At 64.4% G+C, this 230686-nt stretch carries 193 protein-coding genes, 1 tRNA gene and 3 pseudogenes (1 of these 197 only partly in view); 99 read left to right on the forward strand and 98 right to left on the reverse strand.

The genetic code is table 11. From position 1 onward, the window contains the following. On the forward strand, positions 1-1756 hold the 3' portion of the coding sequence (locus AC0L2F_RS08510) for a putative bifunctional diguanylate cyclase/phosphodiesterase (protein ID WP_473248102.1). 449 nt of this gene lie to the left of the window's left edge; the window shows 1756 of its 2205 coding nt (coding positions 450-2205); the start codon falls outside the window, past its left edge; the stop codon is at positions 1754-1756. Positions 1757-1797: 41 nt separating this feature from the next. Here AC0L2F_RS08510 and AC0L2F_RS08515 read toward each other — a convergent pair whose 3' ends face one another. From AC0L2F_RS08515 to AC0L2F_RS08535, 5 genes and pseudogenes are all read right to left on the reverse strand, one after another. After that, the gene (locus AC0L2F_RS08515; RefSeq protein ID WP_007604970.1) at positions 1798-3762 is read right to left on the reverse strand and encodes a methyl-accepting chemotaxis protein; all 1965 of its coding nucleotides are present in this window, start codon (positions 3760-3762) and stop codon (positions 1798-1800) included. 202 nt (positions 3763-3964) lie between these two features. Next, positions 3965-4193, reverse strand: a pseudogene (locus tag AC0L2F_RS08520) (acyl-CoA dehydrogenase family protein); the annotation flags it as partial. A 49-nt stretch (positions 4194-4242) separates the two neighbouring features. Continuing rightward, on the reverse strand, positions 4243-4995 hold the full coding sequence (locus tag AC0L2F_RS08525; protein ID WP_473248103.1) for a hypothetical protein: 753 nt from the start codon (positions 4993-4995) through the stop codon (positions 4243-4245). Between the two features lie 207 nt (positions 4996-5202). After that, on the reverse strand, positions 5203-6357 hold the full coding sequence (locus AC0L2F_RS08530) for an acyl-CoA dehydrogenase family protein (RefSeq protein ID WP_473248104.1): 1155 nt from the start codon (positions 6355-6357) through the stop codon (positions 5203-5205). Positions 6358-6519: 162 nt separating this feature from the next. Beyond that, positions 6520-8145 carry an amidase family protein gene (locus tag AC0L2F_RS08535; protein ID WP_473248105.1) on the reverse strand — a complete coding sequence of 542 codons (1626 nt, stop codon included), beginning with the start codon at positions 8143-8145 and terminating at the stop codon, positions 6520-6522. Positions 8146-8424: 279 nt separating this feature from the next. Between AC0L2F_RS08535 and AC0L2F_RS08540 the strand changes: the two genes are divergently transcribed. From AC0L2F_RS08540 to AC0L2F_RS08550, 3 genes are all read left to right on the forward strand, one after another. After that, positions 8425-9804, forward strand: coding sequence for a TAXI family TRAP transporter solute-binding subunit (locus AC0L2F_RS08540; RefSeq protein ID WP_473248106.1), 1380 nt, complete (start codon positions 8425-8427; stop codon positions 9802-9804). A gap of 73 nt (positions 9805-9877) precedes the next feature. Beyond that, on the forward strand, positions 9878-10051 hold the full coding sequence (locus tag AC0L2F_RS08545) for a hypothetical protein (protein ID WP_007604975.1): 174 nt from the start codon (positions 9878-9880) through the stop codon (positions 10049-10051). Between the two features lie 15 nt (positions 10052-10066). Further along, positions 10067-10276 carry a hypothetical protein gene (locus tag AC0L2F_RS08550; protein WP_007604976.1) on the forward strand — a complete coding sequence of 70 codons (210 nt, stop codon included), beginning with the start codon at positions 10067-10069 and terminating at the stop codon, positions 10274-10276. A gap of 20 nt (positions 10277-10296) precedes the next feature. On the opposite strand, the gene AC0L2F_RS08555 is transcribed toward AC0L2F_RS08550, so the two are convergent. After that, positions 10297-10635, reverse strand: coding sequence for a response regulator (locus AC0L2F_RS08555; protein WP_063994532.1), 339 nt, complete (start codon positions 10633-10635; stop codon positions 10297-10299). A 166-nt stretch (positions 10636-10801) separates the two neighbouring features. Between AC0L2F_RS08555 and AC0L2F_RS08560 the strand changes: the two genes are divergently transcribed. Next, the gene (locus tag AC0L2F_RS08560; RefSeq protein ID WP_473248107.1) at positions 10802-11563 is read left to right on the forward strand and encodes an SDR family NAD(P)-dependent oxidoreductase; all 762 of its coding nucleotides are present in this window, start codon (positions 10802-10804) and stop codon (positions 11561-11563) included. 393 nt (positions 11564-11956) lie between these two features. Here AC0L2F_RS08560 and AC0L2F_RS08565 read toward each other — a convergent pair. Both AC0L2F_RS08565 and AC0L2F_RS08570 read right to left on the reverse strand, forming a co-directional pair. After that, positions 11957-12256, reverse strand: a pseudogene (locus AC0L2F_RS08565) (winged helix-turn-helix domain-containing protein); the annotation flags it as partial. Between the two features lie 124 nt (positions 12257-12380). Continuing rightward, positions 12381-13982: a winged helix-turn-helix domain-containing tetratricopeptide repeat protein gene (locus AC0L2F_RS08570; RefSeq protein WP_473248108.1), complete on the reverse strand. Its 1602-nt coding sequence runs from the start codon at positions 13980-13982 to the stop codon at positions 12381-12383. A gap of 164 nt (positions 13983-14146) precedes the next feature. Here AC0L2F_RS08570 and AC0L2F_RS08575 point away from each other — a divergent pair, with 164 nt between their 5' ends. From AC0L2F_RS08575 to AC0L2F_RS08585, 3 genes are read left to right on the forward strand one after another with little or no spacing between them, the layout of a single operon-like run. After that, positions 14147-15121 (forward strand): DUF1127 domain-containing protein, encoded by a 975-nt coding sequence (locus tag AC0L2F_RS08575; RefSeq protein ID WP_473248109.1) that lies wholly within the window; start codon positions 14147-14149, stop codon positions 15119-15121. Further along, on the forward strand, positions 15118-16092 hold the full coding sequence (locus AC0L2F_RS08580) for a Bug family tripartite tricarboxylate transporter substrate binding protein (protein ID WP_473248110.1): 975 nt from the start codon (positions 15118-15120) through the stop codon (positions 16090-16092). Before AC0L2F_RS08575 ends, AC0L2F_RS08580 begins: the two co-directional genes overlap by 4 nt. Before the next feature lie 24 nt (positions 16093-16116). Beyond that, the gene (locus tag AC0L2F_RS08585; protein WP_473248111.1) at positions 16117-17154 is read left to right on the forward strand and encodes a methyltransferase; all 1038 of its coding nucleotides are present in this window, start codon (positions 16117-16119) and stop codon (positions 17152-17154) included. Positions 17155-17377: 223 nt separating this feature from the next. Here AC0L2F_RS08585 and lepA read toward each other — a convergent pair whose 3' ends face one another. Further along, on the reverse strand, positions 17378-19189 hold the full coding sequence (lepA, locus tag AC0L2F_RS08590; RefSeq protein ID WP_456767285.1) for a translation elongation factor 4: 1812 nt from the start codon (positions 19187-19189) through the stop codon (positions 17378-17380). 241 nt (positions 19190-19430) lie between these two features. Between lepA and AC0L2F_RS08595 the strand changes: the two genes are divergently transcribed. The 3 genes from AC0L2F_RS08595 to AC0L2F_RS08605 all read left to right on the forward strand — a co-directional run bounded on the left by AC0L2F_RS08595 (position 19431) and on the right by AC0L2F_RS08605 (position 23268). Then, positions 19431-20789, forward strand: a complete 1359-nt coding sequence (locus AC0L2F_RS08595) for a caspase family protein (RefSeq protein WP_473248112.1) — start codon at positions 19431-19433, stop codon at positions 20787-20789. Next, positions 20786-21556 carry a M15 family metallopeptidase gene (locus AC0L2F_RS08600; protein ID WP_473248113.1) on the forward strand — a complete coding sequence of 257 codons (771 nt, stop codon included), beginning with the start codon at positions 20786-20788 and terminating at the stop codon, positions 21554-21556. The genes AC0L2F_RS08595 and AC0L2F_RS08600 overlap by 4 nt, the downstream gene beginning before the upstream one ends. Before the next feature lie 86 nt (positions 21557-21642). After that, positions 21643-23268: a glycosyltransferase family 39 protein gene (locus AC0L2F_RS08605; RefSeq protein ID WP_473248114.1), complete on the forward strand. Its 1626-nt coding sequence runs from the start codon at positions 21643-21645 to the stop codon at positions 23266-23268. 15 nt (positions 23269-23283) lie between these two features. Here AC0L2F_RS08605 and AC0L2F_RS08610 read toward each other — a convergent pair whose 3' ends face one another. The 5 genes from AC0L2F_RS08610 to AC0L2F_RS08630 all read right to left on the reverse strand — a co-directional run bounded on the left by AC0L2F_RS08610 (position 23284) and on the right by AC0L2F_RS08630 (position 27277). After that, entirely contained in the window at positions 23284-23601 is a 318-nt protein-coding gene (locus tag AC0L2F_RS08610) for an HPr family phosphocarrier protein (protein ID WP_007604995.1), read from the reverse strand. After that, positions 23598-23999 (reverse strand): PTS sugar transporter subunit IIA, encoded by a 402-nt coding sequence (locus AC0L2F_RS08615; RefSeq protein ID WP_007597752.1) that lies wholly within the window; start codon positions 23997-23999, stop codon positions 23598-23600. Before AC0L2F_RS08615 ends, AC0L2F_RS08610 begins: the two co-directional genes overlap by 4 nt. 133 nt (positions 24000-24132) lie before the next feature. Beyond that, positions 24133-24657 carry an HPr kinase/phosphorylase gene (locus AC0L2F_RS08620; RefSeq protein WP_473248115.1) on the reverse strand — a complete coding sequence of 175 codons (525 nt, stop codon included), beginning with the start codon at positions 24655-24657 and terminating at the stop codon, positions 24133-24135. Then, positions 24654-26459, reverse strand: a complete 1806-nt coding sequence (locus AC0L2F_RS08625) for a stimulus-sensing domain-containing protein (RefSeq protein WP_473248116.1) — start codon at positions 26457-26459, stop codon at positions 24654-24656. The genes AC0L2F_RS08620 and AC0L2F_RS08625 overlap by 4 nt, the downstream gene beginning before the upstream one ends. Before the next feature lie 116 nt (positions 26460-26575). Then, on the reverse strand, positions 26576-27277 hold the full coding sequence (locus AC0L2F_RS08630; protein WP_007597749.1) for a response regulator transcription factor: 702 nt from the start codon (positions 27275-27277) through the stop codon (positions 26576-26578). A 241-nt stretch (positions 27278-27518) separates the two neighbouring features. On the opposite strand from AC0L2F_RS08630, the gene AC0L2F_RS08635 reads away from it, so the two are divergent. The 3 genes from AC0L2F_RS08635 to AC0L2F_RS08645 all read left to right on the forward strand — a co-directional run bounded on the left by AC0L2F_RS08635 (position 27519) and on the right by AC0L2F_RS08645 (position 32844). Then, the gene (locus AC0L2F_RS08635; protein ID WP_473248117.1) at positions 27519-28268 is read left to right on the forward strand and encodes a HugZ family pyridoxamine 5'-phosphate oxidase; all 750 of its coding nucleotides are present in this window, start codon (positions 27519-27521) and stop codon (positions 28266-28268) included. Positions 28269-28332: 64 nt separating this feature from the next. Beyond that, complete coding sequence (locus tag AC0L2F_RS08640) at positions 28333-30927, forward strand: CHAT domain-containing protein (protein WP_473248118.1); 2595 nt, start codon at positions 28333-28335, stop codon at positions 30925-30927. Positions 30928-31227: 300 nt separating this feature from the next. Then, positions 31228-32844 (forward strand): phosphoenolpyruvate carboxykinase, encoded by a 1617-nt coding sequence (locus AC0L2F_RS08645; protein ID WP_473248119.1) that lies wholly within the window; start codon positions 31228-31230, stop codon positions 32842-32844. Positions 32845-33079: 235 nt separating this feature from the next. Here AC0L2F_RS08645 and AC0L2F_RS08650 read toward each other — a convergent pair whose 3' ends face one another. Together AC0L2F_RS08650 and AC0L2F_RS08655 are read right to left on the reverse strand one after the other, a co-directional pair. Continuing rightward, on the reverse strand, positions 33080-33895 hold the full coding sequence (locus tag AC0L2F_RS08650) for an acyl-CoA thioesterase (RefSeq protein WP_473248120.1): 816 nt from the start codon (positions 33893-33895) through the stop codon (positions 33080-33082). A gap of 94 nt (positions 33896-33989) precedes the next feature. After that, positions 33990-36506: a glycogen/starch/alpha-glucan phosphorylase gene (locus AC0L2F_RS08655; protein WP_473248286.1), complete on the reverse strand. Its 2517-nt coding sequence runs from the start codon at positions 36504-36506 to the stop codon at positions 33990-33992. A gap of 229 nt (positions 36507-36735) precedes the next feature. Between AC0L2F_RS08655 and AC0L2F_RS08660 the strand changes: the two genes are divergently transcribed. Then, the gene (locus tag AC0L2F_RS08660) at positions 36736-36966 is read left to right on the forward strand and encodes a hypothetical protein (protein WP_156526946.1); all 231 of its coding nucleotides are present in this window, start codon (positions 36736-36738) and stop codon (positions 36964-36966) included. 92 nt (positions 36967-37058) lie between these two features. On the opposite strand, the gene AC0L2F_RS08665 is transcribed toward AC0L2F_RS08660, so the two are convergent. Continuing rightward, positions 37059-37343: a GIY-YIG nuclease family protein gene (locus tag AC0L2F_RS08665; RefSeq protein ID WP_473248121.1), complete on the reverse strand. Its 285-nt coding sequence runs from the start codon at positions 37341-37343 to the stop codon at positions 37059-37061. A 188-nt stretch (positions 37344-37531) separates the two neighbouring features. On the opposite strand from AC0L2F_RS08665, the gene AC0L2F_RS08670 reads away from it, so the two are divergent. Continuing rightward, positions 37532-37963 carry a hypothetical protein gene (locus tag AC0L2F_RS08670; protein ID WP_007605013.1) on the forward strand — a complete coding sequence of 144 codons (432 nt, stop codon included), beginning with the start codon at positions 37532-37534 and terminating at the stop codon, positions 37961-37963. Positions 37964-38084: 121 nt separating this feature from the next. Here AC0L2F_RS08670 and AC0L2F_RS08675 read toward each other — a convergent pair whose 3' ends face one another. After that, positions 38085-38858, reverse strand: a complete 774-nt coding sequence (locus AC0L2F_RS08675; RefSeq protein ID WP_473248122.1) for a DUF2865 domain-containing protein — start codon at positions 38856-38858, stop codon at positions 38085-38087. A gap of 297 nt (positions 38859-39155) precedes the next feature. Further along, entirely contained in the window at positions 39156-39719 is a 564-nt protein-coding gene (gene pyrE, locus AC0L2F_RS08680; protein ID WP_473248123.1) for an orotate phosphoribosyltransferase, read from the reverse strand. Between the two features lie 174 nt (positions 39720-39893). Between pyrE and AC0L2F_RS08685 the strand changes: the two genes are divergently transcribed. Continuing rightward, on the forward strand, positions 39894-40520 hold the full coding sequence (locus AC0L2F_RS08685; RefSeq protein WP_473248124.1) for a glutathione S-transferase family protein: 627 nt from the start codon (positions 39894-39896) through the stop codon (positions 40518-40520). 163 nt (positions 40521-40683) lie between these two features. On the opposite strand, the gene AC0L2F_RS08690 is transcribed toward AC0L2F_RS08685, so the two are convergent. The 3 genes from AC0L2F_RS08690 to AC0L2F_RS08700 form a co-directional block, all read right to left on the reverse strand. Then, positions 40684-41319, reverse strand: coding sequence for a LysE family translocator (locus AC0L2F_RS08690; RefSeq protein ID WP_007605017.1), 636 nt, complete (start codon positions 41317-41319; stop codon positions 40684-40686). Positions 41320-41570: 251 nt separating this feature from the next. Further along, entirely contained in the window at positions 41571-44651 is a 3081-nt protein-coding gene (gene polA, locus AC0L2F_RS08695; protein ID WP_473248125.1) for a DNA polymerase I, read from the reverse strand. Positions 44652-44861: 210 nt separating this feature from the next. Beyond that, a complete protein-coding gene (locus tag AC0L2F_RS08700; protein ID WP_473248126.1) occupies positions 44862-45929 on the reverse strand; it encodes an acyltransferase family protein in 1068 nt (355 codons plus the stop codon). A 193-nt stretch (positions 45930-46122) separates the two neighbouring features. Here AC0L2F_RS08700 and AC0L2F_RS08705 point away from each other — a divergent pair, with 193 nt between their 5' ends. From AC0L2F_RS08705 to AC0L2F_RS08715, 3 genes are all read left to right on the forward strand, one after another. Next, complete coding sequence (locus AC0L2F_RS08705) at positions 46123-47439, forward strand: UDP-glucose dehydrogenase family protein (RefSeq protein ID WP_473248127.1); 1317 nt, start codon at positions 46123-46125, stop codon at positions 47437-47439. A 146-nt stretch (positions 47440-47585) separates the two neighbouring features. Then, positions 47586-50063 carry an ATP-dependent helicase HrpB gene (gene hrpB, locus AC0L2F_RS08710; protein WP_473248128.1) on the forward strand — a complete coding sequence of 826 codons (2478 nt, stop codon included), beginning with the start codon at positions 47586-47588 and terminating at the stop codon, positions 50061-50063. A gap of 179 nt (positions 50064-50242) precedes the next feature. Continuing rightward, positions 50243-51886, forward strand: a complete 1644-nt coding sequence (locus AC0L2F_RS08715; RefSeq protein ID WP_007605023.1) for a lysine--tRNA ligase — start codon at positions 50243-50245, stop codon at positions 51884-51886. Positions 51887-52018: 132 nt separating this feature from the next. Here the strand turns inward: AC0L2F_RS08715 and AC0L2F_RS08720 are convergent, their stop codons facing one another. Continuing rightward, a complete protein-coding gene (locus AC0L2F_RS08720) occupies positions 52019-52771 on the reverse strand; it encodes a carbonic anhydrase (RefSeq protein WP_473248287.1) in 753 nt (250 codons plus the stop codon). Positions 52772-52910: 139 nt separating this feature from the next. Then, positions 52911-53564 (reverse strand): S24 family peptidase, encoded by a 654-nt coding sequence (locus AC0L2F_RS08725; protein WP_007605025.1) that lies wholly within the window; start codon positions 53562-53564, stop codon positions 52911-52913. A gap of 289 nt (positions 53565-53853) precedes the next feature. On the opposite strand from AC0L2F_RS08725, the gene AC0L2F_RS08730 reads away from it, so the two are divergent. Continuing rightward, positions 53854-54198: a DUF952 domain-containing protein gene (locus AC0L2F_RS08730; RefSeq protein ID WP_063994546.1), complete on the forward strand. Its 345-nt coding sequence runs from the start codon at positions 53854-53856 to the stop codon at positions 54196-54198. Next, complete coding sequence (locus AC0L2F_RS08735; protein WP_027515238.1) at positions 54195-55292, forward strand: quinone-dependent dihydroorotate dehydrogenase; 1098 nt, start codon at positions 54195-54197, stop codon at positions 55290-55292. The genes AC0L2F_RS08730 and AC0L2F_RS08735 overlap by 4 nt, the downstream gene beginning before the upstream one ends. 99 nt (positions 55293-55391) lie before the next feature. On the opposite strand, the gene AC0L2F_RS08740 is transcribed toward AC0L2F_RS08735, so the two are convergent. From AC0L2F_RS08740 to AC0L2F_RS08760, 5 genes are all read right to left on the reverse strand, one after another. Then, on the reverse strand, positions 55392-56723 hold the full coding sequence (locus AC0L2F_RS08740; protein ID WP_473248129.1) for an MATE family efflux transporter: 1332 nt from the start codon (positions 56721-56723) through the stop codon (positions 55392-55394). A 1-nt stretch (position 56724) separates the two neighbouring features. Beyond that, positions 56725-57459, reverse strand: coding sequence for an MBL fold metallo-hydrolase (locus AC0L2F_RS08745; RefSeq protein WP_473248130.1), 735 nt, complete (start codon positions 57457-57459; stop codon positions 56725-56727). A 78-nt stretch (positions 57460-57537) separates the two neighbouring features. After that, positions 57538-57840 (reverse strand): DUF6460 domain-containing protein, encoded by a 303-nt coding sequence (locus AC0L2F_RS08750; protein ID WP_063994549.1) that lies wholly within the window; start codon positions 57838-57840, stop codon positions 57538-57540. 313 nt (positions 57841-58153) lie between these two features. Further along, positions 58154-60031 carry an ATP-dependent DNA ligase gene (locus tag AC0L2F_RS08755; RefSeq protein ID WP_473248131.1) on the reverse strand — a complete coding sequence of 626 codons (1878 nt, stop codon included), beginning with the start codon at positions 60029-60031 and terminating at the stop codon, positions 58154-58156. Beyond that, positions 60028-61065 (reverse strand): ligase-associated DNA damage response exonuclease, encoded by a 1038-nt coding sequence (locus AC0L2F_RS08760; protein ID WP_473248132.1) that lies wholly within the window; start codon positions 61063-61065, stop codon positions 60028-60030. The genes AC0L2F_RS08755 and AC0L2F_RS08760 overlap by 4 nt, the downstream gene beginning before the upstream one ends. A gap of 65 nt (positions 61066-61130) precedes the next feature. Here AC0L2F_RS08760 and AC0L2F_RS08765 point away from each other — a divergent pair, with 65 nt between their 5' ends. The 4 genes from AC0L2F_RS08765 to pdeM all read left to right on the forward strand — a co-directional run bounded on the left by AC0L2F_RS08765 (position 61131) and on the right by pdeM (position 66995). Then, the gene (locus AC0L2F_RS08765; protein WP_473248133.1) at positions 61131-62057 is read left to right on the forward strand and encodes a class I SAM-dependent DNA methyltransferase; all 927 of its coding nucleotides are present in this window, start codon (positions 61131-61133) and stop codon (positions 62055-62057) included. A 114-nt stretch (positions 62058-62171) separates the two neighbouring features. Next, positions 62172-63401 carry an ABC transporter substrate-binding protein gene (locus AC0L2F_RS08770; protein ID WP_473248134.1) on the forward strand — a complete coding sequence of 410 codons (1230 nt, stop codon included), beginning with the start codon at positions 62172-62174 and terminating at the stop codon, positions 63399-63401. A 203-nt stretch (positions 63402-63604) separates the two neighbouring features. Beyond that, on the forward strand, positions 63605-66181 hold the full coding sequence (locus AC0L2F_RS08775) for a ligase-associated DNA damage response DEXH box helicase (protein ID WP_473248135.1): 2577 nt from the start codon (positions 63605-63607) through the stop codon (positions 66179-66181). Between the two features lie 115 nt (positions 66182-66296). After that, positions 66297-66995, forward strand: coding sequence for a ligase-associated DNA damage response endonuclease PdeM (pdeM, locus tag AC0L2F_RS08780; protein ID WP_473248136.1), 699 nt, complete (start codon positions 66297-66299; stop codon positions 66993-66995). 240 nt (positions 66996-67235) lie between these two features. Here the strand turns inward: pdeM and AC0L2F_RS08785 are convergent, their stop codons facing one another. After that, positions 67236-68099: a LysR family transcriptional regulator gene (locus tag AC0L2F_RS08785; RefSeq protein WP_473248288.1), complete on the reverse strand. Its 864-nt coding sequence runs from the start codon at positions 68097-68099 to the stop codon at positions 67236-67238. Between the two features lie 99 nt (positions 68100-68198). Between AC0L2F_RS08785 and AC0L2F_RS08790 the strand changes: the two genes are divergently transcribed. Then, positions 68199-69110 carry a DMT family transporter gene (locus tag AC0L2F_RS08790; RefSeq protein WP_473248137.1) on the forward strand — a complete coding sequence of 304 codons (912 nt, stop codon included), beginning with the start codon at positions 68199-68201 and terminating at the stop codon, positions 69108-69110. A 12-nt stretch (positions 69111-69122) separates the two neighbouring features. Next, positions 69123-69896, forward strand: coding sequence for an MBL fold metallo-hydrolase (locus tag AC0L2F_RS08795; protein WP_473248138.1), 774 nt, complete (start codon positions 69123-69125; stop codon positions 69894-69896). Between the two features lie 213 nt (positions 69897-70109). Here AC0L2F_RS08795 and AC0L2F_RS08800 read toward each other — a convergent pair whose 3' ends face one another. The 4 genes from AC0L2F_RS08800 to AC0L2F_RS08815 form a co-directional block, all read right to left on the reverse strand. Further along, a complete protein-coding gene (locus tag AC0L2F_RS08800; RefSeq protein WP_063994556.1) occupies positions 70110-70880 on the reverse strand; it encodes a TIGR02186 family protein in 771 nt (256 codons plus the stop codon). Continuing rightward, entirely contained in the window at positions 70877-71794 is a 918-nt protein-coding gene (locus AC0L2F_RS08805) for a sulfite exporter TauE/SafE family protein (protein WP_473248139.1), read from the reverse strand. The genes AC0L2F_RS08800 and AC0L2F_RS08805 overlap by 4 nt, the downstream gene beginning before the upstream one ends. 331 nt (positions 71795-72125) lie before the next feature. Then, a complete protein-coding gene (locus AC0L2F_RS08810) occupies positions 72126-75551 on the reverse strand; it encodes a tetratricopeptide repeat protein (protein ID WP_473248140.1) in 3426 nt (1141 codons plus the stop codon). Positions 75552-75891: 340 nt separating this feature from the next. Further along, positions 75892-76482 (reverse strand): PadR family transcriptional regulator, encoded by a 591-nt coding sequence (locus AC0L2F_RS08815; RefSeq protein ID WP_473248141.1) that lies wholly within the window; start codon positions 76480-76482, stop codon positions 75892-75894. 200 nt (positions 76483-76682) lie between these two features. Between AC0L2F_RS08815 and AC0L2F_RS08820 the strand changes: the two genes are divergently transcribed. The 4 genes from AC0L2F_RS08820 to AC0L2F_RS08835 all read left to right on the forward strand — a co-directional run bounded on the left by AC0L2F_RS08820 (position 76683) and on the right by AC0L2F_RS08835 (position 82407). Then, the gene (locus tag AC0L2F_RS08820; RefSeq protein ID WP_473248142.1) at positions 76683-77069 is read left to right on the forward strand and encodes a nuclear transport factor 2-like protein; all 387 of its coding nucleotides are present in this window, start codon (positions 76683-76685) and stop codon (positions 77067-77069) included. A gap of 38 nt (positions 77070-77107) precedes the next feature. Beyond that, positions 77108-78898, forward strand: a complete 1791-nt coding sequence (locus tag AC0L2F_RS08825) for an acyl-CoA dehydrogenase C-terminal domain-containing protein (RefSeq protein ID WP_473248143.1) — start codon at positions 77108-77110, stop codon at positions 78896-78898. 67 nt (positions 78899-78965) lie between these two features. Next, a complete protein-coding gene (locus AC0L2F_RS08830; RefSeq protein WP_007605048.1) occupies positions 78966-80174 on the forward strand; it encodes an acetyl-CoA C-acetyltransferase in 1209 nt (402 codons plus the stop codon). A gap of 19 nt (positions 80175-80193) precedes the next feature. Further along, entirely contained in the window at positions 80194-82407 is a 2214-nt protein-coding gene (locus AC0L2F_RS08835) for an FAD-dependent oxidoreductase (protein ID WP_473248144.1), read from the forward strand. A 73-nt stretch (positions 82408-82480) separates the two neighbouring features. Here the strand turns inward: AC0L2F_RS08835 and gstA are convergent, their stop codons facing one another. After that, the gene (gstA, locus tag AC0L2F_RS08840) at positions 82481-83095 is read right to left on the reverse strand and encodes a glutathione transferase GstA (RefSeq protein ID WP_007605052.1); all 615 of its coding nucleotides are present in this window, start codon (positions 83093-83095) and stop codon (positions 82481-82483) included. Between the two features lie 126 nt (positions 83096-83221). On the opposite strand from gstA, the gene AC0L2F_RS08845 reads away from it, so the two are divergent. The 3 genes from AC0L2F_RS08845 (at position 83222) to AC0L2F_RS08855 (ending at position 85871) form a co-directional block, all read left to right on the forward strand. Continuing rightward, the gene (locus AC0L2F_RS08845) at positions 83222-83716 is read left to right on the forward strand and encodes a MarR family winged helix-turn-helix transcriptional regulator (protein WP_007599417.1); all 495 of its coding nucleotides are present in this window, start codon (positions 83222-83224) and stop codon (positions 83714-83716) included. 99 nt (positions 83717-83815) lie between these two features. Beyond that, positions 83816-85186 carry a glutamate--cysteine ligase gene (locus AC0L2F_RS08850; protein ID WP_007605054.1) on the forward strand — a complete coding sequence of 457 codons (1371 nt, stop codon included), beginning with the start codon at positions 83816-83818 and terminating at the stop codon, positions 85184-85186. A 112-nt stretch (positions 85187-85298) separates the two neighbouring features. Continuing rightward, the gene (locus tag AC0L2F_RS08855; RefSeq protein WP_473248145.1) at positions 85299-85871 is read left to right on the forward strand and encodes a PAN domain-containing protein; all 573 of its coding nucleotides are present in this window, start codon (positions 85299-85301) and stop codon (positions 85869-85871) included. 133 nt (positions 85872-86004) lie between these two features. On the opposite strand, the gene AC0L2F_RS08860 is transcribed toward AC0L2F_RS08855, so the two are convergent. The 4 genes from AC0L2F_RS08860 to AC0L2F_RS08875 all read right to left on the reverse strand — a co-directional run bounded on the left by AC0L2F_RS08860 (position 86005) and on the right by AC0L2F_RS08875 (position 89490). Beyond that, complete coding sequence (locus AC0L2F_RS08860; protein ID WP_473248146.1) at positions 86005-86571, reverse strand: nucleotidyltransferase family protein; 567 nt, start codon at positions 86569-86571, stop codon at positions 86005-86007. Positions 86572-86625: 54 nt separating this feature from the next. Further along, a complete protein-coding gene (gene lepB, locus AC0L2F_RS08865; protein WP_473248147.1) occupies positions 86626-87402 on the reverse strand; it encodes a signal peptidase I in 777 nt (258 codons plus the stop codon). Further along, positions 87399-88826, reverse strand: a complete 1428-nt coding sequence (gene tldD / locus AC0L2F_RS08870) for a metalloprotease TldD (protein ID WP_063996780.1) — start codon at positions 88824-88826, stop codon at positions 87399-87401. The genes lepB and tldD overlap by 4 nt, the downstream gene beginning before the upstream one ends. A 118-nt stretch (positions 88827-88944) precedes the next feature. Then, complete coding sequence (locus tag AC0L2F_RS08875; protein ID WP_063994564.1) at positions 88945-89490, reverse strand: invasion associated locus B family protein; 546 nt, start codon at positions 89488-89490, stop codon at positions 88945-88947. A gap of 448 nt (positions 89491-89938) precedes the next feature. Here AC0L2F_RS08875 and coxB point away from each other — a divergent pair, with 448 nt between their 5' ends. The 9 genes from coxB (at position 89939) to AC0L2F_RS08920 (ending at position 97262) form a co-directional block, all read left to right on the forward strand. Continuing rightward, positions 89939-90778: a cytochrome c oxidase subunit II gene (gene coxB / locus AC0L2F_RS08880; RefSeq protein ID WP_007599432.1), complete on the forward strand. Its 840-nt coding sequence runs from the start codon at positions 89939-89941 to the stop codon at positions 90776-90778. 87 nt (positions 90779-90865) lie between these two features. Continuing rightward, a complete protein-coding gene (gene ctaD, locus AC0L2F_RS08885) occupies positions 90866-92491 on the forward strand; it encodes a cytochrome c oxidase subunit I (RefSeq protein ID WP_473248148.1) in 1626 nt (541 codons plus the stop codon). A 60-nt stretch (positions 92492-92551) separates the two neighbouring features. Continuing rightward, complete coding sequence (locus tag AC0L2F_RS08890) at positions 92552-93496, forward strand: heme o synthase (RefSeq protein WP_007605062.1); 945 nt, start codon at positions 92552-92554, stop codon at positions 93494-93496. Next, entirely contained in the window at positions 93493-93669 is a 177-nt protein-coding gene (locus AC0L2F_RS08895; RefSeq protein ID WP_007599435.1) for a hypothetical protein, read from the forward strand. Before AC0L2F_RS08890 ends, AC0L2F_RS08895 begins: the two co-directional genes overlap by 4 nt. Positions 93670-93674: 5 nt before the next feature. After that, a complete protein-coding gene (locus AC0L2F_RS08900; protein ID WP_473248149.1) occupies positions 93675-94325 on the forward strand; it encodes a cytochrome c oxidase assembly protein in 651 nt (216 codons plus the stop codon). A 78-nt stretch (positions 94326-94403) separates the two neighbouring features. Continuing rightward, the gene (locus AC0L2F_RS08905; RefSeq protein WP_473248150.1) at positions 94404-95300 is read left to right on the forward strand and encodes a cytochrome c oxidase subunit 3; all 897 of its coding nucleotides are present in this window, start codon (positions 94404-94406) and stop codon (positions 95298-95300) included. A 99-nt stretch (positions 95301-95399) separates the two neighbouring features. Beyond that, entirely contained in the window at positions 95400-95801 is a 402-nt protein-coding gene (locus AC0L2F_RS08910) for a DUF983 domain-containing protein (RefSeq protein WP_473248151.1), read from the forward strand. Continuing rightward, positions 95798-96568 carry an SURF1 family protein gene (locus AC0L2F_RS08915; protein ID WP_473248152.1) on the forward strand — a complete coding sequence of 257 codons (771 nt, stop codon included), beginning with the start codon at positions 95798-95800 and terminating at the stop codon, positions 96566-96568. The genes AC0L2F_RS08910 and AC0L2F_RS08915 overlap by 4 nt, the downstream gene beginning before the upstream one ends. 328 nt (positions 96569-96896) lie before the next feature. Next, positions 96897-97262, forward strand: coding sequence for a nuclear transport factor 2 family protein (locus AC0L2F_RS08920; protein ID WP_473248153.1), 366 nt, complete (start codon positions 96897-96899; stop codon positions 97260-97262). A 94-nt stretch (positions 97263-97356) separates the two neighbouring features. Here the strand turns inward: AC0L2F_RS08920 and AC0L2F_RS08925 are convergent, their stop codons facing one another. Continuing rightward, the gene (locus tag AC0L2F_RS08925) at positions 97357-98697 is read right to left on the reverse strand and encodes a histidine kinase (RefSeq protein WP_473248154.1); all 1341 of its coding nucleotides are present in this window, start codon (positions 98695-98697) and stop codon (positions 97357-97359) included. A gap of 85 nt (positions 98698-98782) precedes the next feature. Here AC0L2F_RS08925 and AC0L2F_RS08930 point away from each other — a divergent pair, with 85 nt between their 5' ends. The 5 genes from AC0L2F_RS08930 to AC0L2F_RS08950 all read left to right on the forward strand — a co-directional run bounded on the left by AC0L2F_RS08930 (position 98783) and on the right by AC0L2F_RS08950 (position 104108). After that, entirely contained in the window at positions 98783-99427 is a 645-nt protein-coding gene (locus AC0L2F_RS08930; protein ID WP_007605075.1) for a response regulator transcription factor, read from the forward strand. Positions 99428-99996: 569 nt separating this feature from the next. After that, positions 99997-101415 (forward strand): threonine synthase, encoded by a 1419-nt coding sequence (gene thrC, locus AC0L2F_RS08935; RefSeq protein WP_473248155.1) that lies wholly within the window; start codon positions 99997-99999, stop codon positions 101413-101415. Next, positions 101412-102701, forward strand: a complete 1290-nt coding sequence (locus tag AC0L2F_RS08940) for a M16 family metallopeptidase (protein WP_007599446.1) — start codon at positions 101412-101414, stop codon at positions 102699-102701. Before thrC ends, AC0L2F_RS08940 begins: the two co-directional genes overlap by 4 nt. A gap of 39 nt (positions 102702-102740) precedes the next feature. After that, a complete protein-coding gene (locus AC0L2F_RS08945; protein ID WP_007605081.1) occupies positions 102741-103328 on the forward strand; it encodes a GNAT family N-acetyltransferase in 588 nt (195 codons plus the stop codon). Between the two features lie 105 nt (positions 103329-103433). Then, on the forward strand, positions 103434-104108 hold the full coding sequence (locus AC0L2F_RS08950; protein ID WP_007605083.1) for a hypothetical protein: 675 nt from the start codon (positions 103434-103436) through the stop codon (positions 104106-104108). Between the two features lie 197 nt (positions 104109-104305). Here AC0L2F_RS08950 and AC0L2F_RS08955 read toward each other — a convergent pair whose 3' ends face one another. From AC0L2F_RS08955 to AC0L2F_RS08975, 5 genes are all read right to left on the reverse strand, one after another. Then, positions 104306-104791: a F0F1 ATP synthase subunit B family protein gene (locus AC0L2F_RS08955; protein ID WP_027570043.1), complete on the reverse strand. Its 486-nt coding sequence runs from the start codon at positions 104789-104791 to the stop codon at positions 104306-104308. Between the two features lie 5 nt (positions 104792-104796). Then, a complete protein-coding gene (locus AC0L2F_RS08960; protein ID WP_027570044.1) occupies positions 104797-105360 on the reverse strand; it encodes a F0F1 ATP synthase subunit B family protein in 564 nt (187 codons plus the stop codon). 60 nt (positions 105361-105420) lie between these two features. Next, positions 105421-105651 carry a F0F1 ATP synthase subunit C gene (locus AC0L2F_RS08965; protein WP_007599451.1) on the reverse strand — a complete coding sequence of 77 codons (231 nt, stop codon included), beginning with the start codon at positions 105649-105651 and terminating at the stop codon, positions 105421-105423. Positions 105652-105704: 53 nt separating this feature from the next. Next, positions 105705-106454, reverse strand: a complete 750-nt coding sequence (locus tag AC0L2F_RS08970; protein ID WP_007605089.1) for a F0F1 ATP synthase subunit A — start codon at positions 106452-106454, stop codon at positions 105705-105707. A gap of 114 nt (positions 106455-106568) precedes the next feature. Next, positions 106569-106943, reverse strand: coding sequence for an AtpZ/AtpI family protein (locus AC0L2F_RS08975; RefSeq protein WP_007599457.1), 375 nt, complete (start codon positions 106941-106943; stop codon positions 106569-106571). Positions 106944-107349: 406 nt separating this feature from the next. Between AC0L2F_RS08975 and AC0L2F_RS08980 the strand changes: the two genes are divergently transcribed. Next, entirely contained in the window at positions 107350-107886 is a 537-nt protein-coding gene (locus AC0L2F_RS08980) for a hypothetical protein (RefSeq protein WP_063994567.1), read from the forward strand. Between the two features lie 30 nt (positions 107887-107916). Further along, on the forward strand, positions 107917-108396 hold the full coding sequence (locus AC0L2F_RS08985; RefSeq protein ID WP_473248156.1) for a secondary thiamine-phosphate synthase enzyme YjbQ: 480 nt from the start codon (positions 107917-107919) through the stop codon (positions 108394-108396). A gap of 128 nt (positions 108397-108524) precedes the next feature. Here AC0L2F_RS08985 and AC0L2F_RS08990 read toward each other — a convergent pair whose 3' ends face one another. Further along, positions 108525-110150, reverse strand: a complete 1626-nt coding sequence (locus tag AC0L2F_RS08990) for an MFS transporter (protein WP_198287860.1) — start codon at positions 110148-110150, stop codon at positions 108525-108527. A 344-nt stretch (positions 110151-110494) separates the two neighbouring features. Between AC0L2F_RS08990 and AC0L2F_RS08995 the strand changes: the two genes are divergently transcribed. Together AC0L2F_RS08995 and AC0L2F_RS09000 are read left to right on the forward strand one after the other, a co-directional pair. Then, positions 110495-111166 carry a response regulator gene (locus tag AC0L2F_RS08995; RefSeq protein WP_007605097.1) on the forward strand — a complete coding sequence of 224 codons (672 nt, stop codon included), beginning with the start codon at positions 110495-110497 and terminating at the stop codon, positions 111164-111166. 1005 nt (positions 111167-112171) lie between these two features. Continuing rightward, positions 112172-113203: an alpha/beta fold hydrolase gene (locus AC0L2F_RS09000; protein ID WP_473248157.1), complete on the forward strand. Its 1032-nt coding sequence runs from the start codon at positions 112172-112174 to the stop codon at positions 113201-113203. Between the two features lie 4 nt (positions 113204-113207). Here AC0L2F_RS09000 and AC0L2F_RS09005 read toward each other — a convergent pair whose 3' ends face one another. The 6 genes from AC0L2F_RS09005 to AC0L2F_RS09030 form a co-directional block, all read right to left on the reverse strand. Then, positions 113208-116717, reverse strand: a complete 3510-nt coding sequence (locus AC0L2F_RS09005; RefSeq protein WP_473248158.1) for a PAS domain-containing hybrid sensor histidine kinase/response regulator — start codon at positions 116715-116717, stop codon at positions 113208-113210. A 394-nt stretch (positions 116718-117111) separates the two neighbouring features. Next, positions 117112-118341 carry a 5-aminolevulinate synthase gene (gene hemA, locus AC0L2F_RS09010; protein ID WP_473248159.1) on the reverse strand — a complete coding sequence of 410 codons (1230 nt, stop codon included), beginning with the start codon at positions 118339-118341 and terminating at the stop codon, positions 117112-117114. A 201-nt stretch (positions 118342-118542) separates the two neighbouring features. Then, positions 118543-119604, reverse strand: coding sequence for an MBL fold metallo-hydrolase (locus AC0L2F_RS09015; RefSeq protein ID WP_473248160.1), 1062 nt, complete (start codon positions 119602-119604; stop codon positions 118543-118545). A 95-nt stretch (positions 119605-119699) separates the two neighbouring features. After that, a complete protein-coding gene (locus tag AC0L2F_RS09020) occupies positions 119700-121853 on the reverse strand; it encodes a methyl-accepting chemotaxis protein (protein ID WP_473248161.1) in 2154 nt (717 codons plus the stop codon). A gap of 164 nt (positions 121854-122017) precedes the next feature. After that, positions 122018-122743: an outer membrane protein gene (locus tag AC0L2F_RS09025; RefSeq protein WP_473248162.1), complete on the reverse strand. Its 726-nt coding sequence runs from the start codon at positions 122741-122743 to the stop codon at positions 122018-122020. Between the two features lie 222 nt (positions 122744-122965). Then, positions 122966-123286, reverse strand: a complete 321-nt coding sequence (locus AC0L2F_RS09030; protein WP_007599476.1) for a hypothetical protein — start codon at positions 123284-123286, stop codon at positions 122966-122968. Between the two features lie 209 nt (positions 123287-123495). On the opposite strand from AC0L2F_RS09030, the gene AC0L2F_RS09035 reads away from it, so the two are divergent. Next, the gene (locus AC0L2F_RS09035) at positions 123496-123786 is read left to right on the forward strand and encodes a hypothetical protein (RefSeq protein WP_007605115.1); all 291 of its coding nucleotides are present in this window, start codon (positions 123496-123498) and stop codon (positions 123784-123786) included. A 47-nt stretch (positions 123787-123833) separates the two neighbouring features. Here the strand turns inward: AC0L2F_RS09035 and AC0L2F_RS09040 are convergent, their stop codons facing one another. Next, complete coding sequence (locus AC0L2F_RS09040) at positions 123834-124043, reverse strand: hypothetical protein (protein ID WP_007605116.1); 210 nt, start codon at positions 124041-124043, stop codon at positions 123834-123836. Then, positions 124040-124204: a hypothetical protein gene (locus AC0L2F_RS09045; protein ID WP_473248163.1), complete on the reverse strand. Its 165-nt coding sequence runs from the start codon at positions 124202-124204 to the stop codon at positions 124040-124042. Before AC0L2F_RS09045 ends, AC0L2F_RS09040 begins: the two co-directional genes overlap by 4 nt. Before the next feature lie 336 nt (positions 124205-124540). Between AC0L2F_RS09045 and AC0L2F_RS09050 the strand changes: the two genes are divergently transcribed. Then, positions 124541-124810 carry a hypothetical protein gene (locus tag AC0L2F_RS09050; RefSeq protein ID WP_007605118.1) on the forward strand — a complete coding sequence of 90 codons (270 nt, stop codon included), beginning with the start codon at positions 124541-124543 and terminating at the stop codon, positions 124808-124810. Positions 124811-124825: 15 nt separating this feature from the next. On the opposite strand, the gene AC0L2F_RS09055 is transcribed toward AC0L2F_RS09050, so the two are convergent. The 5 genes from AC0L2F_RS09055 to AC0L2F_RS09075 form a co-directional block, all read right to left on the reverse strand. Then, entirely contained in the window at positions 124826-126445 is a 1620-nt protein-coding gene (locus AC0L2F_RS09055) for an ABC transporter ATP-binding protein (protein ID WP_473248164.1), read from the reverse strand. Between the two features lie 2 nt (positions 126446-126447). Next, a complete protein-coding gene (locus AC0L2F_RS09060) occupies positions 126448-127287 on the reverse strand; it encodes an ABC transporter permease (RefSeq protein WP_018458168.1) in 840 nt (279 codons plus the stop codon). Continuing rightward, the gene (locus AC0L2F_RS09065; protein WP_007605120.1) at positions 127284-128255 is read right to left on the reverse strand and encodes an ABC transporter permease; all 972 of its coding nucleotides are present in this window, start codon (positions 128253-128255) and stop codon (positions 127284-127286) included. The genes AC0L2F_RS09060 and AC0L2F_RS09065 overlap by 4 nt, the downstream gene beginning before the upstream one ends. Before the next feature lie 199 nt (positions 128256-128454). Then, entirely contained in the window at positions 128455-130005 is a 1551-nt protein-coding gene (locus AC0L2F_RS09070) for an ABC transporter substrate-binding protein (RefSeq protein WP_007605122.1), read from the reverse strand. A gap of 217 nt (positions 130006-130222) precedes the next feature. Then, positions 130223-130534, reverse strand: a complete 312-nt coding sequence (locus tag AC0L2F_RS09075) for a hypothetical protein (protein WP_007605124.1) — start codon at positions 130532-130534, stop codon at positions 130223-130225. 178 nt (positions 130535-130712) lie between these two features. On the opposite strand from AC0L2F_RS09075, the gene irr reads away from it, so the two are divergent. Further along, positions 130713-131195: a Fur family transcriptional regulator Irr gene (gene irr / locus AC0L2F_RS09080; RefSeq protein WP_473248165.1), complete on the forward strand. Its 483-nt coding sequence runs from the start codon at positions 130713-130715 to the stop codon at positions 131193-131195. Positions 131196-131202: 7 nt separating this feature from the next. Here the strand turns inward: irr and AC0L2F_RS09085 are convergent, their stop codons facing one another. After that, complete coding sequence (locus AC0L2F_RS09085) at positions 131203-132753, reverse strand: winged helix-turn-helix domain-containing protein (RefSeq protein WP_473248166.1); 1551 nt, start codon at positions 132751-132753, stop codon at positions 131203-131205. A 134-nt stretch (positions 132754-132887) separates the two neighbouring features. Here AC0L2F_RS09085 and mddA point away from each other — a divergent pair, with 134 nt between their 5' ends. Next, entirely contained in the window at positions 132888-133673 is a 786-nt protein-coding gene (mddA, locus tag AC0L2F_RS09090) for a methanethiol S-methyltransferase (protein ID WP_063994579.1), read from the forward strand. A 226-nt stretch (positions 133674-133899) separates the two neighbouring features. Continuing rightward, on the forward strand, positions 133900-134322 hold the full coding sequence (locus AC0L2F_RS09095) for a GFA family protein (RefSeq protein ID WP_007605133.1): 423 nt from the start codon (positions 133900-133902) through the stop codon (positions 134320-134322). A gap of 44 nt (positions 134323-134366) precedes the next feature. Here AC0L2F_RS09095 and AC0L2F_RS09100 read toward each other — a convergent pair whose 3' ends face one another. After that, positions 134367-135926, reverse strand: coding sequence for a winged helix-turn-helix domain-containing tetratricopeptide repeat protein (locus tag AC0L2F_RS09100; RefSeq protein WP_007605134.1), 1560 nt, complete (start codon positions 135924-135926; stop codon positions 134367-134369). A 274-nt stretch (positions 135927-136200) separates the two neighbouring features. On the opposite strand from AC0L2F_RS09100, the gene pcaB reads away from it, so the two are divergent. Together pcaB and AC0L2F_RS09110 are read left to right on the forward strand one after the other, a co-directional pair. After that, complete coding sequence (pcaB, locus tag AC0L2F_RS09105) at positions 136201-137562, forward strand: 3-carboxy-cis,cis-muconate cycloisomerase (protein ID WP_473248167.1); 1362 nt, start codon at positions 136201-136203, stop codon at positions 137560-137562. Positions 137563-137675: 113 nt separating this feature from the next. Next, positions 137676-138932 (forward strand): aminopeptidase, encoded by a 1257-nt coding sequence (locus tag AC0L2F_RS09110; RefSeq protein ID WP_063994582.1) that lies wholly within the window; start codon positions 137676-137678, stop codon positions 138930-138932. A gap of 155 nt (positions 138933-139087) precedes the next feature. On the opposite strand, the gene AC0L2F_RS09115 is transcribed toward AC0L2F_RS09110, so the two are convergent. Beyond that, complete coding sequence (locus AC0L2F_RS09115; RefSeq protein WP_473248168.1) at positions 139088-139642, reverse strand: hypothetical protein; 555 nt, start codon at positions 139640-139642, stop codon at positions 139088-139090. A 235-nt stretch (positions 139643-139877) separates the two neighbouring features. On the opposite strand from AC0L2F_RS09115, the gene AC0L2F_RS09120 reads away from it, so the two are divergent. After that, entirely contained in the window at positions 139878-140333 is a 456-nt protein-coding gene (locus AC0L2F_RS09120; RefSeq protein ID WP_473248169.1) for a cupin domain-containing protein, read from the forward strand. Between the two features lie 97 nt (positions 140334-140430). Here AC0L2F_RS09120 and AC0L2F_RS09125 read toward each other — a convergent pair whose 3' ends face one another. From AC0L2F_RS09125 to AC0L2F_RS09145, 5 genes and pseudogenes are all read right to left on the reverse strand, one after another. Continuing rightward, positions 140431-141480, reverse strand: coding sequence for an amidohydrolase family protein (locus AC0L2F_RS09125; protein ID WP_473248170.1), 1050 nt, complete (start codon positions 141478-141480; stop codon positions 140431-140433). A 117-nt stretch (positions 141481-141597) separates the two neighbouring features. Next, positions 141598-142119, reverse strand: coding sequence for a hypothetical protein (locus tag AC0L2F_RS09130; RefSeq protein WP_473248171.1), 522 nt, complete (start codon positions 142117-142119; stop codon positions 141598-141600). Between the two features lie 65 nt (positions 142120-142184). Continuing rightward, positions 142185-142997: an MBL fold metallo-hydrolase gene (locus tag AC0L2F_RS09135; RefSeq protein ID WP_473248172.1), complete on the reverse strand. Its 813-nt coding sequence runs from the start codon at positions 142995-142997 to the stop codon at positions 142185-142187. A gap of 68 nt (positions 142998-143065) precedes the next feature. After that, a pseudogene (locus AC0L2F_RS09140) lies at positions 143066-144633 on the reverse strand (permease). Then, the gene (locus AC0L2F_RS09145) at positions 144630-145379 is read right to left on the reverse strand and encodes an ABC transporter ATP-binding protein (protein ID WP_063996784.1); all 750 of its coding nucleotides are present in this window, start codon (positions 145377-145379) and stop codon (positions 144630-144632) included. The pseudogene AC0L2F_RS09140 and the gene AC0L2F_RS09145 overlap by 4 nt, the downstream one beginning before the upstream one ends. A gap of 263 nt (positions 145380-145642) precedes the next feature. On the opposite strand from AC0L2F_RS09145, the gene AC0L2F_RS09150 reads away from it, so the two are divergent. The 6 genes from AC0L2F_RS09150 (at position 145643) to AC0L2F_RS09175 (ending at position 152479) form a co-directional block, all read left to right on the forward strand. After that, complete coding sequence (locus tag AC0L2F_RS09150) at positions 145643-146518, forward strand: branched-chain amino acid ABC transporter permease (RefSeq protein ID WP_007605146.1); 876 nt, start codon at positions 145643-145645, stop codon at positions 146516-146518. Between the two features lie 4 nt (positions 146519-146522). After that, on the forward strand, positions 146523-147674 hold the full coding sequence (locus tag AC0L2F_RS09155; RefSeq protein ID WP_473248173.1) for a branched-chain amino acid ABC transporter permease: 1152 nt from the start codon (positions 146523-146525) through the stop codon (positions 147672-147674). Continuing rightward, positions 147671-148429 (forward strand): ABC transporter ATP-binding protein, encoded by a 759-nt coding sequence (locus tag AC0L2F_RS09160; RefSeq protein WP_007605148.1) that lies wholly within the window; start codon positions 147671-147673, stop codon positions 148427-148429. Before AC0L2F_RS09155 ends, AC0L2F_RS09160 begins: the two co-directional genes overlap by 4 nt. Positions 148430-148433: 4 nt before the next feature. Further along, complete coding sequence (locus AC0L2F_RS09165) at positions 148434-149222, forward strand: ABC transporter ATP-binding protein (protein ID WP_473248289.1); 789 nt, start codon at positions 148434-148436, stop codon at positions 149220-149222. 139 nt (positions 149223-149361) lie between these two features. Further along, positions 149362-151200 carry an AMP-dependent synthetase/ligase gene (locus tag AC0L2F_RS09170; protein WP_473248174.1) on the forward strand — a complete coding sequence of 613 codons (1839 nt, stop codon included), beginning with the start codon at positions 149362-149364 and terminating at the stop codon, positions 151198-151200. A gap of 79 nt (positions 151201-151279) precedes the next feature. Next, the gene (locus tag AC0L2F_RS09175; protein ID WP_063994589.1) at positions 151280-152479 is read left to right on the forward strand and encodes an ABC transporter substrate-binding protein; all 1200 of its coding nucleotides are present in this window, start codon (positions 151280-151282) and stop codon (positions 152477-152479) included. A gap of 197 nt (positions 152480-152676) precedes the next feature. Here AC0L2F_RS09175 and AC0L2F_RS09180 read toward each other — a convergent pair whose 3' ends face one another. After that, positions 152677-153816 carry a lysozyme inhibitor LprI family protein gene (locus tag AC0L2F_RS09180; protein ID WP_473248175.1) on the reverse strand — a complete coding sequence of 380 codons (1140 nt, stop codon included), beginning with the start codon at positions 153814-153816 and terminating at the stop codon, positions 152677-152679. Between the two features lie 213 nt (positions 153817-154029). Then, on the reverse strand, positions 154030-154761 hold the full coding sequence (locus tag AC0L2F_RS09185) for a transglutaminase-like cysteine peptidase (protein ID WP_473248176.1): 732 nt from the start codon (positions 154759-154761) through the stop codon (positions 154030-154032). A gap of 620 nt (positions 154762-155381) precedes the next feature. Here AC0L2F_RS09185 and AC0L2F_RS09190 point away from each other — a divergent pair. Then, positions 155382-165605: a beta strand repeat-containing protein gene (locus tag AC0L2F_RS09190; protein ID WP_473248177.1), complete on the forward strand. Its 10224-nt coding sequence runs from the start codon at positions 155382-155384 to the stop codon at positions 165603-165605. Between the two features lie 145 nt (positions 165606-165750). After that, positions 165751-167982, forward strand: a complete 2232-nt coding sequence (locus AC0L2F_RS09195) for a CHASE2 domain-containing protein (protein ID WP_007605161.1) — start codon at positions 165751-165753, stop codon at positions 167980-167982. Between the two features lie 198 nt (positions 167983-168180). Here the strand turns inward: AC0L2F_RS09195 and AC0L2F_RS09200 are convergent, their stop codons facing one another. Further along, complete coding sequence (locus AC0L2F_RS09200; RefSeq protein WP_473248178.1) at positions 168181-169776, reverse strand: ABC transporter substrate-binding protein; 1596 nt, start codon at positions 169774-169776, stop codon at positions 168181-168183. A 211-nt stretch (positions 169777-169987) separates the two neighbouring features. Between AC0L2F_RS09200 and AC0L2F_RS09205 the strand changes: the two genes are divergently transcribed. The 13 genes from AC0L2F_RS09205 (at position 169988) to AC0L2F_RS09265 (ending at position 184879) form a co-directional block, all read left to right on the forward strand. Continuing rightward, on the forward strand, positions 169988-171646 hold the full coding sequence (locus AC0L2F_RS09205) for an ABC transporter substrate-binding protein (protein ID WP_473248179.1): 1659 nt from the start codon (positions 169988-169990) through the stop codon (positions 171644-171646). A gap of 194 nt (positions 171647-171840) precedes the next feature. Further along, positions 171841-172794, forward strand: a complete 954-nt coding sequence (locus tag AC0L2F_RS09210; protein WP_007605172.1) for an ABC transporter permease — start codon at positions 171841-171843, stop codon at positions 172792-172794. A gap of 208 nt (positions 172795-173002) precedes the next feature. Further along, the gene (locus AC0L2F_RS09215) at positions 173003-173905 is read left to right on the forward strand and encodes an ABC transporter permease (RefSeq protein WP_063996786.1); all 903 of its coding nucleotides are present in this window, start codon (positions 173003-173005) and stop codon (positions 173903-173905) included. A 2-nt stretch (positions 173906-173907) separates the two neighbouring features. Next, on the forward strand, positions 173908-174969 hold the full coding sequence (locus AC0L2F_RS09220; RefSeq protein WP_473248180.1) for an ABC transporter ATP-binding protein: 1062 nt from the start codon (positions 173908-173910) through the stop codon (positions 174967-174969). Further along, entirely contained in the window at positions 174966-175163 is a 198-nt protein-coding gene (locus AC0L2F_RS09225; RefSeq protein WP_473248181.1) for a hypothetical protein, read from the forward strand. Before AC0L2F_RS09220 ends, AC0L2F_RS09225 begins: the two co-directional genes overlap by 4 nt. Next, entirely contained in the window at positions 175160-176575 is a 1416-nt protein-coding gene (locus AC0L2F_RS09230; RefSeq protein WP_473248182.1) for an amidase, read from the forward strand. Before AC0L2F_RS09225 ends, AC0L2F_RS09230 begins: the two co-directional genes overlap by 4 nt. Then, entirely contained in the window at positions 176572-177549 is a 978-nt protein-coding gene (locus AC0L2F_RS09235) for an ABC transporter ATP-binding protein (protein WP_473248183.1), read from the forward strand. Before AC0L2F_RS09230 ends, AC0L2F_RS09235 begins: the two co-directional genes overlap by 4 nt. 97 nt (positions 177550-177646) lie before the next feature. After that, entirely contained in the window at positions 177647-177916 is a 270-nt protein-coding gene (locus tag AC0L2F_RS09240; protein ID WP_007605178.1) for a GlsB/YeaQ/YmgE family stress response membrane protein, read from the forward strand. Positions 177917-178176: 260 nt separating this feature from the next. After that, positions 178177-179922, forward strand: a complete 1746-nt coding sequence (locus AC0L2F_RS09245; RefSeq protein WP_063994601.1) for a type I secretion system permease/ATPase — start codon at positions 178177-178179, stop codon at positions 179920-179922. Next, a complete protein-coding gene (locus AC0L2F_RS09250; RefSeq protein ID WP_007605181.1) occupies positions 179919-181253 on the forward strand; it encodes an HlyD family type I secretion periplasmic adaptor subunit in 1335 nt (444 codons plus the stop codon). Before AC0L2F_RS09245 ends, AC0L2F_RS09250 begins: the two co-directional genes overlap by 4 nt. 178 nt (positions 181254-181431) lie before the next feature. Then, entirely contained in the window at positions 181432-182910 is a 1479-nt protein-coding gene (locus tag AC0L2F_RS09255; protein ID WP_473248184.1) for an AMP nucleosidase, read from the forward strand. Positions 182911-182987: 77 nt separating this feature from the next. Further along, complete coding sequence (locus tag AC0L2F_RS09260) at positions 182988-183263, forward strand: DUF1488 family protein (RefSeq protein WP_026233404.1); 276 nt, start codon at positions 182988-182990, stop codon at positions 183261-183263. Positions 183264-183502: 239 nt separating this feature from the next. Next, complete coding sequence (locus AC0L2F_RS09265; protein ID WP_473248185.1) at positions 183503-184879, forward strand: hypothetical protein; 1377 nt, start codon at positions 183503-183505, stop codon at positions 184877-184879. 21 nt (positions 184880-184900) lie between these two features. Here the strand turns inward: AC0L2F_RS09265 and AC0L2F_RS09270 are convergent, their stop codons facing one another. Both AC0L2F_RS09270 and AC0L2F_RS09275 read right to left on the reverse strand, forming a co-directional pair. Beyond that, complete coding sequence (locus tag AC0L2F_RS09270; protein WP_027570101.1) at positions 184901-185989, reverse strand: Zn-dependent alcohol dehydrogenase; 1089 nt, start codon at positions 185987-185989, stop codon at positions 184901-184903. Positions 185990-186032: 43 nt separating this feature from the next. Beyond that, a complete protein-coding gene (locus AC0L2F_RS09275; RefSeq protein ID WP_473248186.1) occupies positions 186033-187817 on the reverse strand; it encodes an acyl-CoA dehydrogenase family protein in 1785 nt (594 codons plus the stop codon). Between the two features lie 231 nt (positions 187818-188048). Between AC0L2F_RS09275 and AC0L2F_RS09280 the strand changes: the two genes are divergently transcribed. Together AC0L2F_RS09280 and AC0L2F_RS09285 are read left to right on the forward strand one after the other, a co-directional pair. Continuing rightward, positions 188049-188750 (forward strand): SDR family NAD(P)-dependent oxidoreductase, encoded by a 702-nt coding sequence (locus AC0L2F_RS09280; RefSeq protein ID WP_473248187.1) that lies wholly within the window; start codon positions 188049-188051, stop codon positions 188748-188750. A 123-nt stretch (positions 188751-188873) separates the two neighbouring features. Beyond that, positions 188874-189704 carry an enoyl-CoA hydratase gene (locus tag AC0L2F_RS09285; RefSeq protein ID WP_473248188.1) on the forward strand — a complete coding sequence of 277 codons (831 nt, stop codon included), beginning with the start codon at positions 188874-188876 and terminating at the stop codon, positions 189702-189704. A gap of 142 nt (positions 189705-189846) precedes the next feature. On the opposite strand, the gene AC0L2F_RS09290 is transcribed toward AC0L2F_RS09285, so the two are convergent. Next, positions 189847-190470 (reverse strand): GNAT family N-acetyltransferase, encoded by a 624-nt coding sequence (locus AC0L2F_RS09290; RefSeq protein ID WP_063994607.1) that lies wholly within the window; start codon positions 190468-190470, stop codon positions 189847-189849. A gap of 78 nt (positions 190471-190548) precedes the next feature. Further along, a complete protein-coding gene (locus tag AC0L2F_RS09295; protein ID WP_473248189.1) occupies positions 190549-190752 on the reverse strand; it encodes a DUF1127 domain-containing protein in 204 nt (67 codons plus the stop codon). 110 nt (positions 190753-190862) lie between these two features. On the opposite strand from AC0L2F_RS09295, the gene AC0L2F_RS09300 reads away from it, so the two are divergent. After that, complete coding sequence (locus AC0L2F_RS09300) at positions 190863-191762, forward strand: transcriptional regulator GcvA (RefSeq protein WP_473248190.1); 900 nt, start codon at positions 190863-190865, stop codon at positions 191760-191762. A gap of 37 nt (positions 191763-191799) precedes the next feature. On the opposite strand, the gene AC0L2F_RS09305 is transcribed toward AC0L2F_RS09300, so the two are convergent. The 3 genes from AC0L2F_RS09305 to AC0L2F_RS09315 are packed head-to-tail and all read right to left on the reverse strand — an operon-like array spanning position 191800 to position 194404. Beyond that, complete coding sequence (locus AC0L2F_RS09305; RefSeq protein WP_473248191.1) at positions 191800-192213, reverse strand: Rieske (2Fe-2S) protein; 414 nt, start codon at positions 192211-192213, stop codon at positions 191800-191802. Next, complete coding sequence (locus AC0L2F_RS09310; RefSeq protein ID WP_473248192.1) at positions 192213-193322, reverse strand: amidohydrolase family protein; 1110 nt, start codon at positions 193320-193322, stop codon at positions 192213-192215. The genes AC0L2F_RS09305 and AC0L2F_RS09310 overlap by 1 nt, the downstream gene beginning before the upstream one ends. A gap of 23 nt (positions 193323-193345) precedes the next feature. Continuing rightward, positions 193346-194404 (reverse strand): amidohydrolase family protein, encoded by a 1059-nt coding sequence (locus AC0L2F_RS09315; protein WP_063994609.1) that lies wholly within the window; start codon positions 194402-194404, stop codon positions 193346-193348. A 163-nt stretch (positions 194405-194567) separates the two neighbouring features. On the opposite strand from AC0L2F_RS09315, the gene AC0L2F_RS09320 reads away from it, so the two are divergent. Then, a complete protein-coding gene (locus AC0L2F_RS09320; RefSeq protein WP_473248193.1) occupies positions 194568-195050 on the forward strand; it encodes a CinA family protein in 483 nt (160 codons plus the stop codon). A 141-nt stretch (positions 195051-195191) separates the two neighbouring features. Here the strand turns inward: AC0L2F_RS09320 and AC0L2F_RS09325 are convergent, their stop codons facing one another. The 7 genes from AC0L2F_RS09325 to AC0L2F_RS09355 all read right to left on the reverse strand — a co-directional run bounded on the left by AC0L2F_RS09325 (position 195192) and on the right by AC0L2F_RS09355 (position 202614). After that, a complete protein-coding gene (locus AC0L2F_RS09325) occupies positions 195192-196664 on the reverse strand; it encodes an amidase (protein ID WP_473248194.1) in 1473 nt (490 codons plus the stop codon). Between the two features lie 238 nt (positions 196665-196902). Continuing rightward, complete coding sequence (gene mbfA / locus AC0L2F_RS09330) at positions 196903-197874, reverse strand: iron exporter MbfA (protein ID WP_007605213.1); 972 nt, start codon at positions 197872-197874, stop codon at positions 196903-196905. A gap of 62 nt (positions 197875-197936) precedes the next feature. Then, positions 197937-199088: an alpha/beta hydrolase gene (locus AC0L2F_RS09335; RefSeq protein WP_473248195.1), complete on the reverse strand. Its 1152-nt coding sequence runs from the start codon at positions 199086-199088 to the stop codon at positions 197937-197939. Between the two features lie 25 nt (positions 199089-199113). Further along, positions 199114-199983 carry an MBL fold metallo-hydrolase gene (locus AC0L2F_RS09340; protein WP_473248196.1) on the reverse strand — a complete coding sequence of 290 codons (870 nt, stop codon included), beginning with the start codon at positions 199981-199983 and terminating at the stop codon, positions 199114-199116. Positions 199984-199998: 15 nt separating this feature from the next. Then, complete coding sequence (locus AC0L2F_RS09345; protein ID WP_007605217.1) at positions 199999-200610, reverse strand: glutathione S-transferase family protein; 612 nt, start codon at positions 200608-200610, stop codon at positions 199999-200001. 183 nt (positions 200611-200793) lie between these two features. Beyond that, a complete protein-coding gene (locus AC0L2F_RS09350) occupies positions 200794-201636 on the reverse strand; it encodes a fumarylacetoacetate hydrolase family protein (protein ID WP_063994615.1) in 843 nt (280 codons plus the stop codon). A gap of 129 nt (positions 201637-201765) precedes the next feature. Beyond that, the gene (locus tag AC0L2F_RS09355; RefSeq protein WP_473248197.1) at positions 201766-202614 is read right to left on the reverse strand and encodes an MBL fold metallo-hydrolase; all 849 of its coding nucleotides are present in this window, start codon (positions 202612-202614) and stop codon (positions 201766-201768) included. Positions 202615-202737: 123 nt separating this feature from the next. On the opposite strand from AC0L2F_RS09355, the gene AC0L2F_RS09360 reads away from it, so the two are divergent. Continuing rightward, a complete protein-coding gene (locus AC0L2F_RS09360) occupies positions 202738-203214 on the forward strand; it encodes a DUF3775 domain-containing protein (protein WP_473248198.1) in 477 nt (158 codons plus the stop codon). A gap of 12 nt (positions 203215-203226) precedes the next feature. Here the strand turns inward: AC0L2F_RS09360 and AC0L2F_RS09365 are convergent, their stop codons facing one another. The 3 genes from AC0L2F_RS09365 to AC0L2F_RS09375 form a co-directional block, all read right to left on the reverse strand. Continuing rightward, positions 203227-204216 (reverse strand): NADPH:quinone reductase, encoded by a 990-nt coding sequence (locus tag AC0L2F_RS09365; protein ID WP_473248199.1) that lies wholly within the window; start codon positions 204214-204216, stop codon positions 203227-203229. Next, on the reverse strand, positions 204213-204995 hold the full coding sequence (locus AC0L2F_RS09370) for an SDR family oxidoreductase (protein ID WP_007605221.1): 783 nt from the start codon (positions 204993-204995) through the stop codon (positions 204213-204215). Before AC0L2F_RS09370 ends, AC0L2F_RS09365 begins: the two co-directional genes overlap by 4 nt. A 129-nt stretch (positions 204996-205124) precedes the next feature. Further along, on the reverse strand, positions 205125-205637 hold the full coding sequence (locus AC0L2F_RS09375) for a CvpA family protein (RefSeq protein WP_063994619.1): 513 nt from the start codon (positions 205635-205637) through the stop codon (positions 205125-205127). Positions 205638-205766: 129 nt separating this feature from the next. Between AC0L2F_RS09375 and AC0L2F_RS09380 the strand changes: the two genes are divergently transcribed. Then, positions 205767-206528 (forward strand): SDR family NAD(P)-dependent oxidoreductase, encoded by a 762-nt coding sequence (locus AC0L2F_RS09380; protein WP_473248200.1) that lies wholly within the window; start codon positions 205767-205769, stop codon positions 206526-206528. Positions 206529-206724: 196 nt separating this feature from the next. On the opposite strand, the gene AC0L2F_RS09385 is transcribed toward AC0L2F_RS09380, so the two are convergent. Next, on the reverse strand, positions 206725-208323 hold the full coding sequence (locus AC0L2F_RS09385) for a GMC family oxidoreductase (protein WP_473248201.1): 1599 nt from the start codon (positions 208321-208323) through the stop codon (positions 206725-206727). A gap of 98 nt (positions 208324-208421) precedes the next feature. Next, a complete protein-coding gene (locus AC0L2F_RS09390) occupies positions 208422-209903 on the reverse strand; it encodes a coniferyl aldehyde dehydrogenase (RefSeq protein ID WP_473248202.1) in 1482 nt (493 codons plus the stop codon). Positions 209904-210215: 312 nt separating this feature from the next. Here AC0L2F_RS09390 and AC0L2F_RS09395 point away from each other — a divergent pair. After that, a tRNA-Met gene (locus AC0L2F_RS09395) sits at positions 210216-210292 on the forward strand. Positions 210293-210409: 117 nt separating this feature from the next. Here the strand turns inward: AC0L2F_RS09395 and AC0L2F_RS09400 are convergent. Continuing rightward, a complete protein-coding gene (locus AC0L2F_RS09400; RefSeq protein ID WP_473248290.1) occupies positions 210410-210721 on the reverse strand; it encodes an ArsR/SmtB family transcription factor in 312 nt (103 codons plus the stop codon). A 95-nt stretch (positions 210722-210816) separates the two neighbouring features. Between AC0L2F_RS09400 and AC0L2F_RS09405 the strand changes: the two genes are divergently transcribed. Then, complete coding sequence (locus AC0L2F_RS09405) at positions 210817-211569, forward strand: SDR family NAD(P)-dependent oxidoreductase (RefSeq protein WP_106942175.1); 753 nt, start codon at positions 210817-210819, stop codon at positions 211567-211569. 72 nt (positions 211570-211641) lie between these two features. Here the strand turns inward: AC0L2F_RS09405 and AC0L2F_RS09410 are convergent, their stop codons facing one another. Both AC0L2F_RS09410 and AC0L2F_RS09415 read right to left on the reverse strand, forming a co-directional pair. Next, entirely contained in the window at positions 211642-212679 is a 1038-nt protein-coding gene (locus AC0L2F_RS09410; RefSeq protein WP_473248203.1) for a thermonuclease family protein, read from the reverse strand. Positions 212680-212850: 171 nt separating this feature from the next. Continuing rightward, positions 212851-213342: a hypothetical protein gene (locus AC0L2F_RS09415; RefSeq protein ID WP_473248204.1), complete on the reverse strand. Its 492-nt coding sequence runs from the start codon at positions 213340-213342 to the stop codon at positions 212851-212853. Positions 213343-213625: 283 nt separating this feature from the next. Here AC0L2F_RS09415 and AC0L2F_RS09420 point away from each other — a divergent pair, with 283 nt between their 5' ends. From AC0L2F_RS09420 to AC0L2F_RS09440, 5 genes are all read left to right on the forward strand, one after another. Then, positions 213626-216682 (forward strand): ATP-binding protein, encoded by a 3057-nt coding sequence (locus tag AC0L2F_RS09420; protein WP_473248205.1) that lies wholly within the window; start codon positions 213626-213628, stop codon positions 216680-216682. 311 nt (positions 216683-216993) lie between these two features. Continuing rightward, positions 216994-218211 carry an OpgC domain-containing protein gene (locus AC0L2F_RS09425; protein ID WP_473248206.1) on the forward strand — a complete coding sequence of 406 codons (1218 nt, stop codon included), beginning with the start codon at positions 216994-216996 and terminating at the stop codon, positions 218209-218211. A gap of 41 nt (positions 218212-218252) precedes the next feature. After that, positions 218253-218741 carry a DUF2059 domain-containing protein gene (locus AC0L2F_RS09430; protein WP_063994625.1) on the forward strand — a complete coding sequence of 163 codons (489 nt, stop codon included), beginning with the start codon at positions 218253-218255 and terminating at the stop codon, positions 218739-218741. Positions 218742-218895: 154 nt separating this feature from the next. Then, on the forward strand, positions 218896-220509 hold the full coding sequence (locus tag AC0L2F_RS09435) for an acyl-CoA synthetase (protein WP_473248207.1): 1614 nt from the start codon (positions 218896-218898) through the stop codon (positions 220507-220509). Between the two features lie 16 nt (positions 220510-220525). After that, positions 220526-221533 (forward strand): zinc-dependent alcohol dehydrogenase family protein, encoded by a 1008-nt coding sequence (locus tag AC0L2F_RS09440; protein ID WP_473248208.1) that lies wholly within the window; start codon positions 220526-220528, stop codon positions 221531-221533. 145 nt (positions 221534-221678) lie between these two features. On the opposite strand, the gene AC0L2F_RS09445 is transcribed toward AC0L2F_RS09440, so the two are convergent. Continuing rightward, the gene (locus tag AC0L2F_RS09445) at positions 221679-222881 is read right to left on the reverse strand and encodes an MFS transporter (RefSeq protein WP_007605248.1); all 1203 of its coding nucleotides are present in this window, start codon (positions 222879-222881) and stop codon (positions 221679-221681) included. A gap of 191 nt (positions 222882-223072) precedes the next feature. Here AC0L2F_RS09445 and AC0L2F_RS09450 point away from each other — a divergent pair, with 191 nt between their 5' ends. From AC0L2F_RS09450 to AC0L2F_RS09460, 3 genes are all read left to right on the forward strand, one after another. Next, on the forward strand, positions 223073-223876 hold the full coding sequence (locus AC0L2F_RS09450; protein WP_473248209.1) for an MBL fold metallo-hydrolase: 804 nt from the start codon (positions 223073-223075) through the stop codon (positions 223874-223876). A 153-nt stretch (positions 223877-224029) separates the two neighbouring features. Beyond that, positions 224030-225046 (forward strand): alpha/beta fold hydrolase, encoded by a 1017-nt coding sequence (locus tag AC0L2F_RS09455; RefSeq protein WP_473248210.1) that lies wholly within the window; start codon positions 224030-224032, stop codon positions 225044-225046. Positions 225047-225061: 15 nt separating this feature from the next. Further along, the gene (locus AC0L2F_RS09460) at positions 225062-226009 is read left to right on the forward strand and encodes a fatty acid desaturase (protein ID WP_473248211.1); all 948 of its coding nucleotides are present in this window, start codon (positions 225062-225064) and stop codon (positions 226007-226009) included. A 57-nt stretch (positions 226010-226066) separates the two neighbouring features. Here the strand turns inward: AC0L2F_RS09460 and AC0L2F_RS09465 are convergent, their stop codons facing one another. Further along, the gene (locus tag AC0L2F_RS09465; RefSeq protein WP_473248212.1) at positions 226067-226300 is read right to left on the reverse strand and encodes a hypothetical protein; all 234 of its coding nucleotides are present in this window, start codon (positions 226298-226300) and stop codon (positions 226067-226069) included. A gap of 100 nt (positions 226301-226400) precedes the next feature. Beyond that, positions 226401-227420 (reverse strand): helix-turn-helix transcriptional regulator, encoded by a 1020-nt coding sequence (locus AC0L2F_RS09470; protein ID WP_473248213.1) that lies wholly within the window; start codon positions 227418-227420, stop codon positions 226401-226403. 83 nt (positions 227421-227503) lie between these two features. Between AC0L2F_RS09470 and AC0L2F_RS09475 the strand changes: the two genes are divergently transcribed. After that, on the forward strand, positions 227504-228148 hold the full coding sequence (locus tag AC0L2F_RS09475; RefSeq protein ID WP_473248214.1) for a glutathione S-transferase family protein: 645 nt from the start codon (positions 227504-227506) through the stop codon (positions 228146-228148). 91 nt (positions 228149-228239) lie between these two features. On the opposite strand, the gene AC0L2F_RS09480 is transcribed toward AC0L2F_RS09475, so the two are convergent. The 3 genes from AC0L2F_RS09480 to AC0L2F_RS09490 form a co-directional block, all read right to left on the reverse strand. Next, positions 228240-229025 (reverse strand): enoyl-CoA hydratase/isomerase family protein, encoded by a 786-nt coding sequence (locus AC0L2F_RS09480; protein ID WP_473248215.1) that lies wholly within the window; start codon positions 229023-229025, stop codon positions 228240-228242. A 30-nt stretch (positions 229026-229055) separates the two neighbouring features. Next, a complete protein-coding gene (locus AC0L2F_RS09485; RefSeq protein ID WP_063994634.1) occupies positions 229056-230165 on the reverse strand; it encodes a cyclic nucleotide-gated ion channel in 1110 nt (369 codons plus the stop codon). A gap of 112 nt (positions 230166-230277) precedes the next feature. After that, positions 230278-230496, reverse strand: coding sequence for a hypothetical protein (locus AC0L2F_RS09490; protein ID WP_007605264.1), 219 nt, complete (start codon positions 230494-230496; stop codon positions 230278-230280). Between the last annotated feature and the right edge of the window lie 190 nt (positions 230497-230686).

Below are 230686 nucleotides of genomic sequence, written 5' to 3' on the forward strand. Positions count from 1 at the left end.
CGTCATCCTGATCGACGAGCGGCTGACCGACGACGGCGGCGTCGTCGGCCTGCGCGTCGACATCACCGAGTTGAAGCAGCGCGAGGCCTCGTTCCGCCTGCTGTTCGACGGCAATCCCGTCCCCATGATCGTCTGCGGACTCGACGACGAGCGCATCCTCGGCGTCAACGATGCCGCGGTCGCCCATTACGGCTACAGCCGCGCCGAGTTCGAGCAGCTGACGATCCGTTCCCTTCAGGCTTTCGACAGCGAGCCGCCCTGGACCGCCGATTCGGTCGGCGAGGAGCAGGCCGGACGCACCTGGAAGCACGTCAAGGCCGACGGCGCCCTGATCGACCTTGCGATCTATTCCCGCGAACTGACCTATGCCGAGCGGCCCGCGGTGCTGCTCGCGCTGATGGACATCACCGAGCGCAAGCGCGCCGAGGCGCGGCTCTCCTTCATGGCCCAGCATGACGGGCTGACCGGTCTGCCAAACCGCAATCTGCTGCGCCAGCAGGTCGACGAAATGCTGCTGCATACCAGGCGCAGCACCGACAAGGTCGCCCTGCTGATGCTGGGGCTCGACAATTTCAAGGCGGTCAACGACACGCTGGGACACGCGGTCGGCGACAAGCTGCTGCGCGGCGTCGGCAAGCGGCTGCGTTCGACCTTGCGCGAGGAGGACGCGCTGGCGCGGCTGAACTCGGACGAGTTCGCAATCGTGCAGAGCGGCCTGACGCGTCCCGAGGATGCGGTGCTGCTGGCCAAGCGCCTGCTCGAAGCCATCGCCGATCCCTATCTGCTCGACGGCCATTCCGTGGTGATCAGCGCCTCCATCGGCATCGCGATGGCGCCGGGCGACGGCGACGATTCCGAAAAGCTGCTCAAGAGCGCCGACATGGCGCTGTCGCGCGCCAAGCTGGATGCGCGCGGCTCGTTCGCGTTCTTCGAGGCGGCGCTCGATGCGAAAGCGCAGACCCGCCGCAAGATCGAGGTCGAGCTGCGCGACGCGATCCAGAACGACGTGCTCCGGCCGTACTACCAGCCGCTGATCGACCTCCAGAGCGGCCGCATCACCGGCTTCGAGGCGCTGGTGCGCTGGCCGCATGCCGAGCGCGGCATGGTCTCGCCGGCCGAGTTCATTCCGGTCGCGGAAGAAACCGGGCTGATCAATCCGCTCGGCGGCCTGATGCTGCGCCGGGCCTGTCATGATGCCGCGACCTGGCCGGACGACGTCCGCGTCGCCGTCAACCTGTCGCCGCTCCAGTTCCGCAGCGGCAATCTGCTTTCGGTGGTGACGGATGCGCTGAAGCATTCGGGCCTGCCGCCGCGGCGGCTCGAGCTCGAGATCACGGAGACGCTGCTGCTGGAGAAGAGCGCCCAGGTGCTGGCGACGTTGCATGCCCTGCGCGCGCTCGGCGTGCGCATCTCGATGGACGATTTCGGCACCGGCTATTCCAGCCTGAGCTATCTGCGCAGCTTCCCGTTCGACAAGATCAAGATCGACCAGTCCTTCGTGCGCGATCTCGGCGCCAATCGCGAGGCCCAGGCGATCATCCGCTCCATCGTCAGCCTCGGCAAAGGCCTCGGCGTCACCATCACCGCCGAAGGCGTCGAGACCGAAGCCGAGCTGAGCTGCCTCCGCGCCGAAGGCTGCGACGAAGGCCAGGGCTTTCTGTTCAGCAAGGCCCGGCCGAACGCCGAGATCATCAGCCTGCTCGCCGCGCAGCGCGGCATCGACGGAGTAGACGAGGACGCCGCGCTGGTGGCGTGATCGGTCGCTGGACCGGCGCTGCCCCCCGCTTGCGGGGTCCCTTACGCCGCCCGCAGCCCCGCCAAAAACGTGTCCACGCTCTTCATCAGCGCCGACGCATGCTCGCCAAGCTCACCCGAGGCCACCATCACATTCCCCGCCAGCTCCCGCGATTGGTCCGCCGCCTGGCTTGCGCCGGCGACATTGGCGGAGACGTCGGTGGTGCCGGCGGAGGCCTGCTGTACGCTGCGGGCGATCTCCCGCGTCGCCGAGCCCTGCTCTTCGACCGCGGCGGCAATGGTGGTGGCGATGCCGCTGATCTCGCGGATGGTGTCGCTGATGCCGGAGATTGCCGTGACGCAATTGCCGGTGGCGGCTTGGATCGCGGTGACTTGGCTTGCGATCTCGTCGGTAGCCTTTGCGGTCTGGCTGGCGAGCCCCTTTACTTCGGACGCAACCACCGCAAAGCCACGACCGGCCTCGCCGGCGCGCGCGGCCTCGATCGTGGCATTGAGCGCCAGCAAATTGGTCTGGCTCGCGATCTCGCTGATGAGACGCAACACGTCGCCGATGCGCTCGGCAGCCGTCGCAAGGCTCGTGACCATCTCCGTCGTCTCCGCGGCCTTCACAACCGCGCCGCTGGCAACCTGACTGGAATGGGTGACTTGACGGCCGATCTCGTTGACCGACGAGGCCAATTCTTCGGTCGCGGCCGCGACCGCGTTGACGCTGGTTGAGGCTTCTTCGGAGGCGGTTGCCGCCGCGGAGGCTCGCTGTGAGGTGCCGTTGACGCTGGACGTGATCTCTCCGGCGACGTTCTGCATGCCCTCGGTCGCCTTGGCGACCGCTGCGACCACGCCCTTGACGTCGGCCTCGAAACGATCCGCCATCCGGCGCTGCAGCACCTGCTTCTCGACCTCCGCTTTGGCTTTGTCGGCCTCCTGCGCCTCGCGCATCGCGACGGATTCGAGCATGTTGCGGCGAAACACGTCGACCGACTTGGCCATAGTGCCGAGCTCGTCGCGGCGTTCGCTGCCGGGAATTGTGACGCTTGTATCGCCGCTCGACAGACGGTTCATCACGGCTGTGATCGCGGTGAGCGGCCGCGACAGCCCGCGTCCGAGCAGGAATGCCAACAGGATGGCGGCGGCGAGGATCGCCACCGTGCCGAGGATCAGATGGCGCTCTGCGGCCGCGAAGGCGGCCTCGTATTCGGTCGTATCCTTGATGATCTCGACCACGCCGACCGGCGCGCCGGCATAGTTCTTGATCGGCCCGGCATAGACCGCGACCGGATGACCGTCGAGCTCGGCCTCGCGCTGCAGCGGCGCGCCGTCGATCGCGGCTCTCAACTCGTCTGGCTTTGCGACCGCGTTCTCGCCGAAGGTCGAGGACAGCTTGTTCAGATTATTGCCGTCGACGGAATAGACCGCGAGGTCGATCCCAAAGCGCTTCTTGGCGCGTTCGACGAATTCCTTGCCGAAGGCTGCGCCGACGTCGACGTTGGCGAGATTTTTTCCGTCCCGTACGATGGGCGTCATGCCAAAGATGCCGAGCGCCTCGCGGCCCGGCTCGACGCCGACGATCTGGCGGCCGGTCTTGAGCGCCTCGACCACGGTGGCGCGGCGCCCGGAGACGTCGTCGCCGAAGGACTTGGGCATGTGGACGCGGAAGAACGAGATCGCCGGCGGAACCTGGAAGGTGATCAGCGGGATGCCCTGCGCCTTCAGCGCCTTGTTGGCATCGCCGAGCAGGGTGGTCAGGCTGTCACGGTCGCCCCTGGCAATGGCGTCGCCGACCGGCGGCAGCGCCGCAATGACGGACGAGACCGCCAGCGCCGAACGCCCCTCGTAGTCGATCGCCGCGATCACGCTCTCATATTGCAGCTTGAGCTGCTGATCGAGCGCCATCTGCGTCAGTGCCCGCTGCTGGGTGATCGAAAAGCCGGAGAGGATGGCGCAGGCCACCGCGACAGTGAGCGCGATGGCGAGAACGAGGCGGGCCGCAATCGACTTGAGTTTGAACATCTGAAATTCCCAGGCATTTCCAAAACTTGCTTTGCGAAACGGTCCCAGAAATTGCTTAACAACAAGGCGGCTGGCCTCCGTGTTTCCACGGAAATCGCTACGGCCCGTTTGCATGACTCAATGCAGTGAACGCATGGGCAGAGCATGACCCGGCCGTTCGTCGTCACGAGAGACAAAGCGCCGCAGCGTCATTCGCTCTCGACTATCGGTATTCGGCAAGGGTCATCTTACCGGCATCCTCATAGTGCGTGTCGCGTGCCTGGATCTGCTGGGCGATGGCATGCATGTCGCGGAAGCGGCGCTCGATCGGATTGCTGCGGAACACGGCGGTCGCGCCGACCCTGGGCGGTGTCGACGCTCCTCGCAGCTTGATGGATGGTCCAGGTCGCGGCGAGACGTGCCGCGTTGCGCCTCACGGCGCCTTCTCCGGTCACGCAGGAGGAGCCGCCTTGCTACTCGAGCCTGCGCACAGTTGAAAGTTCAGTGACCGACAAGCGATACGGCCTCATGCCCCTCGGCAGGAGCGGTTTGGTTGGTCCGCACGAATACAAAACGGGATGCCACGGGGATCTGAGCGTCGGCGCGGCCATCCTGGCCGATGAGGATGAGTCCCGCGCCGCCATTGGCGACATTCAAGATGACGGGGGCGCCCTGCCAGGTCCTGATTGGCTCCATTCCGATGATGAGAAACTCACCGATCGGCTGGTCGAAATATTGAAGCCTCAGTTGTGGTCCCACTTCTGTAGCCGCAAGGCCGAAACCCAACTGTCTGGCCCGCGCATAAATGTCCGCCAGCAACGCCGTGTCGGTCCGAAAGCCCAGGTCGGCCGCCGACACCGTGAAAAGCTCTACGCTCGTTGTCTTGGCGCTGACGGTAAACGTCGGTCGCGCGAGAATTTCGCCGGCCGAGTTTCCGATGCCGCAACCTGCCGCATCCAAAGCGTTGCTGAGGGCGAAGAAGTTAGCAAACGTCCCGATCCTGATCGTCTTCCACACGGGGTGATCGACGGCGGATTTGATCGGGACTTGCGGCCCATCAGACGGCGCTTGCCTGAGCTTCAGGTGATTTCGTAGGGCGTCTCGCGCCGAGCATTGAGCCAGAGCTTCGCTCGCGAACAGGACAGTGCATGCGATGCAGACGATGGCAACAATGAGAATGCTAGGTTGATACCATCCCGGCGAATGGCGCCGTATGGCATGGCAACTGACTTTCTTGCCAGCTGTTCGGCCCATAATGGACCTCTCTTGCGCAAAGGCAGCGCACTATAAAAAATTCAGAATTATCACTTCCAAATGGTCGGCGCGGTCACAGCGGAAAGCTGTTGTTCTTGTAGCTATAGAAATTGGTCCGGCAAAATCTACAAAGGTTCAGCGGCGAAGACACCGGATGGCGAACTCAACATAGGTCAGCGTGCGTGCACTTTCGCAAACTGGTCGACGTCAGCGCTCCCCTGAAAGGATCATCTTACCGACATCCTCGTAATGCGTGTCGCGCGCCTGGATCTGCTGGGCGATGGCGTGCATGTCGCGAAACCGGCGCTCGAACGGATTGCTGCGGAATACGGCCGTGGCGCCGGCCATGTGATAGGCGGTGTCGACCACCTTGGCCGACTGGTGAATGGTCCAGGTCGCGGCGAGGCGAACCGAGCTCCGATGCGCCGCGCTGAAGGCGCCGGTCGCGCAGAGATCGCGCCACATCGCACTTGCCGTCGCATAGAGATAGGCGCGCGCGGCCCGCAGGTCGCCCTCGGTGCGGCCGATCAGGCCCTGGACCGCGGGGTTGTCGTGCATGGCGCTGGCCGCCAGCGACTGATGCTTGCCGCGCGCCAGCGCGATTGCGGCATCCAGCGTGGCGCGCGCCACGCCGAGCGACACCGCGGCAAAGCCGAGGCCGAAGGTCGAGCCGGTGCCGATCCTGTAAAGGGGACCCTGCTCGCGTAGCGCGGACGGCACGTCACGAAATGCCGTGAAGCGCTCGGGGACGAACAGGTCGGCGACCTCGTAGGAATCGGTGCCGGTGCCAGCGAGCCCGATCGCCTGCCAGACGTCGTGCAACACGGCGCTCGCGACCGGAAACAGGATGGTGCGCACCTCCGCCGAGCCGTCGGCATTTTTCCGCGGCGCGCCGTCCGCGCCGACGATGCGGACATGCGCGCCGAGCCAGCTCGCCTGCCGCGAGCCCGAGGCAAACTCCCAGCGCGCCGTGACGCGATAGCCGCCCTCGACGATGCGCGCCTCATGCGCGATCGCGCCCCAGGCGAGGATTCCCGGCGCCGTATTGAAGATCTCCTGCGCGGTGTCGTGGTCGAGCGAGGCCGCGATCATCGCACAGACCGTGCATTGACCAAGGCACCAGGCGGTGGAGGCATCCACTTTCGCGATCTCCTCCAGCATCTGCATGAAGGCTTCCGGCGGCGCTTCGACGCCGCCAAGGCTCTGCGGCAGCAGCGCGCGATAGAGCCCGTTCTCGATCAGCGCGTCGACGACGGCCGGCGTCAGCCGCCGCGACCGCTCGATCTCGTCAGCCTCGCCCGCGATCAGCGGCTGGATGGCGCGTGCCCGCTCGACGAGGCCAAATCCGGGAGTTGCGTTCATGCGCGTTTCCTCGCCCATTCTTGCTGTGAGCGGTAAGGAGGCAATGGTGGTCTATCTGGCGGGGAGGATCAAGCTGGTCCCACCGTCATTCCGGGCCGGCGCCAATTGGCGCGCTCCGGAATGACGGTTCGATCTCGCAAGCTCGCGCTGACGCGGGCGACATCACAGCTCGGGCAAAGCCGGCGGCGGCTTGCGTGCGTTGCTTGCTTGCTCGAAGGCATACGCCAGCCGCAGCAGCTTGTGCTCGCTCCAGGCGCGCCCTGCGAAAGTGACGCCGAGCGGATAGTCGGGCGTGTCTTTGCCGTCGTCTGTCCCCGAGACGAAGCCGCCAGGCACCATGACGCTGGGATACCCTGCCTTGGCGGCGATTGCGGCGCCATAGGCGCCGGGGAATAGCACCGCATCGAGCTCGTGCTGGTTCATATAGGCGTCCATGCCGCGCGTCCTGGCGGAGAGCAGGTCCATGGCACGTGCGGACTTGTATTCGGGCTCGCTGAGATCGCCCCTGGTCAAGTCAGCGGCGAGAAAGTGGTCCTGCCCGAATCGCAGCGCTTTGTCGGCGTTCGCTGCGTTGAAGGCCACGATGTCGGCCATGGTCTTGATGTCAGTGTTGGTCGCCCAATCCCTCAGGTAGAGATTGAGATCGTGCTTCAGCTCGTACAGAAAGACGACCGGCGGCCTTGCGACCGTGCCTTTGTGGGCGCTCAGCGGATTGCGGTTGAGCACGGCCATGGTCGTGCCCGGCCCACCGATCCAGCCAAGAGTTGGCATGCTGGCGCGCACGATGATGGCGCCGAGATCTTCCAGCACCTTGATCACCCCAGCCATCAGCTTGGCCGACTTGGCCGGCAGCTTGCCGTAATAGCAATCGTTCAGCGGGTCAGCGGGATCGCTCGGTACGCCGATGCGCGCGCCCTTCATCGCGTCGGTGACGAGGCCGGCGGTGTAGTCGGCCGGCCGCCGCTGCTCTTGCGTCGCTGGGTCGAGCGGGTCTTTGGCAGCCAGCACATTCAGCAGCATCGCCGCATCGCGCACCGTGCGCGTCATAGGCCCGGCGGTGTCCTGGCTGTGCGCGAGCGGCACGATGCCGGCACGGCTGATCAGCCCGACCGTCGGCTTCACGGTGACGAGTCCGTTCAGGCCGGCGGGAAACAGCAGCGAGCCCGAGGTTTCGGTGCCTATTGAGGCCGCGCACAGTCCGGCCGCCACCGCGACCGCCGAACCCGAGCTTGAGCCCCCTGGGGTCAGAACCGGGATGCCGTGCTCGTCCATCAGCCCTGGTGCGTAGGGGTTCTTCACCTGGCCGCCCAGCGATGAATAGCCCGAGGGCATGTCGATCGCGAGCATGTTGGCGAACTCCGTCAGGTTCGCCTTGCCCAGGATCACCGCGCCGGCGCGCCGCAGCAGCTTGACGATGGTGGCATCATCCCTGGCGCGCGCGCCCTCCAGCGCCAGCGAGCCCGCCGTGGTCGGTTGTTCGTCGCCCGTCGCGATATTGTCCTTCAGCAGGATCGGCACGCCCGCCAGCGGCCGCTGGGCCGACGGCCTCGTGCCGTCGAGCGTGCCCGCGAGCGCATCGGGATTGAGTGCGCGGACCGAGTTGAGTTTAGGCCCGTCGCGGTCATAGGCCGCGATGCGCGCGAGATAGAATTCGGCCAGCGCCCTCGCGGTGATCCGCCCGCCGGCCAAGGCATCGATGATGTCGCTCATCGGCGCGTGCGCGAGCATCTGCATGGTCAGCGCCGACGGCGTCCGTTCAGTCAGGCCAGATCCAGGAAGCTCGGACATTCGCGTTTCCTCGCCCCATTCTGCCGTGAGCGGTCAATCGCGCGATGGTGGTCTATTTGGCGAAGACGATCAAGGTGGTGTGCCGTCAATCCGGCAATCGCTGCGTGAAGTGCGGAATCAGAGATGATGGCGCGAGCTCGAAGAGCTCACGCCGGCCCCAAGAAACTATTGGCGCTGCTCGGATATTATCGTTTTCCAGAACAGCATGATACTCTTCCGAAACAGGCAGCGATTTTGGCCTCCAACCGGCAGCGGCAAATGTCCTCGTCTGATGCTCCGATGAAACGCAGTGACGCAGCCCGCCGAGGGCGGAGACAGACGAAGACCCTGCTGCTGATTTTAGCCATCGGATTTCTCGCTTTCGGTGCCGCTGCGGGTACATTGTATTACGCGCTGCGGCCGATAACTCTTCGGATTGCCGTCGGACCGCCGGGAAGCAACGATCACAAAGTGATCGAGGCGATGACCGAGGCCTTTGCCAACGAGAGCAGGACCGTGAGGCTGTCTCCGATCACGACCGCCGGGGCTGCCGAAGCTCTCGCTCTGCTCGGTGCCGGCAAGGCCGACCTTGCGGTGGGTCGCGGCGATCTGGAAATGCCGGCCGACGCGCAAACAGTCGTCATCTTGCGCAAGAACTTCGTCGTGCTGTGGTCTTCTTCGGGAGTTGCGGGCAAGGGCTCCAAGCGAAGGCCGGCGCCGAAAATCAAGGAGGTCGCCGATCTCGCGGGGCACAAGGTGGGGGTGATCGGCGCGACCCCGGCGAACGCCGCGTTGCTGAGAGTCATCCTGAGCGCCGCCGGTGTGGAGCCGGACAAGGTCACGGTCGCTCAATTCGGCACGGGCCAGCTTGAGGAGCTGGCGCGTGACCCGAGCCTCGACGCCTTCATGGCTGTCGGTCCGCTCGATAGCAAGATAACCGCCGACGCGATTGCCGCGACCGCCCGGACGCGTGGCGAGCCGAAATTTCTCGCGATCGACGCGTCGGAAGCCATCGCCCTGAAGCATCCTCGTTATGAATCGGAGGAAATTCCGCCAAGCATTTTCAATGCGAGTCCAGCCCGGCCGGATGACAAGGTTGAGACCGTCAGTGTCAGCCATTTGATCGTCGCGCGGAATGCCTTGTCCGAAACGACAGTGGCGGCGTTTTACCGCCAGCAATTCGCCCTCCGCCAGGCGATTGCCAGGCAGGTGCCTGGCGCTGCGCAGATCACCAAGCCGGACACCGAGAAAGAAGCCGAGCTGCCGGTTCACCGGGGAGCGGCGGCCGTGATCGACGGGACCGAGCGCACCTTCCTCGACAGATACGGCGACTATTTCTGGTTTGCGCTCCTGCTTCTCTCCGGCATCGGCTCGGCCGGCGCCTGGCTGCGTCAATATCTGAATCGGGATGAACGCGACGAGAACACTGGCCATCGCAACAGGATTCTGGCGCTGGTTTCCAAGGTGCGCACTGCGGAGTTCGACCACGAACTGTTGGCCATGCAGCAGGAGGTCGACGCCATCATCGTCGAAACACTTGGCTGCTACGATGACGGCGCCATCGAGGAGGAGGAACTGGCAGCCTTCGGCCTGGTGCTCGAACTGTTCGATCATGCCCTCAGCGAGAGGCGCGCAGCGTTGCAAATTCCTCCTTCGAACGTGCTCGCCGCGCGGCGGTAGCGATACTGGCTCTGGTTCCTGGAAAGGAACGGTCGGGCGCTCAAGGCGTTTGAGGTAGCGAAAGGACACTTGCATGACCGAGAAATTCGATCCGGCACCGCCGGACAAGAACGCGGAAGATCTCAAGCGTGGCATCCGACGCGACAAGGCCAGGGACGACGAGCTGGACAAGGGCTTGAAGGATAGTTTCCCGGCGTCAGACCCGGTGAGCAGCACCCAGGCGTCCAAGGCGACGCCGGACGCATGAAAGGAGGGATAGACTATGGGCCTCGCAGCCTATGATATCGTTGGCACGGACGGTGCCTGGCACGTCGACCACGATGGCGAAATCCGGAACACTTACCAGACCAAGGAAGCCGCCTTCGAGGCGGCTGTGGCCGCGGCATCGCTCGCCATGCGGCAGGGTCACTCCGTCCGGCTGACGGTGCCGGAAAGCGAGAACGCCGTCGGCGCGGAAAATTCGGGCGGATGACCCTCAAGGGCATTCTGATTCTACACGGCCGCCAGCAAATGGGCGGGCGCAAACGGCTTGCGCAAAAAGGTCGTATTGGGCGGCAGCGGCGCCATCACCGTCCCCGACATCAGCACGATGTTCAGCCCCGGATGAGCACTGCGCGCGTACTCTGCGAGCTCGAGCCCGGTCATTCTTCCCGCGAGGTTGTGATCGGTGATGAGCGCCCGCAGCTCCCTGCCCGTGGACGCGACGATAAGCTCCGCCGCTTCCGCGGTGGCACATTCGACGACTTCGAACCCTTCGTCCTTGAGAAGGTCGGATAGAACTTCGCGCTGGAGCGAGTCGTCCTCGACCAGCAGCATGACGAAATTCGACATGCGGTCATTCCCCACTTATCGAATGTTAATGCGCGTCCTGGAAGATTGTTCGGTTGTGATGTCTTCGTTCGGCGCTCCTTGCGCCACGGCATGATCAGTCGAACATGTTGCATTCTCCTTGAGCTTTCGACGCAGGCGCCGAAGCGGGGACCGGACAGGAGCGGCAATGGCAATCGTCTTCATCACGGGCAGCACGGACGGTCTGGGCCGCGCGGCTGCCCAGTCTCTCCTCGAACAGGTCCTGCACGCACGATCGGCGGAACGCGCGGCGGCAATCGCCGGGCTTGAATCGAAATCCGCACGGGTCGTGATCGGCGACCTCAAAAGCGCCGCCCAGACCAGACATTTGGCAGATCAGGTCAACGCAATCGGACGAATGGACGCGGTCATCCACAACGCCGGGGTCTATACCGAGCGCAGCCGCGGCCCGACGCCCGAAGGCCACGCCTCCACTTTGGCGGTCAACACGCTCGCGCCCTATTTGCTCACCGCCCTGATGAAGCGCCCCGATCGCCTGGTGTATCTCAGCAGCGGACTTCATCGCGGCGGAGAGGGATCGCTAGGCGATCTCGACTGGACGAGGCGAACCTGGGATCCCGCCAAGGCGTACGCGGAGAGCAAGCTGCACATGGTCGCACTGGCCTTTGCCTTGGCGCGGCGTTGGCCGCAGGTGCTGAGCAACGCCGTCGATCCCGGCTGGGCGCGCACCAAAATGGGCGGTGCCGGAGCGCCGGTCGGCGTGGCCACCGGACAACGGACGCAGACCTGGCTGGCGGTGAGCGATGATCCCGCCGCCCTGGTCAGCGGTCGTTACTGGCATGACCTCCGCCAACAGGAGCCGGCGCACGAAGCGACCGATCCCGATTTTCAGGAAAGGCTTCTCGACAGACTGGGCGGGTTGACCGGGGTGACGCTGCCTCCGGCGTAGAAGCAATTCGCCTGATGCGCGCAGGATGGGTAGTGGCGGCCGTTCGCGCGAGATCGGTCGTCAAATCTGTCGAGATAGCGTCGGCAAAAGGTTCCTGCGCTGGATCGTTGTTGAGGCTGGCGAAGGGCAACACGATGAGAGAGAGGAGGCGCGATCTCGGGCCTGACTGTCGGTTGTGCCTGGATATTTTGAGCTTTCCGTTTTGCGTCAGCGCGGACCGTCTTTCAGACATTCCAGTATCCCGCAAGGCCGCCGACAATTGCGCCGATGGCGGCGACCGACGCCAGCACGCTGCCGACGAGCCTTAAACGACCTCTGATACTGCGGCCATCCAGCGGATCGCCGTTCGCCAACAGCGTTTGCAGAGGTAACCGCGATCGTAATCGCTGCCGCGGCTCCTGGTCGTCGATCCTCATCCTGCACAGCGCCGACGAAACGAAAGCCTTTTCGTGGAAATGTCTTGATAAGACGTTGTTGCTGACCGGAGTCACTGATCGCTCGTCGGACGGCGTTCAGCCGGGTCGTCACCGCCGCATCGGATACGATCCGGCCATTCCAAATCGCGTTGACGAGATCGTCTTTGCTGACGACGCGATCCCGGCTGCGGATCAGATGTGCGAGCACATCGAGAACCTGGGGGGCCGTCGGCACGACATCGGGTCCGCGCCGCAATTCGCGCCGCTCGGTGTCCAACGCGCAGTCCTCGAAGAACTAGCGCTCGGCACCAGTCCCAAGCCTGCCCTCTATTCTCCGAGGGTGCGGGAGCAGTTCTCTGCGGACAATAGGCCTTCGGCAGGAATAATGTAAGCAGCGAGCATCAGTCCGCCCGGTCAGGGTTGGCAGCGTCGTGCCTTTCTGCGAGGCCTGCCTCGCAAAGGGCTTGCGCGAAGACTGCGAAGTCGTCTTCTCGGCGAAACGGTGCCAGATTCCTGAGATTGGCATGCAGATCGGGATTGCGTTCGAGAGCTTGCAAGACGGATCGTTGTGCGCGGTCGAGCCGCCCTGCGAGTGTGTTGCTAGCCGCAGAAACGCAGGTCAGAAGCAGGAAATTGGCACGACCGCGCAAAGCGCTCCCAGCGCATGACGCAGACACATCATAGCGGCCCGCCAGAAAATGCGCATACGCCATGGCCCCCTGAGTATTGTAGTACATCGGCGGGTCGAGCGGGCTAAGCCTCATGGCATATGCAGCGTGTTCGAGGGCGAGGTCTGGCTCCCCTCGCCAAACCCTCAACCAGGCACTGGTGGACCATGCTTGTGCGAAGTTGGGGTTGCCAGCCAACGCCCGGTCCACGAAAGCCGCGGCGTCGTCGAACTGATGGGCTATAAAGGCCAGTGCATATCCGCCGACAGATAGTGCAAATGGATCATCTGTCCCCAGCTCTACCGCCCTCCAGGCTAGCCGCGTGGCTTCCGCAATTTCCTTTGCCGGATCGCTGATCCAGCCATTCGCCTTGCGCCGAACATAGCACCAGGCGGCCAAGCCATGGGCACAGGCCAGATGAGGGTCGAGTTCGATCGCCTTGCAAAATAGCTGCAGTGCCTCGGTGTTCGCGTCGTTGGACCAACGAACCTTCGCCATCCCACGCAGGTAATGGTCGTAGGCATCCAGACTGTCGGTAGGCTTGCGCCTTGCCCGTTTGATCTCCTCACGCTGCAGCTTCGGGGCAATCGCGCCGACGACACTGGCCGTCAGACTGTCCTGCAGATCGAACATATCCTCGATCGGCCCCTCGAAGCGGTCTGCCCAGAGATGTGCGCCAGTTTCGGCATCGATAAGCTGTCCCGCGATTCGAATTCGATTTCCGGCTTTACGCACGCTACCCTCGAGGACGTAGCGCACACCAAGCTCGCGACCAACCTGCTTTAAAGCAACGACCCGGCGCTTATACGCAAAACTCGAATTGCGCGCGATCACGAACAGCCAGCGAAAGCGAGAGAGAGCCATCGTGATTTCCTCCACGATGCCATCTGCGAAATACTCCTGTTCCGGATCGGAGCTGAGGCTGACGAAAGGGAGGACGGCAATAGAGGGCTTATCCGGGAGTGGGAGGGGCGCGGTCGCCGTTTCTGGCTGGTATTGGACGGCTGCCAAAGAATTTGGCGACGGTGCTTCCCGGACGGCTCCGACGAAACGGAAGCCCTTACGCGGGATCGTCTTGATCAGGCGTTGGGCTTGCCCGCAATCGCCAACTGCGGTCCGGGCGGCATTCATGCGGGTCGTAAGCGCAGCCTCCGATACAATACGCCCTTTCCAAATGGCGTTCATGAGGTCGTCTTTACTGACAACGCGCTCCCTGTTGCGGATCAAGTAATCGAGAATGTCGAAGACCTGTGGCGCAACGGGAACGACATCAGCCCCGCGATGCAGCTCGCGCCGATCCGTGTCGAACACGTGTTCATCAAAGAGATAGCGCAAATTGCCACTCCTGTAGACGACACTCCGCCGGATGAAGCTGCCTTCACCAGTTGGGACGTAAAGAATAAGCCGCCGGTAAGGAAAATGTAAGCTGCACGTCAAGCGTGCCCGGCCCAATCCTGACAGCCTGCCATCAGTAGAGGCATCGCTAAGGGATATCGCCGATGAGTGCCATCGATGGCGCTGCACGGGTGCGACGGACTGCCACACCCGTGCAGCGAGCTCCCAACTGTTTCCTGCGGGTCTGGAGCGCATGGGAGAAGCGCCGCAGACTGCTGAGGGCACAAATCGCTCTCTGTGCCCTCAGTGATCGGGAACTGATGGATCTCGGCGCGACGCGCGCCGGTATTGACTACATCGCCTTGCGGCAAGGAAGCGCAATGCCCGATCGTTCGACACACTGGCGCGTTGGCAACGCGCTTGCGATCTTGCTGCTTTTCAACTTGCTTGGCCTGATTTCCGCAGATCGCGCGGAGGCTCAATGCACCGCTCAACACGTCCTGCGGAGGCATCTGGCAGTCAAGTCAGCTCCGCCGGCTCTCGGATCGCCGATTCCGGTCGGCCACGCCGCAGATGTCCTGGTGTGGAAGACGATTCTGATCGGGACGTTCGCGGATACTTTCGCTCTTCGCAACGCGATGAGTGCAATGGGGTGCGGCGTCGGAAACTCGGCTACTGAAATACTGGCGCGACCGGCCTTTACATTGATCCGCAAGAAGGCGGAGGTTGCGCTCGTTGCTGTGTCCGTTGCCGAGCTGGGCTTTCAAGGCGAGACAACGTCGCTCCGGGCAATCTATGTGCGCGCGCAAGAGCTCGGTTTTGCCCTTGCGCCGTCCGAAATCGCGCCGCAGCTGAGACTCCAGTATTTGGACCAGCCGGTCGGTGAGTTTCTCATCATTGGGATGGAACCTGTCAGGACATGGGCGGGTGAAGCGGTTGTTCTGTCGGTGGCGAATGGCGGAGCAGGCCTCATCCTGATCGGCCAGGACGGCAGCGACGACACTCAGATATCTACGATGTCCCGCTTCGTGTTCGTGCGACCCGATACGTCCGTACCTGCGGAAGCTGCTGCGCTGGTCACCTTCGAAAGGAAAAGCCCGCGCGGAAACGCTCGGCTTGGTCAGGGAGACAGGCAATGATCACGCGCCGTGACGTATTATCGACCGCCGCTGCCGCGTTCGCGGCCACGTATCCTGTGCCGCGCGCGCTCGCACAGCCTCTTTCGAAAACCGTGCACATTCTGAACGGCTTCTCGCCCGGGTTCCAGGACGCCATGGCGCGGCTTGTGGCCGGACAGATGAGCGGCTATGCGGACACCATCGTGGTCGAGAACCGGCCAGGAGCAGGCGGTCGCATCGCAGTGGAGGCGGTGAAGAACGCCGATGCCGACGGATCGGCCATGCTGTTCGCGCCGCTCGGCTTCATGATGTTTTTTCCGCACGTCTACAAGACGCTGAGGTACCAGCCGCGTGATTTCACCCCGGTGTCGACCGTCGCCTCGACCCCGACATTGCTGACGGTCGGCCCGAAGGTACCGGGCGATGTCAAGACGCTGGCGGATTTCGTTGCCTGGTGCCGCGCCAATCCGAAGCTTGCCACCTATGGTACGCCGGGCGCCGGAACCACGCTGCATTTTCTCGGTGCGATGCTGGGCCGCAGCGCGGGCTTCGATTTTCTTCACGTACCCTATCAAGGCGCTGGCGCGATTCAGGATCTGGTCAAGGGCGTGATTGCAGCGACCGTCATGCCGATCGGCAGCTCGCTCGGACTTGTCCAGTCTGGAGATCTTCGCGCGCTGGCGACCACCGGGCCGCGCCGCTGTCCGTTCGTTCCGACGGTACCTACGGTCCGAGAAGCCGGATACCCGTCGCTCGAGGACCTCACATGGTTTGCGTTCTTCGTTCCGGTCAAGACGCCGGCGCCGATTGTCGATAAGCTCAATGCCGCGATCCAGGCGGCCGTGCGCACCGACGAGGTCAGGGCCGGCATGGCAAAGCTGGCCGTCGAGCCCGATGCGATCGCGATGGAAGACTTCACCCGGCTGATCGCATCGGAATCCGACCGGTGGAAGGCGATCGTACAGGAAACGGGGTTCGTCCCGTCCGATTGAGCGCGGCATTGACAGGAGGCACACATGAGCGGGCCGGTATCCGTGCTTGATCTAGTGCAGTCGCATCGCATAACCGCGGTGATCTATACTGCGGCGAGGCTCAATCTCGCCGAAGCCATCGGAGATGAGGCGAAACCGCTGGCCGAACTCGCCCGGCTGGTGTCCGCCGATGAAAGCGCGCTGCGCCGACTGCTCGTTGCCCTGACGACACTTGGCCTCTGCAGGCAGGTGGACCGGGATCGCTTTGCCATGACCGATCTCGGGCGGCAGCTCGATGAGACGGCCGACCCATCGTTCAAGGACTGGGTTCTCTTTGAGGGCGAGATGCTCGCGCAGTCCTGGAATGGATTGGTCGAATCGGTGCGCTCCGGGAAGAGCGCGGGCGAGTTGCGCGGCGATGGCGACGATCGCTATGCCGCGACAGCCAATGCGCCGGAACGGAATCGCGTGTTTAATGCTGCGATGGTCAGTCTCACCAGGACCATCGTTCCAAAGATCGTTCTAGCCCACGACTTCGCGGTCGCGCGCGTTGTCATGGATTTGGGTGGCGGCACCGGCGAATTGATCGGTGGCGTGCTCAAGCGCAACCCGCATCTTGAGGGCATTGCCTTCGACCTTGCGCGCTGCGAGGCGGGAGCGCGTGCGCATTTTGATCGGCTTGGCATCGCCGATCGCTGCCGGTTCGTCGCCGGCAGTTTCTTTGAACGGGTTCCGGGGGGCGCCGATACGATCCTGATGAAGAGTATCCTCCACAATTGGAAGGACGAGCGTTGCGAGGTCATTCTGCGCAACTGCCGGGACGCGCTGCCGGCCAGCGGCACGTTGATTGTGATCGAGCGGATCATGCCGGACCCTGTCACGACCGGGAGCCAGGACCGCTCCTGCGCAATGAGCGACCTCAATATGCTGAGGGGACCTGGCGGTTGCGAGCGGACGGAAGCCGCGTATCGCAGGCTGGCCATCCTGGCCGGCTTCGCCTTTGTCGGGACAAGCAGCATCGGCGCGTTCAGTCTGGTCCAATTCAGAAAGGTTTTGAATGCGCCAACTACCGCGTCTCAATGAGCCGCGTCGCGTTTTCGGCCCTGCCGATCACACCGCTTGCCACGATGGCATGATGCCAGTGTTTTGCCCGACGGGGCAAGCGAATTTCGCAAAATCGAAAAAGCGTAATGCTGACAAGGGGCCGTCTACTGTGCATGGGGTTGTTTTCGCACTTTTGTTGTCCGGCCTCAACATACCACGCCGAACCCATCCCCATCAGGCCCAAACGGCCTCAGCCCGCGCCTCAGCTGTCCACCTTCAGCGCGGCAATAAAAGCTTCCTGCGGGATGTCGACCTTGCCGAACTGCCGCATCTTCTTCTTGCCTTCCTTCTGCTTCTCCAGAAGTTTTCGTTTGCGGGTGATGTCGCCGCCGTAGCACTTTGCGGTGACGTCCTTGCGCAGCGCGCGCACCGTTTCGCGCGCGATCACCTTGCCGCCGATCGCTGCCTGGATCGGGATCTGGAACATGTGCGGCGGGATCAAATCCTTCATCTTCTCGACCATGGCGCGGCCGCGGCCTTCGGCGCGGGTGCGATGGACCAGCATCGAGAGCGCGTCGACGGGCTCGTTGTTGACGAGGATCTGCATCTTGACCAGATCGGCCGGCTTGTAGTCGGTGAGATGATAGTCGAACGAGGCGTAGCCCTTGGAGACCGACTTCAGGCGGTCGTAGAAGTCGAACACGACCTCGTTGAGCGGCAGATCGTATTTCACCATGGCGCGGGAGCCGACATAGGTCAGCTCCTTCTGCACGCCGCGGCGGTCCTGGCACAGCTTCAGCACGCTGCCGAGATATTCGTCGGGGGTGAGGATCGTGGCCTCGATCCAGGGCTCCTGGATCTCCGCGATCTTGACCACATCAGGCATGTCGACAGGATTGTGGATCGAGATTTCCTGGCCGTCGGTCAGGCTCATCTTGTAGATCACGCTCGGCGCGGTCGCGATCAGATTGAGATCGAATTCGCGCGACAGACGCTCCTGGATGATCTCCAGATGCAACAGCCCGAGGAAGCCGCAGCGGAAGCCGAAGCCGAGTGCGGCCGAGGTCTCCATCTCGTAGGAGAAGCTGGCATCGTTGAGGCGCAGCTTGCCCATCGCCGCGCGCAAGGTCTCGAAGTCGTCGGCGTCGGCGGGGAACAGGCCGCAGAACACCACGGGAATGGCCGGCTTGAAGCCCGCCAGCATCTCGGTCACCGGCTTCTTGTCGTCGGTGATGGTGTCGCCGACGCGGGTGTCGGCCACTTCCTTGATCGCGGCGGTGATGAAGCCGATCTCGCCGGGGCCGAGCTCGTCGACCTGCGTCATCTTCGGGGTGAAGAAGCCGACGCGCTCGATGTCATAGGCAGCACCGGTGCCCATCATGCGGACCCGGCTGCCCTTCTTCATGACGCCGTCGACGACGCGGATCAGCACCACCACGCCGAGATAGACGTCGTACCAGCTGTCGACCAGCAGCGCCTTCAGCGTCGCGTCGCGGTCGCCCTTCGGCGGCGGCAGGCGGGTGACGATCGCTTCCAGCACGTCGGGCACGCCGAGGCCGGTCTTGGCCGAGATCATCACGGACTCGGACGCGTCGATGCCGATGACGTCCTCGATCTGCTGCTTGACCTTCTCCGGCTCTGCGGCGGGAAGGTCGACCTTGTTCAGGACCGGAACGATCTCATGCCCCGCATCGAGCGCGTGGTAGACGTTGGCGAGTGTCTGTGCCTCGACGCCCTGGCTGGCATCCACCACCAGCAGGGAACCCTCGCAGGCCGCCAGCGACCGCGAGACTTCGTAGGCGAAGTCGACATGGCCGGGCGTGTCCATCAGGTTGAAGATGTAATCCTTGCCGTCCTTGGCGCGGTAGGCGAGGCGCACCGTCTGCGCCTTGATGGTGATGCCGCGCTCGCGCTCGATGTCCATGGAATCGAGCACCTGCTCCTTGCCCGCCATTTCACGGTCGGTGAGGCCGCCGGTCATCTGGATCAGGCGGTCGGCCAGCGTCGATTTGCCATGGTCGATATGGGCGACGATGGAGAAATTGCGGATGTTGGAAATGGGGACGGTCGTCATGGGCGCGGGATACCACTCACACCCCCGTGCGGCAACCATTCACTTGGTCCTGCTGCGCCCCCAGAAGGCGCGCCCGGCAGTGCGCCTGCGCGTCCGGGACGGGGCAGCCGGCCCTGCCTCCCGCGGGACCAGGAGGGTGGACGGCATCGATCCGCCAGCCGCTGCGATCTCCGGCCTCCCTGCCATCGATTTCAGCGACCGCCTCTGCTAGTTTTCCGGCTTTCTGTCATGGAAACAGGCAATGCATTGGAAGCGCCTTTCCGCTTTGCTGGTTGCGGCGTGTTTCGCCTTCCCGGCCGCTGCTGAAAAACGCGTGGCCCTCGTCATAGGCAATTCCGCCTACCAGAACGTGTCGCGGCTGGAAAATCCCAGGAATGACGCGCTGCTGGTGGCCGATACCTTGCATAGGCTCGGCTTCACGCTGGTCGGCGGCGGCGCCCAGGTCGAGCTGGACAAGGCAGGCTTCGACAATGCGGTCCAACGTTTCGGCAACCAGCTGATCGGCGCAGATGTCGCCCTGTTCTATTACGCCGGACACGGCATCCAGGTCCGCGGCACGAACTATCTCGTTCCGGTCTCGGCGAATCCGACGCGCGAGTCCGATGTGGATTTCCAAATGGTCGACGCCGCGCTGGTGCTGCGGCAGATGGACGGCGCAGGAACCAAGCTGAACATCGTCATTCTCGATGCATGCAGGAACAATCCGTTCGGTGGTCGCGGCCTCCGTGGCTCCGACGGAGGTTTGGCGCAAATCCGGGCGCCGGAGGGAACGCTGCTCTCCTACGCCACGCAACCGGGCAACGTCGCGCTCGACGGATCCGATGGGCACAGTCCCTACACGCGGGCGCTGGTCGAGACGATGCAGAGACCCGGGCTCGACGTGCTCCAGGCGTTCAATCAGGTGGGGCTCATTGTGAAGCGCTCGACCGGTAGCTCGCAGCAACCCTGGGTCTCCAGCTCGCCGATCGATGGATCATTCTACTTTTCAGGCGCGCCTGCAGTGCAGGTCGCGCCGGTCAACGTGCCGGCGACGGTGGCGTCGCCCCCTGCGAACCTTCCGCCTTCCACACCTCCGGTTGCGAGAACCCAATCGGATTTCCTTTTCCCGGATTCGGATAGCCGGCTGCTTGCCGACGGCGATTTGAAGACGCTGAGCAAGGAAGAGCTGCGCCTCGCCCGCAACGAAATCTTTGCGCGGCGAGGGCGCTACTTCAACTCGCCCGAACTGACGGCGAGGTTCAGCAAGTTCTCCTGGTATGTACCGCGCACTTGGGACCCGCCGCTGAACGCCATCGAGAAGGCAAATGTCGCCCTGATCGACCGCTATGAATCCGGCGGCCCGGTTCAAGGCAGCTTCATCTTTCCCGATTCAGATCGACGCCTACTCACGCCGGCGGATCTGCGCGGGCTGTCGAACGAGGAAATCCGTATCGCACGCAACGAGATCTACGCGCGGCGGGGGCGATATTTCGAGGCGGCAGATCTCAAGGCCCGTTTTGAACGCTTCCCGTGGTACGCTCCCAACACGTGGAATCCGAAACTCAATTCGATCGAGGAGACGAATGCCGCACTGCTCGATCAGGCCGGCAGGCGTCGATGACAATCGCATTGCGGGCAGCACAGATCGTCGTCGCCTTGGTGGCTGCGTCCGTGCCGGCGGACGCTCAAACCAGAACCGAACTTCTGGATCAGCTGGTGCGTGCCTATCCCGATTTCCTGACCGGCCACGATGGCAAGCAAATTTCGTGGCGCGATGGCACCAAGATGCCGGTGGACGATGGTGTCGACGACAAATCGTTTGACCAGCGGCTGCGCAATGCCTCGATCATCGACCAGCTCCGGTTGGCCTATCCCGTAGGGGCTTCTGCGCCGCCCGCGTTGAACGCCGATCCCGGCAGATTCCGGAACGAAGCGTTTTTCACGAAGATGTATGGCGACTGCCGTGCCGGAGCGGTGCAGCGGAATCTCGTGACCATCACCTGGTTGCCGCGATCATGGGGGAAGGCGGTCCAGGTGACGCGGATCAATGGCGTCGCGGATCGGCTCAAGGAGGTGTCGGCGGAAATCGACAAGCTCGAACCAGCGCTGAGGGCCGCAGCCTTTCCCATTGCCGGCGTGCTGTCGTGCCGGCCGGTCGCCGATACCGGTAAGATGAGCATGCATGGCTATGCCGTCGCGATCGATCTGAACCTGCGATATTCCGACTATTGGCTGTGGGCGGGCCGCGGAAAGTCGATCCCGTACAAGAACAGGATGCCGCAGGAGATCGTCGATATCTTCGAACGCCACGGGTTCATCTGGGGAGGCAAATGGTATCATTACGACACGATGCACTTTGAATATCGCCCGGAACTAATGGCCCGGTGATTCCGTATCGTTTCCGTGCTCCAGGCCGTCATTCATTCACGCCAAGCTGATTTCACTCAAGCGCGAAACGCGCTACCCAAGCGGCCATGTCTACAACCTCGATCCCCTCCACCCGGACACGCGCAAAAGCCCGGGTGAGTTTCAAGCGTTTCCGGGCCTGGCTGGTTGCCAGCGCCACCCGCCCCGAGGCGCGCCTGTGGCTGGTGATCCAGCTCGCCATCCTGCATGCGGTGCTCTGGACCTTCATCCTGATCAATCTCAAGGCCGCGCAGGACGTTCACATGGACGTCGCGGAAGCCTGGGGCTGGGGCCAGAAATTCCTCTGGGGCTATGGCAAGCACCCGCCGCTGTCGGGCTGGGTCGCCGGCCTCTGGTTCACACTGTTCCCGCCGACGGATTGGGCGACCTATGCGCTGGCGATGGCGACCGTCGGCACCGGTATGGTGATCTGCTGGCTCATCGCGCTGCGCGTCGTGGATGCGCGGCGCGCGTTCCTGGTCGTGGTGATGGTCGCGCTCTACCCGATCTTCAATTTCAAGGGTTTCAAGTACAATCCCGACCTGCTCCAGCTCGTCACCTTGCCACTCCTCGTGCTCGCTTATCTCAATGCGTTCGAGAAGCGGAGCTGGCAATCCGGAGTCTTGCTCGGCCTTGCCGGCGCGCTGGCGCTGATGACCAAATATTGGGTGCTGACCATGATCGGCGCCATCGGGCTTGCCGCGCTGATCCATCCGGAGCGAATGAGATTCCTGTCGTCGCCGGCGCCATGGGTTGCGATCGCGACGATGGCGGCGGCGATGATCCCGCACATCGTCTGGCTGGCGGACGCGCATTTCGTGCCGCTGACCTATGCCGGCGACACCTACAGCCTCGAGGACAGCGGCCAGGTGCATCAGCTCGTGGCCGGCTATGCCCTGCATAATGTCGCGCTGCTGGCATTGCCGGTGGCGCTGGCCGCGCTGGCGATGGCGCTGGTGCCGCCTTGGTTCAGGCTGCTCCTGCGTGCGCCCTTGCGCATCGTCACGCGGGCCTGGGCGCGCGGCGCGAATGCGAGCGTGAACCTTTCGCAGGCGCGCAACGTCTGGCTCATTCAGATCATCGTCGCGGTCGGCCCCGCGCTCGGCGCGCTGGCCTTCAGCATCTACATGAAGACCGATTGGGGCATCTCGCTGTTCTTTCTGGTGCCGCTCTCGCTGGTCGCGATCCCGGCGTTGCGGGTGCAGAGCGCTGCGCTGTTCAACATTGTCGCGATCTGGCTCGTGCTCAGCGTCGCCACGCTCATTGCCTCGCCCTGGATCGCCGCGCGCGAGATGGCGGCCAATGCGGGCAACACGGCGACCTATGGCGCGCGCTCGGATCTCGCGCGCGAGCTGACGCAGGCCTGGCACGCGCGCTTCGCCTCGCGCTGGGCGGTCGTCGCCGGCACCATGGAGTCGATCCAGCCGATGGTGTTCTACAGCCCGGATCATCCGGCCGCGTTCACGCCGCTCGAAGCCTGGGGGTCCGGGTTGATTTCGCCCGATGACGTCAAGCGATACGGCTTCATCGGCGTGTTCGATCCGGCCGACGGCCGCCTGCCGGCCTTCGAGAAATGGGTGTCCGAAGTTGCGCCGAATGCCGAGCGCATCGTGATGACGACGCGCCGTTTCACCCACGGCAAGGCCGGTCCGTCGATGAGCTGGAACATCTACATCGCGCCGCCGGGGAATTGATCGAGGCGACGCCGCCTAGATCCCTTCCTCGTTGAATTTGCTTTCAACGAGTTCGGTGATCGCCGCGAGCGCTGCTTCGGCATCATCGCCGGCAGCGGCGACCGTGATGGTGGTGCCCGGACCGGCGGCGAGCATCATCAGGCCCATGATCGAGGTGCCGCCGACGGTTTCGCCGCCGCGCGTCACCCAGACCTGCGCGCTGAAGCGCTCGACGGCCTGGACGAACTTCGCGGAGGCCCGCGCGTGCAGGCCGCGCTTGTTGATGATCAGAAGGTCCTTGGAGATCGCGCCCGCGGGCACGCCCGTCCCGGCTTGCGGCGCCTCGTCGCTCATTTGCCGGCGAGGACGCGGCTGGCGATGGTGACGTATTTGCGGCCGGCTTCCTGGGCCATCGCGATCGCGTCGGGGAGCGGACGCTCTTCGCGCACCTTGGCGAGCTTCACCAGCATGGGAAGGTTGATGCCCGCGAGCACCTCGACCTTCGGCCGGCTCATGCAGGATATTGCCAGGTTGGATGGCGTGCCGCCGAACATGTCGGTGAGGATCGCGACGCCATCGCCGGAATCGACGCGGTTAACCGCCTCGATGATGTCGCTTCGACAGAGATCGGAATCATCTTCGGCGCCGATCGTGATCGCTTCGATTTGCTTTTGTGGGCCCATGACATGTTCAAGCGCTGCCTTGAATTCGTCGGCAAGGCGCCCGTGGGTCACAAGTACTAGACCAATCATCGGAAAACTCCTCGCGGGCGCTTTTGGTGCACCGCACGAACGCGCCACTTTGACCATCCAGAGCCCCCGCGCAAGAGGGGATGTTGCGTATCTCCCTGAATCTAGACGGATGGATAAGGGGAGTTGCGCCGGTCTATTCGGTCGCGAGTGTGGGGTTCATATGGTTACCATTTCCCTTCAAACAATCGCCTGAAGGGTTAACGGAAGATGAACTCTTGGTAGTGGTCAAGGCCGCGACAACCAGAGGAAGGGGTGAATAGTCGCGGCCGATGGGGATTCGCGGTATTTCAACTCCTAAAATGCCTGTTTTCAGGGATTCGCCCGGCGGCAGCCGCTCCGCGTCCGCGGCGTCCAGATCGACCACGAGGCCGACGGTCGCATGCTCCACAAAGTCGCAGCGGCGGATTCCCAGCCCCCGGATCTCGATCAGGCCGGCCAGGATCGGGGCGGGGCGGACCTCAATTTCGCGGCCGACTGTCGCCAGATGGACACGGTCATCACCGACCAGAACGGCCCTTTCGAGCACGCCGCTACGTCCCGCCATGATCAAATCGAAGGCAAGGCGCGACTTGCCGGAGCCCGAGGGCCCGCGGATCAGCACCGCCAGATCTCCCACCTTGACCGCCGAGGCGTGAATGCTGGGGCCGCCGTCGCTCATAGCGCCGGCAGCCTCACCACGAAGCGCGCGCCGACCACGGTAGGCGCGCCGTCCTCGTCCGCCGGGCCGGGGCGGTTCTCGGCCCAGATGCGTCCGCCATGCGCGTCGACGATCTGCTTGGAGATCGACAGGCCGAGGCCGGAGTTCTGGCCAAAGCCCTGATGAGGTCGGTCGGTGTAGAAGCGCTCGAAGATGCGCTCCAGCGCGTCGTCGCGGATTCCGGGGCCGTCGTCGTCGATCACGATCTCGATCTCTCCGCGCACGCGGCGGCAGGTGAGGCGCACCTTGTTGCCGGGCTCGGAGAAGGACTGTGCGTTGGAGAGCAGGTTGGAGACGACCTGTCCGAGCCGCGAATCGTGGCCGGTCACGGCGAAATTGTCGGTCGTGCTGCGGCCCTCGAAACGCATTTCGACCGCGACGTCATGGCCGAGCTTGGTTTCATTGGCGACGGAGACGAGCGTCGTCAGCAGGCGGCGCAGGTCGACCGGGATGGCATCCTGGCGCTGCAGTTCGGCATCGAGACGGCTGGCATCGGAGATGTCCGAGATCAGCCGGTCGAGCCGCTTGACGTCATGCTCGATCACCTCGAGCAGGCGCGCGCGGCTGTTCTCGTTGCGCGCCAGCGGCAACGTCTCGACCGCGGAGCGCAAAGAGGTCAACGGGTTCTTCAATTCGTGCGCGACGTCGGCGGCGAACATCTCGATTGCTTCGATGCGGCTGTAGAGTGCACTGGTCATGTCGCGCAGCGCACCGGAAAGATGGCCGATCTCGTCGCGACGACGGGTGAAGTCGGGAATTTCGACCCGGGTCCTGATGCGGCGGCGGATCAGCTCGGCGCTGTCGGCGAGTCGGCGGACTGGACCTGCGATCGTGCTGGCGAGCAGCAGCGACAGCATGATCATGACCGCGGCGGCGACACCGCCCACCTTGAGGATGGCGAGGCGCTCGGCGGTGACCATCTGGTCGATGTCGTCGCCCTGCGTCGACAGCATCAGCGCGCCGTGGATGGCGCGCGAGCGCAGCACGGGGACCGCGACAGAGACGATCACCTCGCCGCGCGCATTGACCCGCACCATCGAGCGCTTCTGGCCCTGGAGCGCGTCGCCGACCTCCGCATAGCCATTGCCGTTCTCGGGGCCGAGCTCGCGATAGAGCGGCAGGTCGCCGCGATTGAGCCAAGTGCGGACCGCGACCATGCCGCGTTCGACCATGCCCGGCTTCTCGGCGGAGACCGACGGCAGGGGGAAGCGCACCACGGTATCGAGGCTGCGGCTGTCGACCAGCAGGCTGCCGTTGGGATCGTAGATGCGGGCGCGCGTCTTGGTCGGCGAGATCAGCGTGCGCAGCACCGGCGCCACGCGCTCCGGATTGATCGGAAAATCCAGCGGGGAATACTCGTCCGACCCGCCATAGGTCTCGCCGGGCTTGAGGTCGAGCAACCGGTCGGGGTCGATGGTGATGGCGTTGGTCTGCACCGTCGCGGAGGCCGCGATCGCGCCGGCGATGATCTCCGCCTGTACCAGCAGGCTCTGCGCGCGCGCGTCGATCAGGCCGGCGCGGAATTGCGACAGATAGAGGATGCTCGCCACCAGCGCGACTAGGCCGGCGAGGTTGAGCGAGACGATGCGGCGGGTCAGGCTCGAGAAGGACAGCGCGAAGAAGAACTGCCCGGCGCGCTTCAGCCAGTTCAGCGGACGCCAGCCCCGCACGGCCGGCTTGTCCTCGGCCAATTGATCCGGAGCGCCGCGGGCGGTGACGTCCTCGGCGTTCTGGTTCTCGTCAGGCTGCGTTCGGTCAAGCAATGCTCACGCCCGCGTTAGGACAGCTCGTGCGAAGGTCTCCGCATCCTAGAGCCATCCCGGTCCCGATGGAATCAGAACCGGCGATGCTCTCAGTCTTTGGTGGAGGCGCGCGCGCCTCAGGCTTCCTTGAAGCGGTAGCCGACGCCGTAGAGCGTCTCGATCATCTCGAACTCGTTATCGACGACCTTGAACTTTTTGCGCAGTCGCTTGATGTGGCTGTCGATGGTGCGGTCGTCGACATAGACCTGGTCGTCATAGGCGGCGTCCATCAGCGCGTTGCGGCTCTTCACCACGCCGGGCCGGGTCGCGAGCGCCTGCAGGATCAGGAATTCGGTGACGGTCAGCGTCACAGGCTCGTTTTTCCAGGTGCAGGTGTGCCGTTCAGGATCCATGCGCAGCAGGCCGCGGTCGAGCGCCTTGGCGTCGTTCTCCTTCGGCGTGACGGTCGGATCCTTCGGCGCCGAACGGCGCAGCACCGCCTTGACGCGCTCGACCAGCAGGCGCTGCGAGAACGGTTTGCGGATGAAGTCGTCGGCGCCCATCTTGAGGCCGAACAGCTCGTCGATCTCTTCGTCCTTGGAGGTCAGGAAGATCACGGGCAGGTCGGATTTCTGCCGCAGCCGGCGCAACGTCTCCATGCCGTCCATGCGCGGCATCTTGATGTCGAGGATGGCGAGATCGGGCTGGGTGGTGCGGAAACCGTCGAGCGCCGAGGCGCCGTCGGTATAGGTCATGATGCGGTAGCCTTCGGCCTCCAGCGCGATCGAGACGGATGTGAGAATGTTGCGGTCGTCGTCGACCAAAGCGATTGTGGGCATGAGCCTCTGCTTTCTGCTTTCCGTTTGGGTCGTGGCTTGAAACGGCAAGCAATCCACTGATGCGCCGCATACATGGGTGCCGATGTTGGCATTCGAACCTTGTCACCGAGCAATGCAAGCTAGGCTGAAGTGTGACCAAGTTCCACGAAACACGGCAGATTCGCCGCATCTCGACCCATAACCGGGCCCCGGTTTACCCGAAAAAAGGCCCTCCATGCAACCACCTGACCCGAGAAAGCCGATGCAACCGACCTCCGATTTCGACCCCGGAAAGCTCGCCAAATCGCTGCTGCGGCGGTCACGGCAGGGGGCATTGGCGACGTTGATGGCAGGCAGCGGCGATCCCTATTGCTCCCTGGTCAATCTGGCGAGTCATCCGGATGGCTCTCCGATCCTGCTGATCTCGGGATTGGCCGTGCACACCAGGAACATCCTGGCCGACAGCCGGGTGTCCCTGATGCTGGACGAGCGGGCGGCGGGCGATCCGCTGGAAGGCGCCCGAATCATGCTGTCCGGCCATGCCGAGCCGGACGATGCCGACAAGGATCTGCTCCAGCGACGGTATCTCAATGCCCATCCCTCGGCGGAAGCTTTTGTTTCCTTTAAGGATTTCTCCTTCTTCCGGATTCGACCCACGGGAACCCATCTGGTCGCCGGCTTCGGCCGGATCGTCGACCTCAAGCCGGACCAATTCCTCACGGACCTCACGGGGGCCGAGGACTTGCTGGCGGCGGAGGAGGGGGCGGTCGAGCACATGAATGCCGACCACCGCGACGCCATGGGCCTCTATGCAACAAAGCTGCTCGGCGCTGCCGCAGGCGACTGGCGCTGCACCGGCTGCGATCCGGAGGGCCTCGACATGCAGGACGGCCAGACCGCCTTGCGGTTGAATTTTCCGGAGCGCGTGGTTGATGGCACGGCGCTGCGCAAGATGCTGGTTCGCCTCGCCGGCGAAGCGCGCACCAGGATGGACGAGAGCGCAACAGATTGAACGCTGCTGCCCATCGCGGCGACCCAAGACCATAATTGGTCAAAAGGCGGCCGGCGAGAGCGTCATGGCAGAATGGAATAAACTAACGCTGGTTGCGGGTTTGACGCTCGCGATCACCGCATCGCTTGTCACGCCTGGCGTTGCCCAGAAAGGTCTCGCCGCGGAGAGCGCGCGGATCAACGCACTGATGAGCGCCGGCAGATATTCGGAAGCACTGCCCTTGGCGCAAGGCATGGTCGCGAGCCTGGAGAAGAGCGACACCGGTCGCGAACTCGCCGCCGCGCTGAACAACCTCGGCCAGGTTCATGCCGGTCAGGGCCACGACGATCTGGCCGAGCCGCTCTACAAGCGCGCCATCATGCTGATGGAAAGGTCGCTCGGTCTCGAAACCCCGTTGATTGGAGCCGAACTGAGCAATCTCGCCGCGCTCTACCAGCGGCAGAGCCGCTATGCCGAGGCCGAGCCGCTGTTCAAGCGCGCGCTCGCCGTTCGCGAGAAGGGATTGTCGCGCGAGCATCCCGATGTCGGCCAGTCGCTCAATAATCTCGCCACGCTCTACGTGAAACAGCAGCACTATGCCGACGCGGAACCGTTGTTTCAGCGGGCGCTCGCGATCTATCAGAAGGCCGGCGGCCCCGAGCATCCGGCGGTGGCCACGGTCCTGAACAATCTCGGCCAGGTCTATCGCGATCTCAACCGCGATTCGGATGCGGAAGCGCCGATCAAGCGCTCGCTCGCGATCCGGGAGAAGGTGCTGGGACCGGATCATCCCGACCTCGCGCGCTCGCTGAACAATCTCGCCGGCCTCTACGAGCACCAGCAGCGCTACGGCGACGCCGAGCCGCTCTATCGCCGTGCGCTGGTCATCCGCGAACGCGCGCTTGGGCCGGATCATCCTGAGGTCATGACCTCGACCAGCAATCTCGCTTATTTCCTCTACGTGGCCGGGCGCACCGCGGACGCATTGCCGTTCGCGGAATCAACGCTTCGGGGCGATCGCGCCCAGTTGCGCGTCGTGTTGCCGGTCCTGTTCGCCGCGCGCCAACAAGGTCTGCTGCCCAGCGACAAGGCGCTGGACGAAGCGCTCGCCGCGATCCAGCGCGGCACGCAATCCTCCGCCGCATCCGCCGTGAACAAGCTTGCGGTGCGGCTTGCCGCCGGCAGCGACCGGCTCGCGGAGCTGGTGCGCCGGGACCAGGATCTCGCGGCTGAGTCCGAGGCACTCGACAAGGCGATCGTCACCGCGGTGTCGAAGCAATCCGCGCAGCGCGATCTCGCAACCGAGCAGCGCAGCCGCGCGCGGATTGCAACGATTGCGAACGAGCGTGCGGGCTTGCAGAAGACGCTCGCGGTCGAGTTTCCCGACTACGCGTCGCTCTCCAATCCCCTGCCGTTGACGATAAAGGACATCCAGCTGCTGCTGTCGGCCGACGAGGCGATGGTGCTCTACTCCGTCGTCGACAAGCAGAGCTATGTCGTCGCGATCACGCGCGAGGGCGTCGATTGGAAGGCCATTTCGCTCGGCGCCGATGCGCTGACGCAGAAGGTGACGGCATTCCGCAAGGGACTCGACGTCGGCAAAGCGCGCGATGCCTCCGGCAAATCCGGATTGTTCGATCTCGCGCTCGCCAACGAACTCCATCTCGCGCTGCTTGGTCCGGTCGAGGCGTTGACAAAGGACAAGCGCAGCCTGCTGGTGGTGCCGTCGGCTGCGCTGACCGCATTGCCGTTTCATCTGCTGGTCACCGAGAAGCCGCAGGCTGCGATCCCGGACACGCTCGAAGGCTATCGCGGCGCCGCCTGGCTGCTGCGGCGTCAGGCCGTCTCGGTGCTGCCATCGGTCGTGAGCCTGAAATCGCTGCGCGCCTTCGCGCGCCGGGACCAGAGCGTGAAGCCGATGACCGGCTTCGGCGATCCCGTGTTCAATCCCGCACTGGAAGCGCCCGCCGAGCGACGCGCCGCGAGCGGCAAGGTCGCCGCGCGCAGCATCGCGACCATTGCCTATAGCGATTTCTGGCGCGGTGCCGGCGTCGATCGCGCGCGGCTTGCGCAGGCGCTGCCGCAACTGCCCGACACCGCCGATGAGTTGAACGCGGTGGCCAGGGATGTCGGGGCTTCCGCGGCCGATATTCATCTCGGCCGCGACGCCAGCGAGACGACGCTCAAGCAAGCAGCGCTTGCTCAATACGGCATCATCTACTTTGCCACCCACGGCCTCGTTGCCGGCGACATCAAGGGACTGGGTGAGCCCTCGCTCGCGCTCTCCATTCCCGATCAGCCCACGGAGCTCGACGACGGTCTGCTGACCGCAAGTGAAGTCGCCCAGCTCAAGCTCAATGCGGATTGGGTTGTGCTGTCGGCCTGCAACACCATCGCAGGCGATAAGCCCGGCGCCGAGGCCCTGTCGGGACTGGCGCGCTCGTTCTTCTACGCCGGTGCGCGCGCTCTCCTGGTCTCGCATTGGGCCGTGGATTCGGAAGCTGCCACCCGCTTGACCACATCGACTTTCGAGCTGCTCAAAAACGAACCAAAGATCGGGCGTGCTGAAGCCTTGCGCCGCGCGATGTTAACCTATGTTGACGACACCTCGTCACCGCGCAACGCCTATCCCGCGATGTGGGGGCCCTTCGCGCTCATCGGCGAAGGCGAGGTAAGATAGGGTGGGCTTGGAATTTACTTGAGACTGTCTTTCGCATTGTGCGTCGCAATAACCTTGGGAAACGCCGAAACGCACATTTGGTTGCGCGATCATTGTTGATTTTTTGATGCGCCTGCTCAGAGCTGACATGCGCGACGTTTGGCGCGGTCCTTGAATAAACCAAATCCTAAGGGATCAGCTTGGCAACGCCAGCGTTCATCAGTATTAGGTCGTTCCAACCGAGGCCGAACGGCCTGCAATCACGGTGACCGCGGCGGCGCCAAGCATGATCGCGCTGAGTGGGTTCTAGGAGGATTTTTCGTGCAAGAGACGGGCGTGCGCAACGGTGCCTTCGGCGCCGACAAATTCGGCTTAAAGAATCTCAAGCAGGTTCACTGGAACCTCGGTGCGCCGCAACTCTATCAATACTCGCTCTCCGCGGGCGAGGCGGTGCTGTCGGCCGATGGCGCGCTCTGCGCCGACACAGGCGAGTTCACCGGCCGCAGCCCCAAGGACAAATTCACGGTGCGTGACGCCACCACCGACAAGAAGATGTGGTGGGCCGGCAACCAGTCGATCACCGCAGAGCAGTTCGAGACGCTCTACCAGGACTTCCTCAAGCATGCCGAAGGCAAGTCGCTGTTCGCACAGGACCTCTATGGCGGCGCCGATCCGGCTTATCGCATCAAGACCCGCGTCTTCACCGAGCTCGCCTGGCACTCGCTGTTCATCCGCACGCTGCTGATCCGTCCCGAGGCGATCGAGCTCTCGGCGTTCGTGCCCGAGCTCACCATCATCGACATGCCGAGCTTCCGCGCCGATCCGAAGTGCCATGGCTGCAAGTCGGAGAACGTCGTCGCGATCGATTTCGCCCGCAAGATCGTGCTGATCGGCGGCTCTTACTATGCCGGCGAGATGAAGAAGTCGGTCTTCACCACGCTGAACTACTATCTGCCCGAGCGCGGCGTGATGCCGATGCATTGCTCGGCCAATGTCGGCGCCAAGGGCGATGCCGCAATCTTCTTCGGCCTCTCCGGCACCGGCAAGACCACGCTGTCAGCCGATCCGAACCGCACGCTGATCGGCGATGACGAGCACGGCTGGGGCCCGAACGGCGTCTTCAATTTCGAAGGCGGCTGCTACGCCAAGTGCATCAAGCTGTCGCAGGAAGCCGAGCCCGAGATCTACGCCGCCTCGACCCGCTTCGGTGCAGTGCTCGAGAATTGCGTGCTCGACGAAGACACCCGCGTGGTCGATTTCGACGACGGCTCCAAGACCGAGAACACGCGTTCGGCCTATCCGCTCGAATTCATCCCGAACGCCTCGCGCACCGGCCGCGCGCCGCAGCCCAAGAACGTGGTGATGCTCGCCGCCGACGCCTTTGGCGTGCTGCCGCCGATCGCCAAGCTCTCGCCGGCGCAGGCGATGTATCACTTCCTGTCGGGCTACACCGCGAAGGTCGCGGGCACCGAGCGCGGTCTCGGCAACGAGCCGCAGCCGGAATTCTCGACCTGCTTCGGTTCGCCCTTCCTGCCGCTCGACCCCAGCGTCTACGGCAACATGCTGCGCGACCTGATCGCCCAGCACAATGTCGATTGCTGGCTGGTCAACACCGGGTGGACCGGCGGCAAGTACGGCACCGGCTCGCGCATGCCGATCAAGGTGACGCGCGCGCTGCTCACCGCCGCGCTCGACGGCTCGCTTCGCAACGTCCAATTCCGCACCGACAAATATTTCGGCTTCGCGGTCCCGACCGCGCTGCCGGGCGTGCCGAGCGAGATCCTCAATCCGGTCAACACCTGGAAGGACAAGGACGAGTTCGACAAGACCGCCCGCGCGCTGGTCGGCATGTTCCAGAAGAACTTTGCCAAGTTCGAAGCCCAGGTCGACGCCGAGGTCCGCGCCGCCGCACCGGACGTGAAGCTCGCGGCGGAGTAAGGTTGTTCTGTCTTTGATCGCAAAAGGGCGGCCGCGAGGCCGCCCTTTTTGTTTGTGCGCGACTGCAAGCACATACTCGGTGTCGTCCCGGCGAAGGCCGGGACCCATACCGCGTGATCTATCGAGGGAGTGCGGTGCAGATACCGGCGAAGAGGACGTCACTACGAGCCTTCGCCAAACCAAGCCCTGTGGTTATGGGTCCCGGACTTCGCCGGGACGACGCTGGGATGATACTTCACGCCTTGAAATACGCGATCTGCGTGGTCGTCGCGAGCAGCCTTCCGTTCGGCGACCACAGCTCGGCGTTCTGGTCGGCGTAGCTCTTGTGCATGATCTTTGAATCTGCGGTCGCCAGCACGCGGGTGATGTCCTCGGCCGCGAGCTCTTCGCTGTCGGTGTGGAAATAGGTCGTCAGCGACACCGTGCCGAACGGCACCAGCTCGCGCCGCGCGTGGAAGATGCGGCCGAAGAAGGCGTCCGACATCGACATCAGCGACAGCATGTCGAGCTTGCGCGGCGTGCGGTCGGTGATCCAGATTTTCGAATAGGTGCCGGCGAGCTCGGACTTGGGCGGGCCGATCCGCATCTCGCCCTCGACGAAGCGGAATTCATACTGGTTGGCCCAGGACGCCGCGATCTTCGGGAACGGCATCGTCTCTTCGAACGGCTTTGCATCCGGATATTGCGCCACCCTGTGCTCCCAGGACGGCCGGCGTTCGGCGAATACGGCGGTGGCGAGCGTTGCGACCTCGCCGCCGCCTTGCGACAGTTCGACGCTCCAGTGCTGGCTGGAGCGGTTGGCCTTCACCAGCCGCACGTCTAGATCGAACGGCCCCTTCGCGATCGGCGCGCAGTAATTGACGGTGAGCGCCAGCGGATCGCCGGCACGTTCCGGATGCTCGATCAGCGCGCGCAGGATAGTCGCAGCCGTGACGCCGCCGAACGGGCCGACAAAGGCCCAGTAATCGTCGCTGGTGTGTCCCTGCCAGCTCGAGTCGCCGGCGGTGACGCGGGTGGCGTCGTCGAAAGGGTGCGGGAGTTTGGCGTGCATCGTTCAATCCGGCTTCCAATGACGGACGTCATATCACGTCCGCCGCCGGCTTGTGCAATTACCTCGTGGGTAACCGATTTCACCTCGCGGAAATTCAGCCCGCGACGTCGCGCAGGCCAGGCAGCAGCGGCGTGGTCGGATTGACCGGCACGTTCCAGATCTCCTCGGCATATTCGCGGATGGTGCGGTCGGACGAGAACCATGCCATGCGCGCGACGTTGAGGATCGAGGCGCGGGTCCAGGCCGGCGCCACCTGCCAGCGCGCATCGACGCTGCGCTGCGCCTCGTAATAGGAATCGAAGTCCGCGCTGACCATGTAATGGTCGAGATAACGCAGCGCGTGCGCGATCGATTCGAAGCGGCCGGGATCGCCGGGCGAGAACTCGCCGACACCGATCGCGTTGATGGCGCGCTGGAGCTTTGGCGAATTGCGGATCACGTCGGAGGCGTCCAGCCCCTGTTTGCGCCGGATCATCACGTCACCGGCTTCCATGCCGAAGATCGCGATGTTCTCCGCGCCGACATGGTCGCGGATCTCGATGTTGGCGCCGTCGAGCGTGCCGATGGTGAGGGCGCCGTTGAGCGACAGCTTCATGTTGCCGGTGCCGGAGGCTTCCATGCCGGCCGTCGAGATCTGCTCGGAGAGGTCGGCCGCGGGAATGATCACTTCGGCGAGGCTGACATTGTAGTCGGGCAGGAACACGACCTTGAGCTTGCCGCCGATGGCGGGGTCGTTGTTGACGACTTCCGCAACGTCGTTGATCAGCTTGATGATCAGCTTGGCGTAGCGGTAGCTCGCCGCGGCCTTGCCCGCAAAAATCTTCACCCGCGGCACCCAATTGCCGTTGGGATCGTCCTTGATCGCCTGGTACAGCGCGACGGTCTCGATGACGTTGAGGAGCTGGCGCTTGTATTCGTGGATGCGCTTGATCTGCACGTCGAACAGCGCGGTCGGATCGACCTTGATGCCGAGCCGCTCGCCGATCAGGCGCGCCAGCGCCGTCTTGTTGTGAAGCTTGACTGCGCGGAACCTCTTCTGGAATTCGACGTCGCTGGCGCGGGCTTCGATCAGGCTGAGCTGCGTCGGATCGTCGAGCACGGCATCGCCGCAGGTCTCGCGCAATAGATCGGTCAGCTTGGGGTTCGCCAGCATCAGCCAGCGGCGGAAGGTGATGCCGTTGGTCTTGTTGGTGATGCGGCCGGGATAGAGATGGTTGAGATCGTGGAACACGGTCTCGCGCATCAGGTCCGAATGCATCGCGGAGACGCCGTTGATGCGGTGCGAGCCGACGAAGGCGAGCTGACCCATGCGCACGCGCCGCCCGCTCCTCTCGTCGATCAGCGAGACCGAGGCGCGAAAGTCGATGTCGCCGGGGGCGCGCGCCTCTGCGAGCGCGAGATGCTGCACGTTGATGCGGTAGATGATCTCGAGATGCCGCGGCAACAGCCGTTCGAACAGCTCGACCGGCCAGGTCTCCAGCGCCTCGGGCAGCAGCGTGTGATTGGTGTAGGACAGCGTGGCGACCGTGATCTTCCAGGCCTCGTCCCAGCGGAAATTGTGATCGTCGATCAGGATCCGCATCAGCTCGGTGACGGCGAGGCTCGGATGGGTGTCGTTGAGCTGCACCGCGACCTTGCTCGACAGGCTGCGGAGCTGGCCGTCCGACGCAAGGTGCCGCTTGATCAGATCCTGCAGCGAAGCCGAGACGAAGAAATATTCCTGGCGCAGGCGCAGCTCGCGACCCGCCGGGCTCTCGTCGTTCGGGTAGAGGAATTTGCAGATGGCTTCGGCGCGCGACTGCTCGGCGCTGGCGCTGACATAATCGCCGGTGTTGAACGCATCGAGCTTCAACGGATCGGGCGAGCGCGCCGACCACAGCCGCAGCGCGTTAACGTGCTGGCCGCGCCAGCCGACGATCGGCGTGTCATAGGCCATCGCCTGCACGGTCTCGGACGGATGCCAGATCGCGCGATCGCGGCCCTTGTCTTCGACATGCTCGACACCGCCGCCGAAGCGAATGTCATAGATCACTTCGGGCCGCTGCAATTCCCAGGGGTTGCCGAAGCCCAGCCATTCGTCTGGATATTCCTGCTGCCAGCCCTGATTGATGATCTGGCGGAACAGGCCGTAATCATAGCGGATGCCGTAGCCGATCGCGGGGATCGACAGCGTCGCCATGCTTTCCATGAAGCAGGCGGCGAGACGGCCCAAGCCGCCATTGCCGAGCGCCGCGTCCGGCTCGCATTTGCGCAGCTCCGGCAAGGAGACGCCGAGATCGCCGAGCGCGACCTCGAAGATCTTCAGCAGCCCCATATTGTTCAGCGCGTCGCTGAACAGGCGGCCGATCAGGAATTCGAGCGAGAGATAGTAGACGCGCTTGCGCCCCGCATCGTAGCTGTGTTTCTCGGCCGTGAGCCAGCGATGCACGATGCGGTCGCGCAGCGCCAACGCGGCGGCCTGGTACCAGTCGTGCTTGGTCGCCATGCCCGCATCCTTGCCGATGGCAAGGCGCAGCTTCGCCAGGATCGCACCCTTGATCTCAGCCAGCGCGAGTTCGTCGATGGGCTGGTTGGGGGCGGGGAAATTGGGCTGGAACGATGAATCTTGCAAAGTCGTCACTTCCTGGTCGCGAGAACACTACTGACCCTACGCATCTTGCCTCTGTACCGGAACCATTGCTGGTGCGACCGTGCACTGCGCTGGCGTAAAATTATGCAAGGAACGGGCCGATTTGGGAACCCGGACGCATACGGGGAAACGTGGATTAGGTGCTAGAATGGCGGCCAATTCAGCCATCAGTGTGGAGGAGACGTCCATGAAAGCTCTGATGAGACCTGTGATGCGACGGCTGATCGAAATCGCCGCGGCCACCTTCCTCGTCGTCTGCATCACCGCCTCCAGCGCCGCCTTCGCCGCCGGCAAGATCGGCCGCAGCGCCGACGGCCTGAGCTGCGCCGTGTCGCTCCCGCAAAACGCATCGCCCGCCGCGCGCTGCGCCGCCATCAAGCGCCAATGCGGCGGCAAGTTTTATGCGAGCGCGTGTGGGGATAGGTTGATGTCGGCGATGTGAGGACGATCGCGCGCTACAAAAACGGTGTCGTCCCGGCGAAGGCTCCCACTCAAATGTCGTCCTGGCGAAAGCCAGGACCCATTACCCCGACTTCAGAGGAGGCCCGACCGGTCATTCCAGTCGGGATTCTCCTCCTCGATCAGCTTGATCTTCCAATCCCGCTTCCAGAACTTCAATTGCTTCTCGCGCGCGATAGCTTCCTGCGGAGTGGCAAATACTTCGACGTGCACCAGGCGGAAGATCTTGTATTTCAGAACGAACTTCGAACCCCGACCCGAACGGTGCAGCTCAAACCGCGCGCGGATGTCGTTGGTGATTCCGATATAGATCGTCCCGTGGTGGCGGCTTGCGAGGATGTAGACGAAGTAGCTGCTCATGGCCCAACCTCGCAAAAAGCAACGCTGACCGGGGTAATGGGTCCTGGCTTTCGCCAGAACGACGCTCTCATCCAACGCGCCGGCATCAGAACAAATTAAGAACACTTTAGCAAGTCTTTGATATATCATTGTGATTCGGCGTGTTGCCGACACAATATCTAGCGTCCGCCAGACTCTGCGAGGACTACATGTCCACCATTGCCTTCGATCAATTTGCCCTCACCAGGATCGCCGATTTCGCGCGCTCGCTGTCGCGGCTGCATCAGGCGGCGCGGCGCTACGCGGTCGACGACGACCAGTTCGACCGCGAGTTCAACGCGGTGTGCCAGTCGATCTGGGGCTACACCATCGACGACGTCAGCGACGATCTGTTTTCGTCGGAGGACCATCTGTTCCTCGACACGCTGGACGAAGCGCATGCGCGCATCTTCGCCGCGGAGCAGGGGTATGACCTCGTCGACGATCAGGGCATGCTCACCGACTGGTGGGGTTTTTGTTGGATGATCCTGGCCGAGAAGCGCGGCCTGCTCACGGCAGACAACCGCGCCGCCGCGCGCGCAGCGATCGAGGAGAAATATCTGGCGGCGCCGAACGTGATCGGCGTGATCATCGGAAGGTGATCCACCATCCTCCGTCATTGCGAGGAGCTCTTGCGACGAAGCAATCCAGAGTGCCTCCACGGAAGCAGACTGGATTGCTTCGCTTCGCTCGCAATGACGGCTTGCTACAGACGAGCCCGAGCTACTCCAGCCCAGCCCGCTTCGCCGGCTTCTGCGTTTTCGGCACCGTCACGTCGGGCAGAGTCTCGCGCACGATCTCCGCGGCGGAGCCATCCGCCGCCACCGTCTCGGCGCGCACCGGCGCCACCTTCATCTCGCCGAGTCGCGCGCGGACCTGCGCGGTGAGACCGGGATAGGAGGCGACGGGGGTGAAGTCCGCGGTCTGGTCGTTGCCGACGCGGATGCCGGTATAGGCGACGAGACCGTCGCTGGTGGCGATCACGTCGCCGGGTTTTAGCGACGAGTCCAGCGCCAGATCGACCGGAGCAAGTCCGACCGGCTCGCGGCCATTGCAGGTGCAGTCGGCGCGCAGCGCCTTGCGATAGGCGAACGCGTTCTCGCTGTCGGCATAGCGCTCGCCTGTCTGCGACGCGGCGCCGTCGATCGAGGAGCCGAAATAGATCTTGGTGGCGCTCGCAGGACAGAAGGCCTGACACATCTGCGCGGGCGAGGTGAGACCGCGCATCAGCGGAAAATATTTGCCGTCGCAGCTGCGCACGCAGAACGCCGGTCCCGAGCCGCCGGCCGCGGCCGAACGCGTCGGCGGCACGTATTGCGGGGATGCGGCATTCTGCTGGCCGGTGAAGGGGTCGGCGTAGGAGCTCGCCTGCTGCGGCACCTCACGCTGCGGCCGCTGCTGCTGCATTCCGCCGAAGAAGAAGTCGAACAGGCCTTCGGCCGAAACCGGGGCCGGAGCCGCAAGCAGCGGTGCTGCCAGTGTGGCGGCTACGAGCATCGCGCGACGCCGCCGGCGCGCATGGGACATGACTGTACGCAAACGCTTACTCCACCCGACGCTAACCAACCGGCCGGGACCATCAGGTCTCAGCACATGATTCACCATAAGGCGGGATGGTAAATGAGCGGTTGAGGGGGGAGGTCTTAGCGCGGACTCTCGTGCCCCGGACGCAGCGCAGCGCTCCTTGAGCGGTGCGCTGCAGAGCCGGGGCCTATGTCGATGGGGGAGCAAGGCCAGGTCCCGGTTCTGCGGCGCATCGTTACACGCTGCGCCGCGCCCGGGACACGAGAAGTATCAAGCCTTCAAGAACTCCGAGGCCCTGTACAGCGAGCGGAATGGCAGGCCGGCCGCGCCGAAGGTGTCGTCGGCGCCTTCCTCGCGGTCGACCATGGTCAGCACCAGCACCACTTCAGCGCCGGTCTCGCGCACCGCTTCCACCGCCTTCATCGCCGAGCCCCCGGTGGTGGTGACATCCTCCACGATCACGACGCGCTTGCCCTCCAGCGTCTCGCCCCTGGGCAGCCCCTCGATCGCGAGCTTCGCGCCATGCTCCTTCGGCTTCTTGCGCACGAAGAAGGCCGCGATGGGATGGCCCTTGATCCAGGAGATCTGCGCCAGCGCGCCGGCCAGCGGCACCGCGCCCATCTCGAGCCCGCCGATGAAATCGAGATTGTCGTCCTTCAGCGCCTCATAGGTCAGCTCGGCGAGCAGAGTCGCCCCCTCCGGGTCGAGCATGGTCGGCTTGAGGTTGAAATAGAAGTCGCTCTTGCGGCCCGACGCGAGCGTCACCTCGCCGCGGCCGAAGGAGCGCCGGCGGATGATCTCGAACAGGCGGGCGCGGGAGGCTGATTTAGACACGGCGGGCCCTCGGGAGCGTTTTTGGAAGTGGCGGAATTTATCCGCGACGGCCCCGACATTCCAGAGGGGGCTTCCCCCGTCAACAGGGATCGGCCATCCCGGCCCGCCGGTTGTGGGGGTGCAACGTTCTGGAGTAGGTGGATGCCGGATATCCCCGGGAAGGAAATGCGAATAATGACCATCGAGCTGCACACCTGGAACACGCCGAACGGCCGCAAGATCTCGGTTGCGCTGGAGGAGATGGGGCTGCCCTACAAGGTGATCCCGGTGAATATCAGCAAGGGCGAACAGATGGCGCCGGAGTTCCTGAAACTCTCGCCCAACAACAAGATCCCCGCGATCCTCGATCCCGAGGGGCCGGACGGCAAGCCCGTCAGCATCTTCGAGTCGGGCGCGATCCTGCTTTATCTCAGCGAAAAGACCGGCAAATTCCTGCCGAAATCGCTTTCGGGCCGCATCCCCGTCTATGAATGGCTGATGTGGCAGATGGGCGGTTTCGGGCCGATGCCGGGCCAGGTGCACCATTTCATCGCGCTCGAGAACGAGCAGGACCGCGCCTACGGCCTCAAGCGCTACATGGCGGAGACGCGCCGGCTCTACGGCGTCCTCGACCGCCGGCTGGAGGCCCGCGACTTCGTCGCCGGCGAGCTCTCGGTTGCTGATTTTGCCATCCTGGGCTGGGCCTGGCGTCACCCTCGCCACAAGGTTGACCTAACTGACTTTCCCAATGTGAAGCGCTGGTACGAGGCCCTGATGGCACGCCCGGCGGTGAAGCGGGGCATGGAGGCGAAGCTGGATTAGTTTCTCAGCTTCCGCATCGCGTGCCCCGGACGCAGTGCAGCGCGCAAGCGGTGCACTGCAGAGCCGGGGCCCATGCGGCGACGACACTGGGTCCCGGCTCTGCGCAGCACCGCAAGAGCGCTGCAGCGCGTCCGGGACACGAGCGCGTGGTTCGCGGCGTCGGCTACACCTTCCGCGCCTCGACCGCCATCCGCACCGCAAGCCCCGCCAGCACCGTGCCCATCAGCCAGCGCTGCACCAGCATCCAGCTTGGCCGGCTTGCGAGAAACAGCGCGATCGATCCTGCCGCGAGCGCGATCATGGCGTTCACGCTGACGCTGATCGCGATCTGGATCGCGCCGAGCACCACAGACTGCGCCAGCAGGCTGCCGGCGGCGGGATCGATGAACTGCGGCAGCAGCGCGAGGTAAAGCATTGCGATCTTCGGGTTGAGCAGATTGGTGACGAAGCCCATTGCGAACAATTTGCGCGGGCTGTCGATCGCAAGCTGCTTCACCTGGAACGGCGAGCGCCCGCCCGGCTTCACCGCCTGCCAAGCCAGCCACAATAGATAACCGGCGCCGGCAAAGCGCAGCGCGTCGTAGGCGAAGGGAACGGCGAGCAGCAGCGCCGTGATGCCGAACGCAGCGCACAGCATGTAGAACACGAAGCCGAGGGCCACGCCGCCGAGCGAGACGATGCCCGCCACTGGGCCCTGCGTGATCGAACGCGAGATCAGGTAGATCATGTTCGGCCCGGGCGTGAGCACGAGGCCGAGGCAGACGAGGGCGAAGCCGAGCAGGGCGGAGGTGTGGGGCATAGCTGAACCGGCGCGGGAGATGGCACGATCTTAGTATGCGAGGCCTCGCCGTGCCATCGCACAATTGCACGGAGGACAATTCGATTCGCCGCCGCGCGCTCGGTGCGCTCCCTCGCCCCGTTCTTACGGGGAGAGGGTTGGGGTGAGGGGCTCTCTCCACACATGAGATGGCCGTGGTACCTGTACCCCCTCACCCGGATCGCAAGAGCGATCCGACCTCTCCCCGCAAGCGGGGTGAGGTAAGAAAAAAATCAATGCGCCTCGTCCCAATTGTTCGCCGCGCGTGCATCGACGTGCAGCGGCACCGAGAGCAGCACGGCCGGGAACGGCGCGTCCTGCATCACGTGCTGCACGACGGGGAGCGTGGCCTCGACCTCCGCGTCCGGCACCTCGAAGATCAATTCGTCATGCACCTGCAGCAGCATCTGCGCAGACAGTTTCTTCAGGACCAGGGCGTCCTCCATCCGCGTCATGGCGCGGCGGATGATGTCGGCGGCGGTGCCCTGGAGCCGGGCGTTGATCGCGGCGCGCTCGTTGAAGGCGCGCACCGAGGCGTTCGAGGCCTTGATGTCGGGATAGTACATCTTCCGTCCGAACAGCGTGGTGACGTAGCCGTGGTTCCGGCAGAAGTCGCGCGTCTCGTCCATGTAGGCGCGGATGCCGGGGAAGCGCTCGAAGTATTTCTTGATGTAGGCGGAGGCCTCTTCGCGCGCGATGCCGAGCTGGTTGGCGAGGCCGAACGCCGAAATGCCGTAGATGATGCCGAAATTGATCGCCTTGGCGCGGCGCCGGATTTCGCTCGGCATGCCCTTGATGGGCACGCCGAACATTTCCGATGCCGTCATGGCGTGAATGTCGAGGCCATCGCGGAAGGCCTGCTGCAGCACCGGGATGTCGGCGATCTCGGCGAGCAGCCGTAGCTCGATCTGCGAATAGTCGGCGGAGACCAGCTTGTGCCCCGGCGTTGCGATGAAGGCGCGGCGGATTTTTCTGCCGTCCTCGGTGCGCACCGGAATGTTCTGCAAATTCGGCTCGTTCGACGACAGCCGGCCCGTCGTGGTGGCGGCCAGTGCGTAGGTCGTGTGGACGCGGTGGGTCTGGGCATTCACGTAGGTCGGCAGCGCATCGGTGTAAGTCGATTTGAGCTTCGAGACCTGGCGCCACTCCAGAATTTTCTTCGGGAGGTCGTGGCCCTGCTCGGCGAGCTCGTCGAGCACCTGAGCGGTGGTGGACCACGCGCCGGTCTTGGTCTTGGTTCCGCCGGACAGTCCCATCTTGCCGAACAGGATGTCGCCGATCTGCTTCGGGCTGCCGACATTGACCGGCTCGCCCGCGATCTGCTGGATCTCGGCCTCGACGCGCGCCGCGGTCTGGGCGAAGTCGCCGGAGAGGCGCGACAGCACCTGGCGGTCGATCGAGATGCCGCGCCGCTCCATCCGCGCGAGCACCGATACCAGGGGCCGTTCCAGCGTCTCGTAGACTGTGGTCATGTGCTCGGCGACGAGGCGTGGCTTCAGCACGCGCCAGACGCGCAAGGTCACGTCGGCGCCTTCCGCCGATAGCGGCGCGGCCTTGTCGACCGGCACCTGGTCGAACGTGATCTTGCCCTTGCCGCTGCCGAGCAGCTCGCCCTCCTTGAGCATGGCGTGGCCGAACCAGCGCTCGGACAGCTGCTCTAGCGCGTGCGAGCCGCGGCCGGCGTCGAGCACGTAGGAGATCAGCTGCGCATCGTCGGTGTTGCGCAGTGTGATGCCGTGCTGCGCCAGCATCACCGCGGTGAATTTGACGTCGAAGCCGATCTTGAGAATGCCTGGTGATTCCAGTACCGGCCGCAGCGCCTCGATCGCCTCGGCATGCTTGACCTGGTCGGGCGCGAGGCCCGCGTCGAACAGGCCGGCACCGCCACCGGACTGCTTGTGCGCCAGCGGCACGTAACACGCATCGTTGGGCGCCAGTGCGAGCGCGATGCCGCAGAGATCGGCCTGCATCGGGTCGATCGAGTTTCCCCGGATTTCGACCGCGACATGGCCGGCATCATGGATGCGCGCGATGAACGCGTTCAATTCCGCGAGCGTCTTGATGGCCTGGTACTTGCTGCGATCGACCGGAAGCTTGCGCAAAGCCTCTTCGCGTGCGGCGGCGAGAGAAATCGGCGCGCCCTTCGGGCTCGCGGCCTTGTCCTCCTTGCTCGCCGATGCATTGCGCTGGCCGGCCGCAATTTGCGCCGGCGCGCCGGTTCCCGCGGCCGGCACGACGTCCGAAGGCGGCAGCGGCGAGAAGACGCTGGCACCGCTGGCATAGCCCGGATCGGCATCGACGTTGGCCGGATCGATCTGCGAGAACTCAGCGACGCGGCGCGTCAGCGTGGAAAATTCCATCGCCTTCAGGAAAGCGATCAGCTTGCGCGCATCGGGTTCGTGGACGGCGAGATCGTCCAGCGGGACTTCGAGGTCGACCTTATCGTCGAGCAAGACGAGCTGCCGCGAGATGCGCGCCTTCTCGGCGTTCTCGATCAGCGCCTCGCGCCGCTTCGGCTGCTTGATCTCGGTGGCGCGGAACAGCAGCTGCTCGAGATCGCCATATTCAACGATCAACTGCGCGGCGGTCTTGATGCCGATGCCGGGCACGCCAGGAACGTTGTCGGTGGAATCGCCGGCCAGCGCCTGCACTTCCACCACCTTCACCGGCGGCACACCAAACTTCTCGATCACCTCGGGGATGCCGATGCGACGGTCCTTCATGGTGTCGTACATGGTGACGCAATCGGTGACGAGCTGCATCAGGTCCTTGTCGGAGGACACGATTGTCGCGCTCGCGCCGCGCTCGCAGGCTTGCCGCACATAGGTCGCTATCAGATCGTCGGCCTCGAAGCCGACCTGTTCCAGGCAGGGCAGGTCGAAGGCGCGCACCGCCTCGCGGATCAGCGCGAATTGCGGGATCAGATCGTCCGGGGCCGGCGCCCGGTGCGCTTTGTACTCAGGATAGATCTTGTTGCGGAAGGTGATTTCCGACTTGTCGAAGATGATCGCCAGATGCGTCGGCCGGTTGTCCTCGGGCATCTCGCGCAACAGCTTCCACAGCATGTTGCAGAAACCGAGCACGGCATTGACCTGCAAGCCGTCGGACTTGCGGTTCATCGGCGGCAGCGCGTGATAGGCGCGGAAGATGTAGCCGGAACCGTCGACCAGGAAGACATGGTCGCCCTTGCCGGCCGCTTTCGCGGCGACGGGCTTGGCAGCAGCTGTCGCCGCAGCGGGCTTGGTTTCGGCGGCCTTGGGCGCGGCAGCCTTGGTGTCAGCTTGGGCGGTGGTCTTTGGGGAGCTCTTGGGCATGGCCGCAATGTATGAATTTTTGCGGGATTTGACAGCCTCGGGAGGTGGATTTTTGGCTTGCGGACGCCGCTATCCCCACTGTCATTCCCCGCATCCCGTCGCTGTCATTCCCCGCGAAAGCGGGGAATCCAGTACGCCGCGGCTTTCCGGCTGAATCACTGACGTCTCGGCGTACTGGGTCGCCCGGTCGAGCCGGGCGACGACAGCGTGCTATTCCGCCGCCTGCAGCACCGGCCCTGTCTTCTTCGGCGCGATCCAGAACGCATCGGGCCGCTCGAACAGGAAATTGCCGCCAAGGCGCAGTGCGACCTGCCAGATCGCGAGCGAGCCGATCACGCCGGCGATGGTCACGATCAGCGATACCGCACCGATGTCGGGAATGATGCCCGTGCGCAATAGCAGCGTCCGTGTCGCGGCCATCGGCAGGAAGAAGGCGAGATAGATCACGATCGAATGCTCGCCGCAGAAGCGGAAGACATTCAGCCATTGCACGCGCGCGAGCAGCGTGCCCATCGTGATGATGGCGCAGGCGCCGGCGAAGCCGAGCACGAGCGATACGAATTTCCATTCGCTGGCCCCGTGCGCAACGAGGCCGGCATTGACCAGCGCCCATGTCGCGAGCGCTGTGAGCGCCCATGCAGGATGATTGCGCGCGCGGTCCGACAGCGCGAACACGTAGGGCGCGAACAGATAGCCCGAATAGAAATAGACGAAGCGTGCGCAGAACTCGTCAATCGCGGTCCATCCGGTTGCGACACGCGCCGTCTCCAGTGCGGCCGCGATGAGCCAGATCGCGGGCGGAGGGACCAGCCGTGTCAGTTTTGTGACGACGAAGAAGATCGGCAGGAGATAGATGAACCACAGCGTGCCGAACGGCTCGACGAAAGATTCCAGATAGAGCAAGCCGGCGTCGCGCCAGCTCGTTTCCGCCGCGAATGCAGGGGCCTTGAAGCCGAACTGGATTGTCACCCAGACGACATAGAAATAGGCGAAATGCACCACCTTGCGGTCGAGATAGGTTCGCCAGTCCCGGTCGATCACCAGTGATAGGAACAGGCCTGAAATCAGGAAGAAATCCGGCATCCGGAACGGCTTTGCGAAGGCCACCAGAACATGCATGAAGCCGGTCTCTCCTGCGGCAAGCTCGACCCCCAGCACCGAATGCATCATCACGACCATGACGATGCAGATGCCCTTGGCGTAATCGACCCAATCGACACGCGCAGCCGCGGGGGCCTTGAGTCCCCCGCTCGCGGCGATTGTGCCTGATGGTGCCATGGTGTCTCTTTTTGAGGCGTGTTCCGCCAGGATCTGCGTGAACGCGGGGCAGTTTGCCGCCTTGCTGCTTACGATTTCTTTACCGGTACAAGTGCTGTGCCGTTTTTTGTACGCGGGCTGTTCCCTCACCCCGGTAAAATGCTAAACCGCCTTGGAATTGCGGTTTCGTTAACCAAGCCAAACAGGGTTTTTCATGCGCATTGCTATGATCGGCACGGGCTATGTGGGACTGGTGTCCGGAGCCTGCTTTGCGGATTTCGGTCACGACGTCGTCTGCGTCGACAAGGACGAGAAAAAAATCGCGGCCCTTCATCGCGGCGAGATCCCGATCTACGAGCCCGGGCTCGAAGAGCTGGTTGCGACCAACGTCAAGGCCAAGCGGCTGGAGTTCACCACCGATTTGTCCAAGCCGGTGGCGGATGCCGACGCTGTCTTCATCGCGGTCGGTACGCCGTCGCGACGCGGCGACGGCCACGCCGATCTGTCCTACGTCTATGCGGCTGCGAAAGAGATCGCGCAGTCGCTGTCCGGCTTCACCGTCGTGGTGACGAAGTCGACCGTGCCGGTCGGCACCGGCGACGAGGTCGAGCGCATCATCCGCGAGACCAACCCCAAAGCCGACGTCGTCGTCGCCTCGAATCCCGAATTCCTGCGCGAGGGCGCGGCGATCCGCGACTTCAAATTCCCCGACCGCATCGTCGTCGGCACCTCCGACGAGCGCGGCCGCAAGGTGATGAGCGACATCTATCGGCCGCTGTCGCTGAACCAGGCACCGTTGATGTTCACGGAACGCCGCACCGCCGAGATGATCAAATACGCCGCCAACGCCTTCCTCGCGACCAAGATCACCTTCATCAACGAGATCGCGGACCTTTCGGAAAAGGTGGGGGCCAACGTGCAGGAGGTCGCGCGCGGCATTGGCCTGGACAACCGTATCGGCACCAAGTTCCTGCATGCCGGCCCGGGCTTCGGCGGCTCGTGCTTTCCGAAGGACACCAAGGCGCTGATCAAGATCGCGCAGGACTACGATGTGAGCCTTCGCATCGTCGAATCCGTGCTCGCGGTCAACGAGAACCGCAAGCGCGCGATGGCGCGAAAAGTGAGCCAGGCGCTCGGCGGCTCGCTGCGCGGCAAGACCGTCGCCGTGCTCGGCCTCACCTTCAAGCCGGATACCGACGACATGCGCGATGCGCCGTCGATCCCGCTGGTCACGGGCCTGATCGACATGGGCGCGAAGGTGAAGGCCTTCGATCCCGTCGGCATGGAGCAGGCCAAGGGTGAGCTGCCCAGCATCACCTATTGCGAGGATGCCTATTCCTGCGCGGAAGGCGCCGATGCGATCGTGATCGTCACCGAATGGGTCCAGTTCCGCGCGCTCGACCTCGACCGGCTGAAAGCGACCATGGCGCAGCCCGTCATCGTCGACTTGCGCAACATCTACCGCCCCGAGGAGATGGCTGCGGCCGGCTTCGTCTATGAGAGCGTTGGACGGCCGCCGGTGCAGGGCTAGCGATCCAACGTCGCAACGATTCCGTCATGGCCGGGCTTGTCCCGGCCATCCACGTCTGTTTTCTAGTGTGACGACGTGGATGCCCGGCGGCTTCCGTGCGCAGACGCGCCTCGCGCTCTTGCCCGGGCATGACGAATGGACAGGCCTTGCCCCGCAGTTTCGACACGCCCCTCCCGATCGATGCCGTGCTCGACGACCTCTCGCGCACGCTGGAGGCGCATCATGCCGCCGTGCTGGTCGCGCCCCCGGGCGCCGGCAAGACCACGCGCGTGCCACTGGCGCTGCTCGATGCCCCCTGGGCCATGGGCAAGAAGATCATCGTGCTGGAGCCACGGCGCATCGCGGCGCGCGCCAGCGCCGACCGCATGGCCAAATCGCTGGGCGAACGCGCCGGCGAGACTGTCGGCTATCGCGTCCGCTTCGGCTCGAGGATATCGCGCGCGACCCGCATCGAGGTGGTGACGGAGGGTATCTTCACCCGCCAGATTCTCGACGATCCCGAGCTGTCGGGAATCGCCGCCGTCCTGTTCGACGAATTCCACGAGCGCTCGCTCGACGCCGACATGGGCCTCGCGCTGGCGCGCGATGCACAAACCGGCCTGCGCGAGGATTTGCGCATCCTCGTGATGTCGGCCACGCTCGATGGCGCCCGCGTGGCAAAATTGCTCGGCGAAGCGCCCGTCGTCGAAAGCGAGGGCCGCGCCTTTCCGGTCGAGACGCGCTATCTCGGCCGCAAGGCGGATGTGCCGGTCGAGCGGCAGATGGCGGACGCGATCGCCTCGGCGCTGCGGGCCGATGCCGGCTCGGTGCTGGCGTTCCTGCCGGGCGCCGCCGAAATCCGCCGCACCCAGAGCCTCCTCGCCGAGCGCGTGCAGGACGCTTCGATCGAGATCGTGCCGCTGTTCGGCGCGCTCGATGCCGCCGTGCAGGATCGTGCCATCTCGCCGGCGCCCAAGGGCACGCGCAAGGTGGTGCTGGCGACCTCGATCGCGGAGACCTCGCTCACCATTGAGGGCGTGCGCATCGTGGTCGATTCCGGTCTTGCCCGCGTGCCGCGCTACGAGCCCGACATCGGCCTGACCCGGCTCGAGACCGTGCGCGTCTCGCGCGCGGCGGCGGACCAGCGCCGCGGCCGCGCTGGCCGCACCGAGCCCGGTGTCTGCTATCGGCTCTGGGACGAACCTCAGACAGCCTCGCTCGCGCCCTACACCCAGCCCGAGATCCTCAGCGCCGATCTGTCCTCGCTGGTGCTCGATCTCGCGCAATGGGGCGTCGCCGATCCTGCCGCACTGTCGTTTCTCGACCCGCCGCCCCAGCCGGCCTGGAAGGAAGCAAAAAGCCTGCTCTCCGAGCTCAACGCGCTCGATGGCGATGGCCGCATCACCGCGGAAGGCAAGAGCCTGCGCGCGCTGGCGCTGCCGCCGCGGCTCGCGCGCATGATCGTGGATTCGCATCGTGCCGGCGAGGGCGAAGCCGCCGCCGAGATCGCTGCCATCATCACCGAGCGCGGGCTCGGCGGCGACAGCGTCGATCTCGAGCACCGGCGGGATCAGTTCCGCCGCGACCGTTCCTCGCGTGCCGCAAGCGCGCGCGACCTCGCGCGGCGCTGGGCCTCGCAGGTGGCGGCGTCAGAGAAGGCGGCGATCGGAGAAGCTGGCCTCTCGACCGGCCTGATGCTGGCCTACGCCTTCCCGGATCGCGTCGCGCGCAACCGCGGCAATGGCAGCTTCGTGCTCGCCAACGGTCGAGGTGCTGCCGTAGATCAAACCTCCTCGCTCGCGCGCGCCCCCTATATCGCGATCGGCGAGATGACAGGCACGGCGGCGAGCGGGCGCATTCTGCTCGCAGCGCAAATCTCGCAGGACGAGATCGAGCGGCATTTCGCCGAGCATATCGAATCCGTCGAGGAGATATCGTTCGATCGCGGCGCGATGGCGCTGCGGGCGCGGCGCAAGCGCGCGCTGCATGCGATCACGCTCTCCGAGGCGACACTCGCCGTATCGCCCTCGGAGGACACCGCGCGCATCTTCGCCGACGGGCTCATTGCCGCCGGCCTCGACCGGCTGCCCTGGTCGAAGGCCGCCAAACAATGGCGCGATCGCGTGATGTTTTTGCGCAAAGCCGAGGGCGACAGCTGGCCCGACCTCTCGGACGACGGGTTGATCACGCGGCGCGACGATTGGCTGGTGCCGGCGCTCTACGACAAGATCGCGCTGAAGGATATCTCCGCTGGCGATCTCTCCGACGCGTTGATCACATTGTTGCCGTGGGAGATGCGCGCGCGGCTCGACCGCGAGGCGCCGACGCATTTCGAGGCGCCGACCGGCAGCGTGCTCGCCATCGACTATGAAGCCGAGCAGGGGCCGACCATCGCGGTACGGCTCCAGGAATTGTTCGGCCTCAACACCCATCCCTCGATCGCCGCCGGCAAGGTGCCGCTGGTGCTGGAACTGCTGTCGCCGGCGCAGCGCCCGGTGCAGGTGACGCGCGATCTCCCCGGTTTCTGGCGCGGCAGCTACAGTGCCGTGCGTTCCGATTTGCGTGGCCGCTACCCGCGCCATCCCTGGCCGGAAGATCCGGCGAATGCGCTGCCGACCCGGCGGGTCAAGCCGCGCGGGACGTGAGGCGGAGTGGGGCTGTTTATCGCGGTAAATGGCGGTTCTGGGTTCGTCGATGAGCTCTCGTTTATGCGCTGCGGAGGCGCTCCGAACGAGCGAAAGCGTCACAGCTCTCAGGATGAGGGTCTCACAAAATTGCATTCTGCCCGGAAATCGCTATTTTCCGCGGCCCGGAGGCCCCTTAGATGTCCGTTATCGATCTTGCCGCGAACCCGAGCGATCTGCGTGCGCTCGCCGAACAATCCAACGCCTGGCCGTTCGAGCAGGCGAAGGCCATTGTCGCGCGGCTGAAGAAAAGCCCGAAGGACGAGGTGCTGTTCGAGACCGGCTACGGGCCATCAGGCCTGCCGCATATCGGCACCTTCGGCGAGGTCGCGCGCACCTCGATGGTGCGGCACGCCTTTCATGTGCTGACCGAGAACAAGATCAAGACCCGCCTGCTCGCGTTCTCCGACGACATGGACGGGTTTCGGAAGGTGCCCGACAACGTCCCCAACAAGGAGATGCTGGCCGCGCATCTCGGCAAGCCGCTGACGCGCGTGCCGGATCCGTTCTCCAACGAGTACCCCTCGTTCGGGCACCACAACAATGCGCGGCTGCGCGCCTTCCTCGATCATTTCGGCTTCGACTACGAGTTCGCGAGCTCGACCGACTATTATACGTCCGGCCGTTTCGACGCGACGCTGCTCAAGATGCTGGCTGCCTACGACAAGGTGATGGCGATCATCCTGCCGACGCTCGGACCCGATCGCCGCGCGACCTATTCGCCGTTCCTGCCCATCAGCAAGACCACGGGCGTCGTGCTGCAAGTGCCGATGATCCGGCGCGACGTTGCAGCCGGCACGGTGACCTATCTCGATCCCGATACCAACCAGGAAGTCGAGACGCCCGTCACCGGCGGCAACGTCAAGTGCCAATGGAAGGCCGACTGGGCGATGCGCTGGGTCGCGCTCGGCGTCGACTACGAGATGGCCGGCAAGGACCTTATCGACTCGGTCAAACTCTCCGGCGCGATCGCGAGGGCGCTCGGCGCCACGCCGCCGGAGGGCTTCAACTATGAGCTCTTCCTCGATGACAAGGGCCAGAAGATCTCGAAGTCGAAGGGCAATGGGCTGACCATCGACGAATGGCTGCGCTACGCCTCGCCGGAATCGCTGTCGCTGTTCATGTACCGCGAGCCGAAGGCGGCCAAGCGGCTGTATTTCGACGTCATCCCGCGCAACGTCGACGACTACCAGCAGTTCATCGACGGCTTTGCCAGGCAGGACGCCAAGCAGCAGCTTGGCAATCCGGTCTGGCACGTTCACAGCGGCCATCCGCCGAAGTTCGACATGCCCGTCACGTTCCAGCTCTTGCTGACGCTGGTGTCGTCGTCGAATGCGGAGAATGCCGAGACGCTGTGGGGTTTCATTGGCCGCTATCGGCCCGGCGTGAGCCCACAGACGCATCCCAAGCTCGACGCGATGGTCGGCTACGCCATCAATTACTATCGCGACTTCGTCGCGCCGACGAAGACGTTCCGCGAACCGACCGAGACCGAGCGCGCGGCGCTGCAGGATTTGCGGGATGCATTATCGCAGCTTCCGCAGGACGCCTCGGCCGAGGACATCCAGAACGTCGTCTACGAGATCGGCCGCCGCGAGCCGTTCCTCGACCAGGTCAAGAAGGGCAAGGACGGCCGTCCCGGCGTGACACTCGACTGGTTCAACATGCTCTACCAGGTGCTGCTCGGCCAGGAAAAGGGCCCGCGCTTCGGCTCCTTTGTCGCGGTGTATGGCGTGCAGAACGCGGTCAACATGATCGACGGCGCGCTGGCGCGGAGTGCGTGAGGCGACCGCTTCCGTTGTAGCGAACTCGTAGCCCGGATGAGCGAAGCGACATCCGGGGTTTTCGTTAGCTAGCCGCACCAGCGGTCCCGGATGTCGCTTTGCTCATCCGGGCTACGGACCTTCAGCCCCCGCTCAGATCGACCGCAGCACGTAGCGCCGGTTGTCCTTCTGCACCGGGCGCGCGTTCATCGGATAGAGCTTTGCGAACGCGGCGACATCGGTGGCCGACACCTGGATCGGGTTGGTCAGCAGCAGCCATTCGACGACCTCCGAACAGGGCGGCGTCGTCAGCGAGCCGGGATAGCGGAAGTAGCTGAGCCTCGTGGGCAGCATGGCGTGGGGATCGATGGTCGTGTCCGCCTTCACCGCGGGGCCTTCCGCGGCCGGCATGGTCTTGACGATCTTGCCGAAGGCCGGGTTCGGCTTGCCCTCGGCCATCAGCACGCCGACCACGGCGAGCCCGCCGGCATCGTTGCGGTGAACGAAATGCGCCTCCATCGGAAAATTCTTGCCGCCGATCATGTGCTCGCTCGGGCGGTGGAAATGCACCTGGAGCAGCTTGTATTTGACGTCGCCGAGCGTGAGCGTGCTGCCCTCGGTGAAGTTGAGCTGGATCGTGTGCCCGTTGTTGACGATGGTGTCGGCGCTCTTGCCCCAGTTCAGCTTCAGCGCGGGCAGTTGCGATTTGACCGTCGCCTCGATGTCGATCGGCGATTGTTGCAGGCCGACCGCGCAGGCCTTGTTGGCCGCGTCGAGATCGCCCCATTTGGCCGGCGCGCCGACGCCCTCATAGCCCCAATGCGCACCTTCGGCGGCGAAGGCCGGCTTGCAGAGCGGACAAAGCGCAAGACCCGCGAGGGCCTTCAATGCGTGACGGCGATTCATCATATTCCCCCTAACATGAACTTGCCCGGCAATAAGTGGCCGCAACCTATGCGAGAGAGACGCTGAGTCGCAAGGCTGCCCGCGGCGAACGCGGCGCGGCTGAAATCATCGCCGGTCACGACGCGCAAGGGAGACGCGATCACTGGATTGCCCACACGATCCGGGCGATCCAACCGACCTCGCTCGCCGCCATCCTGCGCTCGGCCTGGGAGGCATCGAGCGGCTGCAACTCCAGAGCCTTTGTCGTGCGGCGCTTCAGCGTCGCCACCGTCACCTCGCCAGTCTTGGTCTTCACCACCACGCGATCCCCTTTGTGGATCGGCGCGCCGGGCGCGACCAGGATAATGTCGCCGTCGCGATAGGCAGGCGCAAGCGCTTCGCCAGTAATCTGCAGCGCGAAGCTGTGGTTGCCTTCGACGGCGGGAAGGGCAAATTCGATCCAGCCCTTGCCGATGGGAAAGCCGGACTCGTCGAAGGCGCCGCTCACGCCTGCCAGCGCGAAGCGGAGCAGCGGCACCGAGCGGCCGCCGCCTGCCTCGTCGCCGACCAGCCTGGCAAAAATGTCGATCGAGGAATCTGCCGCCGCCAGCGCTTTCGCGATCGATTCGGTCGAGGGCCAGCGCTCGCGGCCGTCGGAGGTGACGCGCTTGGACTTGTTGAAGGTGGTGGGATCGAGTCCGGCGCGTTTGGCGAGGCCCGACGGCGACAGGCCGGCGCGCGCCGCCAGCCGATCCAGTGCACCCCAGATCCGGTCGTGAGTGAGCATTCTCTGCGCTTTGGCCTGCCTGACCATGAAAGGTCCAGCCCGTCGCAACTCAGGAAAACTATCCTCGAATCAACCGGTTTTCCGCTTTTTGCGCAAGGGGCGCAGTGAGCGTGTTTTCAAGCGAACCGGATACCGGTTCGCGCCAGGAATGCGTCAAAACAGGAATTTGGAGCCCTGCTTCGATTTCATCGGAGCGGAAATGGCTCTAAGTCTTGAGTTCGGAGGGGGCGGCCATTACGGTCGCGCCCGGGTTTCAGGGACCCGCACGATCCAAAAACCCCAAAAGACTCAACGAGCAAACAGGGCTGCGTAAGCGGTGGTCAAGATCTACAAAATCTGTCCGGCCTCGGCCTGGCGCGAGGCGGAACGGCAGGGTGTCTACGGCGGCAGCGCGGACGATTTGCGCGACGGATTCATCCATTTCTCGACCGCCGCCCAGGTTCCCGAGACCCTGCGCAAGCATTATCTCGGGCAGCGCGCGCTGTTCCTGGTCGAGGTCGACGGCGACGCACTCGGCAGCGCATTGCGCTGGGAGCGTTCGCGCAATGAGGAGCTGTTTCCGCATCTCTATGGCGAACTCGATCTCGGCGCGGTGATTGCCGTGATGAACCTCAACACGCGCTCCGACGGCGGCCACGATGTTCCGGAGCTTGCCCCGTGATCCGCGCTTTCGACGCTCTCTCGCTGCCGGTGCTGCGTTGGCTCGATCCGGAGGATGCGCATCGCCTCGCGATCCAGGGCCTGCGCTTCCTGCCGCCGGGCAAGCCGCACGCTGACGATCCCAAGCTTGCGGTGCGTGCGTTCGGGCTCAACTTCCCCAATCCGATCGGCATGGCCGCGGGCTTCGACAAGAGCGCCGAAGTGCCGGATGCGCTGCTGCGGCTCGGCTTCGGCTTTGTCGAGATCGGCTCGGTGACGCCGAAGCCGCAAAGCGGCAATCCGCGACCGCGGCTGTTTCGTCTGGAGCGCGACGAGGCCGTGATCAACCGCATGGGCTTCAACAATGACGGCGCGGAGACAGCGCTGCGCCGGCTCGCGGCGCGCGCGCAGCACGGCGGCATCGTCGGCGTCAATGTCGGCGCCAACAAGGACTCGCCCGATCGCGTCAACGATTACGTCAAGCTGATCGAGACCTTTGCGCCGGTCGCTAGCTATTTCACCGTCAACGTCTCCTCGCCGAACACGCCGGGCCTGCGCAATCTGCAGGAAGGCGCGCTGCTCGACGATCTCCTCGCCAGGGTGATCGACGCGCGCCAGCGGGTGCGCGAGAGCGCCGGCGACACGCCGGTGCTGCTCAAGATCGCACCGGATTTGAGCCTCGCCCAGCTCGACGACGTCGTGCAGGTCGCGCGCTCGCGCCGGGTCGACGGCATGATCGTGTCGAACACCACGATCGCGCGGCCGAGCACGCTGCGCGAGGAGATGCGCGCCAGGGAGCAGGGCGGCCTGTCCGGCCGGCCCCTGTTCCGGCTATCAACGCGGATGGTCGCGGAGACCTATGTGCGCGTCGAGGGCGCATTCCCCCTGATCGGCGTCGGCGGCGTGGATTCTGGCGGCGCCGCGCTGACGAAGATCCGCGCCGGCGCGAGCCTGATCCAGCTCTATTCCTCGCTGGTCTACAAGGGCCTCGGCCTCGTCGACGAGATCAAGCGCGACCTCGCCTCGACGCTATTGCGCACGGGGCGGGATTCTCTCTCCGAGATCGTCGGCTCCGACGCCGCCACGCTGACGGCGGAAGACTGGCCGGGAATGTAGTTCGCGCCGCGTAGCCCGGATGGAGCGCAGCGCAATCCGGGATTCTATCCGCGGACGCGAAGGCCCCGGATTACGCTTTCGCTCCATCCGGGCTACGCGTTACAGCGACTGCTTCGAAAACGTCTTCCTGTACAGCGCCGGATAGCGCGCGGCCTGCAAGCCGCCGCGCGAGACGTAGGAGGCGATCAGCGCACTCCACAGCCCGGCATTGCCGAACGATTGCAGCGCCCACCATGCGGCGAGGAAGATCGCGAGCGAGGCCAGCATCAGATTGCGCATCTCGCGCGCCCAGGTCGCGCCGATATAGATTCCGTCGAAGCCGAAGGCGAACACGCCGGGAATCGGCGCGAGCACGACGAAGGGCAGGAATTCCCGCGCGCCGCGACGGACGGCTTCGCTCGTCGTCATGAAATCGATCAAGTTCGGCCCGAACAGCGCAAACAGCGCGGACACGGCCAGCGCGAAGCCGAGCCCCCATAGCAGCACCAGCCGGGTCGAATCCGCAAATCCCCTGGCGTCGCGTGCGCCGAGCGTACGGCCGCAAAGCTGCTGGGCTGCGTTCGCAAGACCATCGAGGAAGAAGGCGCTGACCAGCAGAAAGTTGTTGAGCACGGAATTGGCGGCCAGCGTGACGTCGCCGGCCCGCGCGCCCTTGGCGGTGAAAAACAGAAACACCGCGATCAGCGCCGCGGTGCGGATCAGGATGTCGGAGTTCACCGCCAGCAGCCGCATCAGCTTGGCCCGGTCGAACAGCTCTGCGTATGGCACCGCGAACCCGCCGTCCGCATAACGGCGGCAGACGATCATGCCGAGCCCGAATCCTGCCGCTTCAGACAGCAGCGCGGCGATCGCAGCACCCGCGATGCCGGTGTCGTAGACCAGCACCAGCAGGATCGTCGCCGCCGCGTTGACGAGATTGATGACAACCTGGAGCGCGAGCGCCGGATTGGCGCGAGCCTGGCCGACCAGCCAGCCGAGGATGACGTAATTGGCGAGCGCCAGCGGCGCCGACCAGATTCGGATCACGAAGTAGGTTTTCGCCGCGCGCGTGACGCCTTCGCTGCCGCCCATCAGCTCGAGCAGCACGGAGGCCAGTGGCAGTTGCAGCGCGATCAGGGCTACGCCGATCAGGCCGGCCACGATGAAGCCGCGCACCAGGATCGCGGTCAGCTCGCGCGTCTCGCCGGCGCCGAGCGCCTGCGCGGTGAAGGCGAGCGTGCTCATGCGCAGGAAGCCGAACAGCCAGAACAGGCAATCGAAGATGACGGACGCGATGGCGACGCCGCCGAGCAGCGCGGCATCGTCCAGCCGTCCGATCGCGGTGGTCGAGACCACGCCGATCAACGGCGTGGTGAGATTCGCGACCATCGCGGGGCCCGCGATGGCGAAGACCTGACGGGAACCGATCTTCAAGTGAACGGGTGCGTGCATGTCAGAACACGAGCACCATGCCGTCTTCGGCGGCGAGGTGGGCGATGTCGTCGAGGCGCGACAGCACGTCTTCGCTCATATGGGTGAGCACGAGGCGTTTTGCGCCGATTTCGGGAAGGTGCTGTTCCAAGGTCTTCAGGTTGAGGTGATTCTTGACCACCTTCTCGTACATATAGGCTTCGGCGATGAAAAGGTCGGCGCCATGCGCCAGCGGAATGAGCGTCTCCGTCCATTCGGTATCGGCGCTGTAGGCCAGGACGCGGCCTTCCGCTTCGACGCGATAGGCGAGGAACGGTCCGCCGGATTCGCCGTGCACGACGGGATAGGGCGTCACCGTCACCGCGCCGAAGCTTTGGCTCTGCTCCGGCACGAGCTCGACGACGGACAGCTCGAAGCGCTGTTTCGTCTTCGAGGAGTGCTCGAACAGAACCTCCATCACCGCACGCAGCCGCGTCTCGATGCCCTTGGGGCCGGCGATCGTGAGCGGCCGCGTCCGCCGCGAGAATTGCGCGTCCAGCAGGACAAACGGCAGCCCGGCAAAATGGTCGCCGTGGAAATGCGTGATCAGGATGAGATCGATCTCATTGCGGTCGATCTCCAGTCGCTTCAGCGCCGGCAGAGCCGACGCGCCGCAATCGATCAGGACATTGGCCTCGCGCCCCGAGACGTGAAAGCAGGTGTTGAGCCTGCCGCCGGATCCGAAGGCGTCGCCGCAGCCGACAAAGCACAATTGCATCGGCCGCTGGCTCCCTAGAGCATGATCCGGAAAAGTGTGGAGCGGTTTTCCGACAAGATCATGCTCAAAACTAACGACTTACCTGCGGGGCGCGCCGAAAACGCGCATCAGCAGCCAGATCGGAATCACGATCACGGCGCCGAGCAGGAAGTAGCGCCACAGCCAGTTCACGGTATCGAAGCCGAGATCCCACAAACGCTGGAAGAGAAGACGAATGCTGTAGATGATATTCCAGGGATCGAAGCCGATCGCCGCCAGCACGACGCCGACGAGGATCGAGAGCAGCACCAGGCGAAATGCGACCGCCAGCGGCGAGCCGCCGAGAAAGCGGTTCAGGCCGTCACTGCGGCCGGCCGGCAAATCTCTGACGTCGTGGGCCATCTCAAACTCCTCAGGGGATTCGACCCTATCATAGGGCAAGGCGGGGGACATGGGGAACCCGCAACGGCGCGTCAATCAGCTTACGGGATTTTAATTCGGGCAGGGCGGGTACGCCTTGGTTGCGGGATGATCGTGCCGCAAGCTCGCTGCGACCTCTCCCGCTTGCGGGAGAGGTCGCGCAAGGCGCGGGTGAGGGCTCTCTCTTCTTGGGGATTCCCAATGTGGAGGCACCCTCTCCCCGACCCTCTCCCGCAAGCGGGCGAGGGAGCGCACCTGCCGGGTGGCTGCACCTGGGCTCTAACTCCGTCTCCCCTCACGCCTCAATCTCCGCCGCCTCCGCTTTCAGCATCTTCTCCAGCGTTTCCAGCCGGTCGGCCTCCCGCGGCGGCTTGTCCCAGCGTAAGCGGCTGATGCGGGGAAAGCGCATCGCGACGCCGGATTTGTGCCGCGGCGAGCGCTGCAGCCCCTCGAAGGCGACCTCCAGCACCAAGCCCTTGTCGGGCTCGTGCACGACGTGGCGGACGGGGCCGAATTTTTCGGTGGTATTGCGACGCACGAAGCGGTCGATCTGGAGCAGCTCCTCGTCAGTGAAGCCGAAATAGGCTTTTCCGACCGGCACCAGTTCGTCACTGCCCGCGCCTGCGGTCCAGACGCCGAAGGTGTAGTCGGAATAGTAGGACGAGCGCTTGCCGTGGCCGCGCTGCGCATACATCAGCACGGCGTCGATGATGTGCGGATCGCGCTTCCACTTCCACCACTGTCCCTTCGGCCGTCCCGGCAAATAGGGTGCATCGCGCCGCTTCAGCATCACGCCTTCGACGGCGTCCGCGTCTTCGCCCGCACCGGCGCTCGCGGGATCGGCGCGTGCGGCGGTCAGCGCCTCCCAGCTTGCGAACGGGACCGTAGGGGAGAGATCGATGCGGGGATCGTCAAGCTTGCTGATGAAGATCTCCAGCCGTTCGCGGCGCTCCGCAAACGGCAGCTCGCGCAAATCGTTCTCGTCGTCGCCGAGCAGATCGTAGGCGCGTAGATGAATCGGAAACTCCTTGATCAGCTTCGGAGACACGACCTTGCGGTTGAGCCGCTGTTGCAGGACGTTGAAACTCTGCACGCGTCCCTCGCGCAGGATCAGAAGCTCGCCGTCGATGGCGCCGGGCAGGCGCAAGGACGGCACGAGATCCGGAAAGCTTCCCGTGATGTCCTCGCCGGTGCGCGAATAGAGCCGCGCGGTGATGTGGCCGCGCTCGTCGCGGCCCGCCACCGCCTGCACGCGGATGCCGTCCCATTTCCATTCGGCGATGTAGTCGGCGGGATCGAGCGCGGCGAAATCCGTGTCTTCGATCGCATGCGCCAGCATCACCGGGCGAAACGGCGCGGGATCGCGATTGACCGGCTTGTCGCCGCGGCCTTCCAGCCAGGCGAACAGGTCGAGATAGGGTGGCGCGAGACCAGGCCAGATCAGCTCCACCTCATGCGGATCCTTGTCACCGAGCGCAGCGGCCGCGGTCTTGGCCAGGCGCGCGGAGATACCGATGCGCAATGCGCCGGTGACGAGCTTCAACAGCGCCCAGCGGCCGGTCTCGTCCAGCTCGTCGAGCCAGCGCTCGAGCTGTTTTGGTAGCTCGGTCTTGCCGAGCGTGCGTAGCGTGGTGACGACCTCGGTCAGCGTCGGCGGCGGCGGGTTGTTGTGGTTGCGCGGGCGGAAGGACTCTCCAGCATCTCGCCCGGAGTCCCCCCCTCCCTGACCCTCCCCCACAAGGGGGGAGGGAACGGAGAGAGCCGTGCGTCCATCACTTTGGGAATGGCTGTCAGTTGTCGCGCTCACTGACAGCGGCGCGCGCAACTGCGCTCCCTCCCCCCCTGTGGGGGAGGGCGGGGGAGAGGGGTGGCTCGGAAAAGACTCGCCGTTGTTTGCGCTGCGCTTCGGCCACATCAGCGCGATCGTCTCGGAGAGATCGCCGACATAGTCCCAGGATAGGCCGAACAAGACCGGGTCAGTTCGCTGGGCGATAAGATCGCGCAGCAGAGAAGGTTTTGCGTGCTTGAAACTCAGCGCGCCGGTCAGCGCCGCCAGGGCATAGCCGCGGTCGGGATCGGCGACCTCGCGAAAATAGCTGGTGATCAGCCGCAGCTTGTTGTTGCGGCCGGGCTCGTACGCGAGGCGGTCGAGAAGCTCGGCGAAGCGGTTCATGCTTCGGCCTCGTCAGCGAGCGGCGTCTCGGTCTCCTCCTCGTCGCCATAGCCGACGAGATCGAGCGGTCGCGCCCGCAAACCCTTGCTCTGGCACCAATGCACCAGCGCGTCTTCCTGGCCATGGGTAACCCAGATCTCGCCGGCGCCGGTCGCCGCGATCGTGGCGGTGAGGCCGTCCCAATCGGCGTGATCCGAGATCACCAGCGGCAGCTCGATGCCGCGCTGCCGCGCGCGGGCGCGCACCCGCATCCAGCCGGAGGCGAAGGCCGTGACCGGATCTGGAAACCGGCGGGTCCAGAGATCGGATGTCGCAGAGGGCGGCGCCAGCGTGATGGTGCCGGCGAGCGCCGCCTTCTTCACGCCCTTCACCGGCCTGAGATCGCCGAGCTCGATTCCGCGGCTCTGATAGTAATGCGTGATCTTCTCCATCGCGCCATGCAGATAGATCGGCGCGTCGTAGCCCGCCTGGCGCAGCAGCGCGATCACGCGCTGCGCTTTGCCGAGCGAATAGGCGCCGACGAGATGCGCGCGCTCCGGAAACAGCGCCACCGACGCCAGCAGCTTCTTGACCTCGTCGGCGGCATCGCCATGCCGAAACACCGGCAAGCCGAACGTCGCCTCGGTGATGAAGACGTCGCAGGATACGAGCTCGAACGGCGTGCAGGTCGGGTCTGGTGCGTCCTTGTAGTCGCCCGAGGCGACGATGCAGGTGTCCTTGCAGCTGACCGCGACCTGCGCCGAACCGAGCACATGGCCGGCCGGGTGAAACTTGACGCGGACATCGCCGAGCCGAATCTCCTCGCCATAGCGGATCGCCTGCGTCGAGCCGGCGAAATTCTCGCCGTAGCGCAGCCGCATCATGTCCAGCGTTTCCTGCGTCGCCAGCACCGCGCCGTGGCCGGCGCGGGCGTGGTCGGAATGGCCGTGGGTGATCACGGCCCGCTCGACCGGGCGGACGGGGTCGATATGGAAGCCGCCCGGCTTGCAGCATAGGCCGGCGGCAACTGGCAGCAGGATGTCTTGCGGACGCATGCCTGTTATATAGGTTGCGACCCCGCATCTTCGAGTCATCACCGCTTCGTTCCCTGGTTCCCCCAATGCCCCTGCGCCTGTTCCTGACCTCCGGCGACCTGATGGCCGACCGCCGCTTCGAGTTCGCGCGCGACCTCCAGCTCAAGGGCGATCTGGCGGCGGCGGCCGACCTGCTGGAGCAGACCATCGAGCTTGCGCCGAATTTCACCTCGGCCTGGTTCACGCTCGGCGAGATCCGCGCGCAACTCGGCGAGCGCCAAAAGGCCATTGCGGCCTTTCGCAAATCGCGCGAGTCCGATCCGAGCGATCAGCACGGCGCTCATCTGCATCTGATACGCCTCGGCGACGCGCAATTGTCCGAGATGCCCAAGGCCTATGTGCAGGCCTTGTTCGATCAATACGCGCCGCGCTTCGAGCACGTGCTGATCAACGATCTCGGCTATCGCGCCCCGTCGCTGATCTTCAAGGCGGTGGTGGCTGCCCGCGTCGCCGCGAAGAAGCCCGCCCTGTTCAAGCGCGCCATGGATCTCGGCTGCGGTACGGGGCTTGCGGCCGCCGCCTTCGCAAAACAGGTCGACCAGTTCATCGGCATCGATCTGTCGCCCGGCATGGTCAAGGAGGCGCGCGCAACGGGCCTCTATGCCGAACTCGAAGCCGCCGACATGATCGAAGGCCTGCGCAGCAAGGGCGATGCGAGCGCGAACCTCGTCGTCGCCGCCGATGCGTTCGTCTATCTCCCCGATCTCGCGCCGGTGCTCAGTGAGGCCGGGCGCGTGCTCGCGCCCGGTGGCGTGCTCGCGTTCACGCTGGAGACCCATGACGGCAGCGGGATCGTTCTCGGCGAAGGCCTGCGCTATGCCCATTCGGCGGAATATGTGCGCGATGCGATGGCGCGGGCCGGCCTCAAGCTCCTCACATTGGAGCGGGCCTCGCCACGCACCGAGAACAACGAGCCGGTGCGGGGTCTCGTCGTGGTCGCCGAGAAAACTTGAGTCTAGGCGCTATACGCGAGGCTTTGAGCGTCATTGCGTCGCAAAGCCGTGACTTCCCACTTGCGACACGTGCCGCGATGCCAGCACAATGTCCTCGCTAGGGAGAAACACACAATGACGAAGAATCCATCGCGGCGCGATTTCAGCGCCGCCGCGCTCGCCACCATCGCGGCATCCACCTTGCCCGCGCCCTACGTCTGGGCCGCGGAGAAGAAATACGACGCCGGCGCCAGCGACACCGAGATCAAGATCGGGCAGACCGTGCCGCATTCCGGCCCCGGCTCGCTCTACGGCGTGCTCGGGCGCATCGGCGAAGCCTATTTCCAGATGCTGAACGAGAAGGGCGGCATCAACGGACGCAAAGTCAAATTCCTCACCATGGACGATGCCTACAGCGCGCCGAAATGTGTCGAGGCGACGCGGCGCCTGGTCGAGCAGGAGGAGGTGCTCGCGCTCTACGGCTCGCTCGGCACCGCCCCGCAGACCGCCGTGCACAAATACCTGAACTCGAAGGGCGTGCCGCAGCTGCTGCTGAACACCGGCGCGTCGAAGTGGAATAACCCGAAAGAGTTCAAATGGACCATGGCGGGCCTCCCGCTCTATCCGACCGAGGCGCGCATCCTGGCGCGGCACGTCGTCAGCGTGAAGCCGAACGCGAAGGTCGGCATCCTCTACCAGAACGACGATTTCGGCCGCGACTTCCTCGGCCCCTTCAAGAAGGTTCTGGAAGACGCCGGCGGCACCGCCAAGGTGATCATGGAGCAGACCTACGATCTGACCGATCCGACCGTCGATTCCCAGCTCATCAACCTCTCGAAATCGGGTGCGGACGTCTTCTACAACATCTCCACCGGCAAGGCGTCGTCGCAGTCGATCCGGAAAGTGGCCGAGCTCGGCTGGAAGCCGCTGCAGCTGCTGTCGGCCGGCTCGACCGGCCGCTCGATCCTCAATGCCGCGGGCCTGGAGAACGCCGCCGGCATCGTCGCCATCCGCTACAACAAGGAGGTCGGCCTGCCCAAATGGGAGAAGGACCCCGACGTGATGGCGTTCGAGGAGCTGCGCAAGAAGTACACGCCGGCGATCGATCAGGACAACACCATCGCCTTCGCCGGCTACGGCCAGGCCGTCACCATGGGCGAGATCCTGCGCCGCTGCGGCGACGAGCTCACCCGCGCCAACGTGCTGAAGCAGGCCTCGACCCTCGCGGGTTTCCACTCGCCCTATTTCCTCGACGGCGTCACCTACAGCTACACGCCGGAGAACTACACGCCGATGAAGACGCTCTTCATCTCCACCTTCACGGGCAAGGACTGGGACATCTCCGACAAGCCGATGTCGGAGTAGGGTGGCGTACGCCGCTGTCTCTTCCCCTCTCCCCGCCTGCGGGGAGAGGGTAGGGTGAGGGGGAGCCTCCGCGGGGACGGCAGCAGTTGCCCTTGCGGATGCTCCCCCTCACCCGTCGCTTCGCGCCGGCCTCTCCCCGCAAGCGGGGAGAGGCGAAGTAAGCCCCCTCGACGAACCCACCCCCACGGCTTACCTGTGATGCCGTGCCGCCCCGCATCCGCAAAATCCCGGCCGAGCCTGCCGCGCTGTTGCCCGACCGCTTCCAGGCGTGGTTCGCAGCCCGCGGCTGGTCGCCGCGCGCGCATCAATTGGCGCTGCTGGAGAAAGCGCGCGAGGATCGGTCTGCATTGCTGATCGCGCCCACCGGCGCCGGCAAGACGCTGGCGGGATTTCTGCCGACGCTGGTCGAGCTGAGCTCTGCGCCCAAAGCTTCGGCGAAATCCGTGGTCTCCACCGGCCGCAGCCTGCAACGCAGTGGCGGCCTGCACACGCTCTACATCTCGCCGCTCAAGGCGCTCGCGGTCGATATCGCGCGCAACCTCGAGCGTCCCGTTGCCGAGATGGCGCTGCCGATCAAGATCGAGACCCGCACCGGCGACACACCAACATCGCGGCGGCAGCGGCAGCGTCGCTATCCGCCGGACATTTTGCTGACGACGCCGGAGCAGCTTGCCCTGCTGCTGTCCTCCGATGACGCGCCGTTCCTGTTCTCCTCGCTGAAGCGCATCGTGCTCGACGAGCTGCATGCGCTGGTGACCTCCAAGCGTGGCGATCTTCTCTCCCTCGGCCTCGCGCGGCTGTGGCGGCTGGCGCCTCAGATGCGCGCGATCGGCCTGTCGGCGACCGTGGCCGAGCCGGAATCGCTGGCGCGCTTCCTGGTGCCGCAGCCCGGCGGCAAGGAAGCGGCGGCCGACATCGTCGTCGCCGGCGGCGCGGCGCCGCCGCTGGTCGAGATGATGGACACGCGCGAACGCCTGCCCTGGGCCGGCCACAGCGCGCGCCATGCGCTTCCCGAGATCTACGAGCTGATCAAGGCGAACAAGACCACGCTGGTTTTCGTCAACACCCGCAGCCAGGCCGAGATGCTGTTCCAGAATCTCTGGAGCATGAACGACGACAACCTTGCCATCGCGCTGCATCACGGCTCACTCGACGTCGCCCAGCGCCGCAAGGTCGAGGACGCCATGTCGGCGGGACGCTTGCGCGGCGTGGTCTGCACCTCCTCGCTAGACCTTGGCGTCGACTGGGGCGACGTCGATCTCGTCGTCAATATCGGCGCGCCCAAGGGTTCCTCGCGCCTGATGCAGCGCATCGGCCGCGCCAACCACCGGCTCGACGAAGCCTCGCGCGCGGTGCTGGTGCCCGCGAACCGCTTCGAGGTGCTGGAGTGCCGCGTCGCCATCGACGCCATCGCGGAGAACGCGCAGGACACGCCGCCGCTGCGGATCGGTGCGCTCGACGTGCTGGCACAGCACGTGCTCGGCTGCGCCTGCGGCGAGCCGTTTCTCTCCGACGAGCTCTACGACGAGGTGCGCACCGCGGCGCCCTACGCCGATCTCACGCGGCAGGATTTCGATGACGTGGTCGATTTCGTCGCCTCCGGCGGCTACGCGCTGAAGACCTATGAGCGCTTCGCGCGCATCAAGCAGGACAAGGAAGGGCGCTGGCGCGTCGCCAATCCGAAGGTCCGGCAGAGCTACCGGATGAATGTCGGCACCATCGTCGAGGATGACATGCTGAAGGTGCGGCTGGTGCGCTCGCGCGGCGGTGGTCAAGGAAAAGCAGGCGGATCGACAGGCGTGATCGCGCGCGGCGGCAGGCTGCTCGGCGAGATCGAGGAAGCCTTCATCGAAGGCCTCTCGCCCGGCGACACCTTCGTGTTCTCGGGCGAGGTGGTGCGCTACGAAACCCTGGTCGAGGACCAGGTCTATGTCTCGCGCGCCAACGACAAAGACCCGAAAGTACCGTCCTATATGGGCGGCAAGTTTCCGCTCTCGACCTATCTGGCCGAACGCGTTCGCCGCCTGCTCGACGACGGGCGCGCGTGGGGCGCCTTGCCGGAGCAGGTGCGCGACTGGCTGTCGCTGCAAAAGGACGTCTCGCGCGTGCCGGCGGTGCGCGAGCTACTGGTCGAGAGTTTTCCTCGCGCCAACAAGCATTACATCGTCTGCTATCCGTTCGAAGGCCGTCTCGCGCATCAGACGCTCGGCATGCTGTTGACGCGCCGGCTGGAGCGCGCCCGCGCTCGGCCGCTCGGCTTTGTCGCCAACGAATATGCGATCGCGGTCTGGGCGCTCGGCGACATGTCCTTCATGATCCGGGACGGCAGGATCGACCTCGACACGCTGTTCGATCCCGACATGCTCGGCGACGATCTCGAAGCATGGCTTGCCGAATCCGCGCTGATGAAGCGCACGTTCCGCAATTGCGCGATTATCTCCGGCCTGATCGCGCGCCGGCACACCGGCGAGGAGAAGAGCCGCCGCCAGGTGCTGTTCTCGACCGATCTCGTCTACGACGTCTTGCGAAAACACCAGGCCGACCACGTGCTGTTGCGTGCCGCGCGGGCCGATGCCGCCACCGGCCTGCTCGATCTGCGCCGGCTCAGCGACATGCTTACCCGCATCCAGGGCCGCATCACGCACCGGGAACTCGATCGCGTCTCCCCGCTCGCCGTCCCCGTGATGCTGGAAATCGGCCGCGAGTCAGTCTATGGCGAAGCTGGAGACGAGCTCCTGGCCGAAGCCGCCGACGAGCTCGTCAAAGAGGCGATGGGATAGAGAATTTTCCAGTGAGGCGCGCTGATCCATCCACACCGTCATGCCCGGGCTTGACCCGGGCATCCACGTCTTTGTCTCCGTGGCAAGAACGTGGATGGCCGGGACAAGCCCGGCCATGACGGAGCAAGTGGCAATTTCGGTGACGACGACGCGCAGCGTTGACGTCGTAGGTATTCCGTTCATCGCCGATCTCTCCGGCGCGCTGTTCTGGGAAGAGCAGCGCCTGCTCGTCGTCTCCGACCTGCATCTGGAAAAAGGTTCCAGCTTCGCCATGCGCGGCGTGCTGCTGCCGCCTTACGACACCATCGCGACCCTTGGCCGGCTCGCTGCTGTCATCTCCCGCCATGATCCGCGGATCGTCATAGCGCTCGGCGACAGTTTTCACGATCGCACCGCGCACGGACGGCTGTCGGCTCAGGATCGCGACGCGGTCGCCGCCTTGCAGGCTGGCCGCGACTGGATCTGGATCTCGGGCAACCACGATCCGATGCTGCCGAGCGATCTCGGCGGCACGGTCGCCGACGAAGTCGCGATCGGCCCGATCACCTTCCGCCACGAGCCGACCGGCGCATGCGGCGAGATCTCCGGCCATCTCCATCCCAAGGCCCGCGTCTCCGCGCGTGGCCGTTCGATGGAGCGCCGCTGTTTCGCCAGTGACGGCGAGCGCGCCGTGATGCCCGCCTTCGGCGCCTATGCCGGCGGCCTCAACATCCGCGACGTGGCGTTTGCAAAAATCTTTCCGAAGAACGGTTTTGTCGCGCATTTGCTCGGCGACCGCCGCGTCCACGCGATTGCCGCGTCACGGTGTTATTGATTAGCTATCGCTTCAATCGGGGCTGAACACTCTCACCACGTGCACAACTGCGCTCCCTCCCCCCTTGTGGGGGAGGGCGGGGGAGGGGGGTAGCCCAGGAAAAGGTCTATCCATCTGCGCTCGTGCGGCGCGCGCTCCTCGAGGGAGTCCCCGTGTGGTACCCCTCTCCCTAACCCTCCCCCACAAGGGGGGAGGGAACATACCGGTCTGGCGGCGACAGATCGCGACTATCGCAACGATTCACGCCGCCTTCGCCTGCACGTCGTCGCAGAACTCCGCGAGCCGATCGGCGAGCCGCAGCGTCGCGGGGCTGGCGCCCGGCGCGGCCATCAACGCCACCTCGGTCCGGTTGATCGGCGCAAAGCCGTCCTTTGCGGTCAGCACGCGATGGTCGGACTGGATCGCCATCTCCGACAGGATGCTCAAGCCCATGCCGGCCGCGACCGCGGCCTGGATGCCGGCGAGGCTCGATGAGGTGTAGGACATGTGCCAGATGCGGCCCGCGCTCTCCAGCGCGTGGATGGCGCCGGCGCGGTAGAGGCAGCCGAGCGGAAAGCCGATCAGCGGCACCGACGGTGCGCTGGCATCGATCGGATGGCTCTTGCTGGTGACCCAGTGCACCTGCTCCGGCCACACCGCGATCGCGCCCTTCTCACCCGCTTCGCGCTTGAACAGTGCGAGGTCGAGCTCGCCGCGATCGAGGTCGCGGGCAAGATGCTTGCTCTGGTCGGCGCGCACATCGAGCCGGAGCCCCGGATGCGAGCGCGAGAAGGCGCCGAGCAGTTTCGCCAGCCGATAGGCCGCAAAATCCTCGGGAATGCCGAGCCGGATCGCGCCTTCGCCGTCGGGCTGGCGCAGCACGTCGCGGGCCTCTTCCGCAAGCGACAACAGCCGTCGCGCATAGGACAGCAGCCGTTCGCCGGCCTCCGTCGGGCGCACGTCCTTGCCGTCGCGATGCAGCAGGACCTGGCCGACATCCTCCTCCAGCCGCTTGATCTGCTGGCTGACGGTCGACTGGGTGCGATGGACGCGCTCGCCGGCGCGAGTGAAGCCGCCGGCATCGACCACCGAGACGAAGCTGCGCAGGAGCTCCAGATCGAGCATGGGCGCATCCATTCGAAAATCCACTTATGGTAAGTTAATCATTTAATTTCCAAATGACAAGCCGGGTCGCTAGATCGAGGGCACAGGAGAATGTCCCTCATGTCGCTCGCCCCCTCGCTTGCCGTTCCCCGCAGCCGCTTCAACACGCTGCCGCTTGCGATCGGCCTGTTCTGCCTGCTCTGGAGCTACGCCTTCGTCGCCGGCAAGATCGGCGTCACCCATTGCCCGCCGCTGATCCTGCTCGCCGCGCGCTTTTCGCTCGCCGGCATCTTGATCCTCGGTGCCACGCTCGTCCGCGGCGACGATTGGTCGCTGTCCTGGCGCGATGCCGCGATCTTCGCCGTTCTCGGCGTCGCCAACAACGCGCTCTATCTGGGCCTCGGCTACACCGGCCTGCAGTCGGTCTCCGCCGGCCTCGGCGGCCTGATCGTGTCGGCCAATCCGGTGTTCACGGCGGGCCTCGCCGCGCTGCTGCTCGGCGAAGGCATGACCTGGCGCAAGGCGAGCGGCCTCCTGCTCGGCATCATCGGCGTGACCTTGATCGTCTGGCATCGCCTGTCCGTCGGCACCGACTCGCTGCACGGCATCGTGTTCACGCTGGCCTCGCTCGCCTCCCTCGTTGCCGGCACCATCTTGTTCAAGCTGCTCGCCCCGAAGGGAAGTCTATGGATCGGCAATGGCGTGCAGAATCTCGCCGCCGGCTTCGTGCTGACGCCGGTCGCGCTGACCTTCGCCGATCTTCGTGCCATCGACGTCACGCCGGGCCTGATCGGCGCCTTCGCCTTCCTCGTGCTCGGCGGCTCGATCCTCGCCTACTGGCTCTGGTTTCATCTCCTGAAAGTGTGTGGCGCGACGGCCGCCAGTGCCTATCATTTCCTGATGCCGCCGCTCGGCATGCTGTTCGCCTTCATCGTGCTTGGCGAGCACGTCGAGGCGCGCGATCTGCTCGGAATCATCCCGGTCGCACTTGGCATCTACTTGGTGACGCGGCCCGCCAAATTCGTCTCGTAACAGGAGTCCATCATGCCCATTTCCATCACCCTGATCGGCGGTCCCACTGCGCTGATCGAGATCGATGGCTTTCGCCTGCTCACTGACCCGACCTTCGATGCGCCGGGCGCCTATCAACTGCCGCACGTCAAGCTGGAGAAGACGATCGGCCCTGCGCTCAAGGCCGACGCAATCGGCCCGGTCGACGCGGTCCTGCTCAGCCACGACCAGCATTCCGACAATCTCGATAATTCCGGTCGCGACTATCTGCTTAGAGCGCCGCGCGCGCTGACGACTGAGGCCGGCGCCAAGCGCCTGGGCGGCCACGTCGAGGGCCTCGCGCCGTGGGGCACGGCGCGTCTGAAAGATCGTGACGGCAATTCGCTGACGATCACCGCCACGCCCGCGCGCCACGGTCCGGCCGGCATCGAGCCGCTGTCAGGCGACGTCATCGGCTTCGTGGTGTCGTCGAGCCGGACCGACACCACCGCGGTCTATATTAGCGGCGACACCACCTGGTTCGACGGCGTCGCCGAGGTCGCTCGCCGCTTCAAATGCGGCGTGGTGATGCCTTTCGCCGGCGCCGCGCAAACGCGCGGGCCGTTCCATCTCACCATGGACACCAACGACACCATCGAGACCGCACGCGCCTTCCCCGACGCGATGATCGTGCCGGTTCATACCGAGGGTTGGGCGCATTTCCGCCAGAACAGCGAGGATCTGCGCAAGACGTTTGATGTGCTCGGCTTCGGGACGCGGCTGCGATTGCTGGAGCCCGGCGTGCCGACCGTGGTGCAGGCGCCGTAGTTTTCCAACGCCGTAATTTCCCAGCGTTTCAGTTTTCCAGCGTCGTAGTTTTCCAGCGTCGTGCTGGCGAAAGCCAGGACCCATTACCCCAGGGAGCAGTTTGACGCTTAATGGTAACTCCGAATCCCCGTAATCACGACTGTCTGTGGTTATGGGTCCTGGCCTTCGCCAGGACGACTCGGAGAGAGCGCCTGCGCTTCGCAATGACGGCGGCTAATCCTTCCTGAAAACAATCGACGCCATCCAGCCCGTCATCAGCGCCATCGCCGCGGTGACGAGGCCATAGATCAGCCCGTTCTGCCGCGCCGTGGTGGCGACGAACTGCTCGAAGCCGACCTTGACGATCTCGAACGCGGTCTCGGTCTTGCCGATGAACGCGCCGTCGGCAAACAGCTTGATCTCCACCTCATAGGTGCCGATCGGCACTTCCGCCGGCAGTGGAATGCCTGTGCGGAACAGGGTCGGTGTCAGGAACGTCACCGCGCTCGGGTCCTCGCGGTAGAGACCGCGCTGGGTTCGCAGGCGGATGAAGGCGGAGCGGAACGCGTCGTTCGGCACCACGTCGGCATAGTCGCCGCTGACGCGCTGGGTCAACAGCACGTTGTTGAGCCCGATCTGCTGGCGCCGCGCGATCTCGGGCGAGGTGATGACATCGAAGGAGCGGTTGGCGAACAGCGCGAGATAGCTCGGCACCTCCAGGAATTGGCGGTAGTCGGTGTTGATCCAGATCCCGAACGTGCGCTCCTTGCGCCGCGTCACCATGTCGGCGCGCGGGCCCATCACGGTGACGACGAGATCGTAGGTCTTGCGGTCGACGGGCGTGGAGCCGTCCTTCTCGACTGAGCCGAACAGCACCAGCTCCTCGCCGGAATAGTTCGGCGTCACCGTGACGCGATGGTTGGAGACCGACACGATCAGCCGCTCGGCGCGTGCAGCGGAGCCGAGCAGCAGAACGAGCAGCACCGCGAGAGCTGCGCGCATCATCCGTTCACCCCCAGTTCGCGGATGGTGAAGAGGTCTTCGGGCCGGATCACCAGCTCGATCGCGAAACGAACACCGACCGAGAGGATCAAGAGGCCAAGCAGCAGCCGCAATTGCTCGCCGCGAATCTTCTGGCCGGCGCGTGCGCCGAATTGGGCGCCGGTGACGCCGCCGACCATCAGGATCAGCGCCAGCACCGCATCGACCAGATGATTTGTCACCGCGTGCAGCAGGGTCGCAAACAGCATCGTGACCAGCGTCAGGACCATCGAGGTGCCGATCACCGTCGAGGTCGGCACCCGCAGCAGATAGATCATGGTCGGCACCAGGATGAAGCCGCCGCCGATGCCCATGATGGCGCCGATGAAGCCGATCACGATGCCGACGATCACGACCGGGATCACCGAGAGGTAGATCTTGGAGCGCTTGAACCGCATCTTCAGCGGCAGGCCATGGATCCAGTTATGCGTGCGTCGCGGCGGCACCGCGCCACGCCGGGTCCGCATCAGGGCACGCAGGCCTTCGGAGAACATCAGGCTGCCGACGGTGGTGAGCAGCACGACGTAGGACAGTGCGATCATCAGATCGAGCTGGCCGAGCGCGCGCAGCTGCGTGAAGGTCCACACGCCCAGCGCCGTCCCGGTCACACCGCCGCATAACAACACGCTCGCCAGCGCCGGATCGATCGCGCGCCGCCGCCAATAGGCGAGGGCGCCGGAAAAGGACGAGGCGGCGATGTGGCTTGCGACCGAGGCGACCGCGACCGCCGGCGTGATGCCGATGAAGATCAAAAGCGGCGTCATCAGGAAGCCGCCGCCGATTCCGAACATGCCGGAGACGAAGCCGACCGCCGCGCCCATCGCCAGCACGAGGAAGACGTTGACCGGAAGATCGGCGATCGGGAGATAGAGCTGCATCGAGAGACCACGCTTCCCACGAGACGGATCGGTTGCGCGGAATGCTCGCAGGAGGGCAGAACGATTGCCGCGCCCTTCAATAGCGGAATTCGACGGCGGGCGGACCAGGAATTTCGGGCGTGGTGAATGGGGGTGAGGAGGGTGATCGAGGCGCCGTGGCTCCTCCGATCTCGTCCTGGCGAAAGCCAGGACCCATCATCCCGACTGGTTGCTATCGCGGCAGGCTGTGGCCACAGCGTCCTTCAACAACGGCTGCTTGTGGTAATGGGTCCTGGCTTTCGCCAGGACGACCAGGTGGGATTTTTCCTCAGAGACGATTGAGCGACCGCTCTCAGTGCGCCGCCGACGCCGACTTCTTGCTCGCGACCGGCTTCGGCGCAGGCTTCGCGTTGGCCTGCGGGGCGCTGTCCCAGCCGCCGTTCGGGGCCGCAACGTTGACGGCGTCGTCGGGCTGCGGCTCGGCGCTGAAGGTCTGGATCGCGAGCTTGGCGGCGGCGAGCGATTGCGGGTCGAGCCGCTTGGCGACGTCGTCGCGCTTGGTTGCTGCGTCCGCGTCGCCCTGGGCGGCGGCGAGGGTGAACCATTTGTAGGACTCGGCGAGGTTCTGCTCCACGCCGATGCCGCGGGCATAGAGGATGCCGAGGTTGAACTGGCTGTCGGCGACGCCGCGGTCGGCGGCCTTCCGGAACCACAGTGCCGCGCTCTTGTAATTGGCGCCGCGTCCGCCGCCGTCGGCGTCGAGCACCGCGAGATTGTGCATCGCCTTGGCGTTGCCGCGCTCGGCCGCCTGCGTGTAGTAGCGGCGGGCGATGTCGGCGTCCTTCTTCACGCCGAGACCCTTTTCGTAGAGTGTCCCGAGGCGGAAGGTCGCGGGCACCACGCCGGCCTGCGCCGCGCGGTCGTACCATTTGGCGGCTTCGTCGTAATTCGCGGCCACGCCCTTGCCTTCGGCAAAGCGCACGCCGATCTCGTAGGCCGCGGTCGCATCGCCCTTCATCGCGGCGGTACGCAAGCCGGGGCCACCGATGCCGTCCGGCAGCTTTTCGCTCGGCGGCACCTGGATCATCGCGAGTTTCGTGCGGCTCGTGCCCGACAGCGCGCCGGTGACGTCGCTGGAGGCCGGCTGCGGCGCTGCGGCAGGCAGCGGCGGAATTTCGACCGAGGCTGAGTTGCCCGAACTGGCGGCGGGCGCCGGCGCGGCATTGTTCTGGGATTGCCGCCCGATCGGGGTCGGCGAGGTCATCGACGGCGTGACCTGCTCGGGCGTGGTGGGCTTGTTCTCGACCGGCGGCGGGGCCTGCGGTGCGGGTGCGGGCGACGAATTCTCCATCGCCTGCGGCGTCGGCGACGGGCTGCCATCGAGCAGGTTCATCGCCATCTTGAAGGTGCCGAGCACGATCACGACCACGCTCGCGCCAACCAGCAGCGAGCGGATCTTCGAGGTGATGGTCGAGCCACCTTCCTGGCCCTTGTCCTTGGCGCGGGCGATTGCGGCCTTGGCGCCACGGGCCGGTTTCTCGGTCGGCTGCGCGGCGGCGGCCTGCGCGGCGCGGCGCGCGGCGGCGATGAAGCTTGACGACGACACCGGCTCCTTGGGCGCGGCCGGGATGTCGCTGATTGCGCTTTCGGACGCAGCAATGCGCTCCGACGGCGTGGCAAGCCGTGCACCCGGCCTTGTGCCCGGCTCGAGCGGATGATCCGGCGGCAGTTCGGGCGCAAGCGCGGCGCGCGTGGGCGCCGTATGCGGCTCCAGGATTTCGCTGATCGCGCGTGGCGGAACCGGCGGTGCCATCGGCATCGGCGGCGGCGGCGGCGCTGCCGGCGCGGCGGCGTGGAATTCGCGCGGCGCGGCGGCGAAGGCAGCGTGCGCCGCCTGCGCGGCGGCCGGATTGGGCAGCTCGGGCTTCGGATCGTATTTCGGGTGCTGCTGTTGCTGCGGACGCGGCTCGCGCGCCATCGGCGCAGGCTCCATGGGAGCGGCCATCGGCATCGGCTGCGGCGCAGGGGCGGGCGGCGCGGTGCGCACATTGCGCAGATCGCCCTCGATCATCGAGAGACGATCGACGACGTGGCTAAGGGCGTTGTGGACGGCCTCCAGCGAATCCTGGGTGGTCCGGTTGGTCTCGGCCTGGCTGAAGCGGATGTCGGAGAGCTCGCGCTTGACGAGATCGACCATGCCGGAATCGGCGGGCGGCGCGGAGTTGCGGCTCTCGGCCAGCGCGGAATAGGTCGCCTGCTGCCGCTCGAGGTGGCGCAGGATGTCGTGCAGCCCGTCCTCGACGCGGCTGAAATTGCCGTTGCGCGGATCGGAGGCAGCCTCGAGCCGCTCCAGCAGATACGAGACCCGCTGTTCAAGATGAGCAAAGGTCGAAGCCGAATCGTTGCCGACCTGCATGCGATCGAAACGGTCGGACAGGGCGCGGATCGCGCTTTCGAGCTGCTCGCTGCTCTCGGATGGCTGAGGGCGCTCGCGCGTTTCCAGAGCGGCCGTGAGCGCCGCGATGCGCTGCTCCAGCACCGCAAAACTGTCGCCCTGGCCGGACGCACGGGTGACCTGGTCGACCTTGGACGACAGCAGCTGCACGTCGTCCGAGAGCCGTGCCAGCGCTTCGTTGGAGGCGACGTTGGAGACGATGCCGCGCAGCGCCGTGATCGCGCCTTCGAGCTGGCGGACCGTCGAGGGATCGTCATTGGCGCGCAGGATCAGATCGAGCTTGGCCCCGAGATTGCGGATCGCCTCGTCATAGCCGGTGAGCTGCTCGGCCGGCGTCAGCGTGCGGAGCACCTGCTTGATTTCGGACAGCGCGTGCTCGATCCCGGACAGGACCTGGCCGTCGGTGCCGTTGGAGCGGGTCTCGTCGATGCGCCGATGCAGCGAGCGGATCTCGTTCTCGATCGATTCGATCGCGCGGCGCGGCATCGCCTCGGTGATGGCGTTGCGGATCTCCGCAAGCTCGCTGCGGAAACTGTTGATCGCCTGCTCGGTATTGTCAGGGCGCTGCAGCGACTCGATCTGGCTCGTGATCTTGAGCAGATGGCGCTCGAGCGCAGAGAAATCCGGACCCGGCTGCGGTGGCGGCGGAGCGTAGGCAGGCGGCGCGGGGGCCGCGTAAGGAGCTGCCGCAGGCGCGATCGAGGGTGCTGCGCGCGGCGGCATCTGCCTGGGCGCAAAGCCGTCGAGCTCGCTCTGCCGTGCCGTGATCTCGGCGACCGCGACGTCGAACGAAGCCGGGCTCAGGGGCGGTGAGCTGCGATAGACCTGCGCTGCCGCGCGCTCGACCGCATCGGCCTGGCGCTGGCGCATTTCAACGGGGGCCTGTCGCGGTGCCGGAGCCTGCTGCGGCTTCGAAATCTGCGACAGCCTAGCATCGAGCCGCGAGATCGCGTCGTTGAGCTGGCGCGCAACGCCCTGCTCGCGCGAGACGTCTTGCCGGGAAGCGTCTTGTCGCGAAGTGTCCTGCCGCGGCGCGGGCTTTGAAATCCGTTCGATCTGCTGGGTGATGGCGTCGAGCCGCTGGTGGATGTCTGCGACTTCGCGGCTTTCCTGGCTCGGTCCTTGAGTCGGTACCTGGCTCGGGACGTGCTGGGCTTGCGGACGCTGGTCGTAAAGTCCGCGAAAGTTTGGCGGGGCGGTCTCGCCGAGCGTGGAGTTCAGCCAATCGTTGAGTGACATGCCGGCGCGACGCGCAGCAGCTTCGGCCCGCTCCCGGACGGAGGGATCGATGCCGTCAACACTCCACGATACGCGCGAATTCATGACTCTGTCCGGTCCCGACTCCGGCGCCCCACCCGGCGCCTCCAGTCTCCCCTCGCGTGCCGGTTGAAAGACAATCGGATTTGGCGCGGGTCGTCTGCCTCGAAAACCGACTTTTGTCTGTTACGGTAAATAACGGGTTAAGGAACCCATTGACGGTGTCTTAAAGTTGGGCGGCCTTCCAGGACGAGAGCAGGTGCGCTCCCTCCCCCGCTTGCGGGGGAGGGTTGGGGAGAGGGTGTTTCCACAATCGAGAACCCCCGAGATGAGAGAGCCCTCACCCGCGCCTTCGGCGCGACCTCTCCCGCAAGCGGGAGAGGCGAAGAGCACCGCCGAAGCCGGTCTAGCCCTTGCCCTCGCGCTTGCCTTCCTCCAGCGGCACGGCCGTGCCCGTGCCGCTCATCGCCGACAGGGCCTCGAGCGCCTCTTCGCAGAAATCGGCCACCATCTGCTCGTGCCGGGCGCCGAGCTGAAGCAGCAGCAGGTTACCGAGGTCGAGCACGCCGGACGCCGCCCCTTCCGGAAAGCGCTTCTTCAGGATGCGCTCGTAGTTCTCGTGGCGATCGCGGTGGTGTTCGAGCCGGGCCATCAGGTCGGTGCGCATCGGCTCGAGGCCGATGCTGTCCAGCGCGTGCAGCCGCACCAGGAGGTCGTCCTTGATGGAAGGGGGCGTGCTTGGCCGCGCAGCCCAGTGCCGCAGCGCTGTTCGGCCCTCCGGAGTCAGCGTATAGATCAGTTTATTGGGCTTGCCCGTCTGCACGACCTCGCGGCCCTGGATGTAGCCGCGGTCGCGCAGCTTTGAGAGCTCGCGGTAGATCTGCTGGTGGTCGGCCTTCCAGAAGAAGCCGATCGAGGAATCGAATGTCTTGGCGAGCTCGTAGCCCGTCATCGGACGTTCCGTCAGGCATGCGAGGATTGCGTCGCCCAAAGCCATGACCCGGTCCTCCTGTTCTCGACCTTAACCAATTGGCTTGACTTTATGCGCATCGGCGCATATGCGTCAATGTGCATATGAGGTGATCCAAGAACGAGGGCAAACACCGCCCCGAAAACCCCAATGGAATCAACCTTCGCGCTACTGTGCATGGGGTTGTTTTCGCGTTTTTTTGCCGAAGCCTTTAGGGAGGCAGCTGAATGACCGGCCTCGAGTCCTGGTACGGCTACATGAAGTCGCATGACCGGGCAGCGCTGTGGGACCTGCTCCATCCCGACGCCGTGTTCGAAAGCCCCGTCGTGCACGCGCCGCAGCACGGCCGCGACATTACCTTCAAATATCTCGCTAGCGCCGAGAAGGTGCTCGGCGGTCCCGGCTTCCTTTATGTCGGCGAATGGAAGAGTGAGAGCGGCGCCGTGCTCGAATTCAAGACCATCATCGACGGCATCGAGATCAACGGCGTCGACATTATCAGCTTCGATCCGGAGGGGCGCATCACGCATTTCAAGGTGATGGTGCGGCCGCTCAAGGCGATCAACATGCTGCATCGCCTGATGGCGGAGCAGCTTGCCGCTGCTCAATCCTAAGCCAGTATCATCACTTCAAGGCCTGCCGGGAGACCACCATGCCGATCTACAAAGCCCCCGTCGAAGACGTGAACTTCCTGCTCAACGACGTCTTCCAGATCGATCGCTACGACAATCTCGCCGGTTTCTCCGATGCGTCGAGCGACGTGCGCGAAGCCATTCTCGGCGAAGCCGCCAAGCTTGCCGAAGAGGTGCTGCAGCCGCTCAATCGCGTGGGCGATCTCGAGGGCTGCAAGCGCGCCGATGACGGCAGCGTCACCACGCCCAAGGGATTCAAGGAGGCGTTCAAGCAGGTCGCCGAGGGCGGCTGGCTCGGCCTGTCGGCACCGACCGAGTACGGCGGCCAGGGCCTGCCGGTGACGCTCTCGCAGGCGGTCAACGAATTCCAGATCTCCGCCAATATGGCGTTCTCGATGTATGGCGGCCTCACGATGGGCGCGACCGCGGCGCTGATCGTCCACGGCACGCAGGAGCAGAAGCAGACCTACGTGCCAAAGATGGTTGCGGGCGAGTGGACCGGCACCATGAACCTGACCGAGCCGCATTGCGGCACGGACCTTGGCATGCTCCGCACCAAGGCGGTGCGGCAGCCCGACGGCAGCTTCAAGATCACGGGCACCAAGATCTTCATTTCGGCCGGCGAGCATGACCTCGCGCCCAACATCATCCACCTCGTGCTTGCCCGCATCGAGGGCGCGCCCGCCGGCATCAAGGGCGTGTCGCTGTTCGTGGTGCCGAAATTCATGGTCAATGCCGATGGTTCGGTGGGGCAGCGCAACGGCGTGGTGTGCGGCTCGATCGAGCACAAGATGGGCATCCACGGCAATTCCACCTGCGTGATGAACTACGACAACGCCGTCGGCTGGCTGATCGGCGAAGAGAACAAGGGCATGCAGGGCATGTTCGTGATGATGAACGAGGCCCGCCTCGGCGTCGCCGTGCAGGGTCTCGCGCAGTCGGAAGTCGCCTATCAGAACGCGGTCGCCTATGCCCGGGATCGCATCCAGGGCCGTTCGCTCACCGGTGCCAAGGCGCCGGACAAGCCGGCCGATCCGATCATCGTCCATCCCGACGTGCGCCGCACGCTGCTGTCGATCCGCGCCTTCAACGAGGCCGCCCGCGCCTTCGTGATGTGGACCGCGCTGAAGAGCGACGTCGCCCATCGCTCCGAGGATCCCAGGGATCGCCAGGCCGCCGACGATCACATGGGCTTGATGACGCCGGTGCTGAAAGGCTTCCTCACCGATTACGGCTTCGCCAATGCGGTGCAGGCACAGCAGATGTATGGCGGCCACGGCTACATCGCCGAGCAGGGCATGGAGCAGTTCGTGCGCGACGCCCGCATCGCCATGATCTACGAAGGCGCCAACGGCATCCAGGCGCTCGACCTCGTCGGCCGCAAGCTGCCGCGCGATGGCGGCCGCGCCATCATGGCGTTCTTCGGCGAGGTCATGGCCTTCGCCAAGGAGAACGGCGGCGACGAGGCGATGAAGCCCTTCATCACTCCGCTCTCGACTTCGTTCGGCCATCTCCAGCAGGCCACCACGTGGCTGATGCAGAACGCGATGGCCAAACCCGACAATGCCGGCGCTGCCGCGACCGATTACCTGAATCTCTTCGGCTTCGTCGCCCTCGGCTATATGTGGGCGAAGATGGCGAAGGTGACGCAAGCCAAGATTGCCGAGAGCGGGGCGACTCCCTATCTCTCGACCAAGCTCGTCACCGGCCGCTTCTTCATGGAGCGGATGCTGCCGGAGACCGCCGCCAATCTTGCGCGCATCCAGGCCGGCTGCGCCACCATCATGGAACTGCCGGCGGAAGCGTTCTGAGGATTTCCGCCCGAATGATAGCGACCGCGCGGCGGTCGCGACCAATAACTGCAATCAGGAGGCTCCCATGGCAGATGCCTATATTTACGACCACGTCCGCACCCCGCGCGGCCGCGGCAAGGCGGACGGCGCGCTGCACGAAGTCACCGCGCTCGCGCTTGCGACCGTGCCGCTCAAGGCGCTCAAGGACCGCAACAACCTGCCGGAAGATTCCGTCGATGACGTCATTCTCGGCGTGGTCGATCCCGTCGGCGAAGCCGGCTCCGACATTGCGCGTTTTGCCGCGCTGAAGGCGGGCCTCGGCGAAGCCGTGCCGGGCGTGCAGATCAGCCGCTTCTGCGCCTCCGGCCTCGATGCCGTGAATTTTGCCGCAGCCCAGGTGATGAGCGGCCAGCACGAGCTCGTGATCGGCGGCGGTGCCGAATCGATGAGCCGCGTCGGCATCGGCGCCTCCGGCGGCGCCTGGCCGATGGACCCGTCGATGGCGGTGCCCTCATATTTCATGCCGCAAGGGGTCTCTGCCGATCTGATCGCGACCAAATACGGCTTCTCGCGCGACGATGTCGACGCCTATGCGGTGCAGAGCCAGCAGCGTGCGGCGAAGTCCTGGGATGAAGGCCGCTTCGACAAGTCGGTCGTCCCGGTGAAGGACATCAACGGCCTCACCATCCTCGCCAAGGACGAGCATATGCGTCCCTCGACGACGATGCAGTCGCTGGCGCAGTTGCAGCCGGCGTTCACGATGATGGCGCAGATGGGCGGCTTCGATGGCGTCGCGGTGCAGTCGCATCCGGAAATCGAACGCGTCAATTACGTGCACCACGCCGGCAATTCGTCGGGCATCGTCGATGGTGCCGGCGCGGTTCTGCTCGGCAGCAAGGAAGCCGGCGGCAAGTACGGCCTGAAGCCGCGCGCAAAGATCCGCGCCTTCGCCAATATCGGCTCTGAGCCCGCGATGATGCTGACCGGCCCGGTCGACGTCACCGAAAAGCTGTTTGCGCGCTCCGGCATGAAGAAGTCGGACATCGACCTGTTCGAGCTCAACGAGGCCTTCGCCTCCGTCGTGCTGCGCTACATCCAGGCCTTCGACATCGACAACGCCAAGATCAACGTCAATGGCGGTGCCATCGCGCTCGGCCATCCGCTGGGCGCGACCGGTGCCATGATCCTCGGGACCGTGCTCGACGAGCTCGAGCGCACCAACAAGGCGACCGCACTGGTGACGCTGTGCATCGGCGGCGGCATGGGCACCGCGACCATCATCGAACGCGTCTAAGGGTAGGGGAGCAACCAGCATGGCTTACAAGAACTTCAAGGTTGAGACCGATTCCGACGGCATCGCGCTTGTCACCTGGGACATCCCGGGCCGTTCGATGAACGTGCTCGACGAGACCTCGACCAGCGAGCTCGACGCGATCGTCAAGGCGACCACGGCGGATGCTGCGGTGAAGGGCGTCGTCATCACCTCCGCCAAGGAAGCGTTCTGCGCGGGTGCCGATCTGTCCATGCTCGAAGGCATGAACCAGGCCTACGCAAAAGTGTTTGGGGAGCAGGGCGAGACGGCGGCAAACCAGATGCTGTTCGAGCAGAGCCGGCGCTTCTCGCAGGTGCTGCGCTCGATCGAGACCTCCGGCAAGCCGTGGGCGGCCGCGATCAACGGTCTCGCGCTCGGCGGCGGTTTCGAGATCACGCTGTGCTGCCATTATCGCGTGGCGGCGGAAAATCCCAAGACCCGCCTCGGCCTGCCCGAGGTCAAGGTCGGCCTGTTTCCGGGCGCCGGCGGCACGCAGCGCGTGCCGCGCCTGGTGCCGCCGCAGGACGCGATGACGATCCTGCTCAAGGGCGATCCGGTCACGATCGAGAAAGCCAAGGCACTGAATCTGATCCACGCCATCGTTCCCGCCGCCGATCTTATCAAGGCGGCCAAGGACTGGATCAAGGGCGGCGGCAAGGCTGTCGCGCCCTGGGACGAGAAAGGCTTCAAACTGCCGGGCGGTCCGGTGTTCTCCAAGGCCGGCATGATGATGTTTCCGGCCGGCAACGCGATCTATCGCCGCGAGACCTACGACAATTATCCGGCCGCGCGCGCGATCATGAGCTGCGTCTACGAGGGCCTGCAGTTGCCGATCGACGCCGCGCTACGCGTGGAATCGCGCTACTTCACCTCGGTGCTGCGCTCGAAGGAAGCGGCCGCGATGATCCGCAGCCTGTTCCTGTCAATGCAGGAATTGAACAAGGGCGCGCGCCGTCCGAAAGATGTGCCGCCGACCAAGGTGAAGAAGATCGCCGTGATCGGCGCCGGGTTCATGGGTGCGAGCGTCGGCTATGTCTCGGCCCGTGCCGGCCTCGACGTCGTCCTGATCGATCGCGACCAGGAAAGCGCCGACAAGGGCAAGGCGCATGCGCAAAAGGTGATCGAGGAGCAGATCAAGAAGGGCCGCGCCAAGCCCGGTGACGCAGAAGCCCTGCTCGCGCGCATCACGCCGACCGCGGACTATTCCGCGCTGAAGGATGTCGATCTCGTCATCGAGGCCGTGTTCGAGGACCGCAAGGTCAAGGCTGATACCTTTGCCAAGGCGCAGGAGCATATGAAGCCGGACGTGATCTTCGCGTCCAACACCTCGACGCTTCCGATCACCTCGCTGGCCGAATCCTTCAAGGACCAGGGCAGGTTCGTCGGCATCCATTTCTTCTCGCCGGTCGAGAAGATGATGCTGGTCGAGATCATCCAGGGCAAGAACACCGGCGATCTCGCGATCGCGACCGCACTCGATTACGTCCGGCGGATCGGCAAGACGCCGATCGTCGTCAACGACAGCCGCGGCTTCTTCGCCAATCGCTGCGTCGGCCGCTACGTCGCCGAAGGCAACGAGATGTTCCTCGAAGGCGTGCCGCCCGCGATGATCGAGAATTGCGCGAAGATGGCCGGCATGCCGGTCGGCCCGCTCTCGCTGTCGGACGAGGTCGCGCTCGACCTCGGGCTCAAGATCATGAAGGCGACGGAAGCCGATCTCGGCCCCAACGCCATCAATCCCGATCAGAAGAAGCTGATGGTGGAAATGGTCGAGAAGCAGGGCCGTCTGGGCCGCAAGAACAGCAAGGGGTTTTACGATTACCCCGAGAAGGGCAAGGGTCAGAAGAGCCTGTGGCCGGGCTTGTCCGCGCTGCAGCCCAAGCAGCTCGACCCCGACACCCTCGACGTCGAGGAGTTGAAGCAGCGCTTCCTGGTGGTGCAGGCGGTGGAAGCCGCGCGCACGGTGGAGGACCACGTCATCACCGATCCGCGCGAGGCGGATGTCGGCTCGATCCTCGGCTTCGGCTTCGCGCCGTTCACCGGTGGCACGCTGTCCTACATCGACTTCATGGGTCCCAAGAAGTTCGTCGAACTTTGCCACAAGCTGGAGGCGAAATACGGCTCGCGCTTCACCCCGCCGAAACTCCTCGAGGAGATGGCCGCGAAGGGAGAAACTTTCTACGGCCGCTTCGCTCCGAACAAGGCGGCGGCGTGATTCTCTGAACCCCTAGCCGGGATGAAAAATACGAAAGGCCGGATTCTCCGATCCGGCCTTTCGCATGTGCGCCTCAGGCAGCCTGAATCAGTCCTTCCTTCTTCATCGCTTCCTGCACCTGCGGCCGCGCCGCGACGCGGGTCTTGTACGCGGCAAGGTTCGGCATCGCCGAGAGGTCGAACTTCATCCGGTCGCCCCAGGTCAGCATCGTGAAGAGATAACCGTCGGCCACCGTGAACTGCTTGCCCATGAGGTAGTCGCGGCCGGCGAGCTGGCTGTCGATGTATTTCAGCTTGCCCATGACGCGGTCTTTGAAGAAGGCCTTGGCCTCGTCGTTCAGCGCCGGCGCGAACATCGGGCCGAAGCTCTTGTGCACCTCGGAGGTGAGGAAGTTCAGCCATTCGAGCAGCTTGTAGCGCTCGGCGCTGCCGTGGGCCGGCGCCAGCGCCTTGGCCGAGGCCTGATCGGCGATCATCTGGACAATCACCGGGCCTTCGGTCACGATCTCTCCGCTATCGAGGCCCAGCGCAGGGACCTGGCCCTTGGGGTTCAGCTTCAGATAATCCTCACCGTTTTCGAGCTTCTTGGCCCGGATATCGACCTTGACCAGTTCATAGGGCAGGCCGGCTTCCAGGAGCGCGATATGGGGGGATAGCGAGCAGGCACCGGGCGAATAGTACAATTTCATGGAATTTCCTCCTCTTGTTGCTTGGTTCAGGCGAAAGAACGACTACATGCATCTGCTTGAAATAGTCAAGATTGATGCAGGTGCATCGAATAGGGTAAGAGACGGGCGACGAGCTTGAGCGGGACCATGAAACGCAAACCATCGACCGAGGCGACTTCCGCCTGGATCCGCTTGATGCGGGTGCAGAGCCGTGTGCTCAATTGCGTCGAGCAGGACCTGAAGAAGGCCGGCTTCCCACCGCTGGCATGGTATGACGCGCTGCTCGAACTGTCACGGGCGCCCTCGGGCGAGCTCCGGCCGGTCGAACTCGAACGGCAGATGCTGATCCCGCAATATTCGACATCGCGGCTGATCGACCGCCTGGTCGACGAAGGTCTCGCCTCGCGGCGCGAATGCAAGATCGACAAGCGCGGCCAGTTCGTGGAGATCACGGAAGCCGGCCGCGAATTGCAGAAGCGGATGTGGGGCGCCTATTCGGCCGCGATCGAGAAATATGTCGGTTCGAAACTGTCCGATGCGGATGCCGTCAAGCTCAGCGGTCTGCTCGACCGTCTGGGCTGCTCGTGCGGCGAGATGAAACTGCCGCCTGCCCACGTCAACGAAACCACACCGTTGCGATGATCGCGCGGCACACCAGTTCGTCCGTGCAGCCGGTGGCTGCGCGGACCATCCCTGTCACCCACGCGCGTTCGATCGAAGCGCTTTTGATTAGAGTCTGATATGGCGCGAGACCAGATCGATATGACGCCCCTGCAATCGCGCGACGAGCTCGTCAAGTGGTTCGAGGAAGGCTGCAAGGACCCGTCCGAGTTCCGCATGGGCACCGAGCATGAGAAGACGCCGTTTACGCTCGAAGGCCACCGTCCGGTGCCCTACGAAGGCCCGCGCGGTATCGGCGCGCTGCTCGAAGGCATGAAGCTCCTGCTCGGCTGGGAGCCGATCATGGAGAAGGGCAACATCATCGGCCTCTACGACGTCACGGGCGGCGGCGCGATCTCGCTGGAGCCCGGCGGGCAGTTCGAGCTTTCGGGCGCCCCCGTCGAGAACGTGCACCAGACCCAGAGCGAGCTGATGGCGCATCTGGCGCAGGTGCGCGAGATCGCAACGCCGCTCGGCATCGGCTTCCTCGGGCTCGGCATGACGCCGTCCTGGTCGCGCGCCGACATCCCCGTGATGCCCAAGGGCCGCTACAAGATCATGACCAATTACATGCCGAAGGTCGGCCAGTATGGCCTCGACATGATGTACCGGACCTGCACGGTACAGACCAATCTCGACTTCTCCTCCGAAGCCGACATGGTCAAGAAGCTGCGTGTTTCGCTCGCGCTCCAGCCGGTCGCAACCGCCTTGTTCGCCAATTCGCCGTTTACCGAGGGCAAGCCGAACGGCTTCCTCTCCTTCCGGTCCGAGATCTGGCGCGACACCGACAACGCGCGTGCCGGCATGATGCCGTGGGCATTCGAGGACGGTATGGGCTTCGAGCGCTATGTCGACTACGCGCTCGACGTGCCCATGTATTTCGTCAAGCGCGACGAGGACTACATCGACGTCTCGGGCTCTTCGTTCCGCGCCTTCTTCGATGGCCGCAACAACAATTTGCCCGGGGAACGTCCGACGCTGTCGGATTGGGCCAACCATCTTTCGACGATTTTCCCGGAGGTGCGGCTCAAGCGCTATCTCGAGATGCGCGGCTCCGATGGTGGCCCGTGGGGCCGACTGCCGGCGCTATCGGCGTTCTGGGCCGGGCTGCTCTACGACGATGTGTCGCTCGATGCCGCCTGGGACCTTGTGAAGCACTGGAGCGCGCATGAGCGTCAGGCCCTGCGCGACGACGTGCCGCGCTTCGGCTTCAAGTCGCGGATCAAGGACCGCTATCTGTTCGAGATCGCCAAGGAGTGCCTCGTTCTGGCACATGCCGGCTTGCGCCGGCGCGGCCGGATCGACCAGCTCGGCCGCGACGAGACCAGGCATCTGGAGCCACTCGATCGCATCATCGATTCCGGCCGCACGCCGGCTGAGGAGATGCTCGATAAGTTCAAGGGTCCCTGGAACGGCTCGGTGGAACCAGCCTACGCGGAATACGCTTTCTAGACACAAGGCCAGCGATCGGGAGCACGAGCCGTTCATCGCCCGTACAGGTTTGCGGCGATCAAATGGCCGGCTGAAAAACCCGAGCGTCGTCAATAACTCGAAAGCTGTTCCGATGGGGAAGGGCCGCCTGGCCGTCATGGCAAGCGTCCTGGCAAGCGTCGTGGCCTGCGCCACGCTGCTTTCGCTCGCGTTTGCGAGCTGGCCTGCGCGCGCCCAGACGGCGTTCGATCGGCCAGGCGGAGACTATTTCAGCACCCCCGTCACGTCGGGCGATCCCGAGGATTGCGCACTGCTGTGCGAGCGCGACCGCCGTTGCCGCTCGTGGAGCTTCAGCTATCCTGACGTTGAAGGCGGCTCGGCCGTGTGCTGGCTGAAGAACACGGTGCCTGCGCGGGTGCCGGGAAGCTGCTGCATCTCCGGTGTGCGCGGCGCCGGCGTGATCGAGCCGCGTGTCGAAGGCGTGGAGACCTCGATCGACCGCCCCGGCGGCGATTTGCGCAATTTCGAGATGAAGGACGGCGAAGGCGAAGAAGGCTGCAAGGCCGCCTGCACCGCCGACAACAAATGCCGCGCTTTCACCTATGCCCGCCCGGGCTACACCGGACGCGAAGCGCGCTGCTTCCTGAAAAAGGAAATCAAGCCGCCGCGGCGGAAGGCAGGATTCACGTCGGGCGTGGTGCGGTAGCATGCAGCTCTCACCACCGTCATTGCGAGCGTAGCGAAGCAATCCAGAATTGCTTCCGCGGCGGCAGCGGCGGCAGTCTGGATTGCTGCGTCGCTTCGCTCCTCGCAATGACGAGGAGGGTAAAGCGGACATCTCACTCTGCCGCGATCACCGTGATCTCGGGCCACAGCGTCTTCCAGCGTGCCGCCTTCGCCGCGTAACTGGCGGCTGAAAAATTCGGCGCCCGATTGGGTCGCACGATCAGCTTCGCGACGTCGTCGAACCCGTGCGGCGCGTAGACGTCGAAATCCCCACCGGCGGGGCGGATGCCCACCTGCGTATTCTCAGTGAGGAAGCGGTCGATACCGTCGGTCGCGCGCATCAAGGGCGGATAGGGCAGACCGTGCTTGCCGGGATACCAAAGGTGCACGCGCGCCTGGTTGCGGATTTCGACCTTGGGGCCGAGATGCGCGAGCTGCGCGTGCAGCTTGCGGATCACCGCGTCTTCCGCCTCCCATGAGGTGTCGGAATCGAAATAGAACACGTCGTAATCGGCGATGCCGTGATCGATTGGGCGGCCCGTGAGCACGTTCCACACCGTCTGCACCAGGCAGCCCGCGACGAGCCACGCATCCGGCAGCGCGAGGCGATGGATTTCATCGAGGATCGCTGCGTTGAACGGATTTCGCAGGGCGAGAGCCAGAAATTCGTCGCGGGCCATCACTATTGCGCTCCCTCTCCCGCGTGCGGGAGAGAGGTGAGGACGTTCCGGCCTTCAATGCACGGCGGTGAAAAACCGCGCCATGCGAAATCCGGACAGCCAGGTCCACACCGGCTGGCCCCGGATGCCGAGATCCCAGGATCCGAGCACGGCATCCGCGCGGCCGACCAGATTGTCGATCGGCAGCATGCCGACGCCGCCGGAGCGCAAGGGCACGCGGCTGTCGGCGGAGTTGTCGCGGTTGTCGCCGAGCACGAAGAGATGGCCTGACGGCACCGTCACTTCCTGCGTATTGTCGAGCGGACCGTTGTCGCGCATCTTGAAGATCAGATGCGAGACGCCGTTCGGCAGCGTCTCGACATAGCGATAGGCGGGTTCGCTGCCGCCATTGTCGTCCTCGGCGGCGCCAACGCCGTCAGGCTTCAGCTCGGCGGGGCGGTCGTTGACGAAGAGCTGGCCTTGGCGCAGCTGGATGCGGTCGCCGGGGAGGCCCACGACGCGCTTGACCCAGGCCTGCGAGCGGTCGCCGGGCCAGCGGAAGACCACGACGTCGCCCTGCTTCGGCGTCTCCGCGAACACGCGGCCGCTCTCGGGCAGGTTGATCTGGATCGGCAGCGACGAGGTGCCGTAGCCGTAGGGGAATTTCGAGGCGATCAAGGCGTCGCCGATCAACAGCGTCGGCTCCATCGAGCCCGACGGCACATAGAACGGCTCGGCTAGCGCGCCCTTGGCGATGAACACCGCGGCGACGATGCCGGCGAGCTGCACGAGCTGGCCTGCCCAGCCGCTGCTCTTCCGCTTGGTGGCGGCAGTTATCTTCTCGACGCTCATCCGCCTGTTCCACCCACCGTAATGCGTTCCATCAACAGCGACGGCTGGCCGACGCCGACCGGCACGCCCTGACCGTTCTTGCCGCAGGTGCCGATGCCGGTATCGAGCGCGAGATCGTTGCCGATCATGCGGATGCGATGCAGGTCGGTCGGCCCGTTGCCGATCAGCATGGCGCCCTTCAGGGGCGCACCGATCTTGCCGTTCTCGATCTTGTAGGCCTCGGTGCACTGAAACACGTATTTGCCCGAGGTGATGTCGACCTGGCCACCGCCGAAATTCGCGGCGAAGACGCCATTCTTCACCGACGCCAGGATCTCGGCCGGATCGCGGTCGCCCGCGAGCATGTAGGTGTTGGTCATGCGCGGCATCGGCACATGGGCATAGCCCTGGCGGCGGCCGTTGCCGGTCGGCTTCATGTTCATCAGGCGCGCGTTCTGACGGTCCTGCATGTAGCCGACCAGGACGCCGTCCTCGATCAGCACGGTGCGGTTGGTCGGCGTGCCCTCGTCGTCGATCGACAGCGAGCCGCGGCGCGAGGCAATGGTGCCGTCATCGACCACGGTGACGCCCTTGGCCGCGACCTGCTGGCCCATCAGGCCGGCAAACGCCGACGTCTTCTTGCGGTTGAAGTCACCTTCGAGGCCATGGCCGACCGCTTCATGCAGCATTACGCCAGGCCAGCCGGCCCCGAGCACGACGTCCATTTCGCCGGCGGGGGCGGGAATCGATTCCAGATTGACCAGGGCCTCGCGCAGCGCGCCGTCGGCGGCGTCGCGCCAGGATTTGGCTTCGATGAATTCGGCGTAGCCGGCGCGGCCGCCATAGCCCTTGCTGCCGCTCTCCTGGCGGTCGCCCTGCCCGGCGACGACGGAGACGTTGACGCGCACGAGCGGGCGGATGTCGCGATAGCTCTCGCCGTCGGGCCGCAGGATCTCGACCACCTGCCAGGTCGCGCCCAGGCTGACGCTGACCTGCCGCACCCGCGGATCCTTGTCGCGCAGATAGGCGTCGATCTCGGCGAGCAGCTTGACCTTGGTCTCGAAGCCGGGGGCATCGAGCGGATTGTCGTCACTATAAAGCCGCACGTTGGTATGCGGCGGAGGCGCGGCGAAGCTGCCGGAATAACCACCGCGCACGGCCGCGACCGCGTCCGCGGCGCGAATCAGCGCCGGCAGCGACACGTCGGAGGAATGCGCGTAGCCGACGGCGTCGTCCTTGACGGCGCGCAGGCCAAAACCCTGCGAGGTGTCGTAGGTCGCCTGCTTCAGCCGTCCATTGTCGAACATCAGCGCTTCGGTCTGGCTGTATTCCAGGAACAATTCGCCATCGTCGGCACCGGCAAGCCCGCGCGCGAGCTCGTTGCGAACCTGATCGCGGTCGAGATTGGCGCGGTCGAGCAGAGAGGTTGTGGCAGGGTTGGTCATGCGTCCGTCCATTATCGGGGGATGTGAGGCAAGATAATGGTTTCCCGGCAGTTCCGCGAGGGCGCCAAGTCTCACATTACGGAAACAATAGGAATCGCGGGGCTAACCGCCCTTCACCCTACGGCAGCTTGTCATATCCCTCGCCGAGCCCGTTCAGGCTGAGCGGGAAGCCGATGCCTTCTTCCGGGGTCTCGAAGATGATGAAGGTCGCGGTCTTGGCGGTGCGGAGCTGACCGAGCAGCTTGTCGTCCATGACGACCTCGGCGACGCAGCCATTGGGCAGGCAGCGGACAAAGCCGGCGCGGCCGACATCCTGGTTGTCGAGCTTGAGGCCGAGGCCGGAGGGCAGGAGAACGCCGAGGGGGGCGACGACCCGCATCAGGCGGCTCTTCTGGTCGGCGGTCTTGAGGACGATCACGGTCAGGCCGGCGTTGGAGCGGTCTTCGGCCACCACGCTCTGGATCAGGGCGCATTGCTCGGACTGGGCGCCCGGCGGGGTGTCGCAGCGGATCTGCCAGTCGCCATGGACGGAGCGCACCGCGCCCTGCGCATGGGCGAGCCCCGGAAGTGCCATGACGACGACCGCCGCCAGCAGGGCAGCCCGCATCGTCAGGCCGCCAGCCCGCCTCGTCGCCCGCCTTGCCATGGATCTCGAAAACCCCATCGGGTCGGTCCCTCTGCTCGCCTGGGTCGCTCGCACCCGGCGGACTGATACGGGAATGACGGCGTCTTGAAGGCGATTCGCAAGCAAATTCCACGCCGCCACGGCCGCCGTTGCCCGCACGAATCAGGTTCCGGTGCGGCTGTCTGCCAGTGCCTACCGCGGGCAATTCCGCTGTCAAGGCGCAGCATCTCGGGAAACGGTATTTTTGTCTGATGTTACTAGGAAATATCTTGCGGGTGATGGCTGACAGGCGAGGCTCAAGACTGCATTGCGATAGATCAAGAATTATGGTTTGAGAGGCTTGATTTCGGCGTTCTAGCGATCTGGCCCCAATTCCTCTTAGAGGTATTCTTGCGCGGCGGTTTGTCAGACGGGGGGATCGAATAAAGCGTTTCCCGAAAATAGGGGAATGCACTTGGGGTGATTTCGTTAGGGGAGCGCGAACGGCATGAAGATGTCGATGGGCCCGGTGGGCCGGCACTTGCTGGGATTGGCCGTGGCGGGTCTGACGCTGGCGACGGGCGGTGCGGCATTTGCCGAGCTCGGGCAACCGGCTGCGTGGGAGTGGACGCTTCAGCAGTCCGGGTCCCCGGTGATGGACAACATCGTCTGGTTCCACAATTTCCTGTTCGTGCTGATCACGCTGATCACGCTGTTCGTTCTGGCGCTGCTCGTGATCGTGGTCGTGAAGTTCAATGCGAGAGCCAATCCGGTGCCGTCGCGGACCACGCACAACACGCTGATCGAGGTGGCGTGGACGCTCGTTCCGGTGCTGATTCTGGTTGGTATCTCGGTGCCGTCGTTCCGCCTCTTGTTCCTCGAGCTCGACGTGCCGAAGGCGGATCTGACCATCAAGGCGACCGGCAAGCAGTGGTACTGGTCCTACGCCTATCCGGATAACGGCAAGTTCGAGTTCGACTCGCTGATGGCCCAGGACAAGCAGCCCCGTCTGCTCGGCGTCGACAACGAGATGGTGGTGCCCGTCAACAAGGTGGTCCGGGTCCAGGTCACCGGTGCCGACGTGATTCATGCCTTCGCGCTGCCGTCCTTCGGCGTCAAGATCGACGCCATTCCGGGTCGGCTCAACGAGACCTGGTTCAAGGCCACCAAGACCGGCATGTTCTACGGCCAGTGCTCGGAGTTGTGCGGCAAGGACCACGCCTTCATGCCGATCGCCATCCGCGTGGTGAGCGACCAGGAGTTCGCCTCCTGGGTCGAGACCGCGAAGAAGAAGTACGCGAGCGGCGGCACCAGCACCTACGCCTCCACCGCCGGCCCGACGCAGTGAGCGCCGGGCGAAGGGTTCGAGGAAACTGAAAGCGACATAAGGCGGGACCTCCAGAGGTCCGATCGGGACGCAAGGCAGGATTAGAAAATGGCAACGAGCGCAGCGGCACACGGCGATCACGCGCAAGACCACGGACATGACGAGCACGCCCATCCGACCGGATGGCGGCGCTACGTCTATTCGACCAACCACAAGGACATCGGCACGATGTACCTGATCTTCGCGGTCATCGCCGGCGTCATCGGCGCCGCGATGTCGATCGCGATCCGTGCCGAGTTGATGTATCCGGGCGTGCAGATCTTCCACGAGACGCACACCTACAATGTGTTCGTGACCTCCCACGGCCTGATCATGATCTTCTTCATGGTCATGCCCGCGATGATCGGCGGCTTCGGCAATTGGTTCGTGCCGCTCATGATCGGCGCGCCCGACATGGCGTTCCCGCGCATGAACAACATCTCGTTCTGGCTGCTGCCGGCCTCGTTCGCGCTGCTGCTGATGTCGACCTTCGTCGAGGGTGAGCCGGGCGCCAACGGCGTCGGCGCCGGCTGGACCATGTACGCGCCGCTGTCGAGCTCGGGCCATCCGGGCCCGGCCGTCGACTTCGCGATCCTGTCGCTGCATCTGGCGGGCGCCTCTTCGATCCTCGGCGCCATCAACTTCATCACCACCATCTTCAACATGCGCGCGCCGGGCATGACCCTGCACAAGATGCCGCTGTTCGTGTGGTCGATCCTGGTGACGGTTTTCCTGCTGCTGTTGTCGCTGCCGGTGCTCGCCGGTGCGATCACGATGCTGCTCACCGACCGCAATTTCGGCACGACGTTCTTCAACCCCGAAGGCGGCGGCGATCCCGTGCTGTTCCAGCATCTGTTCTGGTTCTTCGGTCACCCCGAAGTGTACATCCTGATCCTGCCCGCCTTCGGCATGGTCAGCCAGATCGTCTCGACCTTCTCGCGCAAGCCCGTGTTCGGTTATCTCGGCATGGCCTACGCCATGGTCGCGATCGGCGGCATCGGCTTCGTGGTGTGGGCGCACCATATGTACACGGTCGGCATGTCCTCGGCGACGCAGGCCTATTTCGTCGCCGCCACGATGGTCATCGCGGTCCCGACCGGCGTGAAGATCTTCTCGTGGATCGCCACGATGTGGGGCGGCTCGATCGAGTTCCGCGCGCCGATGATCTGGGCGGTGGGATTCATCTTCCTGTTCACCGTCGGCGGCGTCACCGGCGTGGTGCTGGCGAATGCCGGCGTCGACCGCGTGCTGCAGGAGACCTACTACGTCGTCGCGCACTTCCACTACGTGCTGTCGCTCGGCGCGGTGTTCGGAATCTTCGCCGGCTGGTACTACTGGTTCCCGAAGATGTCGGGCTACATGTACAATGAAGGGCTCGCGAAGGCGCACTTCTGGGTCACCTTCATCGGCGTGAACCTGGTGTTCTTCCCGCAGCACTTCCTTGGCCTGTCGGGCATGCCGCGCCGCTATGTCGATTATCCCGACGCGTTCGCGGGCTGGAACCTGGTCTCGTCGGTCGGTTCCTACGTCTCCGGCTTCGGCGTGCTGATCTTCCTCTATTGCGTGATCGACGCCTTCGCGAAGAAGGTGCCGGCTGGCGACAATCCGTGGGGTGCAGGTGCGACCACGCTGGAATGGACGCTGCCCTCGCCACCGCCCTTCCACCAGTTCGAAGTGCTGCCCCGCGTGCAGTAAGCCAGTGCTCGCGGCGCCCGTGACGGGCGCCGCGGCTCGACAACGAAGCGAGTCAGTCTAGTGTCCGTCCTCGACCACAACGCCATCGACATCAATCCCCGCATCTCCGAAGCGGAGGTTGGCGATTACATCGCGCTCTTGAAGCCGCGGGTGATGTCGCTGGTGATCTTCACCGCTCTGGTCGGAATGGCGATGGCGCCCGGGCATTTCCACCCGGTGCTGGCCTTCACCTCGCTGCTTTGCATTGCCGTCGGCGCTGGCGCGTCCGGAGCGCTCAACATGGCGCTCGAAGGCGACATCGACGCCAAGATGTCGCGCACGGCGAACCGGCCGATTCCGCGCGGCCGCATCACCCGCCCCGAGGCGATGACCTTCGGCATGACGCTCGCCTTCTTCTCGGTGATGACGCTCGGCATCCTCGTCAACTGGATCGCGGGCGCGCTGCTCGCCTTCACCATCTTCTTCTACGTCGTGATCTACACGATCGGCCTGAAGCGCTGGACCGCGCAGAACATCGTGATCGGCGGTGCCGCCGGCGCGCTGCCGCCGGTGGTGGCCTGGGCCGCGGTCACAGGGACGGTCGACGTCGAGCCGCTGCTGCTGTTCGCCATCATATTCTTCTGGACGCCGCCGCATTTCTGGGCGCTGGCGCTGTTCCGCTCCGACGATTACGCGCGCGCCGGCATTCCGATGCTGCCCAACGTCGCCGGCCCCGACGCGACGCGGCTTCAGATCCTGCTCTACACCATCGTGCTGATCGCGGTCGCGGCTGCGCCCTGGGCGCTCGGCTATTTCGACGCCATCTACGGCATCGTCTCGCTGATCCTCGGCGCCGGCATGCTCGCGTTCGCCATCAACGTCTATGTCCGCCGCGAGCGCAGCCAGTCGCTGCGGGCGACCCGCAAGCTGTTTGCGTTCTCCATCCTTTATCTGTTCGCGCTGTTTGCGACCTTGCTGGCCGAGGTCGTGTTCCGGGCGCTTGCGCCGATGGTAGGGGGCGCATGATCGCAGGAATGGCCGACAAACCCGAGATAGATGGAATCGTCCTCACCGAGGCGCAGAAGAAGAGCCGTCGTCAGCGCTCGATCGCGATCGCACTCGCGCTCGGCGTGCTCGTGGTGCTGTTCTTCGCCGTGACCATGGTCAAGGGGCCGGCCGTGCTCGTCCGGCCGATGTAGGAAACATGGATCAGAAGCCGACCATATCGCAGGATCAGAGCCGGACGGCCACTAGGGGGCGCAGGCCCGCCAAGGGGCTTGGCCGCGACGTGGTGGTCGCCTCGATCTGCGGCGGCGTGGTCGCGCTGATGGTCGGCGCCTCCTACGCGGCGGTGCCGTTCTACAACTGGTTCTGCCGCGCCACCGGCTTTAACGGCACGACCCAGGTCGCGACCTCGGCGCCGGCCAGCGGCCCGATCGCACGGAAGATCGCGGTGCGCTTCGATTCCAACGTCGCGCCCGGCCTGCCCTGGAAGTTCGAACCCGAGCAGAGCGAGATCGAGGTCAATATCGGCCAGGTCGTGACCGTCTTCTACACGGTGACCAACCAGGCTGCGCGGACCACCGCAGGCCAGGCCGCCTACAATGTCGCGCCGCTGACGGTCGGATCCTATTTCCAGAAGATCAACTGCTTCTGCTTCACCGAGCAGACCATGGCGCCGGGCGAGAAGCGCGAGATGCCGGTCGTGTTCTACGTCGATCCGTCGATTGCCGACGACCACGAGAACGACGGTCTCAACACGATCACGCTGTCCTACACGTTCTATCCGGTGAAGGATCCGGTGGTGAAGCCGCTCGCGGCCAGCGAAGACGACAAACGCAAGGGAAATCTCTGATCTCCGGGCTCACGCGCCGGGGTTGGAAACAAGGGGATAAGTGCCTGACAGGCACGGGATTGAGGAGCGAGACCGCAAATGGCAACGGCGCACACCAAGCAACACGACTACCATCTGGTCGATCCATCGCCATGGCCCGTCGTCGGCTCCATCTCCGCCTTCATCATGGCGGTCGGCGCGATCACCTGGATGCACCACATGTTCTCGGCTGCGCCGATCATCTTCGGTGTCGGCACCGTCGGTGTGCTCTACACCATGGCGAGCTGGTGGGGCGACGTGATCAGGGAAGCCCAGTACAAGGGTGACCACACCCGCGTCGTGCAGCTGCATCACCGCTACGGCATGATCCTGTTCATCGCCTCGGAGGTGATGTTCTTCGTTGCCTGGTTCTGGGCCTATTTCAACGCGGCGCTATTCCCGGCCGACGCCGTCCATGCCACCCGCGATGCGGTGTTCGGCTGTGGTCTCGGGACCGCGGCCGGCGCCTGCGCCGTGCCGGGCACCTGGCCGCCGCACGGCATCGAGACCTTCGATCCCTGGCATCTGCCGCTCCTGAACACGCTGATCCTGCTCACCTCCGGCACCACGGTGACTTGGGCCCACCATGCGCTGCTCGAGAACGATCGCCAGGGCCTGAAATACGGCCTGATCCTCACCGTCGTGCTCGGCGCGCTCTTCACCTGCGTGCAGGCCTATGAGTACAGCCACGCGGCATTCTCCTTCGGCGGCAACGTCTACGGCGCGACCTTCTTCATGGCGACCGGCTTCCACGGCTTCCATGTGCTGGTCGGCACCATCTTCCTGCTGGTGTGCCTGTTCCGCGCCTATGCCGGCCACTTCACGCCGACCCAGCATCTCGGCTTCGAGTTTGCCGCCTGGTACTGGCACTTCGTCGACGTGGTCTGGCTGTTCCTGTTCCTCTGCATCTATGTCTGGGGACACGGCGCCGAGACCATGGCCCACGGCGCGCACTGAGCGGGCTGATATCGGATCGTGAGAGGGCGGCCCCGGGGCCGCCCTTTTGCTTTTTTGCGCGCAGGGGTTTCGGCAGAAACTGTGATAGACCCTGTCATCATGAACAAAGCCGACGACACGTCCGAGTCGCAAGCCACCGTCCTGCAGAGCGCGCTGCGCGGGCTTGCCTGCAAATGCCCGCGTTGCGGTCAGGGCAAGCTCTATGCGGGCTTCCTGACGCTTGCGCCGTCCTGCGAGCGTTGCGGCCTCGACTACGCCTTCATCGATTCCGGTGACGGTCCGGCGATCTTCATCATCATGCTCGCCGGGGCGATCGTGGTCGGCTGCGCGCTCGTCGTCGAGGTCAAGTACCAGCCGCCGTACTGGCTGCACGCGGTGTTGTGGCTGCCGTTGATCCTGGCGACCACCCTGCTGCCCTTGCGCACGATGAAGTCGCTGCTGATCGCGCTGCAATTCCACCATAAGGCGGCGCCGGGCCGGCTGGTCGACCGCGCGAAATGAACGAGACCGCGCGCAAGCCCCGCGTGGCCGGCTTCGCGCTGTTCACGCTATTCCTGACCGCGGTCTGCATCGTGCTCGGTGTCTGGCAATTGCAGCGCCGCCTCGCCAAGCACGAGCTGATCGCCGCCCTCACCGAGCGTCTCGCGGAGGCACCGATCGCTCTGCCGCCGCCGGCACGATGGCCCGCGCTAAGTCCCGCGCGCGATGAATTCCGCCGTGTCAGCTTTACCGCAACCTATGCGCAATTGCCCGATGCGATGGTCTATTCCCCCGGATCCGCCGTGCGCAAGGATGCGTCGGGCCCCGGCACCTGGGCGTTCCTGCCGGCCCGGCTGCCGAGCGGCGAGACGGTGGTGATCGACGCGGGCTTCGTCGAAAACACCATGCAGGATCGCAGCGTCGAGGATCGCGCGGTCAAGAAGCTCGTCACGGGGCAGGCGGTCTCGTTCACCGGCTATCTGCGATTCCCCGAGTCACCTGGCTGGCTGACCCCGGCGGCGAACCGCGACAAGCGGCTGTGGTTCGTGCGCGATCACGTGGCGATCGCGAGCACGCTGGGCTGGGGCGCGGTTGCGCCGTTCTATGTCGATCTCGAGCAGCCGGCGCCCGAGAACGGCATTCCGCGGCCGGGGCCGCTCGACGTGCATCTCAGGGACGATCACCTGCAATACGCCATCACCTGGTTCACGCTTGCAGGCGCCGTGCTCATCGCCTTCGCCGTGTGGGCAAGAGGGCGGCGACGGGCTGAGCTCCATAGATCCCCGTAGGGAGCCCAGGGCTATCGCATATGACGTCTCAGCGGCGCCAGAGCGAACGCCTCGTCCTTCGAGACGACCGCTTCGCGGCCTCCTCAGGATGAGGCTCAGCTGCATCCATCCGCGTTGAAACGCTGCCGCATACTCATCCTCATCCTGAGGGCCCGCCGCAGGCGGGCGTCTCGAAGGATGGCCGCAGTCGAGCTTCCAGCCATATTTTTCTTCATATGCGACAGCCCTGCCAGGGAACCCGGTATCGCCCGGGGTTTACCATTCACTGGACATTCACGAGTGTGGTCCTAAGCCGCCATCGTTTTTCCGCGGCAGACAGGATTGCAGCGTGAGCGATTTCGACCAGATGGGAATTGTCATCGACTGGGTGGATGCCTGCAGGAAGGGCGACCTCGCGACGCTCCTCGACCTCTATGCGGACGATGCCCAGGTCGAATGCACGTGCAACGGCACGCAGCGCTATCGCGGCCGGAGCGAGCTCGAAGCCTATTGGCAGCCGCGGCTCAGCGCTTTTTCGTCAGCGGGTTTCGGGCTGGAGGAAATCCATCCTGCACCCCACGGCGTCGATCTCGAATATTCCGTCGCCGGCGCGCTGCGCATCCGCGCCTCGTTTTGTTTCAGCCCCGACGGCAAGATCCGCACCACGCTGTGCGAGCCGGCGCGACAGAACGCGCAGCTTGGCTGGGCGTGCTAGAGTTTCGGTTCTGATCAAGTCAGAACCGAACTCCAGATTCTGTTTTGACACGTTTTCTTCACGCGAACCGGTATCCGCTTCGCTCGAAAACGCTCTAGCCGGTGACCGGCTCCTCGCGTGCCGGTGCGGCGGGAAGGCGGCAGCGCACATAGGTCCGGCCGTCCACGCGCAGCAGTGACAGCGATCCGCTGAGCGCGCGCGCACGCTCATGCATGCCGGTCAGGCCGCGGCCGAACACATTGCCTTCGGGAAAGCCGCCGCCGTCGTCGGAAATCTCGATGACGACCGTCTCGCCGGCGAAGGTCGCCTGCACGTGGGCATTGCTGGCGCCGGCATGACGCAGCACGTTGGTCAACGCCTCCTGAATCACGCGATAGACGGTCTGGGCCAGCGGCCCGTCGATCGCGTTGAGATCCGGATCAATCGTGTCCGTCAGGTTGATGGACGGCGCCTGCTTGCGAAAATTCCGGAGCAGCGTCTGCACACTGGTCTCCAGACCCAATTCCTCGATGTAGAGCGGTCGCAACCGGTCGAGGATGCGCCGGTTGGTCTGCTGGAGCGCCTCGACCGATTGCAACACATCCTGCGCCGAACTGCCGGGATTTCCCGCCGGGGGCGAGGCGTCGGCCAATGCGATCGTGCCGGCGCGGATGCTGAACAGCAGCGGGCCGAGCTCGTCGTGCAGTTCGCGCGCGAGATCGCGCCGTTCGTCGTCCTGGAGCGACACCAGGCGGCGCAGCAGGTCGCGATTGTCCTGGCTCAATTGCGCCAGCGTTTCGGCCAGCGCGTTGGCCTCCTCGCAGCTTTGCCGGATTTCCGGCGGTCCCCCGACCGGGATCGGCGTTGCGTAGTTGCCGCGCCGCATCCGCGTGAGGCCTGCGCCGAGATCCTGCAGCGGGCGCAGGGCCGATCCCGCGAAAACATAGGCAATAGTGCCGGTGAGTACCATCAGCACGGCAACGAGGATGGTCAGCGCGAGAAAGCCGATCCACTTCTCGAACAGGTCAGCCGACAGGTCCGGCAGGAAGACGAGATCGCCGACACGCTGGCCGCCGATCGTCACCGGAGCTGCCGCGTCCATGTCTGGAATCGTGAGCAGGTCCACAAACCATTGTGGTACGCCATGCGGCTTGCGCGGGCCGTCCCTCGCTGAGGACGCGGGACCCATCTCCGCGGCACGGAATTGGATATCGGAGGAGGTGTCCAGAGAATGGACAAAGGCGTCGAGCGTCTGCCGCGGATTGTTCGAGGTGCGCAGGGTGTTGTTGAGCGCGGCGGCAACGGTCTGGATCGAACGCCGCCCCGGCTCGTTCTCGTCCGCCAATTGGTCGGTCGCGAAGATCTGGAGCAGCACGCCGCCCATGATCAGCGCGGCGAGGAAGCTCATGCCGAGCGGCAGAAACAGTTGGGTCCTGAAGGAGAAGCGACGCCACATTAGGTCAATTCTAACGCGCATCGGTCGGATTTGCTCTTTCCATTTGTTCCCGTCGGTTTATGAGTCGAAAAACTAGAGAGTTACAATGCAAGATACTGCCAAGCCGGCGACCCGCGTCCTGATTGTCGACGACCATCCCGTGGTGCTGTCCGGTTGCCGCACCCTGTTCGCCTCCGACCATTCGATCCGGATCGACGAGGCGACCGACGCCAAATCCGGGCATCGCGCCTATGTCAGCAAGCGGCCCGACGTCACCGTGATTGACATCAGCCTGCCCGACGTCTCCGGCTTTGAATTGATGCGACGCATTCGCAAGGACGATCCCGACGCCAAGATCATCATGTTCAGCATGAACGACGATCCGGCCTTCGTGGTGCGGGCGGTCGAGCTGGGGGCGCAAGGCTACGTCTCCAAGGGCGACGATCCCCGGATCCTGCTCAAGGCGGTCCGCAAGGTGGTTGCGGGCGACAATTTCATCTCACCGCAGCTCGCAGAGGCCGTGACGTTTTCCGGCGCGGCGATCAAGGCCAATCCTGCCTCGCTGATGACGCCGCGGGAGCTCGAGATTCTTCGCCTGCTGGGGCGAGGCGACAAGATCGTCGAGGTCGCCGAGGCGCTCGGCATCTCCTACAAGACCGTCGCCAACACCACCTCCCTGCTCAAGCAGAAGCTCGGTGCCAAGAACCATTCCGATCTGATCCGGATTGCGGTGGAAATCGGGATGAACTGACGCCCGGGGCGCCGAACCGGCTGCTCCAGGATGCTGCCGGTTCGGCGGGGCGGACCGGTCTCGGCGCTCCGCCGGGCAATGCATGGATAGCGCCGACACCATCCGCCGACACAATGAGCCGAGCCGTCGTTCGTTCCCGAACTCTCCGGCGGGAAATAACAGCAATGCGTGACGCATGGGCGCTGGTGAGCGCTTGCTTGCGCCGAAACGCATCGGGAAAAACAGGAACATTTTCTCGCGCATCCCGTTTTGACCCTTGACGATCTCATGACAGGCGACGAAAGCTTGTGCGAACAGTTTTAGCGGGTCGGTGACCCCAAGAGGCAAACCGGTCTGCACACAACGACAGACCTTCCAAGAGAGGGCTGCGGCATTGCCGCAGCCCTTTTCGTTGGCAGCCCCTTTTCATTGGCAACCCCTTTTCATTGGAAGGGCTCAGTTGCGAAGCGGTTTCCTGATGCCGCAAAACACTTTATGGTGGCTCAAAGCCTCTGGCTGTTGACAAGTAATTTCGCAAAATCAAAGGCTTGCGGATCGAGCCCAGGCTCGGCCGGCCTTTGGAGGGCAGTTTGACTCGTTATATCTCGACCCGGGGCGAGGCCCCCGAACTCGGCTTCTGCGACGTGATGCTGACCGGGCTCGCCCGCGACGGCGGCCTGTATGTGCCGGCCATTTGGCCGCAACTCTCGACTGACGCCATCGCCGGCTTCTTCGGTCGTCCCTATTGGGAGGTCGCGGTCGAGGTGATCCGCCCCTTCGTCGCCGGCGAGATCTCGGACGCCGAGCTCGGCCGCATGGCGAACGAGGCCTACGCCACCTTCCGCCATCCGGCGGTGGTGCCGCTGCGCCAGATGGCGCCGCACCAGTTCGTGCTGGAGCTGTTCCACGGTCCGACGCTCGCCTTCAAGGACGTGGCGATGCAGCTGATCTCTCGGCTGATGGACCACGTGCTCGCCAAGCGCGGCCAGCGCACCACCATCGTGGTCGCGACCTCGGGCGACACCGGCGGTGCTGCGGTCGACGCGTTTGCGGGGCTCGAAAATGTCGATCTCATCGTGCTGTTCCCGCATGGCCGCATCTCCGAGGTGCAGCGGCGGATGATGACGACGACGGGCGCGACCAACGTCCATGCGCTCGCCGTCGAGGGCAATTTCGACGATTGCCAGGCCATCGTGAAGGCGATGTTCAACAACCATCGCTTCCGCGATGCGACGTCGCTGTCCGGCGTCAATTCCATCAATTGGGCGCGCATCGTCGCCCAAGTGGTCTACTATTTCACCTCCGCCGTTGCCGTCGGCGCACCGGCGCGCGCGGTGGACTTCGTCGTGCCGACCGGCAATTTCGGCGATATCTTTGCCGGTTATGTCGCCAAGCGCATGGGTCTTCCGGTGCGGACCCTGGGCATCGCCGCCAACGTCAACGACATCCTGGCGCGCACGCTGAAGACCGGGATCTACGAGGTGCGCGAGGTCCACGCGACGGCGTCGCCGTCGATGGACATCCAGATCTCCTCGAATTTCGAGCGGCTGCTGTTCGAGGCTGGCGGGCGCGATGCTGCCGGCGTGCGCCGTCTGATGGATTCGCTGAAGCAATCAGGCCGCTTCGTGCTGCCCGATGCGACGCTGGCCGCGATCCGCGAGGGATTCGACGCAGGCCGGGCCGACGAGACCGAGACCGCGGCCGCGATCCGTGCCGCCTGGCGCGAGGCGGGCGAGCTGGTCGATCCCCACACTGCGGTCGCGCTTGCGGTCGCCGACCGCGACACCACGGACAGGACGGTTCCCAGCGTCGTACTGTCCACCGCCCATCCGGCCAAATTCCCCGATGCGGTCGAAGCGGCCTGCGGCCAGCGGCCGCAACTGCCGGCCTGGCTCGATGGTCTGATGACCAAATCCGAACACATGAAGGTGATGAAGAACGACCAGGCCGAGGTCGAGCGGTTCGTGCTGTCGGTCAGCCGCGCCGCGAAACAGGGAGTTGCCGGATGAGCGTCGAGATTTCCAAGCTTGCGTCCGGCCTGACTGTCGTCACCGACAAGATGCCTCATCTCGAGACCGCGGCGCTCGGCGTCTGGGCCGGCGTCGGCGGGCGTGACGAGAAGCCCAACGAGCACGGCATCTCGCATCTTCTGGAACATATGGCGTTCAAGGGCACCACGAAGCGCTCCTCGCGCGAGATCGTCGAGGAGATCGAGGCGGTCGGCGGCGACCTCAATGCCGGCACCTCGACCGAGACCACATCCTATTATGCGCGGGTGCTGAAGGCCGACGTGCCGCTCGCGCTCGACGTGCTCGCCGATATCCTGGCCAATCCCGCCTTCGAGCCCGACGAGCTCGAGCGCGAGAAGAACGTCATCGTGCAGGAGATCGGCGCGGCGCAGGACACGCCAGACGACGTCGTCTTCGAGCATCTCAACGAGCTCTGCTATCCCGACCAGCCGATGGGCCGCTCGCTGCTCGGCACCGCGAAGACCTTGCGCGCCTTCAGCCGCGACTCCTTGCGCGACTATCTGTCGACGCATTACCGCGGGCCGGACATGGTGGTGGCGGCAGCCGGCGCGGTCGATCACAAGCAGGTGGTCGCCGAGGTCGAGCAGCGCTTTGCCAGTTTTGAGGGGACAGCGGGTCCCAAGCCGCAACCCGCACAGTTCGGCAAGGGCGGCACCAAGGTGGTGCATCGCGAGCTCGAGCAGGCGCATCTGACGCTGGCGCTGGAGGGCGTGCCGCAGACCGATCTGTCGCTGTTCTCGCTCCAGGTCTTCACCAATATCCTCGGCGGCGGGATGTCGTCGCGGCTGTTTCAGGAGGTGCGCGAGAAGCGCGGCCTCTGTTACTCGATCTACTCGTTCCACGCGCCCTATACCGACACCGGCTTCTTCGGCCTCTACACCGGCACCGATCCGGCCGACGCGCCTGAGATGATGGAGGTCGTGGTCGATATCATGAATGATTCGGTCGAGACCCTGACCGAGGTCGAGATCGCGCGGGCCAAGGCGCAGATGAAGGCGGGTCTGCTGATGGCGCTGGAGAGCTGTTCGTCCCGTGCCGAGCAGCTCGCCCGGCATGTGCTGGCTTATGGTCGGCCCCAGACCGCCGAGGAGCTGGTGGCCCGAATCGACGCCGTCAGCGTCGAATCGACCCGGGATGCGGCGCGTGCGCTGCTTTCGCGCAGCCGCCCTGCGGTTGTCGCATTGGGCAGTGGCAGGGGTCTGGACACGGCGGTGTCTTTTGCGGAAGGATTGACCCGGGCACGCGCCAAGGCGCGGCTGCATTAGGAGCCGCGCACGGGTTGATCCGTCCCGGGAAGCATCACCATGGCCCTCTTTCGCCTGCCATCCAGTGGACCCGCCGCTCTCGCGCCGCGCGGCAACGGCCTGTTGCTACGCGCGCCGCAGATGTCGGATTTCCTGCAATGGGCCCATCTGCGCGAGTCCAGCCGCGATTACCTGACGCCTTGGGAGCCGATCTGGCCGTCGGACGATCTCACGCGCTCCGGTTTCCGCCGTCGCCTGCGGCGCTATTCCGAGGACATCGCGGCGGACCGATCCTATCCCTTTCTGATCTTCCGGGAGCTCGACGGCGCCATGGTCGGCGGCATCACGCTCGCCAATGTCCGCCGCGGCATCGTCCAGGCCGGCACCATCGGCTATTGGGTCGGCAAGCCCCACGCCCAGCGCGGCTACATGACGGCCGCGCTGCGGGTGCTGCTGCCGACGCTGTTCGGCGAGCTCAATCTGCACCGGGTCGAGGCCGCCTGCATCCCGACCAATGCGCCCTCGATCCGGGTGCTGGAGAAGTGCGGTTTCTCCCGTGAGGGGCTGGCGCGCCGCTATCTCTGCATCAACGGGATCTGGCAGGACCATTTGCTGTTCGGTCTGCTGCACGAGGATTTCCGCGGCTGAGCCCGTTCATTCATGTGACCAAAGTCTGCTGTGTGCCTGCCTTGGGTTCGCCGGTTTTGACGATATAACGGCGCAAGCCGGCCGGTGATCGGCCGGGATGTCGTCATGGAGTATGGGGCGTTGAGGGTGCAGGAGCTTCGGTCATCGCGAAATGCGTTGCGGCGGGGGGCAGCGGTCGCGCTGGCGTTGTCGGTTGCGCTTGTCTCCGTCTCGCCGGTTGCGGCGCAGTCGCTGACCGATCGATTCAAGGGCCTGTTCGGCGGCAAGTCGGACGAGCCGGCCCAACCCAAGCCGGCGCCTGCGCCAGGCCAGCCGGCGGCTGATGACGATCTTGATTGCCCGCAGGTCACAGTGCGTGCCGGAGCTTCCACCTACGCGGTCGGTGCCACCGGTAAGCCGGCCATCGGCAATGAGATCCGCTTCCAGGCCACCATCACCAAGATGGCGCGCGAATGCGCCCGCAATGGCGGCGATATCACGGCCCGGATCGGCATCCAGGGCCGCGTCATTGCCGGTCCCGCCGGCGCGCCTGCGAGCGTCGAGGTGCCGCTGCGCGTCGCCGTGGTGCAGGGCGGCATCGGCGAGAAGGTGATCGCCTCCAAGGCCTACCGGACCACGGTCGGAATGTCGGAGGGCGGCAGCGTGCCGTTCACCTTCGTGGCCGAGGATCTGGTCTATCCGATGCCTTCGGCCAAGGACGCCGACAGCTACATCTTCTATGTCGGCTTCGATCCGCAGGCGCTCTCGCCCGCGCCGAAGGCGCGGGCGAAGAAGAAGTAACCACGTAAGGATAGTCGTCATGCCCCGCGAAGGCGCATCCAGTACACCGCGGCTTCTCGACTGATGAGGACTGTCTCTGGAATACTGGATCGCCCGCTTTCGCGGGCGATGACATCAGATTTGCCGATGCAGTGCCCGACAAACAAAAAAGCCGGCGCTCATCGCGCCGGCTTTTTGATGGGTGAGGGCGAGGCCCCTCAGTTCAGCTTCTGCCTGACTTCGGTGATGCCCTTGGCGAGCAGATCGTCGGCGACCTGGCCCCTGACCGACTGCGACAGGATCGTGGAGGCGGCCTGGACGGCGGCTTCCGCGGCTGCGGCGCGAACATCGGCCACAGCCTGGGCCTCGGCGAGCGCGATCTTGCCCTCCGCGGTCTTGGTGCGGCGAGCGACGAAATCTTCCACCTTGGCCTTGGCCTCGATTGCGATGCGCTCGGCTTCGCTCTTCGCGTTCGCGATGATGTCGGCGGCCTCGCGTTCGGCCGAGGCGGTGCGCGCCTTGTAGTCGGCGAGCACCTTGGCGGCTTCCTGCTTGAGGCGCGTCGCGTCGTCGAGCTCGGCCTTGATGCGATCGGCGCGATGGTCGAGCGCAGTCATGGCCTTCTTGAAGACCCCGAGATAGCCGAACACGACCATGAGGATCACGAAGGCGATGGCGACCCAGGTTTCAGGATCGAAGAACATATCGATTAACCCTTCAAGGACGCATCAACGGCGGCATTGACCAACGCCGCGTCCGGAACCACACCGGTGAGCTGCTGCACGATGGTGCCTGCCGCATCGGCCGCGATGCCGCGGACGTTGCTCATGGCGGTCGCACGGGTCGAGGCGATGGTCTTCTCCGCCTCGGCGAGCTTGGCCGCCAGTTGCTCTTCCAGCGCCTTGCGCTCGGCGTCCGCCTGCGCATTCGCCTTGTCGCGGGACTCGTTGCCGATGGCCTGCGCGCGCGAGCGTGCCGAAGCAAGCTCGCTTTCATAGGCCTTCAGCGCCGCTTCGGACTGGTCCTTCAGCTTCTGCGCTTCGGCGAGGTCGCCCTCGATCTTGTTCTGACGCGCCTCGATCGCCCCGCCGACGCGCGGCAGAGCGAGCTTGGACACGATCACGTAAAGCGCGACGAAGAAGATCGCGAGCGACACCAGCTGCGAAGCATAGGTGCCGCTCTCGAACGGCGGAAAACCGCCACCGTGACCGCCTTCGGACCCGGTGTGGGCGCCCGCCGCCGGACCTTTTGCGCCGCCATGACTTTCAGCCATGGATTACTCCTGTTGCTGTCATGCGCGTCGCTTCGGTTGAAGCGGCGCGAAAAATCGTCCTCAGAGCGGAACGAACAGCAGCAGCAGCGCGATCAGCAGCGAGAAAATGCCGAGCGCTTCGGTCACGGCGAAGCCGAAGATCAGATTGCCGAACTGGCCCTGAGCGGCCGAGGGGTTGCGAACGGCTGCGGCGAGGTAGTTGCCGAAGATCACGCCGACGCCGACGCCCGCGCCGCCCATGCCGATGCATGCGATGCCCGCGCCGATAAGTTTTGCTGCTGCCGGATCCATTTTAGACTCCTTGGAAGAAAGATTGGGTTTTGGGTGGAAATTCCCCGGACCGCTCAGTGTCCCGGATGAATGGCGTCGTTGAGGTAGATGCAGGTCAGGATCGCAAACACATAGGCTTGCAGGAACGCGACCAGAATCTCGAGAGCGTACAGCGCGACCGTGAGCGCCAGCGGCAGCACGCCGCCGACCCAGCCGAGGGCGCCGAGCGAGAAGCCGAGCATGGCGACGAAGCCCGCGAACACCTTCAGCGCGATGTGGCCGGCCAGCATGTTGGCGAACAGACGGACGCTGTGAGAAACCGGCCGCAGGAAGAACGACAGGATCTCGATGAACATCACCAGCGGCAGGATGTAGCCGGGGACGCCGTGGGGCACGAAGATCGAGAAGAATTTCAGGCCGTTCTTGGCGACGCCGTAGATCAGCACCGTGAAGAAGACCAGCAGCGCGAGCGCCGCGGTGACGATCAGATGGCTCGAGATCGTGAAGGTGTAGGGGATGATGCCGACCAGGTTCGAAACGCAGATGAACATGAACAGCGAGAAGATCAGCGGGAAGAACTTCATGCCTTCCGCGCCGGCCGTCGAGCGGATGGTCGAGGCCACGAATTCGTAGGAGATCTCGGCGACCGACTGCAGGCGGCCGGGAACCAGCTGCGTGCCGCTGGCGAGCATCAGGATCGAGATGATCGCGACCGCCACCAGCATGTAGAGCGACGAATTGGTGAAGGCGATCGTGTGGTTGCCGATATGGCCCAGGGTGAAGAGAGGCTCGATGTTGAACTGGTGGATCGGATCGATTTTCATCAGCGCGGCATCTCTTGGTCTGCCGGGCGATGCCGGCGGGTCTCGGTCTGCCGGTCGGGCCCGGCCCGTACCGGCACGAGCCGGCACGATCATTCCTCTCCTGGTGTGGACCGCCTAAGAACCACCGCGCCTGTTCTGACCCGCGCCTGCCGTTCTCACCACATTCACCACGCCGGCGACGAAGCCAAGCAGCAGGAACACGATGAATCCGAAAGGCGACGTCGACAGCAAGCGGTCGAAACCCCAGCCAATCCCCGCTCCGACAACGACCCCGGCGACCAACTCGGAGGATAACCGAAAACCAAGCGCCATCGCCGAGGCTCTGGCCGCTCTGTCCTCACCGTCACCTGCGGGTTGCTCGGTCTTGACGTGGCGGCCGCGAAATTCGGACAACCGCTGATCAAGATTTCCGAGCCGATCGGAAAGCGCAGCTTCCTCGGGCGATCTATCGCGATCTCCATTCTCGCCGTGTCCCGTGCCCTGTGTCATGCAACGAAGACCCGAAACGCCGCGGCTGAATGGAAATTACGCCCGCCACCCTCAAAAGCCGCGCGGACCATACTGATGGCCCATAATCAAGTCAAGCCAAGTCACGATTGTGTCCATTCCCGTTAAGTGTCTGATTTATTTGAAAATATCGGCGCGAACGGCAGCGCTGCACACAGCGTGACGCCGCACCGCAGCAGGTCTCCGCTTGATCGGCGGACGCCGTCGCCATTTTGCCCGGCTGCCGGGATCAAAGGGGGCGCCGCGATCGTTCATGTCAAAGGCGCGTTTTGGGCGGCGGATCGCCTCGCCGGGGTGTAGAATTTGCTAAAAGCGCCACCTTGATGAGCGCCACCTTTATGAGTGCCACCTTCAAGAGTGCTACCTGCGCGTCGTGGCGGAGAACGCGATGAGACCAGCGAATTCATCCACAGCATCATGGCTCGCGGCGGCGGCGTTCGCCGCGGCGATGGCCATCAGCGCCGGCTGCCTTGCCGCGCAATCCGCGCCCGACAGCGAAAACGGCCGCTACAGCATGACCCCCATCCCCGAGGGCGTGCTGCGGCTCGACACCCGCACCGGGACGGTGTCGACGTGCACCAAGAGCAGCGCCGGCTGGGCCTGCTACGCGGTACCCGATGAACGTGCCGCGCTCGACGCCGAGATCGGCAGGCTCCAGGCCGAAGTCGAGACGCTGAAGGGACGGCTTGCGGCGGGGCCGACCGTGTCAGGCAAGATCGACGAGGCACTGCCGAAAACCGATCCGCTCAAGAAGGCGGAGCCGCAAGCACGAGAACCAAAGGCCGCCGAGGGCGAGCGCAGGATCGAGATCCCGCTGCCGAGCGACCAGGACGTCGATCGCGTGATGTCATTCCTGGAAAGGGCCTGGCGTCGGCTGATCGACATGGCCAACCGCGTGCAGAAGGACGTGTCGGGGAAGATTTAGCGGCTCCCTCGGTATCGTAACGGAGTCCCCATGACATCAGCCAAATCCATCTCGCGCTCGGCGCCGTCGTCAGGGCCGGCCACCACCATCGCATCGTCGCTGCTGACCGTGCAGACGCCGGGGCGCGGCTTCAGCGACCTCACCGCCGAGGCGGCGCGGTTCATCGCCGACGTTCATGCGCGGGACGGCGTGCTCACGCTGTTCATCCGTCACACCTCGGCGTCTCTGACAATTCAGGAGAATGCCGACCCGTCGGTGCTGGTCGACCTCACTACGGTGCTGGCGCGGCTCGCGCCCGACGATGAAGATGCGGGCTGGACTCACGACACCGAAGGGCCGGACGACATGCCGGCGCATATCAAAACCATGCTGACCCAGACATCGCTCCAGGTGCCGGTGCTGAACGGCAGGCTCGCGCTTGGCACCTGGCAGGCGATCTATTTGATCGAGCATCGCGCCCGCCCGCACCGGCGCGAGGTGGTGCTGCAATTCATCGGCGGCAATCAGTAGAGCGTCTTCGAGCGAAGTGGATCCCGGTTCGCGTCAAGAAAACGCGTCAAAACAAACAATTCCGGAGCTCAAAACAAAACCGGCCGCGGAGACCGCGGCCGGTTGGTGTTGATCTCGATCTGCGTCGATCAGGTCGACTTGATATCGACGTCCTTGGTCTCCGGCAGGAAGAACAAGCCGATCACGACGGTAATCGACGCGAAGATGACCGGATACCAGAGGCCCGCATAGATATCGCCCGTCGAGGCCACGATGGCGAAGGCGGTCGCCGGCAGCAGGCCGCCGAACCAGCCGTTACCGATGTGGTAGGGCAGCGACATCGAGGTGTAGCGGATGCGGGTCGGGAACAGTTCGACCAGCATCGCGGCGATCGGGCCGTAGACCATGGTGACGAAGATCACCAGGACGAACAGCAGTCCGACGACCGCCGCCACCTGCGGACGGAAGATGTCGAACGGATGCGCCATCTTTACGATGCCCGCATCGCCGGCCTTCGGATAGCCGGCTGCCTGCACGGCGGCGAGGACCGCCGGATTGCCGTCCTTGGCGTTGGCGTAGGGAACTTCCTTGCCGTTGACCATCACCTTCACGCCGGAGCCGGCCGCACCTGGCGTGGTCCCGTACTTGACCGACGACTGCGACAGGTAGGCACGTGCGGTGTCGCAAGGCGAGGTGAAGACGCGGGTGCCGACCGGGTTGAACAGGTCGCCGCAGCCTTTCGGATCTGCCACCACGTCAACCTTGATCGACTCGATCGCCTTCTCCAGCGCCGGGTTGGCGTTGGTGGTGATCATCTTGAAGATCGGGAAGAAGGTCAGCGCCGCGATCAGACAGCCGCCGAGGATGATCGGCTTGCGGCCGATCCTGTCGGAGAGCATGCCGAACACGATGAAGAAGCCGGTGCCGAACAGGAGCGACCAGGCGATCAGCAGGTTGGCGGTGTAGCCGTCGACCTTGAGGATCGATTGCAGGAAGAACAGCGCGTAGAACTGGCCGGTGTACCAGACCACGCCCTGGCCCATCACGCCGCCAAGCAGCGCCAGCAGCACGAGCTTGCCGTTCTGCCAGTTGCCGAAGGCTTCCGTCAGCGGGGCCTTCGAGCTCTTCCCCTCGTCCTTCATCTTTTGGAAGATCGGGGATTCGTTGAGGCGAAGCCGGATCCAGACCGAGACGCCAAGCAGCAGCACCGAGACCAGGAACGGAATGCGCCAGCCCCAGGCCGCGAAGTCGGGTTCGCCGAGCGCGGAGCGCGTGAACAGGATCACCAGCAGCGACAGGAACAGGCCGAGCGTCGCCGTGGTCTGGATGAAGGAAGTGTAGTAACCGCGCTTGCCGTTCGGAGCATGCTCCGCGACATAGGTCGCCGCACCGCCATACTCACCGCCGAGCGCCAGGCCCTGGGCGAGACGCAGCGCGATCAGGATGATCGGGGCCGCGATGCCGATGGTCGCCGCGTTGGGCAGCAGGCCGACGATGAAAGTCGACAGACCCATGATCAGGATGGTGACGAGGAAGGTGTATTTGCGGCCGACGATGTCGCCGACACGGCCGAACACGATCGCGCCGAACGGGCGCACCAGGAAGCCCGCCGCGAAGGCCAGCAGCGCGAAGATGTCGCGGGTTGCCGGCGGATAGGCCGAGAAGAACTGCGCGCCGATGATGCCGGCCAGCGAACCGTAGAGATAGAAATCGTACCACTCGAAGACGGTACCGAGCGAGGAGGCGAGAATGACGAACCGTTCGTCCTTCGTCATCCCTCCCGCGCCTGCTTGAGACACAGCCATTGTCGACATGTTGAGTCGCTCCCCGAAAAATCGTTTCCTCGCGCCCTGGATGCCCGGTCATGCCGGATCAACCCAAGCCTTGCCCCCAAGGTAACATTGCCGTGAAACCCGCCCCAATACGACTTTCGGCCTTTCGCACTGACGCGCACCTGACGCCGCGGGCGTTCCATTCGGCAACATAGTGCCGACCTGTGGATTAACCCCGTTGCCGCAAAGGGATAATGTCCACTTGCATGCCACGGCTGGTCGGGAAACAATTGACCCAAGGGCCTGCGCCGGCTTACTGGCCCGGTGCGATTGCCAGCAAGAGAACGATGAACGCTCCCTCGACCCATCTCGTCATTGCCGATGACCACCCGCTGTTCCGCGACGCGCTGCGGCAGGCGGTGGCGGGCGTCTTGAGCTCGGCCAGGATCGACGAGGCTGGATCGTTCGAGGATTTGACCAAGCTTTTGGAACAGACCTCCGACGTCGACCTGATCCTGCTCGACCTCTCGATGCCCGGGATCTCCGGCTTTTCAGGCCTGATCTATCTGCGCGCGCAATATCCGGCGATCCCGGTGGTGATCGTTTCCGCTTCCGACGACAGCGCTACGATCCGCCGCTCGCTCGATTTCGGCGCTTCCGGTTTCATTCCGAAGCGATTCGGCGTCGAGACCCTGCGCGACGCCATTCTCAAGGTAATGGAAGGCGAGGTCTGGGTTCCCGCCGACACCGATCTGTCGGCCGTCGCCGATCCCGACATGACGCGCCTGCGTGACCGGCTGGTGACGCTGACGCCCCAGCAGGTCCGGGTCCTGATGATGCTGTCGGAGGGGTTGCTCAACAAGCAAATCGCCTATGAGCTCGGCGTCTCCGAGGCCACCATCAAGGCGCACGTCTCGGCGATCCTGCAAAAGCTCGGCGTCGAAAGCCGGACCCAGGCCGTGATCGCCGCCGCAAAAATTGCCGGCGGCCAGTGGAAGCAGGGCACCCCGGCGGGGTGAGGCTGTAGCGAGGGCCTCTCGCCTGTAGCCCGGATGAGCGAAGTGACATCCGGGACCGCTAGTGCGGCTAGCTGGCGAAAACCCCGGATATCGCTTCGCTCATCCGGGCTACCGGACCTCCTCTGTGTCGCCCCCCTGTCAATCCGCCGCCGCAAAAATATTCCACTTTACCGAAATTCGGTTTTGGCGTATGTGTCGCTCATCCCGGCTCATCCTTGAGGGGCGATCTCGTTGTCGTCTTGATTGCGAGCCGGCCTTGCGGTGGACGCGGCAGCGTTCGGGTGCGAAAGGCGTGGGCAGGGCGGATTGCTCTCCGTGAGCCCGAGGCTTCGTTCCGACGAGCGGCGCTGCTAGGCTTCGTCTCGTCTGTAGGTTTCCGGCTCCGTCGACAGGGCTGGAAAAACTGCGGCGAAATGGCGGGCCGTGCGTACGGCAAAACCGTGTGGTCCTGGCCGTCGTTGCTACGGTCAAGCCTTTGCGGATGCGGCATGCGCGTCAACCGGCGCGGTGCCGGCGACTTTCGCGAAGGCGAGGGAGGCCAGCAGGAACTCGGCTCCCGGGAGAGCACGGCATAAGCCGTCCAACCATCGCGCAGGGAAGGCCGAGTGATTGGCACCACCTGTATGCTGCTGTGCGGTTTTCCTGCGTGTGCTTTTCGAGCAGCGGACCGCGGGTGCGAGGTCAGCACCCGGCCTTCCCTGCGCCCTCTTGGATTTGAGGGTGGAGCGACCAATCAAGGCTCGGGCGAAACGCGCCGCGAGGATGCGAGCGCATGTCTGTCGCCTCGCGCTCGGTGTCATCGTCCGCGCAGGCGGACGATCCCGTATCCCAGAGACGCCTGTGATGGAATCGAGACGCCGCGGCGTACTGGATTCCAGCTTGCCGCCTCAAAATCGGGTCGCAGATGCTGGAGCCGGAACCTCACAACTTCTCACAACTCCAAACGGGTGTCTCGCGGTCGCCGCTGCTAGTCAGTGCACGACCGATCAACGAGGGAGCAGCACCATGAAACGGATCATCGATCAGCACCGGCGCCAGTTTTTCGGCGTCGCCGCGGGAACCGTCGCCGTCGGCCTCGGCGTGATCGGCCTCGCCCGCGCCGAATCGGAAGCGCCGCGCTCTTCCGCGACGAATGCGTCGTTCGGCGCGATCAAGCAGATCGATGCCGGCGTCCTCAATGTCGGCTACGCGGAAGCCGGTCCTGCGAACGGCCCCGTCGCAATCCTGCTGCATGGCTGGCCCTACGACATTCACGCCTTCGTCGACGTCGCGCCGATCCTGGCAAAGGCCGGCTATCGCGTCATCATTCCCTATCTGCGCGGCTACGGCTCGACCCACTTCCTCTCCGCCGAGACACCGCGCAACGGCGAACCTGCCGCAATGGCCGCCGACATCATCGCGCTGATGGACAAGCTCGACATCAAGAAGGCGGTCGTGGCCGGTTTCGATTGGGGCGCGCGCACCGCCGACATCATCGCCGCGCTGTGGCCGGAGCGCTGCCGCGCGCTGGTCTCGGTCAGCGGCTATCTGATCTCCAGCCAGGCTGCGGGCAATGCGCCGCTGCCGCCGTCGGCCGAGCTGCTATGGTGGTACCAGTTCTATTTCTCGACCGAGCGCGGCCGCGCCGGATACGAGAAATACACGCATGATTTCGCCAAGCTGATCTGGAAGCTGGCTTCGCCGCAGTGGAAGTTCGACGACGCCACTTTCGACCGCAGCGCGGCGGCGCTGGACAACAAGGATCACGTCGCGATCACGATCCACAATTACCGCTGGCGGCTCGGGCTCGCCCAGGGCGAAGCGAAATACGAGGAGCTCGAAAAGAAACTCGCGGCAGCTCCGGTGATCGGCGTCCCAACCATCACGATGGAAGGCGACGCCAATGGCGCGCCACACCCCGACCCAAGCGCCTATGCCAAGAAGTTCTCCGGCCGGTACGACTATCGCCTGATCACCGGCGGCATCGGCCACAATCTGCCGCAGGAAGCCCCACAAGCGTTTGCCAAGGCCGTCATCGACGCCGACGGCGGCGCCTGACCCGCTATTCCGCCGCCACCATCTGCTGCGTGCGCCACTGGCCGAGCAGGGCGCGGAGCGAAGCCGGCTTGACCGGCTTGTTGAGCACCGCGACCTTTTCGTCGCGCGCAGCCATTTGCACGGCGGGGCTGCGGTCGGCGGTGATCAGGATCGCGGGGATGCCATCACCGAAGCGGCGGCGGATGTCGCGGATCGCCGCGATGCCGTTGCCGCGATCGAGGTGATAATCGACCAGCAGGCCGGTCACGCGACGACCGGCAGTTTCGATCGCGGCGATCGCACCCTCGGGATCGGCCACCGCGATCACTTCGGCGTCCCAGGCCTTCAGCAGCGTGCGCATGCCGTCGAGGATCGCGGCGTCGTTCTCGATGCAGACGATCAGGGTACCCGAGATCGAGGTGCGTGCGAGCGGCGTCGCACTGGTCACGGCCGCGGTGTGGGTGATCGCCTTCGCCGTCGGCACCGTCACGGAAAACACCGAGCCGCCGCCGACATTGGAATCGATGGCGATGCCGTGGTTGAGCACGCGCGCCAACCGCTCGACGATCGACAGGCCAAGGCCGAGGCCGCGGGCGATCCGCGCGCCCTGCTCGAGGCGGTGGAATTCCTTGAAGATCTCGCCGCGCTTGACCGTCGGGATGCCGACGCCGGTGTCGTAGACGCAGATCTTGAGCGAGGCGCCGCGGCGCCGGCAGCCGACCAGCACGCGTCCGCGCGGGGTATATTTGATCGCGTTGGAGATCAGGTTCTGGAGCAGCCGCCGCAGCAGCAGACGATCCGACTCGACCGGCAGCGAGCATGGCACGAACACGAGCGCCAGATTCTTGGCGCGTGCGATCGGCGCGAACTCGATCTCCAGCGAGCGCATCAGATCGGCCATCTTGAAGCTCGAGATCGAGGTCGTCATCGCGCCGGCGTCGAGCCTGGAGATGTCGAGCAGCGCGCCGAGGATCTCCTCGATCGCCTGGAGCGATTCGTCGATGTTCTCGACCAGCCGCGTCTCCTCGCCGCTGTGCTGACGCTCGACCAGGCTCGTGACGTAGAGCCGCGCCGCGTTCAGCGGCTGGAGAATGTCGTGGCTGGCGGCGGCGAGAAAGCGCGTCTTGGAGATGCTGGCGTCTTCGGCCGCGCTCTTGGCCAGCGCCAGCTCGGAATTCAGCAGGGTCAGCTCCTCGGTGCGGTCGCGCACCCGCTTTTCCAGCGTCGCATTGGCGCGCTCCAGCGCTTCGGCCGCCTCGAAACTGGGCGTAACGTCGGTGAAGGTGATGACGAAGCCGCCGCCGGGCATGCGGTTGGTCAAGATCTCGATCACCATGTGGCGGTCGGGCAGGCGCTCGAGATAAGGCTCGCCGTCGGTGGTGTAGGCCGCCAGCCGGCGCGCCAGCATGGCCTCGCGCTCGATCGGATCGGCCGGCTCGCTCACGCCCATGAATTCCAGGATTTCACGCAACGGCGTGCCGAACTGGATGAAATGCGGGGGAACGTTGAGGAGATCGCCGAACTGCCGGTTGGAGCAGATCAGTTGCAGATCGGCATCGAACACCGCGATGCCCTGGCGCACATGGTTGAGCGCGGTCTGGAGGATCTCGCGGTTGAAATGAAGCGCCGCATGGGAATCGTCGAGCAGCTTGAGCGCAGCCTTGGCGGAGACCGTCCGTTTGCGCAGCAGCAGCGACATTACCAGACGCGATGAGGCCGCACCGATCGAGGAGGCGATCAGGTGCTCGGCGTGCTGCAGCAGCTCGAAATCGGCGGGCGCCCCGGACTCCAGCCGCACATTGCGCCGGGCGGAGAATGCCTCGAACGAATGCCGCGCGCGGTCAGGCCCGAGATATTGCGCCACCGTGGTCTGGATGTCCTGCACCGTGACGGTGGTGCGCCAACGGCGGAAGTTCGGGGAGATCGGCGCGAGCGTGTTGGGGACGAACAGATCGGCCTGCACCAGCTCGATCGACGACGGCCGGCGCGCCAGCGACAGCAGTACATAGGTGAGGACGTTGAGCGACAGCGACCAGACCACCCCGTGCATCAGCGGCGGCAAATCGGCGCCGAACAGCGCCTGCGGCCGCAGCGCCTCGATTCCGAACGGGCCGTGCTGGAGCAGCAGGATGCCGGCCGTCGAAGTATCCATGAAGCTCGGGATGAACAGCGTGTAGAGCCACACCGCGAAGCCGACCAGCATGCCGCCGATCGCGCCGCGCGCGGTCGCGCGCCGCCACAGCAGTCCGCCGAAGAAGCTCGGTGCAAGCTGGGCGATGGCGGCAAAAGACAGCAGACCGATCGCCACAAGCTGGGTGTTGCCGAGCGCGCGGTAGTAGAAATAGGCCATCACCATGATGGCGAAGATCGCGAGCCTGCGCGAGCGCAACAGGAAGTCGCTGAAATCGGCGCCGCCGGTGCGCCCCTCGGGCCGTCGTTGCAGTACCAGGGGCACCACGAGATCGTTCGAGACCATGATGGAGAGCGCGACGCATTCGACGATCACCATCGCGGTCGCTGCCGACAGGCCGCCGACAAAGACGGCGACGCTCAGCAGATCCGCGCCGCCCTCCATCGGCAGCGCCAGCACGTACATATCCGGATCGGCGGCGCCGAACGGGAAGCTGACGAGGCCGGCGAACGCGATCGGGATCACGAACAGATTGATGGCGACGAGATAGAGCGGAAACAGCCAGCGCGCGCGGCCGACCTCGGCGTCCGAGGAATTCTCCACCACGCTGACATGGAACTGGCGCGGCAGCAGCATGATCGCGCACAGCGACAGCAGCGTCATGGTCAGGAAGTTGCCGATCGACGGCGAATAGTTGATGACGCGCACCGCCTCCGGCGTCTTCATCGCGCGCTCGATCAGCTCGTGCGGCGAGAACATCCAGAACGTGACGAAGATGCCCGCGGCGAGGAAGGCGACCAGCTTGATGATGGATTCGGTTGCGACCGCCAGCATCAGGCCGTGCTGGTGCTCGGTGGCGTCGGTCTGCCGCGTGCCGAACAGCACGGCAAAGGCCGCCATCGCCAGCGTCACCATCAGCGCCACGTCGCCGAAGATCGGGATGTGGGAGAAGGCCTGGTCTTCGCTCAGGATGGTTTCGAGCGAGGAGGCGACCGCCTTGAGCTGGAGCGCGATGTAGGGCACCGAGCCGATGATGGCGATCAGCGCGACGGTTGCCGCCACCGCCTGGCTCTTGCCGTAGCGCGCGCCGATGAAGTCGGCAATCGAGGTGATGTTGTGGGCCTTCGCGAGCTGGATGACGCGGCGGAGGACGCCGGCCCCTAACCCGATCATCAGGATCGGGCCGACATAGATCGCGAGGAAGTCGGTGGAGGTGCGGGTGGCGAAGCCGACCGAGCCGAAGAAGGTCCAGGAGGTGCAGTAGATCGCCAGCGACAGCGGATAGATCAGCCCCGAGGCGCGGCCGCGCCCGGCCGGCCTGCGGCGGTCGCCATGGCTCGCCACCAGGAACAGAAAGCCGATATAGCCGAAGGCGGCGGCGATCACGCCCCAATCGTGCAGCATGGCGAGCGTGCTTCTCCCGGGGGCGCGCTGGCCGCGCCCGATCTCATTTTCGCTGTAAATCTAGCGCGTTGGACGGGTGGAGGCGACAGCGAAATGCCGTGTGGGTGGGGGAACCGGGGTTGTCGTTAAGCGGTGGGCCCCAAAGGCTGCGCTGGCTCGGGCTCACCGAGAGAGTCCCTGCGTGGTACCCCCTCTCCCTGACCCTCCCCCACAAGGGGGAAGGGAACGGAGAGAGCGTCCGCGTTGCAGGAAATTCGAGACCGACCGTTACGCTGTGCGGCTACCAATGTAAGGGACGCGCAACTCTCTCGCTCCCTCCCTCTTGTGGGGGAGGGTGGGGAGGGGGGTAGCTCCGGTGACGGTGAAACTTAGATCGAAGAGAAGGCGAAAACGCCTACTCCGCCGCCAGCGACTTCTCGCGAAGCGGCAGGCCCAGGCGGTCCCACACCTGCAGCAGGGCTTCGGCGAGCTGATCGATCAGGCCGTCGTCGTGATAGGGCGAGGGCGTGATGCGCAGGCGTTCGGAGCCCTTGGCGACCGTCGGATAGTTGATCGGCTGGATGTAGATGCCGTGCTGCTCGAGCAGGAGGTCGGAGGCCTGCTTGCACTTCTCGGCATCGCCGATGAACAACGGGACGATGTGGGTGTCGCTCGACATCACCGGCAGGCCGGCGGCGTTGAGGATCGCCTTGACCCGGGCGGCGCGGTCCTGGTGACGCTCGCGCTCCCAGCTCGAATTCTTCAGATGCTTGATCGCGGCGGTCGCGGCCGAGCAGATCGCCGGCGGCAGCGCGGTGGTGAAGATGAAGCCGGGCGCATAGGAGCGCACCGCGTCGATGATCTGACCGTTGGCGGCGATGTAGCCGCCGAGGCAGCCGAACGCCTTGGCGAGCGTGCCCTCGAGAATGTCGATGCGATGCATCACGCCGTCGCGCTCGGCGATGCCGCCGCCGCGCGGGCCGTACATGCCCACCGCATGGACCTCGTCGACATAGGTCATCGCGCCGTACTTCTCGGCGAGGTCGCAGATCTTGGCGAGCGGTGCGATGTCGCCGTCCATCGAATAAAGGCTCTCGCACGCGATCAGCTTGGGTCGGCTCGGGCCCGCAGCCTTCAACAGCGCTTCGAGATCGGCGAGGTCGTTATGGCGGAACACGACCCGCTCGCAGCCGGACTGGCGGATGCCCTCGATCATCGAATTGTGGTTGAGCTCGTCGGACAGGATCAGGCAGTTCGGGATCAGCTTGGCGATGGTCGCGATGCCGGTCTGGTTCGAGACGTAGCCGGACGTGAAGAGCAGCGAGGCTTCCTTGCCATGGAGATCGGCGAGCTCGGCCTCGAGTTGCACCAGCGGATGATGCGTGCCGGCGATGTTGCGGGTGCCGCCGGCGCCGGTGCCGACGCGGGTCGCGGTCTCGACCATCGCGCCCACCACCTTCGGGTGCTGGCCCATGCCGAGATAATCGTTGGAGCACCAGATCACGACGTCGCGCTTGCCCTTGGGCGAGTGCCAGAGCGCATGCGGGAACCGGCCGGCGATGCGCTCGAGATCGGCGAACACGCGATAGCGCCGCTCGGTGTGGAGACGATCAAGGGCGGAATTGAAGAACTGGGCGTAATCCATCGTCAAACCTGCAGCGGAACCGACCAAAGACCCGCATATGCTTAGAGCTTTTCCAGCTCCAATGTCTATGCGCTATCCCACATTTGGACCTGCGGGGCATTTGGGCAAAATGCCCTATCGTGCGATTTGAAACTTGATCCGGATCAAGTTCGCGCGAGATGCAATGTTGCTCTGCACCATCCGCTGAATTGAAGTCGGCGCTCAGGTCGTCCTGAACTGCAACACGCCGTCCGTCGTCTCGGCCGTCAGCCGGCCCTCGACGATCATGTAGTTGACGTGGGCGACCAGTTCGCCGGCGGCGAAACCCATCTGGTGTTCGTCCAGCACGTGCTTGTTGAACACCACGGGCACCAAGGCGCGCGAGGTCTGCGGCACCTCGCGGCAGGCTTCCGCGATCAGGCGGCAGCGCTCCTCGTGGTGATCGGCGAGTTGCTTGATGCGGGTCTTCAGTCCGTAGAACGGCACGCCGTGGCCGGGCAGCACCAGCACGTCATAGGGCAGCGTGGTGGTGAGGCTGGCGAGCGAGGCCAGATATTCGCCGAGCGAGTTCTGGTCGGGTTCGACCGCCCACACGCTGACGTTCGGCGAGATCTTGCTCAGCACCTGGTCGGCAGAGAGGAACAGCTTGTCGTCGGCGCAATACAGCATCACCTGGTCGAGCGCGTGACCGCCGCCGGTGATCACCTTGAAGCGGCGCGTGCCGATCACGACGTCCTCGCCATGCGAGATGCGGCGGTAGGACGGCGGCAACACCGAGACGCGCTTGAGATAGTCCTGGCCGCGGCCGAGCAGTTTTTCGGTGAGCGACTCGTCCATGCCGTGGCGGCGGAAGAACAGCCGCTGCGCCTCCTTCCGCTCCTCGGTGCCGCGATTCTGGTGATAGACCGATTGCAGATATTCGACCTGCGACATCACCAGCGGGCAGTTGAACCGCTCGACGATCCACCCGGCCAGACCGACATGATCGGGATGGGAATGGGTCACGATCAGGCGGGTGATGTTGACGCCCTTCAACGGCCCGTCGAACAGCTTCGTCCAGGCTTCGATGGTCTCCTCATTGCCGAAGCCGGCGTCGATCATGGCGTAGCCGTCGCCGTCGGCGAGCAGGTAGATGTTCACATGGTTGAGGCGGAACGGCAGCTTCAACCGCGCCCACAACACGCCCGGCTTCACCTCGACGACCTCTTCGGGGCCGGGATGCTGTTCCCAGAGATAGCGCAGGGCGTCGGCGGAGGACTGCACGGTGTCGGTCTTTGCGTTCATGCTACCGGCTTAAACCCGCTCGTCACGGCGCGCCAGCCGAAAAAGGACGCTGGCGCGGCCCGCATAGCGGTCATTCCGGGCTACGGAACGACCCCTTACGCCGCCCGCATGTTGTTGAGGAACGCGTCGATCTCTCCGCGCAGCATGTCGGCTTCGCGGCGGAGCGCGTCGGAGGCGCCGAGCACTTCGTTCGCCGCCGCGCCGGCTTCCGCCGAAGCCGTGGAGACGCCGACGATGTTGCTGGAGACCTCGCTGGTGCCGCCGGCGGCATGCTGGATGTTGCGGGCGATCTCGCGTGTCGCCGCGCCTTGTTCCTCGACCGCGGCGGCGATCGTCGTGGTGACGTCGTTGATCTCGCCGATGATCCGGCCGATGCCCTGGATGGCGCCGACTGCCGAAGTCGTTACTGACTGCATGCTGGCGATCTGGTTACGGATCTCCTCCGTCGCCTTGGCGGTCTGGCTCGCGAGGCTCTTCACCTCGGAGGCGACCACCGCGAAGCCACGGCCGGCTTCGCCCGCGCGCGCCGCCTCGATGGTGGCGTTAAGGGCGAGCAGATTGGTCTGCGAGGCGATGGTCTGGATCAGGTCGACCACGACGCTGATGCGGCTCGCGCTGTCGGCGAGGCTCTGCACCGTGGCGTCGGTCGCGCCGGCTTCGTCGACCGCCTTCCTGGCGATCGCGGCCGAGGTGACGACCTGCTTGCTGATCTCCTCGATCGAGGACGAGAGCTGCTCGGTGCCTGACGATACGGTCTGCACGTTGACCGAGGTCTCTTCGGCCGCGGAGGCAACCGCGTTCACCAGCGCATTGGACTGGTCTGCCGTGGTCGACATGCTCTGCGCGGTCGATTGCATCGAATTGGCTGACTGCGCGAGATTGTCGAGTGCGGAGCGCACCGTGCTCTCGAAGTCTGCAATCTTCGCCTCCATCTGCGCCGCACGCTCGGCCTTGGCGACGCGATCGCTGTCCTGCTCGCTCGCAAGCGCCCGGGCTTCGATCATGCTGTCGCGGAACACCGTCAGCGTTTCCTTCATCGCGCCGATCTCGTCGTTCTGCCGCGAGCGGACGATCTCGGTGTCGAGGTCGCCGGCCGAGAGCAATTGCATGGCGCGTTGAAGTTCGCGAATGCGGCGCAGGATGTTGCGGCCGACATAGAGCCAGACGAACAGCGCCGAGCCGACCAGCATCAGTCCGCCGAGTGCCAGCATCGCGGTGGTCGCGAGCGAGATCTCCTGCCGCGCCTGGAAGGTCGACGCGTTGGTCTCCTTCTGCACGCCCTCGACCAGCTGCTGCACGCTGATGCCGAGGCCTACATTGAGCTTGCGGGTCTCGTCCAGGATCGTCTGCCCGTAGTCGATCGCGTCGAGCTCCTTCTGGCGGATCTTGAACACGCCGGACTTGCCTTCACCGAAGGCGAATAGCTTTTGCACGGTGTCGCGCACCGCTTGCATCGAGGCCATGTTCGGCAGGTCCTCGAGGTTCGACTTGACGCGGTCGCGCGTCGCCTTGAACTCTTTCTCGATCGCCTCCAGCGTATCGCTGTTGTTGGCCGACAGCGCCGCCATCATGTCGGCGGCCATCAGATTGCCGTTGGCGGAGATGGTCGCGACCTGGGAGACGGTGCGGGCGGCTTCGGTGGCATCGTCGGCGGAAACTTCCGCCGCGCCGAGGATCGCGTTCAGGCGCGTCTGCGCATCCAGCATGGCAGGACCGGCCGCACCGACGAAGGTGAGCTGTGCCTTGCGGAGCGCTTCATATTGCTTGTCATGCAGCGCGCCGGCATCGAGCCGTTCGCGCGCGGCCGACACCAGGCTCTGGGTCGCCTCGTCGATGCTCTTGGCGGTGTCGCGCAACGCGGTTGCGACCTGCTTGTCGGCGCCGAGCTCGATGATCTCGCCGAGCTTGGCCATGGCAAGCTGCTGGATCTCCTGCACCTTCTTGGTGCGTTCGTTCAGCGCCTCGTCGGACGGCGACGCCAGGAGGCCCGGCCCCTGCGCCGCGAGCGTTGCGCTTTGCGATGCGAGTTGAAGGCTGGCGGAAAGGCGCGGGATGTCGCGGCCGCTCAGGTCCATCATGGTGCTGCCGAGATGGTTGAAGACGAAGCCGGCGCCGGCTGCAATCACGAGGCCCATGCCCGCGATCACCGCGAAGGCCGTGAACAGGCTGCCGCGCACGCCCCATGTCGGCATTTTGAAACGAGGCCGGATACCACCAAGCAAACGGCCAAGGCCCAGACGGATCGCCATCGAAATTCCCCCACGCGTGATCTTATGTTTTCGCCGCGGAGTATCCTCGGGCCAGGTTAAAAAATCGCAAGTTGCTCAATCGCTTGGGTGCGTTCCGCACAGCGAAAAAAGAAGGGCCGGCAATGATGCCGGCCCTTCCATCACGATAAGGTCTTGGTAACCGTTCAGTAGCGCGCGACCGCCGAGTTGGCCCAGTTGAAGCGGTAGTTGACGCCCGCCTTGATGGTGTGGTCGTCGGTGGTGAAGTTGCCGGTTCCCGCCAGCGGGCCCGCGGTGAAGTGGGCGTCGCCGAAATTGTAGTACTGGTACTCGGCCTTGGCCGACCAGTTCGGCGCGAACATGTATTCGAGGCCGGCGCCGACGGTGTAGCCGTTGCGGTGGTCGCCGCTAATGATGAAGCCGGTCGGCACGCCGCCGACGGTCACCTTCTCGTTGTTGTCAGAATAGGCGTAGCCGCCCTTCACGTAGACCAGGCCCGGACCCCAGGTGTAGCCGACGCGGCCGGTGATCGAGCCGAGACCGCGCTGGTCGTTGGTGTAGGCGACGCCACCCGGGAACACCGCGCCGACGCTGCCGGAGAGCCAGGAATACTGGCCTTCGACGCCGACGACGAAGTTCGGGTTGAACTGCCAGTCCGCACCGGCCTGCAAGCCGCCGAGTAAACGGCCGTTGCCGTTATTGCCGGTGGAGAGGCCGCTGAAATTGTTGTCGCTGGAGAACGCGCCGCCGACATGGCCGCCGATATAGAAGCCGGTCCAGTTGTAGATCGGCGCGGCATAGGCGGGCGCGGGCGACTTATAGTAATTGCGGTTACCGAGATCGGCACCGACCGCCGGTGCGGCAGCGCCCACCACGAGCAGCGCAACGGTCGCAAACAGAATCTTCTTCATAGTCCAAACTCCAACACTTAGGTCCCCGCAGGCGCGCTTTCCGCGCCGTCGTTGGTTCTGCAGATAGCTCGCTTTTGACGAAAATGCTGTCACATGCATGGCACAACGGCAGCCAACCTAACTTATTGGGCCGTAAATGATTTTCGTGCTTAATGGCGGCTTAAGAAGTGGTGAAGGAACGCTTAACCCGGCGCTATCAGGGTAACTTGTGCGCGCATCTCGTTAACCAAGACGACGCCGTGCCTCATCGCGCATCTGTTCGCGGAATGCCGCGCGCTTTGCGGGCCGGTCTTCCTCGCGCACGTCATGACGATCGAAGACGTCGAACTTCTCCAGGATCGGATAGCGCTCGCTCGCCATTGCCAGCACGCGCAGCACTTTGGTCGCCGACGGTGTCGGGCCGCTCACTTCCCAGCGCCGGATAGTGTCGGCGCCGCCCTTCTCCGGCAATCCGCAAAGCCGGGCCATGTCGGCAGCGGTGAGCTTGCGCTCGAGGACGTCTGAGAGATCGTTGCGGAGTTGCTTCAGTTCGGGGCCGGTCATGTCGCCTCAATACGCGAAGTCGATGAGGTGAATGCACTAGCGCTGATTCGGGTCCATCCGAAGGCGAGGCATGCGAGCGGGCGGGCGTGCTAGTCGTGCGACCGCTCCCCGGCACCCGCGCCCGCGCACGGCGTTATGAACGGCTGCCTATAGGAATCCTCCACGGAATGAACAGATGGCAAGGGGCCCACAGAATGAAGGGATCAGCCATGACAAGCATCAAATCCGCCATTGCCGCCCTCGTCACCGTCGGGTTGCTTGCCGCGCCGTTCGCGGCTGAAGCCAAGAAGCACCGGTCAAGCCGATCTTACAGCACCGGCGTGGTGGCTCCGGGCTATGGGAGCGCCGGATCGTTGGCAGCACAGCCCAGAGCCTACGGGTCGAGCGGACAGTCGGTCGGGACGGTCACGGCGCCATCGATCGGCACGTATAATTGGCCGTCGGTCGGCGTGACCAACGCAGTCCCGACCTGGAACAACACCAACCCGCCCGTGAGGTAGGCGCTCGAGGCATTTCGGATCGTTCAGGGACGGCGCGCCCCCCGATCCTAAATTCCCCGGCCGGCCTGTTGGCCGATCACGCAGCGCCACCCGGCGAGACGCTCGGCCGGATGCTGGTTCATCCATTCGGCGAGCTGTGGCGCACCCATCAGGCACGATTGCATCGAGACGTCGGCGAAGTCGGATGTGGTGACGGTTTGCTCATGACAGTTCGCTGGAGAGGCGAGGTTGCAGAGCACGGCGATGATCTTGATCACGCGAGGTTGCCTCCGTCGCCGCGACGTGCAGAAGCTCCGCTTGATTGCTCGCTCACCGGATCAGCCGGCGGGAAGATACTGTCGTAGATCGCGCGCGCTTCCTGGATGAGGCGAATGCGCTCGCGCTCGGATTTCGAGACAAACTCAATAACCTGGCCCATGTCGGCTCCAATTAGATCCTCAATCCATCATCACATGATGGGAATCATTTCATACGGATGTGGGGTGCCGGCTTCGGCTTTGCAGCCGTGCGGGCGGTCACGTGGGATAAAAAGGCCGTGAGCATTCCGTTCCTGAGGTGGAGCGGGATACCTTCAGCGCCGCGCCGATCTCACGGTGCATCCGTTCGGCCGGGACCGCTTCGCAGCATCGTGATGAAGAGTTGAGCCCCGCGGGATGATGGCACTGCGGCACATTTTCTAGCGCGTGGAGTTGTAAGGTCACTCAGTGCACGGGCGCCTTGACGACATTGAGAAACGCGCCCGAAAGGATCAGCCATGACAAGAACGAAACGGTTCATTGCTGCACTTATTGCGCTCGGCTTGGCCGCCGCGCCACTTGCTGTAAACGCACAAACGTCGGGGACGGGGACACCAAGCAGCACGAGCGGACGCACCGGAGCGCCGGTACAGCAAGGGACTATCGGAAGTTCCGGGCAGACTGTCGGGACCGTGACAGCGCCGTCGGTCGGAACGTCGAACCAGCCCTCCGTCGGCGTAACGAACTCAGTCCCCACCTGGAACAACACGAATCCCCGACCGAAGTAGCCGCGATCGGCTGACTTACGCTGCCGGCGCGCGCTCCTTGCGCCCCGGCACCGCCGCGAGCAACTCGCGCGTATAGGGATGTTCGGGCGCGGCGAACAGCTGCGCCGTCGGCTTCAACTCGACGATGACGCCGCGCTGCATCACGGCGATGCGGTCGCAGATTTGCGCCGCAACGCGTAGATCGTGGGTGATGAATAGCATCGAGAGGCCGAGGCGGGCCTTGAGGTCTTCGAGCAGCCTCAGGACCTGCGCCTGCACGGAGACGTCGAGCGCGGAGACGGCCTCGTCCGCGACGATGATCTCGGGCTCAAGCGCGAGCGCGCGCGCAATGCCGATGCGCTGGCGCTGGCCGCCGGAGAATTCATGCGGATAGCGCTCGAGCGCGCCGGCATCGAGGCCGACCATCTTGAGGAGATCGCGGGCGCGGTCGAACGCGACTTTCGGATCGGTACCGGCCGCGATCGGGCCGTCGGCGATGATATGACCGACCTTGCGGCGCGGATTGAGCGAAGCGAACGGATCCTGGAAGATCATCTGGATGCGATGGCGCTCGGCGCGTAGCGCCTTGCCCGAGAGCTTTGTGAGATCGGTCTCGCCGATCCGAACGGTGCCGCGGTCGGCCTCGATCAGCCGCATCACGAGGCGGGCCACCGACGATTTGCCGGAACCGGATTCGCCGACCAGGCCGAGCGTCTCGCCCTTGAGAATCGTGAAGTTGACTTCGCGCGCGGCATCGACGCGGCGGTCCTCGCGAAACCAGCCGCCCGAGGTGACGTAGGTCTTGTCCAGTCCGATCACCTCGACCGCCTTGGCCTGGTCGTCGAGGGGGGCGCGGGCGGGCGGGTCCATCGAGGGCACGGCGGCGAGCAGCGCCTTGGTGTAGTCGTGCTGCGGCGCGTTGAAGACCGCCGAGGCGGGGCCTTCCTCGGCCACCTTGCCATGGCGCAACACGACGACCTGGTCGGCGATGTCGGCGACCACGCCGAAATCATGGGTGATGAACATCACCGCCATGTTGCGATTGCGCTGGAGGTTGCGGATCAGTTTGAGGATCTGCGCCTGCGTGGTGACGTCGAGCGCGGTGGTCGGCTCGTCCGCGACCAGCACCGCCGGTTCGAGCGCGAGCGCCATCGCGATCATGGCGCGCTGGCGCTGGCCGCCGGAGAGCTGGTGCGGATAGGCGCGCACGATGCGTTCGGGGTCGGGCAGGCCGACCTCGCGCGCCAGCGACAGCGCCTTGGCGCGCCGCTCCTTCGGCGTGAGCAGGCCGTGCGCCTCGAACATCTCCGCCATCTGGTCGCCGATCCGCATCAACGGATTGAGCGCGGTCATCGGCTCCTGGAAGATCATCGCCAGCCGTCGGCCGCGCAGATCGCGCCAGCCGTCGTCGTCGAGTTTGAGCAGGTCGCGGCCTTCGAACTGGATCTCGCCGGAGGTGACGGTGACCGTGTCAGGCAACAGGCCCATCAGCGCATGCGCGCACATTGATTTGCCGGAGCCGGATTCGCCGACGACGCAGACGATCTTGCCGGGCCGCAAATCGAGCGAGACGCCGTCGACCGCGAATGGCCGTTCCGCCCCCTTGGGCAATGCGATCCGCAGATTCTTGATGCAGACGGCGGGCGGTGCGGTCATGATCAGCGGCCCTCCCGCGACAGGCGCGGATTGAGCGCGTCGTTGAGGCCTTCGCCGATCAAATTGAGCCCGAGCACCGAAATCAGGATCGCAACACCAGGAAACACGGTGATCCACCAAGCCTGGCGGATCACGGTGCGGCCGGCGCCGACCATGTAGCCCCAGGAGATCAGATTGGGATCGCCGAGGCCGAGGAATGCCAGCGAAGATTCCAGCAGGATCGCGGTCGCTACCATCAGCGAGGCCAGCACGATCACCGGCGACAACGTGTTCGGCAGGATTTCGCGCAGGATGATCCAGGTGTTGCTCTGGCCCGTGACTACGGCGGCCTGCACATACTCCCGCGTGCGCAGCGACAGCACCTCGCCGCGGACGAGGCGCGCGACCGGCGGCCAGCTTACCAGCGCGATCGAGGCGACGATCGAATAGATCGAGGGCTGCAGGATCGCGACCAGCACGATTGCGAGCGCAAAGCTCGGAATGGTCTGGAAGAACTCGGTGAAGCGCATCAGGGCGTCGTCGACCCTACCCCCGAAATAGCCGGCCATGGCGCCGATCGGCACGCCGACGACCAGCGCCACCAGGGTGGAGACCATGCCGACGAGCAGCGAGACGCGTGCGCCAAAGATCATGCCGGCGAACACGTCGCGACCGAGTGCGTCGGTGCCGAGCGGCACGGTCGCAAGCGTGAACGGCGGCAGGAACGGCCGCTGCACCATGCGCCAGGGCGAGTTCGGGAATAGCATCGGACCGAACAAGGCGACCGAGATCGCAAGGAGCAGGATGATGAGCCCAATGACGCCGCTCGGGCTCCTCAGCATCGATTTCCAGAACTGTTTCATGTGGTGAATTCGATGCGCGGGTCGACCAGCCGATAGACCAGGTCGGTGATGAGGTTGAAGATCAGCACCATGGCGGAGCAGATCACGAAGACGCCGAGCAGCAGATTGTAGTCGCGCTGCAGCAGCGCGTCGTACATCAGGCGTCCGATGCCGGGCCAGGCGAACACGGTCTCGGTGATGACGGCGCCGCCGATCAGGGTGCCGGAGTGGACGCCGGCGAGCGTCACGACGGGCAGCAGCGCATTGCGCAGCACATGACGGCGCTGGATCACGGCGTCGGACAGGCCTTTGGCGCGCGCGGTCTTGACGAAATCGAGACGCTTCACCTCCAGCATCGAGGCGCGCGTCATGCGGGTGTAGGTCGCCATGAAGAACAGGCCGAGCGTCATTGCCGGCATGACCAGGTGCCTTGCGACGTCGACCACATGGGCAGGGCCGGTGAGATTGGCTCCGACCGTCTCGTAGCCGAAGCTCGGCAGCCAATCGACAGTGACCGAGAACAGCAGGATGCCCATCAGCGCCACCCAGAAAATAGGCATGGCGTAGAAGATCAGCGCGAAGATCGTGATGGCGGTATCGAGCCAGGTCCCCGCGAAGCGCGCCGCGAATGTGCCGAACAGGATGCCGAGCACCAGTGAGATGGCGAACGCCGTCAGCGTGAGCAGAAGCGTCGCCGGCAGCCGTTCCAGGATCAGCTTCGCGACCGGCGCCTGCTGGCGGAAGGAGAAGCCGAGGTCGAGCGTCACGACGCCCTTGACGTAGACGAAGAGCTGCTCGGGCAGCGGCTTGTCGAGGCCGAACTTCTCCCTGAGCTGCTGGACGAAGATCTGGTCGCTGGCGCCGGCCTCGCCCGCCATCACGACCGCGGGATCGCCGGGCGCGAGCCGGATCAGGAAGAAATTGAGGACGACGATCGCAAGCAGGACGATCACGCCCTTCACGACACGCTGAGCGACGAAGGAGAGCATTGTTAGGTGGCGATCAAATCAGGTTGAACGCAGCGGCAGTTGCGGTGCGCCCCCTCTCCCGCTTGCGGGAGAGGGTAGGGGAGAGGGTATTTCCGCAGAGGGATTGCCAAGTGGAGAGAACCCTCACCCGCTACGCTCGAAGAGCGTAGCGACCTCTCCCGCAAGCGGGAGAGGTAAGGGGAGCTTGGAACGCCCGTCATTACTTGTCGAGCCATGCGTCCTTGAAGCCGTCATTGACCCCGATCCCGGTGGTGATCAGGTTCTTGACCTTGCAGCGCATGATGGTCGGGAATTGCAGCTCGAGCATCCAGGCCACAGGCACGTCCTCGACCAGGATCTTCTGCGCCTTCTCGTAGATCTCCTTGCGCTTGGAGTCGGGCGTCGCCACCGCGCCGTCGGCGAACAGCTTGTCGATCTCCGGGTTGGAGTAACCCTCGACGTTGTTGAACACCTGGCCCTTGGCGATGGCGCTGGAGACGTAGTTGCGGCCGACGCCGAGTGCGGGATCGCCGTACTGGTAGAGATAGGTGAAGGCGATGTCGTAGTCCCAGTCGCCGATCTTCTGGTTGCCGCCGGCGACATCGGTGGCGATGGTCTCGATGTTCATGCCGACGTCCTGGAGGTTCTGCTTCACGGCTTCACCCCAGCGCTGCCAGGTCTCGCCATAGGCGAGCGGCAGAAGACGGATCTTCTCGCCCTTGTAGCCGGCTTCCTTCAGCAGCGCCTTGGCCTTGGCCGGATCGTACGGATATTTCGGCACGTCGCTGGTATAGTATTTGATGGTCGAGGCCGACGGGCCGGTCGCGACCTTGCCGAGCCCGTTCCAGATCACGTCCTTGGCGAAGTCGCGGTCGATCGCAAACATGACCGCCTGCCGCACCCGCTTGTCGGCGAGCGGACCCTGGCGGTTGTTGAGCCACAGCCAGGCCAGCGGCGAGAAGAACTCCCAGCCGGCGCCGGTGACGCAGGTGTCCTTCAGCTTGGACAGCCGCGGCACGTCGAAATTCTCGACCGAGCCGCCGGGCAGCACGTCGACCTTGCCGGTCTCATATGCCACCGAGCGCGCCGCGGCATCGGGAATGATCTGCCAGTAGATCTCGTCGAGATAGGGCTTGCCCTTCTCGTAATAGTTCGGGTTCTTGACCAGGCGGATGAAGGAGCCCTTCTGCCATTCCTTGAACATGAAGGGGCCGGTGCCGACAGGGGCGTTGTTGTAGGGATTGGTCTTCCAGTCGGTGCCCTCATAGAGATGCTTCGGCACCATCGGCATCGAGCCGACCTCGAAGATGCCGAGGAACGGACCGAACGGCTGCTTCAGCGTGAACACCACCGTGTAGTCGTCGGGAGCCTCGACCTTGTCGACCTGCGCGAGGTTGTTGCGGGCGCGCGCATGCGTCTGTTTCAGCATCTCGAGCGAGAACAGCACGTCGGCGGCGGTGAAGGGCTTGCCGTCATGCCAGGTCACGCCCTTCCTGAGCTTGAACGTATAGGTTTTTGCGTCCTCGCTGACGCTCCAGCTCTCGGCGAGCTCCGGCTGGGGTTCGAGCTTGGGGCTGTAGCGAAGCAGGCCCTCGAAAATGTTGCCCGAGACCATCTGCACCGGGCCGTTCTGGACCATCGCCAGCATCAGGCCGGGCGGCTCGGGCTGAATCACGGCGTTGATCGCTCCACCCGCTTTCGGCTCTTGCGCCAGCGCCGGGGCCGCGAGGCCGCAAGCCAGGAGGACACCAAGCAACACTCGTTTTGACATGTCGTATCTTTCTCAAGCGAGACCAGCGCAATCGCTTCGCACGTCGTGGCGCGTAAAGCTACGGCCGGCCCATCCCAGTCCCCATCCGGGATCGAGGCTCACACGGTCTCATTCGGCGCCGCAAGATGAAAGTCTCGACAATGTTCGCACAAAAAATGTACAGCGCGTCCTGTTATGGCGTTTGACGGCCAAACCGGCGCCGCCGCGCCGCGCGGCTTCAGGAGGGCCGCAGCACCCGTTGCAACTCGGCAAGCGCATCCGCGAGTTGCTCCCGGTGCGCGATGTCGTCCTTGGGAATGGCCGCGACACTGCCCGCGAGCTCGCGCAGGATCCCGGCGAGCAAGCCGAAATTGAGGTGCAGGTGCACCGATTTGCGTTCGTCCGCCGTGCCCGGTTGCTGCAGCACCAGCGCAACGCCGCTGCCGTCGAGTCGTGCCTCGAACCGCGATGAATGCCCGAAGGTGCCGACATAGAATTTGTCGGGATATTCGAGCGCGATCTCTGCCTTGTCGGGAACCGGCTTGGACATGTGAGCCTCATTGATGTCAGGCTATTCTGGCCGGGAATAAACCTGGCCACCTTGCGATAGGTCAGAGGCGGGCTCGCTCCCGATTTGATTCGGATCAAAGCCGGGCTGCGGCTTCTGCGATCTGATGGCAGGACGCATGAAGTTTCCGCGTGCCCGGTCAACCGCGAGTGCATCGGCAATGAACGTCCGTTCCACCATTCCCGAAGCCGATTCAGGCGATATCAACATCTCTCTCGCGGACGAGGCGTCGGCACGTTGCGCGCAATTGCTCGGCGATGCCGGCCTCAGGCTGACGCGCCACCGCCTGGCGCTCGGCCAAATGCTGTTTCTCCGCCCTCATCGTCATGTGACAGCGGAGGGGCTTTATGAAGAAGCGACGGCCGCCAATCTGCGGCTGTCGCTTGCGACCGTCTACAACACGCTGAACCAGTTCACCGAAGCCGGCCTGTTGCGCCGGATCGCAGCCGACGGCATCAAGTCGTTCTTCGACACCGACACGTCCGTGCATCCGCATTTCTACCTCGAAGGCGAGGATGTGCTGGTCGACGTCACCGACGGCCTGACCTTCACCAGGATCCCCGAAGCGCTTCCGGGTCACGAGATCGCGCGACTCGACGTTGTCGTCCATCTGCGGCGGAAGCGCGACGTAGACCCGGCATGACGATCGTCTAGCGCAAGCCGGCCCGCCGGAATCCTTCCAGATAGTGCTCGCGGTCGGCCTCGTTGGCCCATGGCAATTGCGTCGAAATCCAGTGCAGCGAGATGTTGGGCTGGGTGCGGCGGAGCTCGCCCAGCGCCATCTCCGCAAGCACGCCGTCGCCGGTCATGCCGGCAGAAACCGCGAGCACGCGGTAGGCGCCGGTGAGGTCCCCGCGGTGGCGGATCGCCTCCCGCGCAAGCGCGATGGCTTCGCCATAGCGCCGCTCGGTGAAGCGGGCATAGCCGGCGATGCCGTGATAGATCGCCAGGGATGGATCGCGCGGCGAGAGCCGCATTGCCCTCTGCGCTGCCTCGAATGAATCCTTCGGCCGCCCGGCATAGGACAGCGCCAGTGCGTAATAGCCCTGCGCCAGCGAGAAGTTCGGATTGAGCGCGAGCGCCTGCTCGAACTCGGACAGTGCGTCCGCAAGCCTTCGCGTCGAGAAGTAGACGCTGCCGAGCGCGGCGTGCGCCCAGGCGTCCTCGTGGTCGCAGCGCACCGCGGCGAGCGCGGCGGCTTCCGCCACCGGCGCCACCACGGCAAGCTCGGCCCAGCCGAGATGCACGCCGAACATGTGGTTCGCCGCGAGCACCGACAGCGCCTGGCCGTAATTCGGATCGATCCCGATCGCGCGTTCGAGCAGCGCCCGCGCGGCCTCGTGATCCTGCCGCGTCACGCGCCAGTAATGCGACAGCGCCCGCATCAGGAGATCCCAGGCATCCAGGCTCGCGGGGGGCTTGCGATGGGCGCGAAAACTTTCCGCCGCATGAATCTGCGGCTCGATCGCCGCGGCGATCGCGTTGGTGATTTCGTCCTGCACGGCGAACACGTCGACCAGCTCGCGGTCGTAGCGCTCGGCCCAGAGATGGCTGCCGGTTGTGGCGTCGTTGAGCTGCGCCGTGATGCGTACCCGGTTGTCCGACTTGCGCACGCTGCCTTCGACGACGTAGCGGACGCCGAGTTCCTCGGCGATCTGCCGGATGTGGACCGCGCGCCCCTTGTAGGTAAAGGACGAGTTGCGGGCGATCACCATGAACCAGCGCTGCTTCGACAGCGCGGTGAGGATGTCCTCGCTGATGCCGTCGCCGAAATAGTCCTGTGCGGGATCGCCGCTCATGTTCTCGAAAGCGAGCACCGCGACCGCCGGACGGTCCGCCAGGGCGCGCGGCAGGGCAGCGGCGGGTTGCGTGGGGGCGGTCGCGACTGCCGCTTCTTCCCGGACCTCGCCGACGAAACGAAAGCCTTTTCGCGGAATGGTCTTGATCAGCCGCTGGCTCGCACCGTCGTCGCCGAGCGCCTTGCGGGCGGCGTTGATCCGGCTGTTCAGGGCGGAATCCGAGATGATCCGATCGCTCCAGATCTGGCTGATCAGGTCATCCTTGCTGACCACACGGGTGCGCTGCGCCACCAGATAGAGCAGGAGATCGAACACCTGCGGCTGCAACGGCACGGCGGCTCCGCTGCAGGTGAGTTCCCGCAGGTCGCCGTCGAGCACGTTGTTTTCAAAGCAAAATCGCACGTTTTTGTCGTCTCAAGCAAAAATCAAAGTCGTCTCAGGCGAAAATCAACCGTCCGCGAAAGTCCTGGGACCTCGGGTGCGGCATGGTGCAGCGACCAATGAAGTGCCGGCGTTTTGGCACAACGGAGCTGCTTATGACCCAAATTGATCATCAGGTTCATCCTATCGCCCCCGTTGCGGGCTCACGCATTTTCAAGTTCATCGCCTTTCTGTACGGAATTGCGGCGTATCTCGTGTTTTTCGTCACCATTCTCTACGCCATCGGCTTCGTCATGGGGCTGGTGGTGCCGAAGACCATCGACACCGGGACCGACACGCCCGTGGCCGAGGCCGTCATCATCAATCTGCTCCTGATGGCCCTGTTTGCGGTCCAGCACAGCGTGATGGCGCGGCGGCAATTCAAGGCCTGGTGGACGCAGTACGTCCCCAAGCCGGTCGAGCGCAGCACCTATGTGCTGTTTGCGAGCCTGTCATTGCTCCTCCTGTTCTGGCAGTGGCGCCCGCTGCCCACGGTCATATGGGAGGTCGCGAACCCGGATCTTGCTGTGACGATCGTCACGCTGTCGCTGGTAGGCTGGGTCCTGGTGTTTACCTCGACCTTCATCATCAATCATTTCGAGCTGTTCGGATTGCATCAGGTGACCAATCATCTCGTCGGCAAGGAAGCGTCGCCGCCGCGATTCAAGACGCCGCTGCTCTACAAATTCGTCCGTCATCCGATCTATCTCGGCTTCATCATCGCGTTCTGGGCGGCGCCGGTCATGACCGCGGGCCATCTGCTGTTCGCCGCCGTGACCACGCTCTACATCTTCGTTGGCATCGCGCTGGAGGAGCACGATCTCATCGATCTCTTCGGCGACGAGTACCGGCAGTACAAACAACGGGTGTCGATGCTTATTCCCTGGCGCAAGTCGGTATAGCTTGCGCGTCTTTCCGTCGCGTCCGCCGAAAGGAGGATGCGCGGCGGCGCCGAGGCGCGTATCGGAGCTTGCCGGACGCAACCTTCAACGCTTCTCGGGGTGATCCCCTCACCCCGACGTTACCTGCGCGAGCGAAGCTCGTCGCGACCCCGCATTCGTTTTGCCGAGTTATCGGCAAACAGGAGCGGGGAGAGGAATCTAAACAATCATCAACGGAGACGACCTAATGAAACATGTTGGAAACTGCTTCTGTGGCGCGATCACGATCGAGGTCACAGGCGCGCCGGAAGCGATGGGCTATTGCCATTGCAGCTCGTGCCGCTCGTGGTCGGGCGGTCCGGTGAACGCCTTCAGTCTGTGGAAGCCCGAGGCCGTGCGCATCACCGAAGGTGCTCAGAATGTCGAGACCTTTGCGAAGACGCCGCTCAGCCAGCGCAAATATTGCAAGAAGTGTGGCGGTCATCTCATGACCAACCATCCGCCGCTCGGCCTGGTCGACGTCTTCACTGCCACCATCCCCACGCTCGCGTTTGCGCCCGGCGTCCACGTCAACTACGCCGAGACGGTGCTGCCCATGCGCGACGGCCTGCCCAAGCTCAAGGATTTCCCGGCCGAGTTCGGCGGCAGCGGCGAGATGATGCAGGAGTAGCGGCCCCCATCTCCTCTCCCGCAAGCGGGAGAGGAGAAAATTCGCTACCTCATCCCCGCGCGCCGCAATCCTTCGAGGTAATGCTCGCGATCCTCGTCCCGCAGCATCGGCAGCTCACGCGTGATCCAGGCCAGCGAGATGCCGGGCTGGGCGCGGCGCAAGCCTTCCAGGGCGGAAGCCGCGCGCGCGGGATCCCCTGACATTCCGGCAGCGGCCGTCAGCACGCGATGCGCGCCGACGAAATCGGCGCGCTGCCGCATCGACTCGCGCGCCATCTGTGCGGCGCCTTCGTAGTCGCGGCCGATGAACCGGGCATAGGCCGCGACGCCGCAATAGATCGCGGCGAGCGGGTCGCGCGGGCTCAGCCGCAGCGCGCGGCGCGCCGCGACATCGCCGTTCTGCCATCGTCCGGCGTAGCACAGCGTCACGCCGTAGAAGGCGTGCGCCATCGCAAAGTTCGGATTGAGGTTCAGCGCCAGCTCGAATTCCGCCAGTGCGTCGTCGAAGCGGCGACGGAATAGATAAGTGTATGCCAGGCCGTGATGGGCCCAGGCATCCTCACGATCGGCCTCCACCGCCGCGAGCGCGGCGCGCTCGGCCACCGGCACGGTCGCGGCCATGTCGGACCAGCCCATATGCGCGCCGAAGATGTGGCTGGTCGCGAGCAGGCCGAGCGCCTTGCCATAGGCGGGATCGAGCGCGACGGCCTTCTCGAGCAGTCCTTGCGCGGCGGCATTGTCCTCGCGGGTGATGCGCCAGTAATGCGACAATGCACGCATCACGAGGTCCCAGGCATCCAGGCTTCCCGGCGGCTTCTGCTGGGCGCGAAAACTCTCGGCGGTATAGAGCTGCGGCTCGATCGCGGCGACGATCGCCTCGGTGATCTCGTCCTGCACCGCGAAGATGTCGGCGAGCTCGCGGTCGTATCGTTCGGCCCAGAGATGGCTGCCGGTCGAGACGTCGTTGAGCTGCGCGGAGATGCGCACGCGATCGCCACTCCGCCGCACACTGCCTTCGAGCACGTAGCGCACGCCGAGCTCGCGCGCGACCTCGTGCATGTGCACGGCGCGGCCTTTGTAGACGAAGGAGGAGTTGCGCGCGATGACGAAGAACCAGCGCAGCTTCGACAGCGCGGTGATGATGTCCTCGCTGATCCCGTCGGAGAAATAATCCTGCTCGAGGTCGCCGCTCATGTTGGTGAAGGGCAGCACCGCGATCGCCGGCCGGTCCGGTAGCTGCAGAGAGGCCTGTAGAAGCTTCGCTCCGAAATCGGATTCCGGCGCGGTTGCCCCCCGCTTGGTCTCGACGTCGCCGACGAAACGAAAACCCTTGCGTGAGATGGTGCGGATCAGTGCCTGGCTCGCGCCGGTGTCGCCGACCGCCTTGCGTGCCGCATTGATCCGGCTGGTCAGGGTGGATTCGGAGACGCTGCGCCCGTGCCAGATCTTGTCGATGAGCTCGTCCTTGCTGACCACCCGATCGCGGTTCTCCATGAGGTGGACGACGAGATCGAAGACCTGCGGCTCCACGGCAACGGGAACCTGCTCGCGGCTCAGCTCGCGCAAGTCGGTATCGAGCAGGTGATCCCGGAACAGAAACTGCACGGCGAAAACTCAGACCTCAAGGCAATATCGGGCAATGATGAAAGCAAACGGATTTCGGCTGATCTCTGTGAGTGCGCCGGAGGGCCTGTCCGGTTCACCACGATCGAGTGATGGCAGGCATGCGATTTATGGGGAGGAATGCAGCCCGGGTAAGAACATGACGGGGCGACAGTTTGGACGTCTGAAAACCTGACGAATAGTGAATGTCCATTGCCGAACAGTTCCGTGTGCGTAAGCTGCCCTCGCACAAAACACCAACCACGAAGAAACGCCCATGCCCGCTTTTCATGCCTCGACCACCGTGCTGGATTCCATGTTGTTCCGCGATGCCTTCGGCACGCCCCAGATGCGGGAGGTGTTTTCCGATATCGCGACGGTCGCGCGCTATGCCGAGGTCGAGGTGGCACTGGCGAAGGCGGAAGCGAAGTGCGGGGTGATTCCGCAGGATGCCGCCGATCAGATAGCGGCTCGGACCGACGCTGCCGCACTGGATTTCGACCTGTTGCGGCAGGAGACCGATGTCGTCGGCTATCCGATCCTGCCGCTGGTGCATCAGATGGTGAAGCAATGCGGCGATGCCGGCCGCTATGTGCATTGGGGTGCGACCACGCAGGACATCATGGACACCGCCGTGGTGCTGCAACTGCGCGCCGGGCTCGAGATCGTCGAACAGGACATCGCCGCGCTGCGAACAATCCTCGCCGACCTCTCGAAGCGCTACCGTGACACGCCGATGGCGGGCCGCACCCATCTTCAGCAGGCGTTGCCGGTCACCTTCGGCTACAAGACAGCGATCTGGCTCGCGATGTTCGACCGCCATGCCGAGCGGATCCGTGAATTGAAGCCGCGCGTCCTGGTCGGCCAGTTCGCCGGCGCCGCCGGCACGCTGGCCTCGCTCGGCGACAAGGGGTTCGAGGTGCAGGAAGCGCTCTGCGCCGAACTGAAGCTTGGCGTTCCCGCCTCGACCTGGCATGTCGCACGCGACGGTTTTGCCGAGGCCGTGAATTTCCTGGCGCTCGTCACCGGCTCGCTCGGCAAGATCGCGCTCGACATCATGATCATGGCCTCGACCGAATTCGCCGAGGTCTACGAGCCCTTCGTCAAGGGACGCGGTGCTTCCTCGACCATGCCTCAGAAGCGCAACCCGATCTCCTCGGAACTGATGCTTACGGCGTCCAAGGCGGTGCGCCAGCACGCCGGCCTCATGCTGGATGCCATGGTGCAGGATTTCGAGCGCGCCACCGGGCCCTGGCACGCCGAATGGATGGCGATCCCCGAGAGCTTCGTGCTGACCGCCGGCGCGTTGCATCAGGCGAAGTTCGCGCTCGCCGGCCTCATCGTCGACGAAAGCAAGATGAACGAGAATCTGGCCGTCAGCCGCGGTCTGATCGTGGCCGAAGCCGTCATGATGGGGCTCGCGCCTGAGATCGGGCGGCAGGAGGCCCATGACGTGGTCTACGACGCCTGCCGGCTCGCCAATGAGAACGGCCTGACACTGGCGGACGCGCTGTCGTCCGATTCCCGCGTCTCTGTCAGAATCGACCGTGCCACGATCGAGGCGCTGACATCACCGAAAAATTACCTCGGCCTTGCTCCCGCCATGGTCGACCGGGTGCTGAAATCGGCAACACGTTGAAAACCAAAATGCGCGAAACTGCGTATCTTTGGGGTGTCGCAAGGCACTCGCGCACTTGTGTCCCGCGATGCTAGACTTAAATTGAGCAAGAGACGTTCGGCAGAGGACCCGGCATGACTGATCAACGCATCACCTCCACTCCCATCGATCCCGTGAAGCTCGACCGGCTGGCCGAGGTGGCGGTGAAGGTGGGCCTGGGCTTGCGGCCGGGCCAGGATCTGCTCTTGACGGCACCTGCGATCGCGTTGCCGCTGGTGCGGCGGATTGCCGTGCATGCCTACAAGGCCGGCGCCGGCATCGTGACGCCCATTCTCTCCGACGAAGAGATGACGCTGGCGCGCTATCGCCACGGCCACGACGACAGCTTCGATCGCGCCGCCAACTGGCTCTATGAGGGCATGGCCAAGGCGTTCTCGAACAACACCGCCCGTCTCGCCATCGTCGGCGACAATCCGATGCTGCTCTCGGGCGAAGATGCTTCCAAGGTCGCGCGCGCCAGCAAGGCCAATTCCATGGCCTATCAGCCGGCGCTGGAAAAGATCGTCAATTTCGATACCAACTGGAACATCATTGCCTATCCGAGCCCGTCCTGGGCGAAGCAAGTCTTTCCGAACGATCCTGAAGAGGTCGCGATCGGCAAGCTGGCGGACGCGATCTTCGCGGCGTCCCGCGTCGATCGCGACGACGCACCGGCCAATTGGGCGAGCCACAACGCGGTGCTGCGCGAGCGCACCAACTGGCTCAACGGCCAGCGTTTCCGCGCGCTCCAGTACTCGGGACCGGGCACCGACCTCACGATCGGCCTCGCCGACGGCCATGAATGGGAGGGCGGTGCCTCGCTGTCCAAGAACGGCATCAGCTGCAACGCCAATATCCCGACCGAAGAGGTCTTCACCACGCCGCATTGCCGGCGCGTCTACGGCCATGTTGTGAGCTCGAAGCCGCTGTCCTACCAGGGCACGCTGATCGACAACATCGCGGTGCGTTTCGAGGACGGCAGGATCGTGGACGCGAAGGCTTCGCGCGGCGAGGAGGTGCTCAACAAGGTGCTGGACACCGACGAGGGCGCGCGGCGTCTCGGCGAAGTGGCGCTGGTGCCGCATTCCTCGCCGATCTCGCAGAGCGGGCTGTTGTTCTACAACACGCTGTTCGACGAGAACGCGGCCTCGCACATCGCGCTTGGCCAGTGCTATTCGAAGTGCTTCGTCAACGGTGCCCAGCTCACGCCGCAGCAGATCGCGGCGCAAGGCGGCAATCAGAGCCTGATCCATATCGACTGGATGATCGGCTCGGCCGAGACCGACATCGACGGCATTCTGGCCGACGGCAGCAAAGTGCCGGTGTTTCGCAAGGGCGAATGGGCGAAGTAGCGCGTCTTGCTGTCCATCCTTCGAGACGCCCGCGCTGGCGGGCTCCTCAGGATGAGGTCTTGATTCGTTGGGCATCTTGGATCCTCATGGTGAGGAGCGCCGGTTACGGCGCGTCTCGAACCATGCAGGCCGAGCAAGTATCCTCAAGGCACCTCTTACGCCGCCGCATTGCGCAGCATCGGGTTGTTGTCGATGCTGAAGCGGTTGAACAGCGTCGTGAACGGGCTGCCGTCGGTGGCCCGCACGACGGCGTCGGAGGTCGCCACCGCGTCGTAGAGCGCACCGACCGGATCATTCGCTTCAGGCAGGTCGAGGCCCTTGCGGATTTCCTCGCGGGCCTCGTTGACGTCGTCCTCGTCCTCGAGTGTCGCCTCCAGCGCCTCCGCCGCCCGCCGCATCTCATGAAGGTCGCCGCCGGCGGAAAATTTGAGGATGTCGAGCCAATAGGGGCGCGCCACAACGAGCTGGACGAAAGCCTCGAAACTCTCCGCGATGATTCCCGCGCGGCCTTCCGACGAAACGTAGAGCACGTTCTGGGAGGGCAGCAGCACGAGCGCGCCGCCGGAGCCGTCACTGCCGATCTGCCGGGGGCTTTCGATGCCGTCGACGGTGAACCAGGGCTCCTCGTCGGTTGCGAAGGAGACATCAAGGCTGCCGAGCCAGGCCACGACCTCGCCTTCAGCTGCGAGAACCTCCGGGGTGAGGGGCATCGGCATGGCTCCTTTCAGATAGCTTCGCGCACTTTGTCGCACCCCGGAAAAGAAGGGTTCATGTGCACGAAATTGCAGGGGATTCGCGACGTTAACCGTTTCGCGTCTGCAACTTGCGGCTGATTGTCGGGCCCCGCGTAAGAAAGAATTAAAAACCGGCTACTAGCGTTCCCGGCATCTTTGAACAATCCGGGCCGAGACCCGGCGGATCATATTTTATCCCCTGGGGGAGCAGATGTCGCGCGCGTTGATTGAAATCAGTAATTGCAATGTAGACCTCGAGCTGCGGCCGATCGAACCGTCCTGGATCATTGAAGGCAATCCGGTGTCGCGCTCGCACATCCTATCCACCAGCGCCGACGGCACCGCTTCGACCATCATCTGGGCCTGCACCGAAGGCCGCTTCAACTGGTACTACGACATCGACGAGACGATCATGATCATGGAAGGGTCGATCGTGCTCGAAAGCGACGGGATGCCGCCGAAGCGCTACGGCCCAGGGGACGTCATCTTCTTCCGCGACGGCGCGCACGCCAAATGGCATGTCGAAGGCCACGTCAAGAAGATCGCGTTCTGCCGCAAGACCAATCCCGTGATGATCGGCTTCCTGATCCGCGTCGTCAACAAGCTCAAGAAGATCTTCGTCTCCACCGGCGAGCGCCGTCCGGCCTCGCTGATGGGCGCTAATTAGAGTTCAAACAGTTCTACGACGCTTCCCAGCGGTCACGACGGAACAGGGGCCGGGATCAACTTCCCGGCCCCTGTTCTCGTCATGACGGCAAGCCTTTTTAAGGCAAATCGAGCCGGTAGAAATTGCTCGCGGTTTGCGAGAACAACGCCGTCTTCTCGGTCTCGCTCAAGGGCGCCGCGATACGCTTGAAGGCGTTGAAGATCACCTGGTAGCTGCACTGGCCATTGTCCGGCGGGAAATTGCTCTCGAACATCGCGCGCTTGGGTCCAAACGCCTCGATGCAGGTTTCGACGTAGGGCCGCCACGCGGCGGCAAGCTGCTCGGATGACGGCGGCCTCTCGCGCAAATGGAAGTCGTAGCCGAGCAGGCACATCGCGAGCCCGCCGAGCTTCACCACCACGTTCTCGCATTTGGCAATCTCCTGGATCGAGGCGCGCCATTGCGGAAACACCTCCTCGCGTCGCCCGGCAAAGCGCCCGATTCCGGCCGGTCCGCCGCAATGGTCGAGCACGATCCTGGTGTCGGGAAATGCGCGGGCGAGCTCGGTCAGCTCGCCGATCTGCGGATGGAACAGCCAGGCGTCGAAGCTCAGGTTCAGCGGCGCCAGACAGGCGAAGCCCTTGCGGAAGGCCGGGTCCTGCAGCAATCCCTGCGGCCGGCTCGCATACATGCCGGCGACAGCAGGATCCTGGTCCCAGGCCGAGGAATGCCGGATGCCGCGGAAGCGACCGTTGCCCGCCGCGATCTCGGCCTCCAGCACCGGTTTTGCGGCATCGCCGAGCAGCAGATTGACGTGGCTGACGATGCCGGCGCAGATCGCGGCCCTGCCGTAGCCGCCGCTGGCGCTCATCGCGGCGACGCCGTTGGCGAACTCGACCTCACCGACCGGCCGGAACGCCTCGGGTCCGTGCGCGCGATACATCGAGCGGCAGTCGACATAGACGGTGGCGATGACGTTGTGGCCTGAGGCGACATCGGCCGCCATCTCCTCGATCAGGTAGCGGTGCCCGCGATCCCAGAGATGGTGATGGGGATCGACGATCGGCCGCGCGGGATCGATGATCTCCTCCTGATGCAGCGCGAGCCAGTCCTCGCGCGGCTCGGCGAATAGCCCGCTCGTGTTGGCGGGCAGACCGCTTGCAGCCATCGGCGTGCACTCCCTTTACGTACGCTTCTTGTTTGGGGAGCCTAGCACCTCGTCCTCGCACGCAGCAGCGCGCGTTGCGCAACCGCACCCGTCATCGCGGGCACAGCGGCGCCGTCGTCATCCCTTGCGCCGCTTCGCCCTCACATCGACCATCAGCCGCCAATCGGTTGCGCTGGTCGGCTTGACCTCGCCGAGCCAGTGGAAGAAATCCTCGGTGATCTCCGTAAAACTCCAGCGCGTCAGGTCGCCGGCTTCGGTCGTGCCTTCCTGCACGATGTCGGCATCGCGTGGACGGCCGATCTGCTGGCGGAATATGCGGCGGCCGGGATCAAACCAGGAAATCCGCCATGCATCGATGGTCGGATCGTAGACCCGCAGCGTCGTGCCGTACCAATTGCCGGCGATCGGCAAGGCCGGGCTGCCGGCCGGGCGCGGAATGATCCAGACGTCCTGGACGGCGCGGCCCTCCAGCACCCAGCCAAAATGGATTTCGCCGGGCGCGGTGTGTTTCGTTCCATCGGCTCCGTGGGCGGTGATCTCGGCGTCCCAATCGCCGACGAAGCGGCCGTAAAGCTGGAGCGCCGCCGCGTGCTCGGGGTTCGGTGCGTCCGCGTGCAATAATCTCGCAAAGTCGGTCATGTCGATCTCCTGTTGCGAGGAGATCAGCACGACCGGCGGGCAGCCGACTTGGAGAAAATTGCGCGTCAGACGCCGTCGAGGATGATCACCGTCGGCTTCGACGGCAGCGTGTCTCTCGACATCCGGAAACTTCGTTCCATGCGCCGGTCGATCTCGAACTGCTGGCCGATGCGTTGCATGAAATCGTCGAGCGGGGTGGCGAAGCGGTGCATCGGCAGCACGACCGAGGCGCGCAGCCGCTTGGTGATCTCGGAGACGCCGTCGAGCGACATGGTGTAGGTGCCGTCGATCGGCACCATCACGATGTCGAGCCGTCCGATCTGGGCAAAGTGGCTGTCGTCGAGCTTGTGGTGAAGATGGCCGAGATGGCCGATGCAGAGGCCCGCGACCTCGAAAATGAAGATCGAATTGCCGTCGCGGATCATGTCGGCGCCGGAATCGTCGCCGAAATAGCGGCGGATGTCGGTGGTGACATTGCGGATGAAGGTGTCGCCGATGCGCTCCGACACGATGGCCGGCTTGCCGTCCTCGCCCCAGCCATGCAGCACACGAGGAATGCGCTTGTCGGGATATAGAGAATAGTGCGTGCTGTGGGCCCGGTTCATGGTGACGACATCGGGCAGCCGGCCCACCTGGTAGGCCCCGCTATAGTCGGTGGCGATGCGCAAGCCGCCGGGCGTGTCGATGAAATAGGTGGAATGGCCGGCATAGGTAATCTCGACCTCGGGCGCGGCCGCCGCCTGCCTGAACGCGACCGACATGAGGCGCGGCGCCGCATTCGCCATCGCCAGGCATTCGCTGCGTTGTGGCTGTTGGGCGAGGGCAGGCGAGAGGAATGCGCCGAACAGCGCCAGAGCCGCCGAAACCAGTCGTCGCATGAATCCATCCCCGATGACTTCAGGGGAAAGTCTAGCGTGCAATGCAGCGCGTGGCCAACGACGCGCGATCAACAGCGCGTCAGTGTCGCACCCTCACGCCGGCCCTTTATCACTCCCGCCGCGGGCTGAACTTCCAGGTGATGGCGACGAGGCCCGCGGTGATCAGGCCGCTGACGAGACCGACGATGGGCAGCGTGAGCACCAGCGCGGCGCTGGCAGCCCAGCCGATCGAGGAGAACGCCTCGGCGAAGGTCGCAAGCCGCGACGAGGTCTGGCGGCGGCGGAATTGGCTGCGCCGGGCCTGCACCCGGAACCAGAGCTGAATTGCGGTCGCGGAGGCCGCGCTGACGATGACCGCACCGGCGCTGACCGCGGCCTGGAACGCCGAGGCGAAAGCTACCGCCGCGATCAGCGGGCAGAAGATCACGGCGATCGCGATCAGCACCACCTCGATCTTGGCGCGGATGACGCTGGACGGCGTCAGCGGCGCGGTCGCAACCAGGTCGGGCGCGTCCTCGCCCGAGATCGTCAGCCAGGCAAGCCCGCCGGCGAGTTGTCCCGCCGCCATGACGATGACGGGCGTGATCAGCGTCAGCGCCGCGGAGCTGTCGGCAAAGTTGCGCCAGAGCAGCAACGCCGGCGGCACCAGATAGAGCAGCTGCATCAGCGTCTGCGAGATCAGCCAGGGATCGCGCCAGAGCAGCGAAAATTCCTTGCGCCGCAGGGCATGCTGCCGCGATCCGCCGCGGAACGGGCGCTCCTTCGCGCTGCGACGGCCGGACGCGGCATAGGCGGCGGCATCGATCGCCGTGTCCGCAAAGCGGCCCGAGAAGATCGCCATGACGCTTCCGAGCAGCACGAGCCCGAGCGCCAGGAGCAGCAGCAGCGCTTCGGCGTCGCCCATCGCCGCCCGCGCCGGCCACCACCAGATGCTATCGGCATCGGGCGCGTAGTTGGCGATCGTGCCCGAGGTCAGGATGGTGAAGCGCGACAGCGTGCCGTAGGATATGATTGCGGCCACCTGGAGCGCGATCACGAAGCCGGCGCCGATGATGGCGGCGAGGATCTGGGCGACGAACCGTGTCCGCGCCGGACCGATCAGGCGGAACAGCAGGATGGTGACGGCGATCGCGATCGCTGCGGCCGACAGGCCCATCGCGACGACGACGCCGAACGCTGCGAGCCAGCGCGCGCCGCCCCCGAATACGAGCACGTCGATGAAGGGCGTCGAGAAGAGCAGCGCCATCACCGTGATGGCGAGCGCGATCGCAGCGATGCGCACCGAGAACAGATTGGCCAGCGTCGCGGGTGAGGACATGATGAGGTCGAGATCGGCGCGTGCGTAAAACACCCGGGTCACCGATTCGATCGCCTGCGACAGCATCAGCGTCCAGGCGAGAAAAATCGTCGCCGAGATCACGATCAGCGAGGATTTGTCGAGCGGCAATTGCAGGTCGGCGAAGCGGCCGATCACAGCCCAGGCCGGCACGTGCAGGAGGGCCGCGAAGAACAGCAGGCCGATCACCGCGGCACGCGTTCGTTTGCGCCGCCCGCCGGTCATCATGGCGAGCCATTCGCGCCAGGCGAGCCGGAGCTCGTGGCGGGCGAACCAGGACAGCGCGGTGGCCGAGCTCATGCGGCTTCCTGGAGCGTCACCAGCGCGATGAAGAGATCTTCCAGACTGGTATCGGCGTGCCCGTTTTGCTGGCGCAGCTCGGTCAGCGTGCCCTCGGCAACCAGGCGGCCGGCTGCGATCACGCCGATGCGGTCGGCCATGCGTTCGGCGACCTCGAGGATATGCGTGGTCATGATGACGGTGCAGCCGGCGCGGACGCGCTCGCTGAGGAGTCCCTTGACGTGGCGGGCGGAGACGGCGTCCAGTCCCGTGAGCGGCTCGTCGAGGATGATGAGGCGGGGATCGTGCACCAGTGCGCCGGCGAGGGCGACCTTCTGGCGCATGCCCTTGGAAAAGCCCTCGCAGCGTTCGTGCCGGTGCGGTTCGAGCCCAAGCGAGTTCAGGAGCTCCGCGGCAACCGGTTCCGAGGCCGATGGTGCGATGCCCCACAGACCGGCCACGAATTCGAGATATTCGAGCGGCGTGAGCTTGTCGTAGATCATGGGTTCGTCGGAGACCCATGCCATCACCTGCTTGGCGGCGACGGGATTTTGGAGCGCATCGACGCCGAAGATGGAGACCGCGCCGGCATCGGGCCGTAAAAGGCCTGCAACCATGCGCAAAGTGGTGGTCTTGCCGGCGCCGTTGGGGCCGACCAGCGCATAGAATTCGCCGGCATGGATGGTGAGATCGAGGTTATCGACCGCCAGACGGTCAAAACACTTCGTTAACCCCAGGACTTCGAGCGCCGAGTCGTCCCGCTTCATCACGGCCACACCTTGCGGTTTTGCATCGCTCGCGACCATGCCCCGAAGATGTTTCGGCACCGTGAATCGCGCTGCCGTAAATTCCGTCATCCGGATTGGACTAATGGCAAGTCACCGTTTGTTGACAGCGCTTGGCGGTTCAGGCTGAATTGGCGAAGGGACGAATGGCGCGAGCGCAGCGAAACGACTGCGTAGCGACTGAACACAAGATGCGGCAAGGCGGTCATGAAGAACCGCCAGTTGTATCGGGAGGATGCGCGACGATGCTGGATTTCGTTCAGCAGCTGGTCAGCGGTGTTGCGCTCGGCTGCGTCTACGGCCTGATCGCACTCGGCTTCGTGCTTGTCTACAAGGCCACCGAGGTCGTCAATTTCGCCCAGGGCGATCTGATGATGCTGGGCGGCTTCTTTGCCTTCACCTTCATCGGCATGATGGGGCTGAACTACTGGGTCGGCTTTGCCGGCGCGGTGGCGGCGATGGCGCTGTTCGGCATGCTGGCCGAGCGCGTGGTGGTGCGGCCGATCCTCGGCTATCCGCAATTCTCCATCATCATGGCCACCATCGGGCTCGGCTATTTCCTGCGCTCGGTCTCCGGCATGATCTGGGGCACCGACGATTTCAAGATCGACACGCCGTTCAGCCAGGGCGTGCTGCGCATCGGTTCGCTGGTGCTCGCCCATGACAAGCTCTCGGTAATCGCGGCGACGGTCATCCTCTGCGCGCTGCTCTGGCTGTTCTTCAACAAGACCACGCTCGGCACCGCGATGCGCGCCAGTTCCGAGAACATGCTGGCCGCCTATTACATGGGCATCCCGGTCAAGCGCGTGGTGTCGATCGTGTGGGCGATCAGCGCGGCGGTTGCGACCTGCGCCGGCGTGCTGCTGGCGCCGATCACCTTCATCCATTCCAATGTCGGTCTGGTGCTGGGCCTGAAGGCGTTTCCGGCCGCCGTGCTCGGCGGCTTCGGCTCGATCCCCGGCGCCGTCGTCGGCGGCGTCCTGATCGGCGTCATCGAGAGCATGGCCGGCTTCTATCTGGCCGAGGGCTGGAAGGACGTCGCGCCCTACATCGTGCTGCTCGCCGTGCTCTTGCTCAAGCCCGAAGGCCTGTTCGGCCTTCACGTCCGCAAGAAGGTCTGAACGCATGCGCTTCCTGTTCAAGACCGACTACGAGGACGACATCAGGCTGTTTCCGCATTCGGGCTATTACGTCTCATACGGTCTCCTGCTGGCCGTGCTGCTGATCGCGCCCTATGTGCTCTCCAGCTATCTGATGAGCCAGCTCGTCTTCGTCTGCATCTATGCGACCGTCGGCGTGGCGCTGTTGATCTTGACGGGTTTCACTGGGCAGGCCTCGCTCGGGCATGCGGCGTTTCTCGCGATCGGTGCATATACGGCGGCCTATTTGCAGAAATATGGTGTGCCGTTTCCGGTCTACTTTCTCGCCGCCGGGTTCCTGACCGGGCTGATCGGTGCGCTGGTCGGCTTCCCCGCGCTGCGGCTGCAAGGCATCTATCTCGTCATCGCCACCATCTCCTTCGCCTTCATCGTCGAGGAGATTCTGGCACGTTGGGAGAGCGTCACCAACGGCAACGAGGGCATGCGAATCAAGGCGGTGTCGCTGTTTGGGGTCACAGTCTCGCGCGACAGCCCGACCTTCTATTTCCTCTGCCTCGCCGTGCTGGTGCTGACCATCGTCGGCACGCTCAACCTGTTGCGCTCGCCCACGGGGCGCGCCTTCGTCGCGATCCGCGACAGCGAGACCGCCGCGCGCAGCATGGGCGTCAATGTCGCGCTGTACAAGGTGAAGTCCTTTGCGATCTCCGCGGCGATCACTGGCTTCGCCGGCGTCCTGTTCGCGCACAAGCTCTCGTTCATCTCGCCGGAGATGTTCACGCTCCAGCTCTCGATCGAGTTCATCATCGTAATCCTGATCGGCGGCACCTTCAGCCTGCACGGCGCGGTGCTGGGGGCGATCTTCATCGTGATGATTGATCCGTTCCTGACCTATCTCAAGGACGACCTGCCCGGCATCATCGCCGGCATTGCAGCGACCTTCGGAGCGGGCACGCAAACCGCAGCCAATGTCCAGTCCAAGGTCGCGGCCTTTGCCTCGCTCAACGGCCTGAAAGGCGCGATCTACGGCATCATCATCGTATTGTTCGTGCTGTTCGAGCCGCTCGGGCTTTACGGCCGCTGGCTCAAGATCAAACTCTTCTTCCAGCTGTTCCCGCTCTACAAGCGCGCTACCTTCAAGCGGCAGAAGATCTACGTGAAGTCGGAGCGCAACCGATGAGCTATTTTCGCGCCGAGAGTTTGTCGCTGCATTTCGGCGGGCTGAAGGCCGTCGATGCGGTGTCGTTCGCGGTCGAGAGGGGTGAGATCCTCTCGATCATCGGGCCGAACGGCGCCGGCAAGAGTTCGATTTTCAACCTGATTTCGCGGATCTACCGGCCGACCTCGGGCCGCATCTTCTTCGAGGATCAGGACATCACGGAGCAGCCGCCCCATGACATCGCAAGGCTCGGCATCGCCCGCACGTTCCAGAACATCGAGCTGTTCGAGAACGCGACGGTGTTGTCGAACCTGCTGGTCGGCCGCCACCGGCATTCGACCACGCAGCTTTGGCAGGAGCTGTTGTTCCTGCCAGGCGTACGGGCCGACGAGAAGCTGCATCGACGCAGGGTCGAGCAGGTCATCGAATTCCTCGATCTCGAGCCCTACCGCGACAAGCTGATCTCGGGTCTGCCTTACGGCGTGCGCAAGGTGATCGAGCTGGCGCGCGCGCTGTGCTCGGAGCCGAAGCTGATCCTGCTCGACGAACCGTCCTCGGGCCTCAACGTGGAGGAGACCGACGACATGTCGTTCTGGATCCGCGACCTGAAGAGCGAGCTCGGCGTCACCGTGCTCATGGTCGAGCACGACATGTCGCTGGTCAACCGCGTCTCCGACCGCGTCATCGCGCTGAACTACGGCAGGGTGCTAGCGATGGGCTCGCCTGCCGAAGTGCAAGAGCATCCCGATGTCGTCGCCGCCTATCTGGGAGCCTGACGCAATGGATGCCGTGATGACGCCGGACATCATCCTGAAACTCTCCAACATCGAGAGCTATTACGGGCCGATCATGGCGATTCGCGGCATCTCGCTCGAAGTGCCGCGCGGCCGCATCGTCACGCTGCTGGGTGCCAACGGCGCCGGCAAGACCACGGTGCTGAAGACGATCTCGGGCATTCTCGATCCGCAGAAGGGCGCCATCGAGTTCATGGGCAAGTCGATCCAGCGCATGGAGGCGGACAAGATCGTGCGGCTCGGCCTTAGCCACGTGCCCGAGGGACGCGAGGTGTTCCCGTTCCTCTCCGTGCGCGAGAACCTGATGATGGGCGCCTATCCGCGCAAGGATCGTAACGGAGTTGCGGACGATCTGGAGCGCGTCTACGGCTATTTCCCGCGGCTGAAGGAGCGCATCAACCAGCCGGCCGGACAGCTTTCCGGCGGCGAGCAGCAGATGCTCGCGATCGGCCGCGCGCTGATGAACCGGCCGACGCTGTTGCTGCTCGACGAGCCCTCGCTCGGGCTGTCGCCGATCCTGGTGAAGGAGATCTTCGCCATCATCCGTCGGGTCAACGAGGAGCAGGGCATGTCGATCCTGCTGGTCGAGCAGAACGCCAAAGTGGCGCTGGAGACGGCGCATTATGGTTATGTGCTGGAGATCGGCCGGATCGTGATGAACGACAGCTGCGACCGCTTGATGCATTCGAAGGACATCCAGGAATTCTACCTTGGCGCCAAGGAGGCGGGCGCACGAGGCGAGCGGCGCTGGAAAAAGAAGAAGACTTGGCGCTAAGGAATTGAAGGAAGACTTTGAATTGAAGGAAGACTTGGCGCTGAAGGAAGACTTGGCGTTAGATCTGGAGACCCGTCCGCAACACTAGACCGCCGGCAAGGCAGGCAGCGGAGGGGAGCGCGACAAGGAGGAGACGTGCATGGCCCGACCGGCGGTGCTGACGGTCGCAGATACGATCGCGAAGAGCTTTTTGCGCGCCGCGGAGACGCGGGGCGACAGGCCGGCTATACGCGAGAAGAAATTCGGGATCTGGCAGCCGACCAGCTGGCGCGAATGGCTGGAGATCTCGAAGGAGGTCGCCTACGCGCTGCACGCCATCGGCTTCAGGCCCGGCGACGTCGCTTCCATCATCGCCAACGCCGTGCCGGAATGGGTCCATGTCGACATGGGCATTCTGTGCGCCGGCGGCGTCTCTTCCGGGATCTATCCGACCGATGCCTCATCCCAGGTCGAATATCTCGTCAACGATTCCCGGACCAAAGTGATCTTCGCCGAAGACGAGGAGCAACTCGACAAGGTCCTGGCCTGCCGCGCACGCTGTCCGTCTCTGCGAAAGATCATCGTGTTCGACATGGAGGGCCTCAGCGGCTTCTCCGACGACATGGTGATGTCACTCGATGAGTTCCGCGCGCTCGGGCGCAACCACATGGCCGGCCGCGAGACGCTGTGGCAGGAGATGGTCGACAGTCGCAGCGCGAGCGACCTCGCGGTCCTCGTCTATACATCCGGCACCACGGGTCCGCCCAAGGGCGCGATGCACGCCAATCGCAGCGTCACGCACCAGATGCGGCACGCTAACGATTTCATTCCGGCGCGCGAGGATGAGGACCGGCTGATCTTCCTGCCGCTCTGCCACGTCGCCGAACGGATCGGCGGTTATTACATCTCGGTCGCGCTCGGCTCGGTGATGAATTTTGCCGAGAGTCCTGAGACGGTGCCGGACAATCTGCGCGAGGTGCAGCCGACCATCTTCCTCGCGGTGCCGCGCATCTGGGAAAAATTCTATTCCGCCATCACCATCGCGCTGAAGGACGCGACCCCGCTGCAGCGATGGGTCTACCGGCGCGCCATCGACGTCGGCTATCGCATGGTCGATTACAGGATCGAAGGGAAACCGCCGCCGCTGTCGTTGCGGATCGCGAACGGCATCGCTTATCGGCTCGCATTCCGCAACATTCGCCGCATGATCGGGCTCGACCGTTGCCTCATCGCCTTCACCGGCGCGGCGCCGATCGCACCGGAGCTGATCCGCTGGTTTCTCGCGCTCGGCATCGACATCCACGAGGTCTACGGCCAAACCGAGAATTGCGGCGTCGCCACCATGATGCCGGCGGAGCGGATCAAGCTCGGCTCGGTCGGCAAGGCGGTGTCCTGGGGCGAGGTCGCGCTGTCGCCCGAGGGGGAGATCCTGATCAGGGGCGACTTCCTGTTCATGGGCTATCTGAACCAGCCGGAGAGGACAGCTGAGACCATCGACCATCGTGGCTGGCTGCACACCGGCGACGTCGGCACCATCGACAATGAGGGCTTCGTCCGTATCACCGACCGGATGAAGGACATCATCATCACCTCCGGCGGCAAGAACGTCACGCCGTCCGAGATCGAGAATCAGCTGAAATTCTCGCCCTACATCTCGGACTCCGTGGTGATCGGCGACAAGCGGCCATACCTCACCTGCCTTGTGATGATCGACCAGGAGAATGTCGAGAAATTCGCGCAGGACCACGACATCCCCTTCACCAATTATGCCAGCCTGTGCCGCGCGACGGAGATCCAGGACCTGATCTGGCGCGAGATCGAAGCGGTCAACGCCAATTTCGCCCGTGTCGAGACCATCAAGAGATTCTATCTGATCGAACGCCAGCTCACTCCGGAGGACGAGGAGCTGACGCCGACCATGAAACTGAAGCGCGGCTTCGTGAACAAGCGTTACGCCGCCGAAATCGACGCGATGTACCCGGCGCGGGCGGTGGCTTGAACAATCTTGTTTGAACAACAGCGAAGGAGTGATGGCCCCACCCTTCGCACCATAGGGGCCCCAAGGAGAGGAGACGTCAATGTCGAGATCGTTGAGAACGTTCGGCTTTGCGGCAGGCGCGGTGGTGCTCACCTGTTTGCCGGCCGTCGCGCAAACCAAGGTCACCAATGAAGGCATCTCGGCCTCCGAGATCGTCATCGGCACCCATCAAGATTTGTCGGGGCCGATCAAAGGCTGGGGCGTGCCGGTCTCGAACGGCATGAAGATGGCGGTCGAGGAGATCAATGCCGCCGGCGGCGTCCAGGGGCGAAAGATTCGGCTTGTCGTCGAGGACAGCGGCTACGATCCGAAGAAGGCCGTGCTCGCATCGCAGAAGCTGATCGAGCGCGACAAGATCTTCGCGATGGTGGGGGCAATGGGCTCGCCGACCGTCCTGGCGGCGCAGGATATCCTGCTCGACGCCGGCGTGCTTCAGCTGTTCCCGCTGACGGCAGCGGAGTTCACGTTCAAGTTCGATCCCGCCAAGCCGCAGGAGCGGCTGAAGTTCAACAATCTGCTGCCCTATGTCGAGAGCACGCGGGCGGCGCTGAAATACATGATGGAGTGGAAGAACTTCAAGAAGCCCTGCATCATGCATCAGGACGACGAGTACGGGAAGAACGTGCTCGACGGCTTCAACCAGCAGCTCACTGCCATGAAGGTCCAGCCGGCCTCGATCACGAGCTACAAGCGCGGTGCCTCCGACTTCAGCGCGCAGATCGCCAAGATGAAGTCCGACAGCTGCGACCTCGTCGTGCTCGGCGCTGTGCTCCGTGAGCCCATCGGTGCGATGACGGAAGCCAAGAAGCTCGGCTGGGATGTCACCTTTCTCGGCGCGACGCCAACCAACGTGATGGAGGTGCCCATGCTCGGCAAGGAGGCCGTCGAAGGGCTCTATGCGGCGTCCGGATTCGAGATCCCCTACGAGGACACCGCAAAGGGCAAGGTGAAAGACTGGTTGGTCAATTACAAGAAGATGTTCAGCACCGACGCCAACACGCAGGCCATCATCGGCTACAACGCGGTGATGACGTTCGCGTTCTACGCCAACAAGGCAGGCAAGGATCTGACCGGCCAGAAGATGCTGGACGCGCTGGAATCGGGCGACAAGTTCCTCGACATCTTCAACTCGCCGCCGACCAAATTCTCCAAGACCGACCACCTCGCCAACACCATCACCCAGGTGCAGCAGGTCAAGGGCGGCCGCTGGGTGCTGGTGAAGGACAATCTGATGTTTTGATCGCTTGCCGCCCGCGCGCTGCACCCTCTCCCCTTGTGGGAGAGGGAGGCTTCGCGTGAGCGAAGCCGGGTGAGGGGTTCTCTCCGGGCGTGAATCTCTCTCGATAGAACTCGCGGAGACAACCTCTCATCCGGCGCTTCGCGCCACCTTCTCCCGCAAGGGGAGAAGGGAGAAGGCGCGACACACCGAGATAGAATCTACGATCCCCCGCCCGCGGTGCCTGAATTCACCGGGGCCAACTCGTCTTCCCGGCAGCGCCAGCCATCGGCGGCTTTGACAAACGCAAACGTGCGCTGGATCCGCAGGCGGCGTGTGACGTTGAAGGCGTCTGCGGAGCGCTCCTTGTTGCCGACACCAGGCTGCGGACGACCCGTTCTGGCGTCCCAGCAGGTGCCCGTGCACGTCGTGGCGATCTTGCTGCAGGTGGCGAAGGGCGCCAGCACGGCCATCTCGATCTCGCCCGTGACTAGCGCCTCCTGCTCGCCCACCTGGCTGTCGAGTGCGTAGACGCGGTTGATGCGGAGGAAGTTGCCGCAGGAATTGGCCGCGTGGATTCGCGCGGCGCAGAAGTCGACGGCATCGGTGTCGGGAGCGCGGGCTGTGACCTGCCGGCCGAACACCTTCTTCGGATCGCCTTTCGCCGCGCCGATCTCGTCGGCCTTGTGCTTCAGATAACCGGCGAGACAGTCCTCCGCGGACTCGAGCTCCCCGAGCGGCACGTTCTCCTTGCCGACCAGATTGCATTTGCGGTCGCGCTCCCGCGTCCACCGGCCATATTCGGCGAAGGCAAAGCGTGCCGCGGTCGGATCGAGCTTGCGGATCAGGCCGAGGACCTGGCTGTTCAACTCGGTCTCGGCAAGCGCCAGCGACGGGTCCGCACAGATCAGCGCGCCCGCGGCGGTGTTGGCCGCGAGACAATCGAAATCCGGATCGCGCACGATCGCGGCGCGCTCATCGGTCACCTTGAGAAGACATGCCTTCACGCGGTCGAAATCGTCGGCGCGGATCGCGGTCTGGCTGACGATGCCGCAACCGAGGTTGCGCTGGCGAATCCAGATCGCGTTCTCCTCGATCCCAGGCAGGCGATCGGGCAGGCGGGCAAGCCGCGCCTCGATTCCCGTGCTCAGCCTCTCGGCGGCGGCGGCGAGCTCGGCATCACCGCAGAACAATTGATTGCCGGGATCGCGGATCTGCTGGCAGTTGTTCCTGGCGAACAGCGGCAGCCTGTCTGCGACGGAGCGGTCGGACGGGCCGGATTGCGCGAAGCTGGATTGCGTGAAACGTGGCGCCGCCGGCGAGGCCAGCAGCGCAAGCATAGTCAGCACGATGAACCGCATTCCAGTCGCCCCCGCATAGCTGCGGCCATGCTAGCGTCCCGGATCGCGCGGCGAAATGGGTTTGTGGGCAAGCCGTACTTTATACTGGTAGCCCGGATGGAGCGCAGCGCAATCCGGGATTCGTGCGACAGGCGACAGCCCCGGATTTCGCGGAGCCCGTCATCGGGCGGCGCTGTGCGCCGACCCGGTGGCGCCATCCGGGCTACAAGAAAATCAATGCGCGTCGGCGGCGATCATCGAGAACCGCACGGGTTCGTCGACATATTTCATCACGGCCGACTGGTAGAGCACGAACAACGGCTGGTAGCTCCGTGCGGCGTCGTCCTCAACCATTGCCATGCGGCGGTTGTCGAGCATCAGCCAGTGGCCGTCGAGCCGTGCAGCGGCAACCGCATGCTCTTCGCCGGCACGGATGTCGCGTACGACAACGATGCGGAGATCTTCGGCGGCAACGCCCGCGAGCTTAAGGGCGGCGAGCTTGGCAATGGCATAGTCCTCGCAATCCCCGGCGCCACGCGCGAAAGTCGCGAGCGGCGAGCTCCAGACGTCGTCAGAGCCATCGTCGGCCGCACGGATGGCGAGGTTAATGGCGCGATTGGTTTCGCCCAGCAGAGCGCGGCCGTCGCGGGCGCGGGCTTGGTCGACGATGGCGAGCAGCTTGAGTGCCGCAGGCGATGCGCAATTGTCCCGGTCGCCGTCGCACAGCGCGAGCTGTACCATGTCATCGTCGAGCCTGGACCTCAACGCGAGCCATTTCTGCTGCAGGCTGCCGGCGGAGATGGCGAAGGCGAACACGCCGAACGGCTCGGCGGATTTGCGCACGAGGACGCCGGCTCCCGGTGACAGCAGCGTGCCAGCGCGAAGCTCGGCGGCCGATCCGAACAGGATCAATCCGCACAGCACAAGGATTGCGCGCCAAGCGCGCGAACGAGCAGCGGTCTCCATCTGACATCCCCTTCCAGCTTCGCCAGGTCCCCCTCGACCTGCACGTGCCGGGCTTTGTTGCTTTCGCGGAGATAGTGGGAGGCAGGCGGTTTTGTTCTGCTTAACGCGCCCGGCTGGGGTCCCAAAACCGGGCAACAGGCTGAAACGGGCCTGCTCAAATTGCGTAAAATTTTACGATTCGCCGGCTAGGAGGGCGGCAGCTGCCGCGAGGAAGGACCAATTGCAGGCAGAAGTTGTCGTGGAACTGATTCTGCGCCTTATGGCTAACGGGTCGCTATTTCGCGAGTTCTGTTAGTTGGATCACAGATTTGGCTCCGTATTTGCCGCAGTGTGGTGCGGGGCACCACGAACAAAAGATGACAGAAGTATCTATTGTGGGATTTCTACAATGGAATACATTGGGTTACTGAAAATGAGCGAAAATAATCGCCACATTACTTATGAGTATTTGAGAAATTACTTCGGCTTCTCTGCGGACGCCCAGCCACCTGAGAGCATCGACTGCTTGGTGATGCCAAATCACACAAGCAATAGGTGGTTTCGCTAAGGACTTGGTAATGATATGCAAGTTTAGGCGAGCGATACTTACTTAGATTTTAACTCCTTTTTTGGTGCCCGGATTGAACTACGCTGGCAAATTTGACGCCGCGATTTCCTTGGACGGCTTGGGTTCCCGATCGCCCGCCGATGGCCATGTCGATTCTTTTACCGCGAAGGCCCACGGTCACGTGCCTGATGGCGCATTCGTCGTTCCCGACCCGAACCTGATCTTCAACGGCGATTTCAAGCGCGCCGGTCTCGACCTCGTGCTGTCCCATGATGGCCACGATTTCGTCGTTCACGATTATTTCAGGGGCGACAAGCGCGCGGCGATCGCCTCACCCGACGGCGCGCACCTCACCGGGGACGTCGTCAACGCACTCACCGGCCATGTGCAATATGCGCAGGCCGCCTCCGGCATTGCCGCCGCGCAGGTCATCGGCCACGTCACCAAGCTCTCCGGCAGCGCGACTGCGGTCCGTAACGGCGTCTCCGTCATCCTGAACAACGGCGACAATGTCGAGAAGGGCGACGTGGTCTCGACCGGTGGCGACTCGACGCTCGGCATCACGTTCATCGACGGCACCGTGTTCGGCCTGTCCTCCAATGCGCGGATGGTGCTGAACGAGATGGTCTACGACCCCAACGGGTCGAACAATTCCTCGCTGCTTAGTCTGGTCGCGGGCACCATCACTTTCGTTGCCGGCGAGACCGCCAAGCACGGCGACATGAAGGTCGACACGCCGGTCGCCACGATGGGCATTCGTGGCACGGCGGTGCTGACCCAGATCAACTTCGTCGTTCCCGCTGGCGGCGGCGATCCGCAGCCGCAGGCGAGCTTCCAGGTGCTGGTCGAGCCGAACGGCACGACGGGCTCCTACATCCTGTTCGACAAGGTCACGCTGCTGCCGATCGCGACGGTCAATCAGGCCGGCCAGATGATCCAGATCAGCGGCGGCAACGTCTCTATCTCCAATGCGCTGATGTCGCCGGACATCCAGAAGCTGATCACGGACGTGTTCACGCTGAAGTTCACGGACAACAACAGCAACACCAAGCTGACCCAGAATTTCACCGACTCGATCACGCAGACCGGCAACATTGTCTTCATCAAGACGGATACCGGCGCCACCGCGACCGCGACCTTCACGCATCTCCCTGACCCGGGATCGCCGGCGTCCGGCCATGATCCGTCGACCAGCACCCGCATTCCCGGCCCGCCCGTTCGTCAAAGCCTCGATCTCAACGGCAATGTGAAGACGGCGTTCGGGATTACCGAGCGCGCGGACACGACCGGCGACACAACTCATTACGATACCATCTCCGGTCGCATCACCTTCGTCGATCAAAACCTGGCCGATCTGCCGACGGTGAGCATAGACCTCGGCGATACGCCGAACTTTGTCTACAAGAACGCCAGCCAGCAGGATGTCACCGGCGCGCTCTCTGCACTCCAGAAGCAGGACATCGCGGCAACGCAGATCCAGATCAGCGTCGCCGCAGCCGCCGGTAACAACAACAACGGCTCGGCGGTCTGGACCTACGCGATTCCCGACCACGTCTTCGACTTCCTCGCGGCGGGCGAAACGTTGACGCTGACCTACAAGGTGCGCGTCAACAATAATTTCTCGGTCAATCCCGAAACGTCGACCATCGACATCACCATCACGATCACCGGCACCAACGACAAGCCGGTGATCACCACCAGCGTTCCGGTCATCATCTTCGAAGGCGGCACCAGCGTGCCGGGTGGCCCGCTCACCAGCGATGTTCCGACGACGGGCACGCTGGACTTCACCGACGTCGACCTCACCGACAAACATACGGTCTCGGTGGCGTTGACCAGCGCGACCCTGCCTGACGGCACCGTTCCGCCGGGGCCGCTTGCGGCGTTCCAGAGCGCGATGTCGGTCGCGATCGCGGCGGGCGCCGATAGCACCGGGGACGGCACCGGCACCATCAACTGGTCGCTGGCTGACCTGCCGGTCTATCTCGCCGACTTCATCCCCAAGGGTGAGGTGCTGACGCTGGTCTACACCGTGACGCTCAAGGACGCGCAAGGCGCCATCTCGCAGCAGACCATCACCGTCACGATCACCGGCACCGACGCTCCCGCCGTGGTGTGGATCGCGACCGACAAGCCCGGCGCTCCCTCCGGCGGCTTCTGGAAGGATGCGGCCAACTGGGCAACCGGCACGGTCCCGACCATCAATGACGACGTCATCGTCATCACCGACCAGCTGCATGGGCTGACGCCGTCCTATCCGGTGACGATCGACACGGCAGCCTACGCCAAGTCGATCACGATGAACGATTACGACACCGCGATCGGCCACAAGGCACCGGAAGTCATCAACAAAAGTGCGTTGACGATTGCGGGCGAGATCAGCCTCAAGGCCGATTCGAAGCTCACCAATTTCACGGCAAGCACGATCTCCGTTGGTGGCAAGGCCGAGTTCCTGGACAGTAGCGTGCTCACCAATGCCGGCTATCTGACGTTCAAGCGCGGCGGCGATTTTGCCAAGAGCACCACGATCACCAATTCCGGCACGATCGAGCTGTTCGGCGGCACGCTGAAGACGCTTGCAGGAATTAACAATGCCGGCGGCACGCTGAAGGCCGATGCCGGCACGACGCTGATCGTCGACACCGCCACCATCAGCGGCGGCACGGTCACCATCGCCGGCACGCTGGAACTCGATGGCAGCAGCGTCCTCGAGGACGGCACGCTGAACAATTCAGGAGCGGTCAACGTCAAGGGCACTGCGGAGTTCGCCCACGAGACCGTCTCCAACGTCTCCGCCGGCACGATCAAGGTGCTGGCGAATGGCTGGTTGACGATCGACCAGGGCTCGACCGTCGCCAACACCGGCAACATCACGGTCGATGCCACCGGCAAGCTGACGGTGAACGGGGCCACGATCAGCGGCACCGGCACGGTCACCGACAACGGCGAGATTGATCTGATCGGCGCTGCGGTGCTGAGCGGCGGCATCCTGAACAACAATGCGGCCTTCAAGGTCAGCGGCACCGGCAATGCGCTGGACCATGAGACCATCACGAATGCGACGACCGGTACGATCGAAGTGCTGGCGAACGGCGCGCTGACGGTCGACCAGGGCTCGACGGTTGCGAATGCCGGCAACGTCACGATCGATGCCAACGGCAAGCTGACAGTGAACGGGGCCACGATCAGCGGCACCGGCACGGTCACGGACAATGGCGAGATTGATCTGACCGGCGCTGCGGTGCTGAGCGGCGGCACCCTGAACAACAACGCGGCCTTCAAGGTCAGCGGCACCGGCAACGCGCTGGACCACGAGACGGTCACGAACGCGAGCACCGGAACGATCGAAGTGCTGGCGAACGGCGCGCTGACGATCGACCAGGGCTCGACCGTCGCCAATGCCGGCAACGTCACGATCGATGCCAACGGCAAGCTGACGGTGAACGGCGCCACGATCAGCGGTGCTGGTACGGTCACGGACAACGGCGAGATCGATCTGACCGGCAACGCCGTTCTGAGCGGCGGCATCCTGAACAACAATGCGGCCTTCAAGGTCAGCGGCACCGGCAACGCGCTGGACCATGAGACGGTCACGAATGCGACGACCGGCACGATCGAAGTGCTGGCGAATGGCGCGCTGACGGTCGACCAGGGCTCGACGGTTGCGAATGCCGGCAACGTCACGGTCGATGCCAACGGCAAGCTGACGGTCAATGGCGCCACGATCAGCGGTGCTGGTACGGTCACGGACAACGGCGAGATCGACCTCACCGGCAACGCCGTTCTGAGCGGCGGCGTCCTGAACAACAATGCCGCCTTCAAGGTCAGCGGCACCGGCAACGCGCTGGACCATGAGACGGTCACGAATGCGACGACCGGCACGATCGAAGTGCTGGCGAATGGCGCGCTGACGGTCGACCAGGGCTCGACGGTTGCGAATGCCGGCAACGTCACGGTCGATGCCAACGGCAAGCTGACGGTCAATGGCGCCACGATCAGCGGCGGTACGATCGACGGTCTCGGCACCATCGATGTCACCAGCGCCAGCAAGATCGATGGCGGCGCGACGCTGAGCACGGCCACAGTTACCGCCGATGCCAAGCTGACGCTGGACGGCATCACGGTGTCGGGCTCGACGATCACGGACAATGGAGGCATCGAGCTCGACAACACCGTCAAGCTCAAGGACGGCGCCAGCATCCAGGGCGGCGCGGTCGCCAATACCGGCACGCTGAAGATCACCGGCGCTGCGACGCTGCTCAACGACGTCGTGACCAATACCGGTACGGTGTCGGTCGATGGCGGCCAGACGCTGACACTGTCCGGCACGGAGATTTCGGGCGGAGCCGTCAACGGCGCCGGGGCGATCGATGTCATCGGCAGCAGCAAGATCGATCAATCAGCGACGCTGAGCACCTCTGCCGTGACGGTTGAGAGCGGCGTCATCCTGACGCTGGATGACGTGACTGTTGCGGGCACCGCAATCGCCAATCATGGCACGGTCAAGGTCGATGCAAGCAGCAAGCTGACATTGAACGGTGCAAGCCTGACAGGCGGCGCGCTCACCGTTTCGGGTACGCTGAATTCGACCGGCACAACTACGATTACCGACGCCAACATCTCGAACAACTACCTGATCGAGGCAACCCTGGGCGCGTTGACCCTGCTGGCGACGACCTCCGCAACCTCGATCGCGAATGGCGGCATCCTCCGGGCCAATGGCGCCGAGCTCGACATCAACGGCGAAGCCCTCGCTAACACCGGCACGTTGGCGGCGATCGATCACGGGATACTGAAGCTGATCGGGATGACGGTGACCAACACCGGCAGCGGTAGTGTCTCGGTCGAGTCCGGCTCTACACTCGATCTCCAGGGCGCGACCATTGATGGCGGCACGGTGACGATTGCCGGTACGCTGGAATCGACTGGCACGAGCGCGATCAACAACGCCGACATCACCAACACCGGCACGATCACGGTGACCAGCGGTACGCTGACGATTGATCCCGCCATCCTCCACACCATCACCAATCACAATCTGATTCAGGCGAATGGCGGTGAACTCGATATTTCCGGTGACCTGATCGTCAACTCCGCCGATATCATGGCGGTGCATGGCGGCACGCTGAAGCTTGCGAGCGTCATCGTCACCAATTCCGGCGGGTCGATCACGGTCGACGGCACCTCGAAGCTCTATCTGACCGACGTCTCGATGAACGGCGGCAGCCTGAGCAATGCCGGCAATCTCTACAGCGCCGGCGTCGATACGGTCACGGGCAGCGTCACAAATACTGGGACCATCGAAGTCCAGTCCGGCACGCTCAATCTGTCCGGCGGCCTTAGCGGCATCGGCTCACTGGTCATCGATAACGGCGCGACTCTGGAGCTTGGAGGCGCGGACGCGCAGACCGTGACTTTCGCCGGCGGCTCCAACACGCTCAAGCTCGACGACACGAGCCATCTCTTCACCGGCACCATTGCCGGTCAGTCGACGAAAGCCGGCACGTTCACGATCAAGGGCGCGGCCGATATCACGACATCGAGCGGCGATGCACTCGACTTCACTGCATCGGGCGGCACATCTGCAACGCCCGCCGACATCATTCTTACGCCCACCGGTAAACTGACGGGCGCGGCCAATGGCGTCGCGGTCACCCAGAACGGTACCGGCGATATCTCGTTCACGGCGACCGGCGACATCAAGGGCCTCGCCGGCCACGGCATCTGGCTGCGCGACAGCGCGACCGGCGCTGGCGATATCAATGTCAACAATCTCACCGGCAAGGCGACCGGCGCCGGCGCGAATTCGGTCGGCGTTCTTGTCGAGAATTTGAACAGCGCCAATGCCGGTGGCATCTCGATCACCCAGCTCGGCGGCGCTGTCGGCGGCGCATACGGCATCGACGCGACCACGCTAGGCAAAGGCGACATTGCCATTGACGCCGGTGGCACCATCACAGGCAGCTCCGTCTACGGTATCCGTGCGCGCAGCTATGGCAGCGGCAGCGAGACCGTCACGACCGAGGCCGGCAGCGCCGTCACCTCGGGCAGCTCGGCCATCATTGCGGTCAATCGAGCAAATTCGATCGACGCGTCGGACGGCAGCACCATCACCGTCACCACCTACGGCACGATCAATTCCGGCAGCAGCCTGAACCAGAGTGGCAACACGCCGGCGGGCATCCAGGCCGGCTACACCGGTGCCATCACCGGATCGACCGCCAATACCCACGTCAACGGCACCGTCACCATCGGCAATCACGCCAACATTACCGCCGCGGCGGGCTATGGCATCGACGCCTACAATTACGGCAACGGCGACGTCAGGGTGACCAGCTTCGCCGGGACCACGATTTCGGTCTCCGGTACCCAAAGCGTCGGCATCAACGCGTCGGCATTGAGCGGTGGCGCTGGCGACGTGACGGTCACGCTTGGCGAAAATGTTACGATCTCGGGTGCGACGAGCTACGGCATCAGGGCCTACAGCATCGATGCGGGCGACATCAGCGTCACCATGGCGAACGGCGACAGTATCACGTCTGGCAGCACCGGCATCGTAGCGGTCAACTACGCCACTGCGATCGCTGCCGGCATCGGGAGCACGATCTCCGTCGAGGCGCACGGCACGATCCACTCCGGCTCGACCTCGAACAACGACAGCACCATTCCCGGCGGGATCATCGCCGGCTACAAGCCCGGCGGGACCGGCACGTTCTCGAATGCGGTCAAGGGCGACGTCACCGTTACGAGCGATGCAACGATTATCGCCGATGTGGGCTACGGCATCGAGGCGTTCACCTGGGGTGCCGGCAACCTCACAGTCACGACCGGGGCGACCTCCTCGATTTCGGCCGCAGGTACCGCGATCGGTGCCTTCGATCACGGTGGCGGCGACGTGAGCGTCACCAATAATGGCTCCACCACCGGCGCGGTCGGCATGTCTGCCATCGCCAACGGCAGCGGCGACGTCACAATCGTCAATCACGGTGCTATCACCAGCACGAGCCTCGCCGGCATCAGCGTCACCCAGAACGAAGCGGGCGCGACCGGCTCGACCCATATCACCAATACCGGATCGATCGTGGCCCCGAGCGCCCATGCGGCGATCTTCATCCAGGAGAACGCGACCGGCATCGCGCAGATCGACAATTCCGCCACCGGAACGATCGGACCTGCCGTCGCCTCGACCGTGACCGCCGCGACCTACGCCATCGTCGAGACCGGCGGCCACGTCACGATCAACAATGCCGGTCACATCAACGGCAATATCTCGGTCGCCACCGCGACGTTCAACAATGAGCTGGGCGGCACCTGGACGGTCGCCGGCTCGGGCGTCTTCGGCAACGCGTCGTCGATCGTCAACCACGGCGCCATCGACCTGCATGGCGCATCGATCTCCGGGACCGGGCTGAGCGTCGAGAATTACGCGACCATCGACAGTTGGGGCACGGCGTCGATCACGGGCACCATCGCCAATGCCGGCAGCATCGAGATCCATGACGGGGCGCTGACGCTGTTCGGCTCACTGTCGGGCTCGGGCTCGGTCACCGTCGACGCCGGCGCGTTGCTGAAGCTCGACGGCACGGTCACGCAGACGATCACACTCGACGGCGACGGCGCCCATCTTCAGATCGATACGTCGGCCTTCGGCGGCTCTATCGGCGCGCTGTCCACGAACGACACGATTGACCTGTCGACCATCAAGTATGGGCTCGGTACCAGCGCAGTCTATGTCGCCAACAGCAACCCCTCCACCGGCGGCGTGCTGACGGTGACCGATGCGGACGGCAATCACATCAGCCTGACCCTGTCCGGTGCCGACTACAGCAATGCCCATTTCGCCGGTAGTGACGACGGCACTGGCCACACGCTGATCACCATGACCGATGACCACGCGCCGGCCTTCACCGCCGGCGGCGTGCTGGCGGGGGGCGTCTCCGAGCAGGCGGACGCCACCGGCGACTTCGCCACGTCCGATACGTCAACGCCCGCAACCGGCGCGATTCACTTCACCGACATCGACTTGACCGACCTGCCGACGGCACAGATCACCGGCCAGGTCGTGACCTCGCTTGGCGCCGATCACAGCACTATTCTCACCTCGTCGCTCACGCTTGACGAGATCGCGGCGCTCAAGACCGGACTGACCCTTCTGCCGCAGGCCGGACTGAACAATGGCACCGTCACCTGGAGCTATTCGATCGCCGACGGCGCGCTGGACTTCCTCGCCAAGGACCAGACCGCGAAGGTGGTTTCCACCATCACGATCACGGACGATTACGGCAAGACCGCCACAACCGACGTCACAATCACGATCACCGGCAAGAACGACGCACCGACCCTGACCGCGGTCACCACGGATCCGCTCGTCGACACCTCCATCGCCGACAGTTTTTCGGACGTCACGGGAACGCTGGTCGGAACCGACGCCGACCATGGCGAGACGGCAGGGCTGACCTATGCCGTTCTGAACGCGGATAGTCATGGGACGACGGCTGGCCTGTACGGCTCGCTGACGGTCAACGCGAACGGCACGTACACCTACGTTCCCGACGCGGCTTCGATCAACGCGCTTTCGGAAGGCAATCATATCGATACCTTCACAGTGCAGACCACGGACGCGCAAGGCGCCGTCGGCACGGCGACGTTCGAGGTGAACGTAACAGGCGCCAACGACGCGCCGGTGATCACGGCCGCAAGCGGCGACAGCGCCGGCGCCACCATGAGCGAGACCAATGCGGGGTTGGACGAGACCGGCACGCTGACGCTGTCCGATCTCGACACCACCGATCACGTGACGGTCGGGGTCGATCATCTCGATATCTATTTGGACGGCGTGCTCCAGACCGACTATGTCGGCGAACCCTCGAACGCGACGCTGCTCAACTACCTGACCGTGCAGTCCGGCGACGTCCTCGACGGCACCGCCGCCCACGCACATTTCACGTGGGACTTCAATTCAGGCAGCGAGACCTTCGACTTCCTTGCCGCCGGCCACACGCTGTCGCTGCAGTACACGATCGTGCCCGACGACAGCCACACGCCGACCGGCACCGGCAGCAGCGTCCTCATCTTCAACATCGCCGGCAGCAACGATGCACCGACTCTGGGTGACGCGACGCTGGCCTCGGTCAATGGAGATAGCAGCGATCCGGCTGGCTCCACGGTCAGCGTTCTCTTCGCCGGCAAGTTCCACGACGCCGACGACGGCGCGGGCTTCCAGGCCATCGCGGTGACGTCCGACCCGGCCTCTGCTGCGCAGGGCGTCTGGCAGTACGAGCTCGCCGGCACCAATCAATGGGTCGACATCGGTCTGGTCAGCGACACGAGCGCACTGGTGCTGAGCCCGGATACGCTGATCCGCTTCGTGCCGGCCATTGGCTTCACCGGGGCGCCGGATGCGCTGGGCGTGCATGCCCTCGACGACACCTATACCGGTGCAATCACCGATTCTTCGTCACCCGCGACGATCGATCTCACGGCGACGGGCACCGGCGGCACGACGCCTGTCTCGCACGACCTCACCACTATCGATACGGAAGTGACGGCGCCTCCCGACAATGGCCCGGTCATCAACACTGAGAGCTTCCAGGTCTGGCACAACAACGAAGGCAATACCGATACCATCACCGGTCTCTCGGTCGTCGACACCGATTCCGGTGCCGCGACGGACGACTTCAAGATGACGGCAGTAACCGGGCATGATCCGGACAGCAGCGTCGATCCGGGGACGGCTTGCGGCAACCTCGACGATATCAACTCGGTCCTCGCCGATGGCGTCACCTACGTTCCAGGAGCCCCCCCGGCCGAGACCGACCAGATCACGCTGACGGTGACGGACAAGACCACGGGCCTGTTCGACACCGTCCACTTCATCTTCAACGAGGCCGGCGACACCAGCCAAGGCGTCAGCCTGCAGGGCACCAGCGGCAAGGACGTCATCTTCGGCACCGATACGAACGACACGCTGACCGGTGGCGACGCCAAGGATCAGTTCGTGTTCGCGCCGGGCGTGCTGTACGACCAGAACGGGCAACCAGTCACCGACTTCTCGCATACCATCACGGACTTCACCGAGGGCCTGGACAAGATCGACCTGCGGCAGTTCTCGGGTGTCAGCTCCATCAACAATCTCACCATCGTCCAGCAGCAGGACTCCGACGACACGCTGGTCACCTGGCAGCAGCAGGTAAATCCCCTGGAGGGCGCGCCGATCACCGAGCACGAGGCGCTGCTGCTCAAGAACGTGATCGCGGCCAGTCTCAAGGGCAGCGATTTCATCTTCCACATCGCCTGATCGAGGCCGGGCTTGCCTGCGGCTGCCCCGCAGTTCGACCGTGGCAAAAAACCCTTAGTCCTCCGCATTCAGGAATGGCCAATCGCAGGCCGGCGCGCCATGATCGGCGCGCACGGCATGATGTGAGGCAGGAAGTCCGGTCGAAATGAAACGTCTCAAGATCCTGCGGCGGTGGTTTGCGCGCAAGTTGGGGTTTGCGCGGCTGATGTGCCTTGCGCTGCTGGTCGTGTTTGCCGGCGCTCGCCTCTGGGATCCGCCGCCGATCCAGGAACTGCGGCTGCGCACTTTCGACATGTTTCAGTTGATCGATCCGCGCCACAAGACGGCGCGGCCGGTCACCATCGTCGACATCGACGACAAGAGCCTCGCCAAGCTTGGCCAGTGGCCGTGGCCGCGGACGCGGATCGCCGACCTGATCCAGAACCTCACCAGCCACGGCGCAGTCGCGATCGGCTTCGACGTCGTGTTCTCGGAGGCCGATCGGCTCAACCCGGATCTGGTCGCGAGCCAGATGCGCTACCTCGACGACGCCACCCGCGCCAAGCTGCGCGAGCTGCCGAGCAACGACCAGATCCTCTCCGAAGCGATCAAGCGCTCGCGTGTGATCCTGGGCGAGACCGGCCAGCGGGCGATTTCGTCCGAGGTCGACAAGTCGCTGCCCTTTACCGGCGTCGCAACGGTCGGCGAGGAGGGGGCTGAGCGCTTCCTGTTCGAATTTCCCGGGCTGTTGCGCAACGTGCCAGAGATCGAGAAGGTCGCGGCCGGCCGCGGCCTGTTCTCGATCAAGACCGAGCGCGACGGCCTGATCCGGCGCGTGCCGATGATCATGCGCGCCCAGGGCATGGTCATGCCCTCGCTCAGCCTCGAGATTTTGCGCGTCGTCACGGGCACGCCGACACTGCTGGTTCGGACCGACAAGACCGGCGTGCGAGCCGTGCGTCTCAAGGGCGTGGAGATCCCAACCGACAGGAACGGTCAGCTCTGGGTGCATTACGCCCGCCAGGATCCCTCGATCTACGTCTCGGCCGCCGACGTGCTCGATAACACCGTGCCGCCGAACAAGATCGCCGGCAAGCTGGTGCTGGTCGGCACCTCCGCGGTTGGGCTCAATGACATCAAGACCACGCCGGTGTCCTCGAACATGCCGGGCGTCGAGATCCACGCCCAGGTGCTGGAGAGCGTGCTGAGCGGCGCAGTGATATCCCAGCCGAACTATGCGCTCGGCGTCGAGCTGCTCGCCGCGCTCATCATCGGCTTGCTCGTCATCATCTTCACGCCGAACCTCGGACCGGTCCGCCTCGTGCTTGCCGGCGCGACCTTCGCCGCGATCCTGATCGGAGTGTCCTGGTTCTTTTACGTGCAATACCGCTATCTCATCGACTTCACTTATCCGTTGCTGTCGACCACGGCGATCTACCTGACGCTGATCTTTGCCAGCTTCGTGCGCGAGCAGCGGCAGCGCGTGCAGATCCGCGGCATGTTCGCGCAATACATGTCGCCGGTGCTGGTCGAGCAACTCGCGCAGTCGCCGGAAAAGCTGGTCCTCGGCGGCGAGGAGCGCGAGATGACGATCATGTTCTCCGACGTGCGCGGCTTCACCACCATATCGGAAACCTACAAGCACGATCCGCAGGGCCTGATCGCGCTGATGAACCGTTTCCTGACTCCGCTGACCGACGTGATCATCGATCAGAAAGGCTATATCGACAAATACATGGGCGACGCCATCATGGCGTTCTGGAACGCGCCGCTCGACGATGCCGAACACGAGGTCAACGCCTGTGAGGCCGCGATCCAGATGTTGGAGAAGATCGACGCGGTGAACAAGGACCGCGAGCAGGAGGCCATTGATGGCAGTCACGTCTACATCCCGCTCAATGTCGGTATCGGTCTCAACACCGGCATCGGCGTGGTCGGCAACATGGGCTCCGACCTGAAGAAGAACTATTCGGTGCTCGGCGACAGCGTGAACCTGGCCTCGCGCCTCGAAGGCCAGTCGAAGGAATACGGTTTTCCCATCATCGTCGGCTCCAGGACCGCGCTCGCTGCCAAGGACAAGTTCGCGATCCTCGAGCTCGATTTCATCATGGTCAAGGGCAAGACCGAACCGGAAGTCATCTACGCCATCGCCGGCCGCGCGGACGTGATGCATTCGGGCGCGTTCCAGCGGCTGCGCAACGTCACCATCGAAATGCTCGCCTGCTATCGCAGCCGCGACTGGCACGGCGCGCTGGACGCGATCGAACGCGGCCGCAGGAGCGAGGATGCCGACACGCTGGAAAAGCTGTTCAAGCTCTATGAAGTGCGCATCAAGGAATTCCAGATCAATCCGCCGCCGGAAGGCTGGACCGGGGCCTATGCGCTGCTGACGAAGTGAGGGGCGCGAGAGGCTCTCGCTGCTGCCTCAACAAGAGGTGTCGTCCTGGCGAACGCCAGGACCCATTACCCCAGGGAGCAGTTGCGGCGCCGCGCTGCTAGCCACCAGTCGTCGTCAAACCAAAGCCGGTGGTTATGGGTCCTGGCTTTCGCCAGGACGACAGTGGTGTTTGCTGAAGCTGAGTGCCGGCCTTGAGCCTCACTCCGCCCCGATCGTCGTCAGATCCTGGAACCAGTGCTGGGCCTGGACGAACTGCTTGACCTTGGGCGACAGCGCATGCGGATTGGTGTCGTGCACCACCCACACCAGCGCGGCGTCGTCGACGATCAGCGCGTGCGCCTGCGCCAGCAGCTCGTCCTGCTTGGTGCTGTCGAAGGTCTGCTTGGCCTCGTCGATCAGGGCATCGACCTTCGGGTTCTTGTAGCCGCCCCAGTTGACGCCGACCGGCGCGATCTGGCTCGAATGGAAGAAGCGGACGATGGCGTAGAGCGGATCGGACGTGACGTAGGCGATGTTGTTGGCGGTGATGCCGGCGTTCATCTCGTCGGCCGCACCCTTGCGCCAGTGCGTATAGAGTGTCTCGAGCTCGACGACCTTGAAATCGATGTCGATGCCGATCTCCTTGAAGCTCTGCTGCAAGAATTCGTTCATCGGCAGCGACAGCATCTGGCCGGTGCCGCCCTGTGCGATGATGAAGGTGGCCTTCAATGGCTTCGCCTTGGAGTAGCCGGCTTCCTCGACCAGCTTCTTGGCGGCGGCGACATCGTATTTCAGCTCGAAACTCGGCTTGCCGAACCAGGGGCTCGACGGATCGACCTGTCCCTTGGCGGGTTTTGCAAGCCCATTCATCAGGCCTACCACGGCCTCACGATCGATCGCGAGGTTGAGCGCCTTGCGCAGGCGGATGTCGGTCCAGGGCGAACCCGGCAGCACGCTCAGATGATAATTCCAGACATGCGGCGTGACGTTGTCGACGAGCTTCATGCCGGCAGCTTTGAGCTGCGGCACGGCATCCGGGGCCGGCGTTTCGATCAGATCGACTTGCCCGGCGAGCAGCGCATTGGTGCGCGTCAGCGCTTCCGGCATCGGCACCAGCACGAGCTTGTCGACCTTTGGAATGCGCTTCTTGTTCCAATAGTCGGGATTCTTCGTGAGCTCGGCGAGCTCGCGCGGCACCAGTTTGGTCAATTTGAACGGGCCAGTCCCCGAAGGCTGGCTCGCGAACTTGTCCCAATCCTTGCCGAGCTTTTCGTATTGCGTGGGGCTCGACACCAGGAACCACAACATCTGATAGGGAAAGAAGGAATCGACCGTCTTGGTGGTGATCTCCACTGTGGAGTCGTCGATCTTGGCGTAGCTCGCGACCGAAGGCAGGCGGGTCTTGACCTGGGCGCTCTGGCGCTTGTCGAATTGCGGCGCCTTGTCGTTGAGCACCTTGTCCAGATTCCAGATCACGGCATCGGCGTTGAACTCGCTGCCGTCGTGAAACTTCACGCCCTTGCGCAAGGTGAAGCGCCATTTGGTCTTGTTCTCGTCATCGACCTTCCACTCGGTGGCCAGTCCCGGCACCAGCTTGCCGGGCCGGTCGGCGACGTCCATCTCCCACGCCACGAGCGGATCGTAGATGGTGTAGGCCGTGAACTGGTAGGCGCCGGCGCCGCGATCGGGCTGGCCGGTGGTCAGCGGGATGTCCGCCATCGAGATGCCGTAGCGCAGCACCGTTTCGGCGCCCGCCGGAATCGCGGACAACGCCAGTGCAAGCACGGCGAAACAGGTCGATAGTCGGATACGCATAGGCCAAAGCTCCAGGGAAGACTTCAAGGACAATCGGAGCCCAACCTGCAATCTTGATGCCAGAATAGGCAGTGCGTTGCCTTCGCCGACGTGCGATCACAAGGACTTGTCGTCGCAGGGGCAATTTGCAGAAAAAGTTTCCCCATTGGCATAGCCGTTGCATACGTTTGCATCAAAATTAGTCATCGAAGCCGGAAAAAGGATTGAGGCAATGCTGATCAACAAAAACAAGACCCGCGCGGCGCTGATCGCGTTGCTGGCGCTCAGTAGCGCAGCTGCGTGGCCGCGCGCGGCCGGTGCCGAAACCGTGCTGCGCATCGCCATGACTGCTGCCGATATTCCGCGCACGCTGGGCCAGCCCGATCAGGGCTTTGAGGGCAACCGCTTCACCGGCCTTACCATGTACGACGCGCTCACCGGCTGGGACCTGTCCTCGGCCGACAAGGCCAGCGTGGTGATCCCCGGCCTTGCCACCGAGTGGAAGGTCGACGATGCCGACAAGACCAAATGGACTTTCAAGCTGCGGCCGGGCGTCACCTTCCATGACGGCTCGCCGTTCAATGCAGACGCCGTGGTGTGGAATGTCGAGAAGGTGCTGAAGCAGGACGCGCCACAATTCGATCCGAGCCAGGTCGGCGTCACTGCCTCGCGCATGCCGACGCTGGCATCCGCGAAGAAGATCGACGACATGACGATCGAGCTCACCACCAAGGAGCCCGACAGCTTCCTGCCGATCAACCTCACCAACCTCTTCATGGCGAGCCCGGCGAAATGGCAGCACTTCTACGACAAGGCAGAAGGCGCTGACGCCAAGGCGAAGTCGCAGGCGGCCTGGACCGCGTTCGCCAAGGATGCAGCCGGCACCGGTCCCTGGAAGATGGCCGCGTTCACCCCGCGCGAGCGGCTCGAGCTGGTCAAGAATGCGAGCTACTGGAACAAGGACCGCGTGCCCAAGGTCGACAAGATGGTGCTCCTGCCGATGCCGGAAGCAAATGCGCGCACCGCAGCGCTGCTTTCCGGGCAGGTCGATTGGGTCGAAGCCCCGGCGCCGGACGCGTTGCCTGAATTGAAGCAGCGCGGCTTCAAGCTCTACGCCAACGAGCAGCCGCATGTCTGGCCGTGGCAGTTCTCGCGCGTCGAGGGCTCGCCCTGGAACGACATCCGCGTCCGCAAGGCCGCGAACCTCTGCGTCGATCGCGAAGGCCTCAAGGACGGCCTGCTCGCGGGGCTGATGGTGCCGGCGACCGGCACCTTCGAGGTCGGCCATCCCTGGCGCGGCAAGCCGACCTTCGAGATCAAGTACGACAAGGCGGCTGCGCAGAAGCTGATGCAGGAGGCAGGCTTCGGCCCGAACAAGAAGCTGACGGTGAAGACCCAGACCTCGGCGTCCGGCTCGGGCCAGATGCAGCCGCTGCCGATGAACGAATATCTGCAGCAGGCGCTGGCCGAATGCTATTTTGACGTGCGGCTCGACGTCATCGAATGGAATACGCTGTTCACCAATTGGCGCCGCGGTGCCAAGGATCCCAGCGCCAACGGCTCGAACGCGACCAACGTCACCTACGCGGCGATGGATCCGTTCTTCGCACTGGTGCGCTTCCTGCAATCGGGCATGGCCCCGCCGGTCTCGAACAATTGGGGTTTCATCAACAACCCAAAATTCGACGAGCTCGTGAAGAAGGCACGGCAGACCTTCGATCCCGCCGCGCGTGACGCCGCGCTCGCCGAACTGCACGCGGCCTCCGTGGACGACGCAGCCTTCCTCTACGTCGCCCACGACGTCGGCCCCCGCGCCATCAGCCCGAAGGTGACAGGCGTCGTGCAGCCGAAGAGCTGGTTCATCGACTTCTCGCTGGTGTCGATGCAATAATTCGCGCCGCGCACTCGCTGCACCCTCTCCCCTTGCGGGAGAGGGTGGCTTCGCCTTAGCGAAGCCGGGTGAGGGGTCTGTCTCCGCGAAAGCGGACCTCTCAACTGACGCAGTATCATTCGCGGAAACAACCCCTCATCCGGCGCTTCGCGCCACCTTCTCCCACAAGGGGAGAAGGGAAGAAAAGAAACAACGTGCTCGCCTATATCGCCAGACGCATCGTCTACGTCGTCCCGATCGTCATCAGCGTCGCGCTGGTGTGTTTTCTGCTCGTGCACATCACGCCGGGCGATCCGCTGGTGGCCGTGCTGCCGGCCGATGCCTCGCAGGAGCTCGCCGCCCAGCTCCGCACCGCCTACGGTTTCGATCGCCCGTTGCCGGTGCAGTTCGGGCTTTGGCTGCTCCGCGCGCTTCATGGCGATCTCGGCAATTCCATCGCCACGGGCCGCCCGGTGCTCGCCGAAGTCATGCGCGCGGTCAGCAACACCGTCACGCTGGCGATTGCGGCGGCCATCATCGGCTTTACTATGGGCGTCCTGCTCGGCCTGATCGCCGGCTATTTCCGCGAAACCTGGATCGACAAGCTGGCGACATCCTTTGCCATCGCCGGCGTTTCGGTGCCGCATTATTGGCTCGGCATGGTGCTCGTCATCATCTTCTCGGTCCAGTTGAATTGGCTGCCCGCCGTCGGCGCCGGATCCGGCGGCTCCGCCGCCTGGGCCTGGGACTGGGCGCATTTGCAATATCTCGTGCTGCCGGCGATCACGACCTCGGTGATCCCGATGGGCATCGTCACCCGCACGGTGCGCGCGCTGACCGGCGACATTCTCAGCCAGGACTTCGTCGAGGCGCTGCGTGCAAAAGGCCTGCATGAGCGCGGCGTGTTCCGTCACGTCATCAAGAACGCCGCGCCCACCGCGCTCGCGGTGATGGGACTTCAGCTTGGTTACATGCTTGGCGGCTCGATCCTGATCGAGACCGTGTTCTCCTGGCCGGGCTCGGGCTTCCTGCTCAACTCGGCGATCTTCCAGCGCGACCTGCCGCTGCTCCAGGGCACGATCCTGATCCTGGCGCTGTTCTTCGTCTTCCTCAATCTGCTGGTCGACATCGCGCAAGCCGCGATCGACCCGCGCATCAAGCGGGGCTAGCGATGAGCGAGGCTGGAACCGTGAAAAAGGTGCGCTCCCTCCCCCGCCTGCGGGGGAGGGTTGGGGAGAGGGTGTCTCCTCAATCGAGAACCCCCAAGAGGAAAGAACCCTCACCCGGTGCTGCGCGCCGACCTCTCCCGCACGCGGGAGAGGTGCTCCGCCGTCTTGATGGGCATCGAATTCCGCGATGCTTAACGGAGGCTCGCTGATGACCGAGCTTCCGTTGTCCGTAACCAACGATGCGGCGCTTCAGTCCGCGCCCGCGACCAAGGCGCGCGGCTATTGGGCGACCGTCGGCCGTCGTATCCGGCGCGACAAGGTCAGCATGGTCTGCGCACTGGTGCTGCTGCTGATCTTCCTGTCCGCGATCGTTGCGCCGTGGCTCGGTCTGGAAGATCCCTACAAGGGCTCGATGATCCGCCGCCTTCGGCACATCGGCACATCAGGCTACCCGCTCGGCACCGACGAGCTCGGCCGCGACATGCTGGCGCGGCTGATCTATGGCGGCCGGCTGTCGCTCCTCATCGGCATTCTGCCGGTGATCCTCGCCTTCTGCATCGGCACGTCGCTCGGCCTCGTTGCCGGCTATGTCGGCGGCAAGCTCAACACCGCGATCATGCGTACGATCGACGTGTTCTATGCCTTTCCATCCGTGCTGCTGGCGATCGCGATCTCCGGCGCGCTGGGCGCGGGCATCCTCAATTCCATCGTGTCGTTGACCGTCGTGTTCGTGCCGCAGATCACCCGCGTCGCCGAAAGCGTCACGACGGGCGTGCGCAACATGGACTTCGTCGATGCCGCGCGCGCCTCGGGTGCGGGACCGTTCACCATCATGCGCGTTCATATCCTCGGCAATGTGCTCGGTTCGATCTTCGTCTACGCGACCAGCCTGATCTCGGTCTCGATGATCCTTGCGGCAGGCCTGTCCTTCCTTGGACTCGGCACCAAGCCGCCGGAGCCGGAATGGGGCCTGATGTTGAATACCCTGCGGACCGCGATCTACGTCAACCCCTGGGTCGCCGCGCTCCCCGGCGCGATGATCTTCGCGGTCTCGATCTGCTTCAACCTGCTCTCGGACGGCCTGCGTAGCGCCATGGACATCAGGAACTAGCCATGAGCGAAACCAATACGTCGGTCGCAATGCTGGAGCCGATCGAAGACCTCGGCGGCGTCGCCCAGCCGCTGCTCCAGGTCAACGGCCTGACCAAGCATTTTCCGGTTCGTGGCGGCCTGTTCGCCGCAAAGCGTACCGTGCGTGCGGTCGATAATGTCTCGTTCACCGTCGCCAAGGGCGAGACCGTGGGCATCGTCGGCGAGTCCGGTTGCGGCAAGTCGACCACCGCGCGGCTGCTCATGCATCTGATGCCGCGCGACACCGGCGACATCATCTATGACGGCATGAGCGTTGGCCAGTCGCTCTCTCTGCGAGAGCTGCGCCGCGGCATGCAGATGGTGTTCCAGGATTCCTACGCCTCGCTCAATCCGCGCCTGACGATCGAGGAATCGATCGCCTTCGGTCCGAAGGTGCATGGCATGGCCGACGGCGCCGCGCGCGCGCTGGCGCGCGAGCTGCTGGGCAAGGTGGGCCTGGTTCCGGCAAATTTCGCCAACCGCTACCCCCACGAGATCTCCGGCGGCCAGCGTCAGCGCGTCAACATCGCGCGGGCGCTGGCACTCTCGCCGCGTCTGGTGATTCTGGACGAAGCCGTCTCCGCGCTCGACAAGTCGGTCGAGGCGCAAGTGCTCAATTTGCTTGCCGACCTCAAGCGCGAGTTCGGCCTGACCTATCTCTTCATCAGCCACGATCTCAACGTCGTCCGCTACATCAGCGATCGTGTGCTGGTGATGTATCTCGGCGAGGTCGTCGAGCTCGGCCCGGTCGACGAGGTCTGGGACCAGCCGGCACATCCCTATACGCGCGCACTCCTTGCCGCGATGCCGTCTTCGGATCCGGACCGCCGCACTCAGACGCCGCCGATCACGGGCGATCCGCCCAACCCGATCGATCCGCCCTCGGGCTGCCGCTTTCACACCCGTTGCCCGTTTGCGGAGCCGCTCTGCGCAAATGCGACACCAAAACTCACCGCGCTCGATAGAATGGGCCACGAGGCCGCGTGCTACATGGCGATCCCGGGGTCAGGCCATAGCCGCGCGCCGAAGGAGGAAACCGCATGACGAGACCGACGACAAAAGAGATCAAGGCGACGGCACAGGTCGCCGGCGTTCCCGTCGACGACGAGATCGCGGCGCGCATCTCCAATTCCATCGGATCAGCCTTCGAGGGCTTTGCGGCCATTGCCGGCACGTTGCCGTTCGATCTCGAGCCCGCGCTCTATCCGATCGCGCAGACTGCGAAGCTCTCGAAATGAGCACCGAGCCCGCATTGATGACGCTCACCGAGGTCGCGCGCGCGATCGCGATGAAGCAGGTGTCCTCGCATGAGGTGACGCGCGCGCTGTTGCATCGCATCGCGCAGTGGCAGCCGCATCTCAACGCCTTCATGTCGATCGAGGCAGAGGCGGCGCTGAAGGCGGCCGAAGCCGCCGACGCCGAACTCGCCAAGGGCGAAGTCCGCGGTCCGTTGCACGGGGTGCCGCTCGCGCACAAGGACATGTACTACGACGCAGGCCACATCGCGACCTGCGGCTCGCTGATCCGCCGCGATTTCGTTCCGACAGTGACCTCCACCGCCTTGCAGCGGCTGAAGGACGCCGGCCAGGTTCGCCTCGGCACGCTGCATCTCGCGGAATTCGCCTATGGCCCGACCGGCCATAACGCCCATTACGGTCCGGTGCGCAATCCCTGGAGCGTCGCGCACATTACCGGCGGCTCGTCGTCGGGCTCGGGCTCGGCGGTCGCGGCGCGATTGACCTATGCCGCGCTCGGCTCCGACACCGGCGGCTCGATCCGCATGCCCGCGCATTTCTGCGGGGTCACTGGACTGAAGACCACCGTCGGCCGGGTCAGCCGCGCCGGCGCGATGCCGCTGTCGCAGTCGCTCGACACGGTCGGCCCGCTCGCCCGCACCGCCGAGGATTGCGCGCTGCTGCTGGCGCTGATGGCCGGCCCCGATCCTGAGGATTCGACCTGCAGTCATGAGCCGCTGTCTGACTATGTCGGCGCGACCAAGGGCTCGTTGAAGGGCCTCAAGATCGGCGTTCCCTCGTCCTTCTATGTCGACGATCTCGACGGCGAGGTCGCGCGCGTGCTCGACGAGACCATTGCGGTCCTCAAGCGCGAAGGCGCCGACATCGTCACGGTCGAGCTGCCCGATCAGCGGCAATTGTCCTCGGCAAGCCAGCTCGTGCTTGCAGCCGAAGCCGCCGCCTTCCACAAGCGCTGGATGATCGAGCGGCCACAGGATTATGGTCCGCAGGTGTTGATGCGGCTCCAGAACGGGCTGGCGGTCCCCGCCATCACCTATCTCGAGGCGATGCGTTGGCGTGGGCCGGCACTTGCCGCGCACAATGCAGCAACGGCTGGCGTCGACGCGATCATCGCACCGGCTTCGCCCGTCCCGGCGCCGACGATCGAGGAGAGCGACGTCGGCGGCGGGCCGAACGCGCCGGCGCTGTTGCAGCGGCTGACGCTGTTCACCCGTCCGGTGAATTACCTCGGCCTGCCGTCGCTCACGGTGCCCTCGGGCTTCACCAAAAGCGGCCTTCCGATCGGCATGCAGCTGATCGGCCGATCCTTCGATGAAGCGACGCTGCTCACAATCGGCGCCGCGTTCCAGCGCGCCACCGACTACCACGACAGGCTGCCGAAACTTCCGTCATGACAAAGCTCGTCGAGATCTCAGGCCTCAACATCCGCTTCACCGGCGAGCGCACGGTCTATGCTGTGAACGATCTCAGCCTCTCGCTCGGCGACGGCGAAGTGCTGGGCCTGCTCGGAGAATCCGGTTCGGGCAAGAGCGTGACCTTGCGTGCGCTGATGCGCCTGTTGCCTAAGAAGCGCACGCAGATCACGGGCAAGGTCAACGTCATGGGCCGCGACGTGCTCGCCATGAACGACGAGCAGCTGTCGTCGTTCCGCGGCCAGACCGTGTCGATGATCTTTCAGGAGCCGGCGCTCGCGCTCGATCCGGTCTACACCATCGGCGCGCAGATCGCCGAAAGCGTGGTGCGTCACGAAGGCAAGTCGTATGCGGAGGGCAGGGCACGCGCACTCGAAATGCTCGAGGTCGTGCGCATTCCTTCCGCAACACGCCGGCTCGATGCCTATCCGCATGAGATGTCCGGCGGCATGCGTCAGCGCGCGATGATCGCGCTGGCGCTCGCGTGTCGTCCCAAGATATTGCTCGCGGACGAGCCGACCACTGCGCTCGATGCCACCGTGCAGATCCAGATCCTGCTGCTGTTGCGCGAATTGCAACGCGAGTTCGGCATGTCCGTCATCTTCGTCACCCACGACATCGGCGTCGCCATCGAGATCTGCGACCGGGTCGCGGTGATGTATGCCGGCCAGATCGTGGAGCAGGGCACGCTTCGCGACATCGTCCGCTCGCCGGTGCATCCCTATGCCAAGGGCCTGCTCGCCTCGACCGTCCACGGGGCCAAGCGGGGACAGCGGCTCGAGACCATCCCCGGCACCCCGCCGTCGCTTGGCGAGAGGCCGCACAACTGCTCCTTTGCGCCCCGCTGCCCCGCTGCCCAGCCGCGCTGCCTGGAGCAGCTGCCCGGGAATGTGGAGGTCGGGCCGGGCCGGGCGGCCCGGTGCGTGCTGGCGGAGCCGGTCACCGCGCTGTTGTGATACCTGGACCGCAAGCGGGGAACGGGGGAACAGCATTCAGACCTCGTTCATCCCGGTTCCGCTTCCATGGAACCGTTCATGGAGAGGGACCTCGCTTATGTACATTTCGAATGAAGGCTTGCTTGTCATCCTGTTCGTCGGCCTCGTCGCTGGTTGGCTGGCCGGCAAAGTGGTGCGCGGAACCGGGTTCGGCATCATCGGCGATATCGTGGTCGGCATCGCCGGCGCGCTGGTGGCAAGCTTCCTGTTTCCGAAGCTCGGCATTCACATCGGCACCGGGCTGATATCGGAGATCATCTATTCCGCCATCGGCGCGGTCATCCTGCTGCTGGTGGTGCGGCTGGTCCGCGGCGGCGGCCGGTTCTAATGGCGCCCGGGTTCAATTGATCGAACTTTTGACCTCTCCCCGCCCGGGGAGAGGTGACATGTCTGCAAGAAAAAGCCGCAAGATCGTGAGATTCCGGACTTGCGTGCAAGGTCGGTCGGGGGTGATGTGGGCCATAGGGGTCCCGGGTGTTCGACTGCGTTGGGCGATGAGCGCAAACGCGATGTTAATCCGGGTCAATTACTCCTGAATTTGCCTTTGAAATCAGGGACTTTGGCCCCTACCCGAAAGAGATCAGACTGATGGCAGCCGTTCCCGGCGTCCGCCGCTCAGAGCTCGGTGATGCGCTGCGCGCCTGTCGCACGGCGTTCGTCGGCGTCGGCTTGATGAGCTGCATGATCAACCTGCTCTATCTGACCGGGTCGATCTTCATGCTGGAGGTCTACGACCGGGTGCTGCCGAGCCGCAGCATTCCGACCCTGGTCGGCCTGATCGTCCTCGCCAGTTTCCTCTACATGGCGCAGGGCGTGCTGGACATGATCCGCAACCGGATCCTGGGCCGGGTCGGCACCGCCCTGGACGAAGCCTTGAACAAGCGGGTGTTCGACACCATCGTGCGCCTGCCGCTGCTGGTCGGCAGCCGCAACGAGGGGCTTCAGCCGCTGCGCGATCTCGACAATGTCCGCTCCTTCCTCGGCGGCATGGGCCCGAGCGCGTTCTTCGACCTGCCCTGGCTGCCGCTCTATCTCGCCATCTGCTTCGCCTTCCACGTCATGATCGGCGTCACCGCGCTGGTCGGCGCCGTCATCCTGGTCGGGCTGACGCTGGTCACCGAGTTCATGTCCCGCCAGCCGGCGCGCGAGGCGATGGGGCTCGCGGCCCAGCGCAACGATCTCGCTCAGGCCAGCCGCCGCAACGCCGAAGTCATGGTGTCGATGGGCATGGCCGGCCGGATGAACGCGCGCTGGAGCGAGGCCAACGAAAAATATCTCGACGGCAACCAGCGTGCGAGCGACGTCGCCGGCGGTCTCGGTGCAGTCGCAAAAGTGCTGCGCATGATGCTGCAATCGGCCGTGCTCGCGGTCGGCGCCTATCTCGTCATCCACCAGGAGGCGACCGCCGGCATCATCATCGCCGGCTCGATTCTCTCGGCCCGTGCGCTCGCGCCGGTCGACCTCGCGATCGCGCACTGGAAATCCTTTGTCGCGGCACGTCAGAGCTGGCACCGCCTGACCCGCCTATTGGAGCAGATGCCGGCGCAGGCGATGCCGACACAGCTGCAGGCGCCCACCAGCCGCCTCTCGGTCGAAGGCGTCGCCATGGTGCCGCCGGGCGACCAGCGCCTCATCGTGCAGGACATCACCTTCGCGCTCGAAGCCGGCAACGGCCTCGGCGTGATCGGACCGAGCGGCTCCGGCAAGTCGTCGCTGATCCGCGCGCTGGTCGGCGTCTGGCAACCGGTTCGCGGCAAGGTGCGGCTCGACGGCGCGGCGCTCGACCAGTGGTCGTCGGACATGCTTGGCCGCCATATCGGCTATCTGCCGCAGGACGTCGAATTGTTCGGCGGCACCATCGCGCAGAACATCAGCCGCTTCGATCCCGAGGCCACCTCCGATGGCATCATCGCCGCCGCCAAGGAAGCCGGCGTGCACGAGATGATCATCAAGATGCGCGAGGGCTACAACACCCAGGTCGGCGAGCAGGGCACGGCGCTCTCCGCGGGCCAGGCGCAGCGCGTGGCGCTGGCGCGCGCGCTCTATGGCAACCCGTTCCTGATCGTGCTCGACGAGCCCAATTCCAATCTCGATACCGAAGGCGACGAAGCGCTGACCCGCGCCATCCGTGCGGCGCGCGAGCGCGGCGCCATCGTCGTCGTGGTGGCACATCGCCCGATCGGCGTGGAAGCGGTCGACCAGATCCTGGTGCTGCGCGACGGCCGCATGCAGGCCTTCGGGCCGAAGGAACAGGTGCTCGCCCAGGTGCTCCAGCCGCGCGTGACACCGCCGGCTCCGATCAAGATCGTCAGCGAAGGCGGAGCCAAGGCATGAGCACGATGGCGCTCGGCGGCGCGAAGCCTGCCGCGAAGCGGACCGTACGGCAGTCGATCCGGTTCCACTTGATGCTCGGGCTTGGGATCGTGCTGGTCCTCCTGGTCGGCCTCGGCGGCTGGGCTTCGACGGTGCAGATTTCCGGCGCGCTGATCGCGCCGGGTCAGATCGTGGTCGAATCCAACGTGAAGAAGGTCCAGCATCCGACCGGCGGCGTCGTCGGCGAGGTGCGTGCTCGCGACGGCGACGTGGTCAAGGCTGGCGACATCGTGGTGCGGCTCGACGACACCGTCACCAAGGCTAACCTCGCCATCGTCACCAAAAATCTCGACGCCGCGCAGGCGCGTGCGGCGCGGCTCCAGGCCGAGCAGCGCGGGATCGACAGGATCGACTACCCGCAAGCGCTGCTCGATCGCGGCAACGATCCCGACGTCAAGGCGCTGCTCTCCGCCGAAACCAAGCTGTTCGACGTCCGCGTCAACGGACGCGCCGGCCAGAAGGCGCAGCTGCGCGAGCGCATCCAGCAGCTCAACGAGGAGATCGAGGGCCTCTCCGCGCAGGAGCGGGCCAAGGACAGGGAAATCTCGCTGGTGCAGCAGGAGCTGATCGGTGTCCGCGATCTCTATGACAAACACCTGGTGCAGATCTCCCGTCTGACCACGCTCGAACGCGATAGTGCCCGCCTCAACGGCGAGCGCGCGCAATACATCGCCTCGCGCGCGCAGGCCAAGGGCAAGATCACCGAGACCGAGCTCCAGATCATCCAGGTCGACAAGGATATGGTCAGCGAGGTCTCCAAGGATCTGCGCGAAACCAACGACAAGATCGGCGAAATGATCGAGCGCAAGGTCGCCGCCGAGGACCAGCTTCGCCGCGTCGACATCCGCGCGCCGCAGGACGGCATGGTGCTGCAGTCGACCGTGCACACCGTTGGTGGCGTCATCACCGCCGGCGACGCCCTCATGCTGATCGTGCCGCAGGCCGACGATCTCCAGGTCGAGGCCAAGGTCAATCCGGTCGATATCGACAAGCTCCAGATTGGCCAGAAGACGCTGCTGCGCCTGTCCGCCTTCAACCAGCGCACCACCCCGGAGCTCAACGGCGTCGTCAGCCGCGTCTCGCCCGACGTCACCACCGACCAGCGCACCGGCCAGAGCTACTACACCATCCGCGTCTCGCTCTCGGCAGAAGAGGTCGCCAAGCTCGGTGACTCCAGGCTGATTCCCGGCATGCCGGCGGAAGCCTTCGTCCAGACCGGCGACCGCACCATGCTGTCTTATCTGATGAAGCCGCTGCACGACCAGTTCATGCGGGCGTTCCGGGAGAAGTGACGCGCGAAGGCGCATCCTCGCCTCCTTTCGTCATTGCGAGCGTAGCGAAGCAATCCAGGTTGCCTCCGCGGCGAGATTTCTGGATTGCTTCGCTACGCTCGCAATGACGGGCGGCTTCTTTCTTGCTTTGGTTTTCTTGCTATAGTTCGATTCAGCCCCAGCAACCCGGCGTCGAACAATGCAATCCATCCAATCCCCACCCTCCGTCGCGACCGAGTCCTTTTCCGACGCTGGCCTCGCCGTCTCTCGCCTCGAAGAAATCTACGAGCGCAACACGAAGTTCCTGCGTGACCGGTTCGAAGCTTACGTCAACGGCGAGGCGATCACGACGCGGGTGCGGGCCTTCTACCCCTTCGTCCGTGTCACCACCGCGACGCATGCGCGGCTGGATTCGCGTCTCGCCTACGGCTTCGTCGCCCGGCCGGGTGTGCACGAGACCAGCGTCACGCGGCCGGATCTGTTCCGGACCTATCTCACTGAGCAGATCGGACTGCTGATTCAGAACCACGGTGTCCCGGTCGAAATCGGCGAGTCCAGCGAACCGATCCCCGTTCACTTCGCCTATCGCCGCGACATCAACATCGAAGCCGCCATCACCACCAGCGAGAACTCGCCCGTCACACGGTCGCTGCGCGATGCGTTCGACGTGCCCGATCTGGCCACCATGGACGATGCCATCGCCGACGGCACTTTCGAGCTTCAGCCCGGCGCGCCCGAGCCGCTGTCGCTGTTTCGGGCAGCTCGTGTCGACTACTCGCTGCGCCGGCTCTACCACTACACGGGCACGGATCCAGAGCATTTCCAGAACTTCGTGATCTTCACCAACTACCAGTTCTACGTCGACGCTTTCGCGCAGCTCTGCCAGCAGCGGCTTCAGGCTGGCGAGGCCGGCCTCGATGCCTTCGTCGCTCCGGGCAACGTGATCACGCGCAGCGGCGGCACGACGACGGGCGTTGCGCCCGCGCGCGCACCGCAGATGCCAGCGTTCCATCTGGTCGCGCCGGGTTATCGCGGCATTACCCTGATCAACATCGGCACCGGTCCGTCGAACGCGCGCAACGTCACCGACCATGTTGCCGTGCTGCGGCCCCATGCCTGGCTGATGCTTGGCCATTGCGCGGGCCTGCGCAACACGCAGCGGCTCGGCGACTATGTGCTCGCCCATGGCTATGTGCGCGAGGACCACGTGCTCGATCGTGAATTGCCGCTGTGGGTGCCGATCCCGGCGCTCGCGGAGATGCAGGTGGCGCTCGAGGAGGCGGTCGAGGACGTCACCGGGCTCGAAGGTTTCGAGCTCAAGCGCCTGATGCGCACCGGCACCGTCGCGAGCGTCGACAACCGCAATTGGGAGATTAGCGGGCCCGATGTCATTCGCCGCTTGTCGCAATCGCGCGCGGTTGCGCTCGACATGGAATCGGCCGCGATTGCCGCCAACGGCTACCGCTTTCGCGTCCCCTACGGCACGCTGCTGTGCGTCTCCGACAAGCCTCTGCACGGCGAGATCAAGCTCGCAGGCATGGCCAGCGAATTCTACCGCCGCCGCGTCGGCCAGCATCTCGAGATCGGCTTGAAGGCGCTGGAACGGCTCAAGCAGCAGGAATCCGAGCGGCTGCACTCGAGAAAGCTCCGCAGTTTCGCCGAAGTTGCGTTCCAGTAGGCGAAGGGTCGCCTTTGCTGCTGACAAGCAGCGGGATTTTCGGCATTTTCGGCGCGGGGGTCGACCGGGACGACTTGATGCCACTCATGCGCGACAGGATCATTGGCCATGATCTCGAACGGCTCGCCTTTCGCTTCACCATGCTGAACGACGGCGAGGTCGTGCAATGCCAGATCAGCGACGCCGCGATGGATGAGCTTGCGGGCATGCAGGGCACCGAAAGCAGCGCGCGGCAGGCCCAGTTCTTGTCGCTACGCGAGACCATCGAGCGGCTCGCCTCAGACCTCTACGACGAGGCGCCGCGGGTCAGGGGTCATGTGGTGCGGATCTTTACGCGACATTTGCAGCGGTAGTTCCGCTCCAGCCTCCGCAATCGTGCTCCGGGGCAGTTCATCGGGTGGTCGAGATCTGGTCTTGCTGGCTTACCTTCCCGCTGCCAGCCATTTCGATGAGCGTCATTCCTCTAAAGCATTCGCTAACCAAGCAAGCTTTTCGCGGCAATCTTAAGACCTGCGAAACCAGACGTTATACGACTATGAATTGATGACCCGTAGAGATTAGGTCACGAAAATGGAGCCTCACGAGTGATCGCGTGACAAAGGACCTTGTTGAAATCGACGCGATCCGCGGGCCCGGTCATGACGTCAACCCGGACAAGACGCCGCCAAACAGTTGGCGGCTCGCAATTGCCGTAGCGATCGGATGCGGACTCGTGGGCCTTGCGCTCCGCTACTTTGCCCGGAAGCACGCGACCGACGACGCCATTCAGCATCTGATCCCCTGGTATGTCTTTGCGCGCGATCACGGTGTCGCCGGGCTGGCCGAGGCCTTTACCAACTACACGCCGTTCTACAGCTATCTCCTGCTGATTGCCGCCCGATTTGATTGGCTAGGCGAGCCACTTTCCCATGTGAAAGCGATCTCGGCAGTGTTCGAGTTGGGCTGCGCGACCGTTGTGGCCCAGATCGTCTGGCGAGCGACAAGGCTACCATTGCGCGCCTCCCTGGCCTTCTGCGCTATCTGGCTTGCACCGACGGTGATCTTCAACGGCGCAATGTGGGCGGAGAGTGATTCGATCTGGACCTTCTTTACGTTGGTTTCCGTGGCGCTGTTCATGCGTGACCGAAATGGCGTTGCGTCATTTGCGATGGCCTTTTCGGTGAAGGCTCAGGGCGTGTTCCTGGGACCCTTCGTGCTCGGCATGATTCTGCGCCGCAGGATCTACCTGGCATGGCTCGCCACCGTTCCCGGGATCTATCTGGTTCTCGCCATTCCGGTTGTCGTCGCCGGCAGATCCTTGGCGTCCGTGCTCGCGGTCTATTTGGACCAAGCCCATACATTCGGTCGCCTCACCATGAACGCAGCGAACATCTGGGTGTTGGCCGGGGGTATGCCGTACGCGATCGGAGTTGCCGTCGGCATGGTGCTCGCGGCGGCGAGCGGGCTCGCCTTGTCGATCTTCATCGCGCGCTCTCGACGGACGGGGCCGGAGTTTATTCTGCTCGCCGCGTGTGTATCGCTGATGCTCATGCCGTATCTGCTCCCGAAGATGCACGAGCGGTACTTCTACGCATTCGAGCTTGCGTCCATCGCCCTGGCCTGCCTCAATCCGCGCTATTTGCCCTTCGCGGTAATTGCTCAGGTTGATGGCGTGTTATCCTATCTCGCGTTCGAAGCCGGAATCGTCCTGGGCGTGCTGCCGGCGGCACTCTGCAACACCTTCCTCGTGTACTACCTCGTGCTTGATCTTTGGCGCGGCGAACGAGGATTTCGCTTTCCGAGGCTTGTCTGGCTCGGCTTCATCGTGTCGACCGCGGGATTGTTCTCGTATCTGGTCTTCGAAGGGCCCGGTTTGAGCGTATCGCCCCTGTACCTGCTCGCCACGGGTCTCGTCACAGCTGCGGCGCTGCTGCTCCTGAAACAGTCGCGTTGCGATTTGGCCGGTCCGGACCAGTTGCCTCAATCCTGAGCGTCCCGCTTCATCCAGCCATCAGCTGTCAAACATGATCACGCTGCGCAGCGTCTTGCCGGCTTTCATGTTGGCAAAGCCTTCGTTGATCTCGGAGAGCTTCAGCTTGGCCGAGATCCAGTCTTCCAGGTGCAGCCGGCCGCGCAGATAGAAATCCACCAGCCGCGGCATGTCGACGCGAAAATGGTTCGAGCCCATCGATGAGCCCTGGATCCTGCGTTCGCGCAGGAAATCGAAGCCATGCAGCTCGATTTTCTGGCCGAACGGAATCATGCCCACGATGGTGGCCGTGCCACCCGAAGCGAGCATGCCGAAGGCCTGCTCGGCGGTCTCCTTGCGGCCGAGTACCTCGAAGGAATGATGCACGCCGCCATTGGTGAGATCGCGCACCTGCTTCACGACGTCGCCGTCTGCGGGGTTGATGATATCGGTGGCGCCCAGCTTGGTCGCGAGCTGGAGCTTGGCCGGATTGGTGTCGATGGCAATGATGCGACCGGCGCCCGCGATCTGCGCGCCGTTGATCGCAGCCATGCCGACACCGCCGCACCCGATCACGGCCACGGTCTCGCCGGCCGTCACCTTGGCCGTGTTCACGACCGCGCCGTAGCCGGTGATGACGCCGCAGCCGATCAGCGCCGCGAGATCGAGCGGCATCTCCTTGCGGATTTTGACGATCGCGTTTTCGTGCACGAGCATCTGCTCGGCGAACGACGACAGGTTGAGAAACTGATGCAGCTTCTCGGAGCGGGCCCATTGCATCCGGTTGGAAGCCCCGGGCAGCAATTTCACCGTGGTGTCGGTGCAGAGCACCGTGCGGCCCGTGGTGCAATTGTCGCAGGTGCCGCAGAACACCGAAAGACAGGTGACGACATGATCGCCGGGCTTCACATAGGTCACGTCGGAGCCGACCTGCTCGACGACACCGGCGGACTCGTGCCCGAGCACCGCGGGCAGCGGATGCGGATAAAGGCCTTCCATGAAGTGCAGATCGGAGTGGCAGAGACCTGCGACCGAGGTCCGGATCAGGACCTCGCGCGGGCCGGGCTTCGGCAGGCTGACATCCTCGATGACCAGGGGCTTGTTGACTTCATGGAGGACGGCGGCCTTCATCGAGCACTCCCTATCGCTTTTTTGCTTTGAACGCGGGTGCAGCCTACGCTGCCAGGACCAGTTCGCCAACCTCGCTCATGCCGGCATCACGATCGCCGAGCAGCAGCGCGGCGATCTTCTGCTGCGCGGCATTTTCCGTCAGCCGGAACGGATCGCTCGGCAACACCCGGTGATCGATGACCAGCCGCGACAACAACAGCCTTCGCGCATCGCCGCGCATGTCGTGAATACGATGCGCCTCCCAAGCGAGCGCGACGGCGCTGGCGACATGATAGAGCAGGCTCGTGGCGCGGCGCGCATCGGCCTCGTTGTCGGCCTTTCCCGCGACCTCGCGTGCGAAGCCGACCGCGCGGTTGGTGAGGGTGTGTAGCCGGTCGCGCCAGGCCTGCGGCACCGAGGGGCTGTCATCGAGGCGGGCGTGCAGATCGGCGGCGAGCGCGGATTCGGCGCCGTGGCGGCCGACCGCGCGCCTCAGCGCATCGATCGCGACGATGTTGCCGGTGCCTTCCCAGACCGAACCGAGATGCGCGTCGCGGAGCAGGCGGGCGGTCGCGAATTCCTCGATATAGCCGATGCCGCCGCGCATCTCGATCGCATCGCCGCAGACCTTTCGCGCATCGCGGGTGGCGCGGAATTTCAAGGTCGGCGTCAGGATGCGCAGCAGTGCGGCCGCATCCTGGCTGCCGGCCTCGGCGCGGTCGAGCGCGTCCGCAGTGAGAAAGCTCATCGACAACGCCTGCTCGACCGGCAACATGATCTTCAGCATCTGGCGCCGGCCCAGCGGCAGGTCGATGATGCGGTTGCCGAACACCACGCGGTTTTTCGCCACCGTCATCGCGTCATGGTAGGCCCGCCGCATCAGTGCGGTGGATTTGACGCCATTTGAAAGCCGCGACGAGTTCACCATCTCGGCCATCTGCACGAAGCCGCGGTCGAGCTTGCCGACCGCGTAGGCGATCGCGCCTTCGAGCTTGATTTCACCCGAGGCCATCGAGCGCGTGCCGAGCTTGTCCTTCAGACGCACGATCCGGTAGTGGTTCTGCGAACCGTCGTCGAGGAAGCGCGGCATCAGAAACAGACCGACGCCGCGCGTGCCGGGGCCGGCGCCTTCGGGGCGCGCCAGCAGCATAACGACTTTTGCGTCGGCGTTGGAGCAGAACCATTTTTCGCCGGAGAGGCGCCAATGGTCGCCGTCCTGCACCGCCGTCGTCGTCAGCGTGCCGACGTCGGAGCCGCCTTCCTTCTCGGTCATGAACTGGCCGCCTTGCGTCAGCTTGCTCATGTCGGTCTGGGTCAGGCCGTCGAGATATTTCGCCTTCAGCGCGTCGCTGCCGAAATTCGCGAGCAGCTTGGCGCAGCCATCGGTGACGTTGATCGGGCAACCCATGCCGAATTCGGTCTGGTTGAACAGGAAGGTGAAGGCGTGCTTGGCGACGACGGGATATTTGTCCGGCCAGCCCATGATGCCCTTGCGGATCGAGAGCGCGTGGATGCCGAACTCGCCGAAGGCCGCGTTCTCCAATTCGCGATAGGCGGGATGGTATTCGATCCACTGCACGTCGCGGCCGAACTTGTCGCGCTGGTGCAGCACCGGGGTGTGCCGGTCGGCGAGCCGCGCGCAGTCGTCGAGATGTCCGCCGGCGAGTTCACCCAGGCGATCGAGATGCGGCTCGATGTGACGGAATAGCGTCTCCGGCAGATGAATGCGCAGGAGATCGGTGAGGGCTTGGTCGGCGCGGTAGAAATTCATGCCGGTGGTGTCGGGAGCCAGCAGTCCGGATGGTGCGGCCGCGACCTGTTTTGCCTCCGCGGGGGCCGGCTTGTGCATGATCGTCCTCTTCGTTTCCGCCTTGCGGTCATTTTGCGCCGATTTGGCGCTTGCCGCTTGAGATGATGTCGATCATGCTCCAGTCGCGAAAGCGGATAAAGCCGCAAATTGTCAGGGAGGCATGATCGCCGTGAGGGAGCAATTGGCCCTGCGGAATTGTGATCGTCCCGGGTGGTTGTCCGCGCGGACCGTGCATAGATCAGCGGCTTCCCGTCTTCGAGAGATCACGTCATGGAACACCCCAAATACAAAATTGCCCTCATCGTCGGCGCCGGCGAAGGCCTGAGCGCCTCGCTGGCGCGGCTGTTGTCCGCCCAGGGCATCCGCGTCGCACTGGCCGCGCGAAAAATCGAGAAGCTTGGCGCGCTCTGCAGCGAGACCGGCGCCAAGGCCTATGCCTGCAACGCCACCGAGCCTGAGGAGGTCGAGCGCCTGTTCGGCCTGGTCGAACGCGAGATCGGCACGCCCGATTTGGTCGTCTACAACGCCAGCGGCCGGGCGCGCGGGCCGTTCGTCGATCTCGTTCCGGCCGACGTGGCGAACGCCATTGCGGTCAGCGCCTATGGCGGCTTCCTGGTGGCGCAGCAAGCGGCCAGGCGCATGCTGCCGAACCAGCACGGCGCGATCCTGTTCACCGGCGCTTCGGCAAGCGTCAAGGGCTATGCGCAGTCCGCGCCGTTCGCGATGGGCAAGTTCGCACTGCGCGGGCTGGCGCAGAGCATGGCGCGCGAATTGTCGCCGCAAGGCATCCATGTCGCGCATTTCGTGATCGATGGCGGCATCAGGAGCGCAGCGCGCACGGAAGCGCCGGAGAAGCCGGATTCGATGCTCGATCCCGATGCCATTGCGGAGAGCTACTGGAACGTGCTGCAGCAGCCGCGCAGCGCCTGGAGCTGGGAGCTGGAGCTGCGGCCCTGGGTGGAGAAGTTTTGAGGCGATAAATTCACAACGACCGTCATTGCGAGCGAAGCGAAGCAATCCAGAAATGCCTCCACTGAAAAAGGCTGGATTGCTTCGTCGCTTCGCTCCTCGCAATGACGAAACAGAGGGAGCGGCATGACCACGGAAACCATCATCGATACCGGCACCAGTGAACTCCTCTGCGTGATCCGCGATCGCGTCGCTTTGATCACGCTGAACCGGCCTGAGGCGCGCAACTCGCTGTCGGACGCGCTGACCCCGGCGCTACGTACGAAGATCCGCACCTGCGGCGAGAACCCCGATGTCGGCGCGCTGCTGATCACCGGCGCGGGCGAAGCGTTCTGCGCCGGCGGCAACGTCAAGGGCATGGGCGCGCATCGCGACCCGAAGAAGCTGGAGATGTCGCTGGAAGATCGCATCGCCGATCTCCAGGAGCGGCAGCGACTGCTCACCGGCGCGCTGGTGTCGGTGCGCAAGCCGACCATCGCCGCGCTGCCGGGGCCGGCGGTCGGCGCGGGGCTCGCCATCGCCATGGCCTGCGACATCCGCATCGCCGCGCAATCGGCCTTCGTGGCCACCGGCTATGCGCGCATTGCGCTCAGCGGCGATTATGGCATCGCGTGGCTGTTGACGCGCCTCGTCGGCACCGCGCGGGCGCGCGAGCTGCTGTTCACCGGCGATCGGGTCGATGCCGTCAGGTGCGAGGCCATCGGCCTCGTCAATCGCGTGGTGCCCGACGACAAATTACAGGCCGAGGCCTTTGCACTGGCGAAGTCCCTGGCCGAGGGTCCGCGCCTTGCGCTGCGCTACATGAAGGACAATCTCGACGAGGCCCTGCTGTTCGATTTCGAGACCGCGCGCGACCACGAAGCCGAACGTCTGGTGCGCCTGACCACGACCGCCGATCACAAGGAAGCGGTGCAGGCCTTCATCGAGAAACGCAAGGCGGTGTTCACGGGGAAGTAGGGACCTGTAGCCCGGATGGAGCGAAGCGAAATCCGGGACGCTTCAACTGCGGCCCGAATCCCGGATTGCGCTTCGCTCCATCCGGGCTACGAAGAATAAAAAAGAACCCGGCTCGTTTGACCAGAGCCGGGTTCGAGTGGTGTCAGGCCGAGGCTGAGGGGCTATCGGCCTGACGGGAAAGGGCGACGAGGCGCCAGCTCGCGCAGGGAATGTCTTTCGGTGCGACCGAGATCTCCTTGTCGAAGCGCACCAGCTTCCAGTCGTCCGGATGATTGACGAAGGCGAAGCTCGATTTGCGCGCGAGCGAGATCATGGCCGCGTTGGAGCGCAGCGTGTCGCCGAACATGTGGTCGGCGCCAAGCGCGGCGGCGCGGCATTCGAGATTTTTCATGAGCACGGTGGCGATGCCGTGGCCCTGCCAGCGGTCGGCAACCGACAGGCCGAATTCAAGCGTCGCGGTTTCGGCATGCAGCGCGTAGCGCGCTTCGGCGACGATGGTCTCGAAGCCGTCGACCATCATGGTCGCGACCACGGTAAAACGTTCGCGCTCGCCGACCTGGAGGAATTCGTGCAGCAGGCCCTGCGGCAGTTCGCTGATCGCCCCGAAGAAGCGGTTGTAGCGGGAGCGGGTCGAGAGCGAGCGAAAATAGTGCTGGAGCTCCTCGGTGTCGCGCGGCTCCACGAAACGAACGCCCAGCGCCTCGCCCTGTCGGGTGCGCAGCGTGTCCGAATATTGCTTCAGATCTTCCGGGCGAAGGATGCTCATGACACGCGCCCCAAGGGGACCAAAGGGAAAAGGGACCGCCGGCGCCCCACAGTCAGGCGGCGCCGGCCTGGCGGCCAATCAGGCCCGCCAGAAGGGTTTGTCGGCCTCGTAGGCCACATCGCTCCAGGACAGCCCGACGTCCTGAAGGTCACGCGCGGACCAGTTGGTAAGCTCCCGGCGGCTCCGGTAGCGCTCGTGCCAGACGTGAAGGGTCTCGCCGATCTGGTGGATCAGGCCGGGCGCATGATGATTTGTCATCGAATTCTGGGTCAAAGTAGACATTTTCAGCTCCTTGAGCTAACTTGACCGCTAATATCTGCCTGCTGATGCGCTGCGACAAACGACAATTTGTACTCTTTCGCATGAAATAACGTCATGTATCCTGCTGCCAGATGACTGCCAGATTGCCCTCCCTGAACGGATTGCGGGCCTTTGAGGCCGCCGCGCGCCATCTGAGTTTCACGCTGGCCGCGTCCGAGCTGAACGTGACCCAGACCGCGATCAGCCATCAGATCCGCAGGCTCGAAGAGGAACTCGGCATCCGCCTGTTCGTCCGGCAGAACCGTGCGCTGGCATTGACGGCCGAGGCGCGCGACTATTTGCCGGGCGTCCGTGCCGCCTTCAACGACCTCCGCCTCGCCACCGACCGGCTACTGCGCAAGGACGACGACAAGGTGCTGACGGTCTCGACGCTGGCTTCGCTTGCCGCAAAATGGCTGCTGCCGCGGCTGACCGATTTCCAGGAGCACCATCCCGGCATCGACGTCCGCATCACCACCTCGACCGGCCTGGTCGACTTCCAGCGCGACAATGTCGATGCCGCGATCCGCTACGGCCGCGGCCAATGGCCGGGTCTGCGCGCCGACTGGCTGATGGCGGACGAGCTGTTTCCGGTCTGCAGCCCGTCTCTCTTGCGCGGTGACAAGCCGTTGCGCTGTCCCGAGGATCTCAAGAGCCACATGCTGCTGCACACCTCCAACGCCAACAGCGACGACTGGCGGCTGTGGTTGACGGCGGCGGGTCTGCCGGCCGACATCGCCAGGCAGCCCGGCATCACCTTCGACATGATCTTCATGACCATCCAGGCCGCGATCGACGGCATCGGCGTGGCGATGGGGCGGACCTCCTACGTCCAGGACGACATCGCCAAGGGGCGACTCGTGGTCCCCTTCAAGATCGCGCTGCCGGCCGATGCCGGCTTCTACCTGGTCGCGCCGGAGGGTCGCCGCGAGGCGCCGAAGCTCGCCGCATTCCGCGACTGGATGATCGCTGCAACGCAGAATAAAGCCTGAGATCGTGCCGGCGCATGTCAGCGCCACCTGCTTCTCGCTACAGGTCCACCACGACGTAATCGCTCTCGACTTTCACCGCAATCGTCTCGGCAACGTAGGGCCCCTTCACCACGCTCGCACCCGGCTCGACATGGGCCGGGTAGGCCTTCACCCGGAAGCGACGGGGGTCGCAATAGGACTGGCCGGTTCGGATGTCGAACTCCCAGCCATGCCAGGGGCAGCGAATGATCTCGCCGAGCTTGGTGTATTCGATCTCGCCCGGATCCGTCGATTGCGCGAGCCCGATCAGCGGTCCCTCGCACAGCGCCGCGCCCTGATGCGGGCAGCGGTTCATCAGGCCGAAATATTCACCCTTGATGTTGAAGATTGCGATGGGCCGTCCGTCGATCTCCATAAATTTTCGCGTGCCGGGCGGAAGCTCATCGACCGCGGCAATCACATGCCGCGCCATCAACCGATCCCGTAGAGCTTCTTCGCATTGCCCAGATAGAAGGCCTCGCGGTCATCGTCGCTGACGCCCGCGGGCAGCACACGCGACGGCTCGTCGTAATCCCAATGCGGGTAGTCGGTCGCGAACAGCAGCCGGTCCCAGCCGATCCATTTGATGACGTCGAACAGATCCTCGCGCCGCTCCGGATCCTCCATCGGCTGCGTCGTCCACCACACCTGCTCGCGGATATATTCGGACGGCGGCCGTTTGACATGCGGCACCTCGCTGCGCAGCCGCTGCCAGACCTTGTCGAGCCGCCACGCCAGCGACGGTGCCCAGCCGAAGCCGGCCTCGATCATCACCATCTTTAACTTCGGGAAGCGCTCGAACACGCCCTCCAGCACGAGGCTCGCGAGCGCCGATTGCTGGCACTGCGAATGGCCGACCATCTCCTCGATGTAATAGGAGGGCCAGCCCGACGGCGTGATCGGGTTGCCGCCGAAGCCGAAGGCGTGGACGCCGACGGGAAGGCCGGCCTCTTCCGCGGCCTGATAGATCGGCCAGTAGCGACGCTGGCCGAGCGGCTCGACATTGCGGCTGAGCAGCAGCACCTGCACGAAATTCTTGTCGCCGGCGCGCTCGCGGATTTCGGCTGCGGCCGACAGCCCGTCCTCATTGCCGACGACGATGGACGCCTTCAGCCGCTTGTCCTTGCTGGTCCATTTGTCGATCTGCCAGTCGTTGATCGCCGAGCACAAGGCGGCCGAAAGCTCGTGGTTGCGGATGCCTTGCCCGGTGTTGAGCGGATTGAGCACGCCGAGCTGCACGTTGTTGGGATCGAGCAGTTGCTTCTGCATGAAGGACAGCGAGGAGCCCTGCGGCCCGCCTTCCGGCGGATAGGCGTCGCGGCGCGAGGCGTTGGGCTGGGCCTTCGGATAGGGCGGACCTTCCATCATGCCCTGATAGGCATGGACGCCGTAGACCTCGAGATGATGCTGCCAGCGTTTGGCGAGGTAAGGATAGAGCTCGGCGCGGGTCGCGCGTGCCGGATGGATGTCGCAGTCCGCGATCGCGGTTTTGACGGCCAGGGGGGAAGCGGCTTCGGAGCTTTCGCGGAACTGAATATTCATCGCCTTGCCTCCTTTGGCAGCGGCTAAGTCAGGCGGGGATAGGTCGCATGCGGATTATCGATCATGATCTTGCGCACGAGATCGGGGGTGAGACCTGCGGGCAGCGCCTCCTGGCCATCGAACTGCCAGTGCGGATAGTCGGTGGAGAATAGGACCAATTCGTCCGACTGCATATGATCAAACAGGCGAATTAATGTCGCCTCGTCGGGCGGCGCATCGAATGGCTGTAACGAGAAGCGGATGTTGCTGCGCACAATCTCCAGCGGCGCGCGATCAACCCACGGCGTCTCCATCCGCACCCCACGCCAGAACTTGTGCAGGCGCCACAGAAAGGGGGAGATCCAGGACACTCCGGACTCCAGCATCACCATCTTCAGCAGCGGATATTTGGCGAACACGCCCTCGACGATCAGGCTGGTGAGCTGGGTCTGGAACGCCTGGGCCTGACCGGCATAATCCTCGATGTGGTAGGAACCCCAGCCCACGGCGGTCGGCGGATTGTGATAGGCGGAACCCGCATGAATGCCGATCGGCAGGTCCAGCCGTTCCGCCGCCTCGTAGATCGGCCAGAGCGCGCGCTTGCCGAGCGGCGTATCGCCCATCACCAGCATCAGCACCTGCACGAAGCGGCGGTCGGTCGCACAGCGCTCGATCTCGGCGACCGCCTTCTCGACGCTTTGGGTGGGGATCACGATCGAGCCGCGCAGCCGCTGATCGCGATCGAGCCATTCCTTCACGAGCCAGTCATTCAGTGCGCGGCAGAACGCGGCCTGCAGATCCTCGGAAAACACCATCTGCACGCCATAGAGCGGATTGCAGATGGCATGGGAGAGCTGAAAGGGATCGAGCACATGGCGCTGCATGTCCGCAAGGCTCTCGCCCGGCTTGCCGCTTTCGGGGCGCCAATCGGGCCGCGCCGCGATCGGCGAGTTCTGCGGGTAGGATTGCGAGATGAGATCGACCATGCCGCGCGTCGTCACCTGATCGCGCCAATAGTCGTTCAGGTACGGCAGCAGGCTGGTCAGATGCGGCACGGCCGGATGCACATCGCAATCCACCCCGCCGGCGATCAGGGACGCCATGACGTCTCCCTTTTACGTTTCCTCTTGCGGTTTGCGCAGCGCTTGCCCGCGCTGTCTTGCGCCTGCCATTGAAGCAGGCCTGCCCGTCGTCCGCAACTCGGCCAACGGCGCTGCCATATGCTAGGAAGGCACAGCTCGGTTGCGAGGATCAGAGGTACAGGACATGAAAGAGCTCGTCGGCATTGCGGAACAGGTCGCAGCGAAATTGATCGCGCGCAAACAGACCATTGCCGTGGCGGAATCCTCGACCGGCGGCCTGATCTCGGCCAGCCTTCTCGCGGTGCCCGGCGCGTCGGCCTATTTCCTCGGCGGCGCCGTGGTCTACACCCGCGATGCCAGGCGCGTGCTGATGGATATTTCGGACGAAGGAATGAAGGGCTTTCGTTCTTCGTCGGAGCCCTACGCTCAATTGCTGGCCGAGCGGATGCGCAGCCGCTTCAATTGCGATTGGGGTCTGTCCGAGACCGGCGCCGCCGGTCCCACTGGTAATCGCTATGGCGATGCGGCGGGCCACAGCTGCATGGCGGTCGCCGGGCCCGCAGTCGAGGTGATGACGCTGGAGACGGGCGGCAACGATCGCTTCGCCAATATGCAGATGTTTGCAACGACAGCGCTGAAATTGCTGCTGAAGAATCTGGAGCGGTGACCTCGCGGCGTGCGAAGCATCGCGCCAGATCCAGTAGTTGTTTTGCCCGTCATTGCGAGCGAAGCGAAGCAATCCAGACTGTTGCCGCGGGCGGATTTCTGGAATCTTCGTCGCAAGTGCTCCTCGCAATGACGCGAAGGACTAGTCATTGAATAGGGGCGGCGGCACGAACCCGCCGAACTCGCGTTCGATCAGCTCGGCGAGCTTCAGCGGTGTGCGGTCCTCGAGGAAGGGCCCGATGATTTGCACGCCGACCGGCAGGCCGTCCTTCGACAGGCCGAGCGGAACGGCCGTTGCCGGCAGGCCGGGAAGCGTCGCAAGGCCGGGCCAGGCGAGCTGATCCGAATATGGATAGTCCTTGCCGTCGATGCTGATGAGTCGCAGGTCCTGCTGCGGCGAATGGTCATGCGGAAAGGCCGGCGTCGGCAGGATCGGGCAGATCACCGCGTCGAAGCTTTTGAACAGCGCGCGCCATTGCGCGCGCAGGCCAGCTCGGGCGCCAGCGTCGAGTACCCAGGCGCGGTGGCTCGCGGTGATGCCGCGCAGCCGCTCCGCACTGAGGCTGCGATCCTCGGGCGCAAGCTGACTCGCCCGGGTCTGTGAATCCGCAAACTCCTCCGGCGGGAAGAATGCGCCGAGAAAGCTCAGCAGCATGCGCATGTAGAGCCGCGACGTCTCCGCGAAGTCCACGAACTGGACGCTCTCGCGGGCGATCGTCACGCTGGCCTTCGACAGATCGGTGGCGAGCCTATCGATCGCGCCACGGACGTCCCGGTCGGTTGGCAGCAGCGGGTGGCTGTCGATCATCAGGACACGAAAGTCCCGCAATGATTGATGCCGCGCAACGGGCAAGTCGAGCTTGTAGGCGACACCGGCGTCCAGCGGGTCCGGTCCGGCCATGACGTCGAGCAGCAAGGACAGATCTGCTGCCGTGCGTGCCATCGGACCGATGACGGCGAGGTCGCCCTCGCGCGGAATTGCTGGAAACGGCGGCGGGGTCTCGCCGCGCGCGGGGCAGAGATTGATGGTCGGCTTGTGGGCGAAGATGCCGCAATGAAAAGCGGGCACACGCAGGGAGCCTCCGATGTCGGAGCCGGTCGCGAGCGCGCAATAGCCCGCGGCGAGGGCTGCCGACGATCCTCCGGAGGATCCACCCGGTGTGCGGCCGAGATCATAGGGGTTGTTCGTGGTGCCATAGATGTCGTTGTAGCTCTGCCAGTCGCCCAGTCCCACCGGCACGTTAGTCTTGCCGAGGATGACCCCGCCGGCCTGCCTGATACGCGTGACCGCCAGGGCGTCCTCAGCGGGCTTGAAATCCTTCTGCGGCACGAATCCCCAGGTCGTCGGCAGGCCGGCGATGTTGAAGGATTCCTTGATCGTCATCGGCAGGCCGAGCAGCGGCTTGCGCTCGCCGCGCGCCAATGCGGCGTCCGCCTCGCCCGCGGCGCCCAGCGCACGGTCGAAATCCCGCACACAGATCGCGTTGACCTTGCCGTCGTGCCGTTCGATGCGGTCGATCGCATCCTGCGTGAGCTCGACCGACGAGACCTTCTTCGCGGTCAACGCGGCCGACAGCTCGACCGCGCTCTTGAAGCTCCATTCGGATTTGGCCATGGCGCATCTCCTGTTCTTATTGTCGAACGATGATGCGCAGTTTGGCCCAGCATCGCAACCGCCGCTTGATCGCGATTGATGTGTGAGCAAGGCGGAACGCGGCGAGCCAAGCAACCACTCGCAGTCATCGCCCGGCTTGACCGGGCGATCCAGTATTCCAGCGGGGCCGATCGGACACGGAGAGGCCGCGGCGTACTGGATGCCCGCCTTCGCGGGGCATGACACCGAGAGTGAGGGCCTACGCGGCTCCGATCAATATCCCCACCGCCAGCACGATCGCGCCGCCGAGCACGATCTGGAACACGGCCTGAAGGAACGGCGTATCCATGTAGCGCGCGCGGATGAAGGCGATTGCCCACAATTCGAAGAACACGACAATTCCGGCGATTCCGGTCGCGATCCAGAATGCGTTGGCCCAGCGATCGGGCACGAGATAGGGCAGGGTGTGCCCAAGCCCGCCGAGCGTCGTCATCAAGCCGCAGGTGAGACCGCGCAGCCAGGGCGAACCGCGACCGGTCAGCGAACCGTCGTCCGACAGCGCCTCCGCAAAACCCATGCTGATGCCGGCGCCGATCGAGGCGGCGAGGCCAACCAGAAACGTTTGCCAGTTCTGATGCGTGGCGAAGGCAGCCGCAAACAGCGGCGCCAGCGTCGAAACCGAGCCGTCCATCAGGCCGGCGAGACCTGGCTGCACATACTGCAACACGAACATGCGCCGGTTGGTGCGGTCTTCCTCGGCGCGCACGTCTGAACTCAGGATCTGGTCCGTCAGCTTCGCCGCCACCTCTTCGTGGCCTTTCTCGGCTTCGGCCAGATCGCCGAGCAGGCGGCGCACGCCGACATCCTGCGCCTGCTCGGCGGCCTTCACGTAAAAGCGCTCGGCCTGCAATTCCATTGTCTCGACTTCCCTGCGGACGGTGTCGAGCGGCAGGTTTTTGGTGAGCCAGACCGGACGACGGCGCAGGAATCCTTTAACGTCCTCGCGGCGGATCGGGGGCAAATGCGGACCGAAGCGCTGCTCGTACATTTCCAGCAGCATGTGACGATGGCCGCGCTCTTCCTCGGCCATCTGCTCGAAGATCTTGGCGGAGTCGGGATAGCGCTCCTTCAGGTCCTCGGCGAAGCTCATATAGATGCGGCTGTCCTCCTCCTCGGAGGAGATCGCGACCGCAAGCACCTCGCGCTCGGTGAGATCGGCAAAATTCTTCACGGCGGCCCTGTCTGATTAGTTTAGAATAATTCTAAACTATATAGGGCGCCGAAGTTCCCGGGTCAAATCACGCCGCGGCTCTTCGCCAGGAAATCGAGCAGCAGGCGGCTCACCTCGGCCGGCTGCTCCTGCTGCACCCAGTGACCGGCGCCGTCGACAAGGTGGCAGCCGAGCAGCTTCATACAGGTTCGCGCCTGCATGGCCTCGAACACGCCGGGACGCTGATAGGTGCCCCAATCCTGCTTGCCCGAGATGAAGCAGGAGGGGACGTCGATATTGCGGCCGGCCAACAATTGGAGCTGGCTGTTGAATGCACCCGATGTGCCGCAGCGATACCATTGCAGGCCGCCCTGGAATCCGGTGCGGCCATATTCGGCGCTGTAGTAGGCGAGCTCGCGATCGGGCAGCCATTGGTTGGCGGCGATCGCGGCCGGCGAGGGCATCTCTTTCGCGACCGTCTCGGCCATGGTCTCGTTCAGGTCCATCACATAATAGGTCGGCAGCTTCGCCAACTCGTTCGCCGACCACGATTTCAGCGGATATGGCTTGTTGTCGGTCCAGTCCGCGCTCTTGTGATGATAATAGGCGCGCAGGAAATCATGCACGCCCTGGGGTGCGCGGTGCATATCGGCATTGGCCGGGCGTGTCGCATAGTACCATTGATAATGTTTGCGCGGACGCGGTAAGGCGGCGAGCTCGCGATGCACGGGGTCTTCGGCCGGTGGCTTTGCCGGTGTGTCGATCGTGTTGAACGGCAGCGGCGGCGCTCCGCCGAACGGCGCGCTCATCATCGCCACCGAACGAAACACGTCAGGCCGCATCAGCGCGCACCAGGCGGCGACCGGACTGCCGAAATCATGTCCGACCACATCGACCTGCCTGTAGCCGAACGCCGACACCAGCCCGAGCGCATCCCGCACCAGGTTGAAGAGCGAAAACGGCGCGAGGTCGCCGTCGTACTCCGCGCTCCATCCCGTCGTCCGGCCATAGCCGCGCTGGTCCGGTGCGATCACGTGATAGCCGGCCGAGCTGAGCGCCGGCATCACCTTGCGCCAGGAGAAGGCGAGCTCGGGAAAGCCGTGCAGCAGCAGGATGCAGGGCCGCCCCTTGGTCTCGAAGCCGGCCTCCAGCACGTGCATGCGCAGGCCGTTGATGTCGTCGACATAGCGTGAGCGAATGCCGGCGGGGAGCGGGATCTCGGGGAGCGCTGTCATCGTGTCTCTCCACTCGGTGGAATCGCTACACCGCCGCGCAGACGAAGCCGCTGCCCTTGCGCCGGATCTTCCCCACCGACGGCGAGGGGAAATGCGCGGTGCAGCACAGCGTGTCGGTGTCGCAATAGCGTTCCAGGAAGCTGCGGCGCGTCGTTGCCGCCTTGGCCTGATCGAGGTCGAACTTGACCGACAACTCCGGATAGAGCGTCTGGATCGGCGAGTGCATGAGGTCGCCGGAGAACACGGCGTCGTCCTTGCCGTGGCCCATCGTGATGGCGATATGGCCCGGCGTGTGGCCCGGCGTCGGCAGAATACGAACGTGATCGCCGATTTGGTGATCGTTGCCGACGAGTTCGTGGCGCTTGGCCTCGACCACCGGCAGCACGCTGTCGGCGAAGGGCGGCACCTCCGCCTTCGCGTTCTGCTCGGTCCAGTGGTCGAATTCCTGCTTGGCGAAGACGTAGCGCGCTTTCGGGAAGGTCGGCACCCAGCGGCCGTTCTCCAGCCGCGTGTTCCAGCCGACGTGATCGACATGCAGATGCGTGCACATCACGAAATCGATGTCGTTGACTGAGAAACCTGCGGCGGCGAGCCCGCTCAGATAGGTGTCGTCGGTCTTCATGTTCCATTTCGGACGCTGCGGCCGCGGCTTGTCGTTGCCGATGCAGCTGTCGACCAGAATGGTGTGATGCGGCGTCTTGATCACATAGGACTGGAAGCACAGCATCAATGTGTCGCCGTCATCCAGGGCTTTCGCCTCCCTCATCCACGCCCGGTTCTCGGCCAGCAGCTCCGGTGTCAGCCCCGGCAACATCTCCAGTGCCGGCACGAACGAGGTTTCCTGCTCGATGATGCGATGGATGGTGAGATCGCCGACCGCGTATTTCAAACTCATGAGAACTCCGAAGAGTTAAGCCGCGGGCGGCACCGAGATCTTCACCGAGGGCCGCTCCAGCATCTTCTGGTGGAAGGCGTCGAGCTTCGGATAGGCCTTGCGCCAGCCGCAATCGGCGAAGCGGAAGTCGGCATAGCCGAGCACGCAGACGAGGCCGATCTGCGAGATGTCGAACGGGCCGCTCAGCACTTCAGGCATGTTCTCGAAGCGCGCCATGCCGGTCCAGGCCCGGTTCCAATGGTCGTCCGACCACGCCTGCCATTGCAGGCCCTGCGGCCGCACCATCTTCTCGTAGCGGCACAGCAGCATGGAATCGAGCATGCCGTTGATCAGGGCATGATTGGTCTTGGCCTTCCAGCGCCGCGGACCGTAGTCGGGGATCAGGCTGCCGCCGGCCATCTCGTTGAGGTATTCGACGATGACGTAGGAGTCCAGGATGACATCGCCGTCATTGGTGATCAGCACCGGCAGCTTCTTCAGCGGCGTGATCTTCGAATAGTCCTCATTGGCCGTGCCGGGCGCGACGGCTGCCGGCGTGAACTCGATCTTGTCGATCAGCCCGAGCTCGATCGCGGCGATGCGCACCTTGCGGGCAAAGGGCGAGGCGGGGGAGAAGGTGAGCTTCATGGGAAATAACCTTTATCCAGACACACAGTCCTCATCCTGAGGAGCGCGCCGCTTGGCGTGCGTCTCGAAGGATGGCAACGGGAGGCGCTCTCTCGTCACCCGGCGTGAACGTCGGGCGACCGTGATCTTGGCACATCCTTCGAGACGCGCGCGTTGCGCGCTCCTCAGGATGAGGGCCGCGGCTTACGCCGCGACGATCTCCTGGCGCTGCTCGCCGAGACCCTCGATGCCGAGCGTGATGATGTCGCCGACATTGAGGAAGGTCGGCGGCTTCATGCCGAGGCCGACGCCGGGCGGGGTGCCCGTCGTGATGATGTCGCCCGGCAGCAGCGTCATGAACTGCGAGACATAGGAAATGCACTTGGCCATCGAGAAGATCATGGTTTTGGTCGAGCCGGTCTGACGGCGCTGGCCGTTGACGTCGAGCCACATCGGCAGGTTCTGCACGTCCTTGATCTCGTCCTTGGTGGCAAGCCAGGGGCCGAGCGGGCCGAACGTGTCGTGCGACTTGCCCTTGGTCCACTGACCCAGGCGCTCGATCTGGAAGGCGCGCTCGGAGACGTCGTTGCAGACGCAGTAACCGGCGACATGGTTGAGCGCGTCGGCTTCCGAGACGTATTTTGCGCGCGTGCCGATGATCGCGGCGATCTCGACTTCCCAGTCCAGCTTGGTCGAGCCGCGCGGCTTCTCGACGGCGTCGTTCGGGCCGGACAGCGAGGTGTTGGCCTTCATGAAAATGATCGGCTCGCTCGGGATCTCCGCGCCGGTCTCCTTGGCGTGGTCGCTGTAGTTGAGGCCGATCGCCACGAATTTCGACATGCCGGTGACGGGGGCGCCGAACCGCGGCTTGCCGGAGACGGCGGGCAGCGAGGCGGGATCGAGCGCCGCCAGCTTCTTCAGGCTCTCGGGCGAATAGGCCTCGCCGGTCAGGTCCTTCACATGCGCCGACAGGTCGCGCAACTGGCCGGATTTGTCGATCAGGCCGGGCTTTTCCGCACCCTTCTCGCCATAACGAACAAGCTTCATTCTCGTTTCTCCCTGGAATGGACCGATCGGTTAAACAGCTTCATGGAACAGGGCGGCGGGAAATTCAACCGCTCAAAGAGGGCGCATTGCAGCCCTCTCGATTCGGGAGGTTCGTCCGGGGCACGAGACTTAGGCCAGCGCCTCGAACCTGAATGCGTCCCCGTCCCGCCTGATATGCCCGGCCGAAAAATGCCCGCCGATCACCAACGTCGGGGTGTCGGCAAACCGGCCGAACAATTCGCGCCGCGTCGTCGCCGATTGACTTTGGTCGGAATCCGCGGTCGAGGACCAGCCGAGATGCGCCATCTGGCAGGGATGATGGGCGACGTCGCCCGTCAGCAGTCCCTGCTCGCCGTCCGACTGGACCAGAATGCTCATATGCCCGGGGCTGTGGCCGGGGGTCGGGATCATGCTGATCTCGTCGCTGAGCCGGTGATCGCTCGGGATCAACTCGGTCCGGCCGGCATCGACAATCGGCTTCACGGAATCGCCAAACACGGCCTGCTTGTCCGGCTCGGTGGAGTGGTCGCGCCAATGCTCATACTCGGTCTTGCCGAACACATAGCGCGCGTTGGGGAAGGTCGGCACCCATTTGCCGTCGACCCATTTCGTGTTCCAGCCGACATGGTCGACATGAAGATGCGTGCACAGCACGGTATCGATGCTCTCGGGCGGAAAGCCCGCCGCAATCATCGTCTCCAGGAATGGCGTGGTGCGATTGTTCCAGGTCGGCACGTTGCGGCCCTGCTTGTCGTTGCCAAGCCCGGTATCGACCACGATGCGGCGCGTCGGCGTCTCCACCACCAGCGAATGGATCGACATTTTCAGCCGGCCCTCTTCGGTGGCGAAATGCGGGATCAGCCAAGGCAGTTTCTGGATTTCTGCATTGCTCGCCAAGGGTAGAATGAAGCGGGTCGAGCCGACCGTCTCCAATTCCACGACCTTGGTTATTTTGACCCTGCCGACCTTCCACTGCATCCGGCGCATCCTCATGTTCTTGCTTTGGCGGGGAACATGCGCAGTTTCGCCGTCAGGCGCAATGGATCATCTGACGCGGTGCGGCGTTATCGCGGGAACCCAGGGAAAGACAAAGGGCCAGCCATGCCAGAGCTTGCGATTTCCGCGGAGAAGGTCGCCTTCATCATCGAAAAGGCGCGTGAATTCGACGTCAAGCAGGCGGATTCCGATCCGGATTCCGGCTCGAACGCGACCGATGACGATGCGGTCGACGTCCTCGAGGATGACGGCTCCGATCCGGTCGTCAACGAACTCGGAAGTTTTATCGTGGCCATGAACGAGGACGAGCAGATCGATCTGGTCACACTGACCTGGCTCGGCCGCGGCGACGGCACGATCGATGATTGGGACGATCTGCGCGCACGCGCCGTGGAGGCGCGCGCCGAGTATCGCAGTCCCCGGCGCGAGACGGCGCATTATCTGCTCGGTGAGCCGATGCTGGGCGACCTGCTCGCCGACGGGCTCGATGAATTCGGCGTCGACTGGACCGACGGAAACCCAGTCGCCGATTCATCCAGTCCGAGCCAGCGGGATGAAGACGAGCCCACCAAGCAGCGGTGATCCCGGCCGATATCAGCGCGCGCAGTCGACGACCACGGTGCCGAGCTTGTCGCCTTTCTCGACGGCGACATGGGCCTGCGCCGTCTCCGACAGCGGAAACTGCGCCGCGACATTGTGGATTCGCGGCCCCGCCGCCAGCCATTTCGAGATGTCGGCCTGCGCCGCCGCAAGCAACGCGGGCGGCAGCGCGAACAAGACGAGCGAGCGGAGCGTGATGCACTTCTCCATCAGCTCGCGCATCGGCACGGTCGGCGTGCGGTTGCCGTTCGTGGCGTAGACCGCGATTGTCGAATTCATGGCCATCAACTTCAGGGTCGTCGCGATGTTGCCGCCGAAATCGACATCGACCAAGTGGTCGAGCCCGCGTCCGCCGGTGAAGGCCATGGCCTTGGCAACGACATCTTCGTCCCTGTAATTGACCACGAGATCGGCACCGGCCTGTCGCGCCTGCTCGCCTTTCATCGCCGAGCTGACGGTCGCGGTCACCTGCGCGCCGCCCCATTTCGCGAGTTGCACGGCGTAATGCCCGACTGCGCCCGCGCCGCCGGTGACCAGCACGGTCTTGCCCACGATCGGTCCGTCCGCGAACAGGGAGCACCACGCCGTCATTGCGGGAATGCCCAGCGTCGCGCCTTCCGCAAAAGAGAGATTGTCGGGCAACGGCGTCACCAGATGCTCGGCAAGCGCGATATGTTCGGCCGCGGTGCCAAAGGCGCGGCCGTTGCGCTGGCCGTTGAACAGCCAGACCCTGTCGCCGATCTTGAACCGCGTCGCGCCATCGCCGATCTGGTCGATAAACCCCGCGCCATCGCTGTTCGGAATGACGCGCGAAAATTCCTTGGCGCGATAGCTGCCCCCGCGCCGGCCGACATCGGCCGGATTGACGCCGGAGGCTTCCAGGCGAATACGAACTTCGCCTGGACCTGCGACCGGCGTCGCCATCTCACCATAGGTGAGGACGTCCGCCGCCGGTCCTGTCTCCTCGTACCAGACCGCCCTCACAGCGTTCCCGGGAAGGCACCGCCATCGAGCAGGAGGTTCTGCCCGGTGATGAAGCCCGCCTTGGCGCCGCACAGGAAGGCGCAGGCGTAGCCGAACTCCTCGGGATCGCCGAAGCGGCCCGCGGGATTGAGCTTGGCGCGCTCGGCCAGAACCTGGTCCGGCGTGATGCCGCGCTTCTCGGATTCCCCCTTCGCGGTGCTGCGCAGGCGGTCGGTCTCGAACGGGCCCGGCAGCAGGCCGTTGATGGTGACGTTGTTGATCACGGTCTTGCGCGACAGGCCGGCGATGAAGCCGGTGAGGCCGGCGCGCGCGCCGTTGGAGAGGCCGAGGATGTCGATCGGCGCCTTCACCGCGGCCGAGGTGATGTTGACGATGCGGCCGAACTTGCGCGCCATCATGCCGTCCACCGTCGATTTGATCAGCTCGATCGGGGTCAGCATGTTGGCGTCGATCGCCTTGATCCAGTCGTCGCGGGTCCAGTTGCGGAAATCGCCGGGCGGAGGTCCGCCGGCATTGTTGATCAGGATATCCGGCTCGGGGCAGGCCTTGAGCACGGCCTCGCGGCCCGCCGGCGTCGTGATGTCGCCGACGATCTCGGTCACGGTCACATCAGGATAGGCCTTGCGAATGTCGTCGGCCGTCTTCTTCAGGGCCTCGGCGCCGCGCGCGGTCAGCGTGACGTGTACGCCGGCCTCGGCCAGCGAGATGGCGCAGGCGCGTCCGAGGCCTTTGCTGGATGCGCAGACGATGGCGCGGCGGCCTTTGATCCCAAGATCCACTGTTTCACTCCCGTAATGTCATGCAGGTTTTTAAGAAGCCGCCATTCTAGCCAACCTTGGCACCGCTGATAAGGGATTGGCTCGCATCAAAATGCATGCGCACTTGCCCGGCGATGCAAATGCGCCTCATCAGATGCGCCGCTCCTGCTTGAGACGGTCGATCGCGGAGGCCGCCTCCGGCGGCAGCGACTTGAAGCCCATCCGGCCCACCGTCGAGAACAGCGGCCGCAGATGCGAGCCGGCGAGGAACGGCGGCTGCCGGTTGGCCGGCACGATCTGGTCGAACACCAGCACCAGGGTGGTGGCGACGAGGCCGACCCTGATGGCGCCGAGGGCTGCGCCGCCGAGCCGGTCGCCGATGCCGGCCTGCCGTATCGTGTCGCTCAGCGCCAGGCGGCCGAGATATCCAAACAGCATGCCGACCACCACGAAGATTCCGAAGAACCAGATCCAGTTCTGCAGCAGCGGCGCATTCGGATTGCCCGCGACCTGCGGGACGATCAGCGGCATCAGCGCAACCGCGATCGGGGCGGCGAGGAGATAGGCCAGGATCGTCATGGCGCTGCCGAGCAGGCCGGTCCTGAAACCGAAGCCGATCGCGATTGCGAGCGCCGCATAGACGGCGAGATCGAAACTGTTCATGCGCGGGAGCCTGCCATGGAACGAGTGAACGCAGAACCGATCATTCCGGTTTCAGATCGTTAAAATCGTCTGTATTGATGGCGCCAAAGCTCAGGGAAAGCGCCCAAGGAAAGCGTCAAGGAAAACGTCATGTCAGACCTATTCGATGTCAGTCAGGAAACCATCCTCGTCACGGGTGCGAGCCAGGGGCTGGGGCGGCAATTTGCCCGGGTGTTGGCGGCGCATGGCGCGGCCGTCGCGCTCGCGGCGCGGCAGACCGACAAGCTGAAGAGCCTGGAAGACGAGATCCGCGGCAAGGGCGGCCGTGCCGCCGCCGTCGCGCTCGACGTCACCGACACCGCATCGATTGCGAGGGCCGTCGATGAAGCGGAAGCCGCGCTCGGCCCGGTCACGGTGCTGATCAACAATGCCGGCATCGCCATCGAAAAGCTCGCGACCGAGCAGACCGAGGCCGATTGGGACGCGGTGATCGGCGCCAATCTCAAGGGCGCCTATTTCCTCGCGACCGAGATCGCGCGCCGCATGATCGCGCGCAAGCAGGACGGCAACATCGTCAACATCGCCTCCGTGCTCGGCACCGGCGTGCTGAAGGCGGTGTCGCCTTACGCGATCTCCAAGGCCGGCATCATCCAGGCGACCAAAGCGATGGCGCTGGAGCTCGCGGGGCAGAACATCCGCATTAACGCGCTGGCACCCGGCTATATCGACACCGAGATGAACCACGCGTTCTGGTCGACGCCGCCGGGCGAGCGCCTGACCAAGCGCATTCCGCAGCGCCGCATCGGCGCCGAATCCGATCTCGACGGCGCGATCCTGCTGCTGGCCTCGAAGGCCTCGCGGTACATGACGGGAAGCGTGGTGACGGTGGACGGCGGATTCTTGCTGAATTGATTACCGTCGTCCCGGACAAGCGAGTTCACTCAGGCGTCGTCCCGGACAAGCGCAGCGAAGCGGAGCGCAGATCCGGGACCCATAACCACAGGGAGCAGTTTGGCGAAGACTCGTGGTTACCATCTCGTGCCACGACTACTCCCTGGGGTAATGGGTCCCGGCCTTCGCCGGGACGACAATGGAGCAAGAGTGTGCTTCAATTCGCCCGCATCTCCGCCCTGATCATGTCCGCCGCCTTCTCTCCGATCATGATGGTCGGGGCATTGGTGTTGCCGCCGATCAGCGTCGGCATGATCGAGGCGTCGACGACGCGCAGGCCCTCGACGCCGTGCACCTTCAGCGCCGGATCGACCACGGCCATCGCATCGGTGCCCATCTTGCAGGTGCCGACGGGGTGATAGACGGTGTCGACACGCGCGCGCAGGATGGCGCGGATATCGTCGTCCGTTCTCACATCGGACGTGAACATGTCCTTCTTCTGCAACGCGCGCATCGCGGGCGTCTCCATCAGCCGTCGCGTGGTCTTGAAGCCCGCGACCATCGTCTCGAGATCCTCCGCCTCGCCCAGAAAATTCGGGTCGATCAGCGGCGCTGCCAGCGGGTCTGCGCTTTTCAGCCAGACGCTGCCACGGCTCTTCGGTCGCAACAGGCAGACATGGCATGAGAAGCCCGCCTCCTTGTGCTTCTTGCGGCCGTGATCGTCGAGCATCGCGATGATGAAGTGCAGCTGGATGTCGGGCACATCGAGGTCGGATCGGGTCTTCAGGAAGCCGCCACACTCGGCGAAATTGGTGGTCATCAGGCCGCGCCGCTCCCGGCGGTATCGCTGGATGGCGCGGAGCAGGGATGGCAGCCGGCCGAGCGATGAGTGGACGAAGTGCGGATAGTCGGAGGCGTAGACGAACACGAAATCCGGATGATCCTGCAGATTGCGTCCGACGCCCGGCAAATGATGCACGACGCCGATCCCGTGCGCGGCAAGCGCCTCGCCGTCGCCGATGCCCGACAGCATCAAAAGCTGCGGTGACTGGAAGGCCCCGGAGGCGAGGATCACCTCGCGGCGGGCGCGCAGCTGCTTTGTCTGCTTGCCCTGGATGTATTCGATGCCGACGGCGCGCCCGCCTTCGAACAGGATGCGCGTGGCATGCGCTCCCGTCTCGACGCGCAGATTCGCGCGCTTGTCCATGTGCGGATTCACATAGGCGCGCGCCGCGCTCCAGCGCTCGCCATTGTGCTGGGTTACCTGGTAGCTGCCGAGCCCTTCATGGTCGTCTTCATTGAAGTCCTCGCGGATGCGGAACTGCGCCTCGCGGGCGGCCTGATGGAAGACGTCATGGATCGGATTGTCCGAGCGTAGCCTGTTGACATGCAGCGGGCCGCCCTTGCCATGATACGCGCCGTCGAAATCTGCGTTGTTCTCGGAAGCCTTGAAATAGGGCAGCACGTCCGCGTACGACCAGCCGGCATTGCCGAGCGAGGCCCAGTGGTCGTAGTCCCATTTGTTGCCGCGGATGTAGACCATGGCATTGATCGCCGAGGATCCGCCGAGCCCCTTGCCGCGCGGTTGATAGCCGATACGGCCGTTCAATCCCTTCTGCGGCACGGTATCGAAGCCCCAGTTCGCGGCCTTGTATGGCAAGGCGAGCCCGAACGGCGTGGTGATCCGCCAATTGTCGTTCCGTCCGCCGGCATCGAGCAGCGCCACGGATGTCCCCGCATCCTCCGACAGCCGCCCCGCCACCGCGCAGCCGCCGGAGCCCGCGCCCACGACGACGAAATCAAATGTGTCAGTCACTTGTGTTTCCCCCGTTATCGTCATTCCGGGGCGATGCGGAGCATCGAACCCGGAATCTCGAGGTTCCGGGTTCGCTACGCGCCCCGGAACGACCGCCCCTACGACATGAACCGCATCATCTTCTCCAGCCGCGCGATCTTGCCGCCGTAGGGCGGGTAGAGGTCGGCGAGGCGGTTGAGTTTCGAACGATAGAACACCGGCTTCAGCTTGCTGAACGTGCGAAAGCCCCATTCGCCGTGATAGGCGCCGGTGCCGGATGCGCCGACGCCGCCCATCGGCTGGCTGATTTGCGCGAAGTGGAACAGGCAGTCGTTGATGGTGACGCCGCCGGAGACGGTGCGCGCCAGCACCTCGTCGCGCGCAATGCGGTCCTTGCCGAACCAGTACAGCGCCAGCGGCCGGTCGCGGGCATTGACGAAGGCGATGGCGTCGGCCGCTTCGCGATAGCCGAGCACCGGCAGCACCGGTCCAAAAATCTCCTCCTGCATCACGGCCATGTCTTCGGTCGCGCCCTCGATCAGCGTCGGCGGGAATTTGCGGTGTGCCTTCCAGTTGGGATCGTCCGCCTTTGCCGGCTGCAGGATCTTGGCGCCGCGGCTTGCCGCATCCGCGACGAGATGTTCCAGCCGCGCATAATGCCGGTCGGAGATCACGGAGGTATAGTCCTTGTTGGCGGGATCGGTGCCGAACATGCGCCGCATCTGCGCGCGCACTTTTTCGGCAAAGCCCTGCAACGCGCGCTCGGGCACCAGCACATAGTCGGGCGCGATGCAGGTCTGCCCGGCATTGAGCAGCTTGCCGTAGGCGATGCGCTCGGCGGCCTCTTCGAGGTCGGCCGAGGCGTCGATGATAACAGGCGACTTGCCGCCGAGCTCGAGCGTGACGGGCGTCAGATTGCGCCCCGCTGCCTCCGCCACCAGTCGCCCGACCCGGGTCGAGCCGGTGAACACCAGATGATCGAACGGCAGGTGTGCGAAGGCCTTCGCGATCTCGTCCTCGACGCCGGTGACGAGCAGCTCCGCAGCGTCGAATTTTTGCGCGACCGTCTCCTTCAGCAGCGCTGAGAAATGCGGCACGAGCTCGCTCGGCTTGATGATGACACGGTTGCCGGCGGCGAGCGCGCCGATCGCGGGCGCGAGCGTCAGCTGCAGCGGATAATTCCAGGGCGCGATGATGCCGACGACGCCGAGCGGCTGCGGCATCAGCCGATTGCGCGCGGGCAAAAATTGCAGCGCCGTCGAAACGCGCTGCGGCGCCATCCAGCTCTTGAGGTGCTTGGTGGCATGGCGGATCTCGGAGAACACCATCATGGTCTCGGCGATATTGGTCTCGACCGCGCAGCGGTGGCCGAAATCCGCCGAGATCGCCTGCCGGAAGCGCTCCTCGTTGTCGGTGACCACGGCACGCAGCCGCGCCAGCCGGTCGAGCCGCTCGGCAAGGCCAGGCGCCGGCTCGGCCCGCGACCGCGCGACCATGGTATGGAAGGCGTCTTCGACGGCCCGAAGCGGGGCGCTCGGCGGGGGGCGGTCCAAGGGGCGATCGGAAGGGCGATCGGAGGGGCGGTCCAAGGCGTGGTCCATGGCGTTCTCCCTCTCTAAGTGGCGTTTCCGCCTGGTTTTGTTGCCGCAAGCTGGCCCCTTGTGGAACTTCTGGCAAGGGCGGGCCAAACAGGCCACAAATTCGTCCACCGCGCTGTCATAAAGTCGAAAAAAACGTCCCCGCAGCCCTTTCCAAAGCCACGTCGGGTTGGTACATACCGCCCGCACCCAACGGGTTTTGCCCGGGGTTGCCTTCCAAGGAAGCCTTTGGGACGAACGAAGCAAGCCACGCGAACAGCGCCGGCCCTTCATTCATCGTCCCCGGCACTTTCGCGAAGGCAAAGCAACGGTTAACGCGGGGTGGAGCAGCCCGGTAGCTCGTCAGGCTCATAACCTGAAGGTCATAGGTTCAAATCCTATCCCCGCAACCAAGTTCGGACCTTACCGGTCCCGATCCGAAAATGGCCCGCTTTGAGCGGGCCATTTTTGTTTTGGCCGCGCCCCGGTGGAAACGTCGGCCGAACCTTGCGCAAGAGTGGGGGAACGCCTCACTCCGGATAGCTCAGGATCATTTTCAGCAATTTCGGGAACCGCGCATTGATGTCCTCCTCGCGCAGGACATTGCGGTGCTGGACGCCTTGCTTTGAGGTCCGGATCAGGCCGGCCTCGCGCAGGATGCGAAAATGGTTCGACAGGGTCGACTTCGCCATGTCAGGGCAGGGCGCCGCCTCGGTGCACGACATGCAATTGTTCTGCGCGGCCAGGCTCTTGACGATACGCAGCCGCATCGGGTCCGCGAGCGCTCCCAGCACCCCAGCCAGTGAAATCTCGCTCCGCGGTGGGTGAACGAACTGCACCATGAACAAGATATAGCACCTCCCTTGAACTCATTCAATAGTTCACTAGTATTGAACTATTGAATATCGGCGTCGTGCCGGACGGTGGAGAATATGTGATGACCAAGAGACTCGAAGGAAAAGTTGCGCTCGTGACCGGCGCTTCCAAAGGCATCGGCGCCGAAATCGCCGCTCGGCTCGCGGCCGAGGGCGCGGCGGTCGCCGTCAACTACAGCTCCAGCAAGCAGGCCGCCGACCGCGTGGTCGCCGCCATCGTCGCCAAGGGTGGCAAAGCCGTCGCGGTCCACGGCAATCTGGCCGACGCCAAGGACGTGACAAGCGTGGTCGCAGAGACCGTAAAGGCCTTCGGCGCGATCGATATCCTCGTCAACAACGCGGGCATTTACGAATTCGCCCCGCTCGAGGCCATCACGCCTGAGCATTTCCATAGGCAATTCGACCTCAATGTGCTTGGCCTGCTGCTGGTCTCGGGCGAAGCTTCGAAGCACTTCAACGCCAATGGCGGAAGCATCATCAACATCAGCTCCGGCGTATCGACCATCGCGCCGGCGAACACAGCCGTCTACACCGCGACCAAGGCGTCGGTGGATGCAATCTCCGCCGTCCTGGCGAAGGAGCTGGCGCCGCGCAAGATCCGCGTCAACGCCGTCAACCCGGGCATGATCGCGACCGAAGGCGTCGTCTCGGCCGGCCTGCACGAAGGTGACATGCGCAACTGGATCGAATCCACCACCCCGCTCGGCCGCATCGGCAAGGTCGAGGAGATCGCTGCCGCAGTGGCCTTCTTCGCTTCGGACGACGCGTCGTACGTCACGGGCGAGACGCTGCATGTGACAGGCGGCCTGCGCTGACGGAGCGCGAAGCTTAAGGGGTTCTATGAGGAGATGGCCCGCGTCGTGCGGGCCATCTTTATCGCGCGTCTCTCAAAACTCTTTAATCGCCTTCCCGTCCGCCCCCACCAAACTCGACGGCGCCTCGCCGAACACCAGTCCCTCCGGCTGAAACTTGATGGTCTTTCCGCCCTCGACGAACTCCGCAAAATTGCGCGGTGTCGCCGAGTGCACGCCGTTCTCCAGGAAGTCGTCGATCTCGTAGCAGGTGTCGGGCTTGCCGCCGGAGCCTTCGCCCAAGAATTTCTGGAAATTCTGGCTCGTCACCTTGGCCTTCTTGCGCGCCGACCAATTGGCGTAGCGGCGGTAGAGCTTTGGCATGATCACCGGGCCCTTGTCGCTCGCCAGCACGTCGGTCTCGTTTGTCTTGGGTTCGCGCAGGTCGAAGTCGAAGGCGGGGACGGTCTTGGCGAGGTGCTTCCAGACCGGCAGCTTCTTCGCGCGCGCGGTCTTGGCCAGCGCGAGGAAGGCTTTGATCTCGTCGTCGTTCATCGAGGAGTAGAACGTCGGATAGGCAAAGCCCTGCTCGACCAGCCATTGATTGATGTCGACCTTGTGGCCGCTGACCGTCACCTCGATGTCGCCGACCAGCCGCCCATAGGTGTCGAACACCTCGTTCGGCGCATCGACATGGGTGAAGACCCGGCAGGCGAGCGTCGCTTCGCCGGCGCTGCTGAGGAAATCATGCAGCGCCTTGCTCGCGGTGGCGCCGAGGAATTGCCGGTAGGAATGGGTGACCTCGTGATAGGCCTGCCGTTTGGCGTCCGTCAGCCCCTTCTTCTCCGCGGGCGAGAGCGGCGAGGGCTGGTAGTGCAGCTCCGGCGCGTCAATGCCCTGGAGGCGGATGGTGAGCTTGCCGTTCTTGATCGGCGCCGTGTTGGTGCGGCCCTTGACCTTGGCGTCGTCGAAGACGTGGGTCGGGTGGAGCGGCGCGGTATCGTTCTTGCGGAAGCGGATCGCGTCCGGCGCGACATTCACCACGACCTTGGTGGTGTCGGCGTCCGACCGCCCCTCCGGCCAGAACTGGCCGACATCAATGCTGCCTTCGACCTCCAGCAGTCCAACGGGCATCGGCCGCTCCTGTCATGGTTCAGGAGACAGCGAATCATTTTCGCACGACAAGCCCATGACGGAAGATGCGACAGGAACGACACCTCGCGGACGCGCCGGAGGTTCTAACCCGCGCGCTTGTAGCCCGCGGGCGGAGACGATCTTCCGAACGAAGCAGAATGTATCTTCAGCTCAGGATCTGTGCGGGCAGACCATCGTCAAATTGAGCAGCGTCGGCTTGTCCGAGCCCTTCTTGTAGTCCCACTCCAGCCGGATCTCGTGCCGGTGCGCGAAAGCGTCGCTGGCTTCGTGGGTGATGATCTTCGTCTTCATCGGGATCGGCGGCTCGGAGTTGAAGCATTTCCGGACGCAGGCATCGAGCAGATCGCATCGCGTCAGGGGAATGACGCCCGGCTCATCCCTGGACAGGGGAACTGTGTTCGGCTGGGTGCTGAGGTCGAGACGGGCCCGACCCTTCTCCTTGTGCCAGTACTTGGCGCTTTCCTGCGGCCAGCTCGACGCCGGCGTCAGAATCAGGTGGTACTGGCCATACTCCAGGGTCGGCAGATCGATGTCGTCCGACGCTTTGAGCTTCGCCACGCTCTTTTTCATGTTCGCCAGCGGGTAGTAATTGCTGTTCATCAAGTCTCTGAACTGCTTGCCGTTGTAAGTCCTCGAGCCCATCGCCTTTTCCCTCAATATGTCCGTGGCCTTGCCAAAATACATGCAGCTCCGCGGCGCCGGTCAGTTTGGCCAAACCTCGCGCCGCCGAACATATGACCCATCTTTGCTGGGATTTAGTTACGCTACCACTCAGGACTGTGTTTCGTCCAGATCGCCAACCGCGCCATGCCCCGCTCATGGTGAAGGCTGAGCCCGATTGCTAAGCGGTTCTCGATAGGTATTCTTATCGAGAGGTGCTTGCGGTTCTGGTCGACAGAATGACCGCGGCCTTTGAGGCGCAGGAATGAATTGCTTCACGTGTCAGTCTGCGATCGGTCCGGACGATAGCTGGTGCTCCAAATGCGGGGCGGCGGTCCGCCAGCGCGTCGATCCCGACAGCGAACGAAGGTTTGTGACGATTCTGCGCGCCGACGTCGTCGACTCCACGGGTCTTGTTGCCGAGCTGGAGCCGGAGGCGGCGGTATCGCGCCTCGAACCGGCTCTTGCGGCGATGAGAGGCGCGGTGCGCCAGTTCGGCGGCATCGTCAGCAAGGAGTTGGGTGACGGGTTGGCCGCCGTCTTCGGCGCCCCGATCGCCGACGACAACCACGCCCCCCTGGCCTGCCACGCGGCCATCGAGCTGGTTCGGCGCGTTGGCAGTCTGGGCGATCCAGGACTTCAAGTCCGGGTCGGCATCCACTCGGGTCATGTGGTGGCCTACATGGTCGCGAGCGAATTTTCCAAGGTCTACGAGATCGGCGGCGCCGCCCAGCACCTGGCGGCGCGGCTGGAGGCAGCGGCCGAGGCGAACCAGATCTACGTGTCCGAAGCCTGTCAGAAGCTTGCGGACGGACATGTCCGCTTTGATTTTCTTGGCCGCAAGACTCTGCGCGGCTTTAACGAAGCTCTGCCGGTCTATCGGATCATTGGAGCAAGCGATCTTTCGAGCTGGCGGGTGCGACGCGCTCGTAGCGTCTCCCGGTTTGTCGACCGGACGACGGAGCGGGCGCTGCTATGGCGCGCTGCGGAGAAGGTTGTCACCAGCGGGCAGACGGTTCTGCTGATGGGGGATGCGGGCATTGGAAAGTCGCGGCTTGCGCACGAATTTGCGCAGGACCTCAGGGCTGACGGCTGGCGGTTGCTCGACGTCGAGTGCAGCCCAAATCTTCAGGGCGCGCCATTTAGCACCCTGAAGCGACTGGTGCTTTCCCTCCTGGAGGCAGTCTCCAAGGACTCAGATCGCCTCGCAGACCCTCGAAAGGAATTGTCGGCGGTCCATCAATTTGCAATCGACGCGGTGCTGGATTTGCCTATTTCCGATCCGCGTTGGAGCGAATTGGAGCCCTACGCGCGGGGGCGGGCGATTTCGGAGGCCAGCTGCGCAATCCTGGAAGGCGTGGCCCGTCACAGCGGCACCGTTCTTCTCATCGAGGATCTGCACTGGGTTGATCGAGCCAGCGACACAGTTATTGCCGCCATAGCGTCGCTACAGGTGCCGAATCTGTTTGTTTTCCTCACGAGCAGGCCGAACGGAATGCCGGAATGGATCGCGCGTTGTCATGCAGAAGTGATCGCGATGCGGTCATTGGATGATGAATCTGGAATGGCCATGTTGGCCGACATGCTCGGCACGTCCGTGACAAATGCAGGCTTGAAGGACCGGATCATCTCTCACACGGCCAACGTTCCGCTGTTTATCGAGGAGGTCTGCCGTGGTCTGAAGGATAACGGCACACTTCGCGGCCAGTGGGGTGATCTGGCCCTGGTGCGTCCGATAGAAGAGCTAGGTATCCCCACAAGTATCCAAGGTGTGATTGCGGCGCGGCTCGATCGGGTGTCGAGGCAGGAGCGCCTGGTTTTGCAGGTCGCTGCAGCATTGGGGCCGCGATCCAGCGAAGCCGTCGTCCGGAAAGTCTCCGAGTTGCCCGAAGACGCCCTGCGGGACTGCCTTGCAGCGCTCGATCGGGCCGAGCTGCTGGTCAAGATCGACAGCGACATCGCGGACTCGCTTGAGTTTCGACACGAGATGGTTCGCCAGGTGACCTACGAGACGATGGTCGAAAAGGTCCGCGAGAGCGTACATGCGCGGGTTCTCGCGGCATTCGAGAACGACGACATATCGAGAGATGATCCTGACGCCCTCTGCTACCACGCAATGCGTGCCAAGGACTGGCCCAAGGCGTTCAACTATGGGAGAATCGCCGCACAGAAGTGTCTTTTGCGCTCGGCATATGCAGACGCGGTCGACTACTTCCGGACAGCGATGAGTTCACTCGATAGGACGCCAATAACCAGTTCGAGGGAGACGAATGCCATTGATCTCCGGATGGAGGCGCGCATGGCGTTCATCTGGTCCGGCCGGGTTGCCGAGTGGATCGATCTGGGAAAGGAAGCCGACCAACGGGCCAGCGAGATCAATGATGTCGGCAGAAGGGTTGCCGCCAAGACGGTCATGGCGGGTGGGCAGAACTTCTATGGGACACCTACGGAGGCCGTTACGCTTGGCGAGGAGGTCGTTGGTCTTGCCGAAGAGTCCGGCAATCCCGGTTGGCGCAATCTTGCGCAATACAATCTCGGGCAGGCCTATTTTCTTGCCGGGCGCTATCGCGAGGCGGAGCGGACTATCGCACGAGCCCGTGCCCATCTGATGGGCCCGGACGCGAGTGCGCCGTTCGGCACGCCCCCGAAATACACCCTCCTGCTCTGCTGCATGATGAAAAGCTTCACCCACACCGTGATGGGTGAGTTCGAGGCCGCCGAGCAGCTCCAGCAACAGGCCGCCGCGATCGCGGAGGAGACCGGCCGCCCCTACGACCGCGTCGCCGCTGCCTATAGCGGCGGCTGGCTGAAGCTCGGCCGCGGCGAGCCGGCGGCGGCCGCCGCCATTCTCGAGGACGGTTTTGTCCTGGCGCAGAAGCACGGCATCCGGCTGTTCGTGCCGGTGCTCGCCTGCCATCTCGGCATGGCCTATCTGGAGCAGGGGCTGTTCGACCGGGCGCGCGGCATGCTGACGGAGGCGCGCGAGGAGGCCAAGGCGGTCGGCTATACCTCGGCGGTGCTGCGCAGCTCGATCTACCTGGCGCTCGCCACCCACCGTCTCGGCGACGTCCAGGCCGCGCAGAACATGCTGCGCGAGGCGCGCAACACCGCGCGGCAACAGGGGTTCTCCGGGCTGGAGGCGGAGGCCCTGTTTGGCGAGGCCGTGGTGACGCCGCCGTCGGATGCGCAGGCCAAGGCGGCCATCCTTGGGGCCTTGCGCGCGACCATCGCGATCGCCGCCGAGAGCGGCGCGCTGCCGCTGCGGCACAAGGCCGAGGCGATGCTCAACGAGATGCAGGCGACGGGTGACGAGCTAAGCTGACGGCGGCGGCGGCCGGGCCGCCGTCGCTGCTGAAATCTGCCCGACGCGTCAAATAAATTCAGCAGGCGCCGCAAGGAGTTAGCTACTGTGCATGGGGTTGTTTTTGCCCTTTTATCTTGAAGGGCCCTTCATGGTGCAGCGCGGAGGACGGCACGCTTGTGCGGCGCTCCGATGACTATGCCCTTGCACGCGCAGCAAGGTCGGCTACCGTCAGCCCTGGCCACACGGCCAGGCGACTTTTGATTTCAATTTTTTAGCATCCGATTTTCCGGCGCCGCGACGGCGCGACGCCCACCGAACGAGGCGGGGCCATGATCATACGGGACCAGTCGGCGCTGCTCGCTCCGGTCGAGCGCGACCTGCGGCTCGATCTCTTCCGCGGCATCGGTCTGTGGATGATCTTCCTCGACCACATCCCGCACGACGTCGTGGCCTGGCTGACCTTGCGCAATTACGGCTTCAGCGACGCCGCCGAATTCTTCGTCTTCATCTCCGGTTATCTGGTCGGCTGGATCTACGGGCCGATCGTCGCGGGCGGCTGGTTTGTCGCCGCGCTGAAGCGGCTGTGGCGGCGCGCGGCCGAGATGTATGTCGCCCACATCATGCTGTTCCTGCTGTTCACGGCGCAGATCGCCCGCACCGTGCGCCGCTTCGACAATCCCATGTACGAGCACGAGTTCAACGTTCACAATTTCCTCGAGCATCCGGACGTTCTGATCGGGCAGGCGCTCTCACTGCGCTACAAGCCGGTCAATCTCGACGTGCTGCCGCTTTACATCACGCTGGTGTTCGCTGCGCCCTTCATCGTGTGGTGCCTGGTGCGCCGGCCGAACCTGACGCTCGCCGCGTCCGTGGTGCTCTACGTGCTGTCGCGCTGGTTCAACTGGAACATCGCCTCCTATCCGCCCGGCACGACCTGGTACTTCAACCCGTTCTGCTGGCAGCTGATGTTCGTGTTCGCGGCCTGGTGCGGCATCGGCCAGATCGAGAAGATCGCGAGATGGGTGTGGTCGAAGGCGGCGCTGGCGCTGGCCGCGGCCTGGCTCGCCTTCGCGCTGCTGATCGTGATGACCTGGCACGTCCCCGCGCTCGAAGCCCTGATCCCGAAATGGATGATCAAGGCGATCTACCCGATCGACAAGACCGACCTCGACATGCTGCGCTTCACGCATTTTCTGGCGCTGGCGATCTGGGTGACGCATCTCATCTCGCGCAAATGGCGGACCCTGCACGGGGCCTGGCTGCGCCCTGTGATCCTCTGCGGTCAGCATTCGCTGCCGATCTTCTGCCTCGGCGTCTTCCTGTCGTTCTCGGCGCACTGGATCCTGACGCAATACACCAGGGGCGTCTGGGAGCAGCTCGCGGTCTCCGCCGTCGGCATCGTCATCATGATCGCAGCCGCCTGGCTGCTCGACCGGGCCGAACGGGTGCCGAACCTGTTCGTGAAGGTGACGGAGGTCGAGGAGGCCGACACCGCCCTGGAAAGCGCGCCTGCGGACAGGTCTGCCGTGGCGCCCGCGGGGCATTGAGTATCGCCCGCATTTCGTCGAGAGGTCCAACGGAGAGGTTTATGTCCAGACTTGTGTTGACGATCGCCGGCACCCTCCTGCTCCTGATCTCTGGCGCATCGGCGCAAGCACCCTCGCCGGAGGCGATGAGCGCGGCGCGCAAGCTCGTGGTCACCTTGAAGATCGCGGAGCAGTATCGCGCGCTGCTGCCGCAACTCCTGCTCAAGCTGAGGCCCGTGGTCGCGCAGGACAGGCCGGAGATCGAGCGCGACTATGACGCGGTGACGGCACCCGGCTCCGAGATCTACACCCCGGCCCTCACCTCGATGGTCGACCAGGTCGCCGCGCTCTATGCCCAGAGCTTCAGCATCGACGAGCTGCGCCAGATCGAGGCCTTCTATGCCCAGCCGGCCGGGAAGAAGCTTCTGGAGAAGTCGGATGCGCTGGCACAGGGAAGCGCGCAGATCGGCCAGGACGTCAGCCAGAAGACGGCCGACGAGCTGAAGCTGCGCCTCATCGAGGCGCTGCGCAAAAAGGGGCACAAGCTCTGAGCTCAACTCTTGCGTAACGGCGCCGCGCTCGCTGATTTGACGCGGCCGTTCGCGCCGACTACGCTTTTGCAAAGACAAGAAACGCGTGAATGCCGTGGGCTGACCTGTGCTCGGGGCGGCGCTCGCGCCAAGAGAAAAATTCAGGGGAACGGAAATGACCGGCGACATCGCAGCCACCATCTCGAAGGCCCGCGAGCATTCCATCGGCGACCTCCTGCGCCGCGCAGGCAGCCGCGATCCGGGCAAGCTCGCGGTGAGCTGCGGCAATGTCAGCTGGACCTTTGCCGAGATGGACGCAATCTGCAATCGGCTCGGCCGCGGCCTGCTTGGCCTCGGCGTGAAAAAGGGTGACCGCCTCGCCGTGCTCTCGCGTAATTCGCACACCTTTGCGGCACTCCGGTTCGCGTTGGCCCGGATCGGCGCGGTGCTGGTGCCGATCAACTTCATGCTCAATCCGGACGAGATCAATTTCATCCTGAAAAGCTCCGGCGCAAAGCTGCTCGCGGCCGGCCCTGATTTCGTCGAGCCCGCGCGCGCGGCCAGCGCCAGGGATTGCGCGGTCGAGAAGATGATCTGGCTGCCGGGTGAGGATCCCGCCGCGGCGCCCGCGGGCCTCACCACCTTCGACGATCTCCTCGACGCCAACGACTCGTACCTCGATGCGTCCGTCGACAGCCGCGATCTCGCGCAGATCGTCTACACCAGCGGCACGGAGTCGCTGCCCAAAGGCGCGATGCTGACCCATGAAGCGGTGATGTGGCAGTATGTCAGCTGCATCATCGACGGCGGCATGAGCGTGGACGACAAATTCCTGCACGCGCTTCCGCTCTATCATTGTGCGCAGCTCGACGTGTTCCTGGGGCCGCAAATCTATCTCGGCGCCTCCGGCGTGATCACGGGCAAGCCGGCGGCCGAAAACATTCTGTCATTGATCCAGACGCACGAGATCACGTCGTTCTTCGCGCCGCCGACAATCTGGATCGCGATGCTGCGCTCGCCCAATTTCGACAAGACGGACTTGTCGACCTTGCAGAAGGGCTATTACGGCGCCTCGATCATGCCGGTGGAGGTGCTGCTCGAGCTTCAGCGCCGCCTGCCCAGCGTGAAATTCTGGAATTTCTACGGCCAGACCGAGATCGCGCCGCTCGCGACCGTGCTGGGTCCTGCGGACCAGCTGCGCAAGGCCGGTTCGGCGGGCAAGCCCGTGCTCAATGTCGAGACCCGCGTGGTCAACAGCTCGATGGAGGATGTGAAGGTGGGCGAAGTGGGCGAGATCGTGCACCGCTCGCCGCATCTGCTCTCCGGCTATTACAACGATCCGGTCAAGACGGCGGCGGCGTTCTCCGGCGGCTGGTTTCATTCCGGCGATCTCGCCACCGTCGATGACGAGGGCCACATCACCGTGGTCGATCGCGTCAAGGACATGATCAAGACCGGTGGCGAGAACGTCGCGAGCCGCGAGGTCGAGGAGATGGTCTACCGCATCCCCGCCGTGTCCGAGGTTGCGGTGGTAGGCCTGCCCGATCCGCGCTGGATCGAGGCGGTGACTGCGATCGTCGTGGTCAAGAGCGGCGAGAAGCTCGACGAGGAGTCCGTCATCAAGCATTGCGCCGGCCAGATGGCGCATTTCAAGGTGCCCAAGCGCGTCATCTTCGTCGATGCCTTGCCCAAGAACCCGAGCGGCAAGCTGCTCAAGCGCGAGCTGCGCCAGCGCTTCGTCGGCGGCGAAACGCTCGACAAGGCGATCCAGAAGAATTTTGGGACCTGAAGCGGAGCGCCCGACCATGAAAGTCTGGCAAATTGCGCGGGACTGGTCGATCGAGGGAATGGAGCTCGCCGATCTACCCGAGCCCAAGCCCGGTCCGGGGCAGGTCGCGGTGCGCATGCGGGCGGCATCGCTGAATTATCGCGATCTGCTCACGGTGCAGGGCAAGGGTGGCGTCACCAGATTGCCGCTGATCCCGTTCTCCGATGGCGCCGGCGAGGTGATCGCCGCCGGCGACGGCGTTTCCCGCGTAGCAGTCGGGGACCGCGTCTGCCCGATGTTCTTCCAATCGTGGATCGACGGAGCGGTTTCAGCCGCGAGCCGGCGCTACGCGCTCGGTGGCACACGTCCGGGTGTGTTGCAGGAAGTCATGTTGCTGGACGCGGAGGGTGTCAGCCGCATTCCGTCGCATCTCTCTTTCCAGGAAGCGGCGACGCTGCCTTGCGCCGGGCTAACCGCCTGGCGCGCGCTGTTCGAGGAAGCCAAGGTGAAGCCCGGCGACACCGTTCTGGTGCAGGGTACCGGCGGTGTGTCGATCTTCGCATTGCAATTTGCCAAACTTGCGGGCGGGAGCGTGATCGTAACGTCATCGAGTGACGAGAAGCTCGAACGCGCTCGTGCGCTCGGCGCCGATCACACGATCAACTATCGCTCGGTTCCTGAGTGGGGCAAGGCCGCGGCAGAGTGGACCGGCGGCGGCGTCGACCACGTCGTCGAGGTCGGCGGCAAGGATACGTTCTCGCAGTCACTCGAGGCGGCGCGGATCGGCGGTACCATTCTGGTGATTGGCGTGCTCTCCGGCTTCTCGCAGCAGATCGCGATTCCAAGCCTGTTCTCCAAGAACTTGCACGTCGTCGGCCTCTCTGTCGGCAGCCGCCGTATGTTCGAGGGTATGACGGCAGCGATCAGCCGCAATGGCATGAAGCCGGTGATCGACCGCAGTTTTGCCTTCGATGCCGTGCCCGACGCGTTGCGGTTGATGCAGCAAGGCGGCCATTTCGGCAAGATCGTGGTGGAGTTTAGTTGAGCGGAATTCGGCGAGAGCTGTAGCGCGCAACTCGCCCCTACATCGTCATTGCGAGCGCAGCGAAGCAATCCAGGATCTTTCCGCAGAGACAGCCTGGATTGCTTCGTCGCTTCGCTCCTCGCAATGACGGCTGAGAAGGCTGGCCTCAATACTTCTTTACAGCCGCGCCGAACGCGAACCACAGCGCCATGGACGCGAGGCCAAAACCGCCGAGTAGCAGGAAAGTCGGGCCGTAGCCGATCCATTGCGCGATCCAGCCGCCAAGCGCGGGACTGAGGCTCGCGCCGACGCCCTGCACGGTGATCACGGCACCCTGGCCGAGATTGATGCGGCCGGTGCCGTTGAGCGAGCGCGCGACCATGCCGGGGACGGCAACCGTCTGGAGTCCCGTGCCGATGCCGTCGAGCACCTGCATCGGCACAACGCCCCACCATCCCGTGACGAAGAAGGCGAGCACGCCACGGATGGGCAGGAACATGAAGGAGACGAGGATGACAGGCCAGTAGTTGCGCTTGCTCGCCGCCTTCATTGCGATCAGCGACGTGATGATCATCACGCCTTGCGCGATCACCACGGTGGTCGCGACGAAGCTCGGGCCGTTGGCCTGGCCTTCGGCGACCGCCGCCAGGCCATAGAGTGGAACGATGGCGGCATTGCCGAGATGGAATAGTGCGAGCGCCAGTGCCAGCACCAGCAGCGCGCGGTGCTTGAGCAGCATCGTGAACGCGTCCGGCGCGCTGTCGGGATCGTCCTCCTTGCTGCCGCGCGCGGCGCGGTCGTCGATCGCCTTGGCCGGGATCATCATCACGCAGGCGATCGCGATGGCGCCGAACACCGCCGCCAGCACGAACACGGCGACATAGCCGAACTTGTAACCGAGATAGCCCGACAGCGCGGCGCCGACCATGTTGCCGGCGTGGTTGAACGCCTGGTTGCGGCCGTTGAGCGCGTTGAAGCCCTTCTGCTTGGCGATGCCGAGCGTGATGCCTGTAACCGCCGGCACGATCGCGGCGCTCGCCAGGGATTGTGCGACCTGCGAGAACGTCACCGCCCAGAAATTCTGCGAGATCAGGATGATCGCGGATGCGAGCACCACGCAAATGCCGGGAATGACGACCCACATGCGCTTGTTGCGGCTGGCGTCAATGAAGCCGCCGATCGGCGTCGTGATCAGCATGCCCGCGACATTGCCGATCGTCATCGCGGTACCGATCAACCCGCTCGCCCAGCCGCGCTCCTGGAGAAATACGCCGACGAAGGGGCCGATGCCCGACTGCATGTCGGCCATGAAGAAGTTGAGAGCGAACAGGGGCCAGATACGAGACGAGGAGGGGGACCGCGATGTCATCGATACCAAAACGTGGTCTCAGCCGGGAAACGGCGGATGGGACAGTATCCTTTCAGCCAATCGTTCTGGCGCGGACGAGAGTTTAACGAGCGCTGCTCGGGTTGGTTCCAACCCTTACCCGGGCGGCGGGCCTTGCGGTCATGGCCAGCGAGTCCCTATTGAAGTTGGATCGTCTCTGTTGGGAGTACGGCATGCCCCTCTGGACCTGCGAAACCTGCGGCGCGCAATTCCCGGATGGCGAAAATCCGCCAACGTCCTGTCAAATTTGCGAGGACGAACGGCAATACGTCGGCTGGAAGGGGCAGACTTTCCTTACGCGCGAGGCGCTCTCGGAACGTCACCGCATGGTCTGGCGCGACGATCTCGGCCTGACCGGCATCGCGCTCGAGCCGAGCTTTGCGATCGGCCAGCGCGCGCTGCTGGTGCCGCTCGCGGACGGCTGGCTGATGTGGGACTGCGTACCGCTGGCGACACCCGAGGCGATCGCGCATGTGCGATCACGCGGCGGGCTGAAGGCGATCGCGATCTCGCATCCGCATTACTATGGCGCGCTCGCCGACTGGAGCGAGGCGTTTGGCGAGGTGCCAGTCTATTTGCACGCCGATGATCGCCAATGGGTGACGCGTCCGCATGCATCGATCGAGCACTGGACCGGCGAAAGCCATCGCATCTCCGACGATGTGCTGCTGCTGCGCACCGGCGGTCATTTCGCCGGCGCCACCATGCTGCACCATGCGAGCGGTGCGGACGGCAGGGGCGCGCTGCTCACCGGCGATATCGCGCAGGTGACGATGGATCGCCGCTTCGTCAGCTTCATGTACTCCTATCCGAACTACACGCCGCTCAATGCCGCTGCGGTGCGACGGATTGCGGCTGCCGTCGAGCCGCTGGCCTTCGACCGCATCTACGGCGCCTGGTGGGGTCGCAACATCGCCGCAGGCGCCAAAGACGCGTTCGCGGCCTCTGTCGCGCGCTATCTGGCCGCCATCGCCTGAGCCGCCTCGCGACCGGATCTATCTTGCCGATCCGCAATAAATGGACTATAAGTACAGTATTGAGCGTGACGCGACGATGCGTCTGCGGGACCGGCATGATCGATGCATCGCTGTTTCCGCGGCGCGCTTGCCGCGTGAGCGGGAGTTCGGTCCATGACGGCAGGGCGCGACTACCAGATATTCGAGGCCGGCGACGTCACGCTCCGGTCCGGGGCCGTATTCCCTTCGCTCAAGCTCGCCTACAAGACCTACGGCACGCTCAGTCCGGACAAGGACAACGTCATTCTCTATCCGACCTCGTTCAGCGCGCAGCACACCGACACCGAGTGGCTGATCGGCCCCGACGGGGTGCTCGACCCCACACGCTACTTCATCGTGATCCCGAACCTGTTCGGTAATGGCCTGTCGTCTTCGCCATCGAATAGCGCCGATCCGTTCCCGATCGTGACCTATCATGATGCCATCGCGGTCCAGCATCGGCTGCTCGCCGAGCGGTTCGGCATCTCGAAGCTTGCCCTGGTCTATGGCTGGTCGATGGGCGGCATGCAGGCCTATCACTGGGCGGCGCTGCATCCTGAAATGGTCGAGCGGGCGGCCGTCGTCTGCGGCAGTGCCCGCTGCGCGCCCTATAATTACGTCTTCCTGGAAAGCGTGAAGGCCGCGCTGACCGCCGATCCCGCCTTCCGCGACGGTCGCTTCGTCGACAAGCCCGTCGCCGGCTATCGCGCCATGGGGCGCGTCTACGCGGGTTGGGCGATGTCGCACGGTTTCTATCGCGACGAGATCTGGCGCGAAGCGGGCTTCACCTCGCTGGACGACTATCTCGTCCGCACCTGGGACGCGGCGTTTGCCCGGCGCGACGCCAATGATCTCCTGGCTCAGATCGGGATCTGGCAGAACGGCGATATCAGTCGCTGCGCCGCATTCGGCGGCGATTTCGATCGCGCGCTCGGCGCGATCACGGCCCACATGCTGCTGATGCCCGGTGCGACCGATCGTTATTTCGACGTCCGCGACAACGAGGACGAACTCGGCCGGCTGGTCAATGCGCGCTCTGCGGTGCTGCATCCGATCCCGTCGCTGCACGGCCATCGCGCCGGCAACCCCGTCAACAATCCGCGCGATCGGGCCTTCATCAAGGCCGAGATCGCAGGGCTTCTCGGCAAGTAGGGCAGACATCCGATCATGAGCGACGCAACCGTTTCAGAATCTGGCCATCGGCTGAAGCCGCTGGCGCCGGCGATGCTGCGCGAATTGTCAGCGCGATCCGACCTCAGGGGCGCGATGCAGAGCCTCGGCCATTACGGCGTGATCCTGCTCGTCGGCGCGCTGATCTGGATGGTCGCCTCGCGCCATGGCGTCCTCTGGGCGTTGCCGCTGATGGTGGTGCAGGGCTATCTCGTCGCCTTCCTGTTCATGGCCGTGCACGAGACCGCGCACAAGACGGCGTTCAAGAGCCGCAGTCTCAACCTCGTGGTCGGCTACCTCTCGGGTTTCATCATCGGATTGCCTTACGAATATTATTGCCTGTTTCACTGGGACCATCACCGCTACACCCAGGATCCGGACAAGGACCCTGAACTGGTCGTCGGCGTGAAACCGAAATCCGACACGCAGCTCGCGCTCGCCTATAGCGGCGTGCTGCAGGTCGCCGGACGCCTGCGGCTGATGCTCGGCCATGCCGTCACCGGGAAGGTCGTCGTGCCCTGGATCCCCGAGAACAGGCGGCCCATCATCGTCACCGAGGCGCGCGCCTATGCCGCGCTCTATGCGTTGCTGCTCGTGCTGTCGCTATGGTTCTCGTCGCCGCTGCTGCTCTGGGTCTGGATCGTGCCGCTGATCATTGGGCAGTTCTTCCTGCGGCCGTATCTCTATGCCGAGCACACCGGCTGCGAGCGTACCCGCAGCGCATTCCAGAACACCCGCACCACCTACACCGGCGCGATCGTCAAATGGATCGCGTGGAACATGCCCTACCATGTCGAGCACCACGCCTATCCCTCGATCCCGTTCCACGCGCTGCCAAAGCTGAACGGAATCGTCGACGGTGAGATCGTCCATCGTGGCCGCGGCTATATCAGGACGACGCGGGAGACCTGGGCCTGGTTTCGCCGGCAGCGGCAGGGCAGTTAGCCAAACGCAAAGGCCCCGATCGCGGTGCGATCGGGGCTTTGTCGTGAATGCTGGATATCAGTAGATCCCGTACGCGCACACGTTGACGACGCGGACGCGCAGGCCGTGGCGGGTCTGGACGACGCGCTCCTGATAGCAATTGTTGACGCCGCTGTTGACGTAGACGCCGCCAAAGCCCCAGCTGGGACCCCAGTGATGGTGGAAGCCGTGGGCCGACGCGGCGGTGGGAGCGAGAGCGGCAATGCCGAGCGAGCCGGCGGCGATCAGACCAAGTGCAAACTTACGAAACATCTTCATTCTCCAGAATGGCGCAAAGGGCCGTTGTTGTGTCCCTGCATCTCGGTCGAGCCGAAACGCGAATGCGTTCATGCGGCGCGGGGAGAATCGTGTTTCAGGAGTGTTTCGTCGGTCGTGGCGGGTTGCGCCGCCGTCCTGCTTTCCGCGCCGCGCGATAGCGCACGGCCATCGCCCCTGTCAGTTCCGCCATCTTCTCGCGCAGATCGGCCGGCTCCAGCACTTCGGCCTCGGGACCGAGCCGCAACAATTCGGCGGCGGCATGCCATGACGTCTTGCCGGTCGGCACTCTGGCGATGCGCCAGCCGTCTGCATCAGCGGTCTCTTCAAGCTGCGTCCGCGCTTTGACGTAAGGTTGGCTCAGCGCGTCGAGCAGTTTCACGCCAAAGGGCGACAGCCGAACGATCGCGACATTGGGATGCATCTCGGCCTCGAGACGCAGCGTTGCGTCCCGCCAATAGGCGGCGAGATCGAAGCCGGCGGGCCGCTCACAGCGATCGTCGAGCGCGGTGCAGTCGAGCACGCGCGCGACGCGATAGGTCCGCACGCTGCCGTCGACCAGACCTGCGAGATACCAGCTGCCACCTTTCAGCACGAGACCGAGCGGCGCGACGCGGCGCTGCTTCTCGGCGCGCCAGCTCTGGTAGCGGATCTTGATCAGTGTCCCGCGCAGGGTCGCGCCGGCGATGGTGCGCAGGTGCCTTGGTTGTTCCGCCTCGCCGAACCAGCCCGGCGCGTCGAGATGAAAACGCTCCTGCATCCGTCCGGCGTCTTCACGCAAATTGGCTGGCAGAGCGGCCATCAGCTTGTTCTGTGCCGCGATCATCGCCGCATCCAGCCCGAACGCCGCCGCCGGGCCCGGCAATCCCGTCAGAAACAGCGCTTCCGTCTCGCTTTGCGACAGACCGTTCAGCCGCACGCGATAGCCGTCGAGCAGGCGATAGCCGCCCTCCGCGCCGCGGTCGGCATAGACGGGAACGCCGGACGCCGCGAGCGCGTCGATGTCGCGGTAGATCGTGCGCACCGAGACTTCGCAGGCCTCGGCGAGCTCAGGCGCGGTAACCTGCCCCCTGGCCTGGAGGGTGGTGAGGATCGACAGCATCCGGCTCGCGCGCATGATCCCTTAAACCATACCTGACACAGGATGTCAGGTATGGTCCGCTACAACGCCATCGCCAGCCGGCCAGATGGAGACCTGCCATGACCGATCCGAACCGCATCACACTGTATTATTCGCCGCAAACCCGGGCCACCGGCACGCGGGTGCTGCTGGAGGAGCTGGGGGCGCCTTATGATCTTCATGTCCTCAACATGAAGGCCGGCGGGCAGCGCCAGCCGGCCTATCTCGCCATCAACCCGCTCGGCAAGGTGCCGGCGATCCGCCATAACGGGCAGCTGGTGACCGAACAGGTCGCGATCACCATCTATCTCGCCGATCTGTTTCCGCAGGCGGGGCTGACGCCTGCGCCGGACGATCCGCTGCGCGGCCCTTATCTGCGCTGGATCGCCTATTACGGCGCCTCGTTCGAGCCGGCCCTGATCGACAAGTTCATGCAGCGCGAGCCGGCGCCGATCACGCAATCGCCGTATGCCGACTATGACACCATGCTCGGCGCGCTCGAGGCGCAGCTGTCGAAGGGACCGTATCTGCTCGGCGAGCGCATGACGGCCGCGGATGTTCTCTGGGGTGTTGCGTTCAGCTGGACCATGATGTTCGGCATCGTGCCGAAGAAGGATGTGTTGGTCCGCTATGCCGAACGCATGACCTCGCGGCCGGCGTTCCAGCGGATCACTGCGGCGGACGATGAGATGGCCGCGCAGCATGCCGCGGCTGCCGGTGGGTAAGGCGCACGAGCCTCACATTCTGTGTCGTCTCGGCCTTTGCCGGGCCTTCGCCGGGACGACACCGACGAATAGCGGCTGCAGCTCCGCTCATTCAAAACCGCGGCGGTCGCTTTTCCGCGAACGCCTTGATGCCTTCCTTGATTTCGTCGCCGCGCATGCTGTCGCGGTGGCGCTGATCGGCGGCTTGTGCGTCCAATTCGCCGCGGGCGAATTCGTTGATCGCGCGCTTCATGCCGCGCATCGCCTGCGGCGCGTTGCCGGCGAGGATGTTGGCGAGCCTGTCGACCTCCTCGTCCAGAAATTCCATCGCCACCATGTCGGTGAGATAGCCGATCCGTAGCATCTCCGGCGCGCTGATCTTTTGCGCGGTCAGGAACAGTTTTTTTGCATTGTCCACGCCGAGCCGCGTCACATAGCGTTTGATGCCGCTGCTGTAATAGTGCAGCCCGAGCCGGGCCGCGGGCATGAACATCTCCGCGGTGTCGACGCCGATGCGGAAATCGCAGGCGAGCGCGAGGTCGGTCGAGCCGCCATAGACGCCGCCATTGAGTCGACAGATCGTGGGTACGCCGAGATCCTCAAGCCGGTTGACGACCACCTCGAAGGCGGAGCCCGCGCTCTGCTGCTCGCTCGCGCTGACCGCGCGCTCGGCAACGGAATTGAGGTCATAGCCCGCAGAGAAGGCGCGCCCCGTACCGGTCAGCACCAGCACGCGGATAGCAGGATCGGCCTCGACCCGGTCGAACAGTTTGACCAGCTCGCCGAGGTCCTCGGCCTGGAGCCGGTTGAGATGTTTGGGACGATTGAGGCGAATGGTGGCGCGTGCGCCAATGAGTTCGAGCACCGGGCCGGTGGCTGCGTCGGCTGTGTCCGACATTCTTGTCTCCATTTATTTGCTTATCGCCATTTATTTGTTCTCGAGCGTGCGCCGCTTCGCCTCGGCATCGATGGTCTCGGCGAGATCGGGATGCCGCGCCATCAGCACGCGAAAGTCGACGAGGTCGAGCACGAGAAGCCGCGACACCTTGGTGGTCGAGACATTGGCGCCGCGCAAATTGTTGCCGAGCAAGGCCATCTCGCCGAAGAAGGCGCCGTCGCCGAGCTGCACCTTCTTGCCGGGCAGGTCGACCTCGACCTCGCCGGCGGCGATGAAGTACATGCAGTCGCCCTGCGTACCCTTGCGGATAATCATGGTGCGCGCCGGCAGCTCCATGGTCCGCAGCATGTGGGTGACGTCGGCGATGGCTGCCGGTCCAAGCGCCGCAAAGAACGGCACCTTGCTGACCGATTCCCAGGTCTTGAGGAAATTGTCGCGCCGGGTCTCCGCGGCAAAGCCGGTCGCCAGGATGCCGGTCCAGAGGCCGAACACGCCGAGGCCGGAGATCATCACCAGCGCGGCCACCATGCGGCCCAGCGGCGTCACCGGCACGACGTCGCCATAGCCCGTCGTCGTCAGCGTCGCGACGGCCCACCACAGCGCTGCCGGCACGCTGCCGAACGTCTGCGGCTGCACGTCCCGTTCCAGGAAATATTCGGCGACCGAGGCCAGGAAGACCACCATCAGGAAGATCACGAGCACGCTGACCAGCGGCCCCGATTCGAGCACCAGCACGCGGCGGAGCTGCCGCAGGCCGGGAATGCCCGGCACCACCTTCAGCACCCAGAGCACGCTGAGCAGCCACGCCGTCCTGGGCTCGATCCCCAGAATCAGCGCGGCCGGCACGGCCAACGCTCCGACTGCGTCGACCAGCCCGGCGGAGGAGGACATGTAGAGTGCCAGGCGCCCCTGTCGTGCCATATGGCGCAGCCGGACCACCCATTCGAACACGAAGTAGATGAGGCAGGTCCAAAGCAGGGCATCGACCCAGCGATGCGCCGTCTCATAGGCCGGGTTGACCGTCAGGAGCACCATGGCGAGCACGCCGACGGTGACGGCCACATAGGCCGCCCTGGTCATGTTGCGGCCGGCCGTGGCGGCCGCGAACTGGGCCAGAGCGGAGATCAGCGGCTTGGACATGCGGGCAGGCGGCTCGGTTTGGTCTTTACGGTCCCCGGCTGGAACCTCGGTGCCAAAGTGCCTGCCCGGGCCGAGGCCGTCAACGACGGGCGCGGCCGTGGGCCACGCGCCGCTACTTGAAATGCGGCGGTTCGTCGTAGCCGCGACGGCTGCTGAAGAACAGCAGCACCATCAAGCCGATGCCGACAAGAACGGAAAAACCGGCCCCCAGCGCCAGCGCCACATAGCCTTCCGTCGGGATCGGCTCGCCCTCGACCGCCATCGCGGAATAAGCGAAATAGCCAACCGCTGCCAACATTCCCAGCAGGAAGATGATGAGGAGTGCACGCATCGCGCGGTCTCCGGTTGATCCGAGAACAAACGGTTGTGGACGGGGACGGTTCCCTGACTAGGGCCCCGGGTCGCTTGTGGGGGAATGACGTCAGCGGCGCCTGAGCGAGCGCCTCGTCCTTCGAGACGACCGCTTCGCGGCTTCCTCAGGATGAGGCTCAGCTGCAACCATCTGCGTTCAATGCTGCCGC

The sequence above is a fragment of the Bradyrhizobium sp. Ken64 genome, assembly GCF_055807555.1.

Bases quoted from the DNA above. Each gene is read 5' to 3' on its own strand.
- AC0L2F_RS08515 (WP_007604970.1), bottom strand. From the start codon at position 3,762: ATGTTCAAACTCAAGTCGATTGCGGCCCGCCTCGTTCTCGCCATCGCG.
- AC0L2F_RS08525 (WP_473248103.1), bottom strand. From the start codon at position 4,995: ATGGGCCGAACAGCTGGCAAGAAAGTCAGTTGCCATGCCATACGGCGC.
- AC0L2F_RS08530 (WP_473248104.1), bottom strand. From the start codon at position 6,357: ATGAACGCAACTCCCGGATTTGGCCTCGTCGAGCGGGCACGCGCCATC.
- AC0L2F_RS08535 (WP_473248105.1), bottom strand. From the start codon at position 8,145: ATGTCCGAGCTTCCTGGATCTGGCCTGACTGAACGGACGCCGTCGGCG.
- AC0L2F_RS08540 (WP_473248106.1), top strand. From the start codon at position 8,425: ATGAAACGCAGTGACGCAGCCCGCCGAGGGCGGAGACAGACGAAGACC.
- AC0L2F_RS08545 (WP_007604975.1), top strand. From the start codon at position 9,878: ATGACCGAGAAATTCGATCCGGCACCGCCGGACAAGAACGCGGAAGAT.
- AC0L2F_RS08550 (WP_007604976.1), top strand. From the start codon at position 10,067: ATGGGCCTCGCAGCCTATGATATCGTTGGCACGGACGGTGCCTGGCAC.
- AC0L2F_RS08555 (WP_063994532.1), bottom strand. From the start codon at position 10,635: ATGTCGAATTTCGTCATGCTGCTGGTCGAGGACGACTCGCTCCAGCGC.
- AC0L2F_RS08560 (WP_473248107.1), top strand. From the start codon at position 10,802: ATGGCAATCGTCTTCATCACGGGCAGCACGGACGGTCTGGGCCGCGCG.
- AC0L2F_RS08575 (WP_473248109.1), top strand. From the start codon at position 14,147: ATGAGTGCCATCGATGGCGCTGCACGGGTGCGACGGACTGCCACACCC.
- AC0L2F_RS08580 (WP_473248110.1), top strand. From the start codon at position 15,118: ATGATCACGCGCCGTGACGTATTATCGACCGCCGCTGCCGCGTTCGCG.
- AC0L2F_RS08585 (WP_473248111.1), top strand. From the start codon at position 16,117: ATGAGCGGGCCGGTATCCGTGCTTGATCTAGTGCAGTCGCATCGCATA.
- lepA (WP_456767285.1), bottom strand. From the start codon at position 19,189: ATGACGACCGTCCCCATTTCCAACATCCGCAATTTCTCCATCGTCGCC.
- AC0L2F_RS08595 (WP_473248112.1), top strand. From the start codon at position 19,431: ATGCATTGGAAGCGCCTTTCCGCTTTGCTGGTTGCGGCGTGTTTCGCC.
- AC0L2F_RS08600 (WP_473248113.1), top strand. From the start codon at position 20,786: ATGACAATCGCATTGCGGGCAGCACAGATCGTCGTCGCCTTGGTGGCT.
- AC0L2F_RS08605 (WP_473248114.1), top strand. From the start codon at position 21,643: ATGTCTACAACCTCGATCCCCTCCACCCGGACACGCGCAAAAGCCCGG.
- AC0L2F_RS08610 (WP_007604995.1), bottom strand. From the start codon at position 23,601: ATGAGCGACGAGGCGCCGCAAGCCGGGACGGGCGTGCCCGCGGGCGCG.
- AC0L2F_RS08615 (WP_007597752.1), bottom strand. From the start codon at position 23,999: ATGATTGGTCTAGTACTTGTGACCCACGGGCGCCTTGCCGACGAATTC.
- AC0L2F_RS08620 (WP_473248115.1), bottom strand. From the start codon at position 24,657: ATGAGCGACGGCGGCCCCAGCATTCACGCCTCGGCGGTCAAGGTGGGA.
- AC0L2F_RS08630 (WP_007597749.1), bottom strand. From the start codon at position 27,277: ATGCCCACAATCGCTTTGGTCGACGACGACCGCAACATTCTCACATCC.
- AC0L2F_RS08635 (WP_473248117.1), top strand. From the start codon at position 27,519: ATGCAACCGACCTCCGATTTCGACCCCGGAAAGCTCGCCAAATCGCTG.
- AC0L2F_RS08640 (WP_473248118.1), top strand. From the start codon at position 28,333: ATGGCAGAATGGAATAAACTAACGCTGGTTGCGGGTTTGACGCTCGCG.
- AC0L2F_RS08650 (WP_473248120.1), bottom strand. From the start codon at position 33,895: ATGCACGCCAAACTCCCGCACCCTTTCGACGACGCCACCCGCGTCACC.
- AC0L2F_RS08660 (WP_156526946.1), top strand. From the start codon at position 36,736: ATGCGACGGCTGATCGAAATCGCCGCGGCCACCTTCCTCGTCGTCTGC.
- AC0L2F_RS08665 (WP_473248121.1), bottom strand. From the start codon at position 37,343: ATGAGCAGCTACTTCGTCTACATCCTCGCAAGCCGCCACCACGGGACG.
- AC0L2F_RS08670 (WP_007605013.1), top strand. From the start codon at position 37,532: ATGTCCACCATTGCCTTCGATCAATTTGCCCTCACCAGGATCGCCGAT.
- AC0L2F_RS08675 (WP_473248122.1), bottom strand. From the start codon at position 38,858: ATGCTCGTAGCCGCCACACTGGCAGCACCGCTGCTTGCGGCTCCGGCC.
- AC0L2F_RS08685 (WP_473248124.1), top strand. From the start codon at position 39,894: ATGACCATCGAGCTGCACACCTGGAACACGCCGAACGGCCGCAAGATC.
- AC0L2F_RS08690 (WP_007605017.1), bottom strand. From the start codon at position 41,319: ATGCCCCACACCTCCGCCCTGCTCGGCTTCGCCCTCGTCTGCCTCGGC.
- polA (WP_473248125.1), bottom strand. From the start codon at position 44,651: ATGCCCAAGAGCTCCCCAAAGACCACCGCCCAAGCTGACACCAAGGCT.
- AC0L2F_RS08700 (WP_473248126.1), bottom strand. From the start codon at position 45,929: ATGGCACCATCAGGCACAATCGCCGCGAGCGGGGGACTCAAGGCCCCC.
- AC0L2F_RS08705 (WP_473248127.1), top strand. From the start codon at position 46,123: ATGCGCATTGCTATGATCGGCACGGGCTATGTGGGACTGGTGTCCGGA.
- AC0L2F_RS08715 (WP_007605023.1), top strand. From the start codon at position 50,243: ATGTCCGTTATCGATCTTGCCGCGAACCCGAGCGATCTGCGTGCGCTC.
- AC0L2F_RS08720 (WP_473248287.1), bottom strand. From the start codon at position 52,771: ATGAATCGCCGTCACGCATTGAAGGCCCTCGCGGGTCTTGCGCTTTGT.
- AC0L2F_RS08725 (WP_007605025.1), bottom strand. From the start codon at position 53,564: ATGGTCAGGCAGGCCAAAGCGCAGAGAATGCTCACTCACGACCGGATC.
- AC0L2F_RS08740 (WP_473248129.1), bottom strand. From the start codon at position 56,723: ATGCACGCACCCGTTCACTTGAAGATCGGTTCCCGTCAGGTCTTCGCC.
- AC0L2F_RS08745 (WP_473248130.1), bottom strand. From the start codon at position 57,459: ATGCAATTGTGCTTTGTCGGCTGCGGCGACGCCTTCGGATCCGGCGGC.
- AC0L2F_RS08750 (WP_063994549.1), bottom strand. From the start codon at position 57,840: ATGGCCCACGACGTCAGAGATTTGCCGGCCGGCCGCAGTGACGGCCTG.
- AC0L2F_RS08755 (WP_473248131.1), bottom strand. From the start codon at position 60,031: ATGAACCGCTTCGCCGAGCTTCTCGACCGCCTCGCGTACGAGCCCGGC.
- AC0L2F_RS08760 (WP_473248132.1), bottom strand. From the start codon at position 61,065: ATGCGTCCGCAAGACATCCTGCTGCCAGTTGCCGCCGGCCTATGCTGC.
- AC0L2F_RS08765 (WP_473248133.1), top strand. From the start codon at position 61,131: ATGCCCCTGCGCCTGTTCCTGACCTCCGGCGACCTGATGGCCGACCGC.
- AC0L2F_RS08770 (WP_473248134.1), top strand. From the start codon at position 62,172: ATGACGAAGAATCCATCGCGGCGCGATTTCAGCGCCGCCGCGCTCGCC.
- pdeM (WP_473248136.1), top strand. From the start codon at position 66,297: ATGACGGAGCAAGTGGCAATTTCGGTGACGACGACGCGCAGCGTTGAC.
- AC0L2F_RS08785 (WP_473248288.1), bottom strand. From the start codon at position 68,099: ATGCTCGATCTGGAGCTCCTGCGCAGCTTCGTCTCGGTGGTCGATGCC.
- AC0L2F_RS08790 (WP_473248137.1), top strand. From the start codon at position 68,199: ATGTCGCTCGCCCCCTCGCTTGCCGTTCCCCGCAGCCGCTTCAACACG.
- AC0L2F_RS08795 (WP_473248138.1), top strand. From the start codon at position 69,123: ATGCCCATTTCCATCACCCTGATCGGCGGTCCCACTGCGCTGATCGAG.
- AC0L2F_RS08800 (WP_063994556.1), bottom strand. From the start codon at position 70,880: ATGATGCGCGCAGCTCTCGCGGTGCTGCTCGTTCTGCTGCTCGGCTCC.
- AC0L2F_RS08805 (WP_473248139.1), bottom strand. From the start codon at position 71,794: ATGCAGCTCTATCTCCCGATCGCCGATCTTCCGGTCAACGTCTTCCTC.
- AC0L2F_RS08810 (WP_473248140.1), bottom strand. From the start codon at position 75,551: ATGAATTCGCGCGTATCGTGGAGTGTTGACGGCATCGATCCCTCCGTC.
- AC0L2F_RS08815 (WP_473248141.1), bottom strand. From the start codon at position 76,482: ATGGCTTTGGGCGACGCAATCCTCGCATGCCTGACGGAACGTCCGATG.
- AC0L2F_RS08820 (WP_473248142.1), top strand. From the start codon at position 76,683: ATGACCGGCCTCGAGTCCTGGTACGGCTACATGAAGTCGCATGACCGG.
- AC0L2F_RS08825 (WP_473248143.1), top strand. From the start codon at position 77,108: ATGCCGATCTACAAAGCCCCCGTCGAAGACGTGAACTTCCTGCTCAAC.
- AC0L2F_RS08830 (WP_007605048.1), top strand. From the start codon at position 78,966: ATGGCAGATGCCTATATTTACGACCACGTCCGCACCCCGCGCGGCCGC.
- AC0L2F_RS08835 (WP_473248144.1), top strand. From the start codon at position 80,194: ATGGCTTACAAGAACTTCAAGGTTGAGACCGATTCCGACGGCATCGCG.
- gstA (WP_007605052.1), bottom strand. From the start codon at position 83,095: ATGAAATTGTACTATTCGCCCGGTGCCTGCTCGCTATCCCCCCATATC.
- AC0L2F_RS08845 (WP_007599417.1), top strand. From the start codon at position 83,222: ATGAAACGCAAACCATCGACCGAGGCGACTTCCGCCTGGATCCGCTTG.
- AC0L2F_RS08850 (WP_007605054.1), top strand. From the start codon at position 83,816: ATGGCGCGAGACCAGATCGATATGACGCCCCTGCAATCGCGCGACGAG.
- AC0L2F_RS08855 (WP_473248145.1), top strand. From the start codon at position 85,299: ATGGGGAAGGGCCGCCTGGCCGTCATGGCAAGCGTCCTGGCAAGCGTC.
- AC0L2F_RS08860 (WP_473248146.1), bottom strand. From the start codon at position 86,571: ATGGCCCGCGACGAATTTCTGGCTCTCGCCCTGCGAAATCCGTTCAAC.
- lepB (WP_473248147.1), bottom strand. From the start codon at position 87,402: ATGAGCGTCGAGAAGATAACTGCCGCCACCAAGCGGAAGAGCAGCGGC.
- tldD (WP_063996780.1), bottom strand. From the start codon at position 88,826: ATGACCAACCCTGCCACAACCTCTCTGCTCGACCGCGCCAATCTCGAC.
- AC0L2F_RS08875 (WP_063994564.1), bottom strand. From the start codon at position 89,490: ATGGGGTTTTCGAGATCCATGGCAAGGCGGGCGACGAGGCGGGCTGGC.
- coxB (WP_007599432.1), top strand. From the start codon at position 89,939: ATGAAGATGTCGATGGGCCCGGTGGGCCGGCACTTGCTGGGATTGGCC.
- ctaD (WP_473248148.1), top strand. From the start codon at position 90,866: ATGGCAACGAGCGCAGCGGCACACGGCGATCACGCGCAAGACCACGGA.
- AC0L2F_RS08895 (WP_007599435.1), top strand. From the start codon at position 93,493: ATGATCGCAGGAATGGCCGACAAACCCGAGATAGATGGAATCGTCCTC.
- AC0L2F_RS08900 (WP_473248149.1), top strand. From the start codon at position 93,675: ATGGATCAGAAGCCGACCATATCGCAGGATCAGAGCCGGACGGCCACT.
- AC0L2F_RS08905 (WP_473248150.1), top strand. From the start codon at position 94,404: ATGGCAACGGCGCACACCAAGCAACACGACTACCATCTGGTCGATCCA.
- AC0L2F_RS08910 (WP_473248151.1), top strand. From the start codon at position 95,400: ATGAACAAAGCCGACGACACGTCCGAGTCGCAAGCCACCGTCCTGCAG.
- AC0L2F_RS08915 (WP_473248152.1), top strand. From the start codon at position 95,798: ATGAACGAGACCGCGCGCAAGCCCCGCGTGGCCGGCTTCGCGCTGTTC.
- AC0L2F_RS08925 (WP_473248154.1), bottom strand. From the start codon at position 98,697: ATGTGGCGTCGCTTCTCCTTCAGGACCCAACTGTTTCTGCCGCTCGGC.
- AC0L2F_RS08930 (WP_007605075.1), top strand. From the start codon at position 98,783: ATGCAAGATACTGCCAAGCCGGCGACCCGCGTCCTGATTGTCGACGAC.
- AC0L2F_RS08940 (WP_007599446.1), top strand. From the start codon at position 101,412: ATGAGCGTCGAGATTTCCAAGCTTGCGTCCGGCCTGACTGTCGTCACC.
- AC0L2F_RS08945 (WP_007605081.1), top strand. From the start codon at position 102,741: ATGGCCCTCTTTCGCCTGCCATCCAGTGGACCCGCCGCTCTCGCGCCG.
- AC0L2F_RS08950 (WP_007605083.1), top strand. From the start codon at position 103,434: ATGGAGTATGGGGCGTTGAGGGTGCAGGAGCTTCGGTCATCGCGAAAT.
- AC0L2F_RS08955 (WP_027570043.1), bottom strand. From the start codon at position 104,791: ATGTTCTTCGATCCTGAAACCTGGGTCGCCATCGCCTTCGTGATCCTC.
- AC0L2F_RS08960 (WP_027570044.1), bottom strand. From the start codon at position 105,360: ATGGCTGAAAGTCATGGCGGCGCAAAAGGTCCGGCGGCGGGCGCCCAC.
- AC0L2F_RS08965 (WP_007599451.1), bottom strand. From the start codon at position 105,651: ATGGATCCGGCAGCAGCAAAACTTATCGGCGCGGGCATCGCATGCATC.
- AC0L2F_RS08970 (WP_007605089.1), bottom strand. From the start codon at position 106,454: ATGAAAATCGATCCGATCCACCAGTTCAACATCGAGCCTCTCTTCACC.
- AC0L2F_RS08975 (WP_007599457.1), bottom strand. From the start codon at position 106,943: ATGACACAGGGCACGGGACACGGCGAGAATGGAGATCGCGATAGATCG.
- AC0L2F_RS08980 (WP_063994567.1), top strand. From the start codon at position 107,350: ATGAGACCAGCGAATTCATCCACAGCATCATGGCTCGCGGCGGCGGCG.
- AC0L2F_RS08985 (WP_473248156.1), top strand. From the start codon at position 107,917: ATGACATCAGCCAAATCCATCTCGCGCTCGGCGCCGTCGTCAGGGCCG.
- AC0L2F_RS08990 (WP_198287860.1), bottom strand. From the start codon at position 110,150: ATGACGAAGGACGAACGGTTCGTCATTCTCGCCTCCTCGCTCGGTACC.
- AC0L2F_RS08995 (WP_007605097.1), top strand. From the start codon at position 110,495: ATGAACGCTCCCTCGACCCATCTCGTCATTGCCGATGACCACCCGCTG.
- AC0L2F_RS09000 (WP_473248157.1), top strand. From the start codon at position 112,172: ATGAAACGGATCATCGATCAGCACCGGCGCCAGTTTTTCGGCGTCGCC.
- AC0L2F_RS09005 (WP_473248158.1), bottom strand. From the start codon at position 116,717: ATGCTGCACGATTGGGGCGTGATCGCCGCCGCCTTCGGCTATATCGGC.
- hemA (WP_473248159.1), bottom strand. From the start codon at position 118,341: ATGGATTACGCCCAGTTCTTCAATTCCGCCCTTGATCGTCTCCACACC.
- AC0L2F_RS09015 (WP_473248160.1), bottom strand. From the start codon at position 119,604: ATGAACGCAAAGACCGACACCGTGCAGTCCTCCGCCGACGCCCTGCGC.
- AC0L2F_RS09020 (WP_473248161.1), bottom strand. From the start codon at position 121,853: ATGGCGATCCGTCTGGGCCTTGGCCGTTTGCTTGGTGGTATCCGGCCT.
- AC0L2F_RS09025 (WP_473248162.1), bottom strand. From the start codon at position 122,743: ATGAAGAAGATTCTGTTTGCGACCGTTGCGCTGCTCGTGGTGGGCGCT.
- AC0L2F_RS09030 (WP_007599476.1), bottom strand. From the start codon at position 123,286: ATGACCGGCCCCGAACTGAAGCAACTCCGCAACGATCTCTCAGACGTC.
- AC0L2F_RS09035 (WP_007605115.1), top strand. From the start codon at position 123,496: ATGACAAGCATCAAATCCGCCATTGCCGCCCTCGTCACCGTCGGGTTG.
- AC0L2F_RS09045 (WP_473248163.1), bottom strand. From the start codon at position 124,204: ATGGGCCAGGTTATTGAGTTTGTCTCGAAATCCGAGCGCGAGCGCATT.
- AC0L2F_RS09050 (WP_007605118.1), top strand. From the start codon at position 124,541: ATGACAAGAACGAAACGGTTCATTGCTGCACTTATTGCGCTCGGCTTG.
- AC0L2F_RS09055 (WP_473248164.1), bottom strand. From the start codon at position 126,445: ATGACCGCACCGCCCGCCGTCTGCATCAAGAATCTGCGGATCGCATTG.
- AC0L2F_RS09060 (WP_018458168.1), bottom strand. From the start codon at position 127,287: ATGAAACAGTTCTGGAAATCGATGCTGAGGAGCCCGAGCGGCGTCATT.
- AC0L2F_RS09065 (WP_007605120.1), bottom strand. From the start codon at position 128,255: ATGCTCTCCTTCGTCGCTCAGCGTGTCGTGAAGGGCGTGATCGTCCTG.
- AC0L2F_RS09070 (WP_007605122.1), bottom strand. From the start codon at position 130,005: ATGTCAAAACGAGTGTTGCTTGGTGTCCTCCTGGCTTGCGGCCTCGCG.
- AC0L2F_RS09075 (WP_007605124.1), bottom strand. From the start codon at position 130,534: ATGTCCAAGCCGGTTCCCGACAAGGCAGAGATCGCGCTCGAATATCCC.
- irr (WP_473248165.1), top strand. From the start codon at position 130,713: ATGAACGTCCGTTCCACCATTCCCGAAGCCGATTCAGGCGATATCAAC.
- mddA (WP_063994579.1), top strand. From the start codon at position 132,888: ATGACCCAAATTGATCATCAGGTTCATCCTATCGCCCCCGTTGCGGGC.
- AC0L2F_RS09095 (WP_007605133.1), top strand. From the start codon at position 133,900: ATGAAACATGTTGGAAACTGCTTCTGTGGCGCGATCACGATCGAGGTC.
- pcaB (WP_473248167.1), top strand. From the start codon at position 136,201: ATGCCCGCTTTTCATGCCTCGACCACCGTGCTGGATTCCATGTTGTTC.
- AC0L2F_RS09110 (WP_063994582.1), top strand. From the start codon at position 137,676: ATGACTGATCAACGCATCACCTCCACTCCCATCGATCCCGTGAAGCTC.
- AC0L2F_RS09115 (WP_473248168.1), bottom strand. From the start codon at position 139,642: ATGCCCCTCACCCCGGAGGTTCTCGCAGCTGAAGGCGAGGTCGTGGCC.
- AC0L2F_RS09120 (WP_473248169.1), top strand. From the start codon at position 139,878: ATGTCGCGCGCGTTGATTGAAATCAGTAATTGCAATGTAGACCTCGAG.
- AC0L2F_RS09125 (WP_473248170.1), bottom strand. From the start codon at position 141,480: ATGGCTGCAAGCGGTCTGCCCGCCAACACGAGCGGGCTATTCGCCGAG.
- AC0L2F_RS09130 (WP_473248171.1), bottom strand. From the start codon at position 142,119: ATGACCGACTTTGCGAGATTATTGCACGCGGACGCACCGAACCCCGAG.
- AC0L2F_RS09135 (WP_473248172.1), bottom strand. From the start codon at position 142,997: ATGCGACGACTGGTTTCGGCGGCTCTGGCGCTGTTCGGCGCATTCCTC.
- AC0L2F_RS09145 (WP_063996784.1), bottom strand. From the start codon at position 145,379: ATGAAGCGGGACGACTCGGCGCTCGAAGTCCTGGGGTTAACGAAGTGT.
- AC0L2F_RS09150 (WP_007605146.1), top strand. From the start codon at position 145,643: ATGCTGGATTTCGTTCAGCAGCTGGTCAGCGGTGTTGCGCTCGGCTGC.
- AC0L2F_RS09155 (WP_473248173.1), top strand. From the start codon at position 146,523: ATGCGCTTCCTGTTCAAGACCGACTACGAGGACGACATCAGGCTGTTT.
- AC0L2F_RS09160 (WP_007605148.1), top strand. From the start codon at position 147,671: ATGAGCTATTTTCGCGCCGAGAGTTTGTCGCTGCATTTCGGCGGGCTG.
- AC0L2F_RS09165 (WP_473248289.1), top strand. From the start codon at position 148,434: ATGGATGCCGTGATGACGCCGGACATCATCCTGAAACTCTCCAACATC.
- AC0L2F_RS09170 (WP_473248174.1), top strand. From the start codon at position 149,362: ATGGCCCGACCGGCGGTGCTGACGGTCGCAGATACGATCGCGAAGAGC.
- AC0L2F_RS09175 (WP_063994589.1), top strand. From the start codon at position 151,280: ATGTCGAGATCGTTGAGAACGTTCGGCTTTGCGGCAGGCGCGGTGGTG.
- AC0L2F_RS09180 (WP_473248175.1), bottom strand. From the start codon at position 153,816: ATGCGGTTCATCGTGCTGACTATGCTTGCGCTGCTGGCCTCGCCGGCG.
- AC0L2F_RS09185 (WP_473248176.1), bottom strand. From the start codon at position 154,761: ATGGAGACCGCTGCTCGTTCGCGCGCTTGGCGCGCAATCCTTGTGCTG.
- AC0L2F_RS09195 (WP_007605161.1), top strand. From the start codon at position 165,751: ATGAAACGTCTCAAGATCCTGCGGCGGTGGTTTGCGCGCAAGTTGGGG.
- AC0L2F_RS09200 (WP_473248178.1), bottom strand. From the start codon at position 169,776: ATGCGTATCCGACTATCGACCTGTTTCGCCGTGCTTGCACTGGCGTTG.
- AC0L2F_RS09205 (WP_473248179.1), top strand. From the start codon at position 169,988: ATGCTGATCAACAAAAACAAGACCCGCGCGGCGCTGATCGCGTTGCTG.
- AC0L2F_RS09215 (WP_063996786.1), top strand. From the start codon at position 173,003: ATGACCGAGCTTCCGTTGTCCGTAACCAACGATGCGGCGCTTCAGTCC.
- AC0L2F_RS09220 (WP_473248180.1), top strand. From the start codon at position 173,908: ATGAGCGAAACCAATACGTCGGTCGCAATGCTGGAGCCGATCGAAGAC.
- AC0L2F_RS09225 (WP_473248181.1), top strand. From the start codon at position 174,966: ATGACGAGACCGACGACAAAAGAGATCAAGGCGACGGCACAGGTCGCC.
- AC0L2F_RS09230 (WP_473248182.1), top strand. From the start codon at position 175,160: ATGAGCACCGAGCCCGCATTGATGACGCTCACCGAGGTCGCGCGCGCG.
- AC0L2F_RS09235 (WP_473248183.1), top strand. From the start codon at position 176,572: ATGACAAAGCTCGTCGAGATCTCAGGCCTCAACATCCGCTTCACCGGC.
- AC0L2F_RS09240 (WP_007605178.1), top strand. From the start codon at position 177,647: ATGTACATTTCGAATGAAGGCTTGCTTGTCATCCTGTTCGTCGGCCTC.
- AC0L2F_RS09245 (WP_063994601.1), top strand. From the start codon at position 178,177: ATGGCAGCCGTTCCCGGCGTCCGCCGCTCAGAGCTCGGTGATGCGCTG.
- AC0L2F_RS09250 (WP_007605181.1), top strand. From the start codon at position 179,919: ATGAGCACGATGGCGCTCGGCGGCGCGAAGCCTGCCGCGAAGCGGACC.
- AC0L2F_RS09255 (WP_473248184.1), top strand. From the start codon at position 181,432: ATGCAATCCATCCAATCCCCACCCTCCGTCGCGACCGAGTCCTTTTCC.
- AC0L2F_RS09260 (WP_026233404.1), top strand. From the start codon at position 182,988: ATGCCACTCATGCGCGACAGGATCATTGGCCATGATCTCGAACGGCTC.
- AC0L2F_RS09270 (WP_027570101.1), bottom strand. From the start codon at position 185,989: ATGAAGGCCGCCGTCCTCCATGAAGTCAACAAGCCCCTGGTCATCGAG.
- AC0L2F_RS09275 (WP_473248186.1), bottom strand. From the start codon at position 187,817: ATGCACAAGCCGGCCCCCGCGGAGGCAAAACAGGTCGCGGCCGCACCA.
- AC0L2F_RS09280 (WP_473248187.1), top strand. From the start codon at position 188,049: ATGGAACACCCCAAATACAAAATTGCCCTCATCGTCGGCGCCGGCGAA.
- AC0L2F_RS09285 (WP_473248188.1), top strand. From the start codon at position 188,874: ATGACCACGGAAACCATCATCGATACCGGCACCAGTGAACTCCTCTGC.
- AC0L2F_RS09290 (WP_063994607.1), bottom strand. From the start codon at position 190,470: ATGAGCATCCTTCGCCCGGAAGATCTGAAGCAATATTCGGACACGCTG.
- AC0L2F_RS09295 (WP_473248189.1), bottom strand. From the start codon at position 190,752: ATGTCTACTTTGACCCAGAATTCGATGACAAATCATCATGCGCCCGGC.
- AC0L2F_RS09300 (WP_473248190.1), top strand. From the start codon at position 190,863: ATGACTGCCAGATTGCCCTCCCTGAACGGATTGCGGGCCTTTGAGGCC.
- AC0L2F_RS09305 (WP_473248191.1), bottom strand. From the start codon at position 192,213: ATGGCGCGGCATGTGATTGCCGCGGTCGATGAGCTTCCGCCCGGCACG.
- AC0L2F_RS09310 (WP_473248192.1), bottom strand. From the start codon at position 193,322: ATGAATATTCAGTTCCGCGAAAGCTCCGAAGCCGCTTCCCCCCTGGCC.
- AC0L2F_RS09315 (WP_063994609.1), bottom strand. From the start codon at position 194,404: ATGGCGTCCCTGATCGCCGGCGGGGTGGATTGCGATGTGCATCCGGCC.
- AC0L2F_RS09320 (WP_473248193.1), top strand. From the start codon at position 194,568: ATGAAAGAGCTCGTCGGCATTGCGGAACAGGTCGCAGCGAAATTGATC.
- AC0L2F_RS09325 (WP_473248194.1), bottom strand. From the start codon at position 196,664: ATGGCCAAATCCGAATGGAGCTTCAAGAGCGCGGTCGAGCTGTCGGCC.
- AC0L2F_RS09335 (WP_473248195.1), bottom strand. From the start codon at position 199,088: ATGACAGCGCTCCCCGAGATCCCGCTCCCCGCCGGCATTCGCTCACGC.
- AC0L2F_RS09340 (WP_473248196.1), bottom strand. From the start codon at position 199,983: ATGAGTTTGAAATACGCGGTCGGCGATCTCACCATCCATCGCATCATC.
- AC0L2F_RS09345 (WP_007605217.1), bottom strand. From the start codon at position 200,610: ATGAAGCTCACCTTCTCCCCCGCCTCGCCCTTTGCCCGCAAGGTGCGC.
- AC0L2F_RS09350 (WP_063994615.1), bottom strand. From the start codon at position 201,636: ATGAAGCTTGTTCGTTATGGCGAGAAGGGTGCGGAAAAGCCCGGCCTG.
- AC0L2F_RS09355 (WP_473248197.1), bottom strand. From the start codon at position 202,614: ATGCAGTGGAAGGTCGGCAGGGTCAAAATAACCAAGGTCGTGGAATTG.
- AC0L2F_RS09360 (WP_473248198.1), top strand. From the start codon at position 202,738: ATGCCAGAGCTTGCGATTTCCGCGGAGAAGGTCGCCTTCATCATCGAA.
- AC0L2F_RS09375 (WP_063994619.1), bottom strand. From the start codon at position 205,637: ATGAACAGTTTCGATCTCGCCGTCTATGCGGCGCTCGCAATCGCGATC.
- AC0L2F_RS09380 (WP_473248200.1), top strand. From the start codon at position 205,767: ATGTCAGACCTATTCGATGTCAGTCAGGAAACCATCCTCGTCACGGGT.
- AC0L2F_RS09390 (WP_473248202.1), bottom strand. From the start codon at position 209,903: ATGGACCACGCCTTGGACCGCCCCTCCGATCGCCCTTCCGATCGCCCC.
- AC0L2F_RS09400 (WP_473248290.1), bottom strand. From the start codon at position 210,721: ATGGTGCAGTTCGTTCACCCACCGCGGAGCGAGATTTCACTGGCTGGG.
- AC0L2F_RS09405 (WP_106942175.1), top strand. From the start codon at position 210,817: ATGACCAAGAGACTCGAAGGAAAAGTTGCGCTCGTGACCGGCGCTTCC.
- AC0L2F_RS09410 (WP_473248203.1), bottom strand. From the start codon at position 212,679: ATGCCCGTTGGACTGCTGGAGGTCGAAGGCAGCATTGATGTCGGCCAG.
- AC0L2F_RS09415 (WP_473248204.1), bottom strand. From the start codon at position 213,342: ATGGGCTCGAGGACTTACAACGGCAAGCAGTTCAGAGACTTGATGAAC.
- AC0L2F_RS09420 (WP_473248205.1), top strand. From the start codon at position 213,626: ATGAATTGCTTCACGTGTCAGTCTGCGATCGGTCCGGACGATAGCTGG.
- AC0L2F_RS09425 (WP_473248206.1), top strand. From the start codon at position 216,994: ATGATCATACGGGACCAGTCGGCGCTGCTCGCTCCGGTCGAGCGCGAC.
- AC0L2F_RS09430 (WP_063994625.1), top strand. From the start codon at position 218,253: ATGTCCAGACTTGTGTTGACGATCGCCGGCACCCTCCTGCTCCTGATC.
- AC0L2F_RS09435 (WP_473248207.1), top strand. From the start codon at position 218,896: ATGACCGGCGACATCGCAGCCACCATCTCGAAGGCCCGCGAGCATTCC.
- AC0L2F_RS09440 (WP_473248208.1), top strand. From the start codon at position 220,526: ATGAAAGTCTGGCAAATTGCGCGGGACTGGTCGATCGAGGGAATGGAG.
- AC0L2F_RS09445 (WP_007605248.1), bottom strand. From the start codon at position 222,881: ATGACATCGCGGTCCCCCTCCTCGTCTCGTATCTGGCCCCTGTTCGCT.
- AC0L2F_RS09450 (WP_473248209.1), top strand. From the start codon at position 223,073: ATGCCCCTCTGGACCTGCGAAACCTGCGGCGCGCAATTCCCGGATGGC.
- AC0L2F_RS09455 (WP_473248210.1), top strand. From the start codon at position 224,030: ATGACGGCAGGGCGCGACTACCAGATATTCGAGGCCGGCGACGTCACG.
- AC0L2F_RS09460 (WP_473248211.1), top strand. From the start codon at position 225,062: ATGAGCGACGCAACCGTTTCAGAATCTGGCCATCGGCTGAAGCCGCTG.
- AC0L2F_RS09465 (WP_473248212.1), bottom strand. From the start codon at position 226,300: ATGTTTCGTAAGTTTGCACTTGGTCTGATCGCCGCCGGCTCGCTCGGC.
- AC0L2F_RS09470 (WP_473248213.1), bottom strand. From the start codon at position 227,420: ATGCGCGCGAGCCGGATGCTGTCGATCCTCACCACCCTCCAGGCCAGG.
- AC0L2F_RS09475 (WP_473248214.1), top strand. From the start codon at position 227,504: ATGACCGATCCGAACCGCATCACACTGTATTATTCGCCGCAAACCCGG.
- AC0L2F_RS09480 (WP_473248215.1), bottom strand. From the start codon at position 229,025: ATGTCGGACACAGCCGACGCAGCCACCGGCCCGGTGCTCGAACTCATT.
- AC0L2F_RS09485 (WP_063994634.1), bottom strand. From the start codon at position 230,165: ATGTCCAAGCCGCTGATCTCCGCTCTGGCCCAGTTCGCGGCCGCCACG.
- AC0L2F_RS09490 (WP_007605264.1), bottom strand. From the start codon at position 230,496: ATGCGTGCACTCCTCATCATCTTCCTGCTGGGAATGTTGGCAGCGGTT.